Source organism: Daejeonella lutea, from assembly GCF_900168015.1.
Taxonomy (GTDB): domain Bacteria; phylum Bacteroidota; class Bacteroidia; order Sphingobacteriales; family Sphingobacteriaceae; genus Daejeonella; species Daejeonella lutea.
Genome location: NZ_FUYR01000002.1, coordinates 512,603 through 743,288, shown reverse-complemented (window position 1 = coordinate 743,288; position 230,686 = coordinate 512,603). Strand labels below are relative to the sequence as shown.

The following is a 230,686-nucleotide window of genomic DNA, read 5'->3' as shown; positions in this document are numbered from 1 at the left end:
AGCCTCACATTGTCTCATTCAATTAATCGAGCATGAGGATGCAATTTCTATTCAGATTGAAGACAACGGTAAGGGTATGAAGAATGATCAGTTAAGCATAAAAAGTGGTATGGGAATAAGCAATATTAAGTCGAGGGTGGATTATTTCAAGGGGCAGGTCGAGTTCTCGGAAAAGTTAGAAGGAGGCACGCTGATAAATATTGAAATTCCCATAAAAGGTGATGAATCATGATTAGGCTAGTAATTGCGGAAGATCATCAGCTGCTCATAGAAGGCCTGATTTCGATATTGACAGAGGTAGAGGACTTGGTTTTGCTTGATCCGGTTAATGACGGAATTAAGCTCATAAAAAGTCTGCGTTCTAATCCTGCTGACATGGTGCTACTTGATCTTAATATGCCAAATATGGACGGAATTAAAACCCTTGAGGTTATGAAGCGCGAGTTCCCAGGTATAAAAGTAATTGTTCTTACAAATTACAACCAACCGCAGCTAGTCGATAAAATTAAGAAGTTGGGCGCGAATGGCTATATCCTGAAAAGCAGTGCGTCAGTGGTGCTTAAAGAAGCTATTGCTATGGTTTCAAGGGGTGAATCATATTTTGAGCAATCCTTAGACCAGGAGGTTGACGGTAATCATTTTTTCATTGATGATTTCATGAAGAAATTTCGGCTTACACGACGTGAAGTTGAAATAATAAAAATGATTGAAAGGGAGCTTACCAGTAAAGAGATCAGCGATAATCTCTTTATTAGCGAATTTACCGTGGGTACGCACCGGAAAAATATTATGAGGAAACTAGAAGTTAAAAATATTGCCGGATTAATAAAAATCGCCCACCAGTTTGGAATTGATGGCGCATAAACCCAAAATCATTTCAGCAGTTTTTTCCTGTACCTCTGTAATACAAAAACGAGTAATCCACACCCTATAGATGTTAAGTACAACGGATGCCTAATATCTAAAAGGATAACAGAAGAGATGCAGAAAACAATCAGGAAGATCGAAAGAAAAGTGAAATATCTGCTTGTAATAAAGCGTTTTAAACCCTCCATAATCAGTTAACTTTTTCGACCCTCACACCCGCATCAGTAACGGAATTAAGTGGGTTATCCCGCATGTTCTGTTCAAGCTCGAAGGTATATTTCCCTTTTAACGGAAACTTATAATTCTCCCTGAAAAGCATCTGATAGCTGTAAAGATTACCAGATCCGCTTCCTAACCATTCACCGTCGGGAAGGGCCAGCCGGAACTCCTTTCGTTCTGTAGTTTTCTTTCCATCGGGGTTCGTTGTATGGATGAGCAGAAAGATATTAGAATACTTGTAGCTTGCAGTAAGGCGTAAATTAAGATAAACATTATAGGAAATGCTGGCATCCTCAATCACCACCGGAACTTGCACTTTTTCCGTATAACTCCAGTTATGGCCAGCAATTTCGACATTATCGTCAACCACTGTTTGCGTATCCTGGCACGAAATAAACCCCGTAACAGCTAAGCATATAAGCAAAGATATCTTTCTCGGTAATCCCATTATTCTGATGGCCGCTCCCTGTTGTTGTTATTCCGGTAATTTTTTCTTCTCTTGTTATTCCTGTTAGGACCTGCCGGACGTTCAGCCTGCGTTCCATCTGCACCACTACCTTCGGTTTGAATTCTTGGCTGAAGGTTAGCCGGACGTTGTTGTTGATTAGCCGGTCGGGCTTGAGGATTTACTGGTCTGGGCTGATTTGGTTGACCCTGGGGCCGGGTTGTTCCTTCGGATGTCTGTTGAGCATTAGGGTTTGGACCCTTCGGCCGGTTCTTCTTATTCCGATTGTTTTTCTTATTCCGGTAATTCTTATTGTCTAATCGTGTCAGGCTATCCTGGCCAACTACGTTTTCATAATCAAGAACTTTAACAGGGGCAGCCTTACTTGTTTCAACTTCAACTTTTAAGTATTCAGGTTTGATCCCTTCCCTGTTTAATTTCTGAACTTCCTTTACACGAGCGATGTCAAGGGCGATCCAGTTTTCGTCATTCGGGTAGCTGAACCACATTAATTTCTTGAAAATGTCAGTTTTCTGATGCCGCACAGTTCCGGTAAGGGTTTCAAGACGTTCTACATTATCTGGAATGTCTTTAAGGGCATCCATGTATGTATCCAGCTCATAGTTAAGGCAGCATTTAAGCTTGCCGCACTGCCCTGCAAGCTTCAGTGTGTTTAAGGAAAGATTCTGATACCGGGCGGCTGAAGTGGAAACAGTTTTAAAATCGGTGAGCCAAGTCGAGCAGCAAAGTTCGCGACCGCAGGAACCAATTCCCCCTAGTCGGCTCGCTTCCTGTCTCATACCGATCTGCCGCATCTCTATACGGATACGAAAAGTTTCGGCCATCTTTTTTATGAGCTCTCTGAAATCAACCCTTCCTTCAGCAGTATAATAAAAAGTTGCTTTTGTCCTGTCTCCCTGGTAATCAACATCACTCAGTTTCATCGCCAAGCCAAGTTCCTTGGCGAGTACCCGTGACTTATGCATAGTCTCGAACTCCAGGTCCTTTGATACCTTCCATTTGTCGACATCCGCAGGAGTAGCTTTTCTGTAGATCTTTTTAACCACATCTTCGGTCCGTACATGCCTCTTTTTAAGCTGCATACGAACAAGTTCTCCAGTCAGGGAGACATGTCCAATATCATATCCACCGGTCGTTGTCTCAACTGCAACTAACTCGCCCGCTTCGAGATAAAGATTTTCTGTATTTAGAAAGAACTCCTTTCTGGAGCCCTTGAATTTTATTTCAATGATATTGAACGGCTTATAGTTCGACGGCATGTCCATATGTGACAGCCAATCATAAACATCCAGTTTACTGCATCCATTGGTAAGGCACGAGCCATTACTCTTGCAACCGGCAGGGGCACAGCCTCCTGATGAACAACTTCCACAACCCATAACTAAGTCAGTATATATTGAGTCCCCGCAGGGAGCGTATTAAACTTTAAAATTTTAACGAATTGTAAAGATACATCTAAAAATAAAATTTTAGGATTCGCATTTCGCTCGATGTGATAGTACGCTTTGTCCATTTCGTTTATCAAAGCCTCGGCCCTTGCAAGATCGAGATGCCTGCTAAAATTGGTTACAAAATCCAATTCAGATGATGGTAAATGTACCAGCTCGCTTGCATCGGAGAGAACCATGATGCACTCGCGTATAATACTGATACCATACTTGAGTAGATTCTTCTGGCTCTCACGACCAATTTTAGACGCTTCTTCTACAAATTCAAAAATCGAAGGGCCCCTATCCGCATATGTCATCCGCATCCAACCAGAAAATAGACGAAAGTTATCATTATCATCTTCCTTCAGGAAATTCAATGCGGCAGTTAAATTACCCTCACTTAAATATGCCGTTTGCGCGGCTTTTGCTTCGCTGATATCTTTTGTTTTAAGCAAATGATCGCGTATTTCGCCCTGGCTTAAGGCCGGAACCTTAACTAGCTGTGTACGCGAAACTATAGTGTTGAGGAGCTGGTCCTGGCTTTGCGCGACGAGGATGATCAACGTTTTCTCGGCTGGCTCCTCCAGGGTTTTTAAAAGGCGGTTCCCTTCGTTTTTTAAATATTCCGGAAGCCATATGATCATGGCTTTATAGTCAGACTCGAATGGCTTCAAAGAAAGTCTGTGCAGAATGTTCATACATTCTGCTTTGTTTATATTTGGTTGCTTATTCTGGGCATCTAAGCGCTCGCGCCATTCATCCAGACTAAAATATGGATTGCTGAGCACCAGGTCACGCCATTCTTCCAGATCAGGCATACTGTCCTCCTTCTCACCACCTCTAAAAAATGGATACGAAAAGTGAAGGTCGGGATGTATAAGTTTAGCGTACTTTCTGCATGATGGACACGTACCGCAGCTATCATCTGGTAATCGTTCCTGGCAGGAAATGAATTGAGCGTAAGCTAAGGCTAGTGCGAAATTCCCTGATCCTTCCGGCCCAAGAAATAGCTGCGCATGGCTAACTCTATTCTCAGCAACTGTTTTGATCAGGTGTTCTTTAACTTCGTGTTGGCCTACGACTTCACTAAACTGCATCGTGCAAAATAAGAAAAGAAGCGCTCAGAGTGAAATTTTATATCTCCGGTACATTAATCGCATCATAGTTCCGTCAAAACGTACAAGCCCTGCCTTTGTGAGAATCCTTGGATTTAAAGTTTAATTTTGCAAAGTTAAAACCCCCAATTAGTGAAGCAAGATCCAAGTTCAAGGCTAGAACTCTCAGGAAAAGAAATGCAGGACTTTGGCTACCGTGTAGTCGACGCTGTCGCTGAACATTTCGCAAGCCAGGAAGAAAAAAATCCTGTTGCGAGTGGCTCACGAAAGGAGATGGAAGAATTATTTTCAGAGACTCTGCCGGAGGATCCAACACCAGCAAATGACGTTTTGGACTTTGTTCTGAAGAATGTGATGCCTCACACCAACATTATGAGTCATCCGAAGTCTTATTCTTTTGTACCCGGTCCAAGTAATTATATCAGTGTAATGTCCGATACTCTCGCGACAGGTTTCAATATATTTTCCGGGGGTTGGGTTGGTTCTCCAGCAGCGGCAACGATCGAAATTGTTACTATAAACTGGCTTCTTAAGCTGTTCAGTTTCCAGGTAAAAAAAGGCGGGGGGATTTTTACCAGCGGCGGCTCGATGGCTAATTTGACTGCGTTAGCAACCGCTCGCAAAGTAAAATGTGGTGAAGATTTTTCAAAAGCCGTTATTTATCTCTCGGATCAGGCACATTCTTCCAATATCAAGGCGATTAACATCCTCGGATTCCGCAAAGAACAGGTAAGAATTATCCCTACAGATATGGAGTTTAAATTCTCCATAAATAAATTAAAAAATGCGATAGCCCGTGATAAACTGGAAGGTCTGCAACCATTTTGCCTGATTGCCTCGTCAGGAACAACTAACACCGGTACTATTGATCCCTTAGATGAACTGGCAAGCATCTGTAAAAAAGAAAATATCTGGCTTCATGTTGATGGAGCTTATGGGGCTGCTGCTATTCTTTCTAAAAACGGCAAAAAACTTCTTAAGGGAATTGAAAAAGCAGATTCCTTGACAGTTGACCCGCACAAATGGCTTTTTCAACCTTATGAAATTGGTTGTCTACTGGTGCAAAATCATAAATGGCTCAAAGGAACTTTTAGTGAAAAAGCGACTTACCTAAGAGACATTGAAGGTAACAAGTCGGAAATAAATTTTTATGACCATGGTATAGAACTTACAAGGAACTTCCGGGCCCTGAAATTTTATATGTCTGTAAAAACCTTTGGCCTGAAAGCATTTAGAAATGCTATCGACTATAATATTGAACTAACAGAGCAAGTAGAGGCCGAGCTCAGACAAAGCACTACCTGGGAAGTGATCTCCCCGGCGACTTTGGCTATAATTAATTTCAGATATCATCCGGTCGGGCAAAAAATTACAGATCGAAAACTTGACCAGATCAATCAACGAATTTCGGCAAAAGTGCTGGCTTCAAAAGAAGCCCTTCTTGTTACAACAATGCTGCAGGGTCAGGTGGTGCTAAGGATGTGCTTGATAAATCCAAGAACGACTATGGAACATGTGAAAAGCACACTTGAGCTCTGTGAAAAGTTTGCACGGGAGTAGCCGGATTAGATAAAGACAGTATTCATTTAGAACGATAATTCTCAGTTGATTATTTATATATGCGGATCATAGCCTTTGATTATGGAACAAAACGAATCGGCATAGCGGTAACCGATCCTTTGCAGATTATTGCCACAGGTCTGGACACAATTCACCCCAAGGATATAGTCGAATACCTGAAAAAATACCTTGTTCAGGAACCGGTAGAATTATTTGTCGTCGGTGAACCCTTGCAAATGGATGGAACACCTTCACAGTCAGCACCTCATATTAAAGGATTTATCACAATTTTAAAAAAACACTTTCCGGAAATTCCGATTGAAAGGATTGATGAACGCTTCACTTCTAAAATGGCTTCGGCAGTAGTAGCCCAAAGTGGCTTTAAACGTTCAGATCGTCACGATAAATCTCGTTTAGACACTATATCTGCTACGATTATCCTGCAAACTTATCTCGAAAAAAGAAGCCTGCAATAAGTCGAATCTCCTGCTTGACCGGAATTTGTACCTTTGCGCTATGGAATTTATAAGTGAAGAGCTAAAAAATTATCTTATAAAATACTGCGATCCGGAGGATGATCTTCTTAAATGGATTGACAGGGAGACAAACCTAAAGGTTTCCATGCCGCGCATGCTATCGGGTCATTATCAGGGTCGGGTTTTAAGTATGCTGAGCAAAATGATCAACCCAGAAAGGATATTGGAAATAGGCACATTTACTGGTTATGCAACATTATGCCTAGCAGAAGGCCTGACAAAAAATGGCCATATCTATACTATTGACATTAACGCAGAACTGGAAGACATGGTGAAAACCAACTTCAGCAAATCTCCGCTCAATAACAAGATCATCTACCGCATTGGTGACGCGACTAAAATAATCACTGAAATAGACGAAGTTTTCGACATCGTATTCATTGATGCGGATAAAAAGAATAATGGCACCTATTATAACCTGGTGATCGATAAATTAAGATCTGGCGGAATCATCATAGTAGATAATGTGCTGTGGAGTGGAAAAGTTCTTCAAGAACAAATTGATCAGAATACCACAATAATTACTAATTTTAATGAGATGGTGATTAAGGATCAGCGAGTTGAAAAGCTGATCCTGCCTGTTCGGGATGGATTGTTTGTAATTCGAAAAAAATAAGGGAGCGCTCTCCTTTTTATATTCAGAAATTAAAGCATCAGTCATGAAACACTTCTTTACCCTGCTCTTTATTACCGTAAGTTTGTCTGTCTCTGCACAGAACAGCGCCCTGGATTATATCCAAAAATACAAAGACATTGCCGTCAGGCACATGGAGGAACAGGGTGTGCCTGCAAGTGTAATACTTGCTATCTCAATGCACGAATCAGCCAACGGCAACAGCAAGATTGCAAAGTATCTTAATAATCATTTTGGCATTAAAGGAAAGAATTCAAGTACAGAGATCAAGTCTTCATATCGCGGCTATGATTCTGTAACAGATTCATACCTCGACTTTATTGGTGCAATGCGAAGGAATAAGAAGTTCGAGGCACTGTTTGGGAAATATCCAAGTTACGATTATTATAACTGGGTGCTGGGGATCCAAAACGGCGGTTATGCCGCTAGTAAACTCTGGGGAACACATGTCCTTGCCATCATCAAAAAATACAAGTTGTATGAATTTGATAAACGCCCTACAGGTGCTCAGGAATTAATTACTGCTGCTCCAGCTATAAATACCCCGGCTGTTTCTAAATCATCAGAACCTATAATCAACCTTTATACCGTTAAAAAAGGAGACACGCTCTCATCCATCGCGAAAAAGTTTAGCTCGAGCATTAAAACCTTAATGAGTAAAAATTCGTTATCAAACAGTAAGCTCTCGATTGGTCAGAAATTATTGTTGTGATTAACCCTTTTACTCATGAAAAAGTATTTGATATTAATAATGATGGCGGCTTTATTTGCCGGATCATGCCGTATGAAAAAGGCGGGATTACCAAAGTCTAATAACCTCTATACTCCAGTACAGGATGTTAAGTAGTCAAAATTGCTCTGCTCGTTTTTATAGGCGGGGAGATTAAATATAATGAGGGGTGAAATAATTAAATGTAAATATTCAATTTAGCATCCGGATCAAACCCCGGCGTCAAATGAAGATATTTTTTGTACCCTTTATATTTCTGGTAGCGTTAATTAGTGCCTGCAGCACCCGAAAGGTTACCATAACGAAGCCTGTTCCAAAGGCTCCCCAAACTTCTGCTCCTGTTAAAACGATTACGGGGAATACCCTGGTCAATAAATATTCTGCAGAAGCATATATCGAAAGGTTCAGAGACATTGCGATCAAAGAAATGAATAGCTTTGGCATCCCGGCGAGTATTACCCTTGCACAAGGCTTGCTTGAATCTGGAAGCGGAAATAGCAGCCTCGCACGAGATGCGAATAATCATTTCGGGATAAAATGTACTGCTGAGTGGAAGGGCAAAACAATATTAAAAGACGATGATCAGAAAGATGATTGCTTCAGGGTGTATACAAGTCCTGAAGAGTCGTTTCGCGATCATTCTGAGTTCTTGAAACGCAAGCGATACGCACCACTCTTCGAGCTTAACAAAAACGATTATAAAGGTTGGGCAGCAGGTTTGAAGGAAGCCGGCTACGCCACTAATCCCCGCTATGCTGAATTGCTGATAACTCTGGTGGAACGATATGACTTAAGTAAATACGACCAAAAGGAAGGCTTTGTCGAGAAGATCAAGCGGGAAGATAAGGTTCTGACAGAAATAGTTCAGAATATCCCGGAAGAAAAGAAACAGGAGCAGGCTAAAGCTCCTGTAGAAATGAAAATTTATGAAGTAAAGGCCGGCGACACCATCGAATCTATCGCAAAACGCTTTTCCATTACCGTAAGTGACTTAAAAATCCTGAATGATCTGGGCAACTCCGAAGTGAATTTGGGTCAGTTATTGCTTGTTTCGAAATGAGAAACACGTATCAGGTATCAAGGATCAAGATAGTTCATTCTAGATTTGAACTTTCACGTTATACTTGAAGGTATACTGCAGTGGTTAATACGGGAGCCCTGTTTAAAATTATCCAGTGGCAAGTCTTGATTCTTGATACCTGACACTTGATACTTCCTTTTGTTAAAATTGTTAAATCGGAACCTGGGTGAAGCAGAAACCCGTAAGTTTATGAAATTGAAGAAAATAATCTATATCCTGTTGCTGCTCGTTCTATCGAACGGTAAGCTGTTTGCTCAGGACAAACCTGTTCAGGGGATTGTTTTCGATATGGACAGTAAACAGCGCTTAACACGCGTCTACATTTACAACACGCGGACCGGCGCGGGCTTTTACAATACAACAAAGGGGGAATTTAAAACAAATGCCCGCTCAGGCGATGTTCTTGTCGCTGCATTACAGGGTTATGGTGTGGATACAATAAGTATCAAATCTGAAAGCACTCTTCTATTCTATTTACGACGCAATAGCATCCAGCTTCAGGAAGTTGTTGTGCGCGACAGTTTGAAAACCCCGGCCGAACAACTAAAGCAAGCTCAGGAAGAATATAACACCATTTACACAAAAGGTGCAGTAAAAGATGTCTTCACTATGGGGGGCAGTAATGGCGGCGGCGGCGCCGGGCTGAGTATAAATGCGCTATATAATTTATTGAGCAAAGAAGGCAAAAATGCCCGAATGCTTCAAAAAATCATTGAACGGGATTATCGCGATGCGATGATCGAATACCGTTTTACAAAAACTCTTGTAAACAATGTAACGGGATTAAGCGGGGCAAAACTCACGGATTTTAAACAACAGTACAAGCCTGGATACTATTTTATTCTTGAGGCAAATGATTACGAGTTGATCCAGTACATTAAGAAATCCTATCAGAGCTATCTGGAAAATCCCGCAGCCAATCGTCTTGGTCCTCTCAAAGGAAGTGCTCAATGAAATTCCCGATAGTGCATCTGCCGTTTTTACCTGCTGCAGGCATGGCTATTTTCCCATTTGTGCTGGTAAAATACTCCTGGATTAAGAATGACCAGCAAATCATCAATCACGAACTAATACATTTAAGACAGCAGATTGAATTATTAATTATTCCCTTTTATCTCATTTACATCCTGGATTATCTGATCAATTTAGTGAGATATAGAAACCATGATCTGGCTTACCGGAACATTGTGTTTGAAAAGGAAGCGTTTAGCAACGATGCTGATTATCAATACCTAAAAAATCGGGGATTCTATTCCTGGATGAACTACTTTAAGTCACATTAACCTTGAAAGATATCGAAAAGAAGTCTTTTTTCGTTTTATTTGTCAGATGTTTACCCGTTGCCTGATCATATTCAGTTTTATTTCAGTTCTGAGCCCTACACTATTTGCACAGCAGACAGAAAGTCAATCGGATACGACGATTTTAAAAGATCTCAGGCAATATCCCCGTAGAAATTCTCTCCCAGTCAGACGACCGGTTATTTTTCCAGAAACAGTGCGGCTTCCAGAACCCGAAGAGCTTCAGTTAAGCATTAATTACTGGCGGAGCTGGACATCGTTCGGGGTGAATGTAAATCAAGCATCATTCAGCGATAATTGGGGAGGAGGTGGAGTGAATTCTTTAGCTCTTGGTGGTCAATTCACCTATAAAACTGATTATACCCAAGGCGATAAAAATTTCGTGTCAGAGGTTTTGCTGCAATACGGAAAACTGAAGAATAAAGGTCAGCTCTCTAGGAAACCTGCAGACCGTATCTTTTGGGACAATAAAGTGGCCCTTAAATTATCTAAGAGCTGGTATTTCTTTGGATCGTTAAATTTTGAATCCCAGTTTGACCGGGGTTTTTCCTTTGCCAGAAATGCCCAGGGAACTGAAGTGGCAACACTCCTTTCCAGATTCATGGCTCCGGGTTATTTGACCGAATCGGTTGGTTTCGAGTATAAGCCTGTGAAATATTTTTTCCTGCGTATTGGTACTGGCACAGCACGACAAACTTTTATGATAGATACCAATCTCTATAAAACTAATCCCAAAAATTTCGGTGTTGAACCTGGTAAAGGTTTTAGAAACGAGCTGGCATTCCAGGTAGTGGGGTCAATAGATAAGGACATTGCGGAAAACCTCAATCTGAAAAGCAGGTATACGATGTTCGCTAACTATGAGAAACTGAAGAGCATAGACAACCGACTGGATGTGACATTGACCGCTCGTGTTAACCGATTGATCAATGTTTCGCTGGCAGGAATAGTTCTTTACGATGATGATACAGCGGATAAAATCCAGGCCAGTCAGGCACTTTCGCTCGGACTCATTTACAAGTTTCCCCGCTAATCAATTCTTCTTCTTGAGCTGAAGATAATCCAGGTAATACAATACTTTAAGAGAAAGGCTGTTGTTTTGTGGGCGGCTGATTACCCGGCCGAAATTTCTGCCATAACCCTCCCGGTTTAAAGTTTCATAATCCTCAGCCACGTCCTTATAAGTTAAGCTTAATTCACTGCCGGGAGCAAACTGCCAGGAATAAACCATGTCTATATTAAACACATTGTAGTTAACATGCTGATTAACGAATTCTGTACCAGGGTTTGGTTGAAGATTTCCATCATCCTGGAGCAAGAAAAAGCTTTTGTTTCTGCGATCCGACCAGTAGTGTCTTCCCCGTAAATTGAGACCCATTTTAGCTGTGAAGGCGTATTTTACGTCCAATATGCTTTCTACGGTGTTCCGGTCATATCTGGAAAAGATAATCTCGTTGGACGAGTTTTTGCCAACCCAGTTAACATAGTTGTACCGAGGCTCGATCATAATTTCTGTACCAAACGAGAGTTTATTATTAACTCTGTAATTTTGATAAAACCCCGTACCAATACCAAATCCCTGGTAGCTATCCTGGAAACGCATTGACAGATATGCACCGCCATTATATTTCTTTGCATTGTTCGAATTAAAGCTGCCATTTATCCCGGTACTTGAAAAGGTATTAAAAACCCTTCCTGCGCTTCTGGCTTCATAGAAATCGTTGCCTGAAAATACACGACCAATGTTCATGTTCGCCGACCAAAAGTTTTTAAATTTCACCCATCCACCAACATTCGCATTAAATGATTGATAGGCCTGGGGCTTAAACATCCGGGAATGATCAGCTTCGAACCAGGTTTCGTATTGCAGATACCACTTGCCGGGTTTAAATTTATTGTATCCTACATAAAGGGAGTGGTCAAGAAAATTATTGTTAGTAAAAAAGCCAAGGTCAGTCGGGTTGAACTTGTCGTCCGAAAGTTCTTGTTCAAGATTCCACACAAAGTTTCCGCTTTGTTTCCCAACTTCAAACTCATAGCCAAATCCTGTATCATCTCTGGTAAGGGAAGTCTGATGACTCATTTTAGCCGCCCCCTCAACATGGTATTTATTTTTTTTGTTGTTTAAACGAAAAAGAAATGCACTCACATTTGCATCATAAGCAGCGCCTTGCCGCAAAACGTTCGTATTCAACAAGGTCACTGAGCTGTTGTTTTTAAGATTTTGATCAAGAACGAAAATACTGTAATTGGTGAGCGGCTGCGTTTCCACCATTCTTTCCCGTCCGGCTGCATTTAAAACTGTGGCAACTGCGCGATTAGTTACTGCATTGAATACGCCGATTCCAAGTCCTTTTCCTGTTCTACCGGAAACTTTAGTGGCATTTATTAACTTACTTTCACTGGGGTTTTCCTTCACCGTTTCCCCAGCCTGAAGCTGTCCATAAACGTCATTGGTGTACGATGGAAACGAGCCTATCCTTCGGGAGTAAAAAAGGTCTCCTTTATTGAAAAGCTCTGTACCTTCAGTAAAGAACTGCCTGTTCTCGTTAAATTTTACCTCGAAGGGAGTTAGGTTGAGGATCTGGTTGTCCGAACGTACTTGTCCGAAATCAGGGACCAGGGTCATATCAAGGGTAAAGCTTTGATTTATTCCGTATTTCACATCCATTCCGCCATTGAAAGTTCCAGTAGTATTTTTTACCCCAGGCAAATTGTATGGATAATTATTGGCTGATGTAGAAACATAGGGTGAAAAAGAAAGTCTTATCGGCGATTTAATATTAGTGATCCCATGCAATTCTCCCTCCTGATTTATAAAACCGCTGACTTTGGGATCCACAAAATTCCAGCAGGATTGATAGTTGATTTTTTGCCTGCGTCGCGTCATGTTTACTCCCCAGGTCTGAACATCTTTGTTAGCAAAGCGAAGCGCAGAATACGGTATTTTGAATTCGGCCGTCCAGCCTTTTTCATCAATTTTAACCTCACTATCCCATACTGCATTCCAATTATCATCTTCATTACCAGTGAGTGAATATTTCGCATCATATTGTGAACCGGCTGCTGTAACGTAAAATCCAAGTCCATTTATGCGGTCCAGGTATGGATCGAAAATTATTCCTATAAAGTCAGCATTACCCACCCGGTCACGTGTGACTAATTCGCGCGCAATACTATCCGGATGGTCATACATCCTGGCGGAAACGTAGATGGCAGAATTGTCGTAAAGGATTTTTACTTCTGTTCCTTTTTCCCGTGATTCTACCTTTCCTGGTACCGGGCGTAGCTCTACAAATTCATCAGCGGCAACTGCTTTAGTCCATACCTCGTCATCAAGTACCCCATCAATTTTGGGCGCGCTCTCCGTTCGAACAGCATTCATTTTCTTTATAGTCTGTGCTACAGAAGTCATGCACAGAGCACAAAGCAGACTGGCTAAGAGTAGTCCTTGTTTCATTAAGTCAGTTTAGGTTGGTTTTCAGCAATATTAGACGGTAGAATTGTTAAAACGTTGCACGTTTTTGTTAAATGGTGTTAAATATGTTACAGCCTAAAAAACTTTAGGGCAGTAAAGGTAAGTGTTAAGAACTATTTAGCCCGAAAATCTTAACTTTGCACCAGCTAAAAGCTGATTGAAAGATGTTTGAAAATTTACAGGATAAACTGGACAGAGCCTTTAAAGTATTAAAAGGACAGGGTAGCATTACTGAAATAAACGTGGCAGAAACCATGAAAGAGATTCGAAAAGCTCTTCTGGATGCCGATGTTAACTATAAAACTGCTAAGGCGTTTACCGATGAGGTTAGAGAAAAAGCTTTAGGACAAAATGTATTGACAGCCGTATCGCCCGGACAACTGTTAACCAAACTTATGAACGATGAGCTGGCAAACCTTATGGGTGGAACAGTTCAGGAGCTCAATATCACTGCGAATCCTACTATAATATTGATTGCCGGTTTAAACGGTGCGGGTAAGACCACATTTTCTGGAAAACTTGCGAATTTCCTTGCTACCCAGAAGAACAAAAAACCTCTTTTAGTTGCAGGCGACGTTTATCGGCCAGCAGCGATCGATCAGCTGGAAGTATTGGGCGGACAGATTAATGTGCCTGTTTACACTGATCGTAATTCAAAAGATCCTATAGCTATTGCCAAAGCGGGTATAGCAGAAGCGAAGAAGAATGGCCAGAATGTGGTTATCATTGATACCGCCGGCCGATTGGCAATCGACGAGGAAATGATGAATGAGATCGCGGAAGTGAAATCAAGCACAAATCCACACGAGATCCTGTTTGTTGTCGACGCAATGACCGGCCAGGATGCAGTGAACACAGCAAAGGCCTTCAACGATCGGCTGGATTTCACCGGGGTTGTCCTGACTAAGCTTGATGGTGATACTCGCGGTGGTGCAGCGCTTTCAATAAAATCTGTTGTCAATAAACCGATTAAGTTTATTGGTACCGGCGAGAAAATGGAAGCTCTGGATGTATTTTATCCGGATCGTATGGCGTCCAGGATCTTGGGTATGGGTGACGTTGTATCCCTTGTTGAACGAGCACAAATGCAGTTCGATGAAAAGGAAGCAGCCGAACTTCAAAAGAAGATCCGTAAGAACAAGTTTGATTTTAACGATTTCCTGAGTCAGATCCAGCAGATTAAAAAGATGGGTAATATGAAAGATCTGATGGGAATGATCCCCGGCGTTGGGAAAGCGATTAAAGATGTCGAGATTGATGACAATGCATTTACTCCCATCGAATCAATCATCCGCTCGATGACGCCTCACGAGCGGGAAAATCCGGATGCTATAAATCAGAGCCGCCGTACAAGGATAGCTAATGGTTCAGGCACAACAATCACGGAGGTAAACAAGCTGATTAAACAGTTTGAGGATATGCGTAAGGTAATGAAGCAGTTCTCTAATCCCGCTGCAGCAGCAAAAATGATGAAGGGAATGCCAAAAATGCCTTTTGGGAAGTAGAGGATTTGGTTTAAAGATTTACGTTTTAGTTATTTTTATCTGGCCCATGTTCATATTCCCTATTTAGTATATAAGTTCTAATATGTATTTTGAAAAGGAGATGCAGTAAGTCTTCGGTTCCGCCAGTCGGGTGCTCTGCAGTAGTTTTTTGCATGAAGTTTCCGGTAAAAATATAAATTTCCAGCCGCAAAAAAGCTACTTGCGACGCCCCCGTTTATTTTACTCATGACAGAATTTCTTCGGAACAGTAGTCGTATAGTTAAGCTAAAATGTTCGTTATTGCCGACATTTAATAAACGTTAATAGCACAACAGGCCTTTCCAGCAATATTCCTACCTCCTACAACAATATTACAGTTTACCTTCATAATCAATTCATTTTTCCGGCCTATTATCATTAGATTTATAATAATCCTATGAGTAAGAAATGGTTAAAGGTTATTTAACATTAATTTTTCTGCTTGTGTCGCTGTTCTCCCGGGCAGCTTCCATACTCATCCCTATGGACGAGGCACAGAAAAACCACCTTAAATCTTACGGCATTGCTTATTGGACATTGAAGAAAGGTGTAGCTGTCGACTGGCTGCTCAATTATCGCGGTGGAAGTTTTCTTATCAAATATGCCCAGCCTATAGAAAATGAATGCCGCATCAGAGGTATTACCTATGAAGTAATTACTGATGGGCAGGTAAATGCCATCCTGACTGAAATTGCAAGCCCAGAAGTTAATATGGAGATGGTTAAGCTTGAAACTGCAGCTAAGATTGCAGTTTACTCCCCTAACAATGTCTTCACCACAAAGGATTACACCGATGCTGTTCAACTGGCGCTTGAATATGCGGAAATACCCTATGACATAATATACGATGAAGAAGTACTCAATGGTGTTCTTCCGAAGTATGAATGGCTTCATTTGCATCATGAAGATTTTACCGGCCAGTTTGGCTTGTCGGGCCAGCGACAATCACAGGAGGATATAAATATCCAAAAGTCCATTGCTAATCGCCATGGGTATCCTAAAGTGTCACAAATGAAGCTTACCGTGGCGAAGAACATTAGCAAATTTATCAGTGGCGGCGGGTATCTTTTTGCAATGTGTTCTGCTGGTGAAACTTTGGATGTAGCCCTTGCTGCTGAAGGAATTGATATAGTAGAAAGTAATCATGATGGTGATGGAAGCGATCCGCGTGCCCAATCGAAACTTGACTTCAGTAAAACCCTTGCCTTCAGCAATTTCATCCTGAAACCTGATTACAGGGGATTCTCGAATATAAATGCCGGAAGGTATGCTAATCCTGAAAACGATTTCTTTACGCTCTTCAGTTACTCTGCGAAGTGGGACCTTGTACCATCGATGCTAACACAAGATCATGAGTTTGTAATTAAAGGGTTTAATGGCCAGACTACTGCTTTCAATGAAAGCACCGTCAAATCGAACGTATTGGTAATGGGCGAGACAAAAGTTGCTGGTGTTGCCCGTTACATCCATGGAGAACTGGGGAATGGCCAATGGACCTATTATGGTGGACATGATCCGGAGGGCGACTTCGGGCGCGGTGGTGGCGGCGGCTTCAGGGGAAATGGAGTGCGCTTACCTAATAATCCGGCAGACCGCAAACGTGATTTGAGCTTAACGCCAAACTCACCGGGCTACCGCTTGATCCTGAACAACGTTTTATTCCCGTCGGCTAAGAAAAAGAAGCAAAAGACCTGATTATCAGACATCGCTAAATATTTTCGGGATTATTTTTGTAAGTTAGATCATCTATCTTTGAAAAATGAATGATCCTTTGTCACGTCTTTGGCGTTGTTGTACCTTACCAGGAGCAATAAAAATTGCCACACTGTTTTTCAGTCTGCCAATTTCACAAAATCCGGTGTTGGCTCAGGGCTATATCGGAATCCGAATTACTCCAAATTTTACCTCGGAACCCAAAGTTTTGAATAATTCACCTGCAAGTATTTCTACCGGTACAACTACCGCGATAGAGGCCGGCCTAGATTATACTCACATGCTCAACCGCAAATGGGGTGTTAGTGCGGGCACCGATTTTGGTGGTGGCAACTGGTCTTACAATTTAAAGGCACCGCTTTCAGCATTCCAACCAGGTCAGGCCGGGGAGGTTAATTTATCGCGTTTCCATAATTATTTATACAACTCTGCGACGCTCAATGCTGTCTATAAAGTATCTGCCCTTGGCAACGTTATCCGCATATTTGCGGGTCCAACCTTTCGGGTCAATCATTCTCAGCGCGTCGGAACCACGCGAAAGAGAAATAACCCAGACAACCTCATGTATGCTGACGCTCCTGCTGCCGGTTCAGAAACGCCCGATTTTGCTGTAGAATACCCGAATGACGCACGGATATTTACAATCATGTCCGCCGGTGTGGGATATGAGCATAGTGTTAATAACAATCTAGATGTGCTACTAGGAGTTCGCACGAACTGGGGCATAACTTCCGTGACTAAAGGCACGATGACGATTAACATGAATGACAAACTCTACCGGGGGTCGATAAATACCCGTTCAAATTATGTTGGGTTTGATGTTGCTTTGCGGTTTAAGACCTTTTCAACATCGAATAAAGGCAAATTCTAATTTTCCGAAGTTTCCTCCCGCTTCTTTACGTTGTTTATCGTGTGGGACTCTACACGAAAGTTTAAATTCGTATTTCTGCACTTTCTTTAAACGAAAATCAGATAACCGCACCAACTACTTTTCCATTGACGTATGCCATATAAGGTATTAAATTGACTTGGTATGACCCGTACCTTGTGGTGTAAATATCAGGGAAAGAATAGGGAAAGCTCCGGGAAGCATCCGGGATATTCTCGAACTTTTCCCGAATCCTTCTCGGAACTGTCCCGGAACTGTCTCGAAGATGGTAATAGTGAAAAGCAGTCTACGTATCCGGCAGTTATGGTATTGCCCGGAAAAAATTTAAATAGCGTTATAATCACAAACAATTTTTAACCGAAAGTTAAATTACCTTTTTACGTCAGATAACTGATCTTCTAAACATTAGTTTTTTATCAATTCTATCCGTTCCCTAATTCATTTAATCTCTCCTAATTACAGGGGTTCTACTTTGCTTAAATTAGTTTATACCTATACAGCATGCCAGTAAAAACCTATGGGAGTTCCGTTTTTGGAATCGAAGCTATTACCATAACAATTGAGGTCAATATGAGTGGTGGTACCAAATATTTTATTGTTGGCCTCCCTGATAATGCGGTTCGGGAAAGCTTATTTCGGATTGAAAGTGCGCTCAGCAATTCAGGTTTGAAGATGCCCCGAAGAAAAATAGTTGTGAATCTTGCGCCGGCGGATATCCGAAAGGAAGGTTCTTCGTATGATCTGCCAATTGCCATGGGAATTCTTGCTGAATCGGGCCAGGTGGCGAGGGAAAAGCTTAAAGAATTTCTGATCATGGGCGAGGTTTCCCTCGACGGGGGACTCCAGCCTATTAAAGGCGCTTTGCCCATTGCTATCCAGGGTAAACGGGATGGCTTCCGGGGCTTAATCCTACCCAAAGTAAATGCCCGGGAAGCTGCAATTGTAGATGACTTTGAAGTCTATGGTGTGGATAACCTTTACGATGTCATCCAATTTTTCATCGGCAAGAAAGCTCTTGAACGAACAGTTGTAGATACTAAACAGGAGTTCCTAAATAATATTAGTAACTATGAAAGTGATTTTAGCGATGTAAAAGGCCAGGAGAATATTAAGCGAGCACTGGAGATTGCTGCTGCAGGTGGACATAATCTGATATTGATCGGGCCGCCTGGTGCAGGTAAGACAATGCTTGCTAAAAGACTGCCCACTATTCTGCCACCTTTGAATCTATACGAGGCTCTTGACACCACAAAGATCCATTCTGTTGCGGGGAAATTATCTGCATCCGACTCCATCATGACGGTTCGACCGTTCCGGTCACCGCATCACACCATATCTGATGTTGCATTAGTTGGCGGGGGTACAAACCCCCAACCTGGTGAAATATCTCTGGCACATAATGGCGTTCTTTTCCTGGACGAGCTGCCGGAGTTTAAACGTACAGTTTTAGAAGTTATGCGTCAGCCACTGGAAGAACGACGGGTTACTATTTCCAGGGCTAGATCGACGATCGATTACCCTGCTAGTTTTATGCTTGTAGCATCTATGAACCCCTGTCCGTGTGGATTTTACAATCATCCAGAAAAGGAGTGTATTTGTGGACCCGGTGTGGTTCAGCGATACCTGAGTAAAATATCCGGACCTTTGCTGGACAGAATTGACTTGCATGTTGAAGTCACCCCGGTAAATTTCAACGAGTTGTCATCAGATCGGCCGGCCGAAAAAAGTAAACCTATTCGCGACCGGGTTAGCGCGGGTCGGGAGCTTCAGCATCAACGATTCGCAGACAGGGATGATGTATTCTGCAATGCACAAATGAGCCCGAATATGGTAAGGAATATCTGCCGGATCAGCGATGCTGGACAAGCGCTGTTAAAGCAAGCGATGGAAAAGTTAGGCTTATCTGCACGTGCTTACGATCGTATACTCAAAGTCTCTCGAACTATCGCAGATCTTGCACAAAGTGACGAGATTCTATTGGAGCATTTAGCCGAAGCAATTCATTATAGAAGCCTTGACAGAGATGGGTGGGCCGGCTGAAGCAATTCTCCGTTCTCCAGCCCCCATCCTCATTTCCTTTTAATTCCTACCTTTGCAATGATGGATTATCAGGTACATGCCCTGCAAAATGGAATACGCATATTGCATAAACCCACAGCTTCTAATATTTCGCACGCATGCATTATTGTCAATGCAGGGTCGCGTGATGAGGCTAATTCCAAAGACGGCCTGGCGCATTTTATAGAGCATCTTCTATTTAAAAAAACTGAAAGAAGAAATACGAATCAAATCCTTAATCGATTGGAACTTGTTGGGGCTGATCTGAATGCATACACCACCAAGGAATATACGTGCATACATGCTTCATTTTTGAAACCTCACCTTGAGCGCTCACTAGACCTTTTCGAAGATATTGTTTTCCACTCCGTATTTCCTGAAGATGAAATGGTCAAAGAGAAGGATGTTATCCTGGATGAAATAAGCTCATATCACGATCAGCCGGACGAAGCAATAAACGATGATTTCGAGGACCTTTTGTTTGACGGACATCCATTGGGAAGAAATATTCTGGGGACGGCACAATCCGTAAGATCCTTTTCACAGAAAGATATTTTTGATTTCATCGGTGAAAATTACAGTACTGACGAAATAATAATTGGCATATGCGGGGACTATGATTTTAAAACCTTGATCCGGGTTTCGGAGAAGATCTTTAGCAAAATCCCCGGCAATAAAACTCAGAGAGAAAGGATAAAGGTCAATTCTTACAAAGCCAAAGAGTTTCGCTTTAAAAAGCCGATTAATCAATCGCACTGTGTAATTGGCAACCGTTCATTCGCGATGCATCATGAATATAAAACCGGATTTTTACTTTTAAACAACCTCCTTGGCGGAACCGGAATGAGCTCCAGGCTAAACCTTGAGATCCGGGAAAAACATGGGATTGCATATACCATTGAATCAAACTACTCCCCCATGAGTGATACGGGCATCTTTTCAATCTACTTCGGTACCGATCCCGATAAATTACCGAAGGCTTTACAGCTTGTAGAGCGTGAATTGAAGAAACTCAGGGATAACAAAATAGGTCCCCTGCAACTTCGGCAGGCGAAGCAAAAGTTTATCGGACAGATTGCCCTTGGTGAAGAAAACAGAATGGGATTATTAATCTCAATGACTAAAAGTCTTCTTGACTACGGACGAGTAGATTCCTTGGAAGAGGTTTTCAATAAAATAAACGCTGTAACAGCACATCAACTACAGGAAATAGCTAATCAAATGTTTGAGCCGACCTTGCTCAGCAGACTGATCTTTGAACCACAGGAAGATTCGTAGAGATCCCCTCATCCGCACTTTCCAAACACAGATCTCCCGTTCACCTTAGAATTATTCTAAATAAAGTTTGGATTATTGAGTGCTATTGCTACTTTTGCGATCAATATAGAATAAGTCTAAATAACAATAGCATGTATAAAGCCACTACTTTCATCTTAATCCTTCTTATTTCAGTTCTTACATCCTCCGTTTCATCACAAACCCGGGGTGCTGGTATTCAAGGGAAAATCACAACTGCGGACGGTGCACCTGCAGCATATGTAAACGTTGGGATTAAAGGACTCAAGAGCACTGTTTCAGGAGAAGACGGATCATTTAGCCTAAGAAATATCCCTTTTGGAAACCACATTGTAAAAGTATCATATCTTGGTCTTGCAGGTGACGAAAAGGCTGTAACCCTTAAAGAAGGTGAAATTTTGGAACTTGATTTTAAATTGCAGGAAAGCTCGCAGAAGTTATCTGAAGTTGTAGTCACAGCAAGCAGAAATAATCAGCAAGTGCTCACCGCAGGAAAGGCCGGTTTGAACCCAATGGATGTACCTCAAAGCAGCAGCGTAATTAGCAGCCAGGTAATTACAGATCAACAGGCTTCGAAACTGAGTGATGTGATGAAAAATGTTAATGGCGTAGCGCTTGGAACAAGCCGTGGTTCAACGTCTGAAAATTTCTTTGCACGTGGTTACAGTCTCGGAAGCAACAACTATTTCAAAAATGGTTCGCGCTACAATTCCGGATCATTGCCAGAAGTGAGTACGCTTGAGCAGGTTGAGGTGCTTAAAGGAAGCGCAGCAATGTTGTACGGAAACGTAAGCGGCGGCGCTATTGTCAATTTGGTGACCAAACGTCCAAAATTTGAATATGGAGGCGAAATATCGATGCGGGGAGGAAGCTACAACTCCTACAAGCCCACGGGTGATGTATATGGTCCCATCAGTAAAAACCTAGCATTCAGATTGATCGGCACGTTCGAAAACAATGAAAGCTATCGAAATGAAGTTAAATCTGACAAATATTATATAAACCCTTCTTTGTTGTACAAAGCAGGAAAAAATACAGACGTTCTACTTCAGGGCGACTATTTGCAGTATGACCTTACGCCTGATTTTGGTATTGGATCCCTTGATGGCAAAATCCCGACAAGTATATCCAGATCGAGTTTTTTCAATACCGCCTGGGCGTTCAATAAAGCTAACCAAACTAACATCTCAGCAACAGTTGATCATAAATTCAACGATATCTGGAAATTAAATGTAGTGGGTTCGTACCAGTTGTTTAATCGGAATTATTACTCAACAGAAAGAATCCAGGCAGATGCTGTTGGTGATTGGAACCGCGCATTAACACGCTCACGCACTGCAGAAGATTACTATTCTGCTCAAGCAAATCTAACCGGGTCGCTTTATACCGGAAAGATCAAACACAGTGTGCTCATCGGCACGGACGCTGACAGCTACCTGAATACCAGCCATACATTTAATTTCGCAACGGCTTATGACCGCATAAACATCCTTAATCCCAATAAATACACCGCCAGACAGGACATGCCTTTTGCGAAAGACTCACTCGTAACCGAAGCACCAACATACCGTCTCGGCTACTATGCGCAAGATTTAATCAGTCTTTCAGAGAAATTAAAAGTGATGGCCGGACTTCGTTGGTCGTATCAAAAAGCATTAGTTGCCGATGTTCACAATCTGATCAAAGGAACCAGCGGCAAAAGTGCTACGGCAGCAAAATCGGATCAGGCATTCTCGCCAAAATTTGGGATCGTGTACCAGCCGGTTAAAACAATGGCAATTTTTGGAAGCTATTCCAACAACTTCACGGTAAATTCAGGAATAGATGTATTTGACCAGGCTTTAAGCCCATCCATTATTGATCAGTTTGAAGCGGGAGTTAAGAATGATTTCCTGAATGGAAAACTTACTGCCAACTTTACCTTATATAAAATCATTAACAACAACCTGGCACAGCAGGCTCAATTCCTTAAGGATGGTATAACTCTGAATGCCAATACGAATATTAAAGAACTAACAGGACAAACAACCAGCGACGGTTTTGAATTTGATCTTACAGGTACTGTACTTCCAGGCTTAAATGCTATGGGTGGTTATAGCTACAACTATATGCGATATACCAAAACCTCAGGACGGAAAGGAAGCTATATTGAAGGGGAACGATTGGTAAGCAACCCTGCCCACACTGCTAATGCGAGTCTATTTTATACCTTTAATACCCCCGGACTGAGGGGCTTGAAAGCAGGCTTTTCAGGATATTACATAGGAGAACGAAATGCTGGCTGGAATAATACGGTCGGGCAGACTCAAACTGTATCGCGGCTTATACCAATGAATGGTTTTACCACCTATGACCTTACACTTGGATACGCACACAGGAGGTTATCAGTATTGGCTAAACTATCTAACCTAACCAATGAATTGAATTATTATGTCCATGAGAACTACAGCGTGAACCCGATTCCGCCGCGTCAGTTTCTGACAACTCTATCTTATAAGTTCTAATAAAAGCCGGAGGTAACATCTCCGGCTTTTTCGTTTAAGGATATCTTGCAATGCTCTGCGGGGCAGTATTTGCTTCCTTAAACAAAGAAAGCTATTTTTGTTCCATGAAATTCCCGATTATCGCCTATGGTGACTCTGTTCTGAGAAAAAAGGCAGTCGATATACCGAAAGACTATCCTGAACTTGATGTGCTAATAGCTAACATGTTTGAAACGATGTATGGCGCCCATGGCGTTGGTCTTGCTGCCCCACAGATTGGCCTTTCGATAAGACTTTTTGTAATAGACGCTACTTCCTTTGCCGAAGATGAACCAGCTTTAAAGGATTTTAAAAAAGTATTTATTAATGCTCAGATAATAGAGGAAACAGGAGAAAAGTGGGTGTTTAATGAGGGATGCCTTAGTATTCCTGAGATACGGGAGGATATCAGCAGGCAGGATACGGTCAAAATCTCTTATTATGATGAAAAATGGAATCATCACGAAGAAATCTTTAATGGTTTAGCCGCCCGGGTAATACAGCACGAGTACGATCATATCGAAGGAAAACTATTCACGGATAAACTGAGCCCATTGCGCAAGACTATGTTGAAAAACAGACTCGACTCTATTTCAAAAGGTTTGGTTAAAGTAGAATATAAGATGAAATTTCCGTCTGTAAAGAAAGGCAGACGTTAAGATTTACTGTCCCCGGCTTTTATCGCCATTTACAATTTGCTGAATAAGCGCTCCCCAAGCAAATGGGTTCAGCAATGGGTTCGCCAGTCGCTGATTTATATTCCTATTAGTCAACCGGGCGTGATTATTCTGGAAATTATAGCTTTGCATTTCAGCGCCATCTCTCGGTAGACTTGACAGCATTGCAGAGAGACTTTCTTTCGAAACATTTTTCCGGGCAATCTCGAGGTCATCATCAGCAAATTTCATAGTCATGAATTCCTTTTTGAACTCATCAGTACTAGCCCAGGGGTAAACTCTCACTGCAGGGAGATTTATAACATCCTGTTTCATCGCTACAACAACTGTATAACTGTTCTCTGCAATATCTTTCGGTATAACCAGGCCTTCTTTCTTATACCCGATTGCGGTGAATAGTAAAGTATCCCCTACATTGGCAACGAAAGAAAAATATCCTTTATAATTAGCCGCGTAAAATTGTGCCTTTCCAGTAACATTAGTAATAGTTACATATGGTACTACCGTATTGCTATCCACATTCACAATAACCCCCGAAAATTGCACCAACTTTTTAGCAGCGGTTTGGGAAAACCCTATTGTTGCAGCAAATAAAAGGACCAGAATTAAGGATATGCGCATTTTCATCAGGATGTATTTGTTTTTTATCGGCAATGAAGCTTGCTTGAGCTTATATTAATTCGTTGTGTGAGCGGTAAGCTCATGCAGATTTCAAAGTTAATATAATCAGGTTCGCAGGATTGTTAAATTGTGTTAAAACATCCGTTCACCGTCTTAAACGGCTATTCTTCTATTGTATTGTTACTGGAGCCTTTCAGGAAGTACTGCCGCAGGGTCATCAATGTCCGTTAAATTTATAGCCTCAATGCCTCCTATTTCAGGAACGGCCCTCATAATAGCTTGCTCGATCCCTGCCTTAAGCGTCATAATACTCATCGGACATGAACCGCATGAGCCCAATAAACGCAATCGCACAACATTATCGGGTGTAATCTCTTCGATAGAAACATTTCCACCATCAGCCTCGAGATAGGGCCGGATAGTATCCAGTGCAGCTTCAACTCTTTGCAACAAATCCATGGTGTTCTATTTTTTATAAAGATACGAATTTTTTAAAAAATGTTATTTAACCGCGTTTTGAATGGCCACTTGCTGTGCTACTCGCTCCGCAATCTGCATAAAAGCTTCGCCCATTATGTCGTTTTCATCCAAAATGACAGGCTTACCTACATCGCCAGCATCGCTGATGCTTTTTACAAGAGGTATTTCCCCTAAGAATGCAATTCCATATTGCTGTGCGAGAGTCTGGCCTCCATTTTTTCCAAAAATGTAATACTTGTTTTCAGGCAACTCAGCAGGGGTAAAATACGACATGTTCTCGACTACACCCAGCAGAGGAATATTGATCGAATCCATCAGGAACATCCCAACTCCTTTTCGTGCATCTGCTAGAGCAACGTTTTGTGGAGTCGTAACGATGACCGCTCCAGTGATTGGAAAACCCTGTGTGATCGTGATGTGAATATCACCCGTTCCCGGTGGAAGGTCAACAATCATATAGTCTAGTTCGCCCCAATCCGCATCATTAAATAATTGCTTAACAGCAGTTGAAACCATGGGTCCACGCCAAGGTACAGGTTGATTAGGATCGGTAAAAAACCCTATCGACAATAATTTAATGCCATATTTTTCAATAGGCTCAATCCTGGTTTTTCCTTCGGCATTCTGAGAAGCATGAGGGCGCTCACCTTCCACACCGAACATGATTGGAATCGAAGGTCCGTAGATATCAGCGTCTATCAATCCAACTTTAGCGCCCTTTTTTGCAAGGCCCAAAGCAAGATTAACGGCAACAGTCGACTTACCGACGCCACCTTTTCCTGAAGCAACAACGATAATGTTTTTTATGCCCGTTAACCCAGGTTCTAATCTGCTGGTTACGCGTGAGCTCATATTTATGGATATTTCAGCTTCTTTACTTACAAAATGTAGTATCGCGTTCCGGCAAGCATTCTCGAGCATATCTTTCATCGGACAGGCGGGAGTCGTTAGCACGACGGTGAAGCTAACTTTATTACCATCAATCTTCAGGTCTTCTATCATGTTCAAGGTCACCAGATCTTTTTTTAGATCGGGATCTTCGACGTATCGTAAGGCATTAAAAATCTGTTCGGAGCTTATCATTAAGGTTGGAAAATTACTTTATCGGTTACTTGCTTTACACACTGATTTGGCCCTGAAAACTGGACTGAACTAATTAGCTAAGCGAAGGCCGACATGGTTTTTATATATTTGTTGGCAGTGTTCTGTTCACCTGGCTTCTTGACGCAAATCTACTAAACCGGAAGGGTTTATTGTTAGTCGGTAAGGTGATTTTACAGTGGATTGACCCGCAAAATAAATTATGGCGAAAACGTTTCTAAGATTTAATACGTTATCTCTCAAAAGATCGGGAAACCCTCTCATGCAGATACCGCACAAATACATTAAAATAGCTCTGATAACCTTAACGAGTCTTCTTGTAATCATCATAATTGCAGGTGGAATTGCTTATACCAAACGAGAGGCAATATTACGGGCGGCCATTCAAAAAGGAATTACGAAGGCAAAACGTGATTACGATCTGGACGTAAAAATCGGCAGTGCAAATTTTACAGGATTAAGCACGGTCAGTTTTAAGAACATTACTGTGGTGCCCCAGGATCGCGATAGTCTGGCAAACATTCAAAATTTCAAAGTTGGGGTTAAATTGTTTCCACTTCTTTTCGGAGATATCAAACTTTCAGAGATTATTTTAAATACTGGGCAGGTAAATTTGGTGAAGAGAGGGTCTGTTAGCAACTATGACTTTATTTTCCGCAAAAAAAGTGTTGACAGCACGGAAAAGAAATCTGAATTGAATCTTTCTAAGCTTGCAAACAGCCTGATCAACCAGTTGCTTTATAAAATTCCTGACGATATGGATGTACGGGGTTTTGAGATTAAATTCCGGGACGACACAAGTGCTCTGAATTTTTATACAACGTCAGCAACTATAGATGGCGGGGATGTCAAATCAACGATAAAGGTTAATGGGAACGAGTCTACGTGGCATGTTGAGGGCACAGTAGACCCAGGCGATCAACAGCTTGATTTGATCATGTTTGCTGACAATAAGAAAGTAGAACTGCCTTTTCTTGAAAAGCGATTAGGTCTTAAATTAAATTTTGATACCGCGTCCACTCAGATGAAAGGGATAAGTAAGCGGGGGGATATATTAGAGATTAACGGCTCATGGGGTGTCAAGAATCTGCTGGTTAATCATGTTAGAATTTCCGCGAATGATATTGTGGTGCCAGATGCGTACCTCGATGCTGATATGGTCATCGGAAAGAACTTTGTTTCTATAGACAGTACGTCCACCATTCACGTAAAAGATATCTCCATACATCCGTTTATCAAATATACTCTCTCACCGTCGAAGGTGTATGAATTGAAAGTCCATACCGATGAAATGGATGCTCAACAAGTGGTTAATTCCTTTCCACAAGGACTTTTCGAATCTTTAGAAGGCATCCAGGTGAAAGGTAAGGTGAAATATGACCTTGATTTCCATCTTGATGAAAAAATACCTGATAGCGTAATCTTCAAATCTGAGCTCAAAAACATTGGTTTTAAAGTAGTGAAGTGGGGTAAAACGAATTTACAGAAAATCAATAAGACCTTCGTTTACACGCCATATGAGTATGGAAAGCCCATGAGAGACATTATCATCGGTCCTGAAAATCCCGATTATGTGCCCATTGATCAGATATCTCCCAATCTTAAAAACGCACTTCTCACTGCTGAGGATCCTTCATTTTATAGCCACAATGGATTTGTAGAAGAATCTTTCCGAAATTCTATAATTACTAATTTCAAGGAAAAAGCCTTTAAGCGCGGGGGAAGTACAATCTCGATGCAACTCGTAAAAAACGTTTATCTGAGCAGGCAGAAGACAATGGCGCGCAAGGCAGAAGAGATGTTGATTGTGTGGATCATCGAAAACAGCAACCTTTCAAGCAAGCAGAGGATGTTCGAAGTATACCTGAATTTGATCGAATGGGGACGCAATGTCTATGGCATAGGAGAAGCTGCGCGCTACTATTTTGGTAAACACCCATCGCAGCTTGATGTTGGTGAGGGAATATTCCTGGCAAGTATAGTTCCTCGGCCTAAGGGGGGCCTATACCGATTCGAAGGCGACGGAAGCCTCCGTCAATCACTGCGGGGATATTTCAGGCTTATTGGCGGCCTTATGGCGCGCAGGGGATTAACTGCTCCTGACAGTAGTGCTTATGGTTTTTATTCTGTTAGATTACGAGAAGGTCTGCGCTCGGGCATTCCAATGGTTGATTCATTAACGGCGGATAGCCTTATGGTTGGTGAACCTGAAGAAGAATTGACTATTCTAGAACAGATCATTGGAAAAAAACGACCAGATACGGTGGCCATAAAGGATGTAAATAAATCAAAACCAATAAGTAAGGATACGGTTGCAGCTCCCGCCGAAACAAGGAAACAGCGAAGGGAACAAAGGCGTGAACAACGTGAAGCTAAAAAAAATGAAGATGATTAGTTTGCTTAAATTTAAGTTATGAGGATTGAAATAGACGAAAAGGCTTTTGACCTGTTGCTGGAATATGAGCAAATTAAAAAACGGATCCGGCTTATTGGTATTCAACTAAATGTTGACTTTGAAACCCGCACACCTGTGTTTGTAGGAGTTCTCAATGGCAGCTTTATCTTCCTGGCAGATCTCATTAAGGAAATTAATATTGCGTCGGAAGTCACTTTTGTAAAGGTTTCTTCTTATGAGGGAGATAAAAGCGCCGGGAAGATAAAAAAGGAAATTGGCCTACAAATGGATCTTAAAGGGAGAGATGTCATTATTGTGGAAGATATAGTTGATAGCGGAACAACCCTTACTTACATATTGGATATGATTAAGAAAGAGGATCCTGCTTCGGTTAACGTTTGTACCTTACTGCTTAAACCCAATTCTTTAAAGACGAAATTCGAGGAGATCTGTTATGTAGGATTTGAAATTCCTGATGAGTTTGTTGTAGGATACGGACTGGATTACAAAGGCTTGGGCAGAAATCTGAAGGACATTTACCGCGCGGTATCCAAATAGCCATAAACTCAGCTTTTCGAGCAAGGCTTATCTTTTCTTGACAAATGCTGGAATTATGTATTTTTGTTTAAACATTCAGGCATTCAAATGACGATTCACAAGGAAGGATATACATCCATAGCACTTAGCATATTATTTATTTTTGTTCTCAATGCTATCGTTCATTATTTCCTGCCGGATACAACATGGCTTCATTGGATCATTTACATTCTCTCTTTCGCGCTTTTTGTAATTATTCTTCAATTTTTTAGAAGCCCCAATATAATTGTTCAGCAAAATGAGGAGCAGGTTATCTGTCCGGCCGACGGAAAAGTTGTCGTAATTGAAGAAACGGAAGAAACGGAATATTTAAAAGACAGACGGATCCAGATATCTGTTTTTATGTCGCCTATAAATGTGCATGTGAACAGAAATCCTATCTCAGGGGTGGTAAAATACTCAAAATATCATCCCGGAAAATTCCTGGTAGCATGGCATCCAAAATCTTCCACGGAAAATGAACGCACCACTGTGGTTATTGAAAATAATAAGGGCGTGTCTGTTCTGTTCAGACAAATAGCCGGTGCTTTAGCTAGAAGAATTGTTTGTTATTCGAAGGAAGGTGACGCAGCTGTACAGGGCGAGCAATTTGGTTTTATAAAATTCGGATCCCGGGTTGATTTATTCTTACCACTTGGCACTGAAATAAACGTAAATCTAAATCAGGTTGTTCAGGGTGGGGTTACGGTTCTTGCTCATTTGAAGCCGTCAACTAACACGACAAAGACGAAGTAGTCAATTTTCCGCTGGTTTTTCTCCGCGGTAATCGTTAATGATCGTTGGAACGGGCAAGGCAAACTTTGCACCATTATCGCCAACGATCTTGATAATCTGATAATTCACTTCTTCTTTAATCTTCCCATAATCAACCCCTTCTCCAACATTAATAAAGTATTGAACCTGGATATTTAAGGCAGACTCGGCCAAGGTATCAAACGTCACTACGGTTTCCCCAGTAACCAATGGACGCGAATTGATGAATTCTTTTATTTCATCGGCAATTTTCACCATTACGTCTGCGGGTGTATCGTATTTCAGCCCGATGTTAAATTTCATTCGGTGCGAGTTTCTCAAGCTAAGATTTTCCAGAGGACTATCCACCATTTTCTTATTAGGGATGACCACCAGGGTTTTCTCAACGGTCCGCAAAAGGGTGCTTCTGAAGCCGACTTTTTCGATCGTCCCTTCATACTTGTCAATCCGCACGGTGTCACCCACTACGAAAGGCTTATCTGCAAAAATGGTAAATGAACCAAGGAGATTCTGCAGGGTATCCTGGGCGGCAAGGGCTACTGCTATACCTCCAATTCCCAAACCAGCAATAATTGTTGCTACATTCAGGTTAAACACCGAACCAAGAACCACAAAGACCGCAAAAATTATGGTGACAATCTTAGAAAGTTCTTTTACAAAGGGAACCATTTGATCATCTGATTTAGATTCAGTTAGTGAAGCTCTGTAAAGGAATATGTGTGCGATAAAATCAATAATGCGAAGTACAATCCTGAAAAAGGAGATTATAAATAGAAGCAGGAATAGCTTGTCAATAATCTGAATAAGTTTAATCTCGAAGATCTTAGGTACTTTGTTAGCGGTGTCAGTGCGCCTAAAAATTACTTCGTTTAAAGGATAATCAAGTTGGTTGATCGCCAAGTAAATGGTAATGAATAATATCAACAGCTCAATTGGTCGTAATAGTAATCCAACAAAAACATTCGAATCTGTGCCGGAATGGACACTTCTAAATAATTTGTACAGAATACGGCTTAGGAGCTTCGAAAAAATACGCTTAAATAACAATCCAAACAGCAGGATTCCAGCGAATAGCAGGTAGTTTTTGACACTGTTTCCAAGAAAAATATTGTTCAAGAAGCTTGTATCCATATGGTAAATTGGCGAATGTGTAGATTAGATTTTAGCGGTCGTAATCGGGCTGCTGCTATTTCTAATCCTACCTACAAAAACAAAAAAACCTCCCCGATATGATCGAGAAGGCTAAATCCTGTATGATAAAATTATACTCTTTTAGATTTGATACGAGCTGCCTTACCAGTTAACTCGCGTAAATAGAATAGTTTCGCTCTGCGAACTTTTCCATGATTGTTAACATCAATTTTATCGATGTTAGGAGAATTTACAGGGAAGATACGCTCTACACCTACTCCATTTGACATTTTGCGTACAGTGAAAGTTTCGTTCACACCTACACTATTGCGTTGGATAACCACACCCTGATAAATCTGGATACGTTCTTTATTTCCTTCGCGAATTTTATAGTGAACGCTAACCGTATCACCAGCTTTGAAAGCAGGAACTTCTTTTCTAACTACTACCTGCTCTTCAACAAATTTTACTAAATCCATGATTTTAAGCTCTTAAAGTCGATTTTTAGCCCGTAAAAATCGGATTGCAATATTACGAATAATTATTAACATTTAAAAAGAAGTGTGAACAATTTGTTTTAATTGACGTAATGGAGGGTCTGGAAGTATATAGTAGTAACTTGTAAGTAGGACTCAGTTGACGGTTGACAGTTGACAGTTGACGGTTGTAATTCGGAATTAGTAATTCTTTTACTTCAGCAGATCCGGTCTTCTCTTCTGCGTTCGTTCCAAAGCCTGATCATGGCGCCACTCATTAATCTTTGCCTCATTCCCGCTCAGTAAAATGTCAGGCACTTTGTGACCCTTCCAATCGGCCGGTCTGGTGTAAACAGGTGCATCCAAAAGTTCACCCTGAAATGAGTCGGACAAAGCCGAAGTTTCGTCGTTCAATACTCCAGGCAGCAGTCGAACTATACTGTCAACAAGTACTGCTGCGGGGAGTTCACCACCCGATAACACAAAATCTCCTATGGATATTTCGCGGGTAACAAAAATATCTCTTATACGCTGGTCGATCCCTTTATAATGCCCGCACAGAATAATAATATTCTTTTTCCCGGAAAGTTCGTTCGCCATGGTTTGATTGAGGGTCTCCCCATCAGGTGTCATGAATATGACTTCATCATATTCGCGTTCAGACTTAAGTTTTTCAATACAGTTGGCGAATGGCTCAATGGTCATCACCATACCGCTGCCCCCGCCGTATTGATAATCGTCTACAGATTTCTGCTTATGATTTGAATAGTCCCTCAGATTATGCACAATAATCTCCGACAGCCCCTTTGATTGCGCCCGTTGCAATATCGAATGAGCAAATGGACTCTCAAGTAATCCGGGAAGAACCGTTATAATGTCGAAACGCATGATAAGTTGTAGGTTATACGTTGTAAGTTATAAGTTTGGGCGAAAACTCGGCACTTAATCTCCTACGTAAAGATCGATCAAACCCTCGGGAAGATCAACTTTTAAAATACCATTCTCTTCATCTATTTCCACAATCAAATCATCATTTAGTGGAAAAAGAACCTCCTTAAATTTATATGGCACGACGGCAACATACTGCTGCGGATATTCATGTATTTCAATGATCTCACCAAGCTCCCCCGCAGTCTCATCGTGAACGATGAAACCTTTAAGGTCGGTAATCAGAAATTCATCATCGTCTCTAACAGGCTTTAATTTCTCGGGTAGATAGAGTTTTTTCCGGATTAATGTCTGAGCCTTTTCTATAGTATCAATATCATCAAAATAGAAGTTACCCGTCTGATTATTTTGGAGCTTGTAAGATGACACGAAGAATGGGACAAGTTTACCGTTTATTTCAGCAAACACAGATTCGAGAAGAAGATCTTCCGGCGCTTCGTACTCGAAGTAGACCTGAACTTCACCTTTTAAGCCCTTAGTTTTAGTTATGTACCCGATATAAAAACAATCTTCGATCTTCATGTCTGTAAAATAGAAACGCCATTGCTAATGTGCCAACCCTAACCGGAGTTAGCTTTGGCTGCATTTGCAATGGCGTTAATTAAACCTTAAAGAAATTATGCTTTCTCTTCGTCAGAAGCTTCTTCCGTTGCTTCGGCAGCAGGTGCTTCCTCAGCTGGCGTTTCTGCAACTTCTTCAGTAGCAGGTGCTTCTTCAGCCTCTTCAGCTGCAGGTGCCTGAGTTTCCTCTACTGCAGTTTCTTCAACGTCGTTAGCTTCAGTTTCTTCAGCAACTTCTTCTTCAGCAGGCGGAGTGTTTTTAGCTGCAACTGCAGCCGCGATTTCCTCTTTCTTCTTTGCTTCAGCAGCTAAAGCACTCTTCTTTGTTTCTTCTTTTGATTTAGTCAGGCTATCTTTTTTGCCAGCTATTTTACCTTCTTTACTATCTAACCAGGCAGCAAATTTAGTTTCAGCTTGTTCAGCAGTTAAAGCACCTTTTTTAACACCACCTTCAAGATGTTTCTTGTACATTACACCTTTGTAAGAAAGGATTGCGCGACAAGTGTCTGTAGGCTGAGCTCCTTTGTTAACCCAATCCAACGCTTTGTCGAAATTGATGTCAATAGTAGCCGGATTTGTGTTTGGATTGTAAGAACCGATACGTTCTATGAATTTACCGTCTCTTGGAGCACGTGCGTCTGCTACCACCACATGGTAGAAAGGTTTTCCCTTTTTACCAAATCTTTGCAATCTGATTTTAGTTGCCATTTTTCAAGTTTTATGTATTCAACATATTCCCGGAGTCTATTCTGCGGGGTTGCAAAGATACAAATAAATCGGATTTAAAAAACTCAATTTCCTATTTTTGAGGCATGTCTGAGAAAAAACTACGCATTGCCGTCGATATGGATGAAGTTATTGCTGATCCGATTGCCAAATTTATTAAGCTTTACAATAGAGATTATGATGTTCCCCTTGACCTGACAATAACTCCGGGAAATGAAATGGCTATGCATGTTCCTGAACATGCGAGGCTGAAAATTCGTGAGTATATCAATGAAAAAGGATTTTTTCGCGATCTTGATGTAATCCCTGACAGTGTCGAAGTTATGAAAGAACTTCAGAAAAAATATGAGGTTTTCATAGTGTCTGCAGCAATGGAATTCCCTAATTCTTTACAGGATAAACATGAATGGCTTGCAGATCACTTTCCGTTTATTGGCTGGCAACATATTATGTTCTGTGGTTACAAAATCGTAAACACAGATATAATGATCGACGACAGAATTAAGAATTTCGTGGATTATGAGGGCAGGAAGCTATTATTTACTTCGCCACACAACATGCTGCTCACAGATTATGAAAGAGTAAATAACTGGAACGAGGTGGCGGAAAAGTTGCTGTAACTTTTCCTAGTTCCTATAATCTAACAACAAACCATTAAGTTCTACTAAAATGATCGTAACAACAACCAACAACATCGAAGGAAAAAAAGTAGTTAAGTATCTGGGTATAGTTTCAGGCGAAGCTATAATCGGAGCAAATATTGTGAAAGATTTTTTTGCTGGAATTCGTGATATCGTCGGTGGCCGCTCAGGGTCTTATGAAGAAGGGCTTCGTGAGGCAAAAGATATTGCGCTTCGTGAAATGCAGGAGCAAGCATTTCGCATCGGTGCAAATGCTATACTTGCTGTAGATCTTGATTACGAGACACTGGGAAGCAATGGAAGTATGCTGATGGTAAGCTCATCTGGCACCGCAGTAGTTTTGGAAGACGCAGTTCAATCAGTTTAACGAAACTACATCGGGAATCTTGTCAAATTGTTAAGATTTGGCAAGGTTTCTTTCAACATAATCGATAAGGCTATGGATCACCTTTATGTGTATTTCCTGGGCTCTATCGGCATACTCTGATTCAGGCGCCCGAATTTCCGCATCACAAAAAGCAGCCATTTCTCCGCCGTCTTTACCGGTTAGGCCAATAACTAGCATAGCCTTTGCTTTTGCCGCATTGATTGCATTCAGGATATTCCCGGAATTTCCGCTTGTGCTGATTGCGACAAGAACATCCCCATTTTTGCCCATTGCCTCAACCATTCTGGAAAAAACAAACTCGTAGCCGTAGTCATTTGCGACGCATGACAAATAAGCAGGGTCAGAAATCGCAATAGCTGGATAGGCTGGCCTATCATTCCTGTATTTACCGGAAAGCTCCTCAGCAAAATGCATGGCATCGCACATCGATCCTCCGTTGCCACAAGATATTATCTGATTTCCATTTTGAATAGCGCGAACAAGCATCTGACCTGCCTTCTCTATACTCTTAAACGAGTCAGGATTGCCGATAAACTTGCTTAATGCGTCCTGGGCTTCTGTAAAATGTTTTTTGATGTCTTCCATCGGTAGTATTAAAACCCTTCTGCAAGCGTATAAACTCTTCCTTTATTTTGTTCCTTCAACCACTTCATTAATGGCTCAAAATAATCAAGCATTGGCCTTGCAGTAAGATCTGAACCAGTTTTTTCCCTCAACACTTCCTTCCAGTCTTTGCTTGAACCGGGCGTCATGATTTCCTTGAGAAACTTTCCAACTTCCTTATTCCCATAATAATTTGTTGCTCTTGGATCTTCCTTCAGGATTTTTTTTGCGATATGATCATGAAGCTGAAACAGGATGACGAATGACAAAGCATAATCATAATATTGCGCAGCATCATCGTTAATGTGAGTTTTGGAAGCAGCATCAGCAAAATTTTCGCCGCGAACTGATGGAGGAACGATCCCCTGATACTTTTTAGCAAGTTCCCACCATTTGGAGTTAATCTGGTCGGCAGGTAGCTCATCCGCATAAAGGGACTTTTCGAACTCTGTCATGGTACCCGCAGAGAATGGGATGAACACCACATAATTTAAAGCTTCTTTAAGCAGGGCCTGGATTCCATCAGATTTAGTTCCTGTCGGGATGATGCCTTTTTTCTCCAAGAAAGGTTTTTGAACCGAAGCAAGCCCCATCAAACTTCCCATGGCTTCATGATACGCACGATTAGCACCTTCGCGCATTAAAGGCGGAACATCTTTGTTGGTATAGCTCATATAGTAATAGATATGACCGAGCTCATGATTCGCTGTTTCATACCATTCTGAATTTGGCTCCACACTCATCAAACTCCGGACATCTTCATTTAGGTCCATGTGCCAGGCCGAAGCATGATTGTTCTTTTTATACGCCGCCCCTACAGGAGCTGGATATAAACTTGATTTCTGCCAGAATGAACCTGGGAGCGCATTAAATCCCAGGCTTTTATAAAAATCTTCACCGTCTTTAACAATGTATTCTGCTGATTTAGTTTTTAGGACTGAATCGAGATTCATCCCCGTTACAGTAACCATTGAACTCCAATCCTGTCCCCATCGGTTTGGCAGCCAGTGGGCAGGTAAGTACTCTGGGACTTCTTTGACATTATATTTTTTAGCCAGCTCGTAGCGGGCATAGGTGTGAAGTTCACGATAAAGGGGTCTAAGCTCCAAATTAATCTTTTGGATCAGATCCATCATTTCCCCGGTCGACATACCATAATCAGAAACCTGGTAATCGAAATAATTCTTGTACCCTAAAGCCTGAACTGTTTTATTTCGAAGTTTACGAAGGTTGAGCAGGCCGGGCTTCAAGCCTACACCAACTTCCTTACTCGATTCCCAAACTTTTAATCTGAGGACAAGATCAGTCTCGTCTTTCAATGCATTATCAATATCATTAGCTGAAACTGACTTACCGTCCACCTTGAAGTCGAAACCGAAAAGCTTCTCCGTCTGAGCGTTTTCTGCCTTGATGCGCTCTTTTACGATATTTGAAACCGTTTGTGGATTATTCGCCGCAAAGTATAGAATTTTGTCGAGCTGCTTTTCCTGAAGGGCACTTAGGCTACTTCTATCTTTTAGAAAATCCTGGGCTTTCCCTATATTCTCCTTACTTCCCGTAAATGCGGCGTAAGCCTCCCCGGTGCGTTCCACCAACTTCGCGTTTGTGCTATCGCCTTCAACGATCTTTGTATTCGCAGCCCATTGAGCATCCGAAGAAGCTGTGTAAAGTTTTACATATTCCTCAGTGTATGAATCGATGAAAGCCTGGGCTTCCGCGTTGTGAACAGGCTTACTCGTATTACATGATGTACTAATCAACAATACAAAAAACAAAGTGAGGTTTCTCATACCAAAAAGCTTAAAGTGACAGTATCTCAACTATTTTCAATAACTCTTTATTTACATCAACATTATGTTTTATTGCCTGACCGAATGGTGTAAAATGAATTTTACCATTCACAATCCCTATCATTTCTCCGGTTTTTCCTTCCTTTAAACATTCAACCGCAGCAACCCCCAGTCTGGATGCCAATACCCGGTCCATACACGTTGGTGCTCCACCGCGTTGTATGTGTCCAAGAACCGAAACCCGAGTATCGATAAGCGGGAATTTCTCTTTGACATTCTTTGCGATTTCGAATGCGCCACCAGCATCATCTCCTTCAGCAACTATGATAATCTTTGACGATTTATCTTTTCTGCTAACTTCCAGGCGGGCTAGCAAAGCTTTAATATCAGTTTTTGTTTCAGGAATTAGAATAGCTTCCGCGCCCGTTCCTATACCACTTCGCAAAGCAATAAGACCTGAATCCCTACCCATCACTTCGACAATAAATAGCCTGTCGTGAGATTCAGCAGTGTCACGGATTTTATCCACTGCATCGATAACTGTGTTTATAGCAGTATCATATCCAATTGTAAAATCCGTTCCAAGGAGGTCATTATCAATCGTTCCCGGCAAGCCCACTACTGGAAGACCATATTCTTCATAAAATATTTTCGCCCCGGTAAATGTTCCATCGCCCCCAATAGCTACAAGGGCATCGATATTCTGTGACTTTAACTGATCGTACGCTTTTTTCCTGCCTTCTTTCGTTCTGAATTCATCGCTCCTTGCGGTTTTCAATACAGTACCACCGCGTTGAATAATATTTGCGACCGATCTTCTTTCCATTGCCAGAAAATCACCACCAATCATTCCATCGTAACCGCGCAAAATTCCGGTTACCTTTAAATCATAATACAACGCTGTGCGTACAACAGCACGAATTGCTGCATTCATTCCCGGAGAATCCCCTCCAGATGTAAAAACTCCAATATTTTTTATAGTCTGTTTAGTCATATTCTTATTTGCGGCTAAAAGCAAGCTTGCCGCTATTTAAAAAATCAATGTAATTATTAATATCAAGATTAAAAGCCTGTGGTGTTACCAAGGGCTTTCCGTCATGACCAGCTATCACATAATAAGGCTGTGAATTTGTTCCGAATTTTGAAGCCTGGAAATCACTCCATTTTTGGCCTATCGTTTTGATATTTTTTCCGCTGAATGCAGATGTGTATTTTTCATTTGCACTTAATTCGGTCTTATCATCGACGTACAAAGATATTAAAACGTAATCTTCTTTAAGTTTCTTTAAAACACCCTCGTCCGGCCATACACTTGCCTCCATCTTCCGACAGTTAACACAACTCCAACCCGTGAAATCAATAAGAATTGGTTTGTTTACACTCTTGGCATAAGCTAAACCTTCTTCGTAGTCATAAAAAGCATCTAAGCCGTGTGGGGCGTGAAACAGACCCGCATACTTTTTTCCCGGAGTTTCTGTCACTGCAGTCGACGTGTTATTGGAATACATATCGAAATCCTGTGTGGTCTGTGGCGGAAGCCATGCACTGAGAGGTTTCAGAGGTGCTCCCCACAAACCAGGGATCATATAAATGGTGAATCCTAATATGAATATAGAAAAGAATAACCTTGGCAGAGATAAAAAACCTACCTCATTATCATGTGCAAGGCGGATTTTACCGAGCAAGTAAAGTCCCCAGAAACCAAATATGACGATCCAGATCGCAAGGAATATATCGCGATCCAGAAGGTTCCAATGGTAGGCCAGGTCGACATTAGAAAGGAATTTAAATGCCAGGGCAATTTCAAGAAATCCAAGTGAAACTTTGACAGTGTTCAACCAGCCGCCCGATTTTGGCATCTCTTTTAACCACGAGGGGAAAATCGCAAACAAGGTAAAAGGAATTGCTAAAGCAGATGAAAATCCTAACATTCCAACCGCCGGACCAAGGTAGGAACCCTTCGACACCGCATCTACCAATAATGTTCCTATGATCGGACCGGTACATGAGAATGAAACCAGGGCGAGGGTAAAAGCCATGAAAAACAAACCAATAAATCCATTTTGATTTGATTTTTCATCCATTTTGTTCACAAGCGAAGCGGGAAGTGTTATCTCAAAAGCTCCAAGAAAAGATATCCCAAAAATAATCAGGGCAACAAAGAACAAAAGGTTAAATGTCGCACTACTCGCAGCTTCATTGAGGGCTGATGCTCCAAAAATAAGGGTGATTAATAATCCGAGTGCGACATAAACAAGAATTATAGAAACACCATAGATAATTGCACTTTGTATACCCTTTGCCCTCGATCCAGACTTCTTGGTAAAGAAAGATACTGTGAGCGGGATCATCGGGTAGATACATGGCATGAAAAAAGCAGCCAGACCACCAATAAAACCAGCCAGAAATATGCCCCACAAAGTACCTTCGTTATTTGAGGGTTTAAGCTGCCTTTTTATAACGGGGGTATCGGCACTTACTGAATTTGGGCTTGCCGCTGAGGTATCAGCAGCGGATGGGGATACAGTATTTTCACCGGAAGAAGTTGCAGAGACTTGGTTTGATGTGCTATTGACCGAGATCTTAAACTCTACTTCAGCTGGCGGTAAGCATTTTGTATCGTTACAAACCATGAACTCAAGAACACCTTTTACTTCATTGGTGGGTCCTGAAAGAACTATTCGTTGCCTGAAATCTACTTTATCTTTATGCCATGCTATCTGCATATCAAAGTTCTTATCAAATGCTGACACAGCTTTCGGCATTTCCGAAACAGTTCCTTTAAGTTTATACGTAGATGCTGGCGTAAACTTAAACGACGTGGGTATGGGGCCACCATCCTCAATGAACTGAGAATACACATGCCATCCCTTCTCAATTGTAGCTGTGATGATAAGGTCGTATTCCGTATCAGTAATTTTCTCTGATCCGTAGCTCCATCGAACAGGATCTTCGATTTTCGCATTTGGATCCGCAAATTGTGAATGTCCGGCTAAACCTGACAACAATAAGATTATTAATACTAATAAGTTCTTCATATCACTCGTAAATAAACTCAACTTCTTTATTATTAAAAAATACCCTCCCACCCGGAGTTTCCATTTCAAGTTGCCCGGAACTGTTTACCCCAATAATCTTCCCTTCTAAAAAGCCATCTTTGGTTTTGAAACTCGCGCGTTGATTTAAGAGATATAAACTGTTCATATAATCAAGGCTGATCTTTTTGGTGTGGCCGGCTTTTAATTGAAGATACCTTGCTTCGATGGCACTGCAAATTTCGCCTAACAAAACCAATAAGTCGTAATCCTTATGTAATCGTTGTTTGAGAGATGTAACATTTTTAAGTGATACTGGAAAATTAGTCTGATTTACATTCAATCCGATTCCAACGATGGCATGCTTGATTTTGTTACCTGTAACAATATTCTCAATCAACATCCCACCGGTTTTACGACCACCAATATACAGGTCGTTTGGCCATTTAATCAGCGCATCATCTCCAACATATGTACCCAAAACATCAATTAAAGCTACGCTGATAGCCTTATTAAATTCAAATTGTTGATCTACACGCAAAAAAGATGGATTTAACAATATGCTAAAAGTTAAATTCATCCGTTCTTCACTTAACCAGGTATTGTCGGTCTGCCCCCTGCCAGCAAACTGCTTCTCTGCCATAATTACAGTGCCTTCTAATAATGGCGTAGATTTTGACAAAGCATCCTTTAGAAAGGTATTTGTTGAGGCTACCTCTTTTAAAGTAATAAGATTTTGTCCTACAAATAGTCCTGAAAAAGTATTATTTTGCAATTAAGATTTGCTTTTATGATCATCAAAACTAATTTTTTTTAATGGTAAAAAATAAAATAGCTAAAGAATCAACATCAATCTCAGAACTCGTGATTCACGGGATTCAGGAAAAAAAAGGAAACGATATCGTCCGTTTGGACCTTAGAAATATACATAGCTCAGTGGCCGACTATTTTGTCGTTTGTCATGCCGAGTCATCTACCCAGATCAAAGCAATTGCACAGAGTGTCGAAGAAGAAGTTTTTAAAGCCCTCAAATTAGATCCATGGAGAAAAGAAGGTATGCAAAATGCAGACTGGATCATTCTTGATTATATCGACGTTGTGGTGCATATTTTCAAAACTGATAAGCGTGAGTTTTACGGAATTGAAGACCTTTGGGGTGACGCAGAAATGCAGTCTTTTAAAAGCGCATAAACCATACGGGTTTACGTTTTGTTGATATTACTATACAACCTTGCACAGAAATGAAAGAAGATAAATCAGATACCAAGAAGCCCTTAAAGAAAATCCCCGGTAAAAAGATAGTCCCCAAAACACCAAAATTTAATATAATGTGGCTCTACGCCATAATTATTCTTGGTCTTTTCGTGGTTCAATATATGTTTAGCGGCAACAGTGCCCAGCTGATCAACTACCAAAAATTTGAGAATGAAATGCTTAAGGCTGGCGATGTTGAAAAGCTTGTTGCTTACAAAAATGCTGACCTTTATAACGTCGATGTTTATATTAAGAAAGATCGTTTAGATCTGCCAAAATATAAGGATCTGAAAAGCAAAAATAGCCTGACTGGAGCTTCTACCGGTCCACAATACTATTTTACTCAGGCGACTTTCGAAAGTTTTGAAACCAAAATAAAAGAGGCCGAGAAAGACATTCCGGTTGATCAGCACGTTTCCATCGTTACCGAGTCGCGTGAGAGTCCTTGGGCTGGATGGTTGATGTCGTTTATCTTACCAGTCCTTCTATTAGTTGGCTTTTGGGTTTTCATAATGAAACGCATGGGCGGAGGTGCCGGAGGTGGCGGCGGCGGACAGATATTCAATATCGGTAAGTCAAAGGCCACATTGTTCGATAAAGAATCTCAAGTAACGATCACGTTCAATGATGTTGCGGGTCTTGAAGAAGCTAAGCAGGAAGTAATGGAAATTGTGGATTTCCTTAAAAATCCAAAAAAATACACCAACCTGGGTGGTAAGATTCCCAAAGGAGCGTTATTAATCGGTGCACCAGGTACCGGCAAAACGCTCATGGCAAAGGCTGTGGCTGGTGAGGCTCAGGTTCCATTCTTTTCTTTGTCTGGTTCTGATTTCGTAGAAATGTTTGTTGGAGTGGGAGCATCACGTGTAAGGGATCTTTTCAAACAAGCAAAGGATAAGGCGCCGTGTATCATTTTTATTGATGAGATCGATGCTATTGGTCGGGCCCGTGGGAAAAACAATATTGTTGGTGGCAACGATGAGCGTGAAAATACGCTGAACCAATTGCTTGTTGAGATGGATGGATTTGGTACCGACTCCGGGATTATAATACTCGCTGCTACAAACAGGCCTGACGTCCTCGATACGGCACTTCTTCGTCCGGGTCGTTTTGACCGTCAAATCTCTATCGATAAACCAGATTTGGTAGGTCGGGAACAGATTTTTAAGGTTCACCTTAAACCGTTAAAATTAGCAGAAGGTGTTGACGCAAAAAAACTTTCAGCCCAAACTCCAGGTTTCGCAGGTGCTGAGATCGCGAATGTTTGTAACGAGGCAGCATTAATTGCTGCACGTCGTAATAAAGAAGCAGTCGATATGCAAGACTTCCAGGATGCGGTTGATCGTGTGATTGGGGGTCTTGAAAAAAAGAATAAAATCATTTCACCTGAAGAGAAACGAATCGTTGCTTATCATGAAGCTGGGCACGCAATTGCGGGTTGGTTCCTTGAACACGCTGACCCGTTGGTGAAAGTATCGATTGTTCCACGGGGTGTTGCAGCCCTTGGATATGCGCAATACCTGCCAAAGGAGCAATTTTTGTATACCACTGAACAATTGCTGGATGGAATGTGTATGACATTGGGCGGACGTGTAGCTGAAGATATTGTATTTAATAAAATCTCCACGGGCGCTCAAAATGACCTTGAGCGCATCACGAAGCTTTCATATGCGATGGTTACGATTTACGGGATGAATGATAAAGTTGGTAATGTATCGTTTAATGATACACAAGGTGAATATCAATTTAATAAACCGTATTCTGAAAAGACCTCTGAAATGATTGATATCGAAGTTCGAAACCAAATCGATCTGGCTTATCAACGGACCAAACAGCTGCTCACTGATAAACGCGATGGACTTGAAAAGCTGGCTGAAAAGCTATTGGAAAAGGAGATCTTGTTTCAATCTGACCTGGAAGAGATCCTTGGTAAAAGGCCGTTTGACAATCGCACTACATATGATGAGTTTGTAAACGGAATCGAACCTTCAAATGATATTCCTAAAGAAACGCTTCAGCACGAAGGCGTTGCTGATCACAATATCGATCTTCCCGAAAACAGATCCACACTTGATTGATATTTAATACCATTAAACAGGGGGAGGACGTAACAGGCTCCCCCTGTTTAAAATCCGGTATTTATGAAAGACACTACTCCGAAAGAGAAAATGCTAAAGAAGATCCGCAAGGCTCTTCTTGATAAGAGAGATAACCCATATCCTAATCTGGAAGATACTCCTCTTTACGAGCCATACACTGATCATATTGATCTTCTTTTCGCTGAACAATTAACCGCTGTAGCAGGTAATTTCGTTTTTTGTGAAGATCAGATTCAGGTTATAGAAAATCTGCTACATCTGGCTGAAGAAAAAGGCTGGCGAAAACTTTATTGCTGGGAACCACAAATTCAGGCATTACTCACAACTTATGAGTTTCCTCACTATAGTACCGAAACAGATTTCTTGAATGCAGAAGTAGGAATAACTGCTTGCGAAGCTCTCGTAGCACGTAATGGCAGTGTTTTCATCTCCAATGGGAACTTAGCCGGTCGACGCTTAAGCATTTACCCCCATGTCCATATAGTGATTGCTTACACTTCTCAACTAGTTTTAGATCTAAAAGATGCTTTTCAGCTTATTAAGAAAAAATATCCTGAATCGATACCCACAATGATCTCCAATATTACCGGCCCAAGCAGGACTGCAGATATTGAAAAGACTTTGGTTCTAGGTGCACATGGCCCTAAAGAGCTTTATGTTTTTCTTTTAGAAGGGTAATCGTTGTGTGAGTCCATTGTAGACTTTAATTAGGAGTTCCTAATCATTCTTATAATTATTTTTTCTTGCTCCTGAGCTGAAACTCGTATCAATACACTATTGGCTATATATCCTGGGACAATTACATCTAAGACGAATCTTCCAGATAATACATCCTGCAAAACAGCATTTCCCTGGTCGTCGCAAATAGCAGTTCGTCCTTGAGTATCAATACTTATCATAGCTTTCGAGATAGGCTTCCCTGACTCGCTGTCTATAACCGTCAACTCTAGTTTGGTAACACTTTGAACTTCTTCCTTTTCCCGTTCCCGAAAAAGACGGTCGGTAATTGCATAATTTTCAGAATATTCTTGCTGCAGAACTCCACTTGTGCCAATCATTGTCTAATTTTTTCTGACTTAATTTCTTAAATCACTGCTAAACATTTTATATGAGGACAAGTTAAGGTGAGAGCCGTTAAAAGTCCATCCGTTTTTTAACTATTTCTATATCCGTCAAACAACGGGTATAAAGCTAATCAAATAATGCTTAAAAAAATATTAATATACACTTGAGCTATTACAGGCCATTTTTTTAAAATAAAATATATTTTCAGGAAAAAAGTGGCTGTTTGAAATTATATTGTTTTCAAAAAATCTAAATTAATTATCATGGAAACAACTAATGAAGGCTTAAGTTCTAAATGGGAGAGAGCCGTAAAGCAATGCAAAAAATTTAGGGATGAAATACGATCATATCCCATTCCTAAAAATAAAATGACAATTTCCTATCTTTTTACGCAGGAAGATTTGGATCTTCTTTTAAATCAGGGTGGGAAAAAATTGAATGGAATAAGAGCGTATATCGGATTTGAAGAAATAAACAACAAGCTAGTTCCCCGACTTCATGTAGTTGGATGCATAAAAGATGGTACCCGATACAATGACGTTGTTCCATCCCAAATCACTTCAAGTTCCACCTTTTTAGGCGATTCACTAGAAGAAGGCCGCCCCTGTCCGGAAGACTGCGGTACTCAAAACGAATTAAATAGCTAATGATCAAGCGGCTACTTCAGCTTTCTGATACCTTTATGCCATTGCTGGCCCTTTTGGCATACGCACCGGTAATTCGTAAAATACAGGGGAAAGATAGAATCATTCCCCTGTATCTGCTAATCACATTTCTAATAATGTTTCTGTCGAACGTTATGGCCGACCGGTATATAAATAACAGCTATTTATATCATGCATACTCCTTGATTGAACTCGTATTCTTTTCAATTTATATTCGCAAATTAACGGGCGATTCTAGTTCTTTGATAAAGTTTATTCTGCCTCTGTACATATTAATCTGGATTACAAACCTTCTCTTTTTTGAAAGCTATTTAAAGTTCAACAGCAATTCTTCCGGGATCGCCTACTTGATGCTTATCATCTATTCATTAAACTATTTCTTGTTTCTTTCCAGGAGTGAGGAAATTATGACTTTCCAGAAAAGCCCAGCCTTTTGGATCGTGTCAGGTTTTCTCTTCTATTCTGTCCTGAATGTATTAATTGCTACGATTTACAAATACACATTCGAGCTTAGCCCAAGTGATAAAAATCTGGTTTTTAATTTTAGTTATGTCTCAAACATCATTAAATTCATCCTGATTATTATCGGAGTTTTATGGTACCCTCACAAATATCGATCTGGTTAATATTTATAGGGACCGCCAGCCTAAGCGTTTTGCTTATTTTTTTTTACCTGCTTTTCATTCAATATAGCCGAAAAAAAATTGAGCACCTCAAACAGATGAAAGATCTTCAGTTTGAGTATGGACAAACACTGCTGAAATCGCAGCTTGAGATTCAGGAGCAGACTCTGCGGCATATCAGCCGTGAGATTCATGACAATATCGGCCAGGTACTTAGCCTGGTATCCTTGAATCTTAATACTCTTAAAGGACCTGATACTGAAAAACTGAAATTTACCAGCGGGCTTGTTACAAAAGCAATTGATGATCTGCGAGGGCTCAGCAAAAGCCTGAACCCGGATCGTGTCCAAACAATCGGAATAACCGAATCAATAAAAACGGAACTTGTTCAACTTGAAAGAACAGGCATATTCCAAACCACACTTACTATAGAAAACGACCTTTATGATATGCCGCCTGAAAAAACGATAATCTTATATCGTATGGTACAGGAAGTTCTAAACAATATTATTAAACATTCTCAGGCAGATAAAATTCTGGTTTTAATTCAGAATGATTCAGTTATCGGAACGATATTAATTTCTGATAATGGACGAGGTTTTAGCGTCGAAAATAAATCATCAGGAATAGGTTTGCAGAATTTAAAACAGAGGGCCGCACTAATCAATGCAGAAGTAAGAATCATCAGCGAAATTGACGAAGGAACATCTGTATCTTTCATTTTAAAATCTTAATCGCAATGTACTACGTCACTCTTATCGACGATCATGAGTTAATCCGGCAGGGACTTTCTTCGTTAATAAGCAGCTTTTCAAACTTCAGAGTTCTTTTCGAGGCTGGAAGTGGGCGCGATTTCATAGCAAAGCTCAAGCCTTCTGCTCTGCCTCACCTTGTATTAATGGATGTGACAATGCCTGATATGGATGGCTATGAAACCTGCAACTGGCTACGTGTAAATTATCCTTCGGTAAAAGTGATTGCGCTTAGTGTTATGGACGATGAAGAATCCATAATCAGAATGTTAAAATCGGGAGCAAAAGGATATCTTCTTAAAAACACAAATCCTGCGGAATTGCAAACTGCCATGGAATCAGTTATGGAAAGGGGGTATCATTTCAACGACCTGGTAAGCAATAAGGTAATTAAAAATATAAACGACTCTGGTAAACCTGGAAAGGAGAAAAACGAGGTTCACCTAACAGATAGGGAAGTTGCCTTTCTCAAACTTGCCTGTACCGAAATGTCGTACAAGGAAATTGGCCTTGAAATGAATGTAAGCTCACGTACTGTAGAAACCTTCAGAGATAATCTTTTCGCTAAACTTGAACTCAAAACCCGTGTCGGACTAGTTCTATATGCTATTAAAAGGAAAATAGTTGAATTCTAATATTACACTAATCATTGTGTAATCATGCAATAGATACTAATATTTTTAGTATTTTAGCTTTTGTGACTTATGTAGATAATAACGATTTCTTTAAAGGCCGTGGCGCACAGGTCAACACACACAATAAGTTTCTTAAAAGCAAATATGTTGCAGATCATGAAGAAGGTATCGACGAGATTATGCTTGAAGACACTGCGACTCAACTTTTCGAGGAACATCCCAAAAATATAGTAAGTAAATCCAATAGTCCTGATCTGCCTTTTATGCTTTCCATAAATCCCTACCAGGGATGCGAGCATGGCTGTCTTTATTGCTACGCTCGTAATGCCCATGAATATTATGGTTTTAGTCCGGGACTTGATTTTGAGCGGAAAATCATTGTAAAAAGAAATGCTGCTGAATTGCTGGAAAAGTTCTTTAACAAAAAAGGTTATATCCCAGAAACAATAATGATGTCGGGAAATACTGACTGCTATCAACCAATTGAAAGAAAGCTAAAGATTACAAGATCGTTACTGGAAGTGTTTTTGAAATATAAGCATCCAGTAAGCCTGATAAGCAAAAACAACCTAATCATTCGGGATATCGACATCCTTTCTGAAATGGCTAAGCTGGATCTCGTGCATGTGGCAGTAACAGTAAACTCGTTAAATGAAAATTTGCGGCAAAAACTTGAACCGCGAACCGTAACGGGGCAAAGCCGCATCCGGCTTATCTCGAAACTGACAGAGCTTAACATTCCTGTAAGATTAATGTGCGCGCCCATAATTCCAGGCTTGAACAGTGATGAAATTCCCGCCCTTATCAAGGCAGCCGCCGATGCGGGTGCTTCAGCAGCTAACTTCACACTAGTTAGACTTAACGGCGCTATTGCAGAAATCTTTAAGGATTGGATCTACAAAGCATTCCCGGATAGGGCAGATAAAGTGCTGCACATGATTGCCAGCTGCCATGAGGGAAAACTAAACGACAGTCGGTGGGGAAAGCGAATGACTGGTGATGGCAAAGTAGCTGAAAGCATCCATCAGCTTTTCCGTATTTCCGTCAACCGATTTATGAAAGGCCGTTTGATGAAACCTTTGAGCATGAATCATTTTACTCCTTCGGGTGGGAAACAACTGGATTTATTTTAATTGCCAATATTTGTATTTAAATGAAATAGCTTACCTTTAATACACTAAACCATAATAGTATTCAGTATAAAATCTCTTAAATGAGCTCCAATATCAAGTCAGTTATTGTTGGTACGGGCAATTATACACCGTCTAACATTGTATCAAACAGTCACTTTTTGGAACACAACTTCTACGAAAAAAATGGCGAAGCCATTTTGCGGGAAAACAGCGAGATAATTTCCAAATTTCAAGACATTACCGAAATTGAAGAACGCCGTTACGCAGATCCGGATCATCGCGCGTCCGACCTTGGTTATCTGGCGGCCCTTGACGCACTAGAATCTTCCAAAATTGATCCGGAAACTCTGGATTATGTAATAGTGGCACATAATTTTGGTGACATTGCTCCTGGGAGTACCCGACCAGATGTGATTCCAACCCTGGGATCGAGGATCAAACATAAATTAGGTATCAAGAACCCCGATTGTGTTGCTTACGACTTACCATTTGGATGCCCTGGCTGGCTTCAAGGTATGATTCAGGCTGATTATTTTATACGCTCGGGTGATGCAAAGAGAATCCTGGTCATTGGCACTGAAACACTTTCGAGGGTAACTGACCCCCACGATCGGGATAGTATGATTTTTGCTGATGGAGCTGGAGCCACCATCCTAGAAGCTCAGGAAACTAATGGAAGCGGAATCCTTTCTCATAAAACTCAAACACATACGTTTGAAGAAGCATATTACCTCTACTCCGATAAGTCTAGTAATCCGGATTTCATATCTGATGAGCAATACATAAAAATGGATGGCCGAAAGATATATGAGTATGCACTTAAAAACGTTCCGCTTGTAATCCAGCAGGCCCTTCAAAAATCGGGAACGGATATAAACGAGGTCAAGAAAGTACTCGTACATCAGGCCAATGGAAAAATGGATGAAGCTATTTTGAAACGATTGTTCAAACTTTACGGAGTTCGTGAGGCACCTCACGACGTAATGCCGATGACAATAAGTACTTTCGGAAACAGTTCTGTTGCAACTATACCGACGCTATTGGACCTAATCATGAAAAATCAGATGAAAGCCCACACGTTTAACACTGGCGACCGGATCGCACTAGCTTCAGTAGGGGCTGGAATGAACATCAACGCCATGGTCTATCAGTTTTAAGAAATTAGAATATATATTTTTAAAAAGTGTTGGCTAAAAATGCTACGGGCACAAAAAAAGCGATCAGATATCTGATCGCTTTTTTTATAAGTAGTTGTTATTAAGCGCTTGGCGCTTCTTCCAGTGCAAAGCCCTCATCAACAATAATTCTTCCGCAGTGCTCGCAAACAATAATTCTTTTGCGCTGACGGATATCTAATTGTCTTTGTGGGGGTATTTGGTTGAAACAGCCAGAACAAGAATCACGTTGAATCGTAACTACTGCCAACCCGTTCTTTGCGTTATTTCGCAAGCGATTGTAGGCAATTAACAACCGTTCTTCTATGTGTTTCTCAGCATCATCTGCCTTGTGAATAATACTTGCTTCTTCCTTTTCAGTTTCAGCCGTTATTGTATCAAGCTCTGCTTTTTTAATTTCCAGATCCTTTTTACGTTCTGTGATATTAGCTAATGCTTTTTCGTAGATCTCAGTCTTGTTCTGAATTTCGAACGTATGCTCCTTGATTTTCTTCTCAGAAACCTGAACCTCTAAGCCCTGAATTTCAATTTCTTTTGAAATTGCATCGTACTCGCGGTTGTTCTTTACATCGCCAAGTTGAACTTCATATTTCTTGGTTGCAGCCAAAGCTTCCTTGATCATATTCTTGCGGGTTACGATTGAATCCTCAAGTTCATCAAGCTCCGCCTTTATTTTTTGTATCCGGGTCTCTAAACCAGCAACTTCATCTTCAAGATCGGCAACTTCCATGGGAAGTTCACCGCGTGTTTGACGAATTTTGTCTATCTGGGTATGAAGGGTCTGAAGTTCGAATAGCGCCTTTAATTTCTCTTCTACTGTTTGTTCCATTAAATCAAATAATTTATGGGGTTTGTGTTTTGTACGGTTAAACGGAGTGCAAAGTTAGGAAATTTTTCTGTAATTAACTCCAACAATAATTCCTGCGTAAACTGCTCACTTTCAAAATGTCCCACATCAGCGATAACGATTTTTCCCTCCGAATCAAAAAACTCGTGATATTTAAAGTCTGCTGTTATAAAAATGTCAGCACCTGCACTAATAGCATTGCTTAACAGAAAGCTGCCCGAACCACCACAAACAGCAACCCTTCGAATCTTTTTTCCTCTGAGAGCTGTATGTCTTATTACTTTAGCGTTAAGCTTTTCTTTAACCCGGTTTAGAAAATCAACCTCGTCCTCATCCACGTTCAGATTTCCAATCATCCCGGAACCCACCTCTTGATATGGATTACTTATCGGGTATATGTCATAAGCTACTTCTTCATATGGATGTGCCTCAATCAATGACGCTATAACACGCCGCTCAATGTGCGCAGGGTAAATGGTTTCTATTCTTACTTCATTTTCCTCGTGGCGTTTACCAATTTCCCCTACGTGAGGGTCTGCACCATTTTCTGCCTTGAATGTTCCGACGCCTTCAATATTGTAACTGCATTCTGAATAATTTCCTATCCAGCCTGCCCCTGCATCAAATACTGCCTTCCGGACAAATTCTGCATCATCTCCTGGGCAAAATGTTACCAGCTTTTTAAGTGTGTTCTCCTTGGGTTTCAATATTCGGACATCCTTCACTCGAAGTTTGTCACAGATCATCTTATTTACTCCGGCAATAACATTATCAAAGTTGGTGTGGATGGCATATAGGGCAATGTCATGTTTAATAGCCTTCATTACAACGCGCTCGACGTAGTTTTTACCATTAAACTTCTTCAAGCCCCGGAAAACTATGGGATGATGAGAAATAATAAGGTTTAGACCCTTCGCAATTGCCTCATCGACAACCGCCTCCGTGCAATCAAGTGAAATAATTGCACCGTTAACTTCTTTTTCAGGATCACCAACTATTAAACCGGAATTGTCATAATCTTCCTGATAGGCAAGTGGCGCCAGGGTTTCAAGAAAGGTGGTAAGTTCCCGGAGTATCATGTGAGAGAAGGGGGGTATCAGTTTCCAGGTCTTTATCCAAAATCCTGTAACCCTGATGGTGTGAATATAGAAATGTCTGTTTTACTGTTGGTAAATCTACTTCTTAGCTTTATTCGACCGAAGTTGCGAACCTTATTTAAATTTACTAAACCGTTGGTGCCATCATTTTCACCATCTGCAAGCTTTCATATGCAGCTTTTTGGTTATAATCGGTGGCAATAGATTTGTGGTTGATAACATCAACGATAGTGCCGATGAAACATAAACCCGCAGTTAAAATATATAAGATCCCCATTCCCATCTGGCCAACAACAAAACGCTGAATCCCAGCAATCCCCAAAAACCCAAGAATAGTAAACAATAAAATGTCCTGGGGACTCTTACGCTTGCCGGAATAAAACATGACAAAATTTTGGGCCTGGCGCTCGTCCATACCAGTCATCACCTGCTTTAGGTAAGAGTATTCTTCCGGGCTCATGCCCCTTAGGTTAATGAGCAGATCTTTTTCCATAATAGAAGCTGTTTTTACTCATTAAATTTAAAGCGAATTTTTTGAATAATTGCACTATCCTGAAAATTAGAATGCAAAGTGCTGGAACACCAAACCAATGGTGTTCAAAAGATAACTTCAATTCTCCGTGTAACAAGTAACTAATGGACCGCCCCAGGCCGCAGCCAGGACACCATGAAAACCCCAAGTTCTCGATCGGGCAAATTGTAAAATGATTAACCGTTTTAGGGTAGGAAATAGTTAATATCAAAATGGCCCCTGACCAAATAATAAGTTCAAGAGGCCATTTCTTAAGCATTACAAGTGTTTCTGTTTATTCATTAACATTAGCGATATAGCCAGGTTAAATAATATACCTATTAATACCGCAGCGCTTATACGGTACATATAGTCTGTATTCAATACACTAATATTAAGCTGGACATAAACGATCGCAAAGAATGCGGCGATAACTCCACCGATGATAATTATCTTAAACCCCTCGAACAGACCTTCAAAAAACTCCATTTTGCCTCCAGAAATATGGTCTCTATAACTCTTAATTCCCAAATAAAGCCCAATGGCTGGGATTAACATTGAGGCCCATTCCATCCATTCCATGCTGGTGGTGCCAGTTGTCGCATCTTTAGCATAAACTCCTGCAAAGTGCATAACGAGAATCCATATACCGCTTAGCACCCCTATTATTATTCCGTATTTTGCTGCATTTCCCATTGTGATGTGTGTTTAGATTTATTACATGTTTAACTGCATATTTAAACACAAAAGTCTAACAACTGTTTTCGACAAGCGCTGTTGAATTTGTTATTTTTTAACTCTAAAGAACAAGTAAATTCTATTAAATATAGTTTATTTAATAGAAACGTAAAGCGAATCGCATTAATCAAATAGCTGACCTATGATTTTATTTGATTAATGTATATTTGCCTCCGAAATACAGCGTGTGACTATCCGGGATATTTTAAATCAGTACAAGTCGGATCCCCGTGTGGCCAGCATGGCAGAAGCCCTTAAAGCCGGCGGAAATCAACGGGTACATCTAAGAGGTCTTATCGGGTCAAGCGATTCGGTACTTGCTACAGCTTTGTACTTTTTGCAGCACCGTCACATGATATTCGTACTCCCAGAGCGCGAGGAAGCAGCTTATTTTCTGAGTGATTTGGAAAACCTGCTTGAGAAGGAGGTTCTGCTCTTCCCGTCATCATTCCGCAAATCATTTGAATTTACACAGGTCGATAGCAGTAATGTTCTGCAAAGAGCGGAAGTTCTGAACGAGCTAATACATTCAAGCGAATTTGGAAAGATCATTGTTACATACCCTGAGGCTCTTGCAGAAAAGGTAATCGACCGCGATGCACTTGAAAAAAACACCCTGGAGATCGCTACTGGTAATAAACTGAGCATCGATTTTATCAATGAGTTCCTGGTTGAGTACGATTTTGAGCGAGTCGATTTCGTATATGAGCCCGGTCAATTCTCTGTTCGGGGGGGTATTGTGGATATATTTTCATTTTCTCATGATCTCCCTTACCGCGTAGAATTCTTTGGTGATTACATAGAAAGTATCAGGACATTCGAAATAGAAGATCAGTTATCTGTGGAGCAGGTTAAGAGCATTACCATCGTTCCTAACGTACAATCAAAATTCCTCACGGACCATAACATTTCCCTACTTGAATACATCGAAAAGGATACTCTTGTCTGGTTCAAAGATGTTCAATTTACTCTTGATGTCGTTAAAACCGGGTTTAAAAAGGCCGTTGAGTTTTGGAAAGCTTTATCTGCTGAAGACAAGAACCAAAACCCTCAATGGATAGATCCAAAATTCAATTTTACGGATGAGAAATTACTTGCCGACCAGCTCAGGGATTTTGCCATTGTGGAATTTGGGAAGCAATTCTTCTATGAAGCAACTTCGACAATATCTCTCGATATTAAACCGCAGCCCTCTTTCAACAAAGATTTCAGTCTTCTAATTCATAACTTCAAGGAGAATGAAAAAGCCGGGCTCGAAAATCTCATTTTTACGGATTCCTCAAAACAAATCGAACGGCTTTACAGCATTTTCGAAGACATTGACCCATCTGTAAAATTTAAACCGGTGCATCTCTCTCTCAGGGAGGGCTTCATTGATCATGGACAGAAACTTGCCTGTTACACTGATCACCAGATATTTGACCGATACTACAAATACAAACTTAAAAAAGGGTATACACGCTCGCAGGCGATTACGCTAAAGGAGCTTCGGGATTTAAAACCAGGCGATTATATCACGCATATCGACCATGGTATTGGTAAATATGCCGGATTGGAGAAGGTAGATGTAAACGGACGGTCGCAGGAAATGATCCGGCTTGTTTATGCAGACAATGACCTTCTTTATGTAAACATAAACTCACTTAACCGAATTTCTAAATATTCGGGAAAAGATGGCACCATACCGAAAATGAATAAACTTGGTACCGACGTATGGGAAAAGTTAAAAAAAACAACTAAAAAAAAAGTTAAAGATATAGCCCGGGATCTGATCAAACTTTACGCGATCAGAAAAGCACAAACGGGAACTGCTTTTTTACCTGACACCTATTTGCAGACTGAGCTGGAAGCTTCTTTTATTTATGAAGATACTCCCGATCAGGTAAAAGCCACTGCCGATGTCAAAAAAGATATGGAGTCTCCGCATCCAATGGATAGACTGGTGTGCGGTGATGTCGGTTTTGGCAAAACAGAGATTGCCATACGTGCAGCTTTTAAAGCAGTTGCGGATAGTAAGCAAGTCGCGATTCTTGTTCCAACGACCATTCTAGCTTTACAGCATTTTAAAACCTTTACAGCGCGTTTAGCAGATTTTCCCTGCACAATCGATTATATAAATCGGTTCAAGTCGGCGAAACAGATCAAAGAAACGCTGCAGAAGCTAGCGGATGGGAAAGTAGATATTATCATTGGAACTCATCGAATTGTCAGTAAGGATGTAAAGTTTAAGGATCTGGGGCTATTGATAATCGATGAAGAACAGAAGTTTGGGGTGGGGGTTAAGGAAAAACTTAAGCAGTTCAGGGCTAATGTAGATACCTTAACATTAACGGCAACACCCATTCCGAGAACACTGCATTTCTCATTAATGGGTGCGAGGGATCTAAGTATCATCAGTACGCCGCCGCCAAACCGGCAGCCGGTTGTTACTGAACTACATGTTTTCAATGAAAAGTTAATAAAAGAAGCTGTAGAGTATGAAATAGACCGCGGTGGACAGATCTTTTTTATCCATAACAGGGTCCAGGATTTAATGCAACTCGGAGGGCTTATTAATACGCTGGTACCAAAGGCGAGGATTGGTATTGCTCATGGTCAGCTTGAAGGCGATGCTTTAGAGGATGTCATGCTGAAGTTTGTTTCCGGTGAATATGATGTTTTAGTTGCTACAACTATTATCGAAGCCGGTCTTGACATTGCAAATGCAAATACCATCCTGATAAATCACGCCCATATGTTTGGTCTCAGCGATTTACATCAGATGCGCGGACGGGTAGGCCGTTCAAATAAAAAAGCATTCTGCTATTTATTAAGTCCACCATTGTCTACATTAACTAATGAGGCGCGCAAGCGGCTTAGTGCGATTGAAGAGTTCTCAGATCTTGGAAGCGGGTTTAATGTGGCTATGCGGGACCTGGATATCCGCGGAAGCGGAAACCTTCTTGGCGCCGAGCAGAGTGGCTTTATTGCAGAAATAGGGTTTGAAATGTATCATAAAATACTGGATGAGGCAATCCAGGAATTAAAGGACGATGAGTTTAAAAATCTTTTTAAAGAAGAAAAACCCCGTCCTTTTATTTCATTCACGCATGTTGATACTGATTTGGAGGTAATGATCCCGGATGAGTATGTGACCAACATTGCAGAACGTTACAATCTATACACGGAGTTATCAAATATCGAAAATGAACTTGCCTTAGATGAATTCCGGCAAAAGCTTGTTGATCGTTTTGGCCCCGTACCCCACCAGGTTGTCGAGTTAATTAATACCTGGCGCCTGCAGTGGTATGGAAAAATGATTGGGTTCGAGAAGATCTCGTTTAAAAAAGGTGTATTGAGAGGTTACTTTATTAGCAACCAGCAGTCTGCGTACTATGAAACTGAACAATTCGGCCGTGTTTTACAATTTGTTCAGGCACACCCCCGAATTTGTAATCTGAAAGAAGTTAAGAATTCACTGCGATTGGCAATCGAACACGTAAGCACCCTGGATATGGCAATAGAAATGCTCCAGGAAATTGCCCTGCCAGAACCCGTTACTCACTGATCTGATAGGTAATCGGTTGAACATATGAAGTTCTAACTGGCTTTCCTTCCGCCGTTCCAGGCTTCCAGGCTGGAGATAGTTTCAATACTCGTACTGCTTCTTCATCGCACCCGTTTCCAATTCCCTTAATCACTTTAAAGTCTGTTAGTGAGCCGTTTTTTTCAACGACAAATCCGATATAAACCTTCCCCTGTGTTTTAGCTTCACGGGCCTTGGCGGGATAACGAAGTGCAGAGCCAAGAAATCTTGCTAGCGCTTTAGAACCACCCTGAAACTCAGGGGCTGTTTCAACGCTTCCTAAATCATAGAGCTTTCCTTCATAGCGTGAATCGGGGTTTGGAGTTTCAGCAGGTGCAGAACCGGGAGATACTGCTGGTTTTTCCGCAGGTTCTACAGGGGATTGTGCTTCCCATCCGGTCTCTTCGCCTGCCATACTATCCTGCCAACCGCCAAGATCATATGCCACCAAATTTTTGATCTCTACTTCGCGGAGAGAGCTGATTTTTCCTTCCTCATTTATAACCATCTCATACTTCACGTCGGCAGATTCTTCTTTATTTACAGCAGGCTTAACATAATTGACCCTCGCCCAATAAGTTGCAATCAGATCGGCTCCACTTCTGTCGTAATCTAATGAAGAAACGATCCATTGAAGTTTAAGATTTTGCATTTCACTGCTACGCTTGTAGTGCAAATCCTTTAAACGCTTATAAGTCAGGTTGTGATAGTTGTAGTAGGTTTGAGTAATAGGAGCAAAGTAACTAGGGGGATCAAAGTAACCCCTCCGCTGATCATTATAAAATGCTTCTATGAATTTAATGAGTGACGTTCGAACTTCGGCGTCGGTCATACTAGCATTCTCATCCAAGGCATTCGAATTGTCATCATCAATTACGGTTACAACCTCCTGTTTTTTAGAAAATAGTCCGTTTAAGTTGTCGACGAAGAGTGTGAGGTAACCCATCACAAGAATGATTACCCCCAAACCAATACCCATATACAGCAGAGACTTATCTTTTTTGATTTCTCCGTCTGTAATTTCTTGCTGTGAATCAGCTGGCTCTTCTATCATACCGATTATAGGTGAAAAGTTCAGTCGTAGAACCTTCCTATCATGCTACGTTATTTGCGTTAGAAAGTTTGTACGAACTGCAAATATACAAATACGAGAGGTGCGGCAAGTAATAATCCATCAAAGCGATCCAGCAAGCCACCATGGCCGGGAAGTAATGAGCCAGAGTCTTTAGTTGAGAGGCTTCTTTTAAGCATTGATTCTGACAGATCGCCAAGCGTCCCCGCCGTAACAATAATTACGGCCATACCAAGCCACTGGATTAGCGAAAGTTCATCAAAATACATAGAAATAACAAATGCAGCGACCAGGCTGGTAAACATACCCCCCACAAAGCCTTCCCAGGATTTCTTCGGCGAATGCCGCTCAAACAATCGGTGCTTACCAAATTTGACCCCAAAAAGATATGCGCCAGTATCGCTGGACCATAAGAGCAGTAGAAAGGAAAGTGGGTAATGGTATGAATAGGTCCCGTCTACAAAAGCCGAAGCATAGAAAAAGCAAAAGGGCACAGCTGAAAACAGAACTCCAAAAATTGTGTAAGAAATATTATGAAACGGATTTGCATGTTTTCTGTAAAGCTCAGCTACGATGATCATTATGGTAACAGGGACACAAATCAGCATATTGATTAGTGGCTCACCCTGGAAAAAGTACATGCTAAGGGAAAGATAGATACTTATAACAAGCGCCAGACCCCACCGTTTTTGTGGTTTTACTTCAGTTGTTGTCACAAGTCGATAAAACTCCTCGGTGCATAATGCACTTAGAATTAGAAAAAACAATGTAAATGCATAAGCGCCCAGAAGAACTGATGCCAGCATAACACCCACAAAGAAAAATCCTGTGACAGCCCTCGTTTTCATTATAATTCGTTTTTAATAATTATTTCAAGAGCCTTTTGAAAATTGTCTTCATGAATGTAAACCTCAACTTCCCCAAGCCTATATGGAAAACCCTGTTTATTCATTATAATAGCACCGATTTCATGATCTATTAAAACTTGTCTGACCAGTTCCGACTTAAAAAAATCTGCGGAAGTATAAATTTTAATCCAGGCTGCTTCCATTAATTTGTTTAGATAAACTTACACCATATTTTAAAGATGTGGTGTAAAAGACCCACAATAATGCACCTCCGGCAAAGAAGCTGATGATGTATATATATGAGGCGACTGGATCAGGCTGATCCAGTTTATCCAGCGATATACCTTGTCGTTGGTATACATAGGCTGTTATAACTGCAACAGCATTATTCATAAAGTGGGTTAAGATTGGGATCCAAATCGTTCCGCTCCAAACTAAGAGATACCCGAACAGTGCACCAAGCAACATCCTGGGCAGAAACCCATAAAATTGAACATGTATCGCACTGAAAATTATAGCAGTAAGCCAAATGGCCAAATGTTTATTGCCTGTCCATTTTCCGAAGATCTTCTGCAAACACCCTCTGAAAATTAATTCCTCACCTATTGCAGGAATTATTGCCAACATCAAGATATTGAATAATAAAACGCCTGTTGAATTCATTTTAAGAAGCTGCCTCGTCATCTCAGCCATTTCCAGTTCTTTTGTAAGCATCCATTGTTCAAGACCCTTCAGAAATTCGGGCAACTTCATGCTTTTGTTGATCTGAGCACTCAATTCAAGCAATGGCCCGGTACTGAACATTATCAGAACTGCGATTACTACCAGGACAAATGGAAAGCCTTTTAATTTTAAATATTCTTTCCAATTATTACTTTCAATCCGGGCAAACGCGAGTGCTGGCACAATGAACATGCCGGTAGAAATGAAGAGTTGAAGGAGCTTGATTATCTCAATGGAGGATGCTACTCCTGTGGACGCATTCAGCACTTCTTTCATTCCATAAATCGCAATTATCGCAACAAATGCGAGGATCATGAACACGAGAGCACCTGCAAACATGAACAAGACTAGCAATAGAAGTGAAAGTAAAGGATGACGCTGTGTTGACGCGGCTTTTAGCATAGTGGTTAATTATTTGTAATTTTGCGTTTTAAACGCTGAATACAAGGCCTGAAAGATAGTTAATGTCTGTTAAGATTGGAAATATAGATTTAGGTGAGTTCCCGCTATTGCTGGCACCAATGGAAGATGTTAGTGATCCACCCTTCCGTTTTGTTTGCAAACAAAATGGGGTGGATATGATGTATACCGAATTTATTTCTTCTGAAGGACTGATCAGGGATGCGGCGAAAAGCGTTGCAAAGCTTGACATTTTTGAATATGAACGTCCAATTGGGATCCAGATTTTTGGAAGTGAGATTGAATCCATGCGTGAAGCAACAAAAATTGCATCAGCCGCGCACCCAGATCTGATCGATATAAACTACGGTTGCCCGGTAAAAAATGTCGCTTGTCGTGGAGCTGGGGCAAGCCTTCTGCAAGACATAGATAGAATGGTGCTCATGACAAAAGCTGTCGTCGAGTCGACAAGTCTCCCGGTAACGGTAAAAACAAGACTCGGGTGGGATGATAATACCAAAAATGTTTACGAGGTAGCGGAACGGCTACAGGATGTTGGAATAAAGGCGCTCACTATTCATGGCCGGACGAGAGCTCAAATGTACAAAGGGGAAGCTGACTGGTCCCTGATTCGTGACATAAAGCGTAACCCGAGAATTCAAATCCCAATATTCGGTAATGGTGACGTGAACTCAATTGAAAAGGCCGCTGATTGGCGAATGGAGTACGAAGTCGACGGAATTATGATTGGCAGAGCTGCTATCGGTTATCCCTGGATCTTTCGTGAAATAAAGCACTTCTTTAAAACCGGAGAATATTTGCCGGAACCTACTATATCAGAACGTGTGGAAGTCTGCCGCACTCACTTTGAAAAATCAATCCTCTGGAAAGGTGAAAAGACAGGCATTTTCGAGATGAGGCGGCATTATGCAAACTATTTTAAAGGTATCCCAGATTTCAAAGAATACCGTATGAAGTTGGTTTCGCTCGAAAGCATTTCTGACATACACGCTACGCTGGATGAAATCAACGAACGTTTCCAAATAGAAATGGCCTAATTATTGGGTTTATTTTTATATTGCCCTCATCAAATTCAATTTAATATGGTAACCAAAATTACTGATGGCGTAAAAATATCGGTAGAGACTATTTACCAGCCTGAATATTCCAACCCGGCTAATGAGCATTTTATGTTTGCATATCGGGTTAATATTGAAAACCTGACGGAAAACAGTGTGCAGCTGCTCAACCGGCATTGGTTTATTTTTGACTCTAACGGCACAAGGCGTGAAGTGGAGGGGGAAGGTGTTGTTGGGCAACAACCAGTTATTGAACCAGGCGACGTTCACGAATATGTTTCAGGCTGCAATCTGAAAACAGATATGGGCAGTATGAAAGGTTCTTATGAAATGGAAAGAATTGTTGACGGTACAAAGTTCAGAGTTAACATTCCGGAATTTTACCTGATCGCACCTTACAAACTAAACTAAAAATCAGTTTTCCTACAGGAGTTTATACAAAGGGTAACCGGTTGTTGGATTTTGACCATACTTTTCGCACAGTTCTGCCAAAACATCTTCGTGTGATACTGCTACGTTCATAACAGTATCATTTCCACCATAATAGATATAGATTTCCCCATTTTCTTTTCGTAAAGCACCACAACAGAATACAACGTTTGGGACGTGAACATAGGCATCATCCGGTACTTTACAATCTGATTTTGTAGGAAATATGATGGGGATGTTCGAAACCTTCACTTTAGTTGGATCATCAAGGTTATGCAAAGCTACCCCTAATACATATGGATTTCCATCCATGGTACTTCTAACTCCATGAAAGATGTTGATCCATCCATGCTTTGTTTTTATAGGAGGAGCTCCCGGACCGATCTTATCAGAAAAGCTGCTTGGCCCATCACTTTGAAGCATAACCGGCTCGGTCTGGATCTGCCAGTCTGACTTTTCCCAGTTGTCTATCGAACCGATCTGTATTTGTTTGAAGATACCCCCAACATGTTGTTCTGTGTGATCATTAGGTCGGAACAGTCCGTAAAACTTATCTCGGATTTTCTCCGGGAATATCACCACATTCCTCATATCTATCTGGAGCAGTGGACCATGTCGTAAAAAACTTTTAAAATCTTTCGTGGTAATTAAGGAAACTCTGACCCTATGGCCAATAGATGCATGATATGCGCTATAAGTGATTAGAAAGGTATTATCGATCTTTGATATCCTTGCATCTTCTAAACCACCTTGTTCGTTGTCTATTAGCTCGTCAATATCCGTTCCTTGAGCAAATTTGTCGTTTTTGGAGCAGGGCACTAAAGCTGGCTGTCTATCGATTCGCCAATTATCAAGGCCATTCTTACTTCGCGCTATGCCCAATACCGAAATTCCGTTCCTGAGGTGTGATCGGAATAGCATTAGAACCTCGCCTTCAAATTCTGTAATCCCCGCATTGTGAACCGTTATAGTTTGCAGGTGAGGCTGGATCCATACTTTGTTAACCTCGGCACTTGTGACTATTGGATTACCGTGATAACGTATTGCAGGTGTGATAAGGTTTGGTTTGCTAATCATGTGGACTCGTGAATGTATAAACCTAACAAGCGAAGCTTAATGGAGTTTTAATAAATAAGTAGAGCCAGGCTTTAGGCCTGGCTCTACTTATTTCACTATGTTAATTTTTAGTCCCTTCTGCCAACTAGCATACTTGCATAGTAAACAAGTGTGGCGAGTGAACCCAGCGCAGCTACAACATAAGTCATCGCGGCCCACCAGAGGGCATCTTTAGCCTGATCATGCTCAAGCGAGGTTTGCATAATCCCCCTGTTGCTTTGTAACCATGCTAGAGCTCTGTTACTTGCATCAAACTCAACCGGAAGGGTAATAAATGCGAACATGGTGACAAAAGCCAGAGCAGCTACACCAACTGCCAGGACGATGACATTACCTGAGAATATTAAGAGCATAACACCAATCATCAAAGTCCATTGTGTAATTTGAGAAGCAACATTTACTGCCGGAACAACTGCCGAACGAAATTTTAACCAGCTATAAGCCGTTGCATGCTGAACTGCGTGTCCGCATTCATGTGCTGCTACCGCTGCCGCTGCTACACTCCGGCCATGATATACTTCCGGACTTAAATTTACGGTGCGATCCGACGGATTATAGTGATCGGTTAACTGACCTTCTACAGATATCACCTTTACGTTAGCAATTCCATTATCATTGAGCATTTTTTCGGCTATATCTTTTCCGCTCATGCCGGATCCCAACGGCATTTCCGAATATTGTTTAAACTTACTTTTGAAGCGCCATTGAACTGCAAAACTTATTACAGCAATAACAATCATTAATATTAGTCCCATAGTGTCGTTTTTTGTAAGATATATTCAATAACTATTCCGAATAAAATTAATCACAAATAAATTACCTTTAACGTAATGGGCGACAATTATTCATACTGGGAAAAGACATCGTTCCTTTCTGGTTATGATGTGATTATTATCGGTAGTGGGATAGTCGGGCTAAGTGCTGCAATACATTTAAAGGTAAATAGCCCTCGACTTCGTGTTGGAGTCCTCGAGTCAGGGTTCCTTCCCTCAGGTGCAAGCACGAAAAATGCCGGCTTTGCATGCTTTGGAAGCATTTCCGAGCTTATTGAAGAGATAAAGTCGGACGGTGAGGACAATCTCTTACAGCGCGTTGAAATGCGTTGGAAAGGGCTTTTGAAACTTCGAAAAAACCTTGGGGATTTGGCAATTTCGTTTAAACAGAACGGTGGGTATGACATATTTAAAGCTGCCGACAAATCTTGTGCCCAGGAATGCCTTGATCAGATTGATCGATTAAACAGGCTTTTAAAACCCATCATCGGAAAACATGACATTTATGCAGTTGCAAATGCTAAAATTGCCGGTTTTGGCCTTGCTGGTGTTACCGACCTGATAGAAAATAAGTACGAGGGTCAAATTGATACAGGGAGGATGATGGACGCACTTGTTAAGAAAGCAGCTGGAACAGGGGTGCACATTTTCAATAATTGCCGTGTTGAGAACATCCAGCAGGAAGATGGGCGTCATGTGATAAATACAAGTCAAGGAGCATTTGATACTAAATCTGCAATACTTGCTACAAATGCGTTCGCTAAAGAATTGATTGCTGAAATCGACGTTATTCCCGGACGCGGTCAGGTGTTAGTTACTGCACCAATCGATAATCTAAAAATCAGCGGTACCTTCCATTACAATCGTGGTTATACCTATTTCAGAAATATTGATAATCGTGTACTGCTTGGTGGATTTCGGGACATAAATTTCAATGAAGAGCAAACGAGCCAACCAGGCATTACCGACTTAATACAAAATGCACTGGAAAAACTTCTCTCAGAAGTTATACTGCCAGGTCAAGCCCCTCAAATTGAACATCGCTGGAGCGGTGTAATGGGTTTTGGGTCGGAACTCAGCCCGATTGTAAAAAAAATTCATCCTGGTTTGTACTGTGCTGTCAGGTGCAACGGCATGGGTGTGGCCATGGGTAGCCTGTTGGGAGAACAGGTGGCAGACATGGTGGAATTGTGAATTTTCCGTATTTATTTACTAATCGACTCGGATATTGAATCGTTACCATTCCAATAACTGCCGGATTGAAGGTAGTCTCTGAACCATACCTAAGGCACCTCGAAGTCCAACTCTTCTCATTTATAATCTCTTTCAAAAATGTATTTTTGATAAATTTCTTAGCATGGATATTTCTTTTATTCTTGGCGCAGCACTTCTTTTAATGATCATCTTGTTCTTTTTTTCAAAAAAGTCTGGCGGGGCGGTGAACTTGACCGTTTTACAATCCGAAAACGATGAATTAAAAATAAGCCGGGCGAGGGCAGAGGAGAGGGCTGATAATCTAAAGTCAGAAGTTGAATATCTAAAATCTCAATTGATTGAGGAAAGACACAAGGTTTCTGATGCGATGCAGGCGCTTGAAAGTTCACGTTCTTATTTTAAAGCGCAGCAGGAAAAAATTGATGAGCAGAAATTCGAGATAAAAAATAATCAGGAGAAATTTAACAAAGATTTTGAGCTTATTGCGTCACGTATCCTGGAAGAGAAGACAAACAAGTTCACCGAACAGAACCGCGCTAATCTTGATATCCTTCTAAATCCGCTTAAAGAAAACATCAAGGCTTTTGAAGAAAAAGTTGAACGAGTTTATAAGGCTGAATCTGATGAGCGTAATGTTTTGAAAGGCCATATTGGTCAGCTTATCGAGCAATCGAATTTGATGAGTCTTGAAACTCAAAATCTTACTAAAGCTTTGAAAGGTGATAATAAGAAACAGGGTAATTGGGGAGAAATGATCCTGGAAAGAGTTCTTGAGCGATCAGGTTTAGTAAAAGATCAGGAATATCGTATTCAGGCGAGTCTGCAAACAGGAGAAGGAGTTCGCTTTCAGCCGGACGTTGTAATTGACCTGCCAGACAATAAGCATCTCATCATCGATGCCAAAGTATCACTTATTGCTTACGAACGGCTTGTTAACTGTGAGAACGAAGAAGAGACCGAACTGTTGCTTCGGCAGCACATTGCATCGATACGGAGTCATGTAAATGATTTGTCGTCAAAAAACTATAGTGATTTGTATAAGATTAACTCACCGGACTTCGTAATGCTATTCATCCCCATTGAGTCTTGTTTTAGCATGGCCGTACAAAAGGATGCGGAGCTGTTTAACTATGCCTGGGATAAACGCGTAGTCATAGTCAGTCCTTCGACTTTGCTTGCAACTTTACGGACTATAGCGAGTATGTGGAAACAGGAAAGACAGAACCGAAATGTGATGGAAATTGCCCGTTTGAGCGGCGAAATGTATGATAAATTCGTTGGATTTGTTGGAGACTTGGAAAGTATTGGAAAGAATATAAAGCAAAGCCAGGATGCCTACGACCGGGCTCTGAATAAACTTTCCAGCGGTCGCGGTAATCTTACAATTACCGCAGAAAAAGTTAAAAAACTTGGGGCAAAAACAGGAAAGCAACTAGATCAGCGTTTTATTACAGATCAGGAAGATTAGTTTCACGTGAAACTGATAAGAAAAGCCTACTTTTTGCTTTTTTCTTCCGGCAGCAATTTGAAGTGTGTTGCAACAAAACGGTTATTTACAACTTTACCCTTCACTTCAGCTTTGCGGATTTTTTCGCAAAAACCGTCACTCGCGTGGGCATCTCCATGATCATCGATCTTGGTTCCGTCCACAAAATAGGCTTTGCCCTTGATCCGAACTGCCAGATCACAGTCATTACCCTTCATTTTAAATTGGCACTCCCCGCAGGACGCTTCTACAATTTGAAGGGTCTCTGTTGAATTTTTAGACTGAGTTGGCTTCTTCGTCTGGCTACTAGCAATACCGGCAGTACAAGAAAAAATTAATAAAAGGAGTAGTCTTTTCATGCGATAAATTTAATAAACTTCCAAATTTGAAATGAGTGGTGATGCTTTTGAATCTGTTATGTTAATTCTAATCTTAGAAGTTATAACAGGTTCTATTCTTAGTATACGTTTATATCCAATGGTGGTTGCCTCTGCGGCTTTTTCCCAGGTTCCATTCTTCCAAATATCAACGGAGAACGACTTTATCCGCTGACCCAGCTTGATATATTCCTGCAGGACGACATATTTTACCGTAGTGGCTTTACCAAGATCTACCTCCAAAAATCCTGTGTTTTGGCTGTCGTCCGTCGCCCAATAGGTTTCTTTGTTATCATCAGTCAGATTGTACCCACTGTACTTTTTCGAGCCGCCACGAAATGTGCTGGCAATTACTTTTGCATTCTTTGCAAGATTTGTAGCAAACTCCGTATCAAAAAGCTTCTTATATCCCCGTAATGACTCTACATCTTTTTCATGAAACAAACCCCGCTGATCGGGAGGAATATTCAACAATAAGGTTGAACCGCGTCCAACGGATGTAAGATAGATTTCAAAAAGCTGTCCCGGTGTTTTAACCTTGTCGTCCTCTTTTGCATGATAGAACCAACCTGGCCTGATCGAAACGTCGACTTCTGCGGGAATCCATTTGTCGCCATCTGGCGATCCTGAATTCAGTATCGGCGAAATGCCTGCCTTTCCTGCGTACAATGTGTCCGTAGATATGGTATTCCAATTAGTTTTTCCTGCCAAACCACGTTCATTTCCAACCCACCTAACTCCAGGTCCGGCATCGCTAAAGAAAATTACATTAGGCTGAATCTTGCTTACCACGTCCAGCGTAGTCGGCCAATCATAGTAATTTGAAGCATTAATTTTCCGTGTTTCACGTGCACCGCCATAATAACCATCTCCACCGTTCGCTCCATCAAACCACATTTCGAAGACCGGACCATAATTTGTAAAAAGTTCTTTCAACTGGTTTCGATAATACTCCAGATACCCCGGTTTACCATACTCAGGATGGTTTCTGTCCCAGGGTGAAAGATAAACACCGAACTTAAGCCCGGCCCTACGAGCGGCATCGGCAGTTTCTTTAACAAGATCGCCTTTACCATTTTTGTAAGGGCTATTTTTTATAGAATGTTCCGTGTACTTGCTTGGCCACAACGTAAATCCGTCATGATGCTTGGTGGTAAGAATTAATGTTTTAAATCCTGTCTCTTTTAAAACTTTTGCCCATTGATTTGCGTCCAATGCCGTCGGATTGAAAATGGCTTCCTTTTCATCGCCATATCCCCATTCAAGCCCTGTAAAGGTATTTGTGGTAAAATGCACGAACGCATTTGTTTCCATTTCATGCCATTCCAACTGCTGAGCTGTAGGAACAGGATAAACGGGTTTGGGTGCGGAAACGTCCTTCTTTTGAGCAATAGCTGCCACGGAAAATGTCGCTACGAAAACAAAACTTATTATTCTATACTTCACTTAGCAGTTTTTAGTTTATTCTGTTGAATGCTTCAATGAATTCCAGCCCTGCGCTTTTATTGGATGTACTTTTTCTGATTTAGAAATAAGGTTACAACCGGAAGCAGGTTCAGTAATGTGACCTATAATAGAAATATCGGGGTTATTTTTGATCTTTTCAAAATCTGCCTGCTTTATAGTAAACAGTAATTCATAATCTTCACCGCCATTCAAGGCACAGACTGTAGGATCAATCCCAAAATCACGAGCCGTGTCATATGTCATTGGATCGATGGGGATTTTTTCCTCATAGATATTACAACCTTTGTTGGATTGCTTGCAGATATGAAGAATCTCTGATGCAAGTCCGTCTGAAATATCGATCATGGATGTTGGTTTCACTTTCATTACTTTCAAAGCCTCAACAATATCTTTTCGCGATTCTGGCTTGAGCTGGCGCTCAACAATGTAATCCTTACCTTCAAGGTCGGGTTGAATATTTGGATTTTCAAGGAAAATACCTTTCTCACGTTCCAGCAATTGTAAACCGATGTATGCTCCACCTAAATCACCAGATACACATAATAAGTCACCCTCATTCGCACCGTTCCTGTAACAAATATCCTTCTCATCTGCGTATCCAATGCTTGTTACACTTATAACGAGGCCTTGCTTAGAGGCTGAGGTATCACCACCTACCAGATCAATCCCATACTTCTCACAGGCAACGCTTATTCCCTGATATAATTCTTCAACGGCTTCGAGTGGAAATTTGCTCGACAGTCCAATAGAGACCGTTATTTGCGTTGCTGTTCCGTTCATTGCATAGATATCGCTGAGGTTGACCTGAACAGCTTTATATCCCAGATGCTTTAAAGGAGTATACGCCAGATCAAAGTGAATGCCCTCCAATAAGAGATCAGTTGAAAAAAGCGCTTTCTTTCCCTCAAAGTTTACAACCGCCGCATCATCCCCGATTCCTTTTAGCGATGAATTATTCTTTAATTCGAAATTTTTAGTCAGATGTTCTATCAGGCCAAATTCGCCTAATTGCTCTATCTCTGTGCGTCCTTTATTTTCAAACATGTTAGTTTTTATAAAATACAAAGGTGCTAAAATTCAGCGGAGAATATTTTTTTTAATGTGGATAACGTTTATTCGCAGCAGAATAAATCGCTGATTTTACGATTTTATGGCCAAAAAATTGATTGGAGGCCGGCTGTACCAATTCCTCCTCTAAGGCAATTTATATAGCTGCTTCATTCTAGGATATTCAGATTCCGGAATCTGAACGAGAACAGGGTTTTTTGATTTATCAAGAAAATTGATGAGCCTAAGGATGCTTTCTTCGGTCATAGCAGTACAACCAGCGGTGGGAGCATTATTCTTACTCCATATATGCATAAAAATACATGACCCTTTTCCTGGTACTGCAGGTTTCACATTATAATCCACAAAGATTCCAAATTTGTAAACATCGCTCTTCATTCGCATTGTTTCTGCAGAATCCCAGTCTTTTTTTACGGTATCAGACTTGACTATTTGATTATAAAACGCAGACTTTACATCATCCACACAAAACGTGTTTTGATCAACCTTTAACGAGTTCATCTTAGACGAAATATCCTTATATCCAAAAAGTCCACTTAAATAAAAAATACCGGCAGGTGCCTTTCCATCCCCTTCCTTTTTCAACTTGCCTCTATTTAACTTGTCATCATGCAAGCCTTTACCCCAAGCTAGTCCATTTCGGCCGGTGACAATTGGAATATCCGTAAACACTGCCTGCCATCTGTTATTTTTCCACTGATAACTTGTCATTTTACCATTTATACTATTCCATTGAGACGTAGTAACAACCACAAGCTGGGAGGTTTTCATCTCTCTATGGATATCACTTGATCTCCCAAAAAGCAACGAAAATAATATCAGCAGAAAATAACTCATGCGGCGGAAGTTATGGCCTTTTTAAGCCAATTTTTACCTTCAGTGAAACGGGTAACCATCATTGCACAAACGGTATCACCACAGGCATTTAATAAGGTAGCCATAGGGTCAACAAGAGTACCAATGATCATCACTACAGGAAGCATTTCGATTGGAAAATTGTACACCGTCATCACCAGTATTTCACCAATATAACCACCGTTAGGAATTCCTCCCTCTACTGTACTGACAATTACGGTAATTCCTAAAGCCACCAATATCGTATAGGGATCTGTAAAATCCTTACCCATAATTGCAAAAACGGCAGCAATCTTTATTATTGAAGAAATACTTGACCCATCCTTGTGAATCGGTGCTCCAAGCGGGATAGCCAAATTTGCAATGTGTTCAGGCACTTTCATTGCTTTAGCTGCAGCTAAATTTGCCGGAATTGTTGCCACACTACTGCAGGTGCTCAATGCGGTGAAAGATGGGATAATATTATTCTTCCAATATATGTTTACCCCCGGAATACCAGCTGCAATAAATGCGTAAAAACTAAAGAATACAACAAAATAAATTGTACAAAGTCCGTAGTAAATAGCCATTGAATGTGCATAAGTTCCGAATAATTGAGGACCAAATACACCTATTTGGTAGGCAAAATATGCTCCCAGTCCTATTGGGGCCAGTTTCATGATCAGAATAAGTAATTGTTTCATCACTTCATCCCCTCCGGTAAGAAATCGTTTAAACGATTCACCGGCTTCGCCAGAACGTGAAGCCGCAAAACCTACCAGAAATGAAAAAATAATGAAAGCAAGCATACTCTTTCGGGATAAGAGCTCATAAAATTCATTTACTGTTAATAAACTTGCAGCCTGATCGCCGAAACTTTGCGGCTTAAGCTCCTCAGTAACCGTGGCAACCGTATCAATGTTCTGTGGAAGAGGAAACATCCAAACTGCAAGAACAGTAAGTATTGCGGATATTAACACTGTACCTACAAATACAGAGAACATTACAACCATGACCTTACCCATTTTTTTTGTGCGGTCAATGTTTGCGATGGACGAAGATATAGCAAAAAAAATGAGCGGTATAACAGCCGTAAATAGCAGGTTCAGAAATATATCGCCAATGGGTTTTAATACTTCTACCTTTTTCCCTAACAGCAATCCTAAAATGGTGCCCGATATTATTCCAATTAGCAATAAAATTATATTGCTGTAATTCTTCAAAAATTCAGAGCGTTTCAATATCATTAAAGGCCCAGTTTAGCTGATATATCTAGCATTCTTTCGATAGGTTTTTTAGCTTTTACTATTATATCCATAGGGACGGTAACTTCAGGCAACCCATTTTTAAGACATAAGTAAAGTTTTTCCAATGTATTTCTCTTCATATGAGGACAATCATTGCATGCACAGGCATTATTTGGAGGAGCCGGAATAAACACTTTTCCCGGATTTGCCTTTTCCATTTGATGAATAATACCACTTTCTGTAGCTACAATAAATTCATTTGCTGGATCATTTATTGTATATTTTAATAAGCCTGTAGTTGAACCGATATAATCCGCCATTTGTAAAACAACTTCCTCACATTCGGGATGAGCAATAAACTTAGCTTCCGGATGCCGGGCTTTGAGCTTCAATATTCGCTGCTGCGAAAATATTTCATGCACCATGCATGCGCCATTCCACAATACCAGGTCGCGCCCCGTTTTTTTAGCTACCCAGGCACCTAAATTTCTATCCGGACCGAAAATAATTTTCTGATCCTTTGGTAAGCTTTCCACAATTTGTACAGCATTAGATGATGTACAAACTATGTCGCTTAATGCTTTTAACTCTGCTGTACAATTCACATAGGTAATTACCAGGTGATCCGGGTATTTCTCCTTGAATTTGGCAAATAGTTTTGGTGGACAACTATCTGATAAAGAACAACCTGCCTTCAAATCTGGCAATAAGACTTTTTTCTCCGGAGATAATATTTTGGCCGTTTCAGCCATAAAATGCACTCCAGCGAACACTATAATATCAGCATCTGTTTTTGCCGCTTCTTGCGATAAACCCAAACTATCTCCGATATAGTCGGCGATATCCTGAATATCAGGTTCCTGATAATAATGTGCCAGGATCACGGCATTCTTTTCTTTTTTTAATCGGTCTATTTCCTGAAAAAGATCCAGCGCCGGATCAATCGGTTCATCAATAAAACCTTTAATATTTAGTTCTTCTAAGGTATTCATTTATCAACTATTCAATAAATACAATTTAATATTTAAAATAGATTCTATTGTTTATTAGGGTGTTGGTTATGTTAGAAAATTGAGATACATTTTTATGAAATAATTGTTTTTAATTAATTATTAACATTATTTCAACACTTGTTTATTGTTATATATCTGATTACTAAATACTTTACTTATCCTAATGTTTTTTTAAAATCTTATTTGTGCAGTTTTTCTGATTAATAAAAAGTGGAATACTTTGGTGATTAGTCTCAAAACTAAATCAAAAATAAGCTAAAATCAGGTCAAACGGTTTACTTATTAGTCTGTTTATAAATTATTCAACCACTATTACCACTAAATTAACATCTTTGATGCGGTTGTTAACAAGATGTAGTATTAAGCAATTATTTAATATTTAATACATGAAAAATGTTGATTTCCTTGTTGTAGGATCGGGGATTGCCGGATTAAGTTTTGCACTAAAGGCTGCAAAATATGGTAAGGTTCTGATAGTTACCAAGGCTAACGAAGATGAGTCGAACACTAAGTATGCTCAGGGTGGTGTTGCAGTTGTTGTGGATAAACAGGAAGATTCTTTCGATAAGCATATAGAAGATACTTTAATTGCCGGTGATGGATTGTGCGACAGACATATTGTTGAAATTGTTGTTACTGAAGGTCCGGCGAGAATTGACGAGATAATCAAATACGGAACCAGTTTTGATAAAACTCAACAAGGTATTTTCGACCTTGCTAAAGAAGGTGGTCACTCAGAAAGCCGTGTATTACACTATAAAGATATAACCGGATTTGAGATCGAAAGGGCACTTCTTGAGAAGATTCATAAGGATCCAAATATTGAAATATTAACCCATTACTTTGCGGTTGAGTTAATAACACAGCATCACACAGGCGATTTTGTTGACAAGCGTTCTGCAGATATCCAATGCTATGGCATATATGCTTTAGATACATCTTCAGGTAAGGTTGAAAAGTTCTTATCACGTGTTACGCTTATGGCATCCGGCGGAGCTGGACATATATATTCAACTACGACTAATCCGGTTATTGCTACCGGTGATGGTATCGCGATGGTTTATCGGGCAAAAGGTAAAGTTCGTAATATGGAGTTTATTCAGTTCCATCCTACTGCTTTATATAATCCAGGTGAGTATCCTTCATTTTTGATATCTGAAGCTGTCAGAGGTTTTGGCGGGGTTTTGAAAACAAGGAACGGTGAGGAGTTTATGCAAAATTACGACGAAAGAGGCTCTCTCGCTCCCAGGGATATAGTTGCCCGAGCTATTGATGCTGAGATGAAGAAATCAGGGGACGATTTTGTATACCTGGATATACGGCACCGCAGTAAAGTAGATATTTTATCTCATTTTCCTAATATATATGCAAAGTGTTTAAGCATTGGATTAGACATGACCAAAGATATGATTCCTGTTACACCGGCAGCTCACTATATGTGCGGCGGTATTCTGGTGGATGAGTATGGGAGATCCTCTATTCACAGATTATATGCTTGTGGAGAATGTTCGTCAACTGGTTTACATGGAGCAAACCGGCTAGCATCTAATTCGCTTTTGGAAGCTCCGGTTTTTGCACATCGGATATTTGAGGATGCAATTAAGAGTTTCAAAAATAACGAGATACCTGACAACATTCCAGAGTGGGACGAAACCGATACCAGGCTATCTAACGAAGATATATTGGTTACCCATAATTTGCGGGAAACCCAGAAGGTAATGAGTGATTATGTTGGAATTGTTCGTTCCGATTTCCGGCTTGAGCGAGCACTTAGGAGATTAGGCCTTTTGCATGAAGAGACTGAGAGCTTTTATAAGAAAACAACTTTGTCTGTGAAATTATGTGAGTTGAGGAATGTCATCCAAAATGCGTATTTGGTGATAAAGTCTGCTATGTTACGTAAGGAGAGTCGTGGACTTCACTATACAACTGATTATAAACCACATGCGCAGGAACCGCATGACACTGTCTTTTAGATCTTACTTATGCCATTAATACTTCCGGTAAAGAATGTTTATCCCCAAATTGGCGAAAAATGTTTTGTTGCGGACAACGCAACCATTGTTGGTGATGTAGTGATTGGTGAGAAATGCTCTGTGTGGTTTAATGCTGTCATCCGTGGCGACGTGAATTACATTAGAATTGGCAACAATACAAATATTCAGGACGGTGCGGTTATTCATTGTACCTATTTAAAAGCTGGAACTGATATTGGCAACAATGTTTCGATCGGTCACAATGCTTTAGTGCACGGGTGTAGGCTGCACGATCACGTGCTTGTTGGTATGGGAGCAATAGTTATGGATAATGCAGTTGTCGAGGAGTTTTGCATAATTGGGGCCGGTGCCATTGTTCTTGAAAATACAGTTTGTGAATCAGGATTTTTGTATGCTGGCATTCCTGCAAAAAAGATAAAGCCGCTTACCTCGGAACAAATGGAGATGCTAAAAAAGCTTCCTCAGAACTATATAATGTATTCTGGTTGGTTTACTCAGGACTAGGTTTGGGGATTGTCATAACTTCTTCTAGATCCCAGTTGGGACGTAAGGAAATTAGTTTTTCGAATGTCCAGGTTTTTTCAGGTTGTTGTTTGCGATATACTTCTCCTGTGTCCCAGATTCCATTTTTGTTTAGATCGTAGATCACCCTGACTCGATATTTTGCTGTTGGGTAAGTAAGATAGTTGAGCGTAGTATTTTTTGAAATTACATCTTGCCGGAAGATTGTTTCTTTTTCTCCCATCCATTGTACAATGTAACTACTAAGAGTATCCGGTACTATAACTTTTATTGAGATATTTCCATAATTATCTTCAGTATCGAGATTAAACCTTTTGATGTACAGTTTTGATTTGTTACCAAATATATCGGTGAATGCGTTTTCATTGAATCTTAGAATATAATCTTTGTTCAACTTCCAGGCGTATTTTATATTAAATGTTCGTGATGTCCCTGGTTGTTTTGAAATTTGATATTTAACGGATACTGAATCTTCCAAAAGACTGATATTTGCCTCTTGAGCTGTTGCAATTGGCGCAGACATTCGTAGGGTTACATCCGATCTTGGTCTTAGTTTCGGACCGATAATGTTGTCGGAAACTAGCACCACCCTGTTATAAGTGTCACGTTTATTTCTTCGAAGGGTTATCGTGTCTAAAGGTGTATCTGCATCGGATACACTTACTTTAAGAGAATCGAAAGTTATTTCAGGTAGCCAAATAAAAGCCGTGTCCTTTGTGTTAGTTATTTCGAAAGTTTTTGTTCGGTCGAGTTCGGTCGGTTCGATAATTTTTACACTTGGTTTTAATAAGGGTTTGTTAAAAGTTAAAAGTATTCGGCCGTCGCTTTCAATTTTGCGTTCAGAGATTGAAAATGTTCTTGGAACAGCTTTAAACACTTGCAATTGAATATTTTCCACGTTTTTATTCAGTACGAGGGGTTGATCTTGAAATCCTATTTCTTCGTTCTGCCCATTGTAAATTCTGTCACCTCCACCTTGTTCACTTAGGGCATAAATTCGGTAAGTATCTTCTCTAAGGTTTTTTAGGCTGAAATTCCCAGCAGTGTCGGTTGTGGTGAAGAAGCTGGCGCGTTTTTTACCGAATAACGAATCTTGACTTAAGGGAAGAATAAAAACAGTTACATCTTTTAGTTTTTCTCTGGTCAGGGAACTTGTAACAGTTCCACTTAGGGATAGGGAGTCAATCTGGTTTCCAGTAGCAAACACATAGGTATAGTTTGGAAGGATATTACTTTCGTTGACATCCGTAATAGCTTTTCCAAAATTGATGGTGTAAGTGGTGTTTGCTTCTAACGGTTGTGAGAATTTAATTTCAAGATTCTGTTTTTTGGCCTTGAATTCGGGAAGTACATCCATTGCTGGGGAAATACTTATCTCACTAAATTCATTTGAAAGTTTTATGAATTCGTCAAATTGTATTTGAACTTCTTTGGCGTTGAAATTTTTGGTTAGATTTTTCGGCGTCTCTTTGATCACCTTTGGAGGTATCGAGTCTCGTGGGCCACCGGTCGGGGATTGAACACTGGCGCACGACGAAAATAGCAGAATCGACAGACTCACTATTAAACATATAGGGAAGAAACACTGCTTTAAAAAATTTGCCATTTATAAGCCCTTGGTCGAATTGTATCTTGTTTTGGAGTATTATGTATACCTAATATGAGAAAGTGTTTTTGAGCGCTTTATTTTGAGCCGAGTTTATTATAAGTCAATTGATTGATAATCAAATGTTTATAATTTATCGGCCCATATGAACCATCAGGACGGAAATATCAGACGGAGAGACACCGGAAATCCTTGAGGCCTGGCCTAGAGTTCGCGGTTTTATTTTCATTAGCTTTTCGCGTGCCTCTTTTGAGAGAGATACGAGATTCAGGTAATTGAATTCCGAATTGATAATATGGTCTTCCATTCTTTTCATTTTTTCAACGATCTCCAGCTCTTTTTCAAAGTAACTTTCGTATTTCACTTTTATTTCTGCCTGTTCAATTGTTTCAAGGTCGAAGCCACTAAGCATTTCATCAAAGCTCTGATCGGAACCTCGTATGTTTTCGAACGTTATTTGAGGCCTGGTTATTAGTTGAAACATTTTGACACTTTGCGATATAGTGGGTGTTCCAGCTGCTTCCAAGGCAGCGTTTACTTTTTCAGGGTTTATCGAAGTCGATTTTAAATAAGAAACTATAGTGTCGGCATTTTCAATTTTTGCATCAACTTTCTTTAAGCGGTCGTCGGAAATCAAACCTAAAGCGTGGCCGATTGGACTTAGGCGGATGTCTGCGTTATCCTGCCGCAGAAGCAAACGATGTTCGGCCCGGGAAGTAAACATTCGATAAGGCTCCTCTGTTCCCTTAGTCACTAAATCGTCAATCAAGACGCCAATATAGGATTCTGATCTTTTAAGTATGAGATCCTCTTTTTGGTTTATTTTTTGGTGAGCATTAATTCCCGCAATCAATCCCTGACACGCTGCTTCTTCATATCCAGTAGTACCATTTATTTGGCCGGCAAAATAAAGGTTATTTAATTTTTTTGTTTCAAGACTCAGTTTTAGTTGAGTTGGCGGAAAGAAATCATATTCAATTGCATATCCAGGGCGAAACATCTTCGCCTTTTCAAATCCGGGTATCTTAGTGAGTGCCCGGTACTGTACATCTTCTGGAAGGGACGTTGAAAATCCGTTGACATATATTTCTACTGTATTCCATCCTTCTGGTTCAACAAAAATTTGATGTCGATCGCGTTCTGCGAACCGGTTTATTTTATCCTCGATTGATGGGCAATATCTGGGGCCGAGTCCTTTGATGCGCCCTGTGAACATGGGTGATTGTTCAAACCCTTCTTTAAGAGTTTCGTGCACCTCCGAGTTTGTGTAAGTAATCCAACAACACCGTTGGTCTTTGGGCAGCTCAAAATCAGTATATGAAAATCGACCCTGAATTTCGTCGCCCCACTGTTCCTCCATTTTGCCGTAATCCAACGAACGCCCGTCAACCCTTGGAGGAGTTCCTGTCTTCATCCTACCAGCCTCAAACCCCATTTCTACAAGTTGTTCCGTTATGCCTGTTGCAGCTTTTTCACCGGTTCTTCCACCACCGAAACGTTTTTCGCCAATGTGTATTTGTCCATTTAGAAATGTTCCATTGGTTAATACCACAGCCTCGCAGGCTATTTCAATACCCAAAGAAGTTTTAACACCAGTAACCTTTCCATCATTTGTAAGTAGTCCAACAACGGTATCCTGCCAGAAATCTACGTTTGGAGTTTGTTCCAGCATTAGCCTCCACTCTTCTGCGAAGCGCATTCTATCTATTTGAGCCCTTGGACTCCACATCGCTGGGCCTTTAGAGCTATTCAGCATTCTAAACTGTAAAGTCGTCTTATCGGATATAATTCCTGAATATCCTCCAAGTGCATCAACCTCACGAACGATTTGTCCCTTTGCTACCCCACCCATCGCTGGATTACAGCTCATCTGAGCTATTGTGCCCATATTCATGGTTATAAGTAACACCCTTGATCCCAAATTGGCTGCAGCCGCAGCTGCTTCACATCCGGCATGGCCGGCACCAACAACTATGATATCGTATTTATTAAACATTCTGTGTGTTCCACGTGGAACCTTTAAAGTATATTTTATTGACTGTCCGATGTTCCACGTGGAACTCGGCTAAACAACGACAAAAATGCAGCGATTACCCAGACCGCCTCAAGAACTACAAACGGGTAAAAGTTTATTAAGAATGCGGAATATCCGCACAGCGCTGCACCGATAATATTCAGCACGATGTACCATCGATTCTCACTAGATACGATCTTTCTTATATTTAAAAGAAATCCGACTAATAATAACGTTACTCCTATTGAACCCAATATATCCGATTGTGTCATAATTTTTAGTCGGTTAATTCAAGCCATCTCAACGTTTTGTCATCAATGTCTTCTTTTTTAACTTGAATAGCTGTGGCAATTTCAGATAGTTGTTCGTGATTAGTTATTCCAGAGTTGAGTTGCTCCGTTAAAGCTAACAACTCGCCTTCGAGTATTTTGATTCGATTTTCAATTTCCTGAGCCTCTTTCTCCTCTTTGAAGGTAAGTTTTTTATTTTGTCTGATTGGTTCGTTGGGTTTGTTTTCTGCTTTTCCCGGTGTAATCTTTATAGGCTTTTTGATATCATCTTGTTCAAGTCTATAGTCAGTGTAATTGCCAGAATATATCGTCACTTTCCCATCTCCTTCAAAAATGAATAACTGATCTGTTAACCTATCAATCAAATATCTATCATGAGATACCAGCATTAGAATTCCAGGGAAATTTACCAGGAATTCTTCGAGAACATTTAAGGTATCTATATCCAGATCGTTGGTAGGTTCATCAAGAATCATGTAATTTGGATTTTGCATAAGAACCCTCATTAGCTGTAATCTTTTCTTTTCACCACCGCTGAGCTTACTTACTAATCCATATTGTTTTGCTGGGGGGAACAAAAAGTGCGTCAACACCTGGCTGGCTGTTAAGTTTTTCCCATCAGCCATTGTTATATACTCCGCCACGTTTTTTACAACGTCTATTACACGCTCATCGCCCTTGAATTCCAGACCTCCTTGAGCGTAATAACCAAATGCAGTCGTTTCACCAACAACAACACTTCCTGAATCTGGTTTGATGGCACCCGTTATGATGTTCAGGAGTGTAGATTTTCCAGTACCATTTTTGCCGGCGACACCTATCCTATCTCCTTTTTTGAAGATATAAGAGAAGTCCTCCATTACAGTATGACCATTGAATCCCTTACTAACATTATGGAGTTCGAGGATCTTATTACCCTGACGGGCTACGTTTACACTGAGTTCCAAATTAGATTTTACCTGCCTGCCCTTAGTCTTATCCTCCAGGTCGTAAAATGCATCTATTCGAGATTTGGATTTTGTTGTTCTCGCCTTTGGTTGACGGCGCATCCATTCCAACTCTTTCTTCAGCATATTGACATTTTTGCTAAACGTGGCATCTTCAGCAGCGCTTTGTTCAGCTTTGCGCTCGAGATAGTAGCTATAATTTCCATTGAAATTTTGGAGTTTTCCTCTGTCAAGTTCTATGATGCGAGTAGATACATTATCGAGGAAATATCTGTCGTGAGTGACAAGAATAACGCTTTTTTGACCAGTAGTCATACAGTTTTCCAGCCATTCGATCGTTTCAATATCCAAATGGTTTGTAGGCTCATCTAAAAGATAAATATCCGGATCATCTATAAGAAGCTTTGCTAGAGCAAGTCTTTTGCGTTGACCACCTGATAGTGTAGAAATTTTTTGGTCAAGTCGCTGGATTCCAAGTCTACCGAGAATAGTCTTAATTTCGTACTCGTACTCCCAGGCATTTTCCGAACTTAATTCATCCATCAATCTGTTAAGCAATTTATCATTCGTAACAGATTGGTTAACAGCCTCTTCGTATTGTCTGATCAGCTGTTGCCTTGAGTTGCCTATAGAATAGATAAAATCACTTATCGTTTCCTGATGGTTGAACTTCGGATCCTGATCAAGATACCCCACTCGTAAGTCCCGTTCTGTAACAACTTTTCCTATCCCAGGGGCAAGCATTCCTGAAAGTATTTTCAGTAAAGTGGATTTTCCTGTCCCATTAATGCCAACCAAGGCGACCCTCTCACCTTTATTAATTCCGAAATAAAGGTCCGTGAATAGCCAATTGTCGTTAAAGGAATGTCCTAATTGCTCCGTAGATAAAATGCTCACACTAAAATATATTTATTGAATCAATACTCAGCCTATGACAAGAAGTCCGTTTGTAGAACAACAGAACCACCGAATTCTTGACATTTCCTCGTTATAATCTGCAAAGGTAAGCATAAGATTTTTGGAATAAATATCGTGTGTTTAAACATATAACTATTGTTTTATGAAAACGATACTTCACACAGCTAAAGATCGTGGAATTCATGATAATGGCCGGTTAGAAGCGACACATTTCATTCTACTGCTCATTATTATGATCCTTCTAAAATGCCTTTCGGACTTTTGCGCGAGTGTTAAGTGATGAAGTTATTGACGCAGGAGCGGATTTTAGCACACATGGGCACGACAATATGGAAATTGTTACTACTCCAATCACGGGCTCCTTAGCTCACAAAGATAGTCTTGGATGGGCCGGGAATTGTCTCCTACTCGATGATGAAACCAGACAATGGCTCATATTTTTTTATAATAGAAGGTGAAGCTCTCATTGAAAGGAGGTTGCTAATAGAGGTGATGCCCTCGGATTGTACGATACAGTGACTTTTGATATCTCTGTTTCAGCGGACGCGAGGATCAAATAATTAAAGTTCCAATGGAATAAATTAAAATTCGCGATGTGCGAGGTAGTAATCTTCTTTGCTTGTCATTAAAGTTTTCGCTGCTTTTCCTTTATCAGGATACCCTAGTAGATGGAGGGTGCCGTGTATAATCACGCGATGAAGTTCGTCTTTTTGAGGAACTTTGAACTTAACGGCATTTTCATTAACGCGGTCAATACTTATAAAAATGTCGCCCACTATTTCGCGATCAACTTCACTATTATCGAATGTGATAATATCTGTTAGGGTATTGTGATTTAGGTAATCCCGATTAATTACAAGTAGATAAGCATCGCTGCAAAAAATGAAATTAAGTTCTTTAAGGCGGAAACCCTCAGTATTAATGCAATGCTTTATCCATTTGCGAATGGGAATTCGCTGTTTTAGGTTGAATGAAATATCTTCTACAAAAAAATTGATTGGAAGCTGGGGCATTAAATCTTAAAGTGTAGCTCAAGTTCATTTCCTCTGGAATTGAAGATGCATTGGTCGGCAAGGCGCTTGATTATGAAAACCCCGCGCCCAGTGAGGTTTTCCAGATTTTCTGGAGCTGTTGGATCGGGAATGTTGTTAAAGTCGAAACCCTCACCTTCATCCGAAATGGTAAAAATCAATCTCTTATCTTCAACAACTTCAAGGTTTATATATACTTTCTTTTCAGGATTTTCCTTGTTCCCGTGTATTATTGCATTTACTGTAGCTTCACTAAGGCAGGTGAGCACATTCGCATATATTTCGTCACTAAACTGGTACTTCTCACTCAATGTATCAATGAAGTTCTCTAGCGTAATAATACTATCAATCCGTGAAGGTAATTGCAGGGTATACAATGCTGTGTTATCGGAAAATTCTGTCTGATTAATCATTTATAACCCGAATTTAAGTATTTAAAATAATCGCCAACCTTTATTTTGTAAAAAGAATTTAGAGACGGCGGTACCGTTTTGAGCAAATCGGTTTCTTTTTGCTTAATTTTCTGATATTCCTGCAGGATAATTTTATAATCCGGGGCTGGGGTTAGTCCCTCTTTACTCTCCCTCTTTTCATCTTGTTCACGTTCACGCTCGGCTTTATCAGCTTCAAGCAATTTACTCAATATCTCCTGTTGCCTGTTCAACGTTTCCTGTTGAATTTTTTTGTTTACGAGATCGGTTTCAGTTTGTTCCATCTCTTTCATTAATTGATCGAGATTGCCCAGACCCTTTTTACCGTCCTTGTTTTCCATTCTATTTATTTCCTGCATTGCCTGCCGGATCATCTGCTGTTCTCTCGCCATTCGCGCGAGTTGTTCGCTCATTCCCTGACCTTGCCCCTGCCCGGGCTGTTGAGCTTGTTTACCAGGCTGTTGTCCAGGTTGTTGCCCTGGTTTTTGCTGCCCAGCTTGTTTCTGCATTTCTTCCCGGGCTTTCTGCATGTTCTTATTTAACTGTTCTTGCATCTTGCTCAGTTGTGAAAGGCTTTGTTTTTTCTTACCCTTGCTACCTGGCTTTCCATTTTGCTGTGCCTGCTGCATTTGGTCAAGAGCTTCATTAAGCATCAGGGCTAAATTATTAATCGAAGTCATTGCAAATTGCTGATTCCGATTAGCTTCGGCGGTACGACGTTCACCTAAACTTTCAATAGCCTTCCCAACATTGAAGTTTATTGCTTGGATCTCCTTATTTACCACTGATTGTATCTGCGGAACCTTCTTACTTAATGCGTAAAGACTATCTTCTATCATTTTAAGATTATCTTTTATATCCCTCTGTTTTTGTGTCTGCAGAACATATGACGGATCGCTGGTATTTATTCCACGGACAGTTTGCATCGTTTTTTCCTGATCAAATGAACTTGTGATCAGATTGTCCAGAATCTCCCTAAGAGCTTTTGTATTAACTTCATTTTCCTCTTCTTCACTTTCCTGTTGCATCGCTTCTAGCTTTTTAGAAAGCTGTTCCATTTGCTCCGCTGCCTCCTTCTGGTTTTCAGCTGCCTTTTTCTCGTCCTTCTTATCAAGATTTTCTGCGCTTTTTTGCTGCTCCTGATCTACTTTTTCCTGTTCTTTTTCAGGATTATTAAACTCATTTTTTTGGTCGAGTTCTTGATTCTTTTTTTCAAGCTCCTTCAAATCCTCTTTAAGCTCTTTGAAATCCTCTTTGAGCTCTTTCTGTTCTGATTTAAGTTTCTCATTTTCAGAACTTTTATCAAGAGTTTTTTTAGAAAGCTCTTCCTGCTTTTTAGAAAGCTCTTTTAACTTATCTATAGATTCAGTGAGTTTTTGATCAAACTCAAGCTGTTTGTAAAGCTCCAATATTCGGTCAAGTTCCTTTTGCAATGACTTATTGTCGAGCTGCATTTTGGAAATCTCTTCCTGGGTTAGTGCCTTATTATTCTTTTCAAGCAGCTTTTCTATGTTTTTAAGGATCTCCCTTGTTTTTTCATCGAGAACATTGTTGAATAGGTCTTCAATTTGCTTTTGTTTTTCGAGAATCTTTTCATTCTGCTCTTTGTTCTCATTTTGCTCGAAGAGGTTTTGCTTGTTCTCTTTCTGAATTTCTTTCACAAGTTCTTCAAGTTCCTTTTGTTTTTGCAGAAGTGCTTCCACCTGCTTCTTTTCTTCGTACGTAAGACTCTTTTTGTTCAAAAGATCCTGATTTAGGCGTTTTGCTTCTTTTTCTACCTGGGAAGACTTCCGGATAGCCTGCTCCATTTTTTCTTTGATCTGTTCGGAATTGGCCTCAAGTTTCTTCTCAATTTCTCGTTCAGAAGCTACTTTAAAAGTTCGGATAGCTGACCTGCTAGCTTTTGCTCCATTAACCCCATCATTATCAAATATTTCAAAATAGTATTCGATCTGGTCGCCAGGGTTTGCTTTTGCATCATTAACATTCCAAATATGGAAGAAATTGCTTTGTAAAGCATTCCTGTCAAAACTAACAGTCCTGATTTCAGGCTTAGCTGTTGCGGTAGCACCGCCTGCAGGAAGAACTTTGTAATTAAAGTTTAGTTTGGAAAATCCATGGTCGTCATTCACCTGCCCAACAAAATACAGTACTTTCGCATTTACAGAATCTGGACGCTCAGTAACGTCTATCACAGGCATGAGATCAGGGATTACACGAACCTGATATGAAACAGAATCAGACGTAACTACATCTTTGCTGACCGGGCGAATGTTATAGGTCAAATTTTTCATCGCACGATATGAAAAATTAAAGATCCCTTTATCAGTTGCACGAATGCTAAAACTTTGCCGATCCATTTTTACATTTAGATGGTCGCTACTCCTGGCATTAAATTTCCAGTTTATTCTGGTCCCTTCGGGAACACTCAAATCGCCCGAATTCTGTAGTCGTTCGTTATTTTTATTTAAATAGGATGGATATTCAAGGAAGACATCAAAATTTAAAAGTGTAGGGCGTTCTTTAACTTTCAACACATAATCTTCAGAGCTGAACTCTCCTGCCGTAAGGCGGATGGTTTTGGTTTTCTGCAGGTTTTTAAAAGTATGATTGAATCGAACAATACTTTCTTTATCAAGTTTGAACGTATTGGCACCATCCTCCAAATAAATTTCTGCCGGAATTTCATTTCCAGTGAGTTTTATCTTCAGCGTGTAATCATCACCCTGGATTGCAGAGAGATTATCATTTACCAGTTCAAAATTGAAAGGAGCTTTTTTAATGAATCTCTTATTGTAGTGTAAAAGGCGGTCGGTACTTTCACTCAGGATGGATGGTGCTGCAAAGAAGACAACAATTATCGCAGCCATTGGGACCAGTGCGTATTTGATATATTTTCTATTATCCTGGATGTGTACAGCCGAGCTGAAGGGTACTGGGCGGAGTTCAGCAATTTTCTGATCTATACTGGCGTCAATCAAAGCCCGCTGTCCCGGGCTGGCATCAGAAAGTTTCTTCAGTTGTAAGGTGTTAAGTAACTTATCTTTAACGGGATGAAAATGGTCCCCGATAATGTCAGACGCTTGTTCGTGACTAATAGTTTTTCCAAGCCGGAAGTATGACAGGAGAGGAATGATAATATAAGTAATGAGAATAGTAAGGGTTCCGAGAATGAAAGTATAGAATAGAAGTGTTCTTACAAGGGGATCAAAACGCCAGTAATATTCTGCGACTGTTACTAAAATGAATGCAGCAAAAAAAGAAGCGGCCATGAATATGGAGCCCTTCACAACTCTGTTCAGATAATATTTCCGGATAAATCCGTCAATCTTCTGAATTAGATACGCGTAATTATCTGCAGACTTGCTCATTGGTAGTTTTCACGTAATTTTATGGTAATATGAAATTAACGAAAAATACCTATACAGCGTATGTAAAAATATAATGTAGATAGATGTTTATCAGGATATTAACTCCTTTTTTACTATTTTTTCTTTAGAAGAACAACATTTGCCACCTTCCGCTCACCTTCATGGTCCCATTTCTTGTTATCAGTGGGATAATTTACAACGCCATTTCCTTCATATCCTTTTAGCCAAAGGGTAGTTGAACCACCACCATCCAGATTTATTGCGTCATCAGAATTTAGCCAGCGCATTAATTTGGTGAGTTCAAATAAACTCATCCCAGCCGAATTTTCGTTCCTGCCATCAACGGTTATTAACAACACGCGATTATTCTTGGTAACTGCTACCGCGGTGCGGGGATGACGGGTTTTGCTGAAGGCATTTGAATCCAACTTCTCGTCTTTCTGGTCTAAAATTAATAGTGGCCCGGTAACCATAACGTCTTCACCGTCCAGAGACTGCTCCCATGAAGGATCGCCATTAAACTTACTTATGGTTAATTTCCCATTTTTAAATACGAGTGCGGAAGCCTGGTGACCTACTCTAAGCCCATTTTTGGGAAGACGGCTTTCGTTGATCACAATACCATCAGATTTAATGAAATCAACGGAACCTCCATTTGCGATATCAAAAAAAGTTCCGTTGAGCGCAGCGATTGAGTTGGTATTCTGTCCAAAATCACTTGTTGTTATAAGTTTTTTTGCATCGAAACCCAGATCAAGCATAAGCTTCCTTTTTGGCTTTATTTCCAGGACACTTACATTCTGATTTGAGCCAAATAAATTATTATTAAACCAATTTGTCTTTAGCGTAACTCCGGAAGTAATTTTCTTCTTCTTCCAATTAGCTTTAATAACATTTAAAGAATCAGTTTGTGAAAAAGCGGGACTTAGTAAGCCGGTAAGCAGCAGGGCGGTGATAAATGATTTCATTATTTTGAAGTTTATAAGGCGAAGTTATAGTTTAGCGGCGTATAAAAAAACCCCGCCTGGAACTAACCAGGCAGGGCTTTTTATATTTGTTGGTTTATTTCTTTGGGTCTAAAGCATCAGCAATTCTCACCAGTGCATCATCAAGATGCGACCTAAGTACCGTATTGCTAAACTTGGGCTGTGCTGCCCTTATCTGGCCCGCAAGAGCCTTCAATTCATATCTCGCCATTGGTCGGATGTCGGATTGTGATGCGTCCATTTGAGGAGCTGCCTGGGCAGCAAATTGCGCAGGAGGAGTAGGCTCGTTTTCGTTAAGCAAATAAGACATTCTTTCGATATATGCTCTTTGCAGATTCCTTCTATAGGTGTCGATATTTCCTCCAGTCTTTAATTCAGACCAGATGCCATTTCTTAGATCCGCGAATAGCTCATCCATGCTGTATGCTTCAGCACCGTTCTTCACAGAGTTGTCTATGACACGGTTCAGGCGGGAGAAATCCAATATGCCGTTTAAAACGCCAACCTGAGTTCTTCTTAATCTTTCTACAATTCCAGCATTATCAAATTTGCTTAAGAGTGCTTGATCAAGCATCCACTGTGGAGTTGCAAAAGCTTGCTGGTTGATAAAGGCCACAGCTCCTTTTTGCTTCGCCTGCGGCACATGAGTATACACAGCACCTTTCTGCTCGTAGGTTTTATCATCCTCATATATCCCACCGATATTCGAGCGAACATGCCCCATATAACGGTTCCATTGAGTTAATACCTCGCCGTACAGCTCCTGCAAGTTGTTATAAGGCTGACCTTCTTCATATGTCCATTTCTCAATGTTCGGTATGATTCTTTTTAGATTTGCGATTCCATAAGTTGAAGCTTTAACAGCGTCATCGCCAAGATCCTCTGACTGGGCTCTAGGGTCAATTGGATTTCCGGTTTGCTGTCCATAGAAATACGCTGGGTTGCCAGCCTTTTCGATAGTCCATTTGTTTAAGATTTTGGCCTCTTGCTCAGGTGTTTGATTATCAAACCAGGTATAACCCCATTTGATAGCCCATTTGTCGTAATCTCCGATTCCCGGATACAACACAACGCCCTCGTCACCAGGTTGAGCAATGTAATTGAAACGGGCATAGTCCATAATTGATGGAGCGGTTCCGCCCATTCTTTTGGTAAACGTACGGGAGCGCAGTGAATCAACAGGATAGGCAACGCTTGATCCAAAATTATGTGGTAATCCCAGTGTGTGCCCCACTTCGTGTGACGACACAAACCGAATTAATTGACCCATAATCTCATCTTTAAATTTAGGAGTGCGGGCATCTGGATTAATAGCCGCAGTTTGTACGAAAAACCAGTTTCTAACCAGATTCATTACGTTGTGGTACCAGCCAATATCAGATTCCATAATTTCCCCTGAGCGAGGGTCTGAGATATGAGGGCCGTACGCATTTGCAATATTTGATGCGAAATAGCGGATAACTGAATATCTCGCATCTTCGGGAGACCAGTCAGGGTCATTTGCAGGTGGTTCCAGAGCGGTGATTGCATTCTTGAAGCCAGCCGCCTCAAACGCTACGTTCCAGTCTTTAACACCTGCAATAAGATATGGTCTCCATTTTTGTGGTGTTGCCGGATCGATATAGTATACAATTTGTTTCTTAGGCTCAACCAGTTCTCCGCGTTTGTATGCTGCCGGATCTTTTGGTTCGAGCTTCCAACGATGAATATATCGGGTGACCTGTGCTTTTTGCGCGTCCAAACCGTAATCAGTTTGGCTTTGACCAAAATACCCAACTCTGTCATCAGCGAAACGAGCTTTGAATGGTACTTTCGGCAACAAAAGCATTGAATTATGTATCTCAACAGTCATTGAGCCAATCGACTTATCACCAGGAGGATCTGTAGCACGGTATGTTTTCAGCGACCGCACTTCAATATTCATAGGGAATGACTTAATAGTATCGACATACGTACGTGCTTCGTCCATGGTTGTGATCTTGTAAAGAGTACGCAAGCTTTGTGGTAGCCCAAGCGATTGCACGTCTTTAGAATACAGATCGGTAACATCAATAACAACCGAATTTGAATCTGCATTGATGGCTTTTATATCAAAGGATGATAAAACAGCATCCAGATTTGAGTTTTTTACTGCTTCAAACATGTCTGTTTCTTTAGCAGCAACGTTTCTGTAGGACGGTATGCGTATAAAAACTTGCTTGTCACGTCTTTGCCATTTCCAAACCTGCTCGTTTAATTCCTCACCTCCGTATGTTCCGTCTACAGTTGGAGTTTTTGCATATCGTGTAACAACCAGCATTTCCCGATCAAAAAGTGAATCAGGAATCTCAAAAAAATATTTACTATCGAGGCGATGAACCTTGAAAAGTCCTTTGTCGGTTTTGGCCTTGTCGGTTATGATCTCTTTATAAGGTCTGATGCCCGTTTTGGGAGCTGCAGATGCCGGAGCTGGTGCAGCGGTGGTAGCCGGCGTTGGTGCTGCAGGTGTTGTCGGCCTGCGGTTTTGGGCAAGCAAATCGGTGTTGCTAATATTCGCCAGCAATGCAGCGAAAAGAGCATACCTTACATAGGATAAATCTTTTGTCATATTAAGTGATAAGGGGTTAGCTAAAATGCAATCTACAAATGTATTATTTGCAGATAATAATGACCGTTAATTGCAAAATAAATTATTTCGCAGAATAAGGGATTAAATTCTCCTTTTTAACGTCAGAATTATTCTTTCCTTTTCCTTGTTACTTTTTGCACCATGAGGTAGAACATCAATTATAAAACTGCGGTCTGATTTTGAACGGAACAGGTTATCTATTTCCGATGGGCTCATCTCACTAACTGGCTTAAAGTTTATGGCAAGAATTTCATCGTCTTTACTCAAGCCAGCTTCTGCGGCCGAGGACCCGGGTTCTACCCTGCTAACTAACATTCTGTCGAATTTTTGGCCAGCTGAAGTTAGTTCCAATCCACTCATGTCATGCTCAAATGGCTCGTTTAAAATGATGCCGGGTTTTAAGTACAGGGCTGACTCGTTATAATCGAAAATAACGTTGAATCTTTTTAATATGGTGATACCCATATTACCATTCCTGCTTACCGAATACACTTTTGAACCAACGTCGTCATAGTCAGGAAACGCGGCGATTACGTTGTTTAGGGTATATTTTCCGATGCTCAGCGATTTTACTCGGCTGATATAACCGCTTATCGGACCGGTTAAACCTATACCAAGGTTTCCAGCTATGTTAACTTTCGGAACTTCGAATGGAACACCTCCATTAGTCTCTAGTGATATGGGATGACCTGCCCCGGTATCCAGTATAAGCTTGGCTGCTATTTTTTCACCAGAGGTCAACTCGATGTTTGATACCAGATACGGCTTTCGATCCTCGATCATCAAAGGTACCCGGTATCCTTTTCGGGCGATATAGGTTGTCTCGGGCCTATAAATTGTCAGTGTACTTAGAGTAAAGTTTATCTTTACAATAAAGCTGTTAAAAAACTCGTAACCTATCAGCCCATGTACAGGCATGCCGACATAATTGGAGAGCTCGAAAATATCTTTTTTTAGAATCGCAGCAGACAGTGATTTGGCATTTGTACTTCCAAAACCTACATCAATTGATGGGGTAACATAAGCGCTGAGAGGTTCACCGTCGCCGAAACCGGTAATATTTATGCTTCGCAGGTTTTTAATTTCAACAGAGTCGATGAGCTTCGGGTCGGAAATCAGGAAAAGGCCAACTCCTGTATCGAGCACGAAATTGAATGGACCCTTGCCATTGATCATAAGCTTAATGATCATTAAGTTTTTGACCATCTTAAAAGGGACAATTTCTTTTTTTCGCCTCCCCGGGAACTCGAATCTTTGAGCGGAAACTTCGTTCGCTGTTAAGACAAAGCCCAGCATCACGATAAGTAATTTTATCATTAAAGTTCGAACAGAACAACTAATCCCACGGTCGAAATGATTACTCATGATGCATAAACAAGTTACGGCATAAAACTTTAATCCAATCCAAATCTTTGTAAATCTTGTCAATTGTTTTCTACTTTTAAATATGAGAGTAAGACTGATAATATTTGCATTGCTTGTGTTTGGGTGCCAGGAGTTGCATGCGAAAACAATTAGACCAGGGAAAATCCTTAAGATGATTAGAAAGTCTCCGGTATTGCAGCAGCATTACACGGGCTTTGCACTCTATGATCTCAAAGACAAAAAGATGATTGCAGAGCAAAATGGCGATAAGTATTTCACGCCAGCATCAAATACAAAGTTATTTACGTTCTATGCCGGATTGAAGCTGCTTAAAGATTCAATTGCCGGCCTACAATATATTGAACGTGGGGATTCTTTGATATTCTGGGGAACCGGCGATCCTACATTCCTTAATTCAGACTACAAAAAGCAACCAGTTCTCGAAAAGCTAATAGCAAGCAACAAAAAAATCTATTGGGCAACTGACAGGTATACCAGCCCATTTTATGGCACAGGGTGGACATATGATGATTATAATGAATATTATCAGCCTGAGATTTCAGAGCTGCCCGTTTATGGAAATTCAATATTATTTACTCACAATGGCAACCAAGTCGTATCCTATCCTGAGTTCAATAGAAATAGTCCATTTCAACTTTTTACTGATACAAAAAAGGAGGCTGGTCGTTTTAGAATCTACAGAGACTTGCTGACCAACGATTTTTATCAACCATCAATTCCTGTTGCAGCAAATTTTAATCAGCTTGTACCATTCAAAGTCAGTGTGCCGACAATCAGCACAATACTAACGTCTTCAATTCCAAATTATTCGGGTACCATAAACCGTACCCTGGCAAAAGATCATAAAACTTGGTATAGCGTAGCATCGGATACTCTGTATCGAAACATGCTGTTACCCAGCGATAATTTTATTGCAGAACAAATCCTTCTGAACATTGGAGCCACGAACGGTCTGGAAATGAATACACCGATTGTCATCGATTATATTATTAAAAATTTTCTTCAGGATCTTCCAGACAAGCCTATATGGGTAGACGGTTCAGGATTGTCCAGACAAGATCTTTTCACTCCCCGCTCAATTGTGCGCTTATGCGAAAAAATATATGAGGCAACTGATGACGAAAAGCGCCTTTTTAACATGTTGCCGAACGGTGGTAAAACAGGAACGCTGCGAAATTTGTATAAGTCTGAAGAACCTTTTGTTTTTGCGAAGACAGGAAGCTTATCAAACAACCACAATCAAAGCGGTTATTTAATCACAAAGAAAGGGAAGAAACTTATCTATTCTTTTATGAATAATAATTTTGTAAAGCCTACTGCAGATGTTAGAAATGAAATGGAGCGAATTATCACTTACATCCACCAAAATTATTAGCCATGAACAAATTGAATCATATCCTTGCTTTGTCGGCATTCTGTCTTTTTGCATGCTCGGCAACGAAAACCAAGCCCGTAGAATGCGAGCAAATGATTTGCACTCAGGAATTCAGAATGGTACAAGTTAAATTTAAAGATACCGCCGGTAACCCTGTCACCGTTAAAGATTTTTCTGCTATAAATAAGAGGACAAATCAAAGCACGGTTCAAAATAATGAGCCATCCACCGTTAATAATCAGGGACTTTACACTGTAGCCAGCGACGCTGATGTCAAAACGTTGTCAGAATCTGGTGATGTGATCACTGTAACTGCTACACATCCCACTACGAACAAAAAAGTGTCTGCTGAATTTGTAGTTAATGGCGGTAAATGCGCCTGCCACATCAGTAAAGTTTCCGGTCCGACGGAAATCGTTTTATAAATTTACTTTTTCACCTTGTCAGTACCTTCATAGGTTTTGTCATGATCCTGAGGTGGAAGCACCTTTACTTTATGTACTTCCTCCACATGCAGTACATGAACAGCGTATGGAGCTGGCAGAATTTTACCACCGTAACAATCAGCATAAACCTGTGTGAATTCCGCGCCGAAAAACAATATTGCTGACGTATAATAAACCCATATAAGGATCACAATGATTGACCCTGCTGCACCATACACGGTGCCTGGCCCTACTTGTTCGATATAAAGGCCGATTAGAAATTTTCCCATCATAAACATTATTGCTGTGAAAAAGGCCCCCATTCGTACATCTTTCCAGGCTATGACAACATCTGGCAGGAACTTGAAAATAATGGCAAAGAGAGCTGAAATGACAGCAAATGTTAAGATGAGATTGAATAGATTGATAAAAAGCAGCGTGATATCAGGGAAGTAGATTTGAAGCTTGGCGCTCAAGGCTAACACAATACCGTTAATTATCAATGATACGATCAGCAGGAATCCCAGTCCAATTACCATCGAAAACGAAAGAATCCTATTTGTGATAAGTTTTACCCACCCAGCCTTAGGCTTTGCCTTAACTCTCCAAATCTGATTAATTGACTCCTGTATTTCTACAAATACACCTGTTGTTCCAATGAAGAGAGTTATGAAGCCGACTATAAAAGCAAACGTTGATTGCTGGCTGTCTGAAATGTTTTTTATAGTTTCTTGTATTTGGATGGCAGCATCGGATCCAACGAATTTATTCAGCTCGGCAAATATTTTTCCCTGAGCTGCTTCTCTTCCATATATCACTCCGGCCAGAGAAACTACCATGAGCAAGAGGGGAGCAATAGCAAACACGGTATAATAAGCGAGTGCTGCACTCATTTTCAAAGCGTTATCGTCCCAAAATGCATTGAAAGCCTTAAACAGAAGCTGGCCCATGTTATTAAATCTGAACCGTTTCTTACGTGTCATATGTATTTTATTGCTAGAATGTGATTGGGAATGAAACTGTTTTAATAAATTTAAAAATTCTCATTTGATCCCTTTCTAAGAACAAACAATTAACGGACCATAACGCTATGAAAAAATTATGCCTGCTGTTAATCGCGCTGATCGGAGTGACATCCTTGGTGTATGCCCAATCTTCCGCAGATAAAACAACTATTTATATCGTTCGTCATGGCGAAAAAGATTTATCGGATCCCAAAAACCCCGATCCTCAGTTAAGTAGTGAAGGGCTTGCAAGGGCGAAATCCCTGGCTGCAAGATTAAAAAGGGAAAAATTTGCGGCTGTATTCTCAACGAAATACAAACGGACTACACAAACCGGTGAACTAGTTGCTAAAAAAAATAAGGTGGCGATAGCGTTTTATAACCCCTCAGATCCGAAATCCCTGGCTGAGCTCATAAAATCAAGGTATAAAGGTAAAAAAGTACTTATAATCGGTCACTCTAATACCGTTCTCGAATTAGCAGAAGCTTTTGGTGTAACACGCCCCCTGTTTGCCCTTACGGATGATGATTATGATTTCATATTCAAAGTCGATGTGAATGATAACGGATATGCCTCCCTTTCAACTGGAAATTATGGGATGCCACACCACACCTCGGTAATTAAAAAAAACTAGGCTTAACTTGGAAGAAAAGTCTTTTTTTGGCGGCACGGCTTATCTAGGTATGCCCCATAACGAGGAATTCAAAAAATTGGTTTTCGAAGGTATTGATAAATACGGAACCAACTTCGGAGCTTCGAGGAATAATAATGTAACGCTTGACGTTTTTGCCATGGCCGAGGAGGAAGCAGCGCGCCGAAGCGGAGCAGAGGATTCGATAATCGTATCCAGCGGATATATGGCTGCGCAGCTTGTTATACAACATTTTTCTGAAAAAGTTAGATTCCTGTATGCTCCAGACACCCATCCGGCTTTGTGGCTCGGACAACCCTCTCCGCCAAAAATTAGTTTTAACGAGTGGTCAGAACAGGCATTAGATTTATTAAAGAATTCCGAAGAGCCGATTTTGTTAATTACAAATTCACTCAATAATCTTTTCCCTGAAATTTACGGGTTTGAATGGTTGAATGAAATTGATTCTAATCGTAAAGTAACACTTTTGGTAGACGATTCCCATGGTCTTGGAATTACAGGCAAAAACGGTGAAGGTGTGTATCCAAGAATTCCAAAACTCCAAAACCTTGAAACTATAGTGATAGCTTCCATGGCGAAAGCGATTGGTGTTGACGCAGGTGTGATTTTGGGATCAAAGGAAATTTTAAATGAATTGAGAACTTCGCCGGTATATGCCGGGGCATCGCCCCCTGCTCCAGGAATGTTATTTGCGTATTGCAAAGCTTCCGCTATATATTCGCAAGAGCTCGAAAAACTCAGAGACAATATGAAATTCTTTACGGGATATATTGGAGGGGAGAAAAACATTTCATACTTAAAGGAATTTCCGGTATACCTATTGGACAATGCCCGCGCTGGCGAATATCTTTCCTCCAAAGGAATCCTTATATCATCTTTCGCTTACCCAGATCCTACAGGAAAGGCATTGAATCGCGTTGTTTTAAACAGCAGGCATACTAAAGAACAAATGAGGAAGTTGGCAGAAAGCGTTGTGCTATTAAATAAGAAATACTAAACTGCGATTAACAGTTCTTATAGATCCTCAAATGCAATATCCATTAGTTCGTATTCTTTCCAACCTTTGAAGTCGAAGTGCCACCATTCATTATCGAGTACCCTGAACCCATTGCCTTCCATTACTTTGATCAGGAGATCGCGATTCTTAATTGCCTCTGCTGGTAGATTGTTGTAGGAAGGGCTGGCGGCAGCTGCGAAACTATCATAAGGAGTGGGCATTGGCAGATCTTTACCCGTTTTAAGGTTAATGATAGTTAAATCCATCGCACAACCCCGGTTGTGCCTCGATCCGTCTTTTGGGTTGGCAACAAAATTTTTGTCAGAGGCAATCTGAAAGAATTTGACGGTAACGCTGTATGGCCGGTAACCATCGAATATTTTAAGGCCTAAACCCTGTTTTTTGAGGTCTGCCTGAACATTCTTTAACGAATTTGCAACTGGCAACCGGGCGAATGCCCTGGCCTGTTTATATACAGCCTGTTTTGCAAAATTGTTTTTAGTGGCATACCGGATGTCTAATTTCAGTCCGGGAATATATTTTGTTAACTCAACTAATTGTTTGTCAGGATTGGCAGCGACAGATTTTTTGTAATCAGCTAAATTGTTAATCACATCCAACCCAAAGGGATTGGATGTTTGAGCCCTGGCATCAAAGGCAAAAAAGAAACAGCTAATAAGAAGAATTTTTTTAATCATCGGTTGGAGACTATCAGTAAATCGAGGTCTTTAACCGGGATACTAAAACGCTCGGCGAGATCTTTGTTGGTTAATTTACCCTGGTATAAATACGTTGCATTTCGGATCCCCGGTCTTTCCCATATCAAATTCATAACTCCGCCCATTTCTCCAATGTCCAGTAAAATTGGAGTAAAGATATTTGTTAATGCATATGTAGCGGTGCGCGATACACGGGAAGCGATGTTCGGAACACAATAGTGTATCACATCGTATTTTCTAAAGGTAGGAACCGTATGATTGGTGACCTTTGAAGTTTCAAAGCAACCACCCTGATCAATGCTGACATCGATAATTACAGAGTTGGGCTTCATTTTACTTACTGTCTCTTCGGAAACGATGCAGGGGCTTCTGCCATGGCTGGCACGGATAGCGCCAATAGCCACATCGCAATTTCGAATGGCTTTTTGTAAAACTACCGGCTGAATAACTGATGTAAATACCCGGGTGCCTATATTATTTTGCAGACGGCGCAACCTGTAGATTGAACTATCAAAAACCTTTACCTCCGCACCGAGCGCGATAGCTGTTCTAGCAGCATATTCACCAACAGTTCCTGCTCCGAGAATGACAATTTCTGTGGGAGGTACTCCCGTAATTCCCCCAAGCATTAACCCTTTTCCCTCCAGCACATTACTTAAATATTCAGCAGCAATTAGTACAGAAGTGGCACCTACTATTTCGCTCATTGCCCGGACTACACTTAGTACATTTCCCTCATCCCTTAAATATTCAAATGAAAATGCTGTAACTTTCTTTTTCATTAAGGAGTGCAGGAACTCAGCTTTCATAGTAGACATTTGAAGAGCGGAGAACAAAACTTGTCCCATCTTCATCATCCCGACCTCGTCTTCCGTTGGGGGTGCTATCTTAATAATAATATCAGCCTTATAGACTTCCTTTTTGTCATAAACTATTCGTGCACCTTGCTCACTATAATGGTCATCATTAAAGTTTGCAGCTAAACCTGCGCCAGCTTCGATAAAAACTTCATGGCCGTTTTGAATTAATAATCCTACGGATAATGGAGTTAATGCAATCCTGTTTTCCTGGAAGGAAGTTTCTTTTGGAATGCCTATGAACAGATTGTTCTTTTTATTCTTCAGTTCTAACATTGCTTCCTGTGGCTGCATCATGGCCTGTTTTGCAATGTCAGATAGTTCACTCATCATAGAAAATGTCAATAGGGGTTGGAAGGTACGAAAATTTTGAAAAAGGTTGAATGCCTAAATCATAAGATTACCCTAAATTCTGCGGGCCTTTATCTTTCTTACTCGCTCTTCATCCTGTTCAATAGTCACTTCAATATAGTTAGCAGGCCATAATTCCTCAATTTTTTCCGGCCACTCGATAAAGCAGTAAGTGTTTGAATATAAGTATTCTTCAAAGCCCATATCATAAGCTTCTGCCACGCTTCTGATGCGGAAAAAATCGAAATGGAATATGTTACCGTTAGCAGATTGGTACTCATTCACCAAAGAATAGGTAGGACTGGAAATGCTATCGCTGGCTCCAAGTTCTTCACAAATAGCTTTTATAAAAGTTGTTTTCCCTGCTCCCATGTTTCCCCTGAACAGGAATACTTTTATACCGGCGGAAAGCTCCAGCAATTGCTTTGCAGCACCAGGAAGGTCCTTCAAATCGCGAACACGAATTTCCATATCGTAAAAATATAAAAATATGGGAATGATCTACAAGGCTATTTGGGACTATAGGTCACATAAGGTACTATCATCTCCTCTAACGAAATACCACCATGCTGGAACGTTTCATTAAAGTAGTTAACAAACTGGTTATAATTGTTGGGATATACAAAATAGCCATCTTCCTTTGCGAAAATGAAGCCCGAACTCATGTGCAATTTGGGCAACATTGCTTCGTGAGGGTTTTTAACATGAAACACTTCTTTTGCGTTAAAGTTAAGATTTTTGCCTTGTTTGTAACGCAGATTTGAATTTGTATTCCGATCACCGACAACTTTACTAGGATGTTTTACACGAATTGTTCCATGGTCAGTTGTAATTATGAGTTTAATATCTTTCTGAGAGAGCTTTTTTAGGGCATCCAATAGAGGTGAATGCACGAACCAGGAAAGTGTTAGCGAACGGTAAGCAGCCTCATCATTAGCAAGTTCCCGAATCATCGCCATGTCTGTTCGCGCATGCGACAGCATATCTACGAAATTGTAAACGATAACATTTAGGTCATTCCCCATCAGGTTGTTGATATTTTCGTTGATGGCTTTGCCTTGCTCATAGGTTAGAATTTTGTTATATGAATATTTACATTCCTTGCGCATTACCCGCTGGATCTGATCTGCAAGAAATTTCTCCTCAAACAAATTCTTGCCGCCTTCATCCTCATCGTTTTGCCACATGTCAGGGAATCTTCTTTCCATTTCAAGAGGCATTAGTCCCGAAAAGATTGCGTTTCTCGCATATTGAGTCGCTGTGGGAAGAATGCTGTAATAGCTATCTTCTTCGTCAACACGGTAATAATCCGTAAGAATTGAATTAATCATTTTCCACTGATCGTACCGAAGATTATCAATGAGGATAAAAAATGTGGGCTTTTTCGCTTCCAGTGACGGGAAGACTTTCTTTGTGAACAATTGGTTTGAAGTTATCGGACCATCCTGTGGGTTTTTGAGCCAGCTCAGATAGTTCTTTTCAACAAATTTTGAAAATTGGACATTGGCCTCTGCTTTTTGCACAGTTAAAATCTCGTGCATGCCGTCATCTTCCAGAGTTTCAAGCGAAAGCTCCCAATAGACTAGTTTTTTGTATACATCAACCCATTCCGAATGACTTAGGTTGTCATTTAGGGTCATTCCCAGGGTTCTGAAATCCTGTTGATAAGCCATCGAAGTCTTTTCGCTCACGAGGCGCTTATTATCAATAAGTTTTTTGATGGTCAATAGGATTTGTCTGGGGTTAACGGGCTTAATCAGGTAGTCATCAATTTTAAACCCGATTGCATCCTCCATCATATACTCTTCTTCATTCTTGGTGATCAGGACGATCGGCACGTCGGGATTGATAGTTTTTATTTTCGCCAAGGTTTCCAAACCTGTAAGGCCAGGCATATTCTCATCCAGGAAAACAAGATCGAAATTCTCGTTTTTGAAACAATCTAAAGCATCATTACCATTGGTAACTGTTTTTATTTTGTATCCTTTTTCGTTCAGAAAGAGTATATGTGGTTTGAGCAAGTCGATTTCGTCATCGGCCCATAGAATGTTTGTTTCCTGCATTTGAATGTAAATTTTAGCAATATAAGTGGGATGAACTTTTTTAAAAGCTCAATTGTCATTAAAATTAACAATTTTTGTGCCTTAGGGTTGTAAAGCTTGAATAAGAAGAAAATAATTAATGATCCGGTTTATGGATTCATCACCATTCCTTCTGAACTGGTGTTTGATCTTATTCAGCACCCATACGTTCAGCGCCTCCGATATATCAAGCAACTGGGTATGACTCACCTGGTTTATCCGGGTGCTTTACACACTCGCTTCCACCATGCCATAGGAGCTATGCATTTGATGGGTCTGGCGATTGAAACAATTAAAAGTAAAGGTCAGGCGGTATCATCTGACGAAGAAGAGGCGGTCACGATAGCTATTCTTTTACACGATATTGGACATGGCCCGTTTTCGCATGCCCTGGAACACACTATTGTGGAGGGAATTTCACACGAGCATATTTCCAAACTTCTGATGGACGATCTTAACCAGCAGTTTGACGGAAAACTCCACCTTGCCCTTGAAATTTTCAACGATCGTTATCACAAAAGATTCCTTCATCAGCTCGTATCCGGCCAACTCGACATCGACCGTATGGATTACCTTAACCGGGATAGTTTTTTCACCGGGGTTTCTGAAGGAGTTATCAGCTTTGACAGAATTATTAAAATGCTGGATGTTGTTGACGATCAGTTAGTAGTCGAAGAGAAGGGCATTTATTCGATTGAAAAATTCCTTATCGCCCGCCGGCTGATGTATTGGCAGGTTTATCTCCATAAAACTGTCATCGCTGCCGAACAGATGCTCGTGAAGATCCTCGAGCGAGCCAAGGAGCTTTCCGGGCAAGGCAGAAGGCTATTTGCCAGCCCCTGCTTTGCATACTTTCTAAATAATTCCATTAGCCGGGACGACTTTACGTCAGACCCCAGAAATTTGGATCGATTTACCAAGCTTGACGATAACGACATATTTACCTCCATTAAAGTCTGGTGTAATGATGAAGATCTGATCCTTGCTACCCTTTGTAGTCATTTGATAGAACGTAATCTTTACCAGGTCGAGATCACAAATGAACCTCCCTCAGTCGAAAAAATAAATGATCTGTCGGAAAATGCATTAAATGAATACGAAATTGAAGAAGACGACACGTCTTATTTCGTATTTACAGATACAATTAAGAACAATGCCTACAGCGTTGGCGATGGCAGCATAAAAATTCTGATGAAAGACGGCATTATTCAAGATATTACTACAGCATCTGATAATTCAAATCTAGAAGCATTGGTAAGGACCGTTCAAAAGTATATACTTTGCTATGTTAAAGAGGTGAAACTATTAAACAATTAACATGTCTTACCATTGGGATACATACAAGGACAAAATTTGTTCGTTAACTAATAACATCTAAATTTGCCGAATGCAATTGACTGCACATCAGATTGGAGTATTACTGGAAGGTACTGTAGAAGGTAACCCTGAAGTCGCAGTAAATCAGCTAGCAAAAATTGAGGATGCTCAAGAGGGTTCTCTTTCATTTTTGGCCAATACGAAATATGAGCAATACGTTTATACTTCAAGGGCATCAGTAATTATTGTAAATCAAGATTTCGTCCCAACCCAGCCCGTAAGTGCCACACTCATAAAGGTTAAAAATTCATACAGTGCCTTTTCCGTTTTACTGGAGAAGTACGATGAAATGATCAAGTCCAACAAAAAGGGGATTGAAGAGTACAGTTTTATCCATCCAACAGCAACAATTGGCCAAGACGTATATATCGGTTCGTTTTCATACATCGGACCTAATGTGAAAATAGGCGACGGCAGTAAAATTTACCCTAACACTTACATTGCAGATAATGTAGTTATAGGAAAAAATGTAACCCTATATGCAGGGGTACAAGTTTATTTCAACTGTGAAATAGGTGATAAAAGTATCATCCACTCCGGAGCTATCATTGGAGCTGATGGATTTGGCTTCGTGCCAGATGGGCAGGGAAGTTACCGTAAGGTAAGCCAGATAGGAAATGTAATTATAGAAGAAAACGTAGAGATCGGCTCTAATACAACTGTTGACCGTGCGACGATGGGTTCGACAATAATCCGCAAGGGAGTAAAGCTTGATAACCTGATCCAGATAGCACATAACGTAGAAATTGGCGCCAACACTGTAATTGCCGCTCAAACGGGTATTTCGGGAAGCACTAAGATTGGTGAGAATTGCGTTATTGGAGGCCAGGTTGGCGTAGTTGGCCACATAACCATTGCTAATGGATCCAATATCGGAGCGAAATCCGGAGTTAATAATTCAATTAAGGAAGAAAATATGAGCTGGAACGGTGTTCCACTAGGACCATACCGAGAATCGCTCAAAGTTCAGGTCGTTATGAAAAGATTACCGGACCTTGAGAAGAGAATTCTTGAACTGGAGAAAATCATAAAAGACCAAGTAAAGTAATTAGCCCTCAAGCTGATTAACATTGATGTTATGAATGTAAAACAAAGAACAATTAAATCTGAGATCTCAGTTACCGGCGTAGGATTACATACAGGCCATGTAGCTACTATGACTTTTAAGCCTGCACCTGAAAATCATGGGTATAAATTTGTTCGTGTTGACTTACCAGGAGCACCGGTAATTGATGCGGATGTCGATAACGTTACTGATACATCACGTGGTACTACCATTTCAGCAAATGGGGCCAGTGTAAATACGGTTGAACATGTTCTTGCAAGCCTTGTTGGTGCCGAGGTTGATAATGTGATCATAGAACTTGACGGCCCGGAAACTCCCATAATGGATGGCAGTTCGATCATGTTTATGGAAGCTCTTGAAAAAGCCGGTATTGTAGATCAGGAGGCATATCGCGAATACTATACTATACCTCACAATATTCACTATTCGGAACCAGATCGCAAAGTAGAGATGGTGGCAATGCCACTTGATGATTACAGGTTCACCTGTATGATCGATTACAATTCACCTGTTTTAGGCAGCCAGCATGCGGCAATTACTACCATTTCTGAATTTAAAAAAGAAATTGCTTCGTGCAGAACATTTTGCTTCCTGCATGAATTGGAAATGCTGTTGAAGCATAATTTGATCAAAGGCGGTGACCTAAACAATGCCATTGTTGTTGTCGACAAGCAGGTTAGTAAAGATGAATTAAAAAACCTCGCCAAACTATTCAATAGGGATGATATCGATGTCGCAAAAGAAGGTATCCTTAATAATATAGAACTCCGCCATCAGAATGAACCTGCCCGTCATAAGCTATTGGATATGATCGGTGACCTGGCTTTAGTAGGTGTTCCTTTAAAAGGCCACATAATGGCAGCACGGCCTGGCCACGCTGCAAATATTGCTTTTGCTAAGAAGATTAAGGCCCAGATTAAAAAAGAGAAAAGTAAAAAACACGTTCAGATTTACAACCCGAATGCCACGCCATTGTATGATGTGGTCCAGATCATGAATATGTTGCCTCACCGGCAGCCATTTTTGTTCATTGATAAGATCCTGGAGCTTTCTAAAACCTATGTCGTGGGTGTGAAGAATGTCACGATGAATGAAGAATTTTTCAAAGGACATTTTCCGGGTGCACCTGTTATGCCGGGTGTGATCCAGATCGAAGCAATGGCTCAAACCGGTGGAATTTTACTATTGAGTACGGTACCAGATCCAAAGAATTACCTGACGTATTTTTTAAAGATTGATAAAGTGAGGTTCCGGGCACAAGTATTACCGGGAGATACTATTATATTTAGATGCGATCTGATGGAACCCATCAGACGAGGCATTTGCCAGATGAAGGGTGTAGGTATGGTGGGAGAAAAAATTGTCGTGGAAGCGGAAATGATGGCACAAATTATCAGAGTTAAAGAAAGTGATGTAACTGTATGATCCAGCCATTAGCATATATCCATCCACAGGCAAAGATTGCTGAAAATGTCGTAATCGAGCCGTTCGTTACCATTTACAAAGATGTTGTTATCGGCGAGGGAACCTGGATTGGATCGAACGTTACTATAATGGATGGCGCAAGAATTGGAAAGAACTGCCGTATCTTTCCGGGAGCTGTTATCTCAGCACAACCTCAGGATTTAAAATATAAAGGTGAAGCTTCTACCGTCACCATTGGCGATAACACGATCATCAGAGAATGTGTTACTCTGAACCGGGGAACCGCGCTAGACAAAAACACAACAACAATTGGATCGAACTGTCTTCTGATGGCGTATGTGCACGTTGCTCACGATTGCGTTATTGGAAATAATGTGATCATTGCAAATTCTGTGCAACTAGCCGGTCATATCGAAGTGCAGGATTTCGCATTTATAGGGGGTGCATCGGCGGTTCACCAGTTTGTGTCTATAGGAGCTCATTCCATAATTTCAGGCGGATCACTTGTCCGTAAAGACGTACCTCCATACACCAAAGCCGGACGGGAACCACTTTCTTATGTCGGGATCAACTCTGTAGGATTGAGGAGAAGAGGGTTTACATCCGAGCAGATTTATGAAATTCAGGATATCTACAGAACCATATTCCTAAAGAAATTTAACATTAGCCGTGCCCTTGACATCATTGAAACGGAAAGGGAGCCTACCGAGATACGTGATGAAATTCTTGATTTTATTCGCAATTCCAACAGGGGCGTTATGAAAGGCTTCGGCAGCGGGGTCTAATCAATTCGTCGCAGGAATGAAATACCTATCGAAATTCTTAAACCGATTGAATACCGGCAGTTCCGTGATTTTAAGTTCGTAAATGTCCAATGAAGATAATCCTGGAAAACATCGGTAGACGCTTCAACCGCGAATGGATTTTTAGGAACGTCAATTATACTTTTGAGAACGACAGGTCTTATGCTATCCTTGGTGCAAACGGTAGCGGCAAATCAACACTCTTGCAAGTAATTTCAGGCAGCCTTACTAGTTCAGAGGGTACGTTGTGTTACCGGCAAAACGATATTACAATTGATATTGAAAATATTTTCCCTGAATTAAGCCTGGCTGCACCGTACCTGGATTTAATTGAGGAATTCTCCCTAAGTGAACATATCGATTTTCACTTCCAGTTTAAGAAATACCGGGATGGTTACGATAAGAAAGCTTTGATATCACTTCTCAATCTGCAGCAGTCGGAACATAAGTCTCTTAAGTACTTTTCTTCTGGCATGAAACAGCGCGTCAAGCTTGCTCTTGCGTTTTGCTCGGACACCCGGGTGCTTTTACTGGATGAGCCCACATCAAATCTCGATTTGCAGGGAGTTGAATGGTACCTTTCCCTGATCAGGCAATTTTCAAAAGATCGGCTTGTAATTGTTTGTTCGAATCAGGAGCATGAATACGCTTTTTGCGAGGATAAAATTGTCGTAACTGATTACAAATAGTCGCATTCTACTAACATGATAATCTCTGACCTATTCGGCCAACATTTTGACGAGGTTGAGTTTTAATAAACAGGGATAAAACAGGGATGAAACAGGGAATAAAGAGGGATAAAACAAGTGTGATAAGCGTCTTTCATTCGATTTTTACCCTTTTTTAATTTTTCTTTTATCCATCTTTTTTCTTGATTATGTGAGTGTAGATTTTCGCTGGTTTTCTCAGGAGTATCGCCTTTGAAAATTAATTTTTTCACCGTATCTTTGCCGCTCGAAATCACCAAACTATCATGGCAAAAGCGTCAGAAATAAAAACAGGTAACATTTTAAGGTATAACGGCGAGCTAGTTACCGTTGACGAAATTGTGCACCGTACCCCTGGTAAAGGTGGTGCTTTTTATATCGGTAAGTTCAGGAACATCAAAACCAGTAAAACGGTTGAGGCCCGTCTTGGTACCGATGAGCAAGTTGAAATCTGCAGGGTAGAAACAAGCGATTACCAATACTTGTATGAGGAAGGTGATTATTTTGTCGTGATGGATAACACGTCATTTGAGCAATTTAGTATCGAGAAGACTCTTTTTGGCTCGGCTGCTAAGTTTTTGAAAGAAGGTATGAACGTGATTGTTTCTTTCGAAAGTGAAGAGCCAATAATGGCTCAGGCACCGACCAACGTTGAATTGGAAATTGTATACACAGAGCCCGCGGTTAAAGGTGATACGTCCACTAACGCGTTGAAGAATGCAACCGTTGAAACTGGAATAGAGATCAAGGTCCCTTTGTTTGTTAATCAGGGAGATAAAGTGAGAGTGGATACACGTACCGGTGATTATATAGAAAGAGTTAAATAGTATTATAGTTTAGTTTTAGGTTTAGGTTGATTATGCGGTCTTTCCAGAGGTGGAGAGGCCGTTTTTTATTGGACATATTTTGATAGAGTTTTATACATTAGCAGTGTGGACAAAGCTCATTTACGTAGGGAATTCTTAGAAAAGAGGCTCGCGATCTCCAGGTCAGGTTATTGGACACAAATGGATAAGATCATGGAACAGATCGCCCTTATAAACTGGTCGAATTCCCCCTGCACTCACATCTTTCTTCCTATCAGGAAAAACAACGAAATTGATACGTTTTCAATCATCAATTATTTGAAACTTGAACAACCGCAAGTCAAAATTGTCGTCCCGCGGACTGATTTCGAGAAACTTTCAATTGACAGCATTTTGTACAACCATGAGTATACGATCCTCGGCAGGAACAAATATGACATTCCAGAACCTATACATGGGAGTAAAATTCCATCCGAAGAAATCGATATTGTTTTTCTCCCCCTGATTGCCTGCGATTTAAAAGGAAATCGCGTAGGGTATGGCAAAGGCTTTTATGATCGTTTTTTGAAAGGCTGCCGGGCCGATGCGAAGAAGATCGGTCTTTCTTTTTTTGATCCTATTGTAGAGATCAGCGATGTCAACGAATTTGATATTCCCCTTGATATTTGTATTAGCCCTAGTAAAACCTGGGTGTTTAGAGAATAATACTTTACTGAAGGTGAGTCGAGGAATACTCTTAACTCAGAATGTTAATTCTAATAAAACGGGGCAATGATCCGAGTGCCTGGCTTCGGGCAAAATTGCGGATCGTTTTATATTATCGCGCAGGCCCTCTGTAACCATATTATAATCGATACGCCAACCCAGGTTCTTCATTCTTGCATTTGCCCTGTAACTCCACCAGGTATAATTATGAGGCTCTGAATTGAAATGTCGAAAGCTGTCCACAAATCCGGTATTGATGAAATTCTCCATCCACTCCCGTTCTGCTGGCAAAAATCCGGATGAATTCGCATTAGATTTAGGATTGTGAATGTCGATAGCCCGGTGGCAAATATTATAATCGCCGGAAATGACTAGCTTCGGGTGATCTAATTTTATTTTATCGGCATAATCCTGAAAATCCTTAAGGAACCGGTACTTGAATAACTGTCGGTCTTCCCCGCTTGAACCAGAAGGGAAATATGTACTCATCACCGAGAAATTATCGAAGTCCGCACGGATAACACGCCCTTCCCGGTCGTAGTCGTCCATACCGCATCCGTATTCAACATGTTTTGGAGAATGTTTTGTGAAGATAGCGGTTCCGCTATAACCTTTTTTCTCCGCCGGATTCCAGTAGTGCTCGTAACCTAATTGTTCAAGCAACAACAGATCAACTAACTGGTCGGGAGTGGCCTTAATTTCCTGTAAACAAACAATATCCGGATTCGCCGCCTCCAGCCAGGCAAGCCAATTTTTACTCAGCGCCGAACGTATTCCGTTAACGTTGTAAGAGATGATTTTCATGAAAATTAAAGTGGACTATTTTTAATCCCCATTTTTCGTTTTTCAAGTTTTCGAGCTTCACTTTTTTTAAGGACAGTAACTTCCATTCGAATATCTTCAAGCGGCCGATTATCCGGAGAGGTTACTACTGAGGCGATTGTATCGACCATCTCAAGTCCCTGAACGATTTCGCCGTAAACCGTGTAATTCCCGTCAAGATGGGGTGTGCCTCCCAAAGTCTTGTAAACCGTACGCTGAGATTCCGGTATTATTCGGCCGTTCATGCGACTCATCCTGGTTTTGTCAAGCTCCTCGTCCGTAAATTTTTTGCCCTGAACAAGGTAGAACTGACTTGCGCTGGATGCCTTTTCAGGATTATTATTACGAGCAGCAGCCAGCACGCCTTTTTTGTGGAACAAACTGTCGCGAAACTCCGCGTCCACACGATATCCCAAATCGCCAGATCCTAAAGTTTGCCCGGCAACAGCCGTTTTTGAATCAGGATCACCACCCTGAATCATGAATTCACTGATCACACGATGAAAAAGAGTCCCGTTGTAAAAGCCATCTTTTGCCAATTTCAGGAAATTGTCACGGTGTTTAGGAGTCTGGTTATAAAGCATTACCACGCATTCGCCTTTGCTGGTTTTTATCCTGACATAACTATGCTTAGGTTTTGTATTTCCAACCAGGGTGAATAATGCAAAAATTATTAATAATAAGTATTTTTTCATTAGTCTGTTATTTAAATGAACGCAAAGCTTATTCTAGCAGATTTTCAAAATAAGTAATAATTAATGATCTCATAATCATTTCCTGCTCTAGAAGTGTATATGCTGGAATAGGTTTAACTAATGTCCAGTGCGGCCATCCGTCCTGATCAATCCCTTCGAGCTCATAAAAGCCCAGCTCACTAAATAGCCTGCAATTAGCAATATGCATAAGTTCTTCTTTTTGCCGCTTACTAAATTTTTGTGGACCTTTGCCTAATTCCTGAACACCAATTAGAAAAAGCATAACCTTCATATCCGGAATGTCGGTGTCAAAATTTCTAGCGATTTTTTCCTGTAAAACAGCCCATTTTTCATTTATCTCCGAAGGTTTCATATCCTGTAAAAGTCTGTAAAAATTCGATATATGCCGCTATGTCTGAAGAGAAATCTATGTCCAATTAGTATATTTGTTCATGCAAAAACCAATCGTCACTGCCTTACTTGCCTATGGGATGTCGGGTAAATTATTTCATGCACCATTTGTCAATTTTCACCAGGGCTTTAAGTTTAAAGGCGTTTTTGAACACAATAATAAGCGTGTCAATTCAGACTATCCGGATGTAAAAAGTTATGATTCATTGCAGGAAGTTTTGGATGACCCAGAGATTGAGTTGGTAATTGTTAATACACCAAGTAACTTACATGTGGAGCATACCCGGCAGGCGCTTCTCGCCGGCAAACATGTGCTTGTTGAAAAGCCTTTTGCCCCGACAGTGAAGGAAGCCGAAGATTTATTTAATCTTGGAAGGCAAGTAGATAAGAAGATCATGATCTACCAGAACAGAAGATTTTCAAGTGATTTTGCGGTGACAAGGGACACTATAAATAGCGGTAAACTTGGAAATATTATCGAGATGCATCTTCGTTATGATCGCTACCGGGCTGAAATTGGTCCTAAAGCGTTCAAGGAAAATCCATTCCCAGCGAGTGGGATTGTTTATGACCTAGCGGCCCATCTTCTTGATCAGGTGATATGTATTATGGGGAGACCGGAAAGATATCGGAAGATTACGGGCGTTTATCGCGAGAACTCCAAAGTAGATGACTACGGTCATATTCATCTGGTTTACCCTGGTAAGAAGAATGTTTTTATAACGACCAGCCTACTTGTTGCTGACCCTTTGCCCGGTATTGTTATCCACGGAACTAAGGGTTCATTTATTAAGTCATTTTGTGATTCTCAGGAAGATCAGCTTATCGCTGGAATGAAGCCGGGTGACGCGGATTTTGGTAGAGAAGCAGATGGAAAGGACGGCATCCTTACAACAGTTAATTCAGTTGGCGAAAAAAACACAGAGAAAGTTCCTTCAGTGCGCGGTAGGTACATTGACCTATTCGAGGCGGTGTATCAAAATGTGAGGAACAACATATCATTCCCGGTGAAAGAAGAAGAAGTTCTAATTCAACTTGAAATTTTAGAAAGCAGCGCCGAATAAGTTCCATTGTATACAGAAACATTATTGTTACAGCGTCAGAGTTAATGCATTAGGTAATCAAAAGTCTTTTTTATAGTTTTGAGCCTGGTATGAAGAGAATAAAAAAATCGTTTGGATTAGCGCTCTCAGTAGTTTTACTGCTGAGCTTTTCTGTGACGCTTATTCCTCTTGATTTTCTTCATAATCATCAAACTGCACAAACCCAAAGCTCTTGTGTTAAAGACAAGACGCATAAAAGCTGCACCCATAAACTGCACATTACCAAGAAGGCAGATTTTTGCTGGGCCTGTGCTGTTCATTTCGATAAAACCTTTACTAAGGTAAGCTTCATTGAGAAGCTTAAATTATCTCCGGGCCTATCGCTGTTCATTAATAATGAAACAGCTGGGTATGTCATTGAGCGCCTGTTCACCGGGCTAAGGGGACCTCCAACGGAATAAAGCTACCGTTTTTCTTTTTTGCCCTGCTTTAGGGCTTAATTCCGTTTACCCTATTATCTCATAAAATGAAATCATTATTTCTGTATATAACGTTATTATTCACGTCTGTAAACACCTTTGCAGAGATTATCTCCCTCGATGGCAGAGTTATTGACTCACAAACAAATGAAACACTGCCTGGTGCTTTGATTACTATTCCCGACCTGAAAATCTCAGTTGTTTCAAATGCATCAGGTGAATTCACATTCAGCAATATCCCACAAAAAGGCCGCTTCCTAGTCGAAGTAAGATATATTGGCTACAAAACATTTATTCAAACTGTAGATCTTGCCAATGCTTCAGGGGTAGAATTCGCTTTAGTGCCAAGCACAATCGAAGCCAAGGAAGTTGTTATTACGGGCACAGCATTCAGCAGCGATAATCGTAAAAACAGTACGGCAGTTTCATCAGTTACTAAGGATCAGTTAGTTAATCGCCCGTCAGGCAATCTTGTTGACGCGATTGCAAAAGTACCCGGAGTATCGCAGGTAACAACTGGTGGTGGAATATCTAAACCAGTAATCAGAGGATTGAGTTATAATCGCGTTGTTACCCTGGTTGATGGAGCAAAACAGGAAGGACAGCAGTGGGGCGACGAGCACGGTCTTGAGGTTGATCAGTATAGTGCAGAGCGTGTGGAGGTCCTAAGGGGTGCAGCAAGCTTGCTTTATGGTTCTGATGCTTTGGGTGGAGTAATAAACATACTGGAACCTCTTCCCTCACCCGAAGGCCAAGTTCAGGGGGAATTTTTAACAAGTTATCAGTCTAATAACGGCCTAAGCGGAACTTCTGCGATGGTTAAGGGTAATAGCAATGGCTTTGTTTGGCGGGCACGGGGATCCTACAAAAATGGGTTTAGTTACAACGCACCGGGTGGCCGGATTGCAAATACCGGTTATAATGAAACTAGTCTCAGTTGGCAAGTTGGATTGAATAAGAAATGGGGCTATGCCCATTTGAATCTATCTAGTTTCAGGAACAATATTGGACTGCCCGATTTCAGCCGTAACGCGGATGGGATGTTCGAGGATGAAAACGGAAGTATTCTGAGCGATGATGATTTGAAGAACCGCGATCTCTTTCTTCCTTTCCAGGATATCCGTCATTACAAGGTGGCAATAAATAGCCACATTTTATTTAGTAGCGGAAGACTTCGGACAACACTCGCTTTTCAGGACAATCAAAGACGTGAGCTTGAGGATAACACAAATGACCCGGCACTTTTCTTTGATCTGAAAACTTATAGCTCAGATTTCAAGTATTATTTTAATGAAAAAAATGGTTGGGAACCTGTTTTAGGTTTTTCAGGTTCGGTTCAGGAAAATCAGAACAAGGCTCCAGAACTTCTTATACCGGACTATAAATCGAAAGAATTTGGCTTGTTTGGGTATGCGAAGAAATCATGGGCAACAACCACTTTGAACTTTGGCGGTCGTTTTGATTATCGAAACATCGATGGCATTGAAATGGACGAAGATGGTACACCGAAGTTCAGCGATTTCAGTAACAGCTTTTCAAATGTAAGTGGTGCATTGGGATTCACGAAGGAGTTTAATGAACATTTCAATTTCAAAGCGAATCTTGGATCAGCATTCCGGTCTCCTAATATTGCCGAGCTAAGTTCTGACGGAGTCCATGAAGGTACTTTCCGGTACGAAATTGGGAATACCAAATTAAAGCCTGAAAACAGTTATTACGGCGACCTGGCATTTGAGTTCAATAACAATACTGTTAGTGCCAGTCTGGGGGCATTCAATAATTACATAGATAACTTCATTTTTAGCAGCCAGCTTAATAATGAGAACATTTTGGTCGATACCGAAACGCTTCCGGTTTATCGATTTATTCAGGCAAATGCAAATTTGACAGGATTAGAAGCAAGCTTCACCTATCATCCTGCTGAACTTCTGCACTTTGAGAACAGTTTTTCTTACACCCGTGGAATCAATAGGGCCACTGACAGCCCTTTGCCTTTTATTCCTGCAGCAATGCTTCGGAACGAACTAAGGCTTGAACCAGAATTCAAGGGATTGAAATCTACATATTTTTCGATTGCACTGGATAACGCATTCGCCCAAAACCGCGTTGACAGGTTCGAGACGATTACGTCCGGCTATAGTCTTGTGAACCTTGGCTTAGGGACGACTATGTTGCTTGGCAAGCAACCAGTAAGGGTGAATCTATCAGCAAACAATTTGTTTGATAAAGCATATTACGATCATTTAAGCCGATTCAAGCCTGGCAGACTTGATGAAGCACAACCCAGCGTTGGTTATTTCAACCAGGGTAGAAATATCTCAATTGGACTTTATTTGCCATTCAAATAATACTTAAGCTTTCAAGCCTCAGCGAACTTTGGAATTTAGCTTCGCTGAGGCTTTGTTTTTCCGATAAGACAAAGCAACCAATTCAAATTTGATTTTAAACTTATATTCGCCTTGAGTGTTCTGATGGAAACCCTTATCCATGCGAAGCTTATTTTTGTGCATCCTAAGTATTTTATCGGTTACGACTTCAGCCCAGCAAAGTCAGCCGCTTTCCATCACCCTGGAAAATGTTGAATATCCTCACCCGGTCAGCTTTCTGCCAATTAATACCGAAGGTCAGGATCTCCGAATGGCCTATATGGACATCAAATCATCCAGGCCAAATGGTTCAACGGTGATGTTGTTTCATGGGAAAAATTTCGCCGGATACTATTGGACGAATGTCATCAAAGGCCTTTCAGAAACAGGATACCGTGTTATTGTTCCTGATCAAATAGGGTTTGGGAAATCCTCTAAAGCACTTATTGATTATAGCTTCCATACATTGGCTACTTTTAGTAAGCAACTTTTAGACAGCTTGGGTATTAAAAAGTCGATAATTATGGGGCATTCTATGGGTGGAATGCTTGCTACGCGCTTTGCATTAATGTATCCGGCTACAACCAGCCAACTGGTGCTTGAAAACCCAATTGGCCTTGAAGATTACCGGGCTTTTGTGCCATACGCAACAACGGAAAATATGTACAAGACCGAATTGAAAACTACACCAGAAAGCGTCAAGAAGTATTATCAAAGTTCATACTTTGTGGAATGGAAGCCGGAATATGATGAACTTGTTAGAATTGCTGCAGGTATTACAGGGAGTTCCGATTTCCCACGGGCGGCAAAGGTGGCGGCTCTTACCTCTCAAATGATCTATGAGCAACCGGTAATCCATGAATTTCATTTATTGAAAGTGCCGGTACTGTTGTTGATCGGTACTCAGGACAAAACTATTGTTGGAAAAGCCAGGCTAAGTTTAGAGGATCAGAAAAAACACGGGCAGTATTCCGTGCTTGGCAAGCAAACCGCTGCCAAGATTACTAATTCCAAGTTAGTTGAATTTCATAACGCAGGACATATTCCTCATCTGGAAATCGCACCGGAATTCCTAAAGGCTTTGAAAGATAATATTAAGCCTTGAGTACTGTAATAATTTGATCGATAGTAAGCTTCTGTTGGTCGCCGCTTTTCATATTTTTTAGGCTTAGTTTACCGCTCTCCATTTCTTCGCTGCCAATCAGAATGACAAAAGGAATTTTTTTATCATCAGCATAGTTAAGCTGTTTCTTGAGCTTAGCGGACGATGGATAGATTTCTGAGTTTATTCCCGATTCTCTCAACTTCCCAAGTAAAGGCAATGCATAGGTTTCAGCGTTGTGATCAAAATTGCTGATCATTACACGTGTGCTTTCAGACGTTACTTCAGGGAAAAGATCAAGTTCTTCCAGAACGTCATAAATGCGATCTGCACCGAATGAGATACCAACACCTGTTAAATCCTTTAAGCCAAACATTCCTGTAAGGTCATCATACCGGCCCCCGCCACCAATACTGCCCATGGCAACTTCATTGGTTTTGACTTCGAATATGGCACCGGTGTAATAATTAAGACCCCGGGCAAGGGTAATGTCGAGTTCAAGATGAAGAGGTCTGAGGTCTGAGGTCTGAGGTCTGAGGAGTGCGATATAACTGATGATAGTGTTGATCTCTTCGATCCCTTTCAGGCCGACGGCAGAATCCTGTAAAACAGACTTGAGGTTTTCAATCTTTGATTCGTTGGTGCCCTGCAATAATATCACAGGTTCAAGTTTTTCGATATCAGCAGTTGTGAACCCACGTTCAATCAACTCTTTAGTTACACCATCAAAACCAATCTTGTCAAGCTTATCAATTGCGACCGTCATATCGACGATCAGCTGAGGTTTGCCGATGATCTCAGCAATTCCCGACAAGATTTTGCGGTTATTAATTTTGATCGTAAAGTCTTTAAGGCCCAGTTCGGAAAGGGCTTCATGGTATATGAGAATAAACTCAGCTTCATTCAATAAACTGTCAGAACCAACTACATCAGCATCGCATTGATAAAACTCGCGATATCTGCCTTTTTGGGGACGATCAGCACGCCAGACAGGCTGGATCTGAAATCGTTTAAACGGAAAGGAAATATCGTTCTGGTGCATTACGACGTACCTGGCAAATGGAACTGTAAGGTCATACCGGAGGGCTTTTTCACTTATGGAGGGTGTAAGTTGCTGGGAGTTATTAGCCGAAAGCTTTTCTGCGGGCACCTTGGCCAGGAAATCACCAGAATTCAAAACTTTAAAAATAAGCTTGTCTCCTTCATCGCCATACTTTCCCGTCAGGGTATCCAAATTTTCCATCGTTGGGGTTTGGATCTCCTGGTACCCATATTTCTTAAATACTGAACCTATCGTGTTGAAAATATAATTTCTACGAACCATTTCAGCGGGAGAAAAATCCCTGGTTCCTTTTGGGATAGATGGTTTTATTGTGGCCATTGTTTAAAGGTATTGGTTATGCCCCAGAGCTTAATTCTTTGATGATCTCTCGACACCGACTTTCAACCATTTTGTACACTGGGTCGAAAAGCGAATCGTCGTAATATGGATCAGGCACAATATCAGTTTTTAGAAGCAGGCTAACTTTTGAAAGATCTGATTCGTTTCTCGCCAATGACTTAACATCACTTAAGTTGCTGTAATCCATTACGAAAATATGATCGTACATGTCAAAATCACTTACATCGAACTGGCGACAACATTGACTTGAAATGTTCACACCATAGTTTTTTGCCACGGCAATCGATCGGCGGTCGGGTTGCTGGCCGATATGCCAATTGCCCGTTCCCGCTGAATCGATTTCCCAGTCCAGTCCTTCCTCTCTTGCAAGGTGTTCAAGAATTCCATGAGCCAAAGGAGAGCGACAAATGTTGCCCAGGCAAACCATCAGAATTTTCATTAGGTCACTAACTGTTTTTATTTGAAAATATCATTCAATAAAGAGGCTAGGTGGATTCCACCTTTAAGCATCTGATCATTTGCGATTCCGATATAGTCATACGTATAACGGTAACTAAGTTTGTCACCGGGTTTAACATTAGCGTAGATCTTTTCAGAAATTACATAAGATTCAGTTACCCATTCTGATAGCCCCTGGCCCTGCAACTGTTTAAGGCGGGTGTTATCAATAAAATTTATTGCTCGCGCATATTCAGTATAACTTAACTTTTGGTCTTCAACCATATCACTATCCCAAACACGGTGCAGGTTTGTCGGTTGGCCGAACCATGTCACCTGGAATCTGCCGCCACCAAGATCATCAGGATGCGCAGCGTGCATCGGCTGGTGAATGTCCCCGACGAAATGTATCAGGAGTCGTAAATACATCTGCTTTTTGTCCTGTGAAAGGGATTTATCTCTAAGTTCTTTGCTAAGAAATTGTATTCGGGTATAAACATCAGTTACTGTATCCTGTGCAAGATAAGCTTTCAATTCGTCTGGACTTATGCCAGATTTTAAGTTGATATAATGCCAGTTGTCCAAGTATTTGTAGGCTGGTTCAGATTTAATAAAGTCTCCCCAGTTACTTGCCATGGCCAAGGTTTCGTTACCCAAAATCTCTTTAATTTCCCGACTTGTCCGCCGTTTAAGGTAGCTTTCCGCGATCTCTCCGACAACTCTATGTCCAAGCAAGCCCCAAGCCATTGTACTTATTGGCAGGTAAGCCAAAAAAGCTACTAGAATTATTTTTTTTGATTTATTATTCAGCATGTGCGGTTAGTTTAATGGTTTTTGAACGCAGATTGTTTTTTCTTTTAAAACGAGCTTCAGGGGCAGATGATCCTGTAAGCCTTCTAAATATAAGGTATCAGTGGTCGATTTTCTTATTACAAAGGCAGGTAAATACTGACCGATCCGATAACAGCCAGAGATTTTCTGTTTGAAATCAGATTTTGTAAAAGTTGCGCTTATCAATAAAGTGTCTTTTTTCGTTTCGTAGACCCCCTTAGCATATTCCGTCCAGGTTCCATTATTAAAACAACTGTCAGGATTAGTATTTACCCTGGCAGACGTTTTTATAGTAATATATACTGAATCGCAATTGAATCGAAACTGATGTTTCGAATATTGAAGCCTTTCATTTTGATAAGCCACCTGTCCCTCATCCCAGGTTCCCTGAAGATCTTCTCTACCCTTTCCCTGCAAATTTGGGTTGAACTTACAAGAACTCAGCCCGGCGAAGCCTAATACAATAGCGCAAAAAGCGAATAGCCTCATTGGGATAACACTAGGCATGATCGTTGATACATGTAGTAGGGTTCTTTTAAAACCTGATTATTTTAAGCCTCCAATCATATCTTCCGGACGGACCCACTGGTCAAACTGTTCGTTGGTGAGAAGTCCAAGCCCCAGCGCAGCCTCCCGTAATGATTTATTTTCCTTGAGTGCCGTTTTAGCAATTTTTGCAGCATTCTCATATCCAATATGTGGATTAAGAGCGGTTACCAGCATAAGAGAATTTTCTAGATGTTTTTTTATACCATCAAAATTTGGCTCGATCCCAGCAACACAATTATCAGTGAAGGAAATACACGCGTCACCGATCAACCTTGCCGATTGAAGAAAATTAGCCGCCATAACAGGTTTGAATACATTGAGCTCATAGTGCCCGTTTGACCCGCCAATAGAAATTGTAACATCATTCCCCATTACCTGGGCAGCAACCATGGTTATTGCTTCATTTTGCGTTGGGTTAACTTTTCCTGGCATAATAGAAGAACCTGGTTCATTGTCAGGAATATGGATTTCTCCAATACCCGAACGAGGACCTGAGGCTAACATTCGAATGTCATTTCCAATTTTCATTAGTGACACAGCAATCTGTTTAAGAGCGCCATGGGTTTCAACGATAGCATCGTGAGCGGCAAGGGCTTCAAACTTATTTTCGGCCGTACGGAAAGGCAATCCTGTAAACTTTGCAATATAATTTGCGACAGTTACGTCGTATCCTTTTGGTGTGTTGATCCCAGTACCGACAGCCGTTCCGCCAAGGGCAAGTTCAGATAAGTGATCCAGTGTATTTCTTAAAGCTTTCAAGCCATGGTTTAACTGCGACACATATCCCGAAAATTCCTGACCCAGTGTAAGTGGAGTGGCGTCCATCAAGTGAGTGCGGCCTATCTTTACAACATCTTTAAATTCATTAACTTTCTTTTCAAGCGCATCTCTAAGTTTCTCAACTCCAGGAATAGTTACTTCTGAAACAAGTTTATAGGCCGCAATATGCATCGCGGTAGGGAAAGTGTCATTGGATGATTGAGATTTGTTCACGTCATCATTGGGATGCACGAACGTTTTACCCTCACCTAGTTTGTTACCCTGCAAAACGTGCGCGCGATTTGCGATTACTTCATTCACATTCATGTTTGACTGAGTTCCCGAACCGGTCTGCCAGATAACCAAGGGGAATTCTGAAGCCAGTTTGCCATCCAGGATTTCATCACAAACCTGGGCGATTAAATCACGCTTTTCTTCGGTTAAAATATTACTATCGGTATTGGTGTACGCAGCAGCTTTTTTCAAATATGCAAATGCCTCAATTATCTCTTTTGGCATTGATGCTTCCGGACCAATTTTAAAGTTATTTCTGGAGCGTTGTGTTTGTGCTCCCCAATATTTATCAGCAGGCACCTGAACGTCGCCCATTGTGTCGTGTTCTACTCTGTAGGTCATTGAAATAGGAATTTTGTTTTTCTACAAATTTAGATTTTTTTAGGCAGTGTTAGGGGCAATTCTTCACAATTTCCCGGGTTTACTGTCGACTGAAAACGTCGAAATACGGTGTTGTGTAAAACTCTTTACCGTTCCTGATTGTAATAATTTATAATTTTCACCATTAATATGTACCGATAATTAGCTTCAATGATATCTTACTTGCGTCAATTCTTAGCCTTCATCCCGATTACAATTTTATTTTACTCCTGCTCGTCAACACCACCGGAGACGAGAACCCAGGAACGAACTGAGTCAGATGATGAAACCGATAGCGTTGCCCTAATTTATGATCCTAAAAAAGCTGATCCCCGCTACGAAGATTTTGCGATGAGACTCCATAAACGGTCAAGCTTCAATGGTAATATACTCGTAGCAAAAAATGGAAAGATCATTTACGAGAAAGCTATTGGTTGGGCAGATCACTTGCATAGGGATAGCTTGAAGATCAATTCCGTCTTTGAGCTTGCATCGGTTTCTAAACCATTCACTTCCGTAGGAATAATGATGCTTGTCGAGGATGGTAAGCTCAGGCTCGACCAGAATGTAAAAGAGTTTTTCCCTGATTTCCCTTACGAAGGAATTACCGTAAGGATGCTTTTAAGCCACCGATCGGGCATGATGAACTATGTTTATTTTGTTGATGGACTTTGGAAAAAGGCAAAACGTGATGAGCGGCCGGGGATAACGAATCAGGATGTTATGAAGCTCATTGCTGAACATAAGCCTAATCCGTATATGCAGCCGAATAAGAGATTCCACTACAACAATTCGAATTTTATGGTGTTGGCAGCGATCATTGAGAAGGTTACAGGCAAAAAATATTCCCAGTATATGGCTGAAAACGTTTTCAAGCCAGCTGGATTAAAACATACTGCAGTATATTCCAAAGCAGAGTATGATAAAATTCCAGTCGATGTTGTAGGACATGATAGAACATGGAGACGCTCAGTCGCTCAAAATTTCCTTGACGGACCGGTTGGCGATAAGGGCGTGTACAGCACAATTCATGATTTGTTTCTTTTCGATCGGGCGCTAAGAAATGGAAAATTATTAAAAAAAGCTTCGCTTGATTCTATGTTTACTCCAAGAAATGACATGCAGAAAGGTCATTTTAATTACGGCTATGGATGGCGACTTTTTGAGGATGGAAATAAAAAAGTAGTTTATCATACGGGATGGTGGCATGGCTTTCGTCATATTTATCTGCGTCAGATGGATGAGGATATTACTGTGATCTTATTGAGTAACCTTACCAATGGCAGTTTGTTACACCTTGATGAATTATACAATTTGGTGGGAATGCCGGTAGTTAGACGAAGTGCGTATTCCGGCAGTGGTGCAAATAATTCCGATGATGAAGATTAATAAATTTTAAGGTAATTTACAATCGAATAAAGAAATTTTTAAAACTTCACCAATAAAATTCGATTTCTATTTATAAACACTTAAATTGCTAAGGTAAACCAAGCGCCAAATTGGAAAATATGAGCAAAGTATTTATAATTGATGATGACCCTATACACCAACGGATAGCTCAGATCATGATCGCTAAGCATGAGCTATTTGAGGGTTACACCAGTTATACCGAGGCTGAGCTTGCTCTTGAATACCTTGAAAGTAATGCAAAAAATTCTGAAGCATTACCCGATGTTATACTTCTGGACTTGAATATGCCGGTAATAGATGGCTGGGATTTTTTGGAAGCTTTCGAGAAGTTCCGTTCTCAACTTAGTAAGAGTATCAACGTGTTCATTGTTACTTCTTCTGTGGATGAAAAGGATAAACTTCGGTCGCAAACTTTTTCATTTGTCAAGGGTTTTATTTCAAAGCCCTTGTCTCCTGATATTATCAGAAGTACGTTAACTTAGAGCTTTTTCAATAAAAAATCTATGTTCGATAAATTATTTGAGGCTCAGCAAAAGGCTGAGGAGATCAAAAAGCGTCTGGATACAATTTCAGTTTCATCTGAAGTGGAGGGTGGAAAAATTAAGGTAACCGCAACAGCTAACAAACGCATCACTAACATTACTATAAACCCGGATTTTCTGGCAGCCGCAGAGATTGAAGAGCTTGAAGATTTGATATTGACAGCCATCAACAAAACTCTGGACCAGTCAGAAAGTGTTAGCCAGACCGAAATGCAGGCTGCTACTCGGGATATGATGGGAGGATTAGGTAATCTATTCGGGAATAAATAATATTTAGATTACTGTTCCATTTGGGATAACTGCCAGCTTTTTGACTACAACGATTCCATCTTTAATAGTATGGGTCTTAAAATCACCATCTTTAAGTTGAGGGCCACCATTTATTCGGACATCATTTCCAATGAAACAGTTCTTATCAATAATCGCATTTTTAATGTAGCACCGGTCTCCAATCCCCATAATTGGCTGGCCGGTTTCTGCAGCTTCAGTTAACTCATGTAGAGTTTGATATCGGTCTCCACCCATAACATAGGTATTAACGATTGTTGTACCTGTTCCTATCCGGGTTCTAATTCCAATCACCGAACGTTCAATTCGACTTGCATTTATTATACATCCGTCGGCAATTACTGTTTTTTCCAGCGTTGTACCTGAGATTTTTGACGGAGGGAGCATGCGTGCCCGTGAATAAATTGGGCGTTTATCGAATAGATTAAATTCTGGAATATTATCTGTGAGTCCGAGATTTGCATCAAAAAAGGAATGGATATGACCGATGTCTGTCCAATATCCACTATACTGATAACTTACTACCTTATGATCAACTAGAGATTGTGGTATAATCTCTTTACCAAAATCTGTTCTGCTATTATTTTCCAAAAGATCAAAGAGTAATTTTTTATTAAACAGGTAAATACCCATTGAGGCCAGGTATTGCTTTCCTCTCGCGCTCATGTCTCCACCAACTTCAGATTTCCAATCCGGAAGGACGTCTTTTTTTGGTTTCTCAATAAATGATGTAATGATGTTGTTCTCATCTGCCTTTAATATCCCAAAATCAGTGGCATCCTTGGCAGTAACTGGAATAGTCGCGATTGAGATCTCCGCGCCACTGTCTTCATGATTTTTTACCATTTGCTCAAAATCCATCTGATAAAGCTGATCTCCCGATAAGATGAGCACATATTCACAGTCATGTTGAACAAGGTGATATAAACACTGCCTTACGGCGTCAGCAGTACCCTGATACCAGGTAGTATTATTTGGTGTTTGCTCCGCTGCGAGAATATCCACAAACGCTTCACTGAAGAAGCTGAAATGGTAGGTGTTTTTGATATGCTTGTTTAATGATGCAGAGTTGAATTGCGTTAAAACGAATATGCGTTCAATTCCGGAGTTGAGACAATTGGAAATCGGGATATCTACCAGCCGGTATTTTCCTGCAATGGGCACAGCTGGTTTAGACCGCGTATCGGTTAAAGGATAAAGACGTGAACCTTGTCCACCGCCTAGTACAACGGAGATTACTTTAGACTGCATGAGGTATAATTAGGCTTTTATATAAGTCAATATATTCTTTTGCTGATCGATCCCAGGAAAAATCGAGTGACATCATTTTTTTTCTAAGGTCTGACATGCTGCTGGCGTCCTTGTATATATTCAAGGCCCGACCTACCGCATTTATCAATTCCTGGACTTCTAATTTGTCATAAGTTATCCCGTACCCGTCATCATCAACATCAATAACGGTATCTTTTAAGCCTCCTGTGCTGTGTACTACAGGCATAGTGCCGTATCTTACCGCATATAACTGGTTTAATCCACATGGTTCCACCCGGGAAGGCATCATAAGAAAGTCTGCTCCAGCGTAGATTCTGTGCGATAGTTCCTCATCATAACCAATATATACACCGTACTGTTTTTTGTGTTTTGCAGTTAATTTCTTAAGCGCTATTTCTATCTCGGGTTCTCCGGAACCTAGCACAATAAAATTAACCTTTCCCTTGAAAGTCTTCAGGCATGACTCAATGGCTGCTGGCAATAGTTCGGCTCCCTTTTCCCCTACCAACCTGCCTATGAAGACAACTAAGGGTTTGGTTGAACTAATTCCAAATTCTTCACATAATACTTTTTTGTTTTGGTATTTGCCTTCATCGGCAGTGCCGATAGCATAATTCTGGGTAATCATTGGGTCAGTTTCGGGATTCCAGACTTGAACATCTATACCGTTAATTATTCCGACCCCCTTTTTCTTTTCCATCGTAAACAGTTTTTCAAGCCCATTGGAATTAACTGATAACTCTTGCAGATAATTGGGCGAAACCGTTGTGAACTTCCAGCAGCATTTAACAGATGCGGCCAGAGAATTAATGCAATTGTTCCAGTCGAGTAAACCTGCTTTACTTAAATCTATTGAAGGGAGATACGAAACTTTGTCCCATCCCAACCATCCCTGATATTGACCGTTGTGTATTGTACAGATAGTAGGGATATATGCAAGATCTTTGTAGAGTTGTGAATTTGTTATCAAAAAAGGGACCAGACCCGTATGATGATCGTGGCAATGGATAATATCCGGTCTGATACTTGTTTTATATATCCAATCAATAAATGAAATCTGGTAGCTGATAAATTGCTTGATCTCATCAGGGTAACAATATATTTCTTTACGGTCAAGCAACCCATGAATGTATATCAGGTAGAGCTCAAATCCGAGTTTACGGGTTTTTTCACGCAATACCCGATATTCGAAGGTCTTTCCCGCCGCAGTCGCGGATGATTTAAAGATCTCGTCAAACTCATTTTCCTGAACAAATTTCCTGTCATAATAAGGTAGAACCACGGAAGCGTTCACACCGGCCTGATTAAGATATTTTGGCAAAGCTCCAACAACATCCCCTAACCCGCCTACTTTGGCAACAGGATAGCATTCTGCACTCAGGTGTATTACATCCATACAACTCAAATTGATAGAAAATCAATTTAGTAAATGTTATTCAGATAATGAATTAAATCATCCATTGCCGGACCTTCATCCGAACGTGTTAGGAAAATTTAGTGAGCTTCCAACCAGTTTGAGCCTTCCCCAACTTCTACAACTATTGGCACTTTAGTCTTGATCGCATTTTTCATCCCTTCCTCAATAATCTGTTTCATGATACTGGTTTCGGATTTTGGGACATCGAAAACAAGCTCATCATGAACTTGCATTGTCATTTTTGAAGCGAGATTCTGATCCTTTATTTCCTGGTGGATTCGGATCATCGCTATCTTGATCATATCGGCGGCTGAACCCTGAATTGGAGCGTTTATAGCATTTCGCTCGGCAAAACCCCGAACAGTTTGGTTAGCTGAATTAATATCCCGCAGGTAACGACGACGCCCCATAATAGTTTCCACATATCCGTTTTCACGTGCGAAGTTCATGGTGTCATTCATATACTTCTTGATATTTGGATACGTGTTAAAATAATTCTCAATAATCTCTGCCGCTTCTTTTCGGGGGATTCCCAGATTTTGAGAGAGTCCAAATGCTGACTGACCATAAATAATTCCAAAATTCACAGCTTTCGCATTTCGGCGTTGGGTGGATGTTACGTCTTCAAGCGCAATTCCATATACCTTTGCAGCAGTAGCAGTGTGGATGTCCAGGCCTTTGTCAAATGCATCCATCATATTTTCATCCTTGCTGATTTCCGCGATCAGGCGCAGTTCAATCTGAGAATAATCGGCTGAAAGTAGCACATGATTTTCATCGCGTGGAATGAAGGCTTTACGTACTTCCCGGCCTCTTTCAGTTCGAATAGGGATATTCTGCAGATTGGGGTTATTTGAACTTAGTCTGCCGGTAGCAGCGACCGCCTGATTATATGATGTATGAATTCTGCTTGTTTTCCGATTTATCATTTGAGGCAAAGCATCAACATAGGTAGACTTAAGCTTCTGAAGTTGTCGGAAATCTAGTATGTCTGCCACTATATCACTTTTATTTGCGAGCCTCGTGAGGACGTCTTCACCAGTTTGGTATTGACCAGTTTTGGTTTTTTTTGCCTGAGGGTCTAACTGCAATTTATCAAAAAGTACTTCCCCGAGTTGTTTTGGAGATGCTATATTGAATTTTACGCCAGCCTTTTCATAAATGTTTGTTTCAAGCTGTTTAAGGTCCGTTTTAAGCACCTCGGAAAAGTCTGCAAGCGCTTGTTGATCAACTTTAACCCCTTCTCTTTCAATATCTGCTAAAACGTATATTAAGGGATTTTCAATATCGCGAGCTAATTTTCCAGCATTAACCCCTTCTAATATCGGTTCAAAAACATCGCGCAGTTGCAATGTAATGTCCGCATCTTCCGCAGCATACTCCTTAATTTTGTCGATGTCCGCATCACGCATGTTACCTTGTGACTTTCCTTTCGGTCCAATTAGGGATGTAATACTTACCGGGCTATAGTTTAAGTAATTTTCCGCCAGCAGGTCCATATTATGTCTTGAATCCGGGTCGATTAGGTAATGAGCGAGCATGGTATCAAACAACTCGCCTTTCACGTTTATTCCGTACCAATTAAGCACGAGAATATCATACTTTAAATTCTGACCTACCTTTGCAATTCCAGGGTTTTCAAAAATCAGTTTAAAGTCATCTACACAGGCTTGGCATTCTACCTGGTCGGCGGATAAGGGCACATACCATGCTTCCCCCGGTTTTATGCTAAACGATAATCCAACTAACTCACAGTCGTTAGCGTCGAGGCAGGTGGTTTCAGTGTCGAAGCAAATGCATTTTTGCTGAGATAGGAGCTTAACTAAGTCCTTTCGTTTCTCGATAGTATCAACAAGCATATAATTGTGTTCCGTATTCCCAATGTTTTTTGAGGCCGGAACTTTTTCGGCATATGGATCCTGTGGCCTAACCGAGGAATCAATACTTGTGTTAGCCGGGCTGGCGAACATATCCATCTGTCCGTTGGTGTTGGAAGAAGGCTTTCCGTCATTAACAGTAAAATCTTCCCCGAAGACACGTCGTCCCAAGGTCCGGAATTCCAATTCTGCAAAAAGGGGTTCCAGGACTTCCCGGTTTGGCTCGTCTATATGTAAAGCATCTACATCAAGCTCAACTGGAGCGTTCAGCAGGATTGTGGCAAGTTTCTTTGAGATAAGGCCCTGTTCAGCAAAATTTTCTACATTTTCCCGGAGCTTCCCTTTAAGTTCATGACTATTGGCGATAATATTTTCAACCGAGCCATATTGTTTAATCAATTGCTTTGCAGTTTTCTCACCCACACCCGGAATACCCGGAATATTGTCAACCGCATCTCCCCATAATCCAAGGATATCTATGACTTGCTCGACATGATCAATTTCCCATTTCTCTAAAATTTCCTTGACACCAAGAATTTCCATACCATTTCCCATCCTGGCAGGTTTATAGATGAAAATATTTTCAGATACCAGCTGACCAAAATCCTTGTCAGGTGTCATACAGTAAACTGTGAAACCTTCCTTTTCAGCTTTTTTAGCAAGTGTTCCAATTATGTCATCCGCTTCATACCCATCAGAAAACACACATGGTATATTGAAACCTTCAATTAACTTAATGATATATGGTATTCCTGCAGCAAGATCCTCAGGCATAGCCTGGCGATGAGCCTTATAATCAGTGAAATCTGTATGCCTTTCGGTAGGGGCATCAGTATCGAACACTACAGCCATGTGAGTTGGCTGCTCTTTTTTAAGTACCTCAAGCAGGGTATTAGTAAAACCCATTATCGCAGAAGTGTTCAAACCACCAGAGGTAAATCTTGGGCTTTTGCTCAGTGCAAAGTGAGCTCTGTATATTAGTGCAAATGCATCAAGGAGAAAGAGTTTCTTCATTGCGAATTGGAAATTGAAGTATTGGTGTTCGACATGAAAGCACGGATTAAATAGTCACCTGCTTAGTTTCAAAGTTAATAAACTAATTATTCTTGCGTCTTGTTTATCGTTATTTAGCGATACAGCCGTCAATATGATCGTTTACCATTCCAGTCGCCTGCATGTGCGCATAACAAATAGTGGTGCCAAAGAACTTGAAACCCTTTTTTTTCATGTCGGCACTTATTTTGTCTGACAACTCCGTACGGGCAGGCGCATTTTTATAATCCTTCATCGAATTTATAATAGGCTTTTTACCAGGGAGGTATCCCCAGATAAAATCTGAAAAGCTTCCAAATTCTTTCTGAATTTCTAAAAATAATCGGGCATTGTTAATTGCAGCTTCGATCTTTTGGCGGTTACGGATAATTCCGCTGTCCTGCATCAACCTTTCTACATCAGCATCAGTAAATTTTGCTACTTTCTTAACATCAAAGCCTGCAAAGGACTGACGATAATTTTCGCGTTTGCGTAGCACCGTGATCCAACTGAGACCGGCCTGGGCACTCTCCAGAATCAAAAATTCAAACATAGTTTTATCATCGTAGACTGGTTTCCCCCATTCTTCGTCATGATATTTAACGTACAGCGGGTCAGTACCACACCATCCGCATCGAACTATTTTTTCTTGTCCCATTATAGGCTGTTAAATTGGAATTTTGATTTTAAAACAGACTAGCCGGTACACAACTCATCCCAGTATTCAACTGCTCTCCGATAATGTGGAATGACGATCGAGCCGCCCACAAGATTTGCGATCATGAAAATTTCATTCATTTCTTCTGTGTTAACGCCAGCTTCATGGCATTTCCCTAAATGATATTTAATACAATCATCACACCGCAAGACCATTGAAGCTACCAGCCCAAGCATTTCTTTAGTCTTGACGTCCAGCGCTCCATCAGCATAGCTCGTTGTGTCTAATGCAAGGAAGCGCTTAATATTTGTATTAGCGCTATCCATGATGCGTTCATTCATCTTTGTGCGATAACTATTAAATTCTTCTACCAGTTTTCCCATATCATAATTTTTTTGATTAAAGTTCTAATTCTATCGCTGGATCCCAGAAAATGGATTTAAAATCCTGAACTCGATCATTAACGACTTTGACCCCTTCGTTTTCCAAAAGCTGCTGCATCATCACGGGGGAACCGAAGTGAAATTTTCCAGTAAGCATACCATTCCTGTTTAGTACCCGATGAGCCGGAACCGGTGGAATTGCTGAACTTGCATTATTCATAGCATACCCAACCATTCGTGCAGATCCTTTTGTTCCAAGGTACGACGCTATAGATCCATAGGAACTAACACGACCCACCGGAATAAGCCTGACCACCTGGTAAACCTGATCGTAAAAGCTCATTTCTTCCATTTATACGAATTTAAACTTCAGATAATTAATGTTTTTATTATTTGCAAGATACTTTTTCTCATAATAGGTTTTGATGGATAGGACGTCATCTGCGAATTCAGAATTGTATAAATCATCCGTACAGATTTGAATTTCAAAACCAGGTCCGCTCACTTTTTCAAGCGTATATCGATACAACGAATCGCTATCTGTTTTCAAGTGAAGCGATCCGGAATTTTTAAGAATTCTATTATACATTATTAGAAACCGATCTGACGTGAGTCGCTTCTTTTCACGGCTTACCTGAGGCTGGGGATCTGGAAATGTTATCCAAATATTACTAACCTCCTTCTCCGTAAAATAATCGAGCAGATTTTCGATTTGGATTCTTAAAAATGCGACGTTCTTAATGCCTTCTTCAAGCGCTGTTTTAGCACCACGCCAGATTCGGTTGCCTTTATAATCGATGCCGATAAAGTTTATGTCAGGAAATAACCGGGCAAGATTCACGGTATATTCGCCTTTTCCGCATCCTAATTCTAAAACTACCGGATTGTTGTTTTTAAATTGCATTTCCGACCATCGGCCTGATAACTGCTGGCCGTCCTCAAGTTCAATTACATTATCAAAGGCAGTGATCTCTGCAAAGCGGCGTAACTTGTCCTTCCCCATTTCTTATTATTAAAGCTTGCAAAAATAGTTTTATCTTCGCATCATTAGTATAAGTATGTTGGAAAAGGGAGCTAAAATATATATTGCCGGTCATCGGGGAATGGTTGGCTCTGCCATCCTAAGAAAGCTCAAAAGTGAGGGTTTTACAAGTTTAATCACACGTACTTCCGAGGATCTGGATCTAAGGGACGATAAACAGGTCGCCGCGTTCTTCGATACGGAAAAACCTGAATATGTTTTTCTGGCGGCAGCGAAGGTGGGTGGTATTATTGCCAACAAGACTTATAAAGCAAATTTCATTTATGATAATCTGAAGATCCAAAATAATGTAATACATCAATCCTACACCTATAGCGTCAAGAAATAAATGTTTTTAGGTTCAAGTTGCATTTACCCCAAAATGGCTCCGCAACCGATAAGGGAAGAGTATATGTTAACCGGACCTCTTGAGTCCAGTAACGAACCCTACGCAATTGCAAAGATTGCGGGCATTAAAATGTGTGAGGCATACAGGGCTCAGTATGGGTGTAATTTTATATCAGTAATGCCGACAAATTTGTACGGGTATAATGATAACTACCACCTTCAGAATGCTCATGTGCTTCCAGCGTTAATTCGTAAATTCCATGAAGCGAAAATAAATTCTGCAAAAGAGGTTACCGTTCTAGGGACCGGAACACCAATGCGAGAATTTCTTTTTTCTGATGACCTTGCTGACGCATGTTTTTTCATCATGCAAAATTATAATGACCCTCAGTTAATTAATATTGGCACTGGAAAAGACCTATCGATAAAGGACTTGGCGCTTTTAATTAAAAAAATCACTGGCTTTCAAGGAGAAATTATATTTGATGCTTCAATGCCTGATGGAACTCCAAGAAAATTACTAGATGTTTCAAAATTGCACTCCCTCGGCTGGAGGCATAAAGTGGAACTTGAAGAAGGCATAACTATGGCTTATGAGGACTTCAAGAATAATGTATTCAAGAATAAGTAGGTCGAGCTACTCGGAAAATAAAAACCCATCCGGATACCGTCCAGATGGGTTTCATGCTTAATATGTTTCGCTGTCAGGCGGAATACCATAATCCGCTAATACCGGCTCTTTTCTTGTTTTTGGTCTTGGCGTTTTAATCCAATCCGTGACTTTATCGATCAGCTCAGTAATACTATCTTTATTTACATTCTTAGCAGCTTTCTGAGATACTAAAGCCACAATTGATTTCATGAGAAAGCCGGAACGTGGGAAGAGAAATTTATTAAGTGCAACAGGAAGCCCGACCCGAAAGATATTAGTTACCCAGTCTTTGTCCTTATTATCTGTCTTATTGAGATCTTCAGGATCGTCTCCAAACATTTCAATAAAGAAATCACTGATCTTGTTATAAACAAGGACAGGAAAATGTAATCGGGCTTTAATTCTTGCGGTAACTTTTGTTAGCTCAATCTCCTGTATCAAACGTTCTGACCTCAGACGACTTAATTCTGTTCGCAAGTCTTGGATATTTTCAATTTTAGGCCTCATGTTTATCTCTAAAAAACTTTTTTATCGCTGCATTAACAATATGCTTTTCAATGTATTTATCTTTCACGGCATAGAATATAATAGCTAGCAAAAAGTAAAATCCAGTAACGATTAAAAAGCCAGCATAAGTGTTTCCTACAACTTCAGACAAATAGAATCCGGCGGCGAGGCTCCCGAAAAGAACTCCTAAGACACCAAACAGAAGAACAAGACCATCGGTAGCTAAATTGGCAAATAGTTGCGAGCCCTTTTCTACCGCCGAAAGAATGGCGATTTCTTTCCGAACATCAACGTACTCCTTGACCTTGCCAATTATTTCCCTGGCATCCAGTTCTTTCTCTTCCATTTTTTATTATTGTTTTTAGGCCTTACTGAGGTTTTTTTCGGCTTTATCACTTGCAGACGAAGCAGCTTTACTAACTGTTTCTTTGGCGTTTACGTACTCTTCTTCAGCTCCCTTCAGTTTGCTTTTAATTGACTCAACAACCTTATCTTTAAAGTCGCTTAAATTTCCTATTTCATCTGCTGCGCGATCTTTAATACTATCACCCAGATTTTTTAGTGAATCATTTAACTTATCACGTGTTTCTGATCCTTTTTCAGGTGCAAATAAGATTCCTATTGCAGCGCCTGCGGCTAGTCCTGCAAGCAATGCTGCTAAAACTTTTGAGTTGTCGTTCATGTTAATAATTTTAAAGGTTAATATCTACTACTAATACAAATCAACCATATAAACTGTTTTTAATTATTCATCTTCACCTGATTTCAGTTTTTCTAATCGTTCACTTGCCAGCTTACTTGTTTCATAAATCTTGATTGTGAGAATGAAGTATGAAAGGAGAAGAGGTCCGAATACAAGTCCAAGTATTCCGAATATAGGTATCCCAATTATGACACCAACAACTGTAATAATCGGATGAGTATCTGAAACATTCTTTGCAATAATCAGCCGTATTACGTTATCGATATTAATAATAAGGATAAGACCCCAAAGCAATAGTCCCCAGCCTCCTGATGTATTACCACTTGCCATGGCGATTAAGGCTGCAGGTACGAATACTACAGGAGCTCCAACTACCGGCAAAAATGAAAGGAATGTTGAAATTACTCCCCAAAATATTGGATCAGGTATATCGAACATAAAAAATCCTATGCTCACCAGCGCGCCCTGAACGATTGCAATAAACCCTTGTCCAAGAACATTCGAATACGTGGTCATTTTAAGCTCTGTTGCAAATTTTAACGCATTTTGTTCCCTGAACGGGGCATATTTGAGCAAGCCTGCTTCAAACTGTTGTTTTTGAACAAACATGAAGTATAAAAGGAAATACATTATTATTAGCCCCAGAACAATGTTAGCAGCACCGCTGAGGACTGAAGGGAACAATTCTTCTGCAACTTGATTCATTTTTCCCATTGCCTTATCAAATAAGTCCGGCTGATCTATTTTTGCCCCGATAAAATCGTCGATTTTATGCATCAGATTCTTTATGGTAATCGGGTCATCCTGGAATTCAGAAACCTTATCAATTACTAATACGCTGAGTGTAAGAAACGGGAGCACAATGATGATCAGCGACAACAAGATTATAAGACTGGCCGCAATCCACTTTTTCATATTCCATTTTTCAACGAAAAAAGTAAAGATTGGAACAAAAATGGTGTATAAAACAATTGTGCTTAACAATGTCCCGGCAATTGTTCTTAATGAATACAAAACAAAACATCCCAAGATGATCAGGATTGCCAGTACAATTGTATTCCGTTGTTTGTAGCTATATATTGACATAGAAAGTTTGGTATAAAAAAACCCTGCTATGATAACAGGGTTTTTTTATTTTGTTTTGTCCGATTTCAAATTAATCCAGATTAATAGCTTTCATTTTATTGTATAGTGTCTTCCTATCAATATTAAGAATCTTAGCCGCTTTAGTTTTATTGAAATTAACTTCTTTCAAAACATTAAGAATTGTTTCATATTCGGCCTCCATTGCCGCATTCTTAAGGTCATGTCTGTTAGTGTTCACACTAACATTAGCTTCAAAAGTGCTTTCAATTGCCGATACCTTTGCAAAGGTCGAGATTTCCAATGGCAATGCCTTCAGTAAGATCTCCGAGCCTTCTGAAAGTAATGTCGCTCTTCTGATCACGTTCTTTAACTCACGAACATTTCCGGGCCAGTTATATGTCATGAAACAATCAACAACTTCCGGCGAGAAGTCAGTGACATTTCTATTCAATTCATTGTTGGCAACTTTTAAAAAGTGCTCTGCGAAAGTCATTATATCCTTTCCCCGCTCCCTCAGTGGTGGGATGGTGATACTAAATTCATTGAACCGGTGAAATAGATCTTCCCGAAACCGACTTTTCTGGATTGCATCCATTAAATTTTCATTGGTTGCGACAATTATCCGAACATCCAGATCAATTTCTTTTGTACTTCCTATACGCTTAACCTTCCGTTCCTGCACCACTCGAAGTAGAGCTGCCTGGATATCATACGATAGGTTCCCAACTTCATCGAGAAATAATGTACCTCCATTAGCCATCTCAAAGTGGCCGATCTTGGTATATAAAGCTCCTGTGAAGGATCCCTTTTCATGACCAAAAAATTCACTACCCGCAAGATCTTTAGTCAATGATCCGCAATCCATAGCGATGAACGGTTTATCTTTCCGGGGACTACTTAAGTGAATGCTTTTTGCCACGGATTCCTTCCCTGTTCCACTCTCCCCGCTTAATATAACACTGTAGTTGGTTGGAGAAACAAGTTTTATCTGACGAATAAGTTCCTGTGAAGCTGCACTTTTGCCGACTACAAATTCTTCAAGAACAATATCAGTTTTACGATCCCGATTTTTATCAGACTCGCTGGAAGTGCTAACGGGTTGATTTATTATTTTTTGAGCTTCAATAGCTTTATTTACCGTGTTTAGAATTTCATCTGGATAGAGAGGCTTAGTGATATAATCGTAAGCTCCCATTTTGATAAGCTCTACAGCCAGCTTTATATCAGAATAACCGGTAATGATTATTACGCCCGTGTCAGGGTATGAAGTTTTTATTTTACGGAGCATCTCCCGTCCATCTGTATCCTCCAGTCGAAAGTCACAAAGAACTAAATTGAATGTTTCCCTCGACATAAGTTCCAACGCGTTGGTGCCATTTGTACTGGTAGCAACTTCGAACCCATTACGCGTCAAAAACTTTGACAAAATAAGCCCAATATTTATTTCATCGTCTATAATTAAGATCTTGTTCATAGGTTGAAGAATTCCATAAAACGGCCAATAGATGTCGGGAAACAGTGCAATATAATAAATATTAACAAGATGGGAAATATTTTCTACACTATTGACGCCGGTCTGACCCTCTCTTTCATACGTATTTCTACGTATACCATTTTAAGAAGTTATAGCTTTTCATCTCCTAATAGACTAGAGTGATGCCTGGAACAATTAATCAAGAATACGGCGGGGTTAATTGTTAGTTTCCGTTAAATTTTGCTTGGCGTTTATTTAGGAATGCGTCAACACCTTCTTTAAAGTCCTCGGAACCAAAACATCGCGAAAATTCCTCGATTTCTATTGCGTATCCATTTTTACCTTGTGTCATACCTGCATTGACGGCTTTAATTGCACTTGATATAGCGAAAGGGGACCTGCTTATGATTTTGCCAAGTATTTCTTGCGATTTGGCCAGAATTTGTTCCGGTTCAACTACATGATTGACCAGGCCAGTCCGGAACGCTTCCTCTGCGGTCACCATTTCGGCGGTCATTATCATTTCGAGGGCGCGGCCCTTTCCTACAAGTTGTGCCAGGCGCTGCGTTCCGCCATACCCAGGAATTAGACCCAGGCTTACTTCTGGAAGCCCCATTTTGGCGCTTGAAGAAGCTACACGAATGTGGCATGACATCGCGAGCTCGAGCCCGCCCCCTAAAGCAAAACCATTTATGGCTGCAATAACTGGCTTACTCCCATTTTCAATAAAATCAAATACATTGGTCTGACCATCCTTTGCCAGTTGTTTACCTTCATCAACACTGTATGCAGCAAATTCGGAAATGTCAGCTCCCGCGATAAATGCTTTGGGCCCGGCACCTGTAATAATAATACCTTTGATACCTGAGTCGGCAAAAGCATTGATCAAAGCTTCGTGAAGCTCCGACAGGGTTTCTCTGTTCAAAGCATTTAACTTGCTTTCTCGATTAATCGTTATCGTAAGGATTTGATTGCTTGATTCGAGTAGAAGGTTGTTCATGATCTGTTATAATTGCGAATGGATTAAATGGATAAGAACTAAAATTGTCTGTTCAAATTAACCCATTCAGTGATATAGTTAACAATTTCCATAGTTGTGGTCCCCGGTGGAAATAGCTGCCCAACACCCAGTTCATTCAATGTTTTCATGTCAGCTTCCGGAATTATGCCACCGCCTGTGAGTAAAACATCATTCAGGCCCTTCTCTTTCATGAGCTTCGCAATTTTAGGAAAAACTGTCATGTGTGCTCCTGAAAGTATTGAAACACCAATTGCATCGACGTCTTCTTGCAATGCAGTATTAACCACCATTTCTGGTGTTTGTCGCAAGCCTGTGTAGATTACCTCCATTCCCGCATCTCTTAGCGAAGTAGCGATAATTTTGGCACCGCGATCGTGGCCATCAAGACCGACTTTAGCAACGAGTACACGCAAGGGGCGGTTAGCTGATATTGGCATGGTATAAAAGTACTAAGAAAATCGGATTGTGTTTCGCAGTTATCATACCCAAATGAGAGTGCATGAAGCAAAAATGCGCTTCCAAAACTTAATTTTGCTATTTTTGTACCCTCAAAGTAGGTTATGATTGAAGAAAGAGCATTAAATTTTTTGGAAGAGATTATCGAGGAAGATATTAGCAATGGCAAAAATAACGGTCGTGTGCAAACTCGTTTCCCTCCAGAACCTAATGGTTACCTTCACATTGGTCATGCCAAATCTATTTGCCTGAATTTTGGAATCGCTCAGAAATATAATGGTAAAACCAATTTGCGATTTGACGATACCAACCCTAGTACAGAAGAAACTGAGTACGTTGATAGTATTCGAGAAGATATTCATTGGCTGGGATTCGAATGGGATAAAGAACTTTATTCGTCTGATTACTTCGATCAGCTTTACGATTTTGCAGTCACCCTGATAAAGAACGGTCTGGCCTATGTCGATGACAGTACGGCCGAAGAAATAGCTGCGGCCAAAGGAACACCCACTGAACCCGGAACTCCTACACCTTATCGCGACCGTAGTATCGATGAAAATTTGCATCTTTTCAGCGACATGAAAGACGGGAAATATCCCGACGGAGCGAAAGTTTTAAGAGCTAAGATCGATCTTGAGTCTCCTAATATGCATTTGCGCGATCCTTTGATGTATCGTATTAAGCATGCCCACCATCACCGCACGGGTAATAAATGGTGTGTTTACCCGATGTACGATTTCGCGCACGGGCAGTCTGATGCAATAGAAGAAATTACTCATTCTATCTGCACGTTAGAATTCATTCCGCATCGTCCATTGTACGAATGGTTTATAAACAAATTAAATGTCTTTCCGTCAAAACAATATGAGTTTGCGCGTTTAAACATGAATTTCACAGTGATGAGCAAAAGGAAATTGCTCCAGCTGGTGAACGAAAAATATGTTTCAGGGTGGGATGATCCCCGTATGCCTACTATCAGCGGTTTGCGTCGTCGCGGTTATACACCTTTGTCTATAAGAAATTTCTGTGAGCGGATTGGGGTTGCAAAACGTGAAAATCTGATTGACTTGAGTCTGCTTGAATTTTGTATAAGGGAAGACTTGAATAAAACTGCTCTTCGGAGGATGGTTGTTATGGATCCTGTTAAACTGGTGATCACTAATTATCCACAAGGACAATCGGAAATTATGCACGGCGAAAATAATCCCGAAGCTGAAAATGGCGGTGGCTCAAGGGAAATACCATTCAGTTCAGAAATTTGGATTGAACGTGAGGATTTCATGGAGGATGCCCCAAAGAAATTTTTCCGTCTCGGTCCGGGTTTAATGGTACGGCTGAAAAATGCCTATATAGTGAAGTGTGAAAACTTCATAAAGGACGAAAATGGGCGTATTTCGGAAATCCATTGCACATATATCCCAGAATCAAAAAGTGGCTCTGATACCAGCGGCATTCATGTGAAAGGAACTATACACTGGGTAAGCGTTCAACATGCGAAAACTGCTGAAATTCGTCTGTACGACAGGCTATTTCAGGTTGAAGATCCGTCGAATGAAGATGGCGATTTTAAAGAGTACATAAATCCGGACAGTCTCAGTGTAATAAAAAATGCTTTTATAGAACCAGACCTTGTACATGCACGTCCGGTGCTGGGCTATCAGTTCATACGTAAGGGTTATTTTACCATGGATATTGACTCTACACCCGATAATCTGGTATTTAATCGCACGGTCACACTAAAAGATGCCTGGGCAAAGGAAGTTAAGAAGAGTTGATCAGAGGTATTTTTTGTAAAGGTTAAATAAGACTTTCTTTTCGTCCTCGTTTAACACACCAGTAATTTCTTTTTGAATAAAATGGAGCTGGAATGCTTTGACAGCATTTACCGGATTTTTGACATCATATCCAATAATTCGTAAGCCGTCAACAGGATTAAAGGTGGCGGGTACTGTGTCGGTTATTGCAGCATCCTGCCATAAACCAAAGCCCCTTTCCGCCAATTTTTTCCATGGAAAGGTTACGTTTGGATCAACTTTTCTTCCTGGTGCGATATCGGAATGTCCGATGAAATTGGCGGTAGGCACACCATGCTTCTTTTTAAGAGTGTCAAGAACTGTCAACAAACTACTAATCTGAGATTCAGAGAACGGCTCAAAACCATTGTTGTCAAGTTCGATTCCAATGGACGATGAATTTATGTCCGTAGCATTTCCCCATTTAGCAACTCCGCCATGCCATGCACGTAAGTAATCGTTTAACATATGGTAAACCATTCCATCTCGGCCAATGACGTAGTGAGCGCTAACTTGCGTGGTAGGAACGGTAAATGTTTTAAGGGTTTGCTGGGTGGAATTTTGTGCGGTGTGGTGAATGATAACATAATTCGGTTTCCGCAAGCCAAAATTAACAGTTCCTACAAAATCTTGTCCTGAAGGGTTGACCGGTGTTTTAGTTATGGCTTTGGTTAATTCCTTTGCTTGTTTTTTATAGATCTTATTTGTTGGTGAGTATGGTGAAGATGAACAGGCTGACACAATTGTAACGACGCCTGCGAGCATAAGAAGATGAATTTTTGAAATCATAATGTTTTTTCTGTGGGGCAATTTACTAAAATGAATTTTTTAAAATAGAAGTTTTCTGAAACATCGTTTGCGATTGAAACGTATAGAAATGGTGATTTAGCACCATCATTGTAAAGGTTTTAATCACAATATTTGATGAGGTTATATAGCGCCCTGGGCAGGTTTTGTCTTTGGGTTCTAAAAGGTTTTTTATGTGAGTTGATTGACCTTTGAAAAGTGCTGCCATAGATGTGCAGCACTTTTTTTATTTATTCCGACTGCTGAACTCCGAAACGCACTCACCGATAAAAATCATAAAACAGGCTTGGTAGAATTACCCTTATTGCTTTTTATCTTGCGAAGGAACATCTCGGCCATCGCGGCGGCCTTTCTTTTTGCCTCAATTGCCACAGGACCCTCGAAATATAAATCAACAGTGTCATCAAACATCTCCAACCAACGTTCAAAATGTTCTTCCTCAACTTCCATGGTTGCATGTTTACTAAAAGGGTTACCAATGTACCCCTTTACCCCGAACAGCGCTGCATTCCAGAACAAATACATTTTTTCGAGATGCGGCCCCCAATGTGTAGATAACCGAAAATTAAAAATGGGTGCCAGTAGTTCATCCTGAGCAACCTTTCGGTAAAAATCATCAACCAATTTTTTGATGTCTTCAATTCCCCGGATATCTGTTCTGACGTTCATGTTGCAAAATTACAGAATAACAAGGTCGTATAGGCAATCAGATCAAATCAGTTTGTGCGGCGATGATGTTGCTTTACAAGATCCAGCAGGTCTTCGATAAGAAAAGGTTTTGCGATGTAACTATCTGCCTTACATTTTCTGGCGAGTTCAGCCAGATCGTTAACGGCTGAAATCAAAATAACCGGAAGGTGTGAAGTACCAGGATTTGCTTTTATCTCAAGACATAATTTATGCCCCTTATATGCCCCCAAATTCTCATCTAGCAGGATCAGATGCGGATTAATGTCCTCCAGGCTCTTTATTGGTTCGGCATCAAGTGAAGCAAGCACTTCATAATCTTCGTTTTCAAGAATGAAACCCAAAAGCTCTAGAATGTCGTGGTTGTCTTCTATAACAACAATTTTCTTCTTCATTTATTTGACTTATAATGCAAATATAAGGCTACTTTCAACAAGTCAAATTACCATAATAATCCCCACCAATAACCAGGTATAAACCACGAATATCACTACGTAGTTTTTTGCGACTACTATCATTCTTGAATGGATGACGCGTTAAAGCCGAAGGCTACTTTAAAGATATCGTATATGCGGACCGCGTATTGGCACTGAAGATTCCAAGTGCTCCGTTATCCAAATTACTCTCAGGGTTAGATGGTGCGACAGGAGGGCCGCCATTGCCCCCGATCTGGCTGATTGCGAAATAATATTTAAATACATTTCTATCAATACATTGAATTTCCACATCAACCTTATCTCCAGCTACCACTCCATCACCATCAAATGTAATCAAATCTGACGTTGCGTTACCGTCGCTGAAACGGTCCTCACTTACCTGATCTGCCTTTAGTACTCCGTTAATTTTTACGATATAACGATATTGATTTTGGATTCGCGGCGGATCTTTATAATATATGGATGGATACAATTTCGAGTCTCCAAAGAATGTAAGCTTCTTAAAATTGATAGAATCTGGTTTCACAGCCGCTGGCATTAATGAACTAGCCTTGTAAGTTTTCCCACCCGTAATGACTTCTAAAATATAGCTTACTCCGGGCGTGCCACGAAAACGCTGGCTTTTGTAAGTCCCATCGCCTGTAGATGTGAAAGTATACGTTTGGCTATTGCTAGAGTATACGGTGACTTTAGCCCCCGGAACCCCATTGAACTTAGTCGGCTGATCAAATGCAATAGTTTTCGAAACTTTCACTGTATGTACCTCTGACTGATCACTTATACTTCCCTCAATTACAATTAAAGGTTCTGCCTTTGATAGATCAGCATCTATAACTTCTTCGCACGATGATAAGATCAGGCACATAAGTATTGATGCCAAACTAAAGATGGGGCACATTGTCTTCGATCGGAATATTCTGTTCATAATTAAAACTTAAAGTTCCATGTTATTGATGGAATAATGCCAAATAAAGTGGTTTTAACAGCCTGTGTTTTGGAGCTATCATCCGGATCATCCTGGAAGTTTATCGCGTATGCGTTTTTACGATTATATACGTTATAAAAACCCATTGACCAGCTAGATTGCAATTTCTTTCCAGGCTTGGCTTCCAGAGTTGCGGCAAGATCGAGACGATGATAGTCGGGCATTCGGTCGGAGTTTCGCGCTGAATAATAGAAGTATGTCTGGTTATTAATTTGATATTTTCCCGCTGGGAAGGTGACCGCATTACCAGTGTTATAAACGAATGTCGAAGAGAAAGTCCATCTGGGTCCGGCTTTGTATATACCCACAACTGAAAGATCATGTGTTCGGTCTTGTTTAGCAAAAAACCATTTTCCCTGTTCAAGAGCATCAAAACGACGTTCGGTACGTGAGAGTGTATAACCAATCCAGCCATTCAGTTTCCCAAATCTTTTTTTAATGTAAAGTTCTATTCCGTATGCCCTGCCTTCACCGTAAAGCAGATCGGCTTCAACGTTCCTGTTTCCTCGAAGGTCTGTACCACTTCTGTATTCAATCTGATTTTGCATGGTTTTAAAATAAGTCTCCGCAGAAAATTCGTATTTGTCGTCATTGAAATTCCTGAAATAGCCCAATGCAACCTGATCTGCAACTTCGGGCTTCACATTGTTGCTGCTTAAGATGTAGAGATCAGTGGGTGAACTTGCTGTGGAATTTGACATCAGGTGCAGATTTTGACTATTTCTGGTGAAGGATACTTTCAACGACGAAACACCATTAAGCAAATAGCTGGCTGACAAGCGTGGCTCAAATCTGAAATAGCTTTTTACTAGTTGACCGCGACTGTAAATCTGACTATTGGTTATTTTTCCCTGTGAATCATAAAGATTAAAGGTACCAGGGCCTCGCAGAAAGAAAGAACTAGCCCTAACACCGTAAACAATATTAAACTTATCGTTTATTTCCCATTCATCAGAAATATAGGCAGAAGCTTCATTTCCATTTCTTTTCTCAATAGTTTCTTCGTTCACACTTGAACGTTCATTGGAAGTAATACTGCCTGGTGCTATTGTGTGGTCAATTAAATCTAACCCGAATCTAACATTATGGCTATTATTCAGCGACAACTGGAAATCCTGTTTTAGATTAAGATCCCTGATTGAAGAACTTACTTTAAAGTTGTTTTCTTCAATAAAGTTCTCAATCACATAATTGTAATTGCTATAAATTAGAGAGGTGTTTGAGAATAGTCGGTTGCTGAATAGATGATTCCATCTGAGCGTCGATGTAGCATTGCCCCAGTCGAAACCAAAAGTTTCGTTCAACCCAAGCTCATCACGCCCAAAATATCCTGAAAGATAAATGGTGTTCTTTTTATCAATCTGATAATTTGCTTTGGCGTTTAGGTCATAAAAATATAGTGTGTTTTTGCGAATTGACTCATCTTTTGCGAACGCAAGAAACGCATCAGCATAAGTTCTCCTTGCGCTGATCATAAAAGAACTTTTATCGCTTACGATAGGCCCTTCCAATTTAAGTCTGGAGGATATGAGGCCAATGCCCCCCTCAGCGGTAAATTCTTTTTTATTTCCATCGTTCATGCGGATATCAAGTACCGATGACAACCTCCCGCCATATTGAGCGGGCATTCCACCTTTATAAACACTGACATCTTTGATGGCGTCCGAATTGAAGGTCGAGAAAAATCCCAGCAAGTGTGAAGCATTATAGACGGGTGCTTCATCAAGAAGTATTAAATTTTGATCTGCTGATCCGCCCCGAACATAAAATCCACTATTTCCCTCACCGGCGGACTTAATTCCTGGAAGAAGCTGAAGCGTTTTTAATACATCGCGTTCGCCGAAGATCACGGGCACATTTCTTATCTCGCTTAAGTTCACTTTCGCAATACCCATTTGGGCGCTTACAACATTGTCATTTCTTTTTTCAGATGTGACAACAACTTCGGCAATGCTATTTTCAGGCACAAGATTGATGTCAATTCGTTTATCTGAGTCGACTGTAATTGAACGGGAAAATGTACGGTAGCCGATATAACTTACTGTCATCGTGTAATCGCCAGGATCAAGCTTATATGAGAAAAATCCGTAGACATTTGTGCTCGTGCCATTTTGCGATTTGTTACTAAATTTTATGGTTACCCCAATAAGCGTTTCTCCTGAAAGAGAATCCGTTACAACACCATTTATTGTGAAACTGTCCTGTGCCAGACTGCCTTTAGTGGCAGCTAGAATAAATAGAAATAGAAAAATAATATATTTCAATTGAAAAAGATTTAAGAGCTCGAGATAAGATATACGTTTATTCTGTAAATCCAGTTGGTTAAACGATCAATAGGGTACGAGATTGTCAAAGGTAATCTCTGATCAGCATTAATTTATTTTATCGTATTCATACTTACCTTTAATATGGAAATTAAGAAAACGTCCTTTCGAGCCGGCTCTTTTTAATGCCTTATAGACATGTGCCGGCACATTTTTATAATCATAAACTAATCCGGAAACAAATGTAACCCTTAAAACGAGCTTTTCCGGAAAGTAATTGACTGTATCTACAACGGTCGAAGGCATTTTCTTAAAGGTATGTATCAAATAATACTAAAAAACAATGCCAAACCAGCAATAGGAAATCCTAGGGAACAATGCTTACTTTTATCATCCTTAAAACCATATTATGAAGAATTCATTCAAATTAATATTGATCCCGGTACTCCTGCTTGCAGCGGGTTTTAATTCGTGTTCAACCAGCTCGACTGAAGGGGACAAGTCAAAAGATAGTTTGGAGGCCTATGTTTCCGAAAGATTACCAATTTATGCAAAGGTTAAACTGACCACAGATATTCAAAAACTTACTGAAAATCAACGTCAGGTTTTGCCTTTACTTATTCAAGCAGCCCAGGTTATGGATGAGCTTTTCTGGGCACAAGCATATCCTCAGCGAGACAGCCTCCTTGCCACAATTAAGGATGAAAAAACAAAGGAATTTGTGTTGGTGAATTACGGCCCATGGGACAAATTAAATGGTAATAAACCCTTTGTGTATGGGATTGGCCCCAAACCAGAGGGTTCCGGTTTCTATCCTGCTGATATGACAAAAGAGGAGCTGGAGAAATCTGATATTAAGGACAAGCGTAGTTTATATTCTATGGTTCGCAGGGATTCGGCAGGAAAGCTTTATACTATACCATATCATATTTATTTCAAAGACGGACTCAAAAAAGCGTCCGATCTGTTGAAGAAAGCTGCTGAATTATCTGACGAACCTCAGCTTAAAAACTATCTGAGCTTGCGTGCAGAAGCATTAGTCACAGACAATTACAACCCGAGCGATTACGCATGGATGGATATGAAGGACAATGGACTTGATATTATAATCGGCCCAATTGAAAATTATGAAGACGCACTTTTGAACGCAAGAGCTGCTTTTGAAAGTTATGTGCTGGTCAAGGATCGTGAATGGAGTCAACGCCTGGAAAAATATGTCGGGATGATGCCCGAATTGCAGAGAGGCCTGCCTGTGGATTCAAAATATAAAAATGAAACCCCGGGGACTGGGTCTCAGCTTGCTGCATTTGACGTAGTTTATTATGCCGGAGATGGAAACTCTGGCGGTAAGACAATTGCCGTTAACCTTCCGAACGATGAAGTAATTCAACAAAAGAAAGGTACACGCAGATCTCAACTAAAAAATGCTATGCGTGCAAAGTTCGACAAGATCATGATTCCGATATCTGAAGAGCTCATAGATAAGGGCCAACAACAACACTTGAATTTCGACGCTTTTTTTGCAAACGTCATGTTTCATGAGGTAGCACATGGTCTTGGCATTAAATCAACTATTACGGGGAAGGGCTTCGTTAGGGAGGCACTCCAGGAACAATCCTCCTGGCTGGAAGAAGGAAAAGCCGATATCCTTGGCTTATATATGGTAAGCAGCCTTTTGAAAAAAGGTGAACTTACCGGTGATATAAAAGATTATTATACCACGTTTATGGCGGGAATTCTTCGATCTGTCCGTTTCGGAGCGAGTGAATCTCACGGTAAAGCAAATATGCTTTGTTTCAATTTCTTTAATGAAAAAGGAGCCTTTGAGCGAACTGCGGAAGGGCGATACAAAGTTAATTACGAAAAATTCGCGAGCGCTATGAATGAGCTAAGCAGCAAGATTTTAAAACTGCAGGGTGATGGCGATAAATCAGCAGTTGAGAAGGTTCAACAAGAAATGGCGCTCATTCACCCGGAGCTGCAATCAGACCTTGACAAGCTTGGAAAAAAGGGAATTCCGGTAGATGTTGTGTTCGAACAGGGTATTGACGTACTCGGGTTGAAATAATTATAAAGAATCAACTATGCTGGCAACGATATCCTTAGAAATTGGTTTACTGTAAAACTTGCGAATGCAGGGGTGGTTTTCAAGCCTGTTCTTGTCATTTTCATTTATGGATGAGCTAAACATAAATATCGCGTAATGTGAACGAATGCTTTCAGGAAGTTGTTCAAAAGCTTCTACAAATTGAAACCCGTTCATAACTGGCATTTGAATATCGAGTACAATAATGGTAATAGGTTCGGTGGTGTTTGGGTCGGAGTTTTTTATCGCCTCGTAAGCCTCTGTCGCCTGAATGTAAGATTTTACACTAGAAAAGGTTCCGGTATTTTGTATGATTTTTTCGCCAATGAAACAATCAAGCTGGCTGTCATCAATTATAATAAAATGTGGAAATGGAGTCAACATCTCACTTGTTTTGAATTACCACTCTAAACCTGGTACCCTTATTAATTTCTGAATCTACATCAATTTTTCCATTAAGCTTTATCACTGCGGCTTTCACATTATATAAACCAAAACCAGATCCAACTTCCTGTGAACTGGCGCGGAAAAACATGTTAAAGATATCACCTATATAATTCTGGTCAATTCCAACACCATTATCGATAACCTCAATGACAGCTTTCCCGTTTTCTACAAGAATCTTAAGCTCTACTAGCTTCTCTTTATTTTCTTTTTTCTGGTACTTGAATGCGTTTGATAAAAGATTATTTAATATAAGTTTGATTGAAACGTCATCACCCCTAAACGTTTCTTTCTGCTCGATACTTTTACTAAACTTTACATCGCTTACCAGATAAGTAAAGTTAAAAATTCTTATCTGCTCATCAACGATTTCTTTAAAATCAATTTCTTTAATTTCAAGTTCACCACGATTAAGGTTATAATAGTCATGAATACTTTGGATAAAGTCGTCTAAATTTCTTACAGACTCTTTCATTAATAGAAGCATTTTCCGGATTTCAGTAATGTCTTCCATATGCTGAGCAGCTTCCACAGCCCCGAGTATGCTAAGCAACGGCCCCCTCATATCATGAGTTACGCTATAAGAAAACTTGTCGAGCTCATTATAAGCTTTCTGCAGTTCTTCATTCTTGACCGCAAGTAATGAGTTTGAAACGTAGAATTTATTTGCTTCATTGATTGCTGCCAGTATATCGGCATCTTTCCATGGTTTTTTTACATACCTGAATACATTTCCCAGGTTGATGGAGTCAATTACAGAATCGATGTCTGAATATCCGGTAAGCAAGATGCGGATTGGTTTTGGATAACGGCTGCGGATCTCCTCAAAGAATTGAACACCTGTTTTTCCAGGCATCCGCTGATCACAGAAAATAACGCGAATATCGGGATGCGAATTTAAATGTTCCATAGCATCAGTTGCATTAACAGCAATCATGATGTTATAGTTTATCCGAAATGATGCCTTAAAACCGGTCAGATTATTAATTTCATCATCAACGTAAAGTATTTTTATTTTCTCTTGTTTTTCCACTTAGTTATCTTCTTCTATGGATTCAAAGACTATAGGCAACTCCAGGACAAATTCTGAACCTACTCCCGGAGTACTGTTAATCTGAATTTCACCCTGATGTCTTCGAATTGTATTATAGGCGATGGACATACCCAGCCCAGTGCCTTCCCCCACATCTTTGGTGGTAAAGAATGGCTCAAAGATCTTTTTCTTCGTACCTTCATCCATACCAATCCCGTTGTCTTCTATTTTGATGATCACCTTTGTATCCGTGCTAACGGTACTTATTTTCAACACACCCCCTTCACGCTCTCCAAATTTTTTATTTATCGCATATATCGCATTTGATAAAATATTAAGGAATACCTGATTAAGTTTTCCCGGATAACATTCGATAAGCGGAAGATCTCCATATGACTTTTCAAGCTTTATTTTGTTGCTCAACAAGTTATTAATTACGATGAGAGTGGAGTCCAAACCATCGTTCATATCAGCTTTTTTAAGGTCATCTTCATCCAGGCGGGAAAAGACACGCAAACCCTTCACAATTTCTGACGTACGGGATGCTCCTTCCTGGATTCCTTTCAGCAACTGGCTTATTTCCATTTTGAGATAATCATAGTCCAGTTCCTCTTTTTGCTCGTCTATTAAGCGTTGTTTTTCCTCGACAGGAAGATCCGACAAACCAATTTTTTCCATTTCCTGAATAAAATCTATTAGGATGTCCACATCCCGGTTAAGCGGTGTTATGTTTGAAGTAACAAAGTTTATTGGATTATTGATCTCATGCGCTATGCCCGCGGTGAGCTGGCCCAGCGAAGCCATTTTCTCCGCTTCCACAAGTTGACCTTCTGCCTCCTTAAGATCAATTAGAGTCTGATTCAATTCCGTATTCGCCTGACTTAATTCGTACGTACGTTCGGTTACCTTAGTTTCAAGAATTACGTTTTGTTCACGAATTATCCGTTCATTTTCTTTTAATGCCTGGAGAGTCTGCTCCTGCGACTTTTCTTTTTCCCGTTTGAATGTATTGATTTTGTCTGCCAGTGCGAATGCAAGTAAAACTACATCTAATGCGGTTCCACCTTCTTTTGTATAATTTGTAAAGTTATTATAGGGTACAATTCCAAGGTTCCTTAAAACGAACAGCAATAAGCCGGTAAAGAACAAAGTAAATGCGAGCAGAAACAATTTAGCCGGGCGATATCCTTCAAGAGAAAGGGATATTGTCACGATAAACGTTATGAAGACAGTGGAAATCGCAGCAAAATCGATTGCCCTGAAACTTGCCTGATCAAAACCCAGTAACCTTAAAATAACTGCAACTGAATACAAGAGAATTGACAGATAAATGAAGCGATGCATTCTCGGAGAATTCTCTTTTGTTTGCAGAAAATTCATCATGAATAAATTTCCTGCAATACCAGCAAGACCAGGGAAGATTACGATTCCCAGATGATTTAAATCAGGATGATCGAATAATATGAGCCGATATGTGTAACCGCTCAGGGTAATTGAACTCAGTCCAATAAACAAACTGTAAAAGACGTAGTAGAGATAACTTTGATCCCGGACCGATAAGTAAATGAAAAAGTTATAGATGATCATGACCAGAATCAGGCCCATAAACAGTCCCCATGCCAGGTCATTTGTGAGAAGATTTTCGGCCATCACCTTTGGAGTGCCAAGTATAAGTGGCAGCACCATTTGTTCTGTGCTCTTAACTCTCAAAAAGTAATCCTTTGTCGCACCCGGTGGCACATACACGTCGAACAAGAAATTTTGATGTTGATATTTTCTGTGGGAAAACGATGTATTGTAACTCAATTTTTGGACTCGGCCGTCGCTCATAGAATAGAACTCAGCCTTGCTAAGCATTGGGTATTCAAGCGCGAGAATTATATGATCCTGATCGCTTTCGTTTCTGATCGAGAACTTTAACCAGAAGTCGGAACTGCTTAATTGAAGATTTGGAATTTCCACAGTCGAGGCCACGAATGCCTTTGATTGTCTAACCTCTGCTAATTCGAGTCTATTAGATGAATCCTCTAGAATTGAGACGTGGTTGCCTATTACAATGTTCTCACCCTCGAAAATTACAGGCGATTGTGCCGAGACGTTTACAGAAAAGAATAATAAAATCGAGAACAGGATGAAAAGACCACTTTTCCTCATTGATTGCTGCTGGTCATTTAAAAACGATATCAATTTCTTCGTGATTTGCCCTAATTATCCTGTTCTACCACTAAAATATCTTCTAGCAACAAGCGATGCGATTTTAAAGCCGGTTCCCCAGCAATTGCTATTTTAGCAAGAAATACCTCAGAATCGTCGTTACTCGATTGCGTAATTTTGTTAAATTGTTCCCTTAAAAAACGAAGTTCCTGAATGTTTTTTTCGTTCAAACCTTCGCCATTTCCATGTAAAATACGGGAAAAAAGATAAAGAGGCGAAATAAGTGGGTGAATTGCTAAATTCAAGTTAGTTGCTTCCAGCCAGAATCTTTCTATCGCCCGCCCACCTTCGAAGAAATTTTTCAGGCTATATCCGGGAAGTTTGATGAGACAGAGAGCTGAAGCCGTCGACACCGTTCGCATTGCGAGCATACCAAGTGCGTTCCCTCCTCCAAGATCGTTAACAGCGCTTATGACCTTTTCACTTTTTATAACTCCCATTGCAGCCATCAGAGAATTTCCAAGGCCAAGAGCCTGGATGTCAATGCCGTCACGCGTTCGCTCAGCTTCTTCGTTTGTCCACCTCATCTCACGATGGACAAAATCATAATGTCCTTCCGGATTGAGGAGACGGATTTTATCGCAAGCACCGATGATCATAGCCAGGGCGCGCAGCTCCTGATCAGCTGTAAAATATTTCAAAACCGCCCCCGGAATAGATTCGGCAAGAGTTTTAAGACGGGTTAGCATATCGTCGCTCACCACACCTTTAGGTGCCATCATCCTGTTTGTATGGCGTTTAAATATTGCTGTCGCTAAAGGTTTCAACAACATCTGATCAGATGTCGCACCGACTTTTTTGAAGCGAATGGCTGCTACCAGTTTTTCAGTAGATGCGTCAGGGAACAGCTCATAATATGGCTCCAATCCGATGTGCAGTGCTTCTATATTTAGATTTTCATATGCGGCTCCGAAACTTATAAAGGAGGCACTTTTCTTAAAATCTCCAAACGAGAACGACCTGAATTCATCATGGAAAAGATAGAGTATACCATTTTTGTAAAACCATTTCCATGGCTGATCATTACCGGTTGAGGGGGCAGCAGACGCTGCTGTAACTAATTTCTCTATAGTCTCTTGGTCAGCGTAAACATCGGTCGAAGAAATTGGAAGATGCAGCCGGGAAACTATTTTTTTCATATCATCAGACCTTAGCGGGGAAAACGGATTTTGTTTTTCAACTACCTGGATCCGGTCTGTTTGTTTATCTGCAATTAACTCATCCAGGTCAATATAGTATCTGCCTGATTCGTGGAATTGATTCAAAAGTATTCGTCGGGAAACGTCAGCACCAACAGCTCCGCCCAGCACGACTGAGCTTGCTAATTGCGGCCATGTATTTATCGTCTGCTCGACTTCCAGCATTGAAGCTTTTGCCCTCAGCGAGATGTTTTCTATCCCCAGCATCTGCAACATCACTGGAATTTTGTCCTCGGTGCTTAGACCCTTTATAGTTTTAGGATCAACCCCATCAATGGTTCCATGCAGCAATGCCCGTTCTGGTTCCAGATCGAAACGCTCAACATCAAGCATTCCACGGTCGCTGGTATCCATTAAGACAGGAATACCCATTTCCCTCGCTTTGTATCGCGCCAGAATCTTAATGTCTAATCCATCGCATTCGTCCACCAACAGATCAAGTTTGCCATTTTCGGTGAAAAAAGCATCCATGTTGTCTTCGGTAAGACCTTCGAAAAAGCATATTACATGTAGAAATGGATCGATCTCGGCTATTTCCCTGGCTGTGATCACAACTTTTGGAACATTCAAATTGTGCACACCTGAGCGTATTCTGTTAAGGTTACTTAACTCCAATGTGTCAAAATCTGTGAGGCGGAGCTCGCCAAATCCTCGTTCCATTGCCAATGTCAGGGCAATGGATTGTCCTACGGATAGCCCGATAATTCCAATCTTCTTAGTACTTAAAATCTCCTGCTCTTTGCCAGTAATTTTATACTGATTCCGATTTGTTCTTACTTGAATGAACTCTTCTCTGTCCAGCATATGTACCAGGCGGCGATTCCAGGGGTAATAGACCCAAATTCCGTATTTATCAAGTTCTTTCCCCGCCAAATGATTGCTAATAAGTCCAGCATAATCCTCCTCCTTAATTTTAACAGAAGGGCTCTTCATTTTAATCAGTTCATGCAACTGTCCGTACAGTTCATCGTGAATGAAAACAACTTCCCCTGATTCGATCAAAGCTTCAATTGACTCCATGTCGGAGGCTGATTCAGGTCTGAAAAAAAAAGGATGATAAGTGTGCTGTAATTGTTTGGAGGCATCTAAAAGTGCCTTAAACCTGGAGTTCATATTACGTGATTAAAATTTGTAAATAGCGATGAGAACGATATTTAACTTCTGCCGATGACATCAATAAAATTACAGCAAATTTATTTTGCTTTCATCAATGGCGCCGTTTGAGCTGCCTTTTTTCAAATTTGCTATGGTTGCCTGCAAATCCCATTTGTCCATATTGGGAATCTCAATATCGTAGTGAATTTCAATTTTCTTTTTTCTCAACTCTTCAATCCTGACACCCTGAAGATTTTGCCGCAGCGACTGTATAGCTAGTTTATTTTCGTCATCAGCAGTGCTCAATGCCTGGAGATCCCGCAATATTAACACCGTAGCAACCAAATCCAGTTTCGGGTAGTAAAATGTACCCTTGTTACCTATTCCTTCTTCAATTTCATAGCCAACACTCTGTGCCATTTTCACAGTGTAAGGTGCGCAAAGGCCAAAAAGTGAATCTAAACCGATTTGAGTTGACATGGCAACTCCAACCCGAGTTAAAAAAATACTTCCAATTCCGTAGCCTGCAATTTCGCGCGAATTCCATAAGCCGCATCCTTCTCCAGTTCCCTTCTGTGCAAAATCATATACAAGATCGTAAATGGAGGGATCTAGGGCTCCAGTAGCTTGTTCGATAGGTAATGGCTCAGTTCCCCCCGCTACATGTATCCGGGCCCCGCCATAAATATGTTCTTTATCAAGAGATTCCACGATCATGACAAAGGCGGCCGGATTGTGAACCCATTCATTATTTGATGAAGTTACTTTTTCTACTCCAATACTAGTTAATACACGTTTATGGCCCTCCACAAATAATTCACATGACCGGGGATCGTCAACAGCCCTGAAAGCCCTAAGCCGTACAACAGGATTACCATTATTGAATTGAATTTCCATTATAATGTTGCACCAGTAAATATGGTGCTGAATATATTTTCGTTATTAGTTAGATACAAATTGATAATGAATGTTTCAATGAGTAATTTAACTGACAATTAGTACCCTTTTATTTATTATCTGTATTTTTGCTAAAATATTAATGTTATAACAAATGTCTGATAAAAAGATTGATATCCTGTACGTCGACGACGAAGAAAATAACCTGATATCATTCAAGGCTACTTTCAGGCTGAAATATAATGTCATGATCGCAGTCAGTGCCGATGCGGCTATGAAGATATTGGAAAGCAAACCTGTTGAAATCATCATTACGGATCAGCGGATGCCAAACATGACCGGTATAGAATTCCTTGAGAAAGTTATCGAAAAATATCCTGATCCTGTACGCATTTTGTTAACCGGCTATGCTGATATGAACGCTGTTATTGATGCAGTTAACAAAGGTAAAATATATCACTATCTCAGCAAACCCTGGAGCGAACAAGAGCTGGAAGAAACTATCAAGAAGGCCTTTGAAGTATATCAGGCCAACAAAGAGATCAAGGAAATGAATAGTAAGCTTGCAGTTTCCAATGACCAACTTGAATTTCTGCTGAGGCAGAAGCTTCTTTCTTAAACAAGACAGGCATTCACGTCTTTCTTTTGCCTTCTATTTCTAATAAGTACCAATAATCGGCAATCCTTTATGACGGAATGTTTGTATCGTCTCAGTTAATTGCATTTTCAGGAAACCAATCCAAAACGACCGTGTTGTATTTCTAACTAACAACATTACAATTATGGAAACTAAAGAAAGCACAGGCGTATTAAACGACCTCATTTTGATAAACAACGATAGAATAGAAGGTTATCAAAGAGCAAAAGAAGAATTAAAAGAAGGTGACGAAGATCTAAAAAGCTTGTTTACCAATATGATTGAAGAAAGCCAAAAACTTAAACTGGCTTTGGCAACAGAGGTTTCTTCGGCAGGAGAAGAAATTGAAGAAGGAACTACTAACAGCGGAAAGATTTATCGTGCATGGATGGATGTGAAGGCTGCTTTTAGCGGTAACGACAGAAAGGCAGTTCTTGAAAATTGTGAATTTGGCGAAGATGCCGCTCAAAAAGCATATCAGATGGCATTGAAAGAAGATGATCTGCCAGGACATATTCACGCTTTAATTTCTGACCAGAAAGCAACTCTTAGGGTTTCTCATGATAAGATTAAAGCGCTGCGCGACGCCCAGGTTTGATAATATATCACCTCAAAATTAATCCTCCGGTTCGTTGAATTGGGGGATTTTTTTTGCCAAGTTATGCCGTTTTACATTCACCGCCATTTTCCCTCCATTCACCGAGTTCTTTCCTGTTCCTGCCTAAAACCTGTTTAGATGTCGTGTTCTTTGAAATACTTTTGATCAAACAAAAACAAGAACAAACAAAAATAAAATCGATATGAAAACTTTAAATACTCTACTTACACTTTCACTATTAGTAATTGGCACCGCAACTTTTGCTAATACAGATGACAAGGCCACAGAAAAAAACTCAAATGTTCCAATGGCACCAAGCGTGTGGGAAAGTTCTGACATTGAAACTCCGGAATTGATGAAGTTTGTAAAGGCGAAAAATGCCTTTGTTCCTGTAGCAGGTTTCGTTTGGGGAAATCCTTCAGAAGCACCAGTAAAACTTTTAACGGTGCCGGTAGCGCCATTCACAGTAGGTGACTCGACGGACGATGCTCCTGTAGAATTAGCTTATATAAAAGCAAAGTCAGCTCTCGTTCCAGTGGCTCCGTTTGTTTGGGGTGATTCTTCCGAAGAAGTATTTATAAAATAATATTTCGAACCAACTGTAGCAATTCAAACCTAAACGCCGTCTTATTATAAAGAATATTTAAACCTGATGAGAACAGTACATTTTGAAATCCCGACAATGACGAGGCTTCATAAGCAGCTGGAAGTCTGCAACTCCGTAAAAAAGCTAAATGTAGTAAATATCACAACGGAAAGTGGCCGAGCAGCCGTCACCTTTCAGGACACGCTTCTAAAAGTTGATATCATTAAAGCCATCGAAGAAGCCGGCTATATCGTCAAATATTAATTGAGGTTATATTTTTCCTGACGAATATGCACCTGCTTGTCCGTAATAACCAAAATCATAATAATCAATCCTAAGATAATAGCAATTACAAATTGTAGCTGTGATATAAAACCAGAACTCGACTGACTGTTCTGAGATTCCCTTAATAATTCTCGACCTACCTGTGTTTGAACTTGCGTGAGCCGCATAAGGTCTTTATTTAGATCATTATAGAGATGATCTGTTGTGCTCAAGTAAAGAGTTTTTGCCGCATCCTTATTTGTTTTTGCAGTGTTTATTAGCAATAGTTCATCCCGTCGATAGTCCGTGAGATTTTTCTTTAATCTATTCAAATAATCGCTCTCAGTTTTTACCAAATAAGTATTTTCGTACTTGTTAATTAACTTATCCAATTTCGAATTTTCATTTTGAATATATCTTTCTATTTCGGGGACAGTAATATTATCCGTAAAAAGGAAGGTGAAAAGCTGATTTCTTTTTCCGTGGATATGATCTGCAATTGAATACAGATCCACAGCCGGTATGAGCCGATCTTCATAAATAGAGTTGAATGACTTCGAGATTCGCGTTACGTTATATGATTCAAGTAGACTGAAAATTATCATACAAAGCATCAGGACAGCGAGCATAATTGCCAGCCGGATCTTACGTTGTATTGCGAAAGCCCATTTCATAAGTTGGAAATTGAAGGTAACGATTAATTAATCTGCAACACGCGACGTCCAGCATTACTTATTTACTCGCCTGGGCAAGAACTGCAGTATTTAGCCTGATGTATTCAGCAATGTTCATAGCTTTGGCAATCTCAATTCCTGTTCGGGCACTCATAGCAGCCCCCGCCTTGTCCCCAGACTTAAGCTGGATTTTTGCTTTCCAGTAATTAAACCAAGGGGTTTTCTGCTCTTCGGGTGCTACCGCATTCATCCATCCTAAAGCCTTCGAAAGGTCTTTCCCATTATCATAATAATAAATAGCAGATTGCATGTAAGGTTTCTTATCACCTTTCATTGCCTCATCAATGCCTGCCATAACCTTACTGTCAACGTCCGTTAGCATGCTGATGCTAACTTTTGTATCTGCCCACATTAAATTTAGTTTTGCCGAAGTTGGCGAAACATCATTAAATGCAATTGTAAAGGTCTCAAGCTTCTCAGTTAATTTTGAGGATTTAGCAGTAAAGCGGATAACATCGTCCGCTTCTTTATAGGCATATGCACCCCATTGTTTTGTCCCTTTATTTAGTATAATAGTCCAGGTGTCCTTTCCCGGAATGGTTAATAACGCATACTCACCAGCCTTCACCAATTTGCCTTCCAGACTTACCTCATCTGAAAATGCAATAGTTGTAATCGTATTGGCACCTGTCCGCCAGATTTCACCCATCGGAGCGAGATCTGTAAAGACGTTTCTGCCTTTTACATTCGGTCGTGAATATTTAATAGTCACTGTTCCAAGTCCAAATTCCTGGATGATGGTCTGTGAGCTACTAACCTGAGGCATTTTTAGCTGAGCAAATGACACATTAATCGTTAAGAAACAAAAAGTGGTAACCGTTAGAAATGTGATCTTCTTCATAATTGGTTTGTTTGAATATTTAAAATTACTTAATTCCGCAATAAGAATCTACTTGTTGACTTTGATGTTGTGGATGCCCAAGTGAGGTTTGGCGTTTTCCACCTCATCCGATTGGATATTTATCATTACCCCCATTCATCTATTTTCATAGCCTTGTATTAATATTAAAGGGTGTGTATCATCAAGCCGTGATAGATTGAGTTGACTTTCCGCCAGAATAACATTGAACAATAGAGATTCAAATCGACACAGTATGTAATTTCAATTTTGCGGGGCTATTCCTGATCTACAATTTGTGCCAGAAATTATGGACAGCGGCCCCAGGTATAAATTCAGCTTTGACAGGAATATCAAGGAAGGGATAAGTTACTTTTGACAAATAAAGCCCTTGCGGATGAGCAGGTAAAATCAAGGCAGGAGTTTTTTTTGAGATCAAATGACTTTCAAACTCATCCTCAGATAATTTTCCAATACCAATCTCAATTAGTTTCCGGGTAAGGATGCGGATCATTCTCCCCAGAAAGCGATTGGAAGATATCTGAAAGCGGATCTGATCTCCGTTGGAATTGCTGAATAAGGTGGCCGATGAAACGTTGCATATATTATGCTCGTTCTTACCCGGCGATTTGCAATAGGCACTGTAGTCATTATATTTCGGCAACAATTCGACAGCTCTTTTCATTCTGTCCAGATCTAAATCGTCGAGGAGATACATTGCACTGCTGTCACTGAGGAACGGATCTTTGTAAGTATGCAAGAAGTAATCGTAAGTACGGAGAACAGCATCAAACCGCGCATGCGGTTGTCCGACCACGGGAATGATTTCAAAAATCGCGATATCAACCGGCAAGATCCGATTCCATCTGAAGAACAGATCAAAATCCCACTTTCTTTCTATATCCATATGGAAAAAATACTGGCTGGCATGTACGCCGGCATCAGTTCTGCCGCAACCGTAAATAGTAATCTGATATTTGAGGATCTTGCTTAATGTACTTTCCAGCACTTCTTGAATACTGATCTTGTTTGGCTGGTTTTGCCATCCAAAATAACGGGTCCCTTTGTAGGCTATGTGAACGAAATATCTCAAAGCTAAATTAGCTTGCTAAGCTATTAAATTATGTACATGATTTACTTAAAGGTTGTTTGGAAAGGCCGTCATTTATTTGCTAATTCATTTAAGGGTATGACGACCTTGTTACACCCTGCTATATAAAAAATCGTTATTTTCGTATGTTCTGCACTTTAGCAGATCTCATCCAGAAATATATGAGAACAATAGTAATTATTGGTGGAATCATACTTGCTGGCGCAACAGTTATTGCGGTGGTTCAAAACGATAAAAAAAAGGATGCAACATCTGAAGTTCATCAGACAGGTGATGGTCATGACCAGCCTGTTCAACCGCCAGCGTCTCCTTCGGCCACACCAACTATTAATCCAGCACACGGTCTTCCTGGTCATCGCTGTGATCTTGCTGTCGGAGCTCCTCTTCCAGCAGCCGGAAGTAGTGTTCCATCTCAAAGTTCACCGGTCATAAATATGACTCCATCACAGATGCAACCGGCATCTCAAACACCGTCACCGACACCAGCTCCTTCAGCGACCGGAGTAAAGATAAATCCTGCTCATGGCTTACCCGGGCATCGATGCGATCTTCAGGTAGGAGCCCCCTTGACCTGACCCCCTTGCCTCCCCCGCTAACAATATATATTTACGTTCAATATTAGTGCGTGGGAGAAAACACCCTTTACAATCTAGCTAAGAGATTGTTTTTACTATTATCGAGTTTTTTTCAACAAATTTTGCAAATCGCGAATACCGATGATATTAAAAATTGTATCTTTCGGAATGAAACAACATAAGGGTATGCGTCCGCTGGACGTAATTATACTTTTGAAGTTGGCGATTGACAATGACGAAGGAAGCAGGATCAAAGACTTGTCATCGAAGCTTTTTATTAGTGGATCTGAAGTGAGTGAATCTCTAAACCGTTCATCGATTGCTGGCCTGCTATTACCCGACAGCCGGACGGTTAATAAAGAGGCGTTTTTGAAATTTCTTGAACATGGGCTGCAATACGTTTTCCCTGCTCAATTAGGACCAGTAATGAAAGGTATGTTCACGGCCCATTCGGAGTCATCTTTGTATCTCAGCTTTTCGTCAGAAGAAAAATTAGTTTGGGCTGATGAACTAGGAAAAGAGCGGGGCTCAACCATTTTGCCGCTGTACCCAACGGTGGTAAAAGCTGTAAAAAAAGACCGAATACTGTATAGACTTCTCGCCCTGTGCGATATCATCCGAGTCGGTGATCAATCGGATAAGAACAAAGCAGTTTGGCATCTACGTGAAGCTTTTCAAGGTCGGGCATAATTCGTAAGACAGCAATTATAATATCTGTGAACTTTTGTTTATCCTATTCGCTTTTGTAGATCGTACCACAGATATTTGCTGATCATGAATGAGCAGGTAAACAGCCCCGGTGAGGTGCCCGTAAGCGAAGAAAAGAATATTGCCGGTAAAACTGTATTTCCTATTTTATTTGCCATAAGCTTTTCGCATCTTCTAAATGATACGATACAATCATTAATACCCGCTATTTATCCTGTCGTAAAAAATTCGTTCAGGCTGACTTTCGCACAGATCGGACTAATCACCTTAACATTTCAAATGGCCGCATCATTATTACAACCATTTGTGGGCCTCTATACTGACCGAAAACCACAACCGTATTCTCTAGCGATTGGCATGGGTTTTACGTTGTTAGGATTAGTTTCACTATCTCAAGCTCCAAATTTTTTAATGCTGATTGTTTCGGTTGCATTTGTAGGGATAGGATCATCAATATTTCATCCTGAAGCTTCCCGAATGGCTAGCATGGCATCAGGTGGGCGACGAGGAATGGCCCAATCTGTTTTCCAGGTTGGGGGAAATGCCGGTAGCTCAATCGGCCCTTTATTGGCCGCCCTTGTTATTGTACCATATGGGCAGTCCAATATCATTTGGTTCTCTTTACTGGCTTTACTTGCCATACTCATCCTGGTGAACGTTGGAGGCTGGTATAAAGTTAAAATTAAAGCGAGATCTCATAAAATGGGCTCGCATCAGGTTAGTCAAAATCTTCCCCGTAAAAAAGTTATTATATCCGTGCTTATACTTCTTGTCCTTATATTCTCAAAGTATTTCTACCTGGCAAGCATGAGCAGCTATTACACATTTTACATGATCCACAAGTTTGGAGTCTCTGTCCAAAGTTCGCAGGTATATCTTTTTATTTTTCTATTCTCGGTTGCAGCCGGAACTTTAATCGGCGGCCCGTTGGGCGACAAGATCGGGCGTAAATACGTGATCTGGGGTTCTATCCTGGGCGTAGCGCCTTTTTCCTTGTTGCTTCCGCATGCAAATTTATTCTGGACTGCGGTACTTTCAGTTCCAATAGGTGTGATACTTGCCTCCGCTTTTTCAGCTATCCTGGTGTACGCCCAGGAACTTATCCCTGGGAAAGTTGGAATGATCTCTGGATTATTTTTTGGCTTTGCTTTTGGAATGGGCGGGGTTGGCTCTGCATTGCTTGGGGCGCTGGCTGATCGTACAAGTATTGAGTACGTGTACAGCATTTGTGCGTATCTTCCCCTTATTGGGCTTATAACAGGGTTTCTGCCCGATATCGGAAGAAAAACAAAAACCGCCTGATCTGGCGAAAAAGTTTTCTATTAGGTAGCATTTTAACCTTCCAAGAAACCTAACGAGTTACTGGCTTTATTTTCCCTTAATCCAAAGCGCGATATCATCAATGAGTTTTGCAGAAACATTGGCTGGCGTACGATATTGCAATCCAGTTCCTTTATCTTTTTGCGAAGATAAGAGGTGATTCAAATCCGGATAAAGCTTGAACGTAACGTTCTTATTCGCTGCTAAAGCTGCACGCCAAATATTATAATCCTGTAGCGAAACCTGGAAATCCTTCTCTCCCTGCACCACAAGTACTTTTTTGGTTAGTTTCTTTGCAGCAGCAAGCTGGTCATAATTATTAATGTCTATCCAGTACGATGCCGGAGCGGAAAGTATAACTGAGTCAGGAGCAATATCACCAAGCTTCAACATTTTTGAACGTTCGATCTCATTTGCTGTGGCCTGAAATTGTTGTTTGGTCGACGATGTTGTATCACCTGAAGCAACATAAAGATACCTATTCTGTTCAGCAATAACGTCCGACAGCTTTCTCGCAGGGGCAGCAGCAAGTATTATCCCTGCTAAATCGGGTGCTAACCCAGCAATGCGTGGAGCAAGCATCCCCCCGAGGCTGTGGCCCATTACATAAATCTGGCCTTTATTCACCCCTTGAGTAGTTCTTGCCAAGGCTATTGCCGTCATCGCATCATCCAACACCTCCTCTTTAACAGTAAACGATTTCACAAAAGAATTGGGGTAAACCATTGAGCGTTTTACATAGCGAATACTTGCAATGCCTTTCGCCGCTAATCCGGCGGCAAGATCTTTAAAAGGTTTGTTAGGACCCACCGTTTCGTCCATATCAGCTGGCCCCGATCCATGAACAAATACAACGATTGGAAAATTCGTAACACCTTTCGGGGTTGTTAGCATACCAGCCATTTGTCCGCCTGCAAATTTAATCTGAACTTCTTTTTGAGAATACAAGTTAGTATCAGCATATGCAGGAGCTGCATACACAGCTTCGGTAGTAGTTGGAGCTACAAAAAAGCCAACCAGCTTTTCAGATTTGTTGAAAATAAAAGTAAATCCCTGGGAACCTTTAGTGAAAACGCAATCTAAAGTTACCTGGAAGAACTCTCCCTGTGTTTTATTTTGAGCGCCGTCTACAGATTCATAAGTTCCGAGTGAATTTCCCAGCCTCAACCAGAAAAGTTTAAGCTCGTCTGCCGATATCTTGTCCTTTACGCTTTCATCGAAAAAGCCGTGAGCCTCTTCGAACTTACCTTTATCCATCGTGTCGAAAAATGCGTCAGCGCGATTGATGAGGCTGATAATGCTTTGAGCGAAGGTAATCTGACTTATAAACAGAAGAGCGATTAATATTTTAAAAGATTTCATGAATTGGTTATTTCAATTGAAGCTGGAAAGATAAGGAAAAAGCTCTGATCAATAAGCGTGAAGACGCCATTCAACAACAAATCATATTTATTATCAGACGAATGCTAACGAAACAAAAAGCATTGAATTGTTGCCGGACAGCAATTTTTCGAATTTTTCCTCGCTTCGCAGGAAGCGTAAGATGTTTAAACCAGTCGTTAAAAAAAATTTTACTCTCGAGTAGGGGTAAATCCTTTGACGGTTGTCTCATCCCAAAATATCACAAAAATGAAATTACAATTTACACAATCAAAAATTGAACTGTCACTAAAAGCACTGATAGTTTTTCTCACGCTCATGGCCTTTTACATCAGCTCAAATGCTCAGATTATTACTGCAGAAAAAGTAAACATAGGCCTCATTTATCCAATAAGCACAAATGGAACCCACGCCGTTGCGGATACAAATCAATTTTCCTTCAATTTACTTGCAGGGGTTTCAGCAGCTGAACAAGGTTTAACATTCGCAGGGTTTTCGAATGTTGTTCGGCATGATGCGCGGGGCCTGCAGTTCGCGGGCTTTTCAAATCACGTTGGCAAGAAAGCAACGGGTATGATGTTCGCAGGCTTTATGAATATATACGGTCAGGGTAAGGGCCTGCAGTTTGCTGGCTTTACCAATATCGCCTTAAAGAATGTTGAAGGCGCTCAATTTTCTGGGTTTTTGAATCGCGCTACTGATATGAGGGGAACGCAAATCGCTGGATTCTCCAATGTCTCCCAAAATCTTTCAGGGACGCAAATGGCTGGGTTCAGTAATGTTGCTAAGCGTGTGAATGGAACTCAGATCGCGGGATTTAATAACACTGCGGAAGATGTGAGGGGATCACAGATAGCAGGATTTATTAATGTAGCCAAAAAGATTAAGGGTGTTCAGATTGCAGGGTTCATGAACATTGCTGACAGTAGCGATCATCCAATCGGCTTAATCAATATCATAAAAAACGGTGAGCAATCGATTGGCTTCAGTGCTGACGAAAGCCGGAATGCCCTGGCAACTTTCAGATCAGGTGGGAAAGTCCTTTATGGAATAATTGGCGCTGGATACAATTTCAAGAACCAGGATGAAGTATATGCTTTTGAACTTGGGCTTGGAGCGCATCTGACTAACTCCGGTGTTTTCAGAATCAACGCCGAATTAAGCACTCTTACTTTAGAAAGCTTTTGGTCGGGAGAGTATTTTAAAAGCTCTTTCAAATTCATGCCCTCCATCCGACCGGTTAAGTTCCTTGAGATATTTGGGGGACCAGTATTTAACTATGTCAACACAAACACTTCTGAAGGACGAGCGCTGACTTCCAGATATATTAAGACCTGGGAGAACCGGTGGGGGAATAACTTCCAGGGAATCTACGTCGGATATACTGGTGGCATAAATATTCTTTTTTAAAAATCAAATACAAACAATAAAAACACAATTATGAGAACTATACTATTTATCGCAATTTTAAGCTTATTAAGCATTTCGTGTACTAAAGACAGATTAACTGCGGATGGCAATATTATTTCTGATGTACGTCAGCCAGGAACTTTTACAGGAGTAAGTAGCAGTGGATCAAATCCTATCACGATAGCCTATGGATCAACTTACAAAGTCGAAATCAGAGGTTCCGCTAATCTTATCCCGCGTTACAAAACTGAGATACACAATGGGGTAATCAATCTTGGTTACGAACATGTAAATGTTCATAACGATGATATCGAGGTATTTGTGACACTTCCTGCATTGAATAAAGCAGCTATGAGTGGAAGCGGCAGATTATGGATTGATGGTAATTTTCCGGCACAAGACCTTTTTCGTTTAAGCATTAGCGGCTCGTCGAAAACGAATGTTAGGGGTTCGTTTACAGCAAATGAAGTAAATGTTGATATATCTGGTTCCGGTGATGTTCAAATGGAAAACATCATCGCGAAAAAGGGTGACGTTCGGATCAGCGGAAGCGGCGACGTAAGGATGAATGTTCAAAATACACTTAAAGCTCGCATTAGCGGAAGCGGCAAAGTATACTATACAGGAAACGCCACGGTTGATTCAGAGGTTAGTGGAAGCGGACAAGTCATAAAGTTTTAGGAACAGCCTTTAGTGGTGGCACCGGGTTTACAAAAAATGATATCGTTGCTGGTTTTATTGCTGGTAACGATATCAAAACAAACATATAACATGATTCTTTCATTCTTTGGAGCAACAGCTATCCCACTGCAAGATGTTTATCACTTGCAGGAAACTTCGCCCGACATACTACTTTATGCGGTGCCTGTCGTATGTCTATTAACTCTTGCCGAATTCCTTTTCTCACGAATTCAACATCACAACAATTATGATGTTGAAGAAACAATAGGTTCCATCATAACAGGGGTTGGAAGCCTTTTTATTAATTTGGTGCTGAAGATTGTACTGTTTTATGGAGCTGTCTGGATCTATAAACTCATACCTTGGAGAATTGAATTTCATTGGTGGACCCTGGTACCCTGCTATATCATTTATGATTTTTGCAGCTATTGGGCACATCGTATAGCCCATTATAACCGATTCTTTTGGGCAACGCACGTGGTACACCATTCGGCTGAATATTACAACCTGACTGTGTCTTTTCGGGTGAGCTGGGTACAGCATATTAAAATAATATTCTTTCTTCCTTTAATGGTCTTGGGTTTTCATCCGCTCGTGTTTTTCATTGCTAACCAATTAGGGGTCCTTTATCAGTTTTGGGTACATACCGAATCGATTGGAAAGCTCCATCCCTTCATAGAAAAGCATTTCGGGACGCCCTCAAATCATAGAGTGCACCATGGCAGCAACGAGAAATATCTTGACAAAAATTTCGGTGCAACCTTTATGATTTGGGATCATATATTCAAATCATTTCAATACGAACAAGAGTTGCCAAATTATGGATTAACCACCGGTTTAAATCACAAGATTAATCCATTGGTGTTAAATTTCCATGAGTATTTCGATATGATTGACGATGTAAAAAATGCTCGGACATTCCGTCGGAAACTTTTCTATATTTTCGCCAGCCCTTCCATGATTCAGAATTATAAATTGAAGAAAATAAGAACTTCATCTCGAGATGTGATAAGAAAGTAAGGTCACCTTTTCATGTAACAAATCATTCAGATTGAATATCTAAAGCAACTGATATCTGATATATTTGGTTAACATTAACGGGTGGAAATTTTAGGTCATCATAAAGAAAAAAAAGCGTCAGCTTACGATGACAATGCTTTTGAGGAGCTTTTTAAAGCTCATTTCGGAGCACTGCACTCATACGCGAGCGTAATGCTTTATCATGACAGCTATGCAGAGGAAATTGTCCAAAATGTCTTTGTGAGGATATGGGAAAAAAGGGATCTTCTTGATGTACAAATTTCAGTCAAAGCATATCTCTATAAATGTGTTCACAATGACTGTCTAAACTACATCAAGCATAAAAAGATAAAAACTAAGTATCAGGACCACGCGGCTTTTATAATGAACGAGCAGTCAGAAAACTCATCAGATAAATTAATACTGACTGAGCTACAAGATCGTTTGCAAGTGGCGCTTAATCAGCTGCCTGAACAATGCCGAACCATCTTTCAGATGAGCCGTTTTGAAGATTTGAAATACCGGGAAATTGCGGAAGAATTAGGAATTTCTATCAAGACGGTCGAGAATCAGATGGGTAAGGCATTAAAGATCCTTAGAATTAAGCTTGTTGATTTTCTGCCGATTTTATTATTGTTTATGCATTACAAAGATATTTTAAGAGGCTAGCATGAGCGAGGATCTGATTATTAAATACCTTTTACAAGAGACAACTGCGAATGAGGAGGAGCGGGTGAAAGAATGGATTGCGGCTGGTCCTGAAAATGAGAAAGAATTTAAAAGATTTGAGCTTATTTGGTCGAGTAGCAAAGAACTGGAAACTTCAAGAACTGCCGACGCCGATAAAGCCTGGGACAACTTCAAAACAAAAGTATCAGGTCATCGAAAAGTCGTTAAACCTAATTTACGCTCAATTAGGAGAGATTACAGCTGGTTAAAGATTGCTGCGGTTGTTTTTATAGTTGCCGCAGCCTGGACCTTTTACTCCACAGTGAATAATGGATACGCAACGTTAGAATCGGGAAACTTGGTTCGTAAAGAAACCTTACCCGATGGTTCGGAAGTGACGCTAAACAAAAATTCACGAATTGCTTATTCCCGGAAATTTACCGGAGATACCCGTAGTGTCAAATTAGAAAAAGGCGAAGTGTTCTTCAATGTAACTGCAGACAAATCAAAGCCTTTTATAATAGAAGCAGACGAAGTTGTTGTAAGAGTTGTGGGAACATCATTTAATGTAAAACATAATAGCCACATAACCGAAATTATTGTTGAAACCGGGATTGTTCAGGTGGCCAAAGCAGGTCGGATGGTTGAGTTAAGAGCAGGGGAAAGAGTTTCAATTGATAACAATAACCCCATACTTCGTAAAAAGCCGAATACGGACAAGCTTTACAAATTTTACAGAAGCAAAATATTTGTTGCGGATAATACACCCTTATGGCGGGTTGTGGAAGTTCTTAATGAGGCTTACGAATCCAACATTATAATTGAGAATGATCAGCATAAAAACCTTTCCTTGAATACAACATTTGAGGACGAATCACTTGAGGAGATCCTACGGGTGATCACGCAAACATTTAAGATCAATGCTGTGAAGGAAAATGGCAAGATAATACTCCGATAGTTTTCAGAATGAGGAAAGTTTGCTTGGTATTAGCTTTTACGCTAATAGTTCTGGGTTTAAAAGCCCAGCATACCTCTGAGATTTCTAATCTATATAAGCGGATTTCGCTTGATATCACTAAACAGCCAGTTGGCGAAGTTCTCGACCAGATTGCGAGAAAAGGAGATTTTTACTTTTCCTATAGTGGAAACGCTTTTAACAGGGATAGCCTGGTTACTATAAACGTGAAAAGTCAAACAGTCCGAGATGTTTTAGATAAGATATTTCTTGGAAAAGTTGACTACAAGGAGAGCAATAGATATGTCATTTTGCGATCGACACTACTTCATTTTTCGATTGAGCCTGATATGATCAAAACGGATTCACGACATTACATGATAACTGGGAAGGTGGTGGACATTTTCACGGGCAAAACTGTGCCTCAAGCTAGTGTCTACGAAAAGCGTTTACTCGAATCCACACTAACAGATAATGCCGGGTATTTCAGGATGCGGATTCGCGGCGATTATCAGTCTGTAATCTTAACGGCTAGTAAAGAAGCTTACCGTGATACAAGCATCATGTTCCTTTCTACTGTTACAGTAAAGCCAGAAGGATATGTATATACGGATGGAAATTATTTAAGTTATGCCTCGAATATAGTCGAGCGTTTGGGTATTGGACGATTTTTAGTTTCCACTAAACAGCGGGTGCAAAGCTTGAACATTTCCGGATTCCTTACCAACAGTCCTTTTCAAGCTTCGCTAATACCAGGAATGAGCTCCCATGGTATGTTCAGCTCACAGGTGATTAATAAAGCATCCCTAAATCTTTTAGGCGGTTATACTGCGGGAGTGGGTGGAGTCGAAGTGGGAGGTTTATTCAATATTAACAAAGGAGATGTGAAACACCTGCAGGTTGCTGGCCTAACAAACCTTGTAGGAGGCTCAGTTCAGGGATTTCAGGTTGGGGGGCTGCTAAATTCGGTATTGGATAGTGTGCATGGTGTGCAGACAGCTGGAATAGCAAATGATGTTCGTAAGAATGTGGATGGATGGCAGGCTGCTGGAATACTGAATCATGTTCGTAAAGATCTCAAAGGTATTCAGGTTGCTGGAATTACAAGTTTGGTTTCAAATAATATGAATGGAGTTCAGATCAGTGGAATTTCAAACATTTCTAAAAGAATAGAAGGCATGCAGATCAGCGGCATAGCCAATATCGCCGGGAAAGAAATGCGGGGCATGCAGATTGGTGGGATTTTTAATTTTGCTCACGATATGCGTGGGATGCAGATTGGCTTAATCAATTTTGCTGATACTTCCTCCGGTGTCAGCGTTGGTCTGATAAATTGGATAAATAAGGGCTATCACAAGTTAAGTTTATCATCAAACGAAGTGCTTAATTATCAGGCAGGTATCAAGACGGGAAATTCAAAATTGTATTCGATTTTAATCGGTGCAGCCACATTTAAGGATGGTGAAAAGGTATTTTCAGCCGGGTTGGGTTTCGGACATGACTTCATTTTTAACGATCGATTTTCAACATCAGCTGAGATATCTTCCCAGGGTTTATATCTTGGAAATTTTGATTCGGCAAATATCCTAAGCAAAGCCCAGCTGAACCTGCAGCTAAGTATTGTAAAAGGGGTGAGCGTATTTGCTGGTCCATCATATTCTGTATATCGTACGGATCCTGCAGTTTCCAGTGCTGATGGATTTCAGAAAAGAATTGGACCGGCTAAATCATTTAAAGCAAACCAATATGTAAGGAACTGGATCGGCTGGAGTGCTGGTATAACCTTGTTTTAGTCTGCAGTTCTACAATCATCGGTATTAGAGATTTTTCTTACTTTAGAGATCACTAATCTCCATTATTGTCATGAAATACTTGTTCATTATAAGCTTGTTGATAATTTCACTGCCGGGACGGGCACAAACGGTATTTTCAAAGGACAAGCTGAGCCTGGCTGCAGATAAGATCGAATCAAAGGTTATCGCGTGGCGTCGGGATTTTCATCAGCATCCTGAACTGGGAAACAATGAAAAGAGAACTGCAGATATCGTAGCGAAGCATTTGCAAAGTCTTGGAATCGAGGTTAAGACTGGCGTTGCTAAAACAGGTGTGGTTGGGGTTTTGAAAGGTGGTAAGCCTGGTCCGGTAGTTGCCTTGCGGGCGGACATGGATGGCCTTCCGGTTACCGAGCGAGGAGACCTTCCTTTTAAGTCGACCGCTAAAGCCCAATACAACGGCCAGGAAGTCGGAGTTATGCATGCCTGCGGCCACGACTCACACACAGCTATCCTTATGGGCGTGGCGGAAGTTTTGGCCGGTATGAAAGCCGACCTTAAAGGTACTGTGAAATTTATTTTCCAGCCGGCTGAAGAAGGTCCTCCAGCGGGTGAAGAAGGAGGAGCCAAATTAATGGTCCAGGAGGGAGTGTTGGAAAATCCCAAAGTAGATGTTGTCTTCGGTTTGCACATCTGGGCTCAGACTGAAGTTGGCCAGATTACGTATAAACCTGGTGGAATGATGGCAGGGGCGAATGATATGAAGATCACAATTAAGGGCACGCAGGCGCATGGTGCATCACCATGGGCATCAATTGATCCGATCGTCGTTTCTGCACAAATCGTGAATAATTTACAAACTATTGTTAGCCGGAATCTCAATGTTACCGAAAATGCGGGAGTAGTTACCATTGGATCTCTCCATGCTGGTGTCAGATCAAATATAATTCCTGAACAGGCAGAAATGCTGGGTACAATGCGTTATTTAAGTGTTTCCGACGGCAAAATGATAGAGGAAAGAATCAGACAGATCGTAACTAAAACCGCTGAAGCTAACGGTGCTGTTGCTGAGATTAAACTGCCCTATAGTTCTCAATATCCTGTAACATTTAATGATATATCGCTTACGGAAAAAATGGTTCCATCACTGCAAAGAATTGCCGGAGCTAGCAATGTAAAGCTGATTCCTCCAATAACAGGTGCCGAAGATTTTTCATTCTTTCAGGAAAAAGTGCCCGGGTTATTTTTCTTCCTTGGGGGAATGCCTAAAGGAAAAGATCCTAAAACTGCACCATCGCACCACACTCCCGATTTCTTTATTGATGAGAGCTCATTTAAATTGGGTGTCAAAGTTTTATCTGGCCTGACTGTCGACTACATGGATCTTAATAAATAGGCCGATAAAAATAATCCATTAAAACGGTAGATCATCTGCAGCATTTGTAGGTCTCGTATAGTCCATTGGCTGATCATCTGCAGGCTTAGAAGCTGCATTATTATTATGTTCTGTCTGTCCGTGAGAGTTTTCCCCATGTCCGTTGTCAAAGTCGCTCTTACGGCCGAGCATTGTGAAATTCTCGGCAACAATTTCCGTTGTATATTTTTTATGCCCTTCTTTATCTTCGAATGAGCGGGTCCGGAGCTTACCTTCGATGTAAACAAGTTTTCCTTTTTGAAGATACTTCGAAGCGACGTCGGCAAGACCTCTCCACATAACTATATTATGCCATTCGGTCTGTTCAATTTTTCTTCCATCCTTATTGTAAGTTTCAGAAGTTGCTAGTGGAAAACTCGCTACACTTACATTTCCTTCCAGATGACGGACTTCCGGATCCTTGCCCAAATGTCCGACCAGAATAACTTTGTTTATACCCGACATATTCTTCTTTGGTTAGTATTCAATCTTTCAATTTAAAGAAATTTTTGAAGAAGTGGAAAATTAGTTTTGGTTGTGCAATCCCCTCAAGGTCTTGCAATTTCACATACATCCAACCATTGTTGTTGGCAAATTGTTCTGAATAATTTTCTATTTGAATAAATGTTGCATATAGCTTCTGATGGCTCAAAATATGTTTGACAGGACCGGAGACAGATTTAATAATAACGCTGTTGCCAAATGCTTTAATAAAAGCTTCATTGAGCATCAATTCACCCGGATCAGTTGGTACATCAGTTTCAATTAGCGGCAGCTCGTACAGGTTTTCCCAGATATCGTTTGGCCCCCTTTTATTCATTAATACAGAATCTCCTTTGATTGCGATTATATAATTGAAATATCGTTCGCGAATCTTCTGAGATTTAATTTTAACTGGCAGTTCCTTAATGCGATTGGTACGATATGCTTCGCATCCGGATTGGAGTGGGCATTCCGGGCAATCAGGATTTTTAGGCCTGCACACAAGTGATCCAAATTCCATTACGGCCTGATTGTAAGTTCCAGCCTGATTTTTGTCGATAAGATTATTTGCTAGCTCAGTAAAAACCTTTTTTCCTTGTCCAGAATTGATCGGGATATCTAAACCGAAATACCGGGACAGAAGTCTGAACACGTTTCCATCTACTACAGCCCGGGCTTCGTTAGACGAAAATGATGAAATAGCCGCCGCAGTATATTCGCCTATACCTTTGAGTTTTAAAAGTGAATTGTAATTGCTGGGAAAATATCCACCGTGTGATTCCATTACCATTTGAGCAGTATGGTGCATATTCCGTCCACGGGAATAATACCCTAAGCCTTGCCAGAGCTTAAGGATTTCATCTTCACTGGCCGAAGCAAAATCGGATACTGTCGGGTACCTGGCTGCAAACCTGTTGAAATATGGCGTACCTTGTTCTACCCGTGTTTGCTGCATGATGATTTCTGAAAGCCATATGATATACGGGTCAGTTGTGTGCCTCCATGGTAGATCGCGCTTATGTCGTTGATACCAATTGATAATTACCCCGGCAAAATCCATATCCTAGTAAAGTATTAACAATTTTACGCTTGCAAAAGTATCTTACTATTTGTTTTATAGGTCATTGGTTTAAAAAAAAGCAGATTTATTTCCCATTTACAATTTAAACCAATACTTTTGCAACCCCAAAACAGTTAAGTTTTTACGATAAATTTATAAAGAATACAGACATGACCAAGGCAGAAATCATTACAGAAATCGCTAATAAAACAGGAATCGAAAAAGTAGATGTACAGGAAGCGGTAGAAGCGTTTTTTAAGGTGGTAAAAAATTCCATGGTAAGTGGTGAGAATGTATATGTGAGAGGATTTGGAAGTTTTGTTGTTAAAAAGAGAGCGAAAAAAACTGCACGTAATATTTCAAAAAACACAGCTATTATTATTCCTGAACATTTTGTTCCAAGTTTCAAGCCTGCCAAAGTATTTGTTGAAAAAGTAAAAAGCGGCAACAAATAATTTATTTCCAATAGATGTTCAATAGGAAGCAAATAGTAGTAGTAGGTTCGGCAGTTGTTTTGATGGGCCTTATGCTTTCTATGGATATTCAGGGACTTGTTAAACCAAAAGAAGGTTCGGAGCAAGCGCCGGCAAGTGCTCCAGCAGCTCCGGCAAAAACGTTCAGTTTAACGGAAGTTTCTGAACTTTCGAAGCAAGGTCTGACAGCCAATCTCAACAAGCAGGTAACTGATCTTGAAGCGGCTCTAAAAAGTGCTTCGGAAAATGAAAAGGTGGAACTGCAGAAAAAGTTAGCTCAGAAATGGGATGATCTTAATCAGGCAGCACCGGCAGCATTTTATTACGAACTTGTTGCAGAAAAGGAACCTGGTTTTACGCCCTGGTTAAAAGCTGGCGACAAATTCACTGACGCCTACCAGCAAACTACTGATACTTTGATGCAGCCTGCTCTTGTACAAAAGGCAATTTATGCCTACCAGCAGGCAGATAAGTTACAGCCAAATACACCGGAAGTTAAAACGGGCTTGGGTATCGCATACGTTAGCGGTACACCAAATCCAATGCAGGGGATACAGCTTCTGCTGGAAGTTGTTAAGAACGATCCCAAAAATTTAAAGGCTAATCTTAATCTGGGTTTATTCTCCATGAAGTCCGGACAGTATGAGAAAGCTGTGGAGCGTTTCAAAACTGTGGTTTCAATTGCACCAAGTGCAGAAGCTTGGTTTTACCTCGCTTCCAGCTACGAGAACATGGGAATGAAATCAGATGCGATTGCGGCGTATTTAAAAACTAAAGAGATTGCAGCTGACCCAAACATGAGTCAGTTTGTTGATCGCAAAGTCAACGAATTAAGTAATTAGATTATAAAACATTTTAAAAAACAACATTATGCCAAGCGGTAAGAAAAGAAAAAGACATAAAATGGCTACCCACAAACGCAAAAAGCGTTTAAGAAAAAACAGACATAAGAAAAAATAGTCTAGATAATTATCTGAGCTTCAACTCATATGATTATTCATGACAAAAGTTAACAGCTAACCTCCCCGCACCTCGCGCGGGAGGTTGTCTGTTTTCTGTTTGTTTTCAATTTAGTCCTTGTATAAACGTATGCCGCATTCGCGGCATCTTAAACAGTAGCTATTGGTAAAGGAATTAATTATCAATTCATCCCCTAGCGGGGTTACTATTGCTTTACTGCAGGACAAGCAACTTGTAGAACTTAATACAGAGCAGGTCAACAACAATTATGCTGTTGGCGATATATATATGGGTAAGATCAAGAAGATCATGCCTGGATTGAACGCTGCATTTGTAGACGTAGGCTATGAAAAGGATGCTTTTCTGCACTATCTTGATCTTGGACCACAAGTCCAGTCGCTTTTAAAGTTAACCAAGATTGTAAAGAATGGCAGTTATAGAGATAAACTGCTAAATAGTTTCAGACTGGAAGCCGACATTAATAAGTCTGGCAAAATTTCAGAAATATTAAACCGGAACATGTTGCTTCCGGTACAAATTGCAAAAGAGCCGATCTCAACCAAAGGGCCGAGATTGAGTTCCGACATTTCGATAGCTGGCCGTTTCTCAGTTTTAGTACCTTTTTCGGATGTAATTTCAATTTCGAAAAAGATAAAGAGCAATACCGAGCGGACCCGACTTAAGAAGATCGTCGAAAGCATTAAGCCTAAGAACTTTGGAGTAATTATTCGAACAGTTTCGGAAGGCAAAGGTGTTGCTGAACTCCAAAAAGATCTTCTCGACCTTATAGATAAATGGGAAAAGTTCTCAAAGAGACTTCCCCATACAGAGCCATCCAAAAAAATTCTTGGTGAGATGGGTCGTACATCTACAATCCTAAGAGACATTCTGAATGCTGATTTTACAAATATTCACATCCAGGATCCTTCACTTTATGAGGAGGTTAGATCGTATGTGCACGAGATCTCACCTGAAATGGATAAGATTGTTAAGCATTATCGCGGAAAAGAACCCATATTTGAGCATTTCGGCATAGAAAAACAGATCAAAGCTGCCTTTGGCCGAACAGTTAATCTACCTGGTGGTGCATACCTTGTTATTGAACATACCGAAGCCCTGCATGTTATTGATGTTAATAGCGGAAACCGGACTGCTAACACGGAAAATCAGGATCAAAATGCTCTGATGATCAATATGGAGGCGGCAAAGGAAATTGCACGTCAGCTGCGACTCAGAGACATGGGCGGTATTGTAGTTATCGATTTTATCGATATGCACAAGCCTCAGAACAGGAAGGAACTTTTCGACTATCTAAAGGAGCAAATGCTTCTTGATCGCGCCAAGCACACTATTTTACCTCCAAGCAAGTTCGGTCTAGTACAGCTGACGCGCCAGCGTGTAAGGCCGGAAATGAACATTGTTACCAATGAGAAGTGCCCGGCATGTGACGGAACTGGCGAGATCAAGGCAAGCATCATTCTGATGGATGATATCGAGAACAATCTGAATTATATTCTTAATGAACAAAATGAGAAACATGTAACACTCTGCGTTCACCCTTATATTGAAGCTTATATTAAAAAAGGCTTGTTTTCCCGTCAGTGGAAATGGTTCTTTAAATACAATAAATGGATAACCGTTAAGCAGTCGCCTTCGTATTACTTAACAGAGTTCCACTTCCTTAACTCAAAAGAGGAAGAAATAAAACTATAATAACCAATTGTAGATCAATAAATGCGCACTTGATTCGTCAGTGCGCATTTTTTTTGCCTGATATACTGCCACTGCGATACTAATATTTTTAGTTATATTTGACTGCAAAAGTTACCAACTTATTTATTAATGGCTAAAACCCGTACTGCCTATTTCTGTCAAAGCTGCGGACATGAATCCGCCAAGTGGCTTGGGAAATGTCCATCTTGCAGCCAGTGGAATACATTTGTTGAAGAGATTATTGAAAAGGGGAATGTATCAATCCCTGACTGGAAGAATGGATCTACCAGCACGCAGCGATCAAATAAACCAGCTGCAATTCATGACATCATTTATTCTGAGGAGAATCGGCTGATTACCCCTGATAATGAATTGAACCGGGTTTTAGGCGGGGGGATCGTTAGCGGGTCAATGGTACTTATCGGTGGTGAACCAGGTATAGGCAAGTCGACTCTAATGCTTCAGGTTGCATTAAACCTTCCCGGTTTAAAAGTTCTGTATATTTCAGGAGAGGAAAGCGAACAGCAAATAAAAATGCGTGCTGAGCGACTAGTGAAGGTACCTGATAAGGAAAGCAGTAATGTGCCGGGTGTAGCTGACACTTATATTCTTACAGAAACCTCAACCCAAAATATTTTTAAACAGATAGAAATACTTGAACCCGACCTGGTGGTGGTTGATTCGATTCAAACTTTATATTCTGCCCACATTGAATCCACACCTGGTAGTGTTTCCCAGGTTAGGGAATGTACAGCAGAGCTTTTGCGGTTTGCAAAGGAAAGTGGAACCCCGGTTTTCCTCATTGGCCATATTACCAAAGACGGGATGATCGCTGGCCCTAAGATCCTTGAGCATATGGTCGATACTGTTCTGCAGTTTGAAGGCGACAGACATCATGTATACCGGATTTTAAGAGCGGTTAAGAATCGTTTCGGCTCAGCATCTGAGCTTGGGATCTATGAGATGCTTGGCAGCGGACTGCGCGAGGTTTCTAACCCGTCGGAAATTTTGCTTTCTCAACGTGATGAGCCATTGAGCGGGATCACCATTTCGGTGATTTTGGAGGGGCTTAGGCCTATGCTCATAGAAACTCAGGCATTGGTGAGTGTTTCAGCTTATGGAACTCCTCAGCGGTCGGGTACCGGGTTTGACACCAAGAGAATGAATATGCTCCTAGCCGTGCTCGAGAAAAAATGTGGGTTTAAATTGAGTACTCAGGATGTTTTTTTGAATATTGCCGGTGGACTGAGAGTAGAAGACCCGGCAATAGACCTTGCTGTTGTGGTGGCCATAATTTCTTCACATGAAGACATGCCGGTAGATTCGAAAGTTTGTTTCGCCGCCGAAGTTGGATTATCCGGGGAGATCAGAGCGGTGAATCGGATCGAACAACGTATCGCTGAAGCCGAAAAACTTGGCTTCGAGAAGATATTTATTTCCAAGTACAATCTGCCCGCAGGTAAAAAAGTTCAGGACGGTCAGAACTGGAAGAAATATAAAATTGAGATAAATACGGTAGCTAAGGTCGAAGAAGTTTTTAATGCTCTGTTCGGTTGAAATGGTTATGCCAATGAGTTGGGGAGAGGTTAAGCTTGCCTAACACATTCCCGTTCCGATACCACTAATCTTCAATTACTTAGCGTTTTCACGATAATTTTTATCAATTTTGTAGAAACTGATTATAGATATGAAAAGGATACTACTTCCCGTTATTGCTTTAGCACTCCTCACTGCATGTAACTCAAAACCAAAAACTGAGCTCGACTCTACAGAGAATTTCAAAGTGGCGGCAGTCTACGGAGATTCTGTAAAGGAAAATAATGTTATAGAACTTGCCGCGCTTACGACCGCCATGAAGGGCGAGGAAAAAAAGGATCTCAAAATCAGAGGCAAAGTAGAAGAAGTTTGCCAGAAAAAGGGATGTTGGATGGTGATGAAACTCGGAAACGGTGAAGACATGAGAATTACGTTCAAGGATTACAAATTCTTTGTTCCAAAAGATCTTGCCGGAAAAGAAGTTGTGATGGAGGGGTATGCATATCTTGACACCACTTCGGTAAAACAACTTCAGCATTATGCTAAAGATGGTGGTAAAAGCGACGCAGAAATTGCTGCAATTGTTAGCCCGAAGACTGAGCTAGCCTTCGAGGCCAAGGGTGTAGCCGTTATGAATTAATTCTTATAAAGATGGCCACCAGAATTTATTCTGGTGGCCATAATTTTGATTATCTACCCTTTTTTCTATTTAGACAGATACATCGATTTCTCTTTGTACAGGTGTCTGAAATAAGGATCTTCCAAATCTTTTATAAACCGTATAGATTCTCCTGTTGATTTCATCTCAGGGCCTAATTGCTTTTCGACTTCCGGGAATTTATCAAAAGAGAACACAGGCTCTTTTATCGCATACCCCTTTAACTTCCTTTCAATTTTAAAATCCTTTAATTTACTAACACCTAACATAATCTTTGCAGCAATATTAATGTATGGAACATCATATGCTTTTGCAATAAAAGGAACTGTTCTTGATGCGCGTGGATTCGCTTCAATTACATAAACCTTATTATCCTTCACTGCAAACTGTATGTTTAACAACCCGCGAACATTCAATGCTTTAGCAATACGCTTACTGTATTCCGTCATATCGTTGATCACACTCTCTGGCAGGCTGAATGGGGGTAGCACGGCAAAGGAATCACCTGAGTGAATACCGGCAGGCTCAATATGTTCCATTAAGCCAATAATATGTACTTCATCCCCATCACAAATTGAATCCGATTCAGTTTCTTCTGCACGATCAAGAAAATGGTCGATCAGTACGCGATTCCCCGGCAGGTTTCTTAACAGTTTAACTACCGCTTTCTCCAGATCTTCATCGTTAATAACAATGCTCATTCCTTGTCCGCCGAGCACGTAGCTTGGGCGCACAAGTACAGGATATCCTACCTTGTGTGCAACTTCAAGCGCTTCTTCAGCACTTTCGGCGACACCGTATAGCGGGTATGGAATATCCATTTGCTTTAGGAGATCAGAGAAACGTCCTCTATCTTCAGCGATATCCATATCATCAAATGAAGTTCCGATGATTTTTATTCCATTTTCATGAAGTTTCTGAGCCATCTTTAAGGCTGTTTGGCCTCCAAGCTGTACAATCACACCTTCAGGTTTTTCAAGTTCGATAATCTCTCTAACATGTTCCCAGAAGACTGGCTCGAAATAAAGCTTATCAGCCATATTAAAATCCGTCGATACAGTTTCCGGATTACAATTAATCATGATTGCTTCGTATCCGGATTCTTTTGCAGCGAGTAATCCATGGACACACGAATAGTCGAATTCTATCCCTTGTCCAATACGATTTGGACCCGATCCCAGTACAATTATTTTTTTCTTCTCACTTACAATCGACTCGTTTTCATCTTCAAATGTTGAGTAATAGTAAGGAGTTTTTGCAGGAAATTCAGCGGCACAAGTATCCACCATTTTGTACACACGTTTGATACCAAGCTCCTTACGGCGATTGTAAACTTCATCCTCGGTAACATTGCCAAGAAGCCATGCAATCTGCGCATCAGCATAACCTTTCTGCTTCAAATTGGTAAAGAAATCCGTAGGAATATTATTAAGTGAATAACGTTTTAATTCAGTTTCAAGGCTGACAAGTTCCATGATCTGTGTCAGGAACCATTTATCAATATGTGTTATCTTACGAATAGATTCAAGTGGAACACCAAGGCTCATCGCATCTTTAATGTGGAACAGCCTGTCCCAGCTCGGGTGCTCCAGGCTGTGCATGATCTCTTCAAGGTTGCGGCTCTGACGACCATCCGCGCCAAGACCCAAACGATTTGTTTCTAAACTCTGACAAGCTTTTTGGAGCGCTTCTATAAATGTACGTCCGATAGCCATAACCTCACCTACAGATTTCATCTGGAGGCCTAATTCAGTATTTGCACCTTTAAACTTATCAAAATTCCATCTTGGAACCTTTACGATAACATAGTCCAGCGTAGGCTCAAAATAGGCAGATGTTGTTTTAGTGATCTGGTTCTCTATTTCATCTAGGTTATAACCAACAGCAAGTTTGGCTGCGATTTTTGCGATAGGATAACCAGTCGCTTTGGAAGCAAGGGCTGATGAACGTGACACCCGTGGGTTTATCTCAATTGCTATGATATCTTCTGTGGCAGGGTCGACCGAGAACTGGACATTACATCCTCCAGCAAAATTTCCAATTGCACGCATCATTTTGATCGCCTGATTACGCATTTCCTGGTAGCACCTGTCGCTTAAGGTCATAGCTGGAGCAACAGTTATTGAGTCACCAGTATGGATGCCCATCGGATCAAAATTTTCAATCGAACAGATTATGATCACATTGTCATTTCCATCACGAAGAAGCTCAAGCTCGTATTCTTTCCAGCCCAATACTGCCTTCTCTACCAATACTTCGTGGGTTGGAGAAGCCTGCAGTCCGCGACTTAGAGCATGATCGAAATCTTCTTTTCTGTGAACAAATCCACCCCCTGATCCTCCAAGGGTATATGAAGGGCGGATAACCAGCGGATATCCAATTTCCTGAGCAGCCTCTTTACCTTCAAGAAAAGAGTTGGCGATTTTCGACTTAGCTACTCCAACACCAATTTCCACCATCAGCTTTCTGAACTCCTCTCTGTTTTCCGTCTTCTCGATCGCAGCGGTGTCTACTCCAACAATGCGAACATTATGTTTTTCCCAAATTCCACGCTCCTCTGCTTCAATACACAGATTCAAAGCTGTTTGACCTCCCATTGTGGGTAAAACAGCATCGATTTTTTGTTCAGTCAGAATTTGTTCAATGCTCTCACAGGTTAAAGGGAGTAAATACACATGATCAGCTATAACCTTATCCGTCATAATTGTGGCGGGGTTAGAGTTGATAATGGAAACCTTAATTCCTTCGTCTTTTAGTGAAAGTGCAGCTTGTGAACCAGCATAATCGAATTCACACGCCTGACCAATTATGATAGGACCGGAACCGATAATTAGGACTGATTTGATGGAGGTATCTAATGGCATAATGCGAGTTTGGGTGCTTCTAAGCGACTCAACATTACGAGATTACTATGCTGTTGTAAACAGAAATCCCGGCTGTTTTGTCGGGATGCAAAGTTAGATATTTTTATAGATTTATTGGGAGATTTTATAAAAAAACGGGGGTTTTAAATGATCAATCGTCATTAAAAGTCTTGTAAAATTATTTATTCGTCAACTATAGGTTAAAATCAACAAACATTTCAGACTAATTGGAACGTATTTTGTATAAGCTACATCACAATTTGTATGAGCATGCTAAATGCTTACATTATCATGCAAAAAAAGGTTGAATCCATAACATCAAACTAAAACCAAATGAAAAGATCACTATTATCATTCATCGTCATTGCAACCATAATGACAGGGTGTGCAACTGTACAATCCATCGTACGTTCTTCGTTCCCCTATACCGCAACATTACTTGTACCTGCCTCAAGCCGGACGAACACTACTTTATCTGCGACAAGCCAGGCCAGCAGCTTTGATCAGATTTTTACGGGCCAGGGCTCCAATACAGATGCAATAAAGGATGTAAGAATTTCTTCTGCAAGGATCGATGCAACTAGTCCTTCAGGACAGAATATGGGCGCTTTCAAAACTATCAGGATGTATATTTCCCGTGGTGATAGCTCGTCAGAAATAATGGTTGCGTCCAGAGAAGACATTGGAACATCAGTGGGGAGCAGTATAATGCTGGATATAGACAACTCACGTTTACTTGACGACTACATCAAAGGATCAACTGTTCGGGTGCGTATGGAATACGTACTAAGAAGTCCGCTTACTGCCGATGTAAGTTTAAAAACCAGTTTGGGTTTTAGCGTCGCGCCGAATACTGCACGCTAATTCTGTATAAAGTTTGTATATCTTTAAAAGCCGGGACGATTAGTCCCGGCTTTCGTATGTTTACTTATGTCTAATTTTCTCCGCAAAAGTCTAGCTACGCTTATATTCTTTGCAACTTCAATAACTATGATGGCGCAAACTAAGATTATGCTCAAGCTGGACGATATTGGAGCCATAGACGGCAAATTCAGTGCGCCAGCCGCATTAGACTATTTAAAAGAGCGTCGGATAAAGGCAAGCCTAGGTGTTATTGCAACTCGTTTGGATGAAACTTCTGCGTCTGCGTTCCGGAAATATCTCGAGGCAAAATCCAGCACGGGTGAAACACTTTTTGAAATATGGAACCATGGCTATGATCATTCTAATAGTATCCAGCCAGGAAATTTTCAGGAATTTAAAGGGACCTCATTCGACTTTCAATTCAAACATCTTGAAGCGGCTGATCTAAAGATGAAAACCTTGCTGGGTTTGCAAATGCAGACTTTTGGCGCTCCTTATAACGCAGTGGATCATACGACCTTTGACGTTCTTGCCAAAAACGGGAAGTATAAGGTCATCTTTTTTAGTGGCAGCAATGCCCCAAATCCAGGCGGGATAGTATCGTACAATAACCGGGTGAACATGGAAATTGCGACAGGTAAGGTTGACTACGAACACTTCCTAAAAGAATATGATAAATTTGCGGGCATATACACAGACTACATGGTGCTACAGGGACATCCAAATCTCTGGGATGAATCAAATATGGCCCAATTCCGTAAGATTATAGACTTTCTAAAGAGTGAAAATTGCCTATTTGTTTTACCACTTGAATATTATACAAGTACCCATTAGTTGATCTGGTTAGCATATCAAAATCTGATTTCCGGTAAAGGTGTATATTTGATCAATGATCTTCCTTACAATTGCCGATTGGATTAAAAGTCAGAACCTTCTCGAAACTGCAGGTGTAATAACCGGAATTCTGTGCGTATATCTTGCAGCTAAGAACAAGATTTGGAACTGGCCCTTCGCCATTATAAGCGTCATCATCTATATTTTTATTTTCTGGGATGCAAAGTTATATGCAGACATGGGCTTGCAGGTCTATTTCCTGGTCATGAATTTTTATGGATGGTATTTCTGGAGCCGTAAAGACGCTAGTCAAACAGTCCCCGTTTCTTCCATTACACTTCGAGAAATTGTGCTATCCATTTTTGGTATTGTGGTTTTTACTGCTGGCCTTGGATTTTTTCTATATAAAGGCACAGATGCTTCATTTCCCTTTATTGACAGTTTTTGCACAGCATGCAGTCTGGTTGCTCAAATATTCCTGGCGCGGAAAGTGATGGAAAACTGGCTGATCTGGATTTTTGTAGACATAATCTACGTTGGGGTTTACATTGTAAAAGACCTCCATTTAACTGCAGGAATGTATGCTTTATACATTTATATTGCAGTTATGGGATATCTTGAATGGCGCCGACAATACCGGATCTCAAAATCTTTACAGGTGGAGAAATGATAAGTGATAGCACCATTAAGAAAATAGCCATTGTAGGGCCCGAGTCGACCGGCAAATCTACCATCTCAGCACAGCTTGCTGATCATTATCACACAGTTTGGGTCCCGGAGTATGCCAGAGAATACTGCTCTGCCCTTTCAGAACCTTGTACCTGGCAGGATGAGATTAATATGTTTCGGGGACAGCTCGAACTGGAAAGCAAATATATTCCCTTAGCAAACAAGATCCTCATCTGTGACACCACATTTATCACTGTTAAGATCTGGAGTGATCATATGTTTGGAGAATCACCTAAAGAAGTTACTGACCATCTCCATAAACATCCGTACGACCTCTACCTGCTGATGGATATCGATCTAGCCTGGGAAGAGGATCCCCTTCGCGATTTTCCGCACATGCGGGAGCATTTTATGGAGGTTTGGCATAATGAGTTAAAAGCCCTTGATGCTGCCTATCATGTTATATCAGGAACAAATGAGGAGAGGTTGAGAAATGCGATTAGGAGGGTGGATTCCTTTTTAAATGTATAACTCGCTTTGTAATTATGACTCCATTTATAATTAAATATTGTTCGATATGACCCATGCTTATAACAACGAACAGTCGCATTCCCATGCGAAATCAAACTTTATGTATGTGAAAATCACCAATTGATTTAAAATGTACATATCGTCGCAATATTTTTCCACCTCTCATGCAACGCAAGCAAATTACCCGCGTCTATTGAATAAGAAAAGCGTAAAAATTTGGAAGCTGTTTACGTAGATCAGCACTACGACCTTGTCGTCGAGTGCAGGAACGGTAGTAGGAAGGCACATAATGATTTATACAAGCTCTATTCTAGGGCCATGTTTAATATTGCTATGCGCATACTAAATAATGAGGATGAGGCGGCAGATGTTTTGCAGGAAGCATTTATTGACGCATTCGGACGCATTGGAGACTTTAGGCAGGAAACAACTTTTGGGTTGTGGATGAAACAGATAGTGATCAATAAATCGATTAGCCAGCTTCGCAAACGCAGGATGGAGCTGATTTCAATTGATGACACCGATGTAGAAGCCATTCCGGATACAGAAATTCCTGATTATGAGGAAATGGAATTACAGGTGCGGCAGGTACGAGCAGCCATCCAACAGCTTCCGGATGGTTATCGCGTAGTACTGACGCTGTACCTGTTAGAAGGATATGATCATGAAGAGATCTCACACATTTTGCGGATCAGTGAGAATACTTCCAGGACGCAGTTTATGAGAGCAAGGAGGAAACTTGCTGAGATTTTGAGGACTAGGGGAATAAGTTACAATTAACAATAAAGTTTAATAAAAGGGCCTCTCACACGAGAGGTAGGGAGAGATTAAAGATGAAAGACAGATTGGAAAATTTTATCAGGGATAATAAAAAGGAATTTGACCAGTTCGATCCTCCTGCGGCTTTATGGGATAAGATAGAGCAGCAATTGGAAGAAAAGCGAATCAATTCTTCAGCTACTGGTATAAAAAAGGAAAAGGTAGTGCGCTTGAGCTTTTTGCTGAAAATGGCAGCGACTATCGTGGTTGTATTGGGTGTTGGTTTGTGGGGATATCAATATCAAAAGAAAGAATCGGCAGATCTGAGCAATATCGATCCGAAGCTTGCAAAACAGCAGGTTCACTATACCAGCCTGATTGAGGCTAAGCAAACCGAGCTGAAACAAATTGAGAAAGAAGAGCCGCAGCTTTACAGCGAATTTTCATCAGAGATAAGAAAGATGGATGCGAGCTACCAAAAATTAAAGAGTGATTTACCAGCCAGCCCGAATCAGGAGGAAACTGTAAAGGCAATGATCAGGAATCTTCAGATCCAGACCGAATTGTTAAATCAGCAGCTCAATATTATTCAACAAATTAACAATGTTAAAAAGGAACAAAAACATGAAACACAACAGATCTAAGAACGCAACGTTGCTCGCTTTTTGCTTTCTTGTTGCAAACGTGGCATATGGACAAACCGAGGTCAAGTCGGAAAAGGCTAATACCATTAAGATCGATACCAGGAATATCTCGAATGAAATTACGAACCTGTTCAGAACAGTTGCATTTGAAATTCGAAAGATAGATTTTGAAAAAGTTGGTGCAGCTATCGGTACAGTAGCGGAAGAAGTTGGCCGCGAAGTAGAAAATATTGAGCGCGAAGTAGGCGATGTAGAAATAATTATCGGTGACAGACATGATTCGGACAATCCAGAACCTCAGAACGGATATGTTGGAACAGCAGAAAAATCTAAGATCATCAGTAAAACCTATTCTGTGGGAAAAAAGGACAAACTATCTATCAATAATCAGTATGGAAAGGTTATTATTCATACTTGGGCAAAAAACGAAATTAAGGTTGATGTTCAGGTAAAAGCATATGAAGCGACTGATGGCGATGCAGCAAGTTTGCTGGAAACGGTTACAATTAGCGATAGCCGGCAGAATGACGTTATAAGCTTTAAAACAACATTTGAGAAAACGTCGATGAATTTTTGGTCAAAAATTAAAAATGGTAAAGAAGAACGCCGTGGAGTTCAGGTGAATTATGATGTATACATGCCTGCCAAAAATGCTCTTGATATAACTAATCGCTATGGCAGCACTATTGTGCCGGATTTTGATGGTCCGGTAAACATCAACAGTACTTATGGCGCTTTTTCTTCAGGTAAATTAGACAATCCGGCCAATCAGGTTAAGGTTTCTTACGGTGCCGCAAATATGGGTGACTATTCAAATGGCAACTTAATTGTTAGCTACGGCAGTTTGAAGCTTGCCAATGCGGATAAGGTTAATGCTACAATCAAATATGCTGGTGCTAACATTGCCAGCTTAACCAACGGTGGAACATTTGACTTAAACTATAGTGGTGGCCTCAGAATTAATGAAGTGAATAAGAATGTCAAGAACCTAGTGATTAATTCGACTTACTCTGGGGTTACACTGGGTATTGACGAGAGTGCCAATATTGACTTTGATGTTACGGTGAGTTATGGTGGGTTCAACTACAACAATCAGAAAGCAACACTTGTAAATCAACTGACAGGAGATGGTAAAGATAAATCGTGGAGCCCAACAAAAAATTATAAAGGTAGTATCGGTAAAGGAGCAGATTCACGAATTATTATTAAATCTTCTTACGGGGCTGTGAAATTCCAGTAAGCATTAAGTTTGAAATTTATATTAAACCTTCCGGAACTTCCGGGAGGTTTTTTTGTTGATAGTTAGCGTAAATATTTACTTTTGCTCAAACTCTGAACTATGGAATGGCTTTCGAATCCTGAAATCTGGATATCACTTGTAACCTTGACAGTACTCGAAATTGTGCTCGGAATAGATAATATCATATTTATTTCAATCATGGCTTCCAAGCTTCCGGCAAACAAGCAAAAGAAGGCCCGCAGGGTTGGATTAGCGCTTGCAATGATTACCCGCGTACTGCTGCTGCTTTCGCTGACCTGGATAATGCGTCTCACTGCTCCACTGTTTAATATGGGAGATTGGATTGGCTTAACTTCTGGTGAATGGTTTGAAAAGCTTGCAATTTCTGGTCGTGACTTGATCCTAATTATAGGCGGGTTGTTTCTTATTTATAAAAGTACCCGTGAGATTCATGAGAAATTGGAGGGTGATGAGCATGCTGTACAAGCCAAATCGGTGGTCACGTTCAATGGCGTTATATTCCAGATCCTCCTGCTTGATATTGTATTTTCACTAGATTCGGTGATCACAGCTGTAGGTATGGCCGATCATATCGGTGTGATGATTGCTGCCGTTATTATTGCTGTAGCCGTTATGATGGTATCAGCTGGTGGGATTAGTGATTTTGTGAATAAGCATCCAACTGTTAAAATGCTTGCCTTATCATTTCTGCTTCTGATTGGTGTTTCCTTACTTGCCGAAGGGTTCGAGCAACATATCCCGAAGGGGTATATCTACTTCGCAATGGCTTTCTCCGTGTTAGTTGAGATGCTCAATCTTAAAATGAAGAAAGGTGCTGCGAAGCCTGTTAAGCTGAAAAATGTCCGGGAGGAAAAATAAGGAACATAGAACAAGGTACAATCACACCGAAACATCGATATGGTTCGTTTTGTCGAAAGTCTTTGTTCCTTGCTCTTTACTCCTTGATCAGACCTAGCTCATCCTACACAATAATCCTTTTAAATATTCTCCCTCAGGGAAGGAAGATCTGACCGGATGATCGGAGGGTTGCGCAAATTGTTCGATAAACTGTACTTTCTTTCCAGCGTCTAGTGCTGCCCATGCGAGGATTTGTTTAAAAGTTGTTATATCGACTGCTCCTGAACAAGAAAATGTCGCCAGCAGGCCGCCGTCATTCAGCAGCAGCATCGCAAGCCGGTTCAGATCTTTGTAGGCTCTGGAGGCTTTAGTTAATGCAGAACGTGATGGTGCATACTTAGGCGGGTCCAGAATAATCAGATCAAACTTTTCATCATCTTCCCTAAAAGCACGCAGTTGTTTATTTACGTCAGATTGAATTAGCCGGTGCGGAATTTTACTGAAGCTGTTTATCTCTATATTTCTTTTTAGGGTTTCAATTGCCAAAGCTGAGCTATCCACGCTGACAACTTCTGATGCACCAGCCCTGAAAGAATTTAAACTAAATCCACCTGAATAGGAAAAGCAGTCAAGAATTTTTTTTCCTGCAGAGTGCTCAGCAACCATTTTTCGATTGTCCCTTTGATCGCAATAAAAACCTGATTTTTGCCCTTCGGCGATATTCACGTGATAGAAGATACCATTCTCTTTAACGCTGACATACTCGGGTGGCTGAAGGCCGGAAAGAATTCCTCCCGAGGAGGCTTCCAAACCTTCATGTGCACGTGCTGAAGCATCACTTCTATCAAATATCCCTTTTGGATCTAACAGCTTTTGAAGCTCATCAATAATTATGTTTTTTATCCGTTCAATACCACTTGTCAGGATCTGAACAGAAAGAAAATCAGCATAACGGTCTACAATTAGCCCGGGAATAAAGTCAGCTTCGCTAAAGATTAAGCGATAGGTATTCGTCTCTTCAGTATAGAGATGTTCCCGGCTTTTAACCGCTTTTGCTATCTTTTTTCTCCACCAATCTTCATTGATCTCTGTTTCCAGATTCCATTCGAGAAGCCTGACGGCTACACGGGATTTATCATTAAAAAATCCGTATGCCAGAAAATTGTCACTGCTGTCAGTTACCATGACGATGTCACCGTTTTCGGGGGAACCTTTAACGCGATCTATCGCTCCAGAAAACACCCAGGGGTGCAATTGCCGGACAGCTTTCTCTTTTCCTTTTTTTAACGTGACTGAATACATGGGCGCAATTTACCAAACTGTTCCCTATTTCCTATTTCATCCCTACCTTTATCCGATGGAAGAAATACAATGGTCAGATTTTGAAAGGGTAGCGTTGCGAGTAGGTACAGTTTTGGAGGTCCTTGATTTTGCAAAGGCACGAAAACCAGCATACCAGGTAAAAGTTGATTTTGGAGACCTTGGTATTAAATGGAGCAGTGCACAAATTACCAAGCATTATACAAAAGAGGAACTGGTGGGTCGTCAGATTATCGGTGTTGTTAATTTTCCGGAGAAACAGATTGCTAATTTTAAATCACAGTTTTTAGTTACCGGTTTTGCTGATGAGAATGGTGATATAGTTTTGGCAGCCGTAGAACGAAAAGTCCCAAATGGCTCGGCCTTGATTTAAAGAAAAGTTGTCTCGATGAAAACCTGCAGATCGGCCGGAGTACCGTCATATTTTTCACCATTTATGAAAAAAGTTGGTGTTGCATTGACTCCACTTCGCATTCCGCTATAGAACTCAGCATCAATTTTCTCAGCTATTGATGAATCCAAAATATCGTTTTCAAACTTAGACATATCGAGCTGGATTTTCTGAGCATATTCCCGGACTGCAGTCGAAGTCAGACGCCTCTGGTTTTCGAAAAGGATATCATGCATTTCCCAAAACTTATTTTGATGCGAAGCTGCTTCTGCTGCAATCGCTGCACTTTTAGCATGAGGGTGGATCTTCGAAAGTGGAAAATTACGGAAGACAAACTTCAGGTTTGAGCCGAGTTGATTTTGCATCTCTTTCAAAATGGGATATGCCCGTCCACAATGAGGACATTCGTAATCGCCATATTCAACTAATTCGATTGGGGCCTGAGAATTTCCCTGAATATGGTCATTCTCGGATACAGCTTGTCTTAATGCCATTTTTTAATTATTATTCATTGCCTCCAACGCGTCCATAATACCATCGGCTCCAGGGTTAACGCCTATTGGCGACAAGTAAGCCCATCTGATAATTCCTTCTTCATCAATTACATACAATCCCCTCCTACTTTCGCCGTTGTTGTCGTCATAGACTTCATAAAGCCTTGAGACTTCTCCTTTTGGCTCAAAATCGGATAACAGAGGAAAATGAAGTTTCCGGTCTGAACTGAATGATAGATGACACCATTTTCCATCAACCGAAATTCCAATCAATTGGGCATTAAGTTTTGAAAAATGACTAAGCATTTCATTGTATAGAGCCATCTGGTCCCCACATACCGGGCTCCAATCGGCCGGATAGAATGCAAGGATAACCCGTTTTCCTTTAAAATCGCTCAGGCTGACTTTTTGATCTGGGGTAGCAAATAAACTGAAATCGGGTGCTTGTGTTCCTGTTGCTAGCATGTTTTTTATTGTACTTCAAGTTAAGGTTTTTGAGTATAGGATATTGTCATCCACCAAAATATTTTTCTATTTATTGAGGAAAGGTCGCAGAAAGGCAAAATTGTTTTGATGCTGGTCACATAAGGTGTTACATTAGCTTCATTTCAAACTTGCCATGTCAGAAATCCTTAGACAACATCTTAAAAAATTCGTTGCGCTTGATGATGGAGATTTTTCGTCTGTTCTTAAGTACTTTAGAATACTCCATTTCAAAAAGAAAGAGAACCTTTTAACCGAGGGGGAGGTGTGCAGATCAAATTTTTTCGTGGCCAGGGGTTGTTTGCGTATGTTTTTCATAGATGAACAAGGCATTGAAAAAACAACTCAGTTTGCACTAGAGCATTGGTGGCTGGCTGATTATTTTTCGTTTCAAAAACAACAAAAATCGCACTTTAATATTCAGGCTGTAGAAAACTCCGAGGTTTGGGCTCTGAACTTTCATGCTCAAGAACAATTGTTGAGTGATTTTCCTCAAATGGAGCGATATTTTCGCCTCGTGCATCAAACTGCACATGCGGCGTCACAGGTTAGGCTAAGGTATGTCTATGACTTGTCAAAAGAAGAATTGTATCGTTATTTCAGCAATAATTTTCCAGAGTTTATACAGCGCGTTCCTCAATATCTACTCGCCTCTTACTTGAATATGACCCCTGAATACCTAAGTGAGTTAAGAGCAAAAATCACTTCTTAAACCAGTTTAAGTTTTTTCAATTTACCTTTCCCCATTTTTGAATTAATAATTCACAGGGCAAATTTCTATTGTCCCGAAAAATAAACGAGTAATAACGAAATATCATGAACAAAAGATTAAGTATTGCAGAAATTGAACCTGAAGCTTTCAAAGCGATGTACGCTTTAGTCAACTATTTAGCTACAACTAAAGTTTCTAAATCACATATCAATCTCTTGAAAATCCGGGCCTCGCAAATTAACGGGTGTGCCTATTGTTTGGATATGCACACTAAGGAAGCATTGAAAAATGGAGAAAGCAATCAACGAATTTTTTTGCTGAATGCGTGGAAGGAAACAAGCCTGTTCACCGACGAAGAAAAAGTGGTATTGGCAATCACAGAAGAAGTTACCTTAATTAATAAGCACGGTTTATCTGATAAAACATACCAGCAAGCAATCGAGCTTTTTGACGAAAACTATATAGCACAATTAATCATGGCAATTGTAACGATTAATGCATGGAATAGAATTTCTATAAGTTCTCAAACAGAAGTTCCAAGGTAGTTTAGGTTTGTTGCACAATGAAATATTGGAGCGAATTCTTTCCTCGCGTGTGTTAATTTCATGGCTTGATTACTAAAAAAAACTAGCCTAGCTTTGAAACATGAAATACATCAGTTTTACTGACGAGCCCGGGATAGCACCGGATGAGTTCTTTATGCGAGAGGCATTCAAGGAGGCTGAGAAAGCATTGGAGTTCGACGAAGTTCCTATCGGTGCCGTAATTGTTCATAATGGACGAATCATTGGTCGGGGGCACAACCTTACTGAACAGCTTAATGACGTTACGGCTCATGCCGAGATGCAGGCATTTACTGCAGCCGCTAACTATACCGGTGGAAAATATTTAAAGGATTGCACTTTATATGTCACCATTGAGCCGTGTGTAATGTGTGCTGGTGCTTCCTATTGGACCCAGATCAGTAAAATTGTTTTTGCCGCCCATGACGAAAAACGAGGTTTTACCAGGATAAAGCAGCGCATAATTCATCCGAGAACGGAGTTAACAAGTGGCATTATGGCCGATAAGGCAGCGCAGCTGATGAAAGAGTTCTTTCTTGCAAAGCGCAATAAATCGTGACATGGAATTGAAGAATTTCCAACATTCCAGACTTATATTTGTTTAATTAATATTGTTAAACTTAAAATTAAATCACATGGCATTTGAACTACCTGCGTTGTCGTATGCGACGGACGCTTTAGAACCACATATTGATAAAGCAACTATGGAAATCCACCATGGTAAACACCACCAGGCATATGTTGACAATTTAAACAAAGCATTGGCTGGTACGGATGGTGAAAATCAAAGTATCGAAGATATACAGAAGAATGTGTCGAAGTATCCGGCTGCAGTAAGAAATAATGGAGGCGGTCACTTTAATCATAGTCTTTACTGGTCTGTTATGGCTCCAAATGCTGGAGGCTCTCCTACAGGCGAGCTGGCGAAAGCCATAGATGATGCCTTTGGATCTTTCGATGAGTTCAAAAAGAAATTTGCGGAAGCCGGCACAACTAGATTTGGTTCAGGATGGGCCTGGTTGAGTGTTGGGAGTGACGGAAAAGTGCAGGTTAGCTCTACGCCGAACCAGGATAATCCATTAATGGACGTTGCCGAAGTGAAAGGAACACCAATACTTGGCATGGATGTTTGGGAACATGCATACTACCTGAAATATCAGAATAAGCGTCCAGATTATATCGCTGCTTTCTGGAATGTTATAGATTGGAATGCTGTTTCTGATCGGTACGCTAAAGCAAAATAAAAACAACAGTATAAAACTTTATTAAAAAAGTGATGTATTAAAGAAGTACATCACTTTTTTAATTTCAGATCATGAGAAAATTATATTCAGTAGTTGCTCTACTTGCTATCACATTGCTAAGCAGCTGTGAACTTGCAGGTGATATTTTTGAAGGCGGGGTTTATGTTGGAATATTCATTGTAGTAATCTTTGTCGCTTTAGTACTTTGGCTATTGTCCAAGTTCAGAGGAAGAAGCTAATTAAAAGATATCCAGAATTTCCTTTTTCTTTTTACTCTGCATTCGTTTGGGTATTGCATGGAGAATTTCTTGTTCCAGTATGGAGATTAGTTTTTTCTTGAGAAAATTCCTGTGAGTCACGATACTGATTTCGCGGGTTGGTTCTGGGGATTTAAAATAGCGAACCCGGTCTAGCTGCTTTACAGAAAAATCGGACATTGAAAGCTCCGGAAGTAGCGTAATACCTTTGTCCATATCGACCATTCTCTTTAATGTTTCGATACTGTCTGTGTTATATTCAAATGGCTTTGCCTCATCAGAACGTTCCCGATTACAAATATTCAAGATCTGGCTTCGCATGCAATGACCTTCATTGAGCAGCCATAAATCATCCAGGTCAATATCTTTCGGGTCAAGGTTTTTCTTCGAAATAAGAGGACTGGATTTTGATATATACGCAACGAACGACTCGTAGAAAAGGGGATTTTCATTTATACTTTTATCTTTAATAGGAGTTGAAAGTATTCCGCAGTCCAGCAAGCCATTCTTAAGCTCATGGATGATTTGTTCGGTTGTATATTCCCAAACGATCAATTGAACCATAGGATATTTATCCATAAATGCAGATATAACTTTTGGCATTAAGTAGGGAGCCATCGTTGGAATTATCCCTATTTTTAATTCCCCTTCCACACCTCCTTTTCGATTATTGATAAGTTCCTTCACCTTATAGCTTTCTTTTAAAACTATCCTCGCTTGCTCTAAAATTTCGATACCGATTTCGGTTGGCATTACAGGTTGTTTGCTTCGATCAAAAAGAATCACTCCTAAAGCTTCTTCCAATTTTTGAACCTGCATACTCAAGGTTGGCTGGGTAACAAAGCATTTTTCAGCAGCTGCCCCGAAACTTCTGTAAGTATCAACAGCTACGATGTATTCTAATTGGACTAAGGTCATACCATAGATTTTATCTATGCAAAGATATACATTATTGATTTCAGCAATAGGACGAGTGCCTCTGGTATTATAAAATCATCATACCTTTGTATTTAAAATCGTATGGTCTTGTCGAGAAATGATGGAGGAAATAAAATCTACCAGGATTAACAAATATTTAAGTGAGATTGGATACTGTTCAAGAAGAGCCGCAGACGCTTTAATCCTCCAGAAAAGAGTGACCATTAATGGTTCGGTTCCAGAGATGGGGACTAAAATAGTACCTGGCGATATTGTTAAAGTTGATGGAAAACTAGTAACTGCTCCGGATGAAAAACACGTCTATATCGCTTTTAATAAGCCTATTGGAGTTGTTTGTACTACAGATACAAAAGTCGAGAAGAATAATATTATCGACTACATTAAATATCCCAAAAGGATATTCCCTATTGGTAGACTGGATAAGCCGAGCGAAGGCTTAATTCTTCTTACCAGTGATGGGGACATCGTCAATAAAATCCTGAGGGCTCGAAATAATCACGAGAAGGAATATGTCGTGATTGTCAATAAGCCTATCACAGAGCAATTTTTAAAGACGATGCGAAGTGGAGTTCCAATTCTTGATACGGTGACAAGAGAGTGCAAAGTGGAACAGCTTGACAAGAACAGTTTTAAAATTACTCTTACACAAGGGTTGAATCGTCAGATTCGTCGTATGTGCGACTACCTTGATTATAAAGTAGTAAAATTGAAAAGAGTTCGTATTATGAACGTTCGTTTGGATCTGCCATTGGGAAAATGGAGATACTTGAGCGATGTGGAAATGACTGAAATTAACCGGTTGATCGCAACATCGTCTAAAACTCATTTTGATGTAGAAGATTTCTCGGAATAAATGAACTGAGGGCTGAAGCCTCGGTTAAGACCTCAGACCTCCAATTCAATTTTATTCTACCGTCACAGACTTTGCAAGATTTCTAGGCTGATCAACATTACATCCACGCAGCACAGCAATATGATATGAAAGTAGCTGAAGCGGGATAGTTGCAAGCAGAGGTAAGAAAATTTCGTCAGCATCAGGAATCTCAATCGTGTAATCCGCCATGTTTTTAACTGTGGTATCTCCCTCAGTTACTATTGCTATCACCTTTCCTTTTCTCGCTTTCACCTCCTGAATATTACTGATAACTTTTTCATACGACGAATTTTTAGTGGCGATGAATACCACCGGCATTTCTTCATCGATCAAGGCTATAGGACCGTGTTTCATCTCCGCAGCTGGATAACCTTCGGCATGAATATAGGAGATTTCTTTGAGCTTCAATGCACCTTCCAGTGCTACAGGAAAGCCACTTCCTCTTCCCAGGAACAAGAAATTTCGGGCGTCTTTAAATTGTTCAGACATCACCCGGATAGTATCATTCGATTTGAGGCACTGCTCCACTAGGGAAGGGATATTGTCAAGTTCTGTCAACAGATGTACTAACTTGCTGTTTGATATTGTACCCCTTTGTTGAGCCATGTATAAAGCCATCAAAGTTAGAACTGTAACCTGAGCTGTAAACGCTTTAGTTGATGCTACCCCAATTTCAGGTCCTGCGTGTGTATAAACACCAGCATGACTCAATCTCGGAATTGAAGCACCTACTACATTACAGATACCGAAAATAGTAGCCCCTTTTTCCTTTGCTAGTTCAATTGCTGCCATCGTATCAGCGGTTTCACCCGATTGAGAAACGGCAATTACAATATCCTTTTCTGAAATTATCGGATTTCGGTAACGAAACTCGGAAGCATATTCCACTTCCACAGGTATCCGTGCACATTCTTCTATTAAATATTCACCAACTAGTCCTGCATGCCAGGACGTCCCACACGCTACAATAATAATGCGGTCAACGTTTTTTAATTTGTCGGCATACTCTTTAATTCCCCCGAGTTGCACAAGCCCCTTTGTAGGATAGATCCGGCCGCGCATACAGTCTTTGATTGATCTCGGCTGCTCATAAATCTCTTTAAGCATGAAATGATCAAAGCCTCCCTTTTCAAGCATTTCCAGCTTCAACTCGAGTTCCTGAACATAAGGGATTCGAACCTTATTGTCAATTGTTTTGATAAGAAGATCGTCCCGACGAATATAAGCGATCTCATTATCTTTAAGATATATTACCTCTTTCGTGTATTCAATTATTGGGGATGCATCTGATGCAATGAAATATTCGTTTTTGCCAACACCAAGCACCATGGGACTTCCTTTCCGCGCTGCGATAAGTTCATCAGGGTCGTTCTTATCCATTATAACGATAGCATAAGCCCCAATTACTTCATTTAGTGCAATGCGGACGGCTTCTCTAAGATCAAGACCCGTTTGATTCTGGATATCTTCAATAAGATGAATAAGCACTTCAGTATCGGTGTCGCTGCGGAAAGTGTGCCCACGTGATACTAATGTCTCTTTCAGCGTTGAATAGTTTTCAATGATGCCGTTATGGATTATTGCGAGGCGCTCATCACCCGAGGTATGAGGATGGGAATTTCTATCTGATGGTTCACCGTGAGTTGCCCATCGGGTGTGTCCCATCCCAATTTTGCCGCTAAGGTCTTTCCCCTCAACAGATTCTTCGAGATCGCTTACTTTACCAGCTTTTTTATAGATTTTAAGACCATTATCTATCACAGCTACTCCAGCACTGTCATATCCTCGATATTCCAGTCTGTGCAGTCCTTTAATAACAATAGGCCAGGCTTCACGAAAGCCGATGTATCCAACAATTCCACACATTTTTTTAGGGGTTAAATGCCGAAACTACTGAAAATCGAACAAAAAAGAAGAGCTCTTTGTTTTTAGTGCCTAATTTATTTTGCTGTAGAAAATATTAAGCTTCATTTTGTACGTTACCCCGCTTTTTCCACTCCCAATAACAGCTCTGGAAGCTGTGGTACCAGAAGCAACCGGACCGGATTGACGACTGTAATTGACACTTACAGGAGCGATAAACGTATCGTATTGTTTAGAAGTTCCCTTGAGGATGTCCTGTAGGAAAGTAGTGACAACAAACTTGTAACGTTTATTCGTAGTGTCGTAAAAGCCACCGAAGTCGAAATCTGTCAGTCCTACCAACGGGTTAGTTCCAAAATCAGGAATAAACTGGCGCTGGCTAGCGATATCGGTAGTATACAATAACAAACGCGGAGATGGTTTATAATTATCAGTTCCGTCAACTACAGTTACAACGAGTTCTGCTTTATTTATAGTAATATTCCCGAGTGCTTTCAGTTTATCAAGATTCGGAAACCTGATTTTTGTACGCAGACCACCAAGTCCTTGGACATAGGTAACATCATATTGAGTAGTAGGATTGTTTAGTTGCGTTTGAACAGGAGTGCCTGTGTAATCATGTGTAAAGTTAGCTGCCACTGGCTCGCTGCCATTCAAAATCGGGAATGATAATAGCGTAGTGTCAATAGCTGTTCCGTTTGTATTTTTGTAATAAACGTCTAGTCTGCTAGAATCCGTAAGATTTAAGAATGCTATTCCCCCTGGGCCCGAACTCTGGGCCTCATTAACCTTCAAATGAAGACCTTTTATAAATTTCATGAATAAAGCCTGAGTGCTGAAATTCGCAGGTGCAGCATTTATGAAATTGCTATTAATAAAAGATGGACTTAACGGAATCCTGATTTGAGGTGCTTTAGTTTTAATTACGTCTGGTTTGCCTGTGATGATCTCATTGACCTTAACACTATCTCTTCGACGTATTGTTACCAGCTTACTGCCAATAACAGCAGAGTTTACGTTAAATATAGAGTTGTTATAGTAAGCTTTACTTTTGTTTAACTGATCAGCAAGTTGGCGTACTTCTATTTGGAATTTGGATGTACTATCACCATAAAATTCATCACCGTAATGCAACACAAGAACTGCCGAATCTAACACTGGTGCCGTTCCAAATGTTGTGTTGCTATTAACCATTGTCAATGACAGGGCAATGTTAGCTGCTGTTTTTCCAAAAATGGGATCATTAAAATAGCCGAGCGGGTATTGAGTCAGCGTATTCGTAAGAATCGAATCTTCACGTACTGTTGATGACCTTACAGTAACGGTGTCGATGAATGTCCCACTAATTCCGGTCGACGGATCAACATCAAGACCTATCGAATCCGTGTTTTGACAGGCACTTAAAATAAAAAGACTTATCAACAGCGTTAATAAGTCCAGTTTGTATAATTTCATCTGTGATAATTTGTTTTAAAAGCCTTAGGAACGAAAAATAACAATCACGCTTCACGCGACTGTCCAACGTTCAATGGCGATACACCCTTAAGCTAATGAGACAAGCTCTTCGTTAGCTATTTCTTCGTAAAGGTTGTAATAATTTTCGAAATCTGATGTCAGATTGAACTCCAGAGTCGGTTTATTGCCTTTTTTAACAAACTTTAACACTTCATCATTAATGGTTTCACTCGCATAAACCACTGCATCTGAATAAGAAATAGCACCCAGGTTTAATGCTGTATTAGTAGCAGCAGTATAAATCTCGGTGTTTTCAGCATCCATTCCGCTCATGATTGCTTTAGTTGCAAAAGCCGGATTCAGGTTACTTGTAAATCCGTCATCATATACAGAGTACACTACCTTTGAATTCTTAAATGTAGGATCGTCTTTATAAATAGTTTTCAAGTAAGCAGGAACTAAAGAGCTCATCCAACCATGGCAGTGAACAACATCAGGGGACCATCCCAATTTCTTAACTGTTTCTAACGCCCCTTTGCAAAAAAATATGGTGCGCTCATCGTTATCCTCGTAAAATTTGTTGCTACCGTCAGCAAAAACATGCTTCCTCTGGAAGTATTCTTCATTATCAAGGAAATACACCTGCATGCGGGCTGAAGGAATAGATGCAACCTTAATTATCAATGGGTTGTCGTTATCATTAATAATAATATTCATCCCTGACAGACGAATTACTTCATGCAGCCTGTTACGTCGCTCATTGATATTACCAAACCGGGGCATTAGGATACGGATCTCAAATCCCTTGTCCTGCATAGCCTGTGGAAGTTGGCGTGTGATCTCAGAAATTTTGGTTAGTTCAAGGAAAGGCGACATCTCATGCGTAATAAAAAGAATCTTCGTTTTTGCCATCTCCAATTTGATTAAATTAAGGGTTAAGAAAAGTTTTCGAACAGCAAAGGTAAGCAAAATGTTATGAATTATCAACGATTTACGCAAGTTGTTTTGGTGGTATTTAAGTATTTAACCATTTTTGGACTCAATTAAGAGATATATATTTTGGAAATTTTCAGGACTCGGGCTGAGGTTCGCAATTATTTGGAACAAGTGAAGCCTGAGGGTCATTCAGTTGGTTTTGTACCAACGATGGGCGCCTTGCACCAGGGGCATTTATCATTGATAGAGGCGGCAAGGAATAAAACTGATCTTGTTGTGTGCAGCATTTTTGTTAATCCGACTCAGTTTAACGATAAAAATGACTTGGCGAACTATCCAAGGCCTATCGAGGACGATATTCATAAGCTTAGGGAAGCACACTGTGACGTTCTCTTCCTTCCTGAGGTGGGTGAAATGTACAATAGCGCAGACAAATGGAATATAGAGCTTGAAAACCTCGACAATATTCTTGAAGGCGAGATCCGGCCTGGACACTATCATGGTGTCACGCAGATTGTAAAAAAGCTATTTGATATAATAAGTCCCGACTATGCGTTTTTCGGGCAAAAGGATTTTCAGCAATTTGTGGTGATCTCATTTATGGTAAAAAAGCTCGGCCTAAAGGTTAAATTAATAATGTGTCCTATTGTTCGGGAGAAGGACGGTCTGGCAATGAGCTCTAGGAATGTTTATCTGTCTCAAGAGGACCGGCAGCATGCCCTTGCTTTATTCAAGTCATTAAGCAAGGCGAAGGCTGACTTTGATACTATGAGCATTTCAGAACTCAACCGGAACGCAATGGACTATCTCTCAAACGCCCCGGGAATTAAAACTGAGTATTTTGAAATTTATAATGCTGATACATTTGAACCAACAACTTCTAAAGCGACAGAAAAGGTTATTGCTCTGGTTGCAGCCCGGGTTGGTAAGATTCGCATCATCGACAACATGATTTTAAATAAAAACTAAGCATTGAAACAACTTATACCAGTCATTAAGTATATACTGTTGCTGGTCGTCGGCGTCACCTTGCTGATCATTGCTTTTAAAGGTCAGGATGTTGACCAACTTATTTCGGATTTAAAGCAGGCAGACTATAAATGGGTTGTTGCATCACTAATAGCCTGCTTTGTAGCACACATTTTAAGGGTTTTCCGTTGGCGGATGATGATCGCCTCCCTGGGTCATGGAACACCCTCGCTATTGAACACATTCTATGCGGTGATGATCGGCTATATGGCTAATGTAGCATTTCCAAGAATGGGTGAGGTTTCCCGTTGTGGAGTAATTACAAAAACGGATAATATTCCGATAGTCAAGCTTATCGGAACTGTTATAGTCGAACGAATTGTTGATTTACTTATGCTTGCAATAGTCATGGCATTGGGTATCATACTTCAGTTTGACCTGCTGTCAGAATTCCTATACGAAAATGTCCTGGTCAAACTAAATGGTAGTGCCGGAAATCTTACAGTACTTGTATTTGCGGGTATCATCTTAGTCTTAGCAGTATTTTTTCTTTACCTACTGATGAAAAAGAAAAAACTGGGTATCAGGAACCGGATTTACAATTTCTTCATGGATGTTAAAAGCGGAATTTTATCAGTTAAGGATCTCGAAAACAAGGGAAGCTTTGTGCTAAGCTCAGTCCTGATCTGGTTTCTGTATGGCTTTTCAACTTATCTCTGCTTCTTTGCCCTCGATACTACATCCGGACTTGGTGTTCTCGCTTCACTTTCTGTGTTGGTATTTAGCAGCCTGGGAATGATCGTACCCGTGCAGGGCGGGATCGGTGCATTTCATTATATGGTATCAGAAGGTCTTCTGGTCTATGACATCCCGAAGGCCGAAGGACTTGCCTACGCCTTGCTTATCCATTCATCACAAACACTTTTAGTCCTCGTCATAGGAGCTATTAGTGTAATTTTGCTGATGATTAAATCATCCAAACGTTCGTAAAATGGCAAAGCTTAATAATATTTCGGAAAAGATCTTTAATCAGGAGCAGCTGAAGGCACGCCTTAATGTGTGGCGGCTGCTGGAAAAGAAGATAGTATTCACCAACGGATGCTTCGATCTAATTCATCTGGGGCATATTGATTATCTCGCCAAAGCGGCCGATTTAGGAGACAAGCTAATTGTAGGGCTCAACTCTGACAAATCAACCAGCGACATTAAAGGTCCTAACAGACCGATAACCGATGAGCGCTCGAGAGCGTACATTCTAGCGTCCATGTCTTTTATAGATGCAGTAATTTTATTCGACGAAGAAACTCCCATAAACCTGATCAGGCTTGTTAATCCCGATGTCCTTGTTAAAGGTGCCGACTATACGATAGACCAGATAGTAGGTTCCGATATTGTGATTCAAAATGGCGGCAATGTTCAAACACTCGAGTATCTTCCCGGTTATTCTACTACACTGATTGAGAAAAAAATCAAGTCTCTACAATAATTTAGGCGTAATTAACATTCTTAATTTTCATTTACAGTATTATATAGCTGGTAAAGATTATTTTTGTTGACTTAACCAATTATTTATGTATTTCGAATTTTCAGAGGAACAGCTAATGATCCGGGATGCGGCACGGGATTTCGCAAATACGGAATTGAAACCCGGTGTGATCGAGCGCGACGAACATCAAAAGTTTCCAGCTGAGCAGGTGAAGAAGCTGGGCGAACTTGGTTTTTTGGGCATGATGGTAGACCCGAAATATAATGGTTCCGGACTTGATACGGTTTCTTACGTGCTTGCTATGGAAGAGCTTTCAAAAATAGACGCATCCGCATCCGTTGTAGTATCAGTTAATAATTCCCTGGTATGTTTCGGACTTGAAAAATATGGTTCTGAAGAGCAAAAGGAAAAATATTTAAAACCTCTGGCATCAGGCGAAAAGATTGGGGCGTTTTGTTTGTCGGAGCCTGAAGCCGGTTCTGACGCAACCTCTCAACAGACAAGTGCAATAGATATGGGCGACCATTATCTATTAAACGGAACAAAGAATTGGATAACAAATGGAAGCTCGGCATCCACCTATCTTGTAATAGCACAAACAAATCCGGCAAAAAGACATCAGGGCATTAATGCACTTATAGTTGAAAGGGGAATGGAAGGATTCACCATTGGGCCGAAGGAAAATAAACTTGGGATACGTGGTTCAGACACTCATTCACTGATGTTCTCGGACGTCAAAGTGCCTAAAGAAAACCGGATAGGCGAAGAAGGATTTGGATTTAAATTTGCTATGAAGACTCTTGAAGGCGGGCGTATTGGAATCGCCTCGCAGGCTTTGGGAATTGCTTCTGGTGCTTATGAACTTGCCCTCGGGTATTCCCAGGAACGTAAGGCATTTGGTAAACCTATTTCTGGTCATCAGGCTATCCAGTTTAAACTTGCCGATATGGCAACAGAAATTGAAGCTGCCCGCATGCTTTGTCTTAAAGCTGCATGGTTAAAAGACCAGGGATTGCCCTATGCACAGGCAAGCTCGATGGCTAAGCTCTATGCATCGCAGGTTGCAATGAAAGTCACGGTTGAAGCTGTACAGATACACGGCGGTTATGGTTTTGTGAAAGAATATCACGTTGAACGTTTAATGCGCGACGCAAAGATCACTCAGATCTATGAAGGAACATCGGAGATCCAGCGTATCATTATTGCCCGTGAAATATTGAAATAGTAAAAATTGTAAGATGAAGTTTACCCTGAACATAAGCTCAGTATTCCTTGTACTTATTGCATTTGCATCTTGTAAATCATCTGATCAGGAAATGAAAAGCGGGATTTGGCGGGCGGTACTCAAAACGAATTCGGCAGCAGAGATCCCTTTTAATTTCGAAGTAATCGATTCTGCAGGCGCCAAGTACATCAATATAATTAATGGAGAAGAAAGATTCCGTGTGGATGAGATTTCATTCACATCTGACTCAGTCTTCATTAAAATGCCCCTTTTCGATTCTGAGATCAAAGCTAAAAACAAAGGCAGCGTATTATCTGGCCAGTGGATCAAACATCTGGCAGACAGTGATGCGGTTATGGCCTTTGATGCCAGAGCTGGCGATGACTGGCGTTTCTTCAAGGCGAGTAAAAGTCAGGAAGCAAATATTAGTGGCCGCTGGTCAACTACATTTACAAGTCTCGATTCAGCTGATACAACTATTGCGGTAGGAGAATTCAGAAACGATAACGGACGTTTGTTAGGGACTTTTTTAACCAGTACCGGCGATTACCGTTTCCTTGAAGGAACCGTGTCTGACAATAAACTGTATCTATCCTGCTTTGACGGGGGACATGCATATCTATTTACTGCTAATGTATTGAATGATAGTACCATTACTGATGGTAAATTCTACTCCGGATATGCCGGTGTAGAGAACTGGAATGCCAGGAAAGACGAGAATGCCATACTTCCTGATGCGTACTCGCTAACCGCATTGAAGAAGGGATATAACAAGATTGACTTCACCTTTCCCGCCTTAGACGGCCGCAAGGTTTCAATTCTAGACGAGAAGTATAAAAACAAAATAGTGCTTGTTCAGTTCCTCGGATCCTGGTGCCCGAATTGTATGGATGAAACAGCTTACCTCGTCCCCTTTTATAATAAGTACAAGGATAAAGGGGTGGAAATCATTGGGCTTGCTTATGAGCGAACTAAAGACTTTGAACGTTCAAGGAAGAACGTAAGTCGTTTACGTGACAGGTTTAATGTACCCTATGAGATGCTCATAACCGGTTATACAAATGACAAAGCCGAAGTGGCGACAAGCATACCGATGCTGAATAACTTTGAAGCTTTTCCCACTCTCATGATCATCGACAAAAAAGGGGTGGTTAGAAAGATTCATACTGGCTTTAGCGGTCCGGGAACAGGTGAATATTACACAAAATTTGTGCAGGAGTTTGAGCAGACTATAGATGACCTGCTTGCCGAAAAGTAAGTTATGAGAACAAAATATATGATATGCTGCCACCTCGTGGCGGCATTTTTTCTAATGGGATGTTCAACACCCAAGTTGGTAAATCTAGATCCCATAACAGTTAGTGAGAACGCTGCGGGTGTTAATATCTATCGCGGCAGCTATACTAAGCTCACTGACATTATTAATACAAAGCTTGATTTGAGCTTTAGCTGGGACAGTGCCTACGTTTATGGTAAAGCTACAATACATGCTAAGCCGTATTTCTACCCGTCCGATGAGATCATACTGGATGCCAACGGATTTCGTATCAATTCCATTGCCTTGGTTAAAAAGGATGATCGCCAGCCCTTACGTTACACCTATAATGGCAAGAAACTCAGCATTAAGCTGGATAAAAGTTATACAAGGGACCAGGACTACACAATCTTTATAGATTATGTTGCCATGCCCAACAAGTTAAAGATTGGTGAAGATATTGCATCAGCCGGAGATCGCGGCTTTTACTTCATTAACAAAGACGGTAAAGACAAGGATAAGCCCAGACAAATTTGGACTCAGGGAGAAACCGAATGTAATTCTAATTGGTTCCCTACGATAAATGGTCCGCAGGAAAAGATGACCCAGGAGATCAACATCACTGTTCCAAATGAATATGTCAGCCTATCGAATGGCTCTCTTGAATATAGTACGCTCAATGGAAATGGAACTCGCACTGACAGCTGGAGACAAGAGCAGCCGCACGCCACTTACCTGACCATGATTGCCGTCGGAAACTTTGTGATAACGAAAGATAAATGGCGGGATAAGGAAGTTAGCTATTATACAGAGCCCGCCTTCGCATCAACTGCAAGACTTGTTTTCGGTAAGACACCCGAGATGATCGAATTCTTCTCGAAAAAGCTTGGTGTGGATTATCCATGGGATAAATACTCACAGATCGTTGTCCGGGATTTTGTCAGCGGGGCAATGGAAAATACCACCGCCACTGTATTCTTTGACAGGATGAATATGTCGCCTGGCGAATACCTTGACGAAAATCACGAAGACATTATTTCTCACGAACTATTTCATCATTGGTTTGGCGACCTGGTTACAGCTGAATCATGGTCGAATCTTCCATTGAACGAGTCGTTTGCGACTTACGGCGAGTATTTGTGGGATGAACACAAGTATGGAAGAGAGACAGCGGACCTAAAAGGACTGGAAGATCTTTCGGCATATCTGGGCGGCGACCGGAAAGTTAACCCAGATGTTATCCGCTTTGACTATGCCGACCGTGAGCAGATGTTCGATGAGATAAGCTACCAAAAGGGTGGGCGAATTATCCATATGTTGCGAAAGACAGTTGGTGACGACGTGTTTTTTAAAGCCCTTAATCTATATTTAACGAGACACGCCTATAAAAGTGTAGAGATTCATGACCTACGCCTGGCTTTTGAGGAAGTCAGCGGAATGGATTTAAATTGGTTCTTCAATCAATGGTTCCTGGCATCGGGCCATCCATCACTCAATATTCAAAGTAATTACAACCCTGAAAAAAAGGAAGTGTCAGTCACAATCAACCAAAAGCAGGATCTTTCTAAATTCCCTCTCTACCGCATCCCGATAGCCGTTGATGTTTACTCGGGAGGTAAGGTAGAACGCAAGGAGATTGTCTTAGACAAAAAGGATCAGACCTTTATATTTCCTTCGGCTATAATGCCCGATCTTATTAATACCGATGCAGAGAAATATATTCTTGGGGAGAAGGTGGACAATAAAACATTAAATCAGAATATCTTCCAGTATCGCAATGCACCATTATTTATGGATCGTTTTGAAGCAGTACGGAATATGCTTCAAATGAAAAACGAAGCACCAGCACGAGCAACCCTCATTGAAGCTTTTAAGGATAAAAACTGGTTTATAAGAACTGCTGCATTGTCTGTTTTTGATAAACTGACCACCGACGAACAGAAGTCTGTTTATGAACAGATTAGAGGGATTGCATTGAAAGATGAGGTATCGCTTGTACGGGCAGCCGCCGTTAATATTTTAGGCAAGTTTTACAGTTCACAAAACAACCGTGATATTTATGATATCACGAAAAAGGACAAAGCTCCAAGCGTAGTTAAGGCTACTGAGGATATTATTGGAAAGCAGTAATGTTTAAGAGGTAATCTATTAGTGAGGTAATCAATAATCAGTCAGCACTGATTACTGATTACCGATTACTCTTCTTTAGTTTCTATCCGAACCTACCGCTGAGAATACCATATTCAGCAATGATAAGAGGATCGCAAAAAGCAGTGCTGAGAAAAACCCGGTAGTATTAAAGCTATCCATCAGGTTATCCACCAATAGGACCATCAGTACTGTAATGATGAAAGACATTAGTCCCAGTGTCAGAAAATTGATAGGAAATGTTAGAATACGAAGAATGGTTCCGATAGTCGCATTTGCCAAAGCGATAAGAACTCCAGCGATAATGGCACTCCAAAAGCCATCTACATTTACTCCAGGGAGCAAATAAGCGGCAAGGGCAACTGCCAAGCCCATTAATAAAATTTCAATGATAAGTCTCATAATTATTAGCTTAGGTTTAAAATCATGTAACCATGAAGTTGAAACATCTGTTTTACATTAAGGCAATTATTTTTCTAACACTAATCGGTTGCGGCGGGACCGAAACACCCAAAACAGCTAATTCTGGGATAAAGCTGAGGCTATCAGCGGACAGTTCAGCAGTTGAACTTTTTAACATTCCCTTAAATATTACCGAGGAATTGCGTGCAGATTCCCTGGGATCTGAGCAGTGGAAAGACTTCTTTGCAGTTTATGAAGAAATCGCGGACAAGGAAATGAGGGATTTTCAACCCGCAATAGACGGATCATATAACGTAACCGATAGCCTGGTGGAATTTATTCCTGCGGGCGGCTTCACAAAAGGCAAGGCGTACTTTTCGCGCTGTTATACCAAAGACCTGCTGGAAGAGCCTGAAGATATAATTTCAAAGCGAGACCTTTCTCCCACAGGCGGTTTTCTCGAGTTCACATTCAAAATTAAGTGATCCTTACCATCAGCTAACTCCAACGTACTTCATTTTGTCTGTAATTATCACCGATGCTCACGTTCTAGGCAGATAATATCGCGAAGAGCTGTTTAATCTATTTGTAAAACGCCAGTATTTTGTGTCCGGTAAAATTCGGTTAACCGGAGATTAAATGATTCCTGTTTCCGAACCTGTCCCATAAACAAAGGAGCAGTTAAATATTGTATTTTTATTAAGGTAATTTCAACGGCAAATGAACGGCAAATGAACGGTTAATGAACGGCAAATGAAATACCTTTGGCATTCTCTAACAGGTGTAAATAAGGATGTTACTATCGCGATAAGCAAAACATCAATTTGTAAACACAAATTGTTTTATTATATTTGCATCCGATCTGAGAAGAGCCCCGACATTATCGGGGCTCTTTTTTTACCTTACCGTTTTCGGGCGGCGACAAAAAAGGGGTTATGAACATAGAGAAGAGGGTTATTGAACTGGTAGAAGAAAAGATTGCGGATCGTCCGGATCTGTTCCTGGTCGACGTTCAGATGAGCGGCGGGGGAGTTCTTTCTATACTGGTAGATGGTGATAAGGGGGTAGCGATTACAGATTGCGTGGCAATAAGCCGCCATGTTGGTTTTCATCTGGAAGAAGAGAATACCATTGAGCAAGCCTACAATTTGGAAGTTTCTTCTCCGGGTCTGGACACACCTTTAAAATCTTTAAGGCAGTATCAGAAAAATATAAACCGTTCGTTGAGTGTGAAGCTCTCTGACGGAACAAAGCGTGAGGGTAAGCTGATCTCAGCCGACGATTCAGGCATTACGATAGAAGAAAACATTAAAGAAAAAGGGAAGAAAGCAGTTTTGGTTCAGAATGCAATTCCTTTTAATGATATAACAGAAACAAAAGTTTTAGTGAGTTTTAAATAATGTCAGTCTCGGACTGACCAATTCAATAAAAATGAGCAATATTAATTTAATCGATTCATTCCAGGAGTTCAAGGACTTCAAGAATATTGACCGTCCTACGGTTATTAGTGTGTTGGAAGAAGTATTCCGCAGCATGTTGCGTAAGCGATACGGCAACGATGAGAATTGTGACATAATCGTTAATCCGGATAACGGGGATTTGGAAATCTGGCGTACGCGTACTGTAATGGAAGATGGATTTTCTGAAGACGATGATCTGGAGATTGAATTGGCAGAAGCACAGGCAATTGATCCTGACCTGGAAGTAGGCGATGATTATATTGAGCAGATTACGCTGGAGAGCTTTGGCCGCAGGGCGATACTTGCTGCACGCCAGACTCTTGTTTCAAAAATTCTTGAGCTTGAAAAGGATGAGATTTTTAAGAAGTACAAGGATCGCGTAGGCGAGATTGTTACCGGAGAGGTTTACCAGGTTTGGAAGAAAGAAACTCTTGTTTTGGATGATGAAGGCAATGAGCTTTTACTCCCTAAAACCGAACAGATTCCTGCCGATTACTTCAAAAAAGGAGATTCTGTACGCGCGATAATCGACAAAGTTGAGATGTTGAACGGCAACCCTAAGATCATTATTTCACGTACTGCACCAGAGTTCTTGCAACGCCTGTTCGAGATGGAAGTTCCTGAGATCTTTGACGGATTAATAACCATCAAGAAGATTGTCCGCGAGCCAGGAGAGCGCGCTAAAGTTGCAGTTGAATCATATGATGACAGGATCGATCCGGTTGGCGCGTGTGTGGGTATGAAGGGTTCAAGGATCCATGGAATTGTGCGTGAATTGAAGAATGAAAATATTGACGTTATAAACTACACTAATAATATTTCCTTGTATATCCAGCGTGCTTTAAGTCCTGCGAAGATCACAAGTATCAAGCTTGATGATGAGGAAAAGCGGGCAGCTGTTTACTTAAAACCAGATCAGGTTTCCCTGGCTATCGGCCGTGGTGGACACAACATCAAGCTAGCTGGTAAATTAACAGGATACGAGATTGATGTATACCGTGAAGCACATGAAGACGATGAAGATGTGGATATCGAAGAATTCTCAGACGAAATCGAAGGTTGGATCATCGACGAGTTCAAGCGTGTTGGGCTGGATACAGCGAAGTCAGTTTTAGCATTAACAGTTGATGAGCTGGTAAAACGTACTGATCTGGAAGATAACACAGTGAAGGATGTAATGGAAATCCTAAGATCTGAATTTGAGTAAAAAGTTTTACGTATTGCGTTATACGTAATACGTTAACTTAGTATAATAAGATGTCGAGAGTACGTAGGAACGAATCTTGATACATGATACTTGATTCTTGATACTGAAACAAAGAAAAAACCGTACTTTTGTACTAAAATAAGCGAGGTTAAATAATAAATGTCAGAAGGTAAAAGCACAAATTTACTTAAAACTGCGAAGGAGCTGAATATCGGTTTATCTACAGCGGTTGAGTTTTTAGGGAAAAAGGGCTTCAAAGTCGAAGCCCGTCCGAATACTAAGCTCACCGATGAGATGTATGAAGTTCTTTTAAAGGAGTATCAGGGTGATAAGATCGTAAAGGAAGAGGCCAAACAAATTGTGATTGGTAAGATCCGTCGCGATGATCTGCCTGTTACACCCGAAAGAGTTGAGCAACCGACACGTTCAAAGGATTTTGAACAAGAGGAGATCCTGATCAAAAATGTAAGTTCTTATACTCCGCCGATAGTTGAAAAGCCAAAGCCTGCTCCGGCAGAAGCGGCGGCTGAGAAACCAAAGGCGGATGATGGTGCATTGCCAGGGGTCAAGATTGTTGGAAAGATCAATTTAGATGATCTGAATTCAAAGACACGCCCTGATAAAAAACCTTCAGAGGCAGACAAACCAGCTGCGGAAATTAAGCCTGAAGTTCCTGCAGCCCCAAAAGCTGCCGAGCCGGTAAAGTCTGAAGAACCTAAAGCGCAGCCCGCTGCTGAGCCAGTTAAAGAAGTTGAGAAACCTGCAGAAGCTGTACAGCCTGCTGCAGAAGTTGAAAAAGCTCAGCCAGCTGCGGAATCAGTAACAGCACCAGCAGAAGACAAACAAGAAAACAGACCCAATACTCAGGAGGGAAACCCCGATGCAACGGTAATACGTGCAAAGGCTGAGCGATTAACCGGTCCGAATGTTATTGGAAGGATTGAGTTGCCAGTTAGTCCTGCACGTCGTGGCCAACCGGTAGCTTCTTCATCCAGTGCAGCAGGTGCCGATCATAAACGCAAACGCAAACGTAAAGATAATGCTCCTGGTCAGCCAGGTCAGGCTACTCAGCCAGGTCAACAGCCTGGTGCTCGTCCAGCCTCAGCTCCCGGAGCAGGTGGTGGCTATCAGGGTAACCGCCCGGATTTCAGAAATACACGTCCCGGGCAGGGCACAGCCGGAGGTGGCGTACGTCCCGATTTCAGGAACAAGCCACGTACTGACAGCGGCCCTAAAGCTGAACCAACCGATAAAGAAATACAAGACCAGATTAAAGCTACACTTGCTCGTTTGAGCGGTGCGGGTAAATCGGGGAAATTTGCACAGCGTGCTAAACTTCGTCGCCAGAAGCGTGATGATGTAGCCCAAACTGCGGAAGAAGCAGCGATGGAGCTGGAAATGCAATCCAAGACCATTAAGGTTACGGAGTTTGTTACGGCAAATGAGTTAGCATTAATGCTTGACGTTCCTGTTACACAGATCATCTCGACCTGTATGAGTCTTGGAATGTTCGTTTCTATCAATCAAAGATTAGATGCAGAAACTCTTACTATCGTTGCCGATGAGTTTGGCTATGAAGTAGAGTTTGTTAAACCAGAAGATGAAGAAATTGGTCTGCTTGAAGAAGCTGACGAGGAAGGCTCATTAATTCCAAGAGCGCCGATTGTTACTGTAATGGGACACGTCGATCATGGTAAAACTTCACTCCTGGATTTTGTACGTAAGACAAACGTTATTGCCGGAGAGGCGGGGGGAATTACCCAGCACATTGGTGCTTACGAAGTAACCCTCGAAAACGAACGCAAAATTACATTCTTAGATACACCGGGTCACGAAGCCTTTACGGCGATGCGGGCGCGTGGTGCTAAGGTAACCGATATTGCAATTATCGTAATTGCGGCGGATGATAGTGTGATGCCACAAACACGGGAAGCTATTAATCACGCTCAGGCAGCAAACGTTCCAATCGTATTTGCATTTAGTAAGGTGGATAAACCCGGTGCCAATTCTGATAAGATCCGCGAACAGCTTTCAGCTATGAACATTCTGGTTGAAGACTGGGGCGGTAAATATCAAAGTCAGGAAATCTCTGGTAAAACCGGAGCGGGTATCGACCTTCTTTTAGAGAAAGTATTGCTTGAAGCTGATCTTCTTGAGCTTACTGCAAACCCTGATAAACGTGCAGTCGGTACTGTGATCGAAGCAGCACTTGACAAAGGTCGCGGTATAGTTACAACAGTTCTAATTCAGGCAGGCACGCTAAGGGTCGGAGATCCGATTCTTGCCGGAGGTTATTCAGGAAGAGTAAAAGCTTTGCACAATGAGCGTGGAGTTAAGGTAGACCATGCCGGACCGTCAACACCTGTACAGGTTTTGGGTATGCAGGGAGCACCAACATCAGGTGATAAGTTTAACGTGATGGAAAGTGAAGTTGAGGCTCGTCAGGTTGCAAACAAGAGACTACAATTACAACGCGAACAGGGATTACGTACTCAGAAACACATTACACTTGATGAAATCGGCCGTCGTTTAGCGATCGGTAACTTCAAGGAACTTAACGTGATTGTAAAAGGTGACGTGGATGGATCGATTGAAGCATTGTCCGATTCATTGCTGAAGCTTTCTACTGAGCAGATCCAGGTTAATATTATTCATAAATCAGTTGGACAGATATCGGAGTCGGATGTATTGCTGGCTTCAGCTTCTGATGCAATTATCATTGGTTTCCAGGTTCGTCCTTCGCAAAGTGCGCGTAAGCTTGCTGAAGCTGAGCAGATCGATATCCGTTTATACTCCATTATCTACGATGCAATCAATGAAGTTAAAGCTGCGATGGAAGGTATGCTTGATCCTGAATTTGAAGAGAAAATCACTTCAAACGTAGAGATTCGCGAAGTGTTCAAGATTACTAAAGTTGGTACAATCGCCGGTTGTATGGTCCTTGATGGTAAGATTACCCGTAACAGCAAGATCCGGATCATCCGCGATGGTGTAGTGATCCATACAGGTGAACTGGCATCGCTTAAGCGTTTCAAAGACGATGTTAAAGAAGTTGCTACAGGATACGAATGCGGTTTGAACATCTATAATTTCAACAATATTGAGGTTGGAGATATCGTTGAGTCGTATGAGCAGGTTGAAGTGAAGAGAAAATTATAGTATTGTTTCTATATATTAGAAAAGCGATCTTTTGATCGCTTTTTTTGTTTTAATAAAGGCCTATCTATCAATTCGCCTTAAGGACATAGATTATGTACGGCATAGGAAGAAAATTTAAAAGATATTTCGGTAATCTGAGCTTATCCAGTATCCAAAGGGAGCTCAGCCGCGTAAACAATCAGCCGAGATTCAAGCAAGGATATGCTCGTGTTTTTCATAAGCCATTCCTATACAATGACGGAAAAGGGTTTCACGCTACATACCAGGAGATTTTTCAGAACAATATATATCAGTTTATTCCAAATCCGGACTGTAATGTGATCATAGACTGCGGGGCCAATATGGGCTTGAGTGTATTGTATTTCGCTTTAAACTACCCAAAGCATAAGATTATTGCATTTGAACCGGATCCGTCAATTTTCCAGATCCTTGAGGAGAATGTAAAAACATTTCAGCTTACTAATGTCGTCATTCATAACAAAGCTGTTTGGGATAAAGAAGAGACTCTAACGTTCTTTACTGACAATGGAATGGGAGGCCGGGTGGAGAACCCTTATCCCGATCAGAAGCCAATGATGGTAGAAACTATTCGGTTGAAAGACATACTTAGCACTGATGTAGATCTTTTAAAAATTGACATAGAAGGAGCTGAGGATACTGTAATACGGGATTGTGCGGAAAAGCTTGCGACTGTAAATAACATATTCTTCGAATATCACAATGATCTCAATAAGGAACAAACCTTACATCAATTGCTTGACATCGTTAAAGAACAAGGCTTTCATTACTACATTAAGGATTCTTATACAAGGAAGCGGCCGTTTATAGACACGGAGCTTATTTGTGAAGTGTTTGACATGGCCATTAATGTCTTCTGTTATAAAAATGTCCGGTAGGTACCTATCATGATTTCTATAATAATCTGCTCTGCAAATTCTGAACTCTTAAAGACTCTAAAAAGCAATATAGAAAAGACTATTGGTGTAGAGCATGAGATTATTGCTTATGATAATTCAGATGCTCAGCGAGGTATAAGCGAAGTCTATAATGAAGGAGCACGTGACGCAAAATATAGTATACTTTGCTTCATGCATGAAGATGTTGAACTGAACACGCCAGAATGGGGCGCCCGGGTCCTGGAAGCGTTCGGCGAGAATGAGCGGTTAGGACTTTTAGGCATAGCAGGAAGCAGTTTTAAATCTTATTCTCCGTCGGGCTGGGATAGCACTTGTATGAGAGAGAGGATTAACTTTTCAAATCTCCTCCAGAAGTATAAATATTCCGCGTCAAGAAAAGATGATGCCCTAATAAATAAGTCAGCCAAGAGCACAACTTTGGTAGCTGTAGTTGATGGGGTTTGGTTCTGCAGCAGGAAGGACATACTTTTGGAAATTAAATTTGACCAGCAACTTCTCCGGAAGTTCCATGGTTATGACATTGATATTTCCTTAGCAATCGGACAAAGGTTTGACGTTGCAGTAACCTCCGATGTTTTATTGACTCATTACTCAGAAGGAAACTTCAACAAAGAATGGATAGAGGAAATGCTCCTGCTGCATGAGAAATGGAAACCTCAACTCCCTGTGAATGTAGCCGCGCTAGAGCGTTCTGAAATCATAAAATGTGAGCAACAAGCATTCAAGTCATTCATTACGACTATGCGTAAATCGGGAATCAGCTCGTTAGGTTGTATTCAGGTTTTGAATCGGAGTGGTGTTAGGCGAAAATTCGGTTGGGGTATCTACGCGAGGTTATATCTTAAATGTTTATCAAGATAGCTGCCGGCATTTATAAATCCCAAAACTATCTTTCCTCATGGCATTCAACTTACCCAGATAACCTCTGTGACCACTTTTATAGATTGAAATATTCCTTATCAGGAAAGTGAGCAATTCAAAGGAAAAGAATTGTCCAACCCGGCCTCTTTCTAAAATGATTAATTGCTCAATTAGTTTCCCAAGCTTTGGGGAGATGAAAGGTGCACTACCAAAAATCTTCAACACCTGGATAGAGCCGGCCAGTTTCCTTAATTTTTTATAACGCCTGACCGATTTGGTGTCGGTCTTGTTAAACTTGCGATTTTGCTCTTCGAGTACTGTTTGGTTTGATTCATGAATCCGATAGTAAACCAAAGGCTGTTCAATATAATTTAGTCCCTTCAGATTCATACACACAAATGCAAGCCACCAGTCATGGTAAATGCCTTTGGGGATGGGTAAGGCCTGTGTTAAAACTTCACGGTTGATCATAAGGGTATGACCAGCAAGATAATTGTATAGTATTAGGCTTTCGGGAATTTTTCCGGAAACGAAATGAACTTTATCCGACAATTTAATGCCGGTAAGTATACCGTCATCATTCATAAAAGCGGAATTGTGATAAATCCCCGATAAGCCCCTTATCCCAGCGACCAGGATTTCTATTTTCTCGGGTAACCAAATATCGTCCTGATCTGCCAATGAAATGTATTCGCCTTTACATAGAGCAATTGCATTTCCGAAGTTAGCGGCATAACCTAAATTTTTTTCGTTGCGATGAAAACGTATTATCGGATTGGGTAAGAAAGAGTTGATTATTTGGATTGTATTGTCTGTGGAGTTATCATCCACGATTACTAATTCCAAATTTGGATAGGTTTGTTCTAATATCGAACGCAATTGTTCAGTGAGAAATCTTTCACCATTATAGGTGCACATCGCTATTGAGACGAGGGGTTGACTTTTATGAATACTTTTCAAAATATTCCTCGAGTAAATTAACAGATAGTTGCCAGTTAAAATTATCTAACAGGAAGTTTGTCCCATTCCGTGAAATACTTAATCTTCTCTCACGGTCTTCAATCAGCTTCAAAAGCTTCTCTGTCATGTCTTCCGGATTTTTCACTTGCACCAAAAGTACAGTCTCACCATCAATTGAGTAATCATGGTGTCCCCCAATATCAGTACAGACCACCGCACATCCACAGGCCATAGCCTCCGCGGGCGGAAGAGCCCAGCCTTCGCCAAGGCTGGGGGAAAAAAATATTGCATTCCGATTATACAAAGCTCTAAGATCTGTTGGCTTATAGTTAAAAGTAATCCATTCCGGCAGGTTTCCCGGATTTTTAAAAATGCTGAATAATTCGATTTTAAGATCTGATCTTAGCTTCTTCAACTTATATAAAGCATCCATACCAAATGAAGTTCCTTTACGCGGTTCCTCAGAGTAAAGCATACAGATCGTCGCATCACTCCTCTTTTCAGGATCAATTTCAATTTTAAATTTGTCAAGATCGATAGCGTTCGGCAAATAAAGAGGCCTCTTACCCGAAACATCTTCTAATAATTTTGAAAGATACCTGGCTATCACCAGGTGCACCGAAGGTAGATGGTATGACTGATGTACTAATTCAGTATTTCCTTTCCAGATTTCGTAATCCTGTATGAGATTAAATTTATTACCCTTGGAAGGCGATAGCTTGTCAACCATAAAAGCAAGTCCCCACCATGTAGAAAATACTACATCTCCATCTTTAATAGTACTGTTAGTCACATCCGCAACAATCCTGCTTTCAACAGATTCATGAAACTGAAACCAGGATGGCTTTTCCTGATTTTTTAGTTTAAAAAGAAGTACTCTCAAAGCGACGGGTAAAAAATTGGGTCTTTCATACCTGGTCGCAGAGTGGTAGATAGTAACCAAATGATTGCGCTTAGCAAGTTCATTAGCATATTGGTACATTATCTTTATTCCTCCAATAGGCTTGGTAGCTACAAAGGGTAGGATAATATTCACTTTCATGCTATTCGTCATCAGATTTTATTATGCCTTGCATTGCGATAAGTTTACTATATAAACCATCAAGCTTAACCAAATCTTTATGTGAACCAGATTCGGCTATCTCTCCCTGATCCAAGACGAGTATTTTATCCGCATTCTTAATCGTACTAAGGCGATGAGCAATAACGATCGTTGTTCTGTTTTTCATCAATTTACTTAGCGCCTCCTGAACTAACTTCTCAGATTTAGTATCCAATGCTGAAGTGGCTTCATCAAGAAGAAGAATAGAAGGATTGGCAATAACTGCCCTCGCGATGCATATACGTTGTTTTTGTCCGCCAGAAAGTTTCATTCCCCTGTCGCCAATATTTGTTTGGTAAGCCTCTTCGGTGTTTATAATGAATTCGTGAGCATTGGCGATTTTCGCAGCTGCTATCACTTCCTCTTCAGTAACGGCCCTTCCAAAGGCTATATTATTAAAAATAGTGTCGTTAAACAACAGTGCCTCCTGGTTTACAATTCCCATCAATGCCCTCACGTCGCTCATCCTGATATTCTTAATATCAGTACCATCTATAGTTATCTTTCCTGATTTAGGGTCCATAAACCGTGGAAAAAGATCCAACAGAGTTGATTTTCCTCCCCCAGAAGGTCCAACAAGTGCCAGGGTCTCACCTTTTTTGATAGTGACATTGATATTCTTTAGGATAGCTTTTTTGTCGTAATAAAATGAAACGTTCTTCACATCTATTTCATCCTCAAAAGAGCTTTTGGAAAGCGTATCTGGCTTGTCAGTAATATTTTCAGGAGCATCCAGTAATTGATAAATACGTTCCCCTGCTGATACACCCTGCGTAATGTTTCCAAAGGCTTCTGATATGGCCTTTGCGGGAGGGATGATCTGTGAAAAAAGTATAATGTAAACGATAAATTCAGACCCACTCAGATCGGCTCCTTCTTCCAGTATCAAAGTGCCGCCGTAAAACAAGAGACAGGCAACTGTTATTACACCCATCATTTCTGAAACCGGCGATGCCAATAATACACGTCGGGCGAGCCTTCTGTGGATTTTACTCGTCCACATATTAATATTATTAAACTTCTCCTGCATATATCCTTCCGCATTGAAAGATTTTATGACTTTCACCCCACCTATGCCCTCGTCAATTGTTGATACCAAAATTCCCAGGGATTCCTGCGCGGCCTTCGCATGCTTTTTCAACCTTTTAACAATGGTCGTGATGAGCAAGCCCGAAACAGGTATTAAAATCAGCGCAAAGACAGTTAGTTTAGATGATATGATGAAGAGCACGGCAAATTTCAGAGTGATATCAATCGGTTCCCGAAGAATAACCTGCAATGATCGGATAATGGAATCCTGAATTGTAACCACGTCGGTCATGAAACGTGAGATAAGATCGCCCTTCCGTTGAGTGTTAAAGTATTGAAGGTCAATTTCAGTAAGTTTTTTGAAAATAGCGCTTCTAATATTGGTTACTATTCTTAAGCGGAAATCTTCAATAATTCTGGCTGACAGATATTTGAATAAATTGCTGAGAATAACTGAAATGACGATCGCTATGCATACCCATTTTAAAGCTTCCAGCTTGCCAGATTGTTCTATAATTGACTGGAAATGAAAATAAAACATTTCAGTGAAGTATGACAAGTTAAAGTCGAACACAGGAGCAGTGGCAGGGGCTTGCGAGGCGACTTCGGCTGTTTGATTAAAAAGTAAATCAAAAACAGGTTTAAGCAGCGTGAAGTTTAATAGGCCAAAGATGACTCCCAATATGGAAGTGATAAAAAACGGAATAGCAAAATTTCGTACGGGGGCAGCAAATGAAAAAAGTCTTAGAAACGTCTTCATTAAATGAGATTATTAGTCAAAGTTAGTCATTTTGACGATTACAGGATACCGACGGGCTGTGGCCTATCTTTTAAAGAAGGTAATATTCTGATTTAAAACTGATCCTTGTATCTCACGGGACAGGGCATGAAGACTAATGTCGCCACCGATTTGTTTAGTCAAATTCCCAAGTTTTGATTTTGAATCCTTGACCCGCTTGCCATTTTTAAGAAAGACTATAAATGCCTTTAAAAAGTAAAATTGACATAATATTGTCCTGAATACCAACTCGAAGATAGTCTGCAAGTACCATCCCAAGAGCGATAAACCGTCCAAATGAATCGCATGAAAATACATCTTATTGCGATTGTAGACCGTTTTAATGAATTGCTTTTTTTCTTTAGTTGCTATACTTGTGGATACTCGGTGCCGGCAAATGGACAGGGGTTCAAAATAACACTTCCACCCAACCCTCCAGGCACGTACTGAAAGGTCGACATCTTCCATGTAGAAGGGAGTAAAGATTTCGTCGAATCCAGCTAATTGCAAAAGTTTCTGCCGGTCAACAAGTGCATTGGCACCTGAGAGGTACATACTATATTGAAGCGGCTTGTGTTCGTCTTTGATCAAATAATTGAACGATGTCTTAAGCTTGAAGCCTTCAAACCTTGGGTATTTTGCACCATCCTGAACGATTTCGTCATCCCATCCAATAATCTTCCCCATCACTCCGAATGTATCATCACTAAGAAAGTATTTGAGCTGATCAGCAAAATAATTTGATGTGAGTTTGACATCACTATTTAAGAGAAGTACAAGATCATTCTTTGCAGCGAAGATTCCGGTATTGATAGTTTTAGAAAAACCAGAATTGCTTGAATTAATCAGGAGCCGGACTTGCGGAAAATTGCCTTGAAGAAATTCAACTGAATTATCCGTCGAACAGTCATCTACTATTATAACCTCAAACAGATTTCCTGACTCAGTTAGTGCATCGAATAAGGCTGGAAGGGTATAAGGAAAAAGATGCACACCATTATAGTTTGGAATGACTACGGAAATGTTCAAATCTTTCAAATCTGAAGGTGTAATAAAATTCTTTTATTTGTGCAAACTTAGATAAAATATAGATCTAAAAATGATAACAGTTCCGGAATTGGTCAGTCAGGTAGAATCGAATAATTTCAGGGAATTGGCGCGGGTTCTGACAATAGTTGAAAATGAGCTTGATGGCGCGGAGCAATTATTAAAGACTTTGAAGTTATCGTCGACTCCAGTTATCGGAATAACCGGGCCTCCAGGTGCTGGAAAAAGTACTTTAGTTAATGCGCTGATAAATAACTGGTCCGGAAAAGGCAAAAAAATAGCAGTACTAGCAATAGATCCCACATCTCCATTTAACCTCGGCTCATTATTGGGTGATAGAATAAGAATGTCGGAGCAGTTTACAAAAGACAATATATATATAAGGTCTATTGCAACAAGAGGCTCTTTAGGTGGACTGTCGGCAAAGACAATCGAGATGACGGATGTTTTGCGAGCGTGCGGATTTGACTACATTTTGGTGGAAACTGTTGGTGTCGGGCAGTCGGAGGTTGAGATTGCTGGATTAGCTGACTTGAGTATAGTGGTACTTGTGCCGGAATCTGGAGATGAAATTCAGAATATTAAATCCGGTTTAATGGAAATTGCAGATATTTTTGTGGTCAATAAATCGGACAGGGAAGGTGCAGATACCTTTACCAACAATTTAAGAAATCTTGTTCATCAAAAGTCTGTGGCGATACCGGTCGTACAAACTTCGGCCAACCGTGCCGAAGGAGTCGATGAACTAATAAGCAGTATTGAGGCTCATACCTTTTTAGTAAATAGCCGGAAACCTTACTTACTTGCGGAAAAAGCATGGAAACTCCTGCAGCAAGCTAAAATGAAAAACATTGATAAACGCAAATTGCAAGAAGACATAATATCATTGTCTACAAATCCAGATTTTAATCTGTACAGTTTTGTTGAATCAATGGTTTAGCTTTTAGAATTCATCAGATCCTCAATTTCTTCTGCCTCGATTGGAATATCCGCCATTAAATCAATATTGCCGTTTAGCGTAAGAAGAATATCATTTTCAAGACGAATCCCAAGACCTTCCTTAGGTATATAGATTCCGGGCTCACATGTTAATATATTCCCAGCTTCAAATGGACGGTATCGGCTTGCAAAATCGTGTACATCCAGCCCCAAATGATGAGATGTGCCATGCATAAAATATTTCTTGTACGCGGGCATAGCCGGATCCTGTTTTTCTACATCATGCTTGTCTAGAAGTCCGAGTCCAATCAATTCTGAAGTCACGTATTTCCCAACCTCATTGTGGTATTCGTTCCAGATGACTGCAGGGGCTAACATTTTTTTCGCTTCCTGCATTATTCTTAAAACGGCGTTGTAAACATCTTTTTGCCGTTTAGTAAATTTGCCATTGACCGGTACAGACCTGCTGAGATCAGCATTGTAATTTGCGTATTCAGCTCCAAAATCAAATAAAATTACATCACCTTCCTGGCAGATCTGATTATTGTCAGTGTAGTGCAGGATATTTGCGTTTTTACCTGAAGCGATTATTGGTGCATATGCGTGTCCGGTTGCGCGCTGCCGGATAAATTCATGGATTATTTCAGCTTCAATCTCATATTCACCTACTCCAGGTTTTATAAATTTCAGAATCCTTATGAAAGCATCGCGGGTAATAGCGCAGGCTTTTTTTGTGAGTTCTATCTCTATTTCAGATTTAATGGGCCTGAGATCCCTGAGCAATGGAGCTGCGCGTTCGTACTGGTGCAGGGGATAAAGTTTTCGGATTTCTTCTATGAAACGGATGTCGCGATACGGAACCTCGTGGGCATATCGGTCGTTCTCATTAGTATTAAGGTATATTTTGTCTGCGTAGTTTATTATTGACGGCAAAATCTTCCATAAATCCTCCAGCCAAAATATATTTTCTATTCCCGATATTTTTTTAGCTTCCTTAATAGTTAGTTTATGTCCCTCCCAAATGGCAATATGCTCATTGGTCTGTCTTAAAAATAGTACTTCTCTGTATAGTGGATTAGGACACTCAGGAAAAAGCAGCAAAACAGACTGCTCTTGGTCTATGCCGCTAAGGTAAAATACGTCTGGATTCTGTTTAAATGTATGATTTTGGTCACCGCTGCGAGGAAACTCATCATGAGATTGGAATATCGCTATGGAATTACTTGCTAATTTTTTAGTGAAATTTAACCGGTTTAGCTTAAACAGGGAGTTTTGTACGGGAGAATATTTCATTAGTTCAACAAATTATTAGGTTGAAATACAACCCATAAAGAAAACAATTGTTGTTGAAAAATAATTGGAACAGTATTTGTTAATTTGCACATGTCAAACTTATGACTATTTTTGTGTAAATTACATTAATAAACAATTGTTAACCTTTAAAAAAACAAAGTATGAATTATTCTACAATTAAGAAAGCCGTTGCGTTTTCGGTAGTAGCAGTGTTAGGCCTCGCAGGTGTGGCTGAAGCACAAGACGCTACTTCGAGCTCGGCGAGCTCTTCTGCCAAAGTGTTTGGTGGACGAGGACAGTACAGAACATGGAGTTTAGGAATTAATGCAGGCGTTTTAGCCCCACAAGTTTTTACTGGTGGTACTAACGACTTCAACAAATCTAATCTTGAGCTAGGTTACGGATTATCTTTGCGTAAACAACTTGGACACGCATTCGGTCTTCAGTTAGACGCAATGCGTGGTGAGCTTTCAGGTGAAAATGTTACTGAAAAAGCCGGCATTCCAAAATTCGTTCCTGCTGGAGCTCCAACTAGTTTCGAAACTGATATCGCTTATGCAGTATCTCTTTCAGGTGTTGCTAACGTAGCTACAGTAGATTTCCTCAGAAGAGAAAATAACCTGAATTTTTACGCTAAAGGTGGATGGGGTATCGCTGGTTACGCGCTACGTAGTCCTATAGACCTTAAGGGTAGATATGGTGATGGTTCTTCGGAAAAATATGTACAGGAATCTTTCTTCCCTGTAGGTGTTGGCGCTAAATTTAAAGTTTCTGAGCGTGTTAATTTTGATCTTGGCTACACTCAGAACTTCCTTGATGGTGATAACATTGATCAATATTATGGAAGACCAAGTTCACAAGATAAATGGTCTTACGGTTATGCAGGTTTAGAATTCTCTTTAGGTTCTACTGCTAAACCAAACTTGGATTGGGTTAATCCAGTTGCTTTGATGTATGATGAATTGAAAGATCCAACATTACGTCAAGAAGTTGAAGCATTAAAAGGTCGTGTTGCAGCTCTTGAAGCTCAGGATCTGTTAAAAGATTCAGATGGTGACGGTGTTGCTGATAAATTAGACAAATGTCCTGGAACTGAAGCTGGTGTAAAAGTTGACGGTTCAGGTTGTCCTTTAGATGTTGACGCTGACGGTATTCCAGATTCAAAAGATGCTTGTCCTACTGTTAAAGGTACAGCTGAATACAATGGATGTCCAGCTCCAATGACAGCTACTGCTACTGGAAATGTTATCCAATTCGAGTTTGACTCTTCAGTTTTGAGAACAGATGCTTTCCCAATCTTGGATAGAATCTCTTCAGATCTTAGATCAAACTCTTCAGCTCGTGTTCAATTAGATGGCCACGCGTCTTCAGAAGGTACAAATGAGTACAACATGACTTTGTCTAGAGATAGAGCAAATTCAGTTAAAACTTACCTTGTTAACTCTGGTGTAGCTGCAAGCAGAATTTCTACAAGCGCGTTTGGTGAAAGCCGTCCAGTTGCATCAAATGCTACTGAGTCAGGTCGTATCGCTAACCGTCGTGTTGAAGCGAAAATGCAATAATCAATATTGTTAAAAAGCATATTGTAAAGAGTCCCGTTCCGTTTATTCGGAACGGGATTTTTTTTTATAGATTTGTTCAAGATGTACTTCTTTAGAAAGCCAGATCCAAATCGGCCCACAAATTTTAATTTGAAGGTCATGCATTACATCAATGCACTAGCCATTATTATGTTTGTTGGTGGTATTCTATACAAACTGCTTGATTGGTTTGTACTTTCCAAGTAATCATTGAATCGTCCCTTAGTACGAAAACCTGTAATTATGAAATCAATCATCTACACTGAAAATGCACCGTTACCAATCGGTCCTTACAGCCAGGCCGTAAAAGCGGGATGTATGCTTTTTGTGTCTGGCCAGATAGCGATTGATCCAGCCACTAATCAATTGATCGAAGGAGGGATAGAAGACGAGACTAAACAGGTAATGCAGAATATTGCCGCTCTGTTGAAAGCATCCGGTTTTTCATTTGCAGACGTCGTTAAAACAAGTATATTTCTTAGTGATATGAAGCACTTCAGCCATGTTAATCGTATTTATGGTTCATATTTCCAGTCTGAATTTCCAGCACGTGAGACCGTAGCAGTACTTGGTTTGCCTAAAGATGTTAACGTAGAAATTTCCCTTACCGCTTACAAGCCCTGAGTGAAAGGGGGCAGAGCAAAGTATTTTCTAGCCGCTTTATCATCGGTAATTGTTTGGGGATTTTTCTCGATTCCTTTGAGAGTAATAAAGGGATACCCTCCACAAGACATCCTCCACTACAGAATCTTCACTTCTCTCATCATCACCTGGCTAGTGATCTTGTTGTTCAGGAGAAATAAACTTAGCGAGGAACTGACTAATCTGAAATCACAACTTCCTGGTGAACGAAAGAGACTATTTTGGCTTACCCTTCTAGCCGGTTTTCTAATCACGGGAAATTGGTTCACATACATCTATGCAGTTAACGAAGTGAGCTTAAAGTCCGCTGCCTTTGCTTATATGGTTTGCCCTTTAATTACTGCCATTGGTGGCTTCCTCATTTTGAATGAAACGTTATCTCGTCTAAAAATTATCGCATTAGCAATTGCGGTCATAAGTATAGTAATACTTGGTCAGGGCTCCTTTCGTGATGTATTATGGTCTGTCATAGTTGCAGCGCTTTACGCGTTTTATCTCATCATACAGCGGGTAATGGGAAAGGTTGACAAGCTTAATATGCTGGGTATACATTTACTTATTGCAACAATTATTACTCTGCCCATATTCTTTGCAAACTTTGTTGCAATACCGCTTGATCCACATTTTTGGGTCGTCATCGTAATCATTTCTGTCATGTTTACTGTGGTACCACTTTTTCTTAGTTTATACGCGCTGATCGGTATGCCTTCTTCGACTCTGGGAATCATTATTTATCTAAACCCGATCGTTGCTTTTGCTGTTGCATTTTTCTATTTTCACGAAGGAATTGACCCCCACCAGTTGTATGCGTACTCTATGCTTTTGGCAGCTGTAATAATATTCAACTGGGGTACCATTAGGGAATTAATCAAACGGCCTGCTGAATAAACAACAGGGGAAATCATCCGTACATTGGCAGAACAGATTCTGAAAACACCGATTGAATATTTAAAGGGTGTCGGGACTCAGCGTGCGGACATTTTAAAGAAAGACCTCGGCATATTTACATACGAGGATCTTCTCCAGCATTATCCCTTTCGCTATATCGACCGAACGCGGTTCTATAAAATCAACGAATTACATCCAGAGCTCCCTTCCGTTCAGATTCTGGGGAGAATTGTCACAAAAGACGTAATAGGTGAAAGGCAGGCAAAGCGTCTCGTAGCGAGCTTCAAAGACGAAACGGGTAGTATCGAACTTGTCTGGTTCCAGAGTATCAGGTGGATGGATAAGGTTGTGCAGCCAGGATCCGTTTACATGATCTTTGGCAAACCTTCGGTATTTAACGGCCGGATTTCAATTACCCATCCTGAGATAGAGCTCTACCAGCCCAAGGCTGAAAACCGGGGAAATCTAAGCCTGCAGCCAGTTTATAGTTCTACTGAAAAGCTTAAACAATTTAGTTTAGACAGTCGTGGTCTGCAGCGTATTCAGGCGAACCTTATCGACCAGGTCATTCGTCAGATCGAAGAGACATTGCCGGACCATATCTTGAAAGAACATCACTTGATGAGCCGGCAGAAGGCTTTGTTCAATATCCATTTTCCTGACAATACCGAACTCCTCAGATCTGCAGAAAGACGTCTTAAATTCGATGAGTTGTTCTTTATACAACTTAAACTGCTGCGGACAAAACTTCTTAGAACCCACAAATTCAAAGGTTCGGTGTTTGCAAATGTGGGGGCCTCCTTTAACACGTTCTATACAAGAAAACTTCCTTTTGATTTAACTAACGCCCAGAAAAGAGTTATTAAGGAGATTCGCCAGGATACCCAAAAGGGAATTCAAATGAACAGATTACTGCAAGGTGACGTGGGCAGCGGTAAGACGGTCGTGGCCCTGATGATGATGCTTCTCGCTATTGATAACGGTTTTCAGGCCTGTATAATGGCACCTACGGAAATACTCGCACAGCAACATTTCATTTCGATAAAATCCCTTTTGGGAGATGACTTTGTGCACGTTGAAATACTTACCGGCTCAACCCCCAAAAAATCCCGTAAAACTCTTCATGAAAACCTGGAAAACGGCCATTTAAAGATTCTAGTTGGAACGCATGCACTTATTGAAGATGCCGTAAAGTTTCAGAATTTGGGCTTAGTGGTTATTGATGAACAACACCGATTCGGTGTGGAACAACGTGCAAAACTCTGGCGAAAAAATGTCGTACCTCCCCATGTTCTGGTTATGACAGCTACACCTATTCCCCGGACGCTTGCAATGACCGTTTACGGCGATTTAGATGTCTCAGTCATAGATGAGTTGCCGGCAGGCAGAAAACCGATTAAAACAGTTCATATGTATCATAGCCAGCGTCTGAGAATGTTCGGTTTTATGAAAGAAGAGATTGAGAAGGGCAGACAGGTCTACATTGTATACCCGTTGATCAAGGAAAGCGAGAAACTTGATCTCCTTTATCTTGAGGCGGGTATAGAAGCTATTTCGAATGAATTTCCTCCGCCATTGTTTAATATTAGTATCGTTCATGGTAAACTAACAGCAAAAGAGAAATCTTCCGAAATGGAACGTTTTGTAAAGAAACAGACCCAGATCATGGTGGCTACTACTGTAATTGAGGTCGGAGTTAATGTTCCTAATGCAAGTGTGATGATCATTGAAAATGCTGAACGTTTCGGTCTTTCCCAACTGCACCAGCTGCGGGGCCGAGTAGGAAGGGGAGCCGAGCAATCGTTCTGCATCCTGATGTCGGGCAATAAATTGAGCTCTGATGCTAAGATCCGCCTGGACACCATGGTAAGGACAAACGATGGGTTTGAGATCGCCGAGATTGACCTGCAGCTTCGTGGTCCGGGAAACATAGAAGGGACGCAGCAAAGCGGTGTACTTGACCTTAAGCTGGCAGACCTGGCACAGGATCAGCAGATATTGATCGAAGCAAGAAAGGCAGTTATAAAAATTTTGGAAGACGACCCTGAGCTGAAAGATGAACACAACACCATACTCAGAAAGTATTTCGAAAAACGTTCAGGCGGAATAAGCTGGGATAAGATATCTTGAATTACGAATTACAATTCCCTAAATAACTAAGCCCTAATTAAAATATACTTTAATTTGTAATATGAAATTCATCACCACATTTATCGCCTCCTTATTTCTCTCGACATGTTTATTTGCCCAGAATTCAGACGAGGGAGTGATCAGACAGATATATAACGTTGCACTTATGGAAGGGCATACGTATAAGAACCTCGAACATCTATGCAAGCAGATTGGCCCCCGCCTAAGCGGATCGAAAAATGCACAAAAAGCAGTGGATTGGAGCAAAAGGCTTATGGAGGATTATGGCTTCGATAAAGTCTACCTTCAGGAAGTAATGGTGCCCCATTGGGAGAGAGGTGCTAAAGAGACTGCATTCATTGTGGATGGTACGGCGAGAATTCCGGTACGAATTGCCGCGCTTGGTGGATCAATTGCCACATCGGCAGAAGGGGTAACTGCACAGATTATCGAAGTAAAGGATTTTGAACAGTTGAAAGCATTGGGTGCGACAGTCAAGGGAAAGATCGTGTTTTTTAACCGACCTTTTGATCCCCGGCTGTTCGACACTTTTGATGCATATAGCGGAGCAGTGAATCAGCGTGGACAGGGTGCTGTCGAAGCTGCCAAACTTGGTGCCCTTGGGGTGATTGTACGATCGATGACGAATATTATTGATGATAATCCCCATACCGGTGGAATGCGATATCAGGACGGGGTCTCAAAAATACCCGCTGCAGCAATAAGTACGAAAGCTGCTGAACTACTCAGCAAAAAAATATCGGAAAAAGGGACAGCCGTCAAATTTTATTTCAAGCAATATTGCAGGACTTTGCCAGATGCCCTTTCTTATAATGTTATCGGCGAGATCCGGGGATCTGAAAAACCCGAAAATATTATCACAGTTGGTGGGCATCTTGATTCCTGGGACCTGGCTGAGGGTGCTCACGATGATGGAACAGGTATAACTCAATCAATAGAAGTTCTTAGAATCTTTAAATCGCTTAATTACCAACCAAAAAATACGATCCGTGCAGTGATGTTCATGAATGAGGAAAATGGTTTGAGAGGCGGGGCGAAGTATGCAGAACTTGCTAAGCTAAATAATGAGAAACACATTGCTGCGTTGGAGTCGGATGAGGGTGGATTTACCCCCCGCGGCTTTACCGTCGAAGACTCTCCGACAGCACTGGCGCATTTTTCAAAGTGGAAACCTTTGCTTGAACCCTACAAAGTGAGTGATATTGAAGCTGGCGGAAGTGGTTCTGATCTGGGTCCTTTGAAAACAGCGGTTCCAGGAATTGTTCTGATCGGCTTTAAGCCAGATTCACAGCGTTATTTCGATATACACCATGCCAGTAGTGATGTGTTTGAAAATGTAAATAAAAGGGAACTTGAATTAGGTGCAGCGTCAATCGCTTCCATGATTTATCTCATAGATAAATATGGTACAAAATAGATTTTGATGAGCGATATTCCTCCCGTTAGCACCAAGGCTGACCCATATGCTGCCCTCCGATTTCCTGAATTTCGCTCGTTTGTCGCGATGCGGTTTCTTTTCACGTTTGCTTACCAGATACAGGCAGTTGTTGTAGGATGGTATATTTATCAGCTTACCAAAGACCCGCTTTCGCTTGGACTTATAGGATTGGCGGAAGCCATACCCTCTATCACGGTGACCCTTTACGGAGGTTATATTGCCGACAAATCAAACAAAAAAAATATGCTCATTCGTATAATGGGTACGATGTTGATATGCTCGTCCGCGCTCGCTTTCGTCACGTCCCAAACTGCTGCTGATTTATTGTCGCAGGGAATGATAATCGCAACGATGTACCTCATGATATTTTGTATTGGGCTCGCACGTGGTTTCTATTCCCCCACGGCCTTCTCGACGATGGGTCAGATAGTACCAAAGGAGCATTATCCAAATTCTTCAACCTGGAATAGTGGAGCATACCAGCTGGGATCAATTGTTGGACCGGCAGCTGGCGGATTACTTTATGGCTTCGGTGGAATAACCTCGTGTTTCGTAGTCATCTTATCGTTCATTTGCATGTCTTTGAGTTGCATCATATTCTTTATCAAAAGCCACCCAGCAACGTTTGTCCCAAAAGAAAGTATTTATAAAAGTCTTGAAGAAGGTATACGCTTTGTTTTTAAAAGCAGGATGCTACTGGGTGCCCTAAGCCTGGATATGTTTTCGGTATTCTTTGGAGGAGCTGTAGCATTGATGCCAATCTTTGCTCATGACATCCTGAAAGTGGGATCTGAGGGCTTGGGTTTGATGCGTGCGGCCCCTGCAATCGGTGCTGTAGTAACAATGTTTATCATGGCGAAGTACCCTCCAATGAATAAACCCTGGAGAAACTTGTTGTTTGCAGTTGCCGGATTTGGAATAAGTATTATCGCTTTCGGATTATCACGGAATTTCTACCTTTCACTGTTAATCTTGTTTTTTGAAGGCGCATTCGATAGTGTCAGTGTGATCATCCGTTCCACAATACTTCAATTACTGACACCTGATGAAATGAGAGGACGTGTTTCTGCTGTTAATTCTATGTTTATAGGTTCTTCAAATGAAATTGGTGCTTTTGAATCGGGTGCGACGGCTAAGTTGATGGGTACCATTCCTTCCGTTCTATTTGGTGGATCAATGACGCTTATCATCGTATTTATTACCTGGTTAAAAACGAAACGACTTGTTCCATTGGGTTTGAAGGAAATTAACTCTTCCCCGACGCAGTAGGGGAAAAGCATAAAAACGCTCGCTAAGTAAGTACTTTCTTAAATCAGCTTTTGATATTTCCCCCAAAGGAGATATACCAAACAACCAATAACCGGTGCCAACAAAATCACAATCAGCCAGAGGAGCTTTGTATTTAAAGGAACACTGCTTTTGAACAGGTCCATCAATGTTATTATCAGTAGGATGAACCAGATGATTCCGAAAATAACGCGGATAAGTCCGCCAATAAAAAGGAGTGTTGCTAAAGTTATCATACCATTTTTTGTCGTCTACCCCACAAAAGATAAACTATAGCTCCAAGGTACGGAGCAATTATGATAAAAACGATCCAGGCAAATTTTTGAGTGACAGAAAGGTGTGGAGATCGTAGACTATCAATAATTGTAAACGGGACTAAAATGAGCAGAGGGATTAGGGCAATAATCACCATGATTATTTCCGATGTCCCGAAATCGAAGTTTATTTGACAGAGCATACATTCTTTTTAAATTAAACCAAGAATGTGTAGTTAAGTTTCAGTTTAGGATTGGAGACGCGCTTTTTGAGAGCGTCCCCAAACCAAATAGAGTATTGATCCAATTAAAGGAGCCAGCAATACAATAATGACCCAGAGAATTTTATTGACTGAATCACTAAAAGTTGAGCGCATGATATCGATCAGGCAATAAAGTGTAAGGATTAGGGGTATTCCACCTGCAACAAGGATCAGGATGATCTCTGCGCCTCCAAGGCCTAAATAAAGCAAGTTTTCCATAGGTTATTATAAATATAAAAAAATTTATAATTCCAATTCATGTTTTTCTCCAATCTGCTGGCGCCACATTGCATAGTACAGTCCCTTCTCAGCAAGGAGCTCTTCGTGTCTACCGGACTCAATGATGTACCCTTTTTCAAGCACAAAAATCTTATCAGCATGCATGATGGTAGATAGCCTGTGGGCGATGAGTATCGTGATATGATCGCTGATGACAGACACATCGCGTATTGTCTCCGTTATTTCCTCCTCGGTAATTGAATCCAGCGACGACGTAGCTTCATCAAATACCAGGATATTAGGCTGTCGAAGCAATGCCCGGGCAATAGATAACCTCTGCTTTTCACCACCTGAGACTTTTACACCGCCTTCCCCAATAATCGTGTCCAATCCTTTATCAGCGCGGGCTAGTAAGTTCTGACAGGCAGCTTTATGCAGCACACGCATACAATCTTCATCAGTAGCATCGGGTCTTACGAATAATAAATTCTCTCGAATAGTTCCGGAGAATAGCTGAGTATCCTGGGTTACGAATCCTATTTTTTCACGCAGCTCATCCAGGTTTATATTTGTACCGGAGATATTATTGTAACGCACTTCACCTGTACTTGGGTGGTACAATCCTACAAGAAGCTTGACAAGGGTAGTTTTACCTGACCCAGAAGGACCAACGAACGCAATAGTTTCTCCTGTGTTTGTTTCGAAAGAAATATCTTCCAGCGCATTCCGGTTTGCAGATTGGTGCTTAAAGCTTACAGAGTCAAACCTGAGATTCTCAATCCGTCCTAGCTTAGCCGGATTGGTAGGCTTCTTTTCTTTCGGAGTGTTTAATATTGCCCGGAAATTATCCAGGGAGACTTCTGTCTCACGATAAATATTGATAATGTTTCCGAGCTCCTGTAAAGGGCCGAAAATGAAAAATGAATAGATAAACAAGGAGAAAAACTCGCCTACAGTAATACGACCTGCAAAGATGAGGTAAAGCATCAGCAGCAAAATTCCATTACGCAAAAGGTTAACGAGTGTTCCCTGAACAAAGCTCAAACTTCGTACGTATTTAACTTTTCTAAGCTCCAGTTTAAGGATCCTGTCTGTAACACCATTCAACCGGTTGATCTCCTGATTTGACAAGCCTAAACTTTTAACGAGTTCAATGTTCCGTAAAGATTCTGTAGTAGATCCTGCCAGCGCAGTCGTTTCACTGACAATCTGCTTTTGTACCACCTTGATCTTCTTACTTAACACGGAGCTTATAAAACCTAGAATTGGGATCACTGACATGTAAACTACAGCTATTGACCAGTGGATATTTATAGCATAGATAAAAACGAATGTCACTCCCACTAATGAGGTGAAGACAATGTTTATAAATGCTGTGATTAGCTTTTCGGTATCGGTACGTACTTTTTGCAATACCCCAAGGGTTTCTCCACTGCGCTGGTCTTCGAATACAGAGTAAGGGAGCTCCAGAGAGTGTGCCAGCCCGTCTGAGTAAATTTTTGCCCCAAGGCGTTGTGTGATCACATTAACATAGTAATCCTGGAAATTCTTTGCTATCCGCGATACCATAGCAACGCCCATTGCCGCAAGAATTAATAAACCTGCACCCTGGAAGAACTCCTGCGTTGTATATTCCTTGTACCGGGTGACATATGTGTCAATGATCTTACGGAAGATCCATGGATCAAGGAGGGAAAATATTTGGTTAATAGCAGCCAGAAGGAGCGCCAGAACCAGTAGCCCTTTATAGTTTTTTAAGTACTCGCGTAGTAGTTTCATTTATATATTTTTTATCCGTGAGGATATGTTGTTAAAGTTCAGGGTGTTAAAGGTGGGGAAAAAAGTATCAAGTATCAAGAATCAAAATCAGGAACCAAGAACCAAGAGTCAAGAACTAAGACATTTCTGTCGCTGAAATGACACGGTCTCGGTAGTATCACGTGAGGTGGAAGTACTGATTCTTGGTTCCTGGCGCTTGTTTCCCCAAAATTAAAAAAGGGAACAAGCTTTACCCTCATTCCCTTTCTTTTTTACAATCAGATTAATATTAAACCGTCATGATGTCTTTTTCTTTTGCTTCCATCAGCTTATCAATCCTCACGATGTTCGCATCGGTGAGTTTTTGAACTTCACCCTCACCAGTTTTTATTTCGTCGTCTGAAACACCTTCAGATTTGGTGCGTTTTATCTTCTCGTTAGCATCTTTACGAATATTCCGGACGGCTATTCTTCCCCTTTCGGCTTCCTCTTTCACTTTTTTTACAAGCTCGCGCCGGCGCTCTTCGGTTAACGGGGGAACATTTAAGCGTATCACAACCCCGTCATTTTGAGGATTCAATCCAATATTCGCTTCCATAATAGCCCGCTCAATTGGGATAAGCATTGTTTTTTCCCAAGGCTGCACAACCAGAGTACGGGCATCCGGTGTATTTACGGTACCAATCTGATTAAGGGCAGTTGGAGTACCATAGTAATCTACAAATATTCCATCAAGCATCGATGGCATGGCCTTTCCGGCACGGATCTTAACCAGCTCGTTATCGCAGAAGTCTATGGCTTTATCCATGTGCGTTCTGGCATCGTCTAATTGTTTTTTTATAAGGTCGTTCATAATGGTACAGTTCGATCTGTAAAAATAAATAAAATCTTCAGCAATGAGCAACGAGATGCGAGCAGCGAGCTTCCGGCCTATCGGATAAAACAAGTCTGTCGGTCATACACGTTGGTATAGTTATCCTCTTACTAATGTCCCAATTGGTTCCCCGTCAGCTATCCGCTTAAAATTGCCGGGTTTGTTCATATCAAAGACGATAATCGGTAAATTGTTTTCCTGGCAAAGCGTGATGGCTGTCATATCCATGACGTTAAGGCTTTTTTCATAAACATCAGTAAAGGATATTTCGTCAAAGCGAGTGGCAGTTGGGTCTTTTAAAGGATCTGCTGTGTAAATACCATCCACGCGTGTTCCTTTCATTACCACATCCGCATTGATTTCCACGGCTCTTAATGAAGCGGCAGTGTCTGTTGTGAAATATGGGTTTCCAGTACCTGCACCAAAAATCACGATCCTTCCTTTTTCAAGGTGACGAACGGCGCGGCGGCGAATAAATGGTTCGCAAATCTGCTCCATTTTAATAGCCGTTAATAATCGGGTTTTGACACCTGTTTTCTCAAGAGCATCCTGTAATGCCATGCTGTTGATAACAGTAGCAAGCATTCCCATGTAATCAGCCTGAACCCTGTCCATTCCAGCTTTTTCAGCACTCAATCCCCGGTAAATATTTCCGCCGCCAATTACAATAGCTATCTCAATCCCCTGGGCATGAACTTCAGTGATGTCTTTTGCATATTGGGCAACACGGTCGATATCAATTCCGTATTGCTTTTCACCCATTAATGACTCACCGCTTAATTTTAACAGGATACGTTTGTAGTTCATGAAGAGTATGTTTTTATAAAGTTATTAAATTAATTTCCCCGCAAGGTATGTGCTGTGCTGTTTAAAATCATTATCGAATACAATGATATTCGCATCGTAACCAGGTTTTAACAAACCGACCTTGTGTCCTTTCAAAAGCTCCGCAGGGTAAGTTGATGCCATTCTTAATGCTTCTTCAAGTGTGATCCCCACCTTTTTAACACAGTTTTCTACTGCTTTAAGCATGGTCAAACAAGAACCTGAAAGGGTGCCGTCAGGCATTGTATACCTGTCGCCCGTAAATACGTGCTGGTAAATACCCTGTTTTGCCTCAGTTACGGCATCAGTTATCAGAAATAAACGGTTACCTAATTCCTTTTTAGCTAACTCGATCATCGGAAAACCAACGTGTATACCATCAGCTACAACACTTGTATATGGTTTAAGTTTGAAGATAGCAGGTACCAGGCCAGGTTCCCTGTGGTGGATTGGCGGCATGGCATTATATAGGTGAGTGGCAGCATGCACCGGCTTATTCAAAAAGGCCAAAGCTTGTTCATAGGTTGCGTCACTATGACCAGCAGAAATGATAATGTCCTTAGAATTAAGATAATCGATCACTTCCTGATCCTGGAGCTCAGGTGCTATGGTCATCATCCTCAGCTCACCCTCAGCCCGTTCAACCCAGCTTTTTATCTCAGCAAGAGTACCTTTTTTAATATATTTCTCCGGATGAGCTCCTTTGCGTTTTGGATTCAGATAAGGACCTTCGAGATGGAGGCCAAGGTAATTACCTTTAGCGCTTTTCCGGTATGCTTTAGCCGCGTCAATGGCCTGGATTACTACCTCATCACTGTTTGTTGCAGAAGTTGCCATGAAACCTGTAGTACCTTGGGCAAGAAGATCATTCTCCAGTTGCTCAAGCCCTTCGACATCGGGAATAGCACCGAATAGTTTGCCGCCGCTTCCGTAAATCTGGAGATCGATTAACCCCGGTGCAACATTCAAACCGTTGAGATCAATAATTTCGAAACCCTCCGGAACTTCAGAATTATTAACAATGGAACTGATCAATCCTTCCTTGATCAGGAGGGCTTTACTATCAAACCGTTCTGTTCCCGTAAATAATGCAGCGTTTATGAGGGCAATATTCATAGCACAAAAATATTTAGGCAAAAAAAATCCTCTCCGTTTCGGGAGAGGATTTTAAATAAATTAAGCTCCTAACTGAACCCGCTTGAATGCGGTAACGGTTAAGCCCTTTTCTACATCGTTAAGGAATTGCGCTACAGACTTCGATGAGTCTTTCACGAACTCCTGATTTAACAGGGTAGAATCTTTGTAGAATTTATTCAGCTTACCTGCAGCGATTTTTTCAACCATTTCTTCAGGTTTGCCTTCCTGGCGGATAACATCTTTTGCGATCTCTAACTCACGCTCGATAGTTTTTGAATCAACGCCATCTTTATCGATTGCTACTGGATTCATTGCTGCGATTTGCATAGCAACGTCTTTTCCAATTTCATCAGCACTCGCCGGGTTAGCGCTCAATGCAACTAATACACCTAAGCGATAATTTCCGTGGATGTAAGCGATAACTTTTTCGCCTGTTACAGTTTCGTATTTAGATACACCAACTTTCTCGCCGATTGTACCGGTTTTAGAAATGATAGTATCCGCTAATTTCTCGCCGTTAAGCTCAAGATTAGTTAATTCTTCAAGAGAAGCAGGATTTTTTTCCACTGCAAGGTCAGCGATGCTATTAGCAAATGCAACAAAGTCAGCATTCTTCGCAACGAAGTCAGTTTCGCAATTGAACTCGATGATCACACCGCGTTTTCCGTCTGCTGTAGTTTTAGCAATAACAACACCTTCGTTAGATTCACGATCCTGGCGGCTAGCAGCAACTTTTGCACCTTTCTTACGAAGGTAGTCGATAGCAGCCTCGAAGTCGCCGTTTGCTTCGGTTAATGCTTTTTTGCAATCCATCATACCAGCACCGGTTTGCTGGCGTAATTTGTTTACATCTGCGGCAGTAATTTGTACTGTAGACATGTTATTTCCTTTATTTAAAACAGGACCACTTTTACGGTGGCCCTGTTACTATTAAAAATTAATGTTATTGTCGTCCCCTTGAATGCGGGGAAGGAATGTTATAACGAGTTATTCTTCGCTTTTAGCTTCAGGCTCAGCATCAACCGCTACACCTTCAGGACTAGTAGCTTTACGGGTACGTTTGCCCGGAGTTGCTGCCTCGTCTTTAGCTTCGCCTTCAGTATCAACTTTCGCCTTTGCAGAAGCAGCTTCTTTGTCAGCTTCTTCTTCTTTTTCGCGTTTGCGCTCGTCCAATCCTTCGTGGATAGCTTTCATGATAACTTCAGTAATCAAAGTGATTGATTTTGTAGCATCATCGTTAGCCGGGATTGGGAAATCGATGTTTGACGGATCAGAGTTTGTATCAACCATTGCAAATGTCGGGATGTTTAATTTCATCGCCTCAGCAACAGAGATGTGCTCTTTTTTCACGTCGATAATGAATAATGCAGCTGGCAAACGGTTCAGATCAGCAATACCTCCAAGAAGGGATTCTAATTTGATACGCTCACGCTGAATCATCAATTTTTCTTTCTTTGATAAAACATCATATGTTCCGTCTTTAGTCATCTTGTCGATGTTAGACATCTTCTTGATTGATTTACGAACGGTTGCGAAGTTAGTTAACATACCACCTAACCAACGCTCGGTTACGTAAGGCATATTTACTGAACGTGCTTGCTCAGCAACGATGTCTTTAGCTTGTTTCTTAGTAGAAACAAATAAGATTTTACGTCCTGATTTTACGATCTGTTTGATCGCAGCAGCAGCTTCTTCTAATTTTACTATTGTTTTATTTAAATCTATAATGTGGATGCCATTACGCTCCATGAAAATGTACGGTGCCATTTTCGGATCCCATTTGCGGGTAAGGTGACCAAAGTGTACACCTGCATCCAGTAAGTCCTGATATGTTGTTCTTGCCATTGTCTTATCCTCCTGAGATTAACGTTTACTAAATTGAAATTTCTTACGGGCTTTCTTCTGACCTGGTTTTTTACGCTCAACCATACGGTCGTCACGGGTCATAATGCCTTTTGCTCTCAATGAAGGTTTTTTCTCTGGATCAAGCTCTACAATAGCTTTAGCGATTGCTAAACGAACGGCTTCTGCCTGTCCTTTAA

Annotated in this window: 225 protein-coding genes and 2 pseudogenes (2 of these 227 cut by a window edge); 114 read left to right on the top strand and 113 right to left on the bottom strand. The window is 40.7% G+C overall.

Going from position 1 to position 230,686, the window contains the following annotated elements; genetic code table 11:
* On the top strand, nucleotides 1-232 hold the 3' portion of the coding sequence (locus B5X60_RS12440) for a sensor histidine kinase (protein WP_079703010.1). Its footprint begins 1,601 nt before the window's first position; 232 of the gene's 1,833 nt are visible here — the last part of the coding sequence; its start codon lies beyond the left edge, outside the window; it ends in the stop codon at nucleotides 230-232.
* Nucleotides 229-864, top strand: a complete 636-nt coding sequence (locus B5X60_RS12435) for a response regulator (RefSeq protein ID WP_079703009.1) — start codon at nucleotides 229-231, stop codon at nucleotides 862-864. Before B5X60_RS12440 ends, B5X60_RS12435 begins: the two co-directional genes overlap by 4 nt.
* 193 nt (nucleotides 865-1,057) lie before the next feature.
* On the opposite strand, the gene B5X60_RS12430 is transcribed toward B5X60_RS12435, so the two are convergent.
* The 3 genes from B5X60_RS12430 to B5X60_RS12420 are packed head-to-tail and all read right to left on the bottom strand — an operon-like array spanning nucleotide 1,058 to nucleotide 4,079.
* Entirely contained in the window at nucleotides 1,058-1,534 is a 477-nt protein-coding gene (locus tag B5X60_RS12430) for a gliding motility lipoprotein GldH (RefSeq protein ID WP_079703008.1), read from the bottom strand.
* Entirely contained in the window at nucleotides 1,534-2,931 is a 1,398-nt protein-coding gene (gene ricT / locus B5X60_RS12425) for a PSP1 domain-containing protein (RefSeq protein ID WP_079703007.1), read from the bottom strand. Before ricT ends, B5X60_RS12430 begins: the two co-directional genes overlap by 1 nt.
* Before the next feature lie 2 nt (nucleotides 2,932-2,933).
* A complete protein-coding gene (locus B5X60_RS12420; RefSeq protein WP_079703006.1) occupies nucleotides 2,934-4,079 on the bottom strand; it encodes a DNA polymerase III subunit in 1,146 nt (381 codons plus the stop codon).
* Nucleotides 4,080-4,229: 150 nt separating this feature from the next.
* On the opposite strand from B5X60_RS12420, the gene B5X60_RS12415 reads away from it, so the two are divergent.
* From B5X60_RS12415 to B5X60_RS12380, 8 genes are all read left to right on the top strand, one after another.
* Entirely contained in the window at nucleotides 4,230-5,657 is a 1,428-nt protein-coding gene (locus B5X60_RS12415; protein ID WP_221406242.1) for a pyridoxal phosphate-dependent decarboxylase family protein, read from the top strand.
* Between the two features lie 59 nt (nucleotides 5,658-5,716).
* The gene (gene ruvX / locus B5X60_RS12410; RefSeq protein WP_079703005.1) at nucleotides 5,717-6,133 is read left to right on the top strand and encodes a Holliday junction resolvase RuvX; all 417 of its coding nucleotides are present in this window, start codon (nucleotides 5,717-5,719) and stop codon (nucleotides 6,131-6,133) included.
* A gap of 40 nt (nucleotides 6,134-6,173) precedes the next feature.
* Entirely contained in the window at nucleotides 6,174-6,809 is a 636-nt protein-coding gene (locus tag B5X60_RS12405) for an O-methyltransferase (RefSeq protein ID WP_079703004.1), read from the top strand.
* Between the two features lie 43 nt (nucleotides 6,810-6,852).
* On the top strand, nucleotides 6,853-7,539 hold the full coding sequence (locus B5X60_RS12400; protein WP_079703003.1) for a glucosaminidase domain-containing protein: 687 nt from the start codon (nucleotides 6,853-6,855) through the stop codon (nucleotides 7,537-7,539).
* Between the two features lie 244 nt (nucleotides 7,540-7,783).
* The gene (locus B5X60_RS12395) at nucleotides 7,784-8,617 is read left to right on the top strand and encodes a glucosaminidase domain-containing protein (RefSeq protein WP_079703002.1); all 834 of its coding nucleotides are present in this window, start codon (nucleotides 7,784-7,786) and stop codon (nucleotides 8,615-8,617) included.
* 210 nt (nucleotides 8,618-8,827) lie between these two features.
* Entirely contained in the window at nucleotides 8,828-9,592 is a 765-nt protein-coding gene (locus tag B5X60_RS12390; RefSeq protein WP_079703259.1) for a hypothetical protein, read from the top strand.
* Nucleotides 9,589-9,921 carry a hypothetical protein gene (locus B5X60_RS12385; RefSeq protein WP_079703001.1) on the top strand — a complete coding sequence of 111 codons (333 nt, stop codon included), beginning with the start codon at nucleotides 9,589-9,591 and terminating at the stop codon, nucleotides 9,919-9,921. The genes B5X60_RS12390 and B5X60_RS12385 overlap by 4 nt, the downstream gene beginning before the upstream one ends.
* Before the next feature lie 46 nt (nucleotides 9,922-9,967).
* A complete protein-coding gene (locus tag B5X60_RS12380) occupies nucleotides 9,968-10,972 on the top strand; it encodes a DUF3078 domain-containing protein (protein ID WP_079703000.1) in 1,005 nt (334 codons plus the stop codon).
* On the opposite strand, the gene B5X60_RS12375 is transcribed toward B5X60_RS12380, so the two are convergent.
* The gene (locus tag B5X60_RS12375) at nucleotides 10,973-13,399 is read right to left on the bottom strand and encodes a DUF5916 domain-containing protein (protein ID WP_221406241.1); all 2,427 of its coding nucleotides are present in this window, start codon (nucleotides 13,397-13,399) and stop codon (nucleotides 10,973-10,975) included.
* A gap of 182 nt (nucleotides 13,400-13,581) precedes the next feature.
* On the opposite strand from B5X60_RS12375, the gene ffh reads away from it, so the two are divergent.
* The 7 genes from ffh to def all read left to right on the top strand — a co-directional run bounded on the left by ffh (nucleotide 13,582) and on the right by def (nucleotide 24,077).
* Nucleotides 13,582-14,922 carry a signal recognition particle protein gene (ffh, locus tag B5X60_RS12370; protein WP_079702999.1) on the top strand — a complete coding sequence of 447 codons (1,341 nt, stop codon included), beginning with the start codon at nucleotides 13,582-13,584 and terminating at the stop codon, nucleotides 14,920-14,922.
* A 426-nt stretch (nucleotides 14,923-15,348) separates the two neighbouring features.
* A complete protein-coding gene (locus tag B5X60_RS12365) occupies nucleotides 15,349-16,635 on the top strand; it encodes an asparagine synthetase B (RefSeq protein ID WP_079702998.1) in 1,287 nt (428 codons plus the stop codon).
* Nucleotides 16,636-16,699: 64 nt separating this feature from the next.
* Nucleotides 16,700-17,524 (top strand): hypothetical protein, encoded by an 825-nt coding sequence (locus B5X60_RS12360; protein ID WP_079702996.1) that lies wholly within the window; start codon nucleotides 16,700-16,702, stop codon nucleotides 17,522-17,524.
* 519 nt (nucleotides 17,525-18,043) lie between these two features.
* Complete coding sequence (locus B5X60_RS12355; protein WP_079702995.1) at nucleotides 18,044-19,582, top strand: YifB family Mg chelatase-like AAA ATPase; 1,539 nt, start codon at nucleotides 18,044-18,046, stop codon at nucleotides 19,580-19,582.
* A gap of 60 nt (nucleotides 19,583-19,642) precedes the next feature.
* Nucleotides 19,643-20,878: a M16 family metallopeptidase gene (locus tag B5X60_RS12350; RefSeq protein WP_079702994.1), complete on the top strand. Its 1,236-nt coding sequence runs from the start codon at nucleotides 19,643-19,645 to the stop codon at nucleotides 20,876-20,878.
* A 131-nt stretch (nucleotides 20,879-21,009) separates the two neighbouring features.
* A complete protein-coding gene (locus B5X60_RS12345; protein ID WP_079702993.1) occupies nucleotides 21,010-23,400 on the top strand; it encodes a TonB-dependent receptor in 2,391 nt (796 codons plus the stop codon).
* A gap of 104 nt (nucleotides 23,401-23,504) precedes the next feature.
* Nucleotides 23,505-24,077: a peptide deformylase gene (gene def, locus B5X60_RS12340; RefSeq protein ID WP_079702992.1), complete on the top strand. Its 573-nt coding sequence runs from the start codon at nucleotides 23,505-23,507 to the stop codon at nucleotides 24,075-24,077.
* 3 nt (nucleotides 24,078-24,080) lie between these two features.
* Here the strand turns inward: def and B5X60_RS12335 are convergent, their stop codons facing one another.
* The 3 genes from B5X60_RS12335 to B5X60_RS12325 form a co-directional block, all read right to left on the bottom strand.
* Nucleotides 24,081-24,722 (bottom strand): carboxypeptidase-like regulatory domain-containing protein, encoded by a 642-nt coding sequence (locus B5X60_RS12335; protein WP_245803516.1) that lies wholly within the window; start codon nucleotides 24,720-24,722, stop codon nucleotides 24,081-24,083.
* A gap of 174 nt (nucleotides 24,723-24,896) precedes the next feature.
* Nucleotides 24,897-25,175 (bottom strand): NifU family protein, encoded by a 279-nt coding sequence (locus B5X60_RS12330; RefSeq protein ID WP_079702991.1) that lies wholly within the window; start codon nucleotides 25,173-25,175, stop codon nucleotides 24,897-24,899.
* 42 nt (nucleotides 25,176-25,217) lie between these two features.
* Nucleotides 25,218-26,279 carry an Mrp/NBP35 family ATP-binding protein gene (locus tag B5X60_RS12325; protein ID WP_079702990.1) on the bottom strand — a complete coding sequence of 354 codons (1,062 nt, stop codon included), beginning with the start codon at nucleotides 26,277-26,279 and terminating at the stop codon, nucleotides 25,218-25,220.
* 280 nt (nucleotides 26,280-26,559) lie between these two features.
* Between B5X60_RS12325 and B5X60_RS12320 the strand changes: the two genes are divergently transcribed.
* The 3 genes from B5X60_RS12320 to B5X60_RS12310 all read left to right on the top strand — a co-directional run bounded on the left by B5X60_RS12320 (nucleotide 26,560) and on the right by B5X60_RS12310 (nucleotide 30,024).
* Nucleotides 26,560-28,692, top strand: a complete 2,133-nt coding sequence (locus B5X60_RS12320; RefSeq protein WP_079702989.1) for a biosynthetic peptidoglycan transglycosylase — start codon at nucleotides 26,560-26,562, stop codon at nucleotides 28,690-28,692.
* 18 nt (nucleotides 28,693-28,710) lie between these two features.
* Nucleotides 28,711-29,250, top strand: a complete 540-nt coding sequence (gene hpt, locus B5X60_RS12315) for a hypoxanthine phosphoribosyltransferase (protein ID WP_079702988.1) — start codon at nucleotides 28,711-28,713, stop codon at nucleotides 29,248-29,250.
* An 87-nt stretch (nucleotides 29,251-29,337) separates the two neighbouring features.
* Nucleotides 29,338-30,024 (top strand): phosphatidylserine decarboxylase family protein, encoded by a 687-nt coding sequence (locus B5X60_RS12310; RefSeq protein WP_079702987.1) that lies wholly within the window; start codon nucleotides 29,338-29,340, stop codon nucleotides 30,022-30,024.
* Here B5X60_RS12310 and B5X60_RS12305 read toward each other — a convergent pair whose 3' ends face one another.
* The 5 genes from B5X60_RS12305 to B5X60_RS12285 all read right to left on the bottom strand — a co-directional run bounded on the left by B5X60_RS12305 (nucleotide 30,025) and on the right by B5X60_RS12285 (nucleotide 33,865).
* On the bottom strand, nucleotides 30,025-31,173 hold the full coding sequence (locus tag B5X60_RS12305; protein WP_079702986.1) for a mechanosensitive ion channel family protein: 1,149 nt from the start codon (nucleotides 31,171-31,173) through the stop codon (nucleotides 30,025-30,027).
* Nucleotides 31,174-31,304: 131 nt separating this feature from the next.
* A complete protein-coding gene (rplS, locus tag B5X60_RS12300; protein WP_079702985.1) occupies nucleotides 31,305-31,652 on the bottom strand; it encodes a 50S ribosomal protein L19 in 348 nt (115 codons plus the stop codon).
* A 210-nt stretch (nucleotides 31,653-31,862) separates the two neighbouring features.
* Complete coding sequence (gene trmD / locus B5X60_RS12295) at nucleotides 31,863-32,537, bottom strand: tRNA (guanosine(37)-N1)-methyltransferase TrmD (protein ID WP_079702984.1); 675 nt, start codon at nucleotides 32,535-32,537, stop codon at nucleotides 31,863-31,865.
* Between the two features lie 54 nt (nucleotides 32,538-32,591).
* Complete coding sequence (rimM, locus tag B5X60_RS12290; RefSeq protein WP_079702983.1) at nucleotides 32,592-33,119, bottom strand: ribosome maturation factor RimM; 528 nt, start codon at nucleotides 33,117-33,119, stop codon at nucleotides 32,592-32,594.
* Nucleotides 33,120-33,214: 95 nt separating this feature from the next.
* Nucleotides 33,215-33,865, bottom strand: a complete 651-nt coding sequence (locus tag B5X60_RS12285) for a 30S ribosomal protein S16 (protein WP_079702982.1) — start codon at nucleotides 33,863-33,865, stop codon at nucleotides 33,215-33,217.
* Nucleotides 33,866-33,969: 104 nt separating this feature from the next.
* Between B5X60_RS12285 and B5X60_RS12280 the strand changes: the two genes are divergently transcribed.
* Nucleotides 33,970-34,503: a 5' nucleotidase, NT5C type gene (locus tag B5X60_RS12280; protein ID WP_245803515.1), complete on the top strand. Its 534-nt coding sequence runs from the start codon at nucleotides 33,970-33,972 to the stop codon at nucleotides 34,501-34,503.
* A 49-nt stretch (nucleotides 34,504-34,552) separates the two neighbouring features.
* Nucleotides 34,553-34,891 (top strand): heavy metal-binding domain-containing protein, encoded by a 339-nt coding sequence (locus B5X60_RS12275; RefSeq protein WP_079702981.1) that lies wholly within the window; start codon nucleotides 34,553-34,555, stop codon nucleotides 34,889-34,891.
* A 30-nt stretch (nucleotides 34,892-34,921) separates the two neighbouring features.
* Here the strand turns inward: B5X60_RS12275 and lpcA are convergent, their stop codons facing one another.
* Genes lpcA through B5X60_RS12250 form a run of 5 tightly spaced genes read right to left on the bottom strand, consistent with a single transcriptional unit; the run spans nucleotide 34,922 to nucleotide 41,115 of the window.
* Nucleotides 34,922-35,497, bottom strand: a complete 576-nt coding sequence (gene lpcA / locus B5X60_RS12270) for a D-sedoheptulose 7-phosphate isomerase (RefSeq protein WP_079702980.1) — start codon at nucleotides 35,495-35,497, stop codon at nucleotides 34,922-34,924.
* A gap of 8 nt (nucleotides 35,498-35,505) precedes the next feature.
* Entirely contained in the window at nucleotides 35,506-37,305 is a 1,800-nt protein-coding gene (locus tag B5X60_RS12265) for a M2 family metallopeptidase (RefSeq protein ID WP_079702979.1), read from the bottom strand.
* Between the two features lie 10 nt (nucleotides 37,306-37,315).
* Nucleotides 37,316-38,299, bottom strand: coding sequence for a 6-phosphofructokinase (gene pfkA / locus B5X60_RS12260; protein WP_079702978.1), 984 nt, complete (start codon nucleotides 38,297-38,299; stop codon nucleotides 37,316-37,318).
* A 4-nt stretch (nucleotides 38,300-38,303) separates the two neighbouring features.
* A complete protein-coding gene (locus tag B5X60_RS12255) occupies nucleotides 38,304-40,343 on the bottom strand; it encodes a protein-disulfide reductase DsbD family protein (RefSeq protein WP_079702977.1) in 2,040 nt (679 codons plus the stop codon).
* 1 nt (nucleotide 40,344) lies between these two features.
* Nucleotides 40,345-41,115, bottom strand: coding sequence for a biotin--[acetyl-CoA-carboxylase] ligase (locus B5X60_RS12250; protein WP_079702976.1), 771 nt, complete (start codon nucleotides 41,113-41,115; stop codon nucleotides 40,345-40,347).
* Nucleotides 41,116-41,156: 41 nt separating this feature from the next.
* Here B5X60_RS12250 and rsfS point away from each other — a divergent pair, with 41 nt between their 5' ends.
* The 3 genes from rsfS (at nucleotide 41,157) to B5X60_RS12235 (ending at nucleotide 44,371) form a co-directional block, all read left to right on the top strand.
* Nucleotides 41,157-41,531 (top strand): ribosome silencing factor, encoded by a 375-nt coding sequence (gene rsfS, locus B5X60_RS12245; RefSeq protein ID WP_079702975.1) that lies wholly within the window; start codon nucleotides 41,157-41,159, stop codon nucleotides 41,529-41,531.
* A 50-nt stretch (nucleotides 41,532-41,581) separates the two neighbouring features.
* On the top strand, nucleotides 41,582-43,672 hold the full coding sequence (ftsH, locus tag B5X60_RS12240; protein WP_079702974.1) for an ATP-dependent zinc metalloprotease FtsH: 2,091 nt from the start codon (nucleotides 41,582-41,584) through the stop codon (nucleotides 43,670-43,672).
* 63 nt (nucleotides 43,673-43,735) lie between these two features.
* Nucleotides 43,736-44,371 carry a LutC/YkgG family protein gene (locus B5X60_RS12235; protein WP_079702973.1) on the top strand — a complete coding sequence of 212 codons (636 nt, stop codon included), beginning with the start codon at nucleotides 43,736-43,738 and terminating at the stop codon, nucleotides 44,369-44,371.
* Nucleotides 44,372-44,400: 29 nt separating this feature from the next.
* On the opposite strand, the gene B5X60_RS12230 is transcribed toward B5X60_RS12235, so the two are convergent.
* Nucleotides 44,401-44,751 carry a peptidase associated/transthyretin-like domain-containing protein gene (locus B5X60_RS12230; RefSeq protein ID WP_079702972.1) on the bottom strand — a complete coding sequence of 117 codons (351 nt, stop codon included), beginning with the start codon at nucleotides 44,749-44,751 and terminating at the stop codon, nucleotides 44,401-44,403.
* Nucleotides 44,752-45,021: 270 nt separating this feature from the next.
* Between B5X60_RS12230 and B5X60_RS12225 the strand changes: the two genes are divergently transcribed.
* The 6 genes from B5X60_RS12225 to B5X60_RS12200 all read left to right on the top strand — a co-directional run bounded on the left by B5X60_RS12225 (nucleotide 45,022) and on the right by B5X60_RS12200 (nucleotide 49,723).
* Nucleotides 45,022-45,405 carry a hypothetical protein gene (locus tag B5X60_RS12225; protein ID WP_079702971.1) on the top strand — a complete coding sequence of 128 codons (384 nt, stop codon included), beginning with the start codon at nucleotides 45,022-45,024 and terminating at the stop codon, nucleotides 45,403-45,405.
* Nucleotides 45,405-46,049 (top strand): hypothetical protein, encoded by a 645-nt coding sequence (locus tag B5X60_RS12220; RefSeq protein ID WP_079702970.1) that lies wholly within the window; start codon nucleotides 45,405-45,407, stop codon nucleotides 46,047-46,049. Before B5X60_RS12225 ends, B5X60_RS12220 begins: the two co-directional genes overlap by 1 nt.
* A gap of 95 nt (nucleotides 46,050-46,144) precedes the next feature.
* Entirely contained in the window at nucleotides 46,145-46,780 is a 636-nt protein-coding gene (locus B5X60_RS12215) for a sensor histidine kinase (protein ID WP_170878445.1), read from the top strand.
* A 5-nt stretch (nucleotides 46,781-46,785) separates the two neighbouring features.
* A complete protein-coding gene (locus tag B5X60_RS12210; RefSeq protein WP_079702968.1) occupies nucleotides 46,786-47,433 on the top strand; it encodes a response regulator transcription factor in 648 nt (215 codons plus the stop codon).
* A gap of 62 nt (nucleotides 47,434-47,495) precedes the next feature.
* A complete protein-coding gene (locus B5X60_RS12205; RefSeq protein WP_170878444.1) occupies nucleotides 47,496-48,566 on the top strand; it encodes a PA0069 family radical SAM protein in 1,071 nt (356 codons plus the stop codon).
* Between the two features lie 80 nt (nucleotides 48,567-48,646).
* Nucleotides 48,647-49,723: a 3-oxoacyl-ACP synthase III family protein gene (locus tag B5X60_RS12200; RefSeq protein ID WP_079702967.1), complete on the top strand. Its 1,077-nt coding sequence runs from the start codon at nucleotides 48,647-48,649 to the stop codon at nucleotides 49,721-49,723.
* Between the two features lie 100 nt (nucleotides 49,724-49,823).
* Here B5X60_RS12200 and B5X60_RS12195 read toward each other — a convergent pair whose 3' ends face one another.
* From B5X60_RS12195 to B5X60_RS12175, 5 genes are all read right to left on the bottom strand, one after another.
* Nucleotides 49,824-50,570 carry a zinc ribbon domain-containing protein gene (locus B5X60_RS12195; RefSeq protein WP_079702966.1) on the bottom strand — a complete coding sequence of 249 codons (747 nt, stop codon included), beginning with the start codon at nucleotides 50,568-50,570 and terminating at the stop codon, nucleotides 49,824-49,826.
* Nucleotides 50,570-51,667, bottom strand: coding sequence for a Nif3-like dinuclear metal center hexameric protein (locus tag B5X60_RS12190; RefSeq protein WP_079702965.1), 1,098 nt, complete (start codon nucleotides 51,665-51,667; stop codon nucleotides 50,570-50,572). Before B5X60_RS12190 ends, B5X60_RS12195 begins: the two co-directional genes overlap by 1 nt.
* Before the next feature lie 145 nt (nucleotides 51,668-51,812).
* Nucleotides 51,813-52,178: an NINE protein gene (locus B5X60_RS12185; protein WP_079702964.1), complete on the bottom strand. Its 366-nt coding sequence runs from the start codon at nucleotides 52,176-52,178 to the stop codon at nucleotides 51,813-51,815.
* The gene (locus tag B5X60_RS12180) at nucleotides 52,156-52,476 is read right to left on the bottom strand and encodes a DUF2752 domain-containing protein (RefSeq protein WP_079702963.1); all 321 of its coding nucleotides are present in this window, start codon (nucleotides 52,474-52,476) and stop codon (nucleotides 52,156-52,158) included. The genes B5X60_RS12185 and B5X60_RS12180 overlap by 23 nt, the downstream gene beginning before the upstream one ends.
* Entirely contained in the window at nucleotides 52,476-52,892 is a 417-nt protein-coding gene (locus tag B5X60_RS12175) for a DUF4199 family protein (RefSeq protein WP_079702962.1), read from the bottom strand. Before B5X60_RS12175 ends, B5X60_RS12180 begins: the two co-directional genes overlap by 1 nt.
* 229 nt (nucleotides 52,893-53,121) lie before the next feature.
* On the opposite strand from B5X60_RS12175, the gene mfd reads away from it, so the two are divergent.
* Nucleotides 53,122-56,481 (top strand): transcription-repair coupling factor, encoded by a 3,360-nt coding sequence (gene mfd / locus B5X60_RS12170; protein ID WP_079702961.1) that lies wholly within the window; start codon nucleotides 53,122-53,124, stop codon nucleotides 56,479-56,481.
* On the opposite strand, the gene B5X60_RS12165 is transcribed toward mfd, so the two are convergent.
* Genes B5X60_RS12165 through B5X60_RS12150 form a run of 4 tightly spaced genes read right to left on the bottom strand, consistent with a single transcriptional unit; the run spans nucleotide 56,471 to nucleotide 59,544 of the window.
* Nucleotides 56,471-57,553: an energy transducer TonB gene (locus tag B5X60_RS12165; protein ID WP_079702960.1), complete on the bottom strand. Its 1,083-nt coding sequence runs from the start codon at nucleotides 57,551-57,553 to the stop codon at nucleotides 56,471-56,473. The genes mfd and B5X60_RS12165 overlap by 11 nt on opposite strands.
* A 59-nt stretch (nucleotides 57,554-57,612) precedes the next feature.
* Nucleotides 57,613-58,419, bottom strand: a complete 807-nt coding sequence (locus tag B5X60_RS12160) for a phosphatidate cytidylyltransferase (RefSeq protein ID WP_079702959.1) — start codon at nucleotides 58,417-58,419, stop codon at nucleotides 57,613-57,615.
* A complete protein-coding gene (locus tag B5X60_RS12155; protein WP_079702958.1) occupies nucleotides 58,419-58,622 on the bottom strand; it encodes a putative signal transducing protein in 204 nt (67 codons plus the stop codon). Before B5X60_RS12155 ends, B5X60_RS12160 begins: the two co-directional genes overlap by 1 nt.
* Nucleotides 58,603-59,544: a CPBP family intramembrane glutamic endopeptidase gene (locus B5X60_RS12150; protein ID WP_079702957.1), complete on the bottom strand. Its 942-nt coding sequence runs from the start codon at nucleotides 59,542-59,544 to the stop codon at nucleotides 58,603-58,605. The genes B5X60_RS12155 and B5X60_RS12150 overlap by 20 nt, the downstream gene beginning before the upstream one ends.
* 62 nt (nucleotides 59,545-59,606) lie before the next feature.
* On the opposite strand from B5X60_RS12150, the gene dusB reads away from it, so the two are divergent.
* Together dusB and apaG are read left to right on the top strand one after the other, a co-directional pair.
* The gene (gene dusB / locus B5X60_RS12145) at nucleotides 59,607-60,599 is read left to right on the top strand and encodes a tRNA dihydrouridine synthase DusB (protein ID WP_079702956.1); all 993 of its coding nucleotides are present in this window, start codon (nucleotides 59,607-59,609) and stop codon (nucleotides 60,597-60,599) included.
* Nucleotides 60,600-60,644: 45 nt separating this feature from the next.
* On the top strand, nucleotides 60,645-61,031 hold the full coding sequence (gene apaG, locus B5X60_RS12140) for a Co2+/Mg2+ efflux protein ApaG (protein ID WP_079702955.1): 387 nt from the start codon (nucleotides 60,645-60,647) through the stop codon (nucleotides 61,029-61,031).
* Between the two features lie 12 nt (nucleotides 61,032-61,043).
* Here apaG and B5X60_RS12135 read toward each other — a convergent pair whose 3' ends face one another.
* Together B5X60_RS12135 and B5X60_RS12130 are read right to left on the bottom strand one after the other, a co-directional pair.
* Entirely contained in the window at nucleotides 61,044-62,126 is a 1,083-nt protein-coding gene (locus B5X60_RS12135; protein ID WP_079702954.1) for a glycoside hydrolase family 130 protein, read from the bottom strand.
* A gap of 107 nt (nucleotides 62,127-62,233) precedes the next feature.
* A complete protein-coding gene (locus B5X60_RS12130; protein WP_079702953.1) occupies nucleotides 62,234-62,920 on the bottom strand; it encodes a zinc metallopeptidase in 687 nt (228 codons plus the stop codon).
* Between the two features lie 75 nt (nucleotides 62,921-62,995).
* Between B5X60_RS12130 and B5X60_RS12125 the strand changes: the two genes are divergently transcribed.
* Nucleotides 62,996-64,132, top strand: a complete 1,137-nt coding sequence (locus B5X60_RS12125) for an NAD(P)/FAD-dependent oxidoreductase (RefSeq protein ID WP_079702952.1) — start codon at nucleotides 62,996-62,998, stop codon at nucleotides 64,130-64,132.
* A gap of 163 nt (nucleotides 64,133-64,295) precedes the next feature.
* Nucleotides 64,296-65,621: a DNA recombination protein RmuC gene (locus tag B5X60_RS12120; protein WP_079702951.1), complete on the top strand. Its 1,326-nt coding sequence runs from the start codon at nucleotides 64,296-64,298 to the stop codon at nucleotides 65,619-65,621.
* A 26-nt stretch (nucleotides 65,622-65,647) separates the two neighbouring features.
* Here B5X60_RS12120 and B5X60_RS12115 read toward each other — a convergent pair whose 3' ends face one another.
* The 6 genes from B5X60_RS12115 to nadA all read right to left on the bottom strand — a co-directional run bounded on the left by B5X60_RS12115 (nucleotide 65,648) and on the right by nadA (nucleotide 71,624).
* Nucleotides 65,648-65,998, bottom strand: a complete 351-nt coding sequence (locus B5X60_RS12115; RefSeq protein ID WP_079702950.1) for a DUF6370 family protein — start codon at nucleotides 65,996-65,998, stop codon at nucleotides 65,648-65,650.
* A 9-nt stretch (nucleotides 65,999-66,007) separates the two neighbouring features.
* The gene (locus B5X60_RS12110; RefSeq protein WP_079702949.1) at nucleotides 66,008-67,462 is read right to left on the bottom strand and encodes an alpha-L-fucosidase; all 1,455 of its coding nucleotides are present in this window, start codon (nucleotides 67,460-67,462) and stop codon (nucleotides 66,008-66,010) included.
* A gap of 15 nt (nucleotides 67,463-67,477) precedes the next feature.
* Complete coding sequence (gene thiL, locus B5X60_RS12105; RefSeq protein ID WP_079702948.1) at nucleotides 67,478-68,527, bottom strand: thiamine-phosphate kinase; 1,050 nt, start codon at nucleotides 68,525-68,527, stop codon at nucleotides 67,478-67,480.
* Nucleotides 68,528-68,677: 150 nt separating this feature from the next.
* Nucleotides 68,678-69,388: a L,D-transpeptidase family protein gene (locus B5X60_RS12100; protein WP_079702947.1), complete on the bottom strand. Its 711-nt coding sequence runs from the start codon at nucleotides 69,386-69,388 to the stop codon at nucleotides 68,678-68,680.
* Complete coding sequence (locus B5X60_RS12095; RefSeq protein WP_079702946.1) at nucleotides 69,385-70,632, bottom strand: dicarboxylate/amino acid:cation symporter; 1,248 nt, start codon at nucleotides 70,630-70,632, stop codon at nucleotides 69,385-69,387. The genes B5X60_RS12100 and B5X60_RS12095 overlap by 4 nt, the downstream gene beginning before the upstream one ends.
* Nucleotides 70,632-71,624, bottom strand: a complete 993-nt coding sequence (gene nadA, locus B5X60_RS12090) for a quinolinate synthase NadA (RefSeq protein ID WP_079702945.1) — start codon at nucleotides 71,622-71,624, stop codon at nucleotides 70,632-70,634. The genes B5X60_RS12095 and nadA overlap by 1 nt, the downstream gene beginning before the upstream one ends.
* A 407-nt stretch (nucleotides 71,625-72,031) precedes the next feature.
* Between nadA and nadB the strand changes: the two genes are divergently transcribed.
* Together nadB and B5X60_RS12080 are read left to right on the top strand one after the other, a co-directional pair.
* Nucleotides 72,032-73,621, top strand: a complete 1,590-nt coding sequence (gene nadB, locus B5X60_RS12085; protein ID WP_079702944.1) for an L-aspartate oxidase — start codon at nucleotides 72,032-72,034, stop codon at nucleotides 73,619-73,621.
* A gap of 9 nt (nucleotides 73,622-73,630) precedes the next feature.
* Nucleotides 73,631-74,146 (top strand): gamma carbonic anhydrase family protein, encoded by a 516-nt coding sequence (locus B5X60_RS12080; protein WP_079702943.1) that lies wholly within the window; start codon nucleotides 73,631-73,633, stop codon nucleotides 74,144-74,146.
* Here B5X60_RS12080 and B5X60_RS12075 read toward each other — a convergent pair.
* The 4 genes from B5X60_RS12075 to B5X60_RS12065 all read right to left on the bottom strand — a co-directional run bounded on the left by B5X60_RS12075 (nucleotide 74,133) and on the right by B5X60_RS12065 (nucleotide 79,918).
* Entirely contained in the window at nucleotides 74,133-75,770 is a 1,638-nt protein-coding gene (locus B5X60_RS12075) for an Ig-like domain-containing domain (protein WP_079702942.1), read from the bottom strand. The two genes, B5X60_RS12080 and B5X60_RS12075, sit on opposite strands and share 14 nt — an antisense overlap.
* 133 nt (nucleotides 75,771-75,903) lie before the next feature.
* Nucleotides 75,904-77,766, bottom strand: a complete 1,863-nt coding sequence (mnmG, locus tag B5X60_RS12070) for a tRNA uridine-5-carboxymethylaminomethyl(34) synthesis enzyme MnmG (protein ID WP_079702941.1) — start codon at nucleotides 77,764-77,766, stop codon at nucleotides 75,904-75,906.
* A 35-nt stretch (nucleotides 77,767-77,801) separates the two neighbouring features.
* The gene (locus B5X60_RS18675) at nucleotides 77,802-78,056 is read right to left on the bottom strand and encodes a CBU_0592 family membrane protein (RefSeq protein WP_456073012.1); all 255 of its coding nucleotides are present in this window, start codon (nucleotides 78,054-78,056) and stop codon (nucleotides 77,802-77,804) included.
* Nucleotides 78,057-78,061: 5 nt separating this feature from the next.
* A complete protein-coding gene (locus B5X60_RS12065) occupies nucleotides 78,062-79,918 on the bottom strand; it encodes an ABC-F family ATP-binding cassette domain-containing protein (RefSeq protein ID WP_079702940.1) in 1,857 nt (618 codons plus the stop codon).
* A 290-nt stretch (nucleotides 79,919-80,208) separates the two neighbouring features.
* On the opposite strand from B5X60_RS12065, the gene B5X60_RS18660 reads away from it, so the two are divergent.
* Entirely contained in the window at nucleotides 80,209-80,397 is a 189-nt protein-coding gene (locus tag B5X60_RS18660; protein ID WP_079702939.1) for a pirin family protein, read from the top strand.
* A 123-nt stretch (nucleotides 80,398-80,520) separates the two neighbouring features.
* On the opposite strand, the gene ybeY is transcribed toward B5X60_RS18660, so the two are convergent.
* From ybeY to B5X60_RS12030, 6 genes are all read right to left on the bottom strand, one after another.
* Nucleotides 80,521-80,952, bottom strand: a complete 432-nt coding sequence (ybeY, locus tag B5X60_RS12055; protein ID WP_079702938.1) for an rRNA maturation RNase YbeY — start codon at nucleotides 80,950-80,952, stop codon at nucleotides 80,521-80,523.
* Nucleotides 80,952-81,383, bottom strand: coding sequence for an ATP-binding protein (locus tag B5X60_RS12050; RefSeq protein ID WP_079702937.1), 432 nt, complete (start codon nucleotides 81,381-81,383; stop codon nucleotides 80,952-80,954). Before B5X60_RS12050 ends, ybeY begins: the two co-directional genes overlap by 1 nt.
* Nucleotides 81,380-84,772, bottom strand: a complete 3,393-nt coding sequence (locus B5X60_RS12045) for a DUF4175 family protein (RefSeq protein ID WP_079702936.1) — start codon at nucleotides 84,770-84,772, stop codon at nucleotides 81,380-81,382. Before B5X60_RS12045 ends, B5X60_RS12050 begins: the two co-directional genes overlap by 4 nt.
* Before the next feature lie 113 nt (nucleotides 84,773-84,885).
* Nucleotides 84,886-85,740 carry a phosphodiester glycosidase family protein gene (locus B5X60_RS12040; protein ID WP_079702935.1) on the bottom strand — a complete coding sequence of 285 codons (855 nt, stop codon included), beginning with the start codon at nucleotides 85,738-85,740 and terminating at the stop codon, nucleotides 84,886-84,888.
* Between the two features lie 94 nt (nucleotides 85,741-85,834).
* Nucleotides 85,835-88,345 (bottom strand): zinc-dependent metalloprotease, encoded by a 2,511-nt coding sequence (locus B5X60_RS12035; protein ID WP_079702934.1) that lies wholly within the window; start codon nucleotides 88,343-88,345, stop codon nucleotides 85,835-85,837.
* 102 nt (nucleotides 88,346-88,447) lie between these two features.
* Nucleotides 88,448-89,683 (bottom strand): aspartyl protease family protein, encoded by a 1,236-nt coding sequence (locus B5X60_RS12030; RefSeq protein ID WP_170878442.1) that lies wholly within the window; start codon nucleotides 89,681-89,683, stop codon nucleotides 88,448-88,450.
* Between the two features lie 220 nt (nucleotides 89,684-89,903).
* Between B5X60_RS12030 and B5X60_RS12025 the strand changes: the two genes are divergently transcribed.
* Nucleotides 89,904-91,127, top strand: a complete 1,224-nt coding sequence (locus B5X60_RS12025; protein WP_170878441.1) for a D-alanyl-D-alanine carboxypeptidase — start codon at nucleotides 89,904-89,906, stop codon at nucleotides 91,125-91,127.
* Between the two features lie 2 nt (nucleotides 91,128-91,129).
* Nucleotides 91,130-91,552 carry a hypothetical protein gene (locus B5X60_RS12020; RefSeq protein WP_079702931.1) on the top strand — a complete coding sequence of 141 codons (423 nt, stop codon included), beginning with the start codon at nucleotides 91,130-91,132 and terminating at the stop codon, nucleotides 91,550-91,552.
* A 2-nt stretch (nucleotides 91,553-91,554) separates the two neighbouring features.
* On the opposite strand, the gene B5X60_RS12015 is transcribed toward B5X60_RS12020, so the two are convergent.
* A complete protein-coding gene (locus B5X60_RS12015; protein WP_079702930.1) occupies nucleotides 91,555-92,535 on the bottom strand; it encodes a YihY/virulence factor BrkB family protein in 981 nt (326 codons plus the stop codon).
* 107 nt (nucleotides 92,536-92,642) lie between these two features.
* Between B5X60_RS12015 and B5X60_RS12010 the strand changes: the two genes are divergently transcribed.
* Together B5X60_RS12010 and B5X60_RS12005 are read left to right on the top strand one after the other, a co-directional pair.
* Nucleotides 92,643-93,191, top strand: a complete 549-nt coding sequence (locus tag B5X60_RS12010) for a SixA phosphatase family protein (RefSeq protein WP_079702929.1) — start codon at nucleotides 92,643-92,645, stop codon at nucleotides 93,189-93,191.
* A 7-nt stretch (nucleotides 93,192-93,198) separates the two neighbouring features.
* On the top strand, nucleotides 93,199-94,206 hold the full coding sequence (locus tag B5X60_RS12005) for a pyridoxal phosphate-dependent aminotransferase family protein (RefSeq protein WP_079702928.1): 1,008 nt from the start codon (nucleotides 93,199-93,201) through the stop codon (nucleotides 94,204-94,206).
* Nucleotides 94,207-94,223: 17 nt separating this feature from the next.
* Here B5X60_RS12005 and B5X60_RS12000 read toward each other — a convergent pair whose 3' ends face one another.
* The 4 genes from B5X60_RS12000 to porX form a co-directional block, all read right to left on the bottom strand.
* Entirely contained in the window at nucleotides 94,224-94,904 is a 681-nt protein-coding gene (locus tag B5X60_RS12000) for a M15 family metallopeptidase (RefSeq protein ID WP_079702927.1), read from the bottom strand.
* Nucleotides 94,901-96,112: an alanine dehydrogenase gene (locus B5X60_RS11995; RefSeq protein WP_079702926.1), complete on the bottom strand. Its 1,212-nt coding sequence runs from the start codon at nucleotides 96,110-96,112 to the stop codon at nucleotides 94,901-94,903. The genes B5X60_RS12000 and B5X60_RS11995 overlap by 4 nt, the downstream gene beginning before the upstream one ends.
* 75 nt (nucleotides 96,113-96,187) lie before the next feature.
* Nucleotides 96,188-96,604, bottom strand: a complete 417-nt coding sequence (gene tsaE / locus B5X60_RS11990; protein WP_079702925.1) for a tRNA (adenosine(37)-N6)-threonylcarbamoyltransferase complex ATPase subunit type 1 TsaE — start codon at nucleotides 96,602-96,604, stop codon at nucleotides 96,188-96,190.
* Nucleotides 96,605-96,642: 38 nt separating this feature from the next.
* Complete coding sequence (porX, locus tag B5X60_RS11985) at nucleotides 96,643-98,196, bottom strand: T9SS response regulator signal transducer PorX (RefSeq protein ID WP_079702924.1); 1,554 nt, start codon at nucleotides 98,194-98,196, stop codon at nucleotides 96,643-96,645.
* A 96-nt stretch (nucleotides 98,197-98,292) separates the two neighbouring features.
* Between porX and B5X60_RS11980 the strand changes: the two genes are divergently transcribed.
* The 7 genes from B5X60_RS11980 (at nucleotide 98,293) to B5X60_RS11945 (ending at nucleotide 105,103) form a co-directional block, all read left to right on the top strand.
* The gene (locus B5X60_RS11980) at nucleotides 98,293-99,531 is read left to right on the top strand and encodes an HD domain-containing protein (protein ID WP_079702923.1); all 1,239 of its coding nucleotides are present in this window, start codon (nucleotides 98,293-98,295) and stop codon (nucleotides 99,529-99,531) included.
* 70 nt (nucleotides 99,532-99,601) lie between these two features.
* Nucleotides 99,602-100,639, top strand: coding sequence for a UDP-3-O-(3-hydroxymyristoyl)glucosamine N-acyltransferase (gene lpxD / locus B5X60_RS11975; RefSeq protein ID WP_079702922.1), 1,038 nt, complete (start codon nucleotides 99,602-99,604; stop codon nucleotides 100,637-100,639).
* Between the two features lie 30 nt (nucleotides 100,640-100,669).
* Nucleotides 100,670-102,082: a bifunctional UDP-3-O-[3-hydroxymyristoyl] N-acetylglucosamine deacetylase/3-hydroxyacyl-ACP dehydratase gene (locus tag B5X60_RS11970; RefSeq protein ID WP_079702921.1), complete on the top strand. Its 1,413-nt coding sequence runs from the start codon at nucleotides 100,670-100,672 to the stop codon at nucleotides 102,080-102,082.
* Nucleotides 102,079-102,867, top strand: a complete 789-nt coding sequence (lpxA, locus tag B5X60_RS11965; protein WP_079702920.1) for an acyl-ACP--UDP-N-acetylglucosamine O-acyltransferase — start codon at nucleotides 102,079-102,081, stop codon at nucleotides 102,865-102,867. Before B5X60_RS11970 ends, lpxA begins: the two co-directional genes overlap by 4 nt.
* Before the next feature lie 89 nt (nucleotides 102,868-102,956).
* Complete coding sequence (locus B5X60_RS11960) at nucleotides 102,957-103,574, top strand: ABC transporter ATP-binding protein (RefSeq protein ID WP_079702919.1); 618 nt, start codon at nucleotides 102,957-102,959, stop codon at nucleotides 103,572-103,574.
* 284 nt (nucleotides 103,575-103,858) lie between these two features.
* The gene (gene efp / locus B5X60_RS11950; RefSeq protein WP_079702917.1) at nucleotides 103,859-104,419 is read left to right on the top strand and encodes an elongation factor P; all 561 of its coding nucleotides are present in this window, start codon (nucleotides 103,859-103,861) and stop codon (nucleotides 104,417-104,419) included.
* Between the two features lie 105 nt (nucleotides 104,420-104,524).
* Nucleotides 104,525-105,103 carry a 5-formyltetrahydrofolate cyclo-ligase gene (locus B5X60_RS11945; protein WP_079702916.1) on the top strand — a complete coding sequence of 193 codons (579 nt, stop codon included), beginning with the start codon at nucleotides 104,525-104,527 and terminating at the stop codon, nucleotides 105,101-105,103.
* Between the two features lie 36 nt (nucleotides 105,104-105,139).
* On the opposite strand, the gene B5X60_RS11940 is transcribed toward B5X60_RS11945, so the two are convergent.
* Genes B5X60_RS11940 through B5X60_RS11930 form a run of 3 tightly spaced genes read right to left on the bottom strand, consistent with a single transcriptional unit; the run spans nucleotide 105,140 to nucleotide 106,993 of the window.
* Entirely contained in the window at nucleotides 105,140-105,907 is a 768-nt protein-coding gene (locus B5X60_RS11940) for an exodeoxyribonuclease III (RefSeq protein ID WP_079702915.1), read from the bottom strand.
* A gap of 5 nt (nucleotides 105,908-105,912) precedes the next feature.
* Entirely contained in the window at nucleotides 105,913-106,620 is a 708-nt protein-coding gene (locus B5X60_RS11935; protein ID WP_079702914.1) for a peptidylprolyl isomerase, read from the bottom strand.
* Nucleotides 106,621-106,648: 28 nt separating this feature from the next.
* Entirely contained in the window at nucleotides 106,649-106,993 is a 345-nt protein-coding gene (locus B5X60_RS11930) for a hypothetical protein (RefSeq protein WP_079702913.1), read from the bottom strand.
* A gap of 79 nt (nucleotides 106,994-107,072) precedes the next feature.
* On the opposite strand from B5X60_RS11930, the gene B5X60_RS11925 reads away from it, so the two are divergent.
* The 4 genes from B5X60_RS11925 (at nucleotide 107,073) to B5X60_RS11910 (ending at nucleotide 112,024) form a co-directional block, all read left to right on the top strand.
* Nucleotides 107,073-108,095 carry a Gfo/Idh/MocA family oxidoreductase gene (locus B5X60_RS11925; protein WP_079702912.1) on the top strand — a complete coding sequence of 341 codons (1,023 nt, stop codon included), beginning with the start codon at nucleotides 107,073-107,075 and terminating at the stop codon, nucleotides 108,093-108,095.
* An 89-nt stretch (nucleotides 108,096-108,184) separates the two neighbouring features.
* Entirely contained in the window at nucleotides 108,185-108,535 is a 351-nt protein-coding gene (locus tag B5X60_RS11920; RefSeq protein WP_079702911.1) for a hypothetical protein, read from the top strand.
* A 65-nt stretch (nucleotides 108,536-108,600) separates the two neighbouring features.
* On the top strand, nucleotides 108,601-110,901 hold the full coding sequence (locus B5X60_RS11915) for a TonB-dependent receptor (protein WP_079702910.1): 2,301 nt from the start codon (nucleotides 108,601-108,603) through the stop codon (nucleotides 110,899-110,901).
* A gap of 139 nt (nucleotides 110,902-111,040) precedes the next feature.
* Nucleotides 111,041-112,024, top strand: coding sequence for an alpha/beta fold hydrolase (locus B5X60_RS11910; RefSeq protein WP_079702909.1), 984 nt, complete (start codon nucleotides 111,041-111,043; stop codon nucleotides 112,022-112,024).
* Here B5X60_RS11910 and hisS read toward each other — a convergent pair.
* The 5 genes from hisS to fumC are packed head-to-tail and all read right to left on the bottom strand — an operon-like array spanning nucleotide 112,014 to nucleotide 116,636.
* Nucleotides 112,014-113,402: a histidine--tRNA ligase gene (hisS, locus tag B5X60_RS11905; protein ID WP_079702908.1), complete on the bottom strand. Its 1,389-nt coding sequence runs from the start codon at nucleotides 113,400-113,402 to the stop codon at nucleotides 112,014-112,016. The genes B5X60_RS11910 and hisS overlap by 11 nt on opposite strands.
* A gap of 16 nt (nucleotides 113,403-113,418) precedes the next feature.
* A complete protein-coding gene (locus B5X60_RS11900; protein WP_079702907.1) occupies nucleotides 113,419-113,862 on the bottom strand; it encodes a low molecular weight protein-tyrosine-phosphatase in 444 nt (147 codons plus the stop codon).
* A 17-nt stretch (nucleotides 113,863-113,879) separates the two neighbouring features.
* Nucleotides 113,880-114,674 carry a S1/P1 nuclease gene (locus B5X60_RS11895; RefSeq protein WP_079702906.1) on the bottom strand — a complete coding sequence of 265 codons (795 nt, stop codon included), beginning with the start codon at nucleotides 114,672-114,674 and terminating at the stop codon, nucleotides 113,880-113,882.
* 6 nt (nucleotides 114,675-114,680) lie between these two features.
* Nucleotides 114,681-115,199: a hypothetical protein gene (locus B5X60_RS11890; RefSeq protein ID WP_079702905.1), complete on the bottom strand. Its 519-nt coding sequence runs from the start codon at nucleotides 115,197-115,199 to the stop codon at nucleotides 114,681-114,683.
* Nucleotides 115,200-115,238: 39 nt separating this feature from the next.
* Complete coding sequence (gene fumC, locus B5X60_RS11885) at nucleotides 115,239-116,636, bottom strand: class II fumarate hydratase (protein ID WP_079702904.1); 1,398 nt, start codon at nucleotides 116,634-116,636, stop codon at nucleotides 115,239-115,241.
* Nucleotides 116,637-116,825: 189 nt separating this feature from the next.
* Here fumC and B5X60_RS11880 point away from each other — a divergent pair, with 189 nt between their 5' ends.
* The 3 genes from B5X60_RS11880 to B5X60_RS11870 all read left to right on the top strand — a co-directional run bounded on the left by B5X60_RS11880 (nucleotide 116,826) and on the right by B5X60_RS11870 (nucleotide 118,876).
* Entirely contained in the window at nucleotides 116,826-118,043 is a 1,218-nt protein-coding gene (locus B5X60_RS11880; protein ID WP_079702903.1) for a serine hydrolase domain-containing protein, read from the top strand.
* A 119-nt stretch (nucleotides 118,044-118,162) separates the two neighbouring features.
* On the top strand, nucleotides 118,163-118,546 hold the full coding sequence (locus tag B5X60_RS11875) for a response regulator (RefSeq protein WP_079702902.1): 384 nt from the start codon (nucleotides 118,163-118,165) through the stop codon (nucleotides 118,544-118,546).
* 21 nt (nucleotides 118,547-118,567) lie between these two features.
* Entirely contained in the window at nucleotides 118,568-118,876 is a 309-nt protein-coding gene (locus tag B5X60_RS11870) for a YbaB/EbfC family nucleoid-associated protein (RefSeq protein WP_079702901.1), read from the top strand.
* A 3-nt stretch (nucleotides 118,877-118,879) separates the two neighbouring features.
* On the opposite strand, the gene B5X60_RS11865 is transcribed toward B5X60_RS11870, so the two are convergent.
* The 7 genes from B5X60_RS11865 to trmB all read right to left on the bottom strand — a co-directional run bounded on the left by B5X60_RS11865 (nucleotide 118,880) and on the right by trmB (nucleotide 126,536).
* Complete coding sequence (locus B5X60_RS11865) at nucleotides 118,880-120,145, bottom strand: glucose-1-phosphate adenylyltransferase (protein ID WP_079702900.1); 1,266 nt, start codon at nucleotides 120,143-120,145, stop codon at nucleotides 118,880-118,882.
* Complete coding sequence (locus B5X60_RS11860) at nucleotides 120,135-121,562, bottom strand: glycogen synthase (RefSeq protein WP_079702899.1); 1,428 nt, start codon at nucleotides 121,560-121,562, stop codon at nucleotides 120,135-120,137. The genes B5X60_RS11865 and B5X60_RS11860 overlap by 11 nt, the downstream gene beginning before the upstream one ends.
* Before the next feature lie 98 nt (nucleotides 121,563-121,660).
* Nucleotides 121,661-124,474 carry a DNA polymerase I gene (gene polA, locus B5X60_RS11855; RefSeq protein WP_079702898.1) on the bottom strand — a complete coding sequence of 938 codons (2,814 nt, stop codon included), beginning with the start codon at nucleotides 124,472-124,474 and terminating at the stop codon, nucleotides 121,661-121,663.
* A gap of 109 nt (nucleotides 124,475-124,583) precedes the next feature.
* A complete protein-coding gene (locus B5X60_RS11850; protein ID WP_079702897.1) occupies nucleotides 124,584-125,150 on the bottom strand; it encodes a DNA-3-methyladenine glycosylase I in 567 nt (188 codons plus the stop codon).
* Nucleotides 125,151-125,188: 38 nt separating this feature from the next.
* Complete coding sequence (locus B5X60_RS11845) at nucleotides 125,189-125,533, bottom strand: carboxymuconolactone decarboxylase family protein (RefSeq protein ID WP_079702896.1); 345 nt, start codon at nucleotides 125,531-125,533, stop codon at nucleotides 125,189-125,191.
* Nucleotides 125,534-125,549: 16 nt separating this feature from the next.
* Entirely contained in the window at nucleotides 125,550-125,885 is a 336-nt protein-coding gene (locus B5X60_RS11840; RefSeq protein ID WP_079702895.1) for an MGMT family protein, read from the bottom strand.
* Nucleotides 125,886-126,536, bottom strand: a complete 651-nt coding sequence (gene trmB, locus B5X60_RS11835; RefSeq protein WP_079702894.1) for a tRNA (guanosine(46)-N7)-methyltransferase TrmB — start codon at nucleotides 126,534-126,536, stop codon at nucleotides 125,886-125,888.
* A gap of 58 nt (nucleotides 126,537-126,594) precedes the next feature.
* Between trmB and B5X60_RS11830 the strand changes: the two are divergent.
* Nucleotides 126,595-127,533, top strand: a pseudogene (locus B5X60_RS11830) (GDP-L-fucose synthase family protein).
* A gap of 57 nt (nucleotides 127,534-127,590) precedes the next feature.
* Here the strand turns inward: B5X60_RS11830 and B5X60_RS11825 are convergent.
* The 7 genes from B5X60_RS11825 to B5X60_RS11795 all read right to left on the bottom strand — a co-directional run bounded on the left by B5X60_RS11825 (nucleotide 127,591) and on the right by B5X60_RS11795 (nucleotide 132,782).
* Nucleotides 127,591-128,061 carry a hypothetical protein gene (locus B5X60_RS11825; RefSeq protein ID WP_079702893.1) on the bottom strand — a complete coding sequence of 157 codons (471 nt, stop codon included), beginning with the start codon at nucleotides 128,059-128,061 and terminating at the stop codon, nucleotides 127,591-127,593.
* Nucleotides 128,051-128,407, bottom strand: a complete 357-nt coding sequence (locus B5X60_RS11820) for a phage holin family protein (protein ID WP_079702892.1) — start codon at nucleotides 128,405-128,407, stop codon at nucleotides 128,051-128,053. The genes B5X60_RS11825 and B5X60_RS11820 overlap by 11 nt, the downstream gene beginning before the upstream one ends.
* Before the next feature lie 15 nt (nucleotides 128,408-128,422).
* Complete coding sequence (locus B5X60_RS11815; RefSeq protein ID WP_079702891.1) at nucleotides 128,423-128,743, bottom strand: YtxH domain-containing protein; 321 nt, start codon at nucleotides 128,741-128,743, stop codon at nucleotides 128,423-128,425.
* A gap of 63 nt (nucleotides 128,744-128,806) precedes the next feature.
* Complete coding sequence (locus tag B5X60_RS11810) at nucleotides 128,807-129,850, bottom strand: AI-2E family transporter (protein ID WP_079702890.1); 1,044 nt, start codon at nucleotides 129,848-129,850, stop codon at nucleotides 128,807-128,809.
* 70 nt (nucleotides 129,851-129,920) lie between these two features.
* Entirely contained in the window at nucleotides 129,921-131,324 is a 1,404-nt protein-coding gene (locus B5X60_RS11805) for a sigma-54-dependent transcriptional regulator (protein ID WP_079702889.1), read from the bottom strand.
* Between the two features lie 223 nt (nucleotides 131,325-131,547).
* Nucleotides 131,548-132,324, bottom strand: coding sequence for an enoyl-CoA hydratase/isomerase family protein (locus B5X60_RS11800; protein ID WP_079702888.1), 777 nt, complete (start codon nucleotides 132,322-132,324; stop codon nucleotides 131,548-131,550).
* A 38-nt stretch (nucleotides 132,325-132,362) separates the two neighbouring features.
* Nucleotides 132,363-132,782: a cobalamin B12-binding domain-containing protein gene (locus B5X60_RS11795; RefSeq protein WP_079702887.1), complete on the bottom strand. Its 420-nt coding sequence runs from the start codon at nucleotides 132,780-132,782 to the stop codon at nucleotides 132,363-132,365.
* 123 nt (nucleotides 132,783-132,905) lie between these two features.
* On the opposite strand from B5X60_RS11795, the gene B5X60_RS11790 reads away from it, so the two are divergent.
* Nucleotides 132,906-134,576 (top strand): glutamine--tRNA ligase/YqeY domain fusion protein, encoded by a 1,671-nt coding sequence (locus B5X60_RS11790; RefSeq protein ID WP_079702886.1) that lies wholly within the window; start codon nucleotides 132,906-132,908, stop codon nucleotides 134,574-134,576.
* On the opposite strand, the gene B5X60_RS11785 is transcribed toward B5X60_RS11790, so the two are convergent.
* From B5X60_RS11785 to B5X60_RS11760, 6 genes are all read right to left on the bottom strand, one after another.
* Nucleotides 134,577-135,383 (bottom strand): N-acetylmuramoyl-L-alanine amidase, encoded by an 807-nt coding sequence (locus B5X60_RS11785; RefSeq protein WP_221406240.1) that lies wholly within the window; start codon nucleotides 135,381-135,383, stop codon nucleotides 134,577-134,579.
* Between the two features lie 291 nt (nucleotides 135,384-135,674).
* Complete coding sequence (locus B5X60_RS11780) at nucleotides 135,675-136,070, bottom strand: group III truncated hemoglobin (RefSeq protein WP_079702885.1); 396 nt, start codon at nucleotides 136,068-136,070, stop codon at nucleotides 135,675-135,677.
* Nucleotides 136,071-136,117: 47 nt separating this feature from the next.
* Nucleotides 136,118-136,483, bottom strand: coding sequence for a response regulator (locus B5X60_RS11775; RefSeq protein ID WP_079702884.1), 366 nt, complete (start codon nucleotides 136,481-136,483; stop codon nucleotides 136,118-136,120).
* A gap of 154 nt (nucleotides 136,484-136,637) precedes the next feature.
* Nucleotides 136,638-137,450, bottom strand: a complete 813-nt coding sequence (locus tag B5X60_RS11770) for a DUF4249 domain-containing protein (protein ID WP_079702883.1) — start codon at nucleotides 137,448-137,450, stop codon at nucleotides 136,638-136,640.
* 2 nt (nucleotides 137,451-137,452) lie between these two features.
* Complete coding sequence (locus B5X60_RS11765) at nucleotides 137,453-139,774, bottom strand: TonB-dependent receptor (RefSeq protein ID WP_139377463.1); 2,322 nt, start codon at nucleotides 139,772-139,774, stop codon at nucleotides 137,453-137,455.
* A gap of 108 nt (nucleotides 139,775-139,882) precedes the next feature.
* Nucleotides 139,883-140,080, bottom strand: a complete 198-nt coding sequence (locus B5X60_RS11760) for a KTSC domain-containing protein (RefSeq protein ID WP_079702881.1) — start codon at nucleotides 140,078-140,080, stop codon at nucleotides 139,883-139,885.
* Between the two features lie 103 nt (nucleotides 140,081-140,183).
* On the opposite strand from B5X60_RS11760, the gene B5X60_RS11755 reads away from it, so the two are divergent.
* Nucleotides 140,184-141,842: a dipeptidyl-peptidase 3 family protein gene (locus B5X60_RS11755; RefSeq protein WP_079702880.1), complete on the top strand. Its 1,659-nt coding sequence runs from the start codon at nucleotides 140,184-140,186 to the stop codon at nucleotides 141,840-141,842.
* Here the strand turns inward: B5X60_RS11755 and B5X60_RS11750 are convergent, their stop codons facing one another.
* The 5 genes from B5X60_RS11750 to B5X60_RS11730 all read right to left on the bottom strand — a co-directional run bounded on the left by B5X60_RS11750 (nucleotide 141,843) and on the right by B5X60_RS11730 (nucleotide 148,742).
* Nucleotides 141,843-142,244, bottom strand: a complete 402-nt coding sequence (locus B5X60_RS11750; protein WP_079702879.1) for a response regulator — start codon at nucleotides 142,242-142,244, stop codon at nucleotides 141,843-141,845.
* 1 nt (nucleotide 142,245) lies between these two features.
* Nucleotides 142,246-143,337 carry a hybrid sensor histidine kinase/response regulator gene (locus tag B5X60_RS11745; protein ID WP_245803514.1) on the bottom strand — a complete coding sequence of 364 codons (1,092 nt, stop codon included), beginning with the start codon at nucleotides 143,335-143,337 and terminating at the stop codon, nucleotides 142,246-142,248.
* Complete coding sequence (locus B5X60_RS11740) at nucleotides 143,338-145,491, bottom strand: sensor histidine kinase (RefSeq protein WP_079702878.1); 2,154 nt, start codon at nucleotides 145,489-145,491, stop codon at nucleotides 143,338-143,340. It abuts the gene before it with no gap.
* 50 nt (nucleotides 145,492-145,541) lie between these two features.
* On the bottom strand, nucleotides 145,542-147,863 hold the full coding sequence (locus tag B5X60_RS11735; RefSeq protein ID WP_079702877.1) for an Rv1355c family protein: 2,322 nt from the start codon (nucleotides 147,861-147,863) through the stop codon (nucleotides 145,542-145,544).
* Between the two features lie 69 nt (nucleotides 147,864-147,932).
* Nucleotides 147,933-148,742 (bottom strand): hypothetical protein, encoded by an 810-nt coding sequence (locus tag B5X60_RS11730; protein WP_079702876.1) that lies wholly within the window; start codon nucleotides 148,740-148,742, stop codon nucleotides 147,933-147,935.
* A 154-nt stretch (nucleotides 148,743-148,896) separates the two neighbouring features.
* Between B5X60_RS11730 and B5X60_RS11725 the strand changes: the two genes are divergently transcribed.
* The 4 genes from B5X60_RS11725 (at nucleotide 148,897) to B5X60_RS18150 (ending at nucleotide 150,827) form a co-directional block, all read left to right on the top strand.
* Nucleotides 148,897-149,361, top strand: a complete 465-nt coding sequence (locus tag B5X60_RS11725) for a response regulator (protein WP_079702875.1) — start codon at nucleotides 148,897-148,899, stop codon at nucleotides 149,359-149,361.
* Nucleotides 149,362-149,524: 163 nt separating this feature from the next.
* Complete coding sequence (locus B5X60_RS11720) at nucleotides 149,525-149,977, top strand: PA2169 family four-helix-bundle protein (protein ID WP_079702874.1); 453 nt, start codon at nucleotides 149,525-149,527, stop codon at nucleotides 149,975-149,977.
* Between the two features lie 202 nt (nucleotides 149,978-150,179).
* Entirely contained in the window at nucleotides 150,180-150,563 is a 384-nt protein-coding gene (locus tag B5X60_RS11715; protein WP_079702873.1) for a hypothetical protein, read from the top strand.
* A 66-nt stretch (nucleotides 150,564-150,629) separates the two neighbouring features.
* Nucleotides 150,630-150,827 (top strand): hypothetical protein, encoded by a 198-nt coding sequence (locus tag B5X60_RS18150; protein ID WP_139377462.1) that lies wholly within the window; start codon nucleotides 150,630-150,632, stop codon nucleotides 150,825-150,827.
* Here B5X60_RS18150 and B5X60_RS11710 read toward each other — a convergent pair.
* The 3 genes from B5X60_RS11710 to B5X60_RS11700 form a co-directional block, all read right to left on the bottom strand.
* Entirely contained in the window at nucleotides 150,824-151,501 is a 678-nt protein-coding gene (locus B5X60_RS11710) for an MCP four helix bundle domain-containing protein (RefSeq protein WP_079702872.1), read from the bottom strand. The genes B5X60_RS18150 and B5X60_RS11710 overlap by 4 nt on opposite strands.
* A gap of 58 nt (nucleotides 151,502-151,559) precedes the next feature.
* Nucleotides 151,560-152,402 (bottom strand): DUF2911 domain-containing protein, encoded by an 843-nt coding sequence (locus B5X60_RS11705; RefSeq protein ID WP_079702871.1) that lies wholly within the window; start codon nucleotides 152,400-152,402, stop codon nucleotides 151,560-151,562.
* 286 nt (nucleotides 152,403-152,688) lie between these two features.
* Complete coding sequence (locus tag B5X60_RS11700; RefSeq protein ID WP_079702870.1) at nucleotides 152,689-153,492, bottom strand: tRNA pseudouridine synthase A; 804 nt, start codon at nucleotides 153,490-153,492, stop codon at nucleotides 152,689-152,691.
* A gap of 179 nt (nucleotides 153,493-153,671) precedes the next feature.
* Between B5X60_RS11700 and B5X60_RS11695 the strand changes: the two genes are divergently transcribed.
* The 3 genes from B5X60_RS11695 (at nucleotide 153,672) to B5X60_RS11685 (ending at nucleotide 156,095) form a co-directional block, all read left to right on the top strand.
* Complete coding sequence (locus B5X60_RS11695) at nucleotides 153,672-154,085, top strand: hypothetical protein (RefSeq protein ID WP_139377461.1); 414 nt, start codon at nucleotides 153,672-153,674, stop codon at nucleotides 154,083-154,085.
* Nucleotides 154,086-154,253: 168 nt separating this feature from the next.
* Nucleotides 154,254-154,775, top strand: a complete 522-nt coding sequence (locus tag B5X60_RS11690; RefSeq protein WP_185116634.1) for a hypothetical protein — start codon at nucleotides 154,254-154,256, stop codon at nucleotides 154,773-154,775.
* Between the two features lie 84 nt (nucleotides 154,776-154,859).
* Complete coding sequence (locus tag B5X60_RS11685; protein WP_079702868.1) at nucleotides 154,860-156,095, top strand: MFS transporter; 1,236 nt, start codon at nucleotides 154,860-154,862, stop codon at nucleotides 156,093-156,095.
* A gap of 66 nt (nucleotides 156,096-156,161) precedes the next feature.
* Here the strand turns inward: B5X60_RS11685 and B5X60_RS11680 are convergent, their stop codons facing one another.
* A complete protein-coding gene (locus tag B5X60_RS11680; RefSeq protein ID WP_079702867.1) occupies nucleotides 156,162-157,475 on the bottom strand; it encodes an alpha/beta fold hydrolase in 1,314 nt (437 codons plus the stop codon).
* A gap of 267 nt (nucleotides 157,476-157,742) precedes the next feature.
* Between B5X60_RS11680 and B5X60_RS11675 the strand changes: the two genes are divergently transcribed.
* From B5X60_RS11675 to B5X60_RS11645, 7 genes are all read left to right on the top strand, one after another.
* On the top strand, nucleotides 157,743-158,903 hold the full coding sequence (locus B5X60_RS11675; protein ID WP_079702866.1) for a hypothetical protein: 1,161 nt from the start codon (nucleotides 157,743-157,745) through the stop codon (nucleotides 158,901-158,903).
* 30 nt (nucleotides 158,904-158,933) lie between these two features.
* Nucleotides 158,934-159,584, top strand: a complete 651-nt coding sequence (locus B5X60_RS11670; protein WP_079702865.1) for a head GIN domain-containing protein — start codon at nucleotides 158,934-158,936, stop codon at nucleotides 159,582-159,584.
* Nucleotides 159,585-159,620: 36 nt separating this feature from the next.
* Entirely contained in the window at nucleotides 159,621-160,604 is a 984-nt protein-coding gene (locus tag B5X60_RS11665; RefSeq protein ID WP_139377460.1) for a sterol desaturase family protein, read from the top strand.
* Nucleotides 160,605-160,685: 81 nt separating this feature from the next.
* Complete coding sequence (locus tag B5X60_RS11660; protein ID WP_079702864.1) at nucleotides 160,686-161,273, top strand: RNA polymerase sigma-70 factor; 588 nt, start codon at nucleotides 160,686-160,688, stop codon at nucleotides 161,271-161,273.
* Between the two features lies 1 nt (nucleotide 161,274).
* Nucleotides 161,275-162,231, top strand: coding sequence for a FecR family protein (locus tag B5X60_RS11655; RefSeq protein ID WP_079702863.1), 957 nt, complete (start codon nucleotides 161,275-161,277; stop codon nucleotides 162,229-162,231).
* An 8-nt stretch (nucleotides 162,232-162,239) separates the two neighbouring features.
* Complete coding sequence (locus B5X60_RS11650; RefSeq protein WP_079702862.1) at nucleotides 162,240-164,021, top strand: peptidase associated/transthyretin-like domain-containing protein; 1,782 nt, start codon at nucleotides 162,240-162,242, stop codon at nucleotides 164,019-164,021.
* 70 nt (nucleotides 164,022-164,091) lie between these two features.
* The gene (locus B5X60_RS11645; RefSeq protein WP_079702861.1) at nucleotides 164,092-165,396 is read left to right on the top strand and encodes an amidohydrolase; all 1,305 of its coding nucleotides are present in this window, start codon (nucleotides 164,092-164,094) and stop codon (nucleotides 165,394-165,396) included.
* A gap of 18 nt (nucleotides 165,397-165,414) precedes the next feature.
* On the opposite strand, the gene B5X60_RS11640 is transcribed toward B5X60_RS11645, so the two are convergent.
* Together B5X60_RS11640 and mutY are read right to left on the bottom strand one after the other, a co-directional pair.
* Nucleotides 165,415-165,879, bottom strand: a complete 465-nt coding sequence (locus B5X60_RS11640; RefSeq protein WP_079702860.1) for a single-stranded DNA-binding protein — start codon at nucleotides 165,877-165,879, stop codon at nucleotides 165,415-165,417.
* Nucleotides 165,880-165,898: 19 nt separating this feature from the next.
* Nucleotides 165,899-166,957: an A/G-specific adenine glycosylase gene (gene mutY / locus B5X60_RS11635; protein ID WP_079702859.1), complete on the bottom strand. Its 1,059-nt coding sequence runs from the start codon at nucleotides 166,955-166,957 to the stop codon at nucleotides 165,899-165,901.
* 134 nt (nucleotides 166,958-167,091) lie between these two features.
* Between mutY and B5X60_RS11630 the strand changes: the two are divergent.
* The 5 genes and pseudogenes from B5X60_RS11630 to B5X60_RS11610 form a co-directional block, all read left to right on the top strand.
* Nucleotides 167,092-167,412 (top strand): annotated as a pseudogene (locus B5X60_RS11630) (HU family DNA-binding protein); the annotation flags it as partial.
* Between the two features lie 14 nt (nucleotides 167,413-167,426).
* Complete coding sequence (locus B5X60_RS11625; RefSeq protein WP_079702857.1) at nucleotides 167,427-168,272, top strand: tetratricopeptide repeat protein; 846 nt, start codon at nucleotides 167,427-167,429, stop codon at nucleotides 168,270-168,272.
* A 280-nt stretch (nucleotides 168,273-168,552) separates the two neighbouring features.
* Nucleotides 168,553-170,103, top strand: a complete 1,551-nt coding sequence (locus tag B5X60_RS11620; RefSeq protein ID WP_079702856.1) for an Rne/Rng family ribonuclease — start codon at nucleotides 168,553-168,555, stop codon at nucleotides 170,101-170,103.
* A 129-nt stretch (nucleotides 170,104-170,232) separates the two neighbouring features.
* Nucleotides 170,233-171,660 (top strand): DNA repair protein RadA, encoded by a 1,428-nt coding sequence (gene radA / locus B5X60_RS11615; RefSeq protein ID WP_079702855.1) that lies wholly within the window; start codon nucleotides 170,233-170,235, stop codon nucleotides 171,658-171,660.
* 130 nt (nucleotides 171,661-171,790) lie between these two features.
* Entirely contained in the window at nucleotides 171,791-172,279 is a 489-nt protein-coding gene (locus tag B5X60_RS11610; RefSeq protein ID WP_079702854.1) for a DUF4920 domain-containing protein, read from the top strand.
* Between the two features lie 65 nt (nucleotides 172,280-172,344).
* Here the strand turns inward: B5X60_RS11610 and carB are convergent, their stop codons facing one another.
* Nucleotides 172,345-175,161 carry a carbamoyl-phosphate synthase large subunit gene (gene carB / locus B5X60_RS11605; protein WP_079702853.1) on the bottom strand — a complete coding sequence of 939 codons (2,817 nt, stop codon included), beginning with the start codon at nucleotides 175,159-175,161 and terminating at the stop codon, nucleotides 172,345-172,347.
* Nucleotides 175,162-175,494: 333 nt separating this feature from the next.
* On the opposite strand from carB, the gene B5X60_RS11600 reads away from it, so the two are divergent.
* The 8 genes from B5X60_RS11600 (at nucleotide 175,495) to B5X60_RS11565 (ending at nucleotide 181,581) form a co-directional block, all read left to right on the top strand.
* Nucleotides 175,495-176,025: a hypothetical protein gene (locus B5X60_RS11600; protein WP_139377459.1), complete on the top strand. Its 531-nt coding sequence runs from the start codon at nucleotides 175,495-175,497 to the stop codon at nucleotides 176,023-176,025.
* Between the two features lie 66 nt (nucleotides 176,026-176,091).
* Complete coding sequence (locus B5X60_RS11595) at nucleotides 176,092-176,859, top strand: DUF2334 domain-containing protein (RefSeq protein ID WP_079702851.1); 768 nt, start codon at nucleotides 176,092-176,094, stop codon at nucleotides 176,857-176,859.
* A 55-nt stretch (nucleotides 176,860-176,914) separates the two neighbouring features.
* Nucleotides 176,915-177,529, top strand: coding sequence for a nicotinamide riboside transporter PnuC (gene pnuC, locus B5X60_RS11590; RefSeq protein WP_079702850.1), 615 nt, complete (start codon nucleotides 176,915-176,917; stop codon nucleotides 177,527-177,529).
* Complete coding sequence (locus B5X60_RS11585; RefSeq protein WP_079702849.1) at nucleotides 177,526-178,059, top strand: AAA family ATPase; 534 nt, start codon at nucleotides 177,526-177,528, stop codon at nucleotides 178,057-178,059. The genes pnuC and B5X60_RS11585 overlap by 4 nt, the downstream gene beginning before the upstream one ends.
* Before the next feature lie 216 nt (nucleotides 178,060-178,275).
* On the top strand, nucleotides 178,276-178,839 hold the full coding sequence (locus B5X60_RS11580) for an RNA polymerase sigma factor (RefSeq protein WP_079702848.1): 564 nt from the start codon (nucleotides 178,276-178,278) through the stop codon (nucleotides 178,837-178,839).
* Between the two features lie 53 nt (nucleotides 178,840-178,892).
* On the top strand, nucleotides 178,893-179,462 hold the full coding sequence (locus tag B5X60_RS11575) for a hypothetical protein (protein WP_079702847.1): 570 nt from the start codon (nucleotides 178,893-178,895) through the stop codon (nucleotides 179,460-179,462).
* Nucleotides 179,443-180,702, top strand: a complete 1,260-nt coding sequence (locus B5X60_RS11570) for a hypothetical protein (RefSeq protein WP_079702846.1) — start codon at nucleotides 179,443-179,445, stop codon at nucleotides 180,700-180,702. Before B5X60_RS11575 ends, B5X60_RS11570 begins: the two co-directional genes overlap by 20 nt.
* A 99-nt stretch (nucleotides 180,703-180,801) precedes the next feature.
* Nucleotides 180,802-181,581: a TerC family protein gene (locus B5X60_RS11565; protein ID WP_079702845.1), complete on the top strand. Its 780-nt coding sequence runs from the start codon at nucleotides 180,802-180,804 to the stop codon at nucleotides 181,579-181,581.
* Nucleotides 181,582-181,674: 93 nt separating this feature from the next.
* Here B5X60_RS11565 and B5X60_RS11560 read toward each other — a convergent pair whose 3' ends face one another.
* On the bottom strand, nucleotides 181,675-182,862 hold the full coding sequence (locus tag B5X60_RS11560) for a class I SAM-dependent rRNA methyltransferase (RefSeq protein ID WP_079702844.1): 1,188 nt from the start codon (nucleotides 182,860-182,862) through the stop codon (nucleotides 181,675-181,677).
* A 55-nt stretch (nucleotides 182,863-182,917) separates the two neighbouring features.
* Between B5X60_RS11560 and B5X60_RS11555 the strand changes: the two genes are divergently transcribed.
* Nucleotides 182,918-183,253 (top strand): tRNA-binding protein, encoded by a 336-nt coding sequence (locus B5X60_RS11555; RefSeq protein ID WP_079703252.1) that lies wholly within the window; start codon nucleotides 182,918-182,920, stop codon nucleotides 183,251-183,253.
* Here the strand turns inward: B5X60_RS11555 and B5X60_RS11550 are convergent.
* Nucleotides 183,250-183,765, bottom strand: coding sequence for a DsbA family protein (locus tag B5X60_RS11550; protein WP_079702843.1), 516 nt, complete (start codon nucleotides 183,763-183,765; stop codon nucleotides 183,250-183,252). The genes B5X60_RS11555 and B5X60_RS11550 overlap by 4 nt on opposite strands.
* Before the next feature lie 3 nt (nucleotides 183,766-183,768).
* Entirely contained in the window at nucleotides 183,769-184,230 is a 462-nt protein-coding gene (locus tag B5X60_RS11545) for a redoxin domain-containing protein (protein WP_079702842.1), read from the bottom strand.
* Nucleotides 184,231-184,384: 154 nt separating this feature from the next.
* Here B5X60_RS11545 and B5X60_RS11540 point away from each other — a divergent pair, with 154 nt between their 5' ends.
* The 5 genes from B5X60_RS11540 (at nucleotide 184,385) to B5X60_RS18315 (ending at nucleotide 187,006) form a co-directional block, all read left to right on the top strand.
* On the top strand, nucleotides 184,385-184,960 hold the full coding sequence (locus B5X60_RS11540) for a Crp/Fnr family transcriptional regulator (protein ID WP_079702841.1): 576 nt from the start codon (nucleotides 184,385-184,387) through the stop codon (nucleotides 184,958-184,960).
* A gap of 104 nt (nucleotides 184,961-185,064) precedes the next feature.
* The gene (locus tag B5X60_RS11535) at nucleotides 185,065-185,505 is read left to right on the top strand and encodes a carboxymuconolactone decarboxylase family protein (protein ID WP_079702840.1); all 441 of its coding nucleotides are present in this window, start codon (nucleotides 185,065-185,067) and stop codon (nucleotides 185,503-185,505) included.
* A 100-nt stretch (nucleotides 185,506-185,605) separates the two neighbouring features.
* Nucleotides 185,606-186,082: a nucleoside deaminase gene (locus B5X60_RS11530; protein ID WP_079702839.1), complete on the top strand. Its 477-nt coding sequence runs from the start codon at nucleotides 185,606-185,608 to the stop codon at nucleotides 186,080-186,082.
* 76 nt (nucleotides 186,083-186,158) lie between these two features.
* On the top strand, nucleotides 186,159-186,767 hold the full coding sequence (locus B5X60_RS11525) for a superoxide dismutase (protein ID WP_079702838.1): 609 nt from the start codon (nucleotides 186,159-186,161) through the stop codon (nucleotides 186,765-186,767).
* Between the two features lie 71 nt (nucleotides 186,768-186,838).
* Entirely contained in the window at nucleotides 186,839-187,006 is a 168-nt protein-coding gene (locus B5X60_RS18315; RefSeq protein ID WP_170878440.1) for a hypothetical protein, read from the top strand.
* Here B5X60_RS18315 and B5X60_RS11520 read toward each other — a convergent pair whose 3' ends face one another.
* Nucleotides 187,007-187,942, bottom strand: a complete 936-nt coding sequence (locus tag B5X60_RS11520) for a LysR substrate-binding domain-containing protein (protein ID WP_079702837.1) — start codon at nucleotides 187,940-187,942, stop codon at nucleotides 187,007-187,009.
* 118 nt (nucleotides 187,943-188,060) lie between these two features.
* Between B5X60_RS11520 and rluF the strand changes: the two genes are divergently transcribed.
* The gene (gene rluF / locus B5X60_RS11515) at nucleotides 188,061-188,816 is read left to right on the top strand and encodes a 23S rRNA pseudouridine(2604) synthase RluF (protein ID WP_221406239.1); all 756 of its coding nucleotides are present in this window, start codon (nucleotides 188,061-188,063) and stop codon (nucleotides 188,814-188,816) included.
* A 51-nt stretch (nucleotides 188,817-188,867) separates the two neighbouring features.
* On the opposite strand, the gene glmS is transcribed toward rluF, so the two are convergent.
* From glmS to B5X60_RS11500, 3 genes are all read right to left on the bottom strand, one after another.
* Nucleotides 188,868-190,703 (bottom strand): glutamine--fructose-6-phosphate transaminase (isomerizing), encoded by a 1,836-nt coding sequence (gene glmS, locus B5X60_RS11510; RefSeq protein WP_079702836.1) that lies wholly within the window; start codon nucleotides 190,701-190,703, stop codon nucleotides 188,868-188,870.
* Nucleotides 190,704-190,772: 69 nt separating this feature from the next.
* Nucleotides 190,773-192,155: a DUF4270 domain-containing protein gene (locus B5X60_RS11505; RefSeq protein ID WP_079702835.1), complete on the bottom strand. Its 1,383-nt coding sequence runs from the start codon at nucleotides 192,153-192,155 to the stop codon at nucleotides 190,773-190,775.
* Between the two features lie 87 nt (nucleotides 192,156-192,242).
* The gene (locus B5X60_RS11500; RefSeq protein WP_079702834.1) at nucleotides 192,243-193,067 is read right to left on the bottom strand and encodes a glycogen/starch synthase; all 825 of its coding nucleotides are present in this window, start codon (nucleotides 193,065-193,067) and stop codon (nucleotides 192,243-192,245) included.
* 147 nt (nucleotides 193,068-193,214) lie between these two features.
* On the opposite strand from B5X60_RS11500, the gene panC reads away from it, so the two are divergent.
* The 6 genes from panC (at nucleotide 193,215) to B5X60_RS11470 (ending at nucleotide 200,156) form a co-directional block, all read left to right on the top strand.
* Nucleotides 193,215-194,060 carry a pantoate--beta-alanine ligase gene (gene panC, locus B5X60_RS11495; protein WP_079702833.1) on the top strand — a complete coding sequence of 282 codons (846 nt, stop codon included), beginning with the start codon at nucleotides 193,215-193,217 and terminating at the stop codon, nucleotides 194,058-194,060.
* A 3-nt stretch (nucleotides 194,061-194,063) separates the two neighbouring features.
* Nucleotides 194,064-195,050 carry a lysylphosphatidylglycerol synthase transmembrane domain-containing protein gene (locus B5X60_RS11490; protein WP_079702832.1) on the top strand — a complete coding sequence of 329 codons (987 nt, stop codon included), beginning with the start codon at nucleotides 194,064-194,066 and terminating at the stop codon, nucleotides 195,048-195,050.
* A gap of 1 nt (nucleotide 195,051) precedes the next feature.
* The gene (gene rfaE2 / locus B5X60_RS11485; RefSeq protein WP_079702831.1) at nucleotides 195,052-195,546 is read left to right on the top strand and encodes a D-glycero-beta-D-manno-heptose 1-phosphate adenylyltransferase; all 495 of its coding nucleotides are present in this window, start codon (nucleotides 195,052-195,054) and stop codon (nucleotides 195,544-195,546) included.
* 85 nt (nucleotides 195,547-195,631) lie between these two features.
* On the top strand, nucleotides 195,632-196,771 hold the full coding sequence (locus tag B5X60_RS11480; RefSeq protein ID WP_079702830.1) for an acyl-CoA dehydrogenase: 1,140 nt from the start codon (nucleotides 195,632-195,634) through the stop codon (nucleotides 196,769-196,771).
* A gap of 13 nt (nucleotides 196,772-196,784) precedes the next feature.
* Complete coding sequence (locus B5X60_RS11475) at nucleotides 196,785-198,029, top strand: peroxiredoxin family protein (RefSeq protein WP_079702829.1); 1,245 nt, start codon at nucleotides 196,785-196,787, stop codon at nucleotides 198,027-198,029.
* Between the two features lie 3 nt (nucleotides 198,030-198,032).
* Nucleotides 198,033-200,156 (top strand): M1 family metallopeptidase, encoded by a 2,124-nt coding sequence (locus B5X60_RS11470; RefSeq protein WP_079702828.1) that lies wholly within the window; start codon nucleotides 198,033-198,035, stop codon nucleotides 200,154-200,156.
* Between the two features lie 75 nt (nucleotides 200,157-200,231).
* Here the strand turns inward: B5X60_RS11470 and B5X60_RS11465 are convergent, their stop codons facing one another.
* Nucleotides 200,232-200,576 carry a phage holin family protein gene (locus B5X60_RS11465; RefSeq protein ID WP_079702827.1) on the bottom strand — a complete coding sequence of 115 codons (345 nt, stop codon included), beginning with the start codon at nucleotides 200,574-200,576 and terminating at the stop codon, nucleotides 200,232-200,234.
* Between the two features lie 32 nt (nucleotides 200,577-200,608).
* On the opposite strand from B5X60_RS11465, the gene B5X60_RS11460 reads away from it, so the two are divergent.
* The 6 genes from B5X60_RS11460 to B5X60_RS11435 all read left to right on the top strand — a co-directional run bounded on the left by B5X60_RS11460 (nucleotide 200,609) and on the right by B5X60_RS11435 (nucleotide 208,180).
* Nucleotides 200,609-201,061 (top strand): hypothetical protein, encoded by a 453-nt coding sequence (locus B5X60_RS11460; RefSeq protein WP_079702826.1) that lies wholly within the window; start codon nucleotides 200,609-200,611, stop codon nucleotides 201,059-201,061.
* A 450-nt stretch (nucleotides 201,062-201,511) separates the two neighbouring features.
* A complete protein-coding gene (gene rimP, locus B5X60_RS11455; RefSeq protein WP_079702825.1) occupies nucleotides 201,512-201,976 on the top strand; it encodes a ribosome assembly cofactor RimP in 465 nt (154 codons plus the stop codon).
* A 31-nt stretch (nucleotides 201,977-202,007) separates the two neighbouring features.
* Nucleotides 202,008-203,243 (top strand): transcription termination factor NusA, encoded by a 1,236-nt coding sequence (gene nusA, locus B5X60_RS11450; RefSeq protein WP_079702824.1) that lies wholly within the window; start codon nucleotides 202,008-202,010, stop codon nucleotides 203,241-203,243.
* A 159-nt stretch (nucleotides 203,244-203,402) separates the two neighbouring features.
* Nucleotides 203,403-206,402, top strand: a complete 3,000-nt coding sequence (gene infB / locus B5X60_RS11445) for a translation initiation factor IF-2 (protein WP_079702823.1) — start codon at nucleotides 203,403-203,405, stop codon at nucleotides 206,400-206,402.
* 92 nt (nucleotides 206,403-206,494) lie between these two features.
* A complete protein-coding gene (locus tag B5X60_RS11440) occupies nucleotides 206,495-207,298 on the top strand; it encodes an FkbM family methyltransferase (RefSeq protein ID WP_079702822.1) in 804 nt (267 codons plus the stop codon).
* Nucleotides 207,299-207,307: 9 nt separating this feature from the next.
* Nucleotides 207,308-208,180 (top strand): glycosyltransferase, encoded by an 873-nt coding sequence (locus tag B5X60_RS11435; RefSeq protein ID WP_079702821.1) that lies wholly within the window; start codon nucleotides 207,308-207,310, stop codon nucleotides 208,178-208,180.
* Here B5X60_RS11435 and B5X60_RS11430 read toward each other — a convergent pair.
* From B5X60_RS11430 to B5X60_RS11415, 4 genes are all read right to left on the bottom strand, one after another.
* Entirely contained in the window at nucleotides 208,172-209,140 is a 969-nt protein-coding gene (locus B5X60_RS11430) for a glycosyltransferase family 2 protein (protein ID WP_407641466.1), read from the bottom strand. The two genes, B5X60_RS11435 and B5X60_RS11430, sit on opposite strands and share 9 nt — an antisense overlap.
* Nucleotides 209,124-210,182 (bottom strand): glycosyltransferase family 4 protein, encoded by a 1,059-nt coding sequence (locus tag B5X60_RS11425; RefSeq protein WP_221406238.1) that lies wholly within the window; start codon nucleotides 210,180-210,182, stop codon nucleotides 209,124-209,126. Before B5X60_RS11425 ends, B5X60_RS11430 begins: the two co-directional genes overlap by 17 nt.
* 1 nt (nucleotide 210,183) lies before the next feature.
* On the bottom strand, nucleotides 210,184-212,031 hold the full coding sequence (locus B5X60_RS11420; RefSeq protein ID WP_079702818.1) for an ABC transporter ATP-binding protein: 1,848 nt from the start codon (nucleotides 212,029-212,031) through the stop codon (nucleotides 210,184-210,186).
* Nucleotides 212,032-212,094: 63 nt separating this feature from the next.
* On the bottom strand, nucleotides 212,095-213,087 hold the full coding sequence (locus B5X60_RS11415; RefSeq protein WP_221406237.1) for a glycosyltransferase family 2 protein: 993 nt from the start codon (nucleotides 213,085-213,087) through the stop codon (nucleotides 212,095-212,097).
* Between the two features lie 61 nt (nucleotides 213,088-213,148).
* Between B5X60_RS11415 and meaB the strand changes: the two genes are divergently transcribed.
* Nucleotides 213,149-214,036: a methylmalonyl Co-A mutase-associated GTPase MeaB gene (gene meaB, locus B5X60_RS11410; protein ID WP_079702816.1), complete on the top strand. Its 888-nt coding sequence runs from the start codon at nucleotides 213,149-213,151 to the stop codon at nucleotides 214,034-214,036.
* Here meaB and B5X60_RS11405 read toward each other — a convergent pair.
* Nucleotides 214,033-215,328, bottom strand: coding sequence for an aminopeptidase P family protein (locus B5X60_RS11405; RefSeq protein ID WP_079702815.1), 1,296 nt, complete (start codon nucleotides 215,326-215,328; stop codon nucleotides 214,033-214,035). The two genes, meaB and B5X60_RS11405, sit on opposite strands and share 4 nt — an antisense overlap.
* Before the next feature lie 161 nt (nucleotides 215,329-215,489).
* On the opposite strand from B5X60_RS11405, the gene B5X60_RS11400 reads away from it, so the two are divergent.
* The 7 genes from B5X60_RS11400 to B5X60_RS11375 all read left to right on the top strand — a co-directional run bounded on the left by B5X60_RS11400 (nucleotide 215,490) and on the right by B5X60_RS11375 (nucleotide 223,296).
* Entirely contained in the window at nucleotides 215,490-216,890 is a 1,401-nt protein-coding gene (locus B5X60_RS11400) for an OmpA family protein (protein WP_079702814.1), read from the top strand.
* An 81-nt stretch (nucleotides 216,891-216,971) separates the two neighbouring features.
* Complete coding sequence (locus B5X60_RS18570) at nucleotides 216,972-217,115, top strand: DUF6728 family protein (RefSeq protein ID WP_317043753.1); 144 nt, start codon at nucleotides 216,972-216,974, stop codon at nucleotides 217,113-217,115.
* 36 nt (nucleotides 217,116-217,151) lie between these two features.
* Nucleotides 217,152-217,532 carry a RidA family protein gene (locus tag B5X60_RS11395; RefSeq protein ID WP_079702813.1) on the top strand — a complete coding sequence of 127 codons (381 nt, stop codon included), beginning with the start codon at nucleotides 217,152-217,154 and terminating at the stop codon, nucleotides 217,530-217,532.
* Entirely contained in the window at nucleotides 217,533-218,438 is a 906-nt protein-coding gene (locus B5X60_RS11390) for an EamA family transporter (RefSeq protein ID WP_079702812.1), read from the top strand.
* 24 nt (nucleotides 218,439-218,462) lie between these two features.
* On the top strand, nucleotides 218,463-220,568 hold the full coding sequence (gene recG / locus B5X60_RS11385) for an ATP-dependent DNA helicase RecG (protein WP_079702811.1): 2,106 nt from the start codon (nucleotides 218,463-218,465) through the stop codon (nucleotides 220,566-220,568).
* Between the two features lie 61 nt (nucleotides 220,569-220,629).
* Nucleotides 220,630-222,006 (top strand): M28 family peptidase, encoded by a 1,377-nt coding sequence (locus B5X60_RS11380; protein WP_079702810.1) that lies wholly within the window; start codon nucleotides 220,630-220,632, stop codon nucleotides 222,004-222,006.
* A gap of 6 nt (nucleotides 222,007-222,012) precedes the next feature.
* Entirely contained in the window at nucleotides 222,013-223,296 is a 1,284-nt protein-coding gene (locus B5X60_RS11375; protein WP_079702809.1) for an MFS transporter, read from the top strand.
* Between the two features lie 38 nt (nucleotides 223,297-223,334).
* Here the strand turns inward: B5X60_RS11375 and B5X60_RS11370 are convergent, their stop codons facing one another.
* From B5X60_RS11370 to rpsI, 10 genes are all read right to left on the bottom strand, one after another.
* Nucleotides 223,335-223,550: a PLDc N-terminal domain-containing protein gene (locus tag B5X60_RS11370; protein ID WP_079702808.1), complete on the bottom strand. Its 216-nt coding sequence runs from the start codon at nucleotides 223,548-223,550 to the stop codon at nucleotides 223,335-223,337.
* Nucleotides 223,547-223,726, bottom strand: a complete 180-nt coding sequence (locus tag B5X60_RS18655; RefSeq protein ID WP_407641468.1) for a PLDc N-terminal domain-containing protein — start codon at nucleotides 223,724-223,726, stop codon at nucleotides 223,547-223,549. The genes B5X60_RS11370 and B5X60_RS18655 overlap by 4 nt, the downstream gene beginning before the upstream one ends.
* Before the next feature lie 90 nt (nucleotides 223,727-223,816).
* A complete protein-coding gene (locus B5X60_RS11360) occupies nucleotides 223,817-224,050 on the bottom strand; it encodes a PLDc N-terminal domain-containing protein (protein WP_079702806.1) in 234 nt (77 codons plus the stop codon).
* 24 nt (nucleotides 224,051-224,074) lie between these two features.
* Nucleotides 224,075-225,829, bottom strand: coding sequence for an ABC transporter ATP-binding protein (locus B5X60_RS11355; protein WP_079702805.1), 1,755 nt, complete (start codon nucleotides 225,827-225,829; stop codon nucleotides 224,075-224,077).
* A gap of 268 nt (nucleotides 225,830-226,097) precedes the next feature.
* Complete coding sequence (frr, locus tag B5X60_RS11350) at nucleotides 226,098-226,661, bottom strand: ribosome recycling factor (protein WP_079702804.1); 564 nt, start codon at nucleotides 226,659-226,661, stop codon at nucleotides 226,098-226,100.
* A 120-nt stretch (nucleotides 226,662-226,781) separates the two neighbouring features.
* Entirely contained in the window at nucleotides 226,782-227,489 is a 708-nt protein-coding gene (gene pyrH, locus B5X60_RS11345; RefSeq protein WP_079702803.1) for a UMP kinase, read from the bottom strand.
* 24 nt (nucleotides 227,490-227,513) lie between these two features.
* Nucleotides 227,514-228,623, bottom strand: a complete 1,110-nt coding sequence (gene nagA / locus B5X60_RS11340; protein WP_079702802.1) for an N-acetylglucosamine-6-phosphate deacetylase — start codon at nucleotides 228,621-228,623, stop codon at nucleotides 227,514-227,516.
* Nucleotides 228,624-228,683: 60 nt separating this feature from the next.
* Nucleotides 228,684-229,523 (bottom strand): translation elongation factor Ts, encoded by an 840-nt coding sequence (tsf, locus tag B5X60_RS11335; RefSeq protein ID WP_079702801.1) that lies wholly within the window; start codon nucleotides 229,521-229,523, stop codon nucleotides 228,684-228,686.
* A 108-nt stretch (nucleotides 229,524-229,631) separates the two neighbouring features.
* Nucleotides 229,632-230,489 carry a 30S ribosomal protein S2 gene (gene rpsB, locus B5X60_RS11330; RefSeq protein WP_079702800.1) on the bottom strand — a complete coding sequence of 286 codons (858 nt, stop codon included), beginning with the start codon at nucleotides 230,487-230,489 and terminating at the stop codon, nucleotides 229,632-229,634.
* Between the two features lie 18 nt (nucleotides 230,490-230,507).
* Nucleotides 230,508-230,686 carry the 3' portion of a 30S ribosomal protein S9 gene (gene rpsI / locus B5X60_RS11325; protein ID WP_079702799.1) on the bottom strand. It continues 211 nt past the right edge of the window, so only the last 179 of its 390 coding nucleotides appear in the window; its start codon lies off the right edge, out of view — the gene reads right to left on this strand; the stop codon is at nucleotides 230,508-230,510.

Bases quoted from the DNA above. Each gene is read 5' to 3' on its own strand.
- B5X60_RS12435 (WP_079703009.1), top strand. From the start codon at position 229: ATGATTAGGCTAGTAATTGCGGAAGATCATCAGCTGCTCATAGAAGGC.
- B5X60_RS12430 (WP_079703008.1), bottom strand. From the start codon at position 1,534: ATGGGATTACCGAGAAAGATATCTTTGCTTATATGCTTAGCTGTTACG.
- ricT (WP_079703007.1), bottom strand. From the start codon at position 2,931: ATGGGTTGTGGAAGTTGTTCATCAGGAGGCTGTGCCCCTGCCGGTTGC.
- B5X60_RS12420 (WP_079703006.1), bottom strand. From the start codon at position 4,079: ATGCAGTTTAGTGAAGTCGTAGGCCAACACGAAGTTAAAGAACACCTG.
- ruvX (WP_079703005.1), top strand. From the start codon at position 5,717: ATGCGGATCATAGCCTTTGATTATGGAACAAAACGAATCGGCATAGCG.
- B5X60_RS12405 (WP_079703004.1), top strand. From the start codon at position 6,174: ATGGAATTTATAAGTGAAGAGCTAAAAAATTATCTTATAAAATACTGC.
- B5X60_RS12400 (WP_079703003.1), top strand. From the start codon at position 6,853: ATGAAACACTTCTTTACCCTGCTCTTTATTACCGTAAGTTTGTCTGTC.
- B5X60_RS12395 (WP_079703002.1), top strand. From the start codon at position 7,784: ATGAAGATATTTTTTGTACCCTTTATATTTCTGGTAGCGTTAATTAGT.
- B5X60_RS12390 (WP_079703259.1), top strand. From the start codon at position 8,828: ATGAAATTGAAGAAAATAATCTATATCCTGTTGCTGCTCGTTCTATCG.
- B5X60_RS12385 (WP_079703001.1), top strand. From the start codon at position 9,589: ATGAAATTCCCGATAGTGCATCTGCCGTTTTTACCTGCTGCAGGCATG.
- B5X60_RS12380 (WP_079703000.1), top strand. From the start codon at position 9,968: ATGTTTACCCGTTGCCTGATCATATTCAGTTTTATTTCAGTTCTGAGC.
- B5X60_RS12375 (WP_221406241.1), bottom strand. From the start codon at position 13,399: ATGAAACAAGGACTACTCTTAGCCAGTCTGCTTTGTGCTCTGTGCATG.
- ffh (WP_079702999.1), top strand. From the start codon at position 13,582: ATGTTTGAAAATTTACAGGATAAACTGGACAGAGCCTTTAAAGTATTA.
- B5X60_RS12365 (WP_079702998.1), top strand. From the start codon at position 15,349: ATGGTTAAAGGTTATTTAACATTAATTTTTCTGCTTGTGTCGCTGTTC.
- B5X60_RS12360 (WP_079702996.1), top strand. From the start codon at position 16,700: ATGAATGATCCTTTGTCACGTCTTTGGCGTTGTTGTACCTTACCAGGA.
- B5X60_RS12355 (WP_079702995.1), top strand. From the start codon at position 18,044: ATGCCAGTAAAAACCTATGGGAGTTCCGTTTTTGGAATCGAAGCTATT.
- B5X60_RS12350 (WP_079702994.1), top strand. From the start codon at position 19,643: ATGGATTATCAGGTACATGCCCTGCAAAATGGAATACGCATATTGCAT.
- B5X60_RS12345 (WP_079702993.1), top strand. From the start codon at position 21,010: ATGTATAAAGCCACTACTTTCATCTTAATCCTTCTTATTTCAGTTCTT.
- def (WP_079702992.1), top strand. From the start codon at position 23,505: ATGAAATTCCCGATTATCGCCTATGGTGACTCTGTTCTGAGAAAAAAG.
- B5X60_RS12335 (WP_245803516.1), bottom strand. From the start codon at position 24,722: ATGAAAATGCGCATATCCTTAATTCTGGTCCTTTTATTTGCTGCAACA.
- B5X60_RS12330 (WP_079702991.1), bottom strand. From the start codon at position 25,175: ATGGATTTGTTGCAAAGAGTTGAAGCTGCACTGGATACTATCCGGCCC.
- B5X60_RS12325 (WP_079702990.1), bottom strand. From the start codon at position 26,279: ATGATAAGCTCCGAACAGATTTTTAATGCCTTACGATACGTCGAAGAT.
- B5X60_RS12320 (WP_079702989.1), top strand. From the start codon at position 26,560: ATGCAGATACCGCACAAATACATTAAAATAGCTCTGATAACCTTAACG.
- hpt (WP_079702988.1), top strand. From the start codon at position 28,711: ATGAGGATTGAAATAGACGAAAAGGCTTTTGACCTGTTGCTGGAATAT.
- B5X60_RS12310 (WP_079702987.1), top strand. From the start codon at position 29,338: ATGACGATTCACAAGGAAGGATATACATCCATAGCACTTAGCATATTA.
- B5X60_RS12305 (WP_079702986.1), bottom strand. From the start codon at position 31,173: ATGGATACAAGCTTCTTGAACAATATTTTTCTTGGAAACAGTGTCAAA.
- rplS (WP_079702985.1), bottom strand. From the start codon at position 31,652: ATGGATTTAGTAAAATTTGTTGAAGAGCAGGTAGTAGTTAGAAAAGAA.
- trmD (WP_079702984.1), bottom strand. From the start codon at position 32,537: ATGCGTTTCGACATTATAACGGTTCTTCCCGGATTACTTGAGAGTCCA.
- rimM (WP_079702983.1), bottom strand. From the start codon at position 33,119: ATGAAGATCGAAGATTGTTTTTATATCGGGTACATAACTAAAACTAAG.
- B5X60_RS12285 (WP_079702982.1), bottom strand. From the start codon at position 33,865: ATGGCAACTAAAATCAGATTGCAAAGATTTGGTAAAAAGGGAAAACCT.
- B5X60_RS12280 (WP_245803515.1), top strand. From the start codon at position 33,970: ATGTCTGAGAAAAAACTACGCATTGCCGTCGATATGGATGAAGTTATT.
- B5X60_RS12275 (WP_079702981.1), top strand. From the start codon at position 34,553: ATGATCGTAACAACAACCAACAACATCGAAGGAAAAAAAGTAGTTAAG.
- lpcA (WP_079702980.1), bottom strand. From the start codon at position 35,497: ATGGAAGACATCAAAAAACATTTTACAGAAGCCCAGGACGCATTAAGC.
- B5X60_RS12265 (WP_079702979.1), bottom strand. From the start codon at position 37,305: ATGAGAAACCTCACTTTGTTTTTTGTATTGTTGATTAGTACATCATGT.
- pfkA (WP_079702978.1), bottom strand. From the start codon at position 38,299: ATGACTAAACAGACTATAAAAAATATTGGAGTTTTTACATCTGGAGGG.
- B5X60_RS12255 (WP_079702977.1), bottom strand. From the start codon at position 40,343: ATGAAGAACTTATTAGTATTAATAATCTTATTGTTGTCAGGTTTAGCC.
- rsfS (WP_079702975.1), top strand. From the start codon at position 41,157: ATGGTAAAAAATAAAATAGCTAAAGAATCAACATCAATCTCAGAACTC.
- ftsH (WP_079702974.1), top strand. From the start codon at position 41,582: ATGAAAGAAGATAAATCAGATACCAAGAAGCCCTTAAAGAAAATCCCC.
- B5X60_RS12235 (WP_079702973.1), top strand. From the start codon at position 43,736: ATGAAAGACACTACTCCGAAAGAGAAAATGCTAAAGAAGATCCGCAAG.
- B5X60_RS12230 (WP_079702972.1), bottom strand. From the start codon at position 44,751: ATGATTGGCACAAGTGGAGTTCTGCAGCAAGAATATTCTGAAAATTAT.
- B5X60_RS12225 (WP_079702971.1), top strand. From the start codon at position 45,022: ATGGAAACAACTAATGAAGGCTTAAGTTCTAAATGGGAGAGAGCCGTA.
- B5X60_RS12220 (WP_079702970.1), top strand. From the start codon at position 45,405: ATGATCAAGCGGCTACTTCAGCTTTCTGATACCTTTATGCCATTGCTG.
- B5X60_RS12215 (WP_170878445.1), top strand. From the start codon at position 46,145: ATGAAAGATCTTCAGTTTGAGTATGGACAAACACTGCTGAAATCGCAG.
- B5X60_RS12210 (WP_079702968.1), top strand. From the start codon at position 46,786: ATGTACTACGTCACTCTTATCGACGATCATGAGTTAATCCGGCAGGGA.
- B5X60_RS12200 (WP_079702967.1), top strand. From the start codon at position 48,647: ATGAGCTCCAATATCAAGTCAGTTATTGTTGGTACGGGCAATTATACA.
- B5X60_RS12195 (WP_079702966.1), bottom strand. From the start codon at position 50,570: ATGGAACAAACAGTAGAAGAGAAATTAAAGGCGCTATTCGAACTTCAG.
- B5X60_RS12190 (WP_079702965.1), bottom strand. From the start codon at position 51,667: ATGATACTCCGGGAACTTACCACCTTTCTTGAAACCCTGGCGCCACTT.
- B5X60_RS12185 (WP_079702964.1), bottom strand. From the start codon at position 52,178: ATGGAAAAAGATCTGCTCATTAACCTAAGGGGCATGAGCCCGGAAGAA.
- B5X60_RS12180 (WP_079702963.1), bottom strand. From the start codon at position 52,476: ATGCTTAAGAAATGGCCTCTTGAACTTATTATTTGGTCAGGGGCCATT.
- B5X60_RS12175 (WP_079702962.1), bottom strand. From the start codon at position 52,892: ATGGGAAATGCAGCAAAATACGGAATAATAATAGGGGTGCTAAGCGGT.
- B5X60_RS12165 (WP_079702960.1), bottom strand. From the start codon at position 57,553: ATGATAGAAGAGCCAGCTGATTCACAGCAAGAAATTACAGACGGAGAA.
- B5X60_RS12160 (WP_079702959.1), bottom strand. From the start codon at position 58,419: ATGAAAACGAGGGCTGTCACAGGATTTTTCTTTGTGGGTGTTATGCTG.
- B5X60_RS12155 (WP_079702958.1), bottom strand. From the start codon at position 58,622: ATGGAAGCAGCCTGGATTAAAATTTATACTTCCGCAGATTTTTTTAAG.
- B5X60_RS12150 (WP_079702957.1), bottom strand. From the start codon at position 59,544: ATGCTAAAAGCCGCGTCAACACAGCGTCATCCTTTACTTTCACTTCTA.
- dusB (WP_079702956.1), top strand. From the start codon at position 59,607: ATGTCTGTTAAGATTGGAAATATAGATTTAGGTGAGTTCCCGCTATTG.
- apaG (WP_079702955.1), top strand. From the start codon at position 60,645: ATGGTAACCAAAATTACTGATGGCGTAAAAATATCGGTAGAGACTATT.
- B5X60_RS12135 (WP_079702954.1), bottom strand. From the start codon at position 62,126: ATGATTAGCAAACCAAACCTTATCACACCTGCAATACGTTATCACGGT.
- B5X60_RS12130 (WP_079702953.1), bottom strand. From the start codon at position 62,920: ATGGGACTAATATTAATGATTGTTATTGCTGTAATAAGTTTTGCAGTT.
- B5X60_RS12125 (WP_079702952.1), top strand. From the start codon at position 62,996: ATGGGCGACAATTATTCATACTGGGAAAAGACATCGTTCCTTTCTGGT.
- B5X60_RS12120 (WP_079702951.1), top strand. From the start codon at position 64,296: ATGGATATTTCTTTTATTCTTGGCGCAGCACTTCTTTTAATGATCATC.
- B5X60_RS12115 (WP_079702950.1), bottom strand. From the start codon at position 65,998: ATGAAAAGACTACTCCTTTTATTAATTTTTTCTTGTACTGCCGGTATT.
- thiL (WP_079702948.1), bottom strand. From the start codon at position 68,527: ATGTTTGAAAATAAAGGACGCACAGAGATAGAGCAATTAGGCGAATTT.
- B5X60_RS12100 (WP_079702947.1), bottom strand. From the start codon at position 69,388: ATGAGTTATTTTCTGCTGATATTATTTTCGTTGCTTTTTGGGAGATCA.
- B5X60_RS12095 (WP_079702946.1), bottom strand. From the start codon at position 70,632: ATGATATTGAAACGCTCTGAATTTTTGAAGAATTACAGCAATATAATT.
- nadA (WP_079702945.1), bottom strand. From the start codon at position 71,624: ATGAATACCTTAGAAGAACTAAATATTAAAGGTTTTATTGATGAACCG.
- nadB (WP_079702944.1), top strand. From the start codon at position 72,032: ATGAAAAATGTTGATTTCCTTGTTGTAGGATCGGGGATTGCCGGATTA.
- B5X60_RS12080 (WP_079702943.1), top strand. From the start codon at position 73,631: ATGCCATTAATACTTCCGGTAAAGAATGTTTATCCCCAAATTGGCGAA.
- B5X60_RS12075 (WP_079702942.1), bottom strand. From the start codon at position 75,770: ATGGCAAATTTTTTAAAGCAGTGTTTCTTCCCTATATGTTTAATAGTG.
- mnmG (WP_079702941.1), bottom strand. From the start codon at position 77,766: ATGTTTAATAAATACGATATCATAGTTGTTGGTGCCGGCCATGCCGGA.
- B5X60_RS18675 (WP_456073012.1), bottom strand. From the start codon at position 78,056: ATGACACAATCGGATATATTGGGTTCAATAGGAGTAACGTTATTATTA.
- ybeY (WP_079702938.1), bottom strand. From the start codon at position 80,952: ATGCCCCAGCTTCCAATCAATTTTTTTGTAGAAGATATTTCATTCAAC.
- B5X60_RS12050 (WP_079702937.1), bottom strand. From the start codon at position 81,383: ATGATTAATCAGACAGAATTTTCCGATAACACAGCATTGTATACCCTG.
- B5X60_RS12045 (WP_079702936.1), bottom strand. From the start codon at position 84,772: ATGAGCAAGTCTGCAGATAATTACGCGTATCTAATTCAGAAGATTGAC.
- B5X60_RS12040 (WP_079702935.1), bottom strand. From the start codon at position 85,740: ATGAAATCATTTATCACCGCCCTGCTGCTTACCGGCTTACTAAGTCCC.
- B5X60_RS12035 (WP_079702934.1), bottom strand. From the start codon at position 88,345: ATGACAAAAGATTTATCCTATGTAAGGTATGCTCTTTTCGCTGCATTG.
- B5X60_RS12030 (WP_170878442.1), bottom strand. From the start codon at position 89,683: ATGATAAAATTACTTATCGTGATGCTGGGCTTTGTCTTAACAGCGAAC.
- B5X60_RS12025 (WP_170878441.1), top strand. From the start codon at position 89,904: ATGATTAGAAAGTCTCCGGTATTGCAGCAGCATTACACGGGCTTTGCA.
- B5X60_RS12020 (WP_079702931.1), top strand. From the start codon at position 91,130: ATGAACAAATTGAATCATATCCTTGCTTTGTCGGCATTCTGTCTTTTT.
- B5X60_RS12015 (WP_079702930.1), bottom strand. From the start codon at position 92,535: ATGACACGTAAGAAACGGTTCAGATTTAATAACATGGGCCAGCTTCTG.
- B5X60_RS12010 (WP_079702929.1), top strand. From the start codon at position 92,643: ATGAAAAAATTATGCCTGCTGTTAATCGCGCTGATCGGAGTGACATCC.
- B5X60_RS12000 (WP_079702927.1), bottom strand. From the start codon at position 94,904: ATGATTAAAAAAATTCTTCTTATTAGCTGTTTCTTTTTTGCCTTTGAT.
- B5X60_RS11995 (WP_079702926.1), bottom strand. From the start codon at position 96,112: ATGAGTGAACTATCTGACATTGCAAAACAGGCCATGATGCAGCCACAG.
- tsaE (WP_079702925.1), bottom strand. From the start codon at position 96,604: ATGGAAATTCGTGTTCGCGATTTGAAGGACCTTCCTGGTGCTGCAAAG.
- porX (WP_079702924.1), bottom strand. From the start codon at position 98,196: ATGCAGGAAACAAACATTCTATGGGCCGATGACGAAATCGACTTGCTC.
- lpxD (WP_079702922.1), top strand. From the start codon at position 99,602: ATGCAATTGACTGCACATCAGATTGGAGTATTACTGGAAGGTACTGTA.
- B5X60_RS11970 (WP_079702921.1), top strand. From the start codon at position 100,670: ATGAATGTAAAACAAAGAACAATTAAATCTGAGATCTCAGTTACCGGC.
- lpxA (WP_079702920.1), top strand. From the start codon at position 102,079: ATGATCCAGCCATTAGCATATATCCATCCACAGGCAAAGATTGCTGAA.
- B5X60_RS11960 (WP_079702919.1), top strand. From the start codon at position 102,957: ATGAAGATAATCCTGGAAAACATCGGTAGACGCTTCAACCGCGAATGG.
- efp (WP_079702917.1), top strand. From the start codon at position 103,859: ATGGCAAAAGCGTCAGAAATAAAAACAGGTAACATTTTAAGGTATAAC.
- B5X60_RS11940 (WP_079702915.1), bottom strand. From the start codon at position 105,907: ATGAAAATCATCTCTTACAACGTTAACGGAATACGTTCGGCGCTGAGT.
- B5X60_RS11935 (WP_079702914.1), bottom strand. From the start codon at position 106,620: ATGAAAAAATACTTATTATTAATAATTTTTGCATTATTCACCCTGGTT.
- B5X60_RS11930 (WP_079702913.1), bottom strand. From the start codon at position 106,993: ATGAAACCTTCGGAGATAAATGAAAAATGGGCTGTTTTACAGGAAAAA.
- B5X60_RS11925 (WP_079702912.1), top strand. From the start codon at position 107,073: ATGCAAAAACCAATCGTCACTGCCTTACTTGCCTATGGGATGTCGGGT.
- B5X60_RS11920 (WP_079702911.1), top strand. From the start codon at position 108,185: ATGAAGAGAATAAAAAAATCGTTTGGATTAGCGCTCTCAGTAGTTTTA.
- B5X60_RS11915 (WP_079702910.1), top strand. From the start codon at position 108,601: ATGAAATCATTATTTCTGTATATAACGTTATTATTCACGTCTGTAAAC.
- B5X60_RS11910 (WP_079702909.1), top strand. From the start codon at position 111,041: ATGCGAAGCTTATTTTTGTGCATCCTAAGTATTTTATCGGTTACGACT.
- hisS (WP_079702908.1), bottom strand. From the start codon at position 113,402: ATGGCCACAATAAAACCATCTATCCCAAAAGGAACCAGGGATTTTTCT.
- B5X60_RS11900 (WP_079702907.1), bottom strand. From the start codon at position 113,862: ATGAAAATTCTGATGGTTTGCCTGGGCAACATTTGTCGCTCTCCTTTG.
- B5X60_RS11895 (WP_079702906.1), bottom strand. From the start codon at position 114,674: ATGCTGAATAATAAATCAAAAAAAATAATTCTAGTAGCTTTTTTGGCT.
- B5X60_RS11890 (WP_079702905.1), bottom strand. From the start codon at position 115,199: ATGCCTAGTGTTATCCCAATGAGGCTATTCGCTTTTTGCGCTATTGTA.
- fumC (WP_079702904.1), bottom strand. From the start codon at position 116,636: ATGACCTACAGAGTAGAACACGACACAATGGGCGACGTTCAGGTGCCT.
- B5X60_RS11880 (WP_079702903.1), top strand. From the start codon at position 116,826: ATGATATCTTACTTGCGTCAATTCTTAGCCTTCATCCCGATTACAATT.
- B5X60_RS11875 (WP_079702902.1), top strand. From the start codon at position 118,163: ATGAGCAAAGTATTTATAATTGATGATGACCCTATACACCAACGGATA.
- B5X60_RS11870 (WP_079702901.1), top strand. From the start codon at position 118,568: ATGTTCGATAAATTATTTGAGGCTCAGCAAAAGGCTGAGGAGATCAAA.
- B5X60_RS11865 (WP_079702900.1), bottom strand. From the start codon at position 120,145: ATGCAGTCTAAAGTAATCTCCGTTGTACTAGGCGGTGGACAAGGTTCA.
- B5X60_RS11860 (WP_079702899.1), bottom strand. From the start codon at position 121,562: ATGGATGTAATACACCTGAGTGCAGAATGCTATCCTGTTGCCAAAGTA.
- polA (WP_079702898.1), bottom strand. From the start codon at position 124,474: ATGAAGAAACTCTTTCTCCTTGATGCATTTGCACTAATATACAGAGCT.
- B5X60_RS11850 (WP_079702897.1), bottom strand. From the start codon at position 125,150: ATGGGACAAGAAAAAATAGTTCGATGCGGATGGTGTGGTACTGACCCG.
- B5X60_RS11845 (WP_079702896.1), bottom strand. From the start codon at position 125,533: ATGGGAAAACTGGTAGAAGAATTTAATAGTTATCGCACAAAGATGAAT.
- B5X60_RS11840 (WP_079702895.1), bottom strand. From the start codon at position 125,885: ATGGAAGAAATGAGCTTTTACGATCAGGTTTACCAGGTGGTCAGGCTT.
- trmB (WP_079702894.1), bottom strand. From the start codon at position 126,536: ATGGGGAAGGACAAGTTACGCCGCTTTGCAGAGATCACTGCCTTTGAT.
- B5X60_RS11825 (WP_079702893.1), bottom strand. From the start codon at position 128,061: ATGAGGCCTAAAATTGAAAATATCCAAGACTTGCGAACAGAATTAAGT.
- B5X60_RS11820 (WP_079702892.1), bottom strand. From the start codon at position 128,407: ATGGAAGAGAAAGAACTGGATGCCAGGGAAATAATTGGCAAGGTCAAG.
- B5X60_RS11815 (WP_079702891.1), bottom strand. From the start codon at position 128,743: ATGAACGACAACTCAAAAGTTTTAGCAGCATTGCTTGCAGGACTAGCC.
- B5X60_RS11810 (WP_079702890.1), bottom strand. From the start codon at position 129,850: ATGTCAATATATAGCTACAAACAACGGAATACAATTGTACTGGCAATC.
- B5X60_RS11805 (WP_079702889.1), bottom strand. From the start codon at position 131,324: ATGAACAAGATCTTAATTATAGACGATGAAATAAATATTGGGCTTATT.
- B5X60_RS11800 (WP_079702888.1), bottom strand. From the start codon at position 132,324: ATGAACAACCTTCTACTCGAATCAAGCAATCAAATCCTTACGATAACG.
- B5X60_RS11795 (WP_079702887.1), bottom strand. From the start codon at position 132,782: ATGCCAATATCAGCTAACCGCCCCTTGCGTGTACTCGTTGCTAAAGTC.
- B5X60_RS11790 (WP_079702886.1), top strand. From the start codon at position 132,906: ATGATTGAAGAAAGAGCATTAAATTTTTTGGAAGAGATTATCGAGGAA.
- B5X60_RS11785 (WP_221406240.1), bottom strand. From the start codon at position 135,383: ATGATTTCAAAAATTCATCTTCTTATGCTCGCAGGCGTCGTTACAATT.
- B5X60_RS11780 (WP_079702885.1), bottom strand. From the start codon at position 136,070: ATGAACGTCAGAACAGATATCCGGGGAATTGAAGACATCAAAAAATTG.
- B5X60_RS11775 (WP_079702884.1), bottom strand. From the start codon at position 136,483: ATGAAGAAGAAAATTGTTGTTATAGAAGACAACCACGACATTCTAGAG.
- B5X60_RS11770 (WP_079702883.1), bottom strand. From the start codon at position 137,450: ATGAACAGAATATTCCGATCGAAGACAATGTGCCCCATCTTTAGTTTG.
- B5X60_RS11760 (WP_079702881.1), bottom strand. From the start codon at position 140,080: ATGCCTTCGACCGTTGTAGATACAGTCAATTACTTTCCGGAAAAGCTC.
- B5X60_RS11755 (WP_079702880.1), top strand. From the start codon at position 140,184: ATGAAGAATTCATTCAAATTAATATTGATCCCGGTACTCCTGCTTGCA.
- B5X60_RS11750 (WP_079702879.1), bottom strand. From the start codon at position 142,244: ATGTTGACTCCATTTCCACATTTTATTATAATTGATGACAGCCAGCTT.
- B5X60_RS11740 (WP_079702878.1), bottom strand. From the start codon at position 145,491: ATGAGGAAAAGTGGTCTTTTCATCCTGTTCTCGATTTTATTATTCTTT.
- B5X60_RS11735 (WP_079702877.1), bottom strand. From the start codon at position 147,863: ATGAACTCCAGGTTTAAGGCACTTTTAGATGCCTCCAAACAATTACAG.
- B5X60_RS11730 (WP_079702876.1), bottom strand. From the start codon at position 148,742: ATGGAAATTCAATTCAATAATGGTAATCCTGTTGTACGGCTTAGGGCT.
- B5X60_RS11725 (WP_079702875.1), top strand. From the start codon at position 148,897: ATGTCTGATAAAAAGATTGATATCCTGTACGTCGACGACGAAGAAAAT.
- B5X60_RS11720 (WP_079702874.1), top strand. From the start codon at position 149,525: ATGGAAACTAAAGAAAGCACAGGCGTATTAAACGACCTCATTTTGATA.
- B5X60_RS11715 (WP_079702873.1), top strand. From the start codon at position 150,180: ATGAAAACTTTAAATACTCTACTTACACTTTCACTATTAGTAATTGGC.
- B5X60_RS18150 (WP_139377462.1), top strand. From the start codon at position 150,630: ATGAGAACAGTACATTTTGAAATCCCGACAATGACGAGGCTTCATAAG.
- B5X60_RS11710 (WP_079702872.1), bottom strand. From the start codon at position 151,501: ATGAAATGGGCTTTCGCAATACAACGTAAGATCCGGCTGGCAATTATG.
- B5X60_RS11705 (WP_079702871.1), bottom strand. From the start codon at position 152,402: ATGAAGAAGATCACATTTCTAACGGTTACCACTTTTTGTTTCTTAACG.
- B5X60_RS11695 (WP_139377461.1), top strand. From the start codon at position 153,672: ATGAGAACAATAGTAATTATTGGTGGAATCATACTTGCTGGCGCAACA.
- B5X60_RS11690 (WP_185116634.1), top strand. From the start codon at position 154,254: ATGAAACAACATAAGGGTATGCGTCCGCTGGACGTAATTATACTTTTG.
- B5X60_RS11685 (WP_079702868.1), top strand. From the start codon at position 154,860: ATGAATGAGCAGGTAAACAGCCCCGGTGAGGTGCCCGTAAGCGAAGAA.
- B5X60_RS11680 (WP_079702867.1), bottom strand. From the start codon at position 157,475: ATGAAATCTTTTAAAATATTAATCGCTCTTCTGTTTATAAGTCAGATT.
- B5X60_RS11675 (WP_079702866.1), top strand. From the start codon at position 157,743: ATGAAATTACAATTTACACAATCAAAAATTGAACTGTCACTAAAAGCA.
- B5X60_RS11670 (WP_079702865.1), top strand. From the start codon at position 158,934: ATGAGAACTATACTATTTATCGCAATTTTAAGCTTATTAAGCATTTCG.
- B5X60_RS11665 (WP_139377460.1), top strand. From the start codon at position 159,621: ATGATATCGTTGCTGGTTTTATTGCTGGTAACGATATCAAAACAAACA.
- B5X60_RS11655 (WP_079702863.1), top strand. From the start codon at position 161,275: ATGAGCGAGGATCTGATTATTAAATACCTTTTACAAGAGACAACTGCG.
- B5X60_RS11650 (WP_079702862.1), top strand. From the start codon at position 162,240: ATGAGGAAAGTTTGCTTGGTATTAGCTTTTACGCTAATAGTTCTGGGT.
- B5X60_RS11645 (WP_079702861.1), top strand. From the start codon at position 164,092: ATGAAATACTTGTTCATTATAAGCTTGTTGATAATTTCACTGCCGGGA.
- B5X60_RS11640 (WP_079702860.1), bottom strand. From the start codon at position 165,879: ATGTCGGGTATAAACAAAGTTATTCTGGTCGGACATTTGGGCAAGGAT.
- mutY (WP_079702859.1), bottom strand. From the start codon at position 166,957: ATGGATTTTGCCGGGGTAATTATCAATTGGTATCAACGACATAAGCGC.
- B5X60_RS11625 (WP_079702857.1), top strand. From the start codon at position 167,427: ATGTTCAATAGGAAGCAAATAGTAGTAGTAGGTTCGGCAGTTGTTTTG.
- radA (WP_079702855.1), top strand. From the start codon at position 170,233: ATGGCTAAAACCCGTACTGCCTATTTCTGTCAAAGCTGCGGACATGAA.
- B5X60_RS11610 (WP_079702854.1), top strand. From the start codon at position 171,791: ATGAAAAGGATACTACTTCCCGTTATTGCTTTAGCACTCCTCACTGCA.
- carB (WP_079702853.1), bottom strand. From the start codon at position 175,161: ATGCCATTAGATACCTCCATCAAATCAGTCCTAATTATCGGTTCCGGT.
- B5X60_RS11600 (WP_139377459.1), top strand. From the start codon at position 175,495: ATGAAAAGATCACTATTATCATTCATCGTCATTGCAACCATAATGACA.
- B5X60_RS11595 (WP_079702851.1), top strand. From the start codon at position 176,092: ATGTCTAATTTTCTCCGCAAAAGTCTAGCTACGCTTATATTCTTTGCA.
- pnuC (WP_079702850.1), top strand. From the start codon at position 176,915: ATGATCTTCCTTACAATTGCCGATTGGATTAAAAGTCAGAACCTTCTC.
- B5X60_RS11585 (WP_079702849.1), top strand. From the start codon at position 177,526: ATGATAAGTGATAGCACCATTAAGAAAATAGCCATTGTAGGGCCCGAG.
- B5X60_RS11575 (WP_079702847.1), top strand. From the start codon at position 178,893: ATGAAAGACAGATTGGAAAATTTTATCAGGGATAATAAAAAGGAATTT.
- B5X60_RS11570 (WP_079702846.1), top strand. From the start codon at position 179,443: ATGAAACACAACAGATCTAAGAACGCAACGTTGCTCGCTTTTTGCTTT.
- B5X60_RS11565 (WP_079702845.1), top strand. From the start codon at position 180,802: ATGGAATGGCTTTCGAATCCTGAAATCTGGATATCACTTGTAACCTTG.
- B5X60_RS11560 (WP_079702844.1), bottom strand. From the start codon at position 182,862: ATGTATTCAGTCACGTTAAAAAAAGGAAAAGAGAAAGCTGTCCGGCAA.
- B5X60_RS11555 (WP_079703252.1), top strand. From the start codon at position 182,918: ATGGAAGAAATACAATGGTCAGATTTTGAAAGGGTAGCGTTGCGAGTA.
- B5X60_RS11550 (WP_079702843.1), bottom strand. From the start codon at position 183,765: ATGGCATTAAGACAAGCTGTATCCGAGAATGACCATATTCAGGGAAAT.
- B5X60_RS11545 (WP_079702842.1), bottom strand. From the start codon at position 184,230: ATGCTAGCAACAGGAACACAAGCACCCGATTTCAGTTTATTTGCTACC.
- B5X60_RS11540 (WP_079702841.1), top strand. From the start codon at position 184,385: ATGTCAGAAATCCTTAGACAACATCTTAAAAAATTCGTTGCGCTTGAT.
- B5X60_RS11535 (WP_079702840.1), top strand. From the start codon at position 185,065: ATGAACAAAAGATTAAGTATTGCAGAAATTGAACCTGAAGCTTTCAAA.
- B5X60_RS11530 (WP_079702839.1), top strand. From the start codon at position 185,606: ATGAAATACATCAGTTTTACTGACGAGCCCGGGATAGCACCGGATGAG.
- B5X60_RS11525 (WP_079702838.1), top strand. From the start codon at position 186,159: ATGGCATTTGAACTACCTGCGTTGTCGTATGCGACGGACGCTTTAGAA.
- B5X60_RS18315 (WP_170878440.1), top strand. From the start codon at position 186,839: ATGAGAAAATTATATTCAGTAGTTGCTCTACTTGCTATCACATTGCTA.
- B5X60_RS11520 (WP_079702837.1), bottom strand. From the start codon at position 187,942: ATGACCTTAGTCCAATTAGAATACATCGTAGCTGTTGATACTTACAGA.
- rluF (WP_221406239.1), top strand. From the start codon at position 188,061: ATGATGGAGGAAATAAAATCTACCAGGATTAACAAATATTTAAGTGAG.
- glmS (WP_079702836.1), bottom strand. From the start codon at position 190,703: ATGTGTGGAATTGTTGGATACATCGGCTTTCGTGAAGCCTGGCCTATT.
- B5X60_RS11505 (WP_079702835.1), bottom strand. From the start codon at position 192,155: ATGAAATTATACAAACTGGACTTATTAACGCTGTTGATAAGTCTTTTT.
- B5X60_RS11500 (WP_079702834.1), bottom strand. From the start codon at position 193,067: ATGGCAAAAACGAAGATTCTTTTTATTACGCATGAGATGTCGCCTTTC.
- rfaE2 (WP_079702831.1), top strand. From the start codon at position 195,052: ATGGCAAAGCTTAATAATATTTCGGAAAAGATCTTTAATCAGGAGCAG.
- B5X60_RS11480 (WP_079702830.1), top strand. From the start codon at position 195,632: ATGTATTTCGAATTTTCAGAGGAACAGCTAATGATCCGGGATGCGGCA.
- B5X60_RS11475 (WP_079702829.1), top strand. From the start codon at position 196,785: ATGAAGTTTACCCTGAACATAAGCTCAGTATTCCTTGTACTTATTGCA.
- B5X60_RS11470 (WP_079702828.1), top strand. From the start codon at position 198,033: ATGAGAACAAAATATATGATATGCTGCCACCTCGTGGCGGCATTTTTT.
- B5X60_RS11465 (WP_079702827.1), bottom strand. From the start codon at position 200,576: ATGAGACTTATCATTGAAATTTTATTAATGGGCTTGGCAGTTGCCCTT.
- B5X60_RS11460 (WP_079702826.1), top strand. From the start codon at position 200,609: ATGAAGTTGAAACATCTGTTTTACATTAAGGCAATTATTTTTCTAACA.
- rimP (WP_079702825.1), top strand. From the start codon at position 201,512: ATGAACATAGAGAAGAGGGTTATTGAACTGGTAGAAGAAAAGATTGCG.
- nusA (WP_079702824.1), top strand. From the start codon at position 202,008: ATGAGCAATATTAATTTAATCGATTCATTCCAGGAGTTCAAGGACTTC.
- infB (WP_079702823.1), top strand. From the start codon at position 203,403: ATGTCAGAAGGTAAAAGCACAAATTTACTTAAAACTGCGAAGGAGCTG.
- B5X60_RS11440 (WP_079702822.1), top strand. From the start codon at position 206,495: ATGTACGGCATAGGAAGAAAATTTAAAAGATATTTCGGTAATCTGAGC.
- B5X60_RS11435 (WP_079702821.1), top strand. From the start codon at position 207,308: ATGATTTCTATAATAATCTGCTCTGCAAATTCTGAACTCTTAAAGACT.
- B5X60_RS11425 (WP_221406238.1), bottom strand. From the start codon at position 210,182: ATGAAAGTGAATATTATCCTACCCTTTGTAGCTACCAAGCCTATTGGA.
- B5X60_RS11420 (WP_079702818.1), bottom strand. From the start codon at position 212,031: ATGAAGACGTTTCTAAGACTTTTTTCATTTGCTGCCCCCGTACGAAAT.
- meaB (WP_079702816.1), top strand. From the start codon at position 213,149: ATGATAACAGTTCCGGAATTGGTCAGTCAGGTAGAATCGAATAATTTC.
- B5X60_RS11405 (WP_079702815.1), bottom strand. From the start codon at position 215,328: ATGAAATATTCTCCCGTACAAAACTCCCTGTTTAAGCTAAACCGGTTA.
- B5X60_RS11400 (WP_079702814.1), top strand. From the start codon at position 215,490: ATGAATTATTCTACAATTAAGAAAGCCGTTGCGTTTTCGGTAGTAGCA.
- B5X60_RS18570 (WP_317043753.1), top strand. From the start codon at position 216,972: ATGTACTTCTTTAGAAAGCCAGATCCAAATCGGCCCACAAATTTTAAT.
- B5X60_RS11395 (WP_079702813.1), top strand. From the start codon at position 217,152: ATGAAATCAATCATCTACACTGAAAATGCACCGTTACCAATCGGTCCT.
- B5X60_RS11380 (WP_079702810.1), top strand. From the start codon at position 220,630: ATGAAATTCATCACCACATTTATCGCCTCCTTATTTCTCTCGACATGT.
- B5X60_RS11375 (WP_079702809.1), top strand. From the start codon at position 222,013: ATGAGCGATATTCCTCCCGTTAGCACCAAGGCTGACCCATATGCTGCC.
- B5X60_RS11370 (WP_079702808.1), bottom strand. From the start codon at position 223,550: ATGATAACTTTAGCAACACTCCTTTTTATTGGCGGACTTATCCGCGTT.
- B5X60_RS18655 (WP_407641468.1), bottom strand. From the start codon at position 223,726: ATGGTGATTATTGCCCTAATCCCTCTGCTCATTTTAGTCCCGTTTACA.
- B5X60_RS11360 (WP_079702806.1), bottom strand. From the start codon at position 224,050: ATGGAAAACTTGCTTTATTTAGGCCTTGGAGGCGCAGAGATCATCCTG.
- B5X60_RS11355 (WP_079702805.1), bottom strand. From the start codon at position 225,829: ATGAAACTACTACGCGAGTACTTAAAAAACTATAAAGGGCTACTGGTT.
- frr (WP_079702804.1), bottom strand. From the start codon at position 226,661: ATGAACGACCTTATAAAAAAACAATTAGACGATGCCAGAACGCACATG.
- pyrH (WP_079702803.1), bottom strand. From the start codon at position 227,489: ATGAACTACAAACGTATCCTGTTAAAATTAAGCGGTGAGTCATTAATG.
- nagA (WP_079702802.1), bottom strand. From the start codon at position 228,623: ATGAATATTGCCCTCATAAACGCTGCATTATTTACGGGAACAGAACGG.
- tsf (WP_079702801.1), bottom strand. From the start codon at position 229,523: ATGTCTACAGTACAAATTACTGCCGCAGATGTAAACAAATTACGCCAG.
- rpsB (WP_079702800.1), bottom strand. From the start codon at position 230,489: ATGGCAAGAACAACATATCAGGACTTACTGGATGCAGGTGTACACTTT.